Origin of the sequence: Robertmurraya sp. FSL W8-0741 (assembly GCF_038004005.1) — a bacterium.
Classification (GTDB): Bacteria; Bacillota; Bacilli; order Bacillales; family Cytobacillaceae; genus Robertmurraya; species Robertmurraya siralis.
In genome coordinates, this window is the sequence record NZ_JBBOQG010000001.1 from 2092814 (window position 1) to 2323499 (window position 230686).

The 230686-nt window shown below is 37.9% G+C and carries 234 protein-coding genes, 1 other RNA gene, 2 pseudogenes and 1 riboswitch (2 of these 238 cut by a window edge); of the genes and pseudogenes, 184 read left to right on the forward strand and 53 right to left on the reverse strand.

Annotated elements, in window-relative coordinates:
- The 3 genes from meaB to NST02_RS10090 all read left to right on the forward strand — a co-directional run.
- On the forward strand, positions 1-715 hold the 3' portion of the coding sequence (gene meaB / locus NST02_RS10080) for a methylmalonyl Co-A mutase-associated GTPase MeaB (protein WP_095306681.1). 410 nt of this gene lie to the left of the window's left edge; the window shows 715 of its 1125 coding nt (coding positions 411-1125); its start codon lies off the left edge, out of view; it ends in the stop codon at positions 713-715.
- A 218-nt stretch (positions 716-933) separates the two neighbouring features.
- A complete protein-coding gene (locus tag NST02_RS10085) occupies positions 934-1371 on the forward strand; it encodes a BrxA/BrxB family bacilliredoxin (RefSeq protein WP_095306680.1) in 438 nt (145 codons plus the stop codon).
- Between the two features lie 92 nt (positions 1372-1463).
- Positions 1464-2459, forward strand: a complete 996-nt coding sequence (locus NST02_RS10090) for an aromatic acid exporter family protein (protein ID WP_137743197.1) — start codon at positions 1464-1466, stop codon at positions 2457-2459.
- 249 nt (positions 2460-2708) lie between these two features.
- Here the strand turns inward: NST02_RS10090 and NST02_RS10095 are convergent, their stop codons facing one another.
- Both NST02_RS10095 and prli42 read right to left on the reverse strand, forming a co-directional pair.
- Positions 2709-3176: a BsuPI-related putative proteinase inhibitor gene (locus tag NST02_RS10095; RefSeq protein ID WP_137743198.1), complete on the reverse strand. Its 468-nt coding sequence runs from the start codon at positions 3174-3176 to the stop codon at positions 2709-2711.
- A 254-nt stretch (positions 3177-3430) separates the two neighbouring features.
- Entirely contained in the window at positions 3431-3526 is a 96-nt protein-coding gene (prli42, locus tag NST02_RS10100; protein ID WP_150915065.1) for a stressosome-associated protein Prli42, read from the reverse strand.
- Positions 3527-3672: 146 nt separating this feature from the next.
- Here prli42 and mce point away from each other — a divergent pair, with 146 nt between their 5' ends.
- From mce to NST02_RS10155, 11 genes are all read left to right on the forward strand, one after another.
- Positions 3673-4086, forward strand: a complete 414-nt coding sequence (gene mce, locus NST02_RS10105; RefSeq protein ID WP_095306678.1) for a methylmalonyl-CoA epimerase — start codon at positions 3673-3675, stop codon at positions 4084-4086.
- Between the two features lie 4 nt (positions 4087-4090).
- The gene (locus tag NST02_RS10110; RefSeq protein WP_340948897.1) at positions 4091-5638 is read left to right on the forward strand and encodes an acyl-CoA carboxylase subunit beta; all 1548 of its coding nucleotides are present in this window, start codon (positions 4091-4093) and stop codon (positions 5636-5638) included.
- A 78-nt stretch (positions 5639-5716) separates the two neighbouring features.
- Positions 5717-6838 carry a M20/M25/M40 family metallo-hydrolase gene (locus NST02_RS10115; RefSeq protein ID WP_212933217.1) on the forward strand — a complete coding sequence of 374 codons (1122 nt, stop codon included), beginning with the start codon at positions 5717-5719 and terminating at the stop codon, positions 6836-6838.
- Between the two features lie 117 nt (positions 6839-6955).
- The gene (locus NST02_RS10120) at positions 6956-7447 is read left to right on the forward strand and encodes a chemotaxis protein CheW (protein WP_095306675.1); all 492 of its coding nucleotides are present in this window, start codon (positions 6956-6958) and stop codon (positions 7445-7447) included.
- 157 nt (positions 7448-7604) lie between these two features.
- Positions 7605-7721 (forward strand): RAxF-45 family protein, encoded by a 117-nt coding sequence (locus tag NST02_RS10125; RefSeq protein WP_280526657.1) that lies wholly within the window; start codon positions 7605-7607, stop codon positions 7719-7721.
- A gap of 455 nt (positions 7722-8176) precedes the next feature.
- Entirely contained in the window at positions 8177-10012 is a 1836-nt protein-coding gene (gene abc-f, locus NST02_RS10130) for a ribosomal protection-like ABC-F family protein (protein WP_408014793.1), read from the forward strand.
- 129 nt (positions 10013-10141) lie between these two features.
- Positions 10142-11416: a DNA polymerase IV gene (locus tag NST02_RS10135; protein ID WP_340948902.1), complete on the forward strand. Its 1275-nt coding sequence runs from the start codon at positions 10142-10144 to the stop codon at positions 11414-11416.
- A 136-nt stretch (positions 11417-11552) separates the two neighbouring features.
- Positions 11553-12962 (forward strand): NADP-dependent phosphogluconate dehydrogenase, encoded by a 1410-nt coding sequence (gndA, locus tag NST02_RS10140; RefSeq protein ID WP_095306671.1) that lies wholly within the window; start codon positions 11553-11555, stop codon positions 12960-12962.
- Positions 12963-13376: 414 nt separating this feature from the next.
- Complete coding sequence (locus tag NST02_RS10145) at positions 13377-14000, forward strand: DedA family protein (RefSeq protein WP_095306670.1); 624 nt, start codon at positions 13377-13379, stop codon at positions 13998-14000.
- A 163-nt stretch (positions 14001-14163) separates the two neighbouring features.
- Positions 14164-14724, forward strand: a complete 561-nt coding sequence (locus NST02_RS10150; protein ID WP_095306669.1) for a signal peptidase I — start codon at positions 14164-14166, stop codon at positions 14722-14724.
- 136 nt (positions 14725-14860) lie between these two features.
- A complete protein-coding gene (locus NST02_RS10155; RefSeq protein WP_137743202.1) occupies positions 14861-15778 on the forward strand; it encodes a hypothetical protein in 918 nt (305 codons plus the stop codon).
- Positions 15779-16222: 444 nt separating this feature from the next.
- Here NST02_RS10155 and zwf read toward each other — a convergent pair whose 3' ends face one another.
- Positions 16223-17692 (reverse strand): glucose-6-phosphate dehydrogenase, encoded by a 1470-nt coding sequence (zwf, locus tag NST02_RS10160; protein ID WP_340950005.1) that lies wholly within the window; start codon positions 17690-17692, stop codon positions 16223-16225.
- A gap of 400 nt (positions 17693-18092) precedes the next feature.
- On the opposite strand from zwf, the gene rnz reads away from it, so the two are divergent.
- Complete coding sequence (gene rnz, locus NST02_RS10165) at positions 18093-19019, forward strand: ribonuclease Z (RefSeq protein WP_137743204.1); 927 nt, start codon at positions 18093-18095, stop codon at positions 19017-19019.
- A 419-nt stretch (positions 19020-19438) separates the two neighbouring features.
- On the opposite strand, the gene namA is transcribed toward rnz, so the two are convergent.
- Together namA and proC are read right to left on the reverse strand one after the other, a co-directional pair.
- Entirely contained in the window at positions 19439-20455 is a 1017-nt protein-coding gene (gene namA, locus NST02_RS10170) for an NADPH dehydrogenase NamA (protein WP_095306666.1), read from the reverse strand.
- A gap of 674 nt (positions 20456-21129) precedes the next feature.
- Positions 21130-21972: a pyrroline-5-carboxylate reductase gene (proC, locus tag NST02_RS10175; protein ID WP_137743205.1), complete on the reverse strand. Its 843-nt coding sequence runs from the start codon at positions 21970-21972 to the stop codon at positions 21130-21132.
- A gap of 543 nt (positions 21973-22515) precedes the next feature.
- Here proC and NST02_RS10180 point away from each other — a divergent pair.
- Genes NST02_RS10180 through NST02_RS10190 form a run of 3 tightly spaced genes read left to right on the forward strand, consistent with a single transcriptional unit; the run spans position 22516 to position 25102 of the window.
- Positions 22516-23478: an MBL fold metallo-hydrolase gene (locus NST02_RS10180; RefSeq protein ID WP_095306664.1), complete on the forward strand. Its 963-nt coding sequence runs from the start codon at positions 22516-22518 to the stop codon at positions 23476-23478.
- 9 nt (positions 23479-23487) lie between these two features.
- Complete coding sequence (locus NST02_RS10185) at positions 23488-24279, forward strand: SDR family NAD(P)-dependent oxidoreductase (RefSeq protein WP_373315032.1); 792 nt, start codon at positions 23488-23490, stop codon at positions 24277-24279.
- 37 nt (positions 24280-24316) lie between these two features.
- Complete coding sequence (locus NST02_RS10190; protein WP_095306662.1) at positions 24317-25102, forward strand: nucleotidyltransferase domain-containing protein; 786 nt, start codon at positions 24317-24319, stop codon at positions 25100-25102.
- Between the two features lie 55 nt (positions 25103-25157).
- Here the strand turns inward: NST02_RS10190 and NST02_RS10195 are convergent, their stop codons facing one another.
- Together NST02_RS10195 and NST02_RS10200 are read right to left on the reverse strand one after the other, a co-directional pair.
- Positions 25158-26078, reverse strand: a complete 921-nt coding sequence (locus NST02_RS10195; RefSeq protein ID WP_095306661.1) for a response regulator — start codon at positions 26076-26078, stop codon at positions 25158-25160.
- Positions 26075-27346, reverse strand: a complete 1272-nt coding sequence (locus NST02_RS10200; protein WP_340948911.1) for a sensor histidine kinase — start codon at positions 27344-27346, stop codon at positions 26075-26077. The genes NST02_RS10195 and NST02_RS10200 overlap by 4 nt, the downstream gene beginning before the upstream one ends.
- Positions 27347-27651: 305 nt before the next feature.
- On the opposite strand from NST02_RS10200, the gene NST02_RS10205 reads away from it, so the two are divergent.
- The 5 genes from NST02_RS10205 (at position 27652) to sdhB (ending at position 33835) form a co-directional block, all read left to right on the forward strand.
- Positions 27652-28965, forward strand: a complete 1314-nt coding sequence (locus tag NST02_RS10205; RefSeq protein WP_095306719.1) for an anaerobic C4-dicarboxylate transporter family protein — start codon at positions 27652-27654, stop codon at positions 28963-28965.
- A gap of 46 nt (positions 28966-29011) precedes the next feature.
- Complete coding sequence (gene aspA / locus NST02_RS10210) at positions 29012-30469, forward strand: aspartate ammonia-lyase (RefSeq protein WP_137743208.1); 1458 nt, start codon at positions 29012-29014, stop codon at positions 30467-30469.
- A gap of 79 nt (positions 30470-30548) precedes the next feature.
- Positions 30549-31160 (forward strand): succinate dehydrogenase cytochrome b558 subunit, encoded by a 612-nt coding sequence (locus tag NST02_RS10215; protein ID WP_095306659.1) that lies wholly within the window; start codon positions 30549-30551, stop codon positions 31158-31160.
- Positions 31161-31320: 160 nt separating this feature from the next.
- Positions 31321-33081 carry a succinate dehydrogenase flavoprotein subunit gene (sdhA, locus tag NST02_RS10220; protein WP_095306658.1) on the forward strand — a complete coding sequence of 587 codons (1761 nt, stop codon included), beginning with the start codon at positions 31321-31323 and terminating at the stop codon, positions 33079-33081.
- A 1-nt stretch (position 33082) separates the two neighbouring features.
- The gene (gene sdhB / locus NST02_RS10225; protein ID WP_095306657.1) at positions 33083-33835 is read left to right on the forward strand and encodes a succinate dehydrogenase iron-sulfur subunit; all 753 of its coding nucleotides are present in this window, start codon (positions 33083-33085) and stop codon (positions 33833-33835) included.
- Positions 33836-34215: 380 nt separating this feature from the next.
- Here the strand turns inward: sdhB and NST02_RS10230 are convergent, their stop codons facing one another.
- Positions 34216-34560, reverse strand: a complete 345-nt coding sequence (locus tag NST02_RS10230) for a YolD-like family protein (protein ID WP_095306656.1) — start codon at positions 34558-34560, stop codon at positions 34216-34218.
- A 10-nt stretch (positions 34561-34570) separates the two neighbouring features.
- Entirely contained in the window at positions 34571-35800 is a 1230-nt protein-coding gene (locus tag NST02_RS10235) for a DNA polymerase IV (RefSeq protein ID WP_095306655.1), read from the reverse strand.
- Positions 35801-36219: 419 nt separating this feature from the next.
- Here NST02_RS10235 and NST02_RS10240 point away from each other — a divergent pair, with 419 nt between their 5' ends.
- On the forward strand, positions 36220-37122 hold the full coding sequence (locus NST02_RS10240) for a PhzF family phenazine biosynthesis protein (protein WP_095306654.1): 903 nt from the start codon (positions 36220-36222) through the stop codon (positions 37120-37122).
- Between the two features lie 206 nt (positions 37123-37328).
- Here NST02_RS10240 and NST02_RS10245 read toward each other — a convergent pair whose 3' ends face one another.
- Positions 37329-38198, reverse strand: coding sequence for a cation diffusion facilitator family transporter (locus NST02_RS10245; RefSeq protein ID WP_095306653.1), 870 nt, complete (start codon positions 38196-38198; stop codon positions 37329-37331).
- Between the two features lie 244 nt (positions 38199-38442).
- Here NST02_RS10245 and NST02_RS10250 point away from each other — a divergent pair, with 244 nt between their 5' ends.
- On the forward strand, positions 38443-38769 hold the full coding sequence (locus tag NST02_RS10250; RefSeq protein WP_340948913.1) for an iron-sulfur cluster biosynthesis family protein: 327 nt from the start codon (positions 38443-38445) through the stop codon (positions 38767-38769).
- A gap of 32 nt (positions 38770-38801) precedes the next feature.
- On the opposite strand, the gene NST02_RS10255 is transcribed toward NST02_RS10250, so the two are convergent.
- The 8 genes from NST02_RS10255 to NST02_RS10290 all read right to left on the reverse strand — a co-directional run bounded on the left by NST02_RS10255 (position 38802) and on the right by NST02_RS10290 (position 44119).
- On the reverse strand, positions 38802-39746 hold the full coding sequence (locus NST02_RS10255; protein WP_095306651.1) for an alpha/beta hydrolase: 945 nt from the start codon (positions 39744-39746) through the stop codon (positions 38802-38804).
- A 206-nt stretch (positions 39747-39952) separates the two neighbouring features.
- Positions 39953-40531, reverse strand: coding sequence for an SDR family NAD(P)-dependent oxidoreductase (locus NST02_RS10260; RefSeq protein ID WP_095306650.1), 579 nt, complete (start codon positions 40529-40531; stop codon positions 39953-39955).
- A 271-nt stretch (positions 40532-40802) separates the two neighbouring features.
- A complete protein-coding gene (locus NST02_RS10265; protein WP_268951569.1) occupies positions 40803-40934 on the reverse strand; it encodes a hypothetical protein in 132 nt (43 codons plus the stop codon).
- A 279-nt stretch (positions 40935-41213) separates the two neighbouring features.
- On the reverse strand, positions 41214-41852 hold the full coding sequence (locus NST02_RS10270) for a hypothetical protein (protein WP_137743210.1): 639 nt from the start codon (positions 41850-41852) through the stop codon (positions 41214-41216).
- 63 nt (positions 41853-41915) lie between these two features.
- Entirely contained in the window at positions 41916-42200 is a 285-nt protein-coding gene (locus NST02_RS10275) for a hypothetical protein (protein ID WP_137743211.1), read from the reverse strand.
- A gap of 121 nt (positions 42201-42321) precedes the next feature.
- A complete protein-coding gene (locus NST02_RS10280) occupies positions 42322-42459 on the reverse strand; it encodes a hypothetical protein (protein ID WP_170211227.1) in 138 nt (45 codons plus the stop codon).
- Between the two features lie 40 nt (positions 42460-42499).
- Positions 42500-42955, reverse strand: a complete 456-nt coding sequence (locus NST02_RS10285; protein ID WP_095306647.1) for an immunoglobulin-like domain-containing protein — start codon at positions 42953-42955, stop codon at positions 42500-42502.
- 747 nt (positions 42956-43702) lie between these two features.
- A complete protein-coding gene (locus NST02_RS10290; protein ID WP_235879433.1) occupies positions 43703-44119 on the reverse strand; it encodes an IS110 family transposase in 417 nt (138 codons plus the stop codon).
- 292 nt (positions 44120-44411) lie between these two features.
- Between NST02_RS10290 and NST02_RS10295 the strand changes: the two genes are divergently transcribed.
- The 3 genes from NST02_RS10295 to NST02_RS10305 all read left to right on the forward strand — a co-directional run bounded on the left by NST02_RS10295 (position 44412) and on the right by NST02_RS10305 (position 46635).
- Entirely contained in the window at positions 44412-44657 is a 246-nt protein-coding gene (locus NST02_RS10295; RefSeq protein WP_095306646.1) for a YqkE family protein, read from the forward strand.
- A 414-nt stretch (positions 44658-45071) separates the two neighbouring features.
- Entirely contained in the window at positions 45072-46010 is a 939-nt protein-coding gene (locus NST02_RS10300; RefSeq protein WP_095306645.1) for an SGNH/GDSL hydrolase family protein, read from the forward strand.
- Positions 46011-46023: 13 nt separating this feature from the next.
- Positions 46024-46635, forward strand: a complete 612-nt coding sequence (locus NST02_RS10305; protein ID WP_340948921.1) for a YpmS family protein — start codon at positions 46024-46026, stop codon at positions 46633-46635.
- 93 nt (positions 46636-46728) lie between these two features.
- Here the strand turns inward: NST02_RS10305 and NST02_RS10310 are convergent, their stop codons facing one another.
- The gene (locus NST02_RS10310) at positions 46729-47640 is read right to left on the reverse strand and encodes an aldo/keto reductase (protein WP_095306643.1); all 912 of its coding nucleotides are present in this window, start codon (positions 47638-47640) and stop codon (positions 46729-46731) included.
- Between the two features lie 62 nt (positions 47641-47702).
- Positions 47703-47840 carry a Z-ring formation inhibitor MciZ gene (gene mciZ, locus NST02_RS10315; RefSeq protein WP_095306642.1) on the reverse strand — a complete coding sequence of 46 codons (138 nt, stop codon included), beginning with the start codon at positions 47838-47840 and terminating at the stop codon, positions 47703-47705.
- A gap of 72 nt (positions 47841-47912) precedes the next feature.
- Between mciZ and NST02_RS10320 the strand changes: the two genes are divergently transcribed.
- The 19 genes from NST02_RS10320 (at position 47913) to lysA (ending at position 65142) form a co-directional block, all read left to right on the forward strand.
- A complete protein-coding gene (locus NST02_RS10320) occupies positions 47913-48464 on the forward strand; it encodes an NUDIX domain-containing protein (RefSeq protein ID WP_095306641.1) in 552 nt (183 codons plus the stop codon).
- Entirely contained in the window at positions 48461-49633 is a 1173-nt protein-coding gene (locus NST02_RS10325) for an endonuclease Q family protein (RefSeq protein WP_095306640.1), read from the forward strand. The genes NST02_RS10320 and NST02_RS10325 overlap by 4 nt, the downstream gene beginning before the upstream one ends.
- Before the next feature lie 164 nt (positions 49634-49797).
- The gene (gene spoIIM, locus NST02_RS10330) at positions 49798-50439 is read left to right on the forward strand and encodes a stage II sporulation protein M (protein WP_095306639.1); all 642 of its coding nucleotides are present in this window, start codon (positions 49798-49800) and stop codon (positions 50437-50439) included.
- A gap of 143 nt (positions 50440-50582) precedes the next feature.
- Positions 50583-51032: a ferric iron uptake transcriptional regulator gene (gene fur / locus NST02_RS10335; protein ID WP_095306638.1), complete on the forward strand. Its 450-nt coding sequence runs from the start codon at positions 50583-50585 to the stop codon at positions 51030-51032.
- A gap of 388 nt (positions 51033-51420) precedes the next feature.
- Complete coding sequence (locus NST02_RS10340; protein WP_095306637.1) at positions 51421-51648, forward strand: YqzK family protein; 228 nt, start codon at positions 51421-51423, stop codon at positions 51646-51648.
- Between the two features lie 5 nt (positions 51649-51653).
- Entirely contained in the window at positions 51654-52547 is an 894-nt protein-coding gene (gene xerD, locus NST02_RS10345) for a site-specific tyrosine recombinase XerD (RefSeq protein ID WP_095306636.1), read from the forward strand.
- 199 nt (positions 52548-52746) lie between these two features.
- Positions 52747-53925 (forward strand): phosphopentomutase, encoded by a 1179-nt coding sequence (gene deoB / locus NST02_RS10350; RefSeq protein ID WP_340948924.1) that lies wholly within the window; start codon positions 52747-52749, stop codon positions 53923-53925.
- 14 nt (positions 53926-53939) lie between these two features.
- Positions 53940-54758: a purine-nucleoside phosphorylase gene (locus NST02_RS10355; RefSeq protein ID WP_095306634.1), complete on the forward strand. Its 819-nt coding sequence runs from the start codon at positions 53940-53942 to the stop codon at positions 54756-54758.
- Positions 54759-54798: 40 nt separating this feature from the next.
- Complete coding sequence (locus NST02_RS10360) at positions 54799-56103, forward strand: pyrimidine-nucleoside phosphorylase (RefSeq protein WP_095306633.1); 1305 nt, start codon at positions 54799-54801, stop codon at positions 56101-56103.
- Positions 56104-56380: 277 nt separating this feature from the next.
- Positions 56381-57220, forward strand: coding sequence for an ankyrin repeat domain-containing protein (locus NST02_RS10365; protein ID WP_170211228.1), 840 nt, complete (start codon positions 56381-56383; stop codon positions 57218-57220).
- Between the two features lie 308 nt (positions 57221-57528).
- The gene (locus NST02_RS10370) at positions 57529-58698 is read left to right on the forward strand and encodes a D-alanyl-D-alanine carboxypeptidase family protein (RefSeq protein WP_170943515.1); all 1170 of its coding nucleotides are present in this window, start codon (positions 57529-57531) and stop codon (positions 58696-58698) included.
- A gap of 169 nt (positions 58699-58867) precedes the next feature.
- Positions 58868-59218, forward strand: coding sequence for an anti-sigma F factor antagonist (gene spoIIAA, locus NST02_RS10375; RefSeq protein WP_095306629.1), 351 nt, complete (start codon positions 58868-58870; stop codon positions 59216-59218).
- A 3-nt stretch (positions 59219-59221) separates the two neighbouring features.
- The gene (gene spoIIAB / locus NST02_RS10380) at positions 59222-59662 is read left to right on the forward strand and encodes an anti-sigma F factor (RefSeq protein ID WP_095306628.1); all 441 of its coding nucleotides are present in this window, start codon (positions 59222-59224) and stop codon (positions 59660-59662) included.
- 13 nt (positions 59663-59675) lie between these two features.
- On the forward strand, positions 59676-60434 hold the full coding sequence (gene sigF / locus NST02_RS10385) for an RNA polymerase sporulation sigma factor SigF (protein WP_095306627.1): 759 nt from the start codon (positions 59676-59678) through the stop codon (positions 60432-60434).
- Between the two features lie 114 nt (positions 60435-60548).
- Complete coding sequence (locus NST02_RS10390) at positions 60549-61169, forward strand: stage V sporulation protein AA (RefSeq protein ID WP_095306626.1); 621 nt, start codon at positions 60549-60551, stop codon at positions 61167-61169.
- A complete protein-coding gene (locus NST02_RS10395) occupies positions 61159-61581 on the forward strand; it encodes a stage V sporulation protein AB (protein WP_095306625.1) in 423 nt (140 codons plus the stop codon). Before NST02_RS10390 ends, NST02_RS10395 begins: the two co-directional genes overlap by 11 nt.
- Positions 61582-61638: 57 nt before the next feature.
- Positions 61639-62211: a stage V sporulation protein AE gene (locus NST02_RS10400; protein WP_095306624.1), complete on the forward strand. Its 573-nt coding sequence runs from the start codon at positions 61639-61641 to the stop codon at positions 62209-62211.
- Positions 62201-63685: a spore germination protein gene (locus tag NST02_RS10405; RefSeq protein ID WP_095306623.1), complete on the forward strand. Its 1485-nt coding sequence runs from the start codon at positions 62201-62203 to the stop codon at positions 63683-63685. The genes NST02_RS10400 and NST02_RS10405 overlap by 11 nt, the downstream gene beginning before the upstream one ends.
- 143 nt (positions 63686-63828) lie before the next feature.
- Positions 63829-65142, forward strand: a complete 1314-nt coding sequence (gene lysA, locus NST02_RS10410; protein ID WP_340948935.1) for a diaminopimelate decarboxylase — start codon at positions 63829-63831, stop codon at positions 65140-65142.
- A 48-nt stretch (positions 65143-65190) separates the two neighbouring features.
- Here the strand turns inward: lysA and NST02_RS10415 are convergent, their stop codons facing one another.
- Together NST02_RS10415 and NST02_RS10420 are read right to left on the reverse strand one after the other, a co-directional pair.
- Positions 65191-66408, reverse strand: coding sequence for an ISL3 family transposase (locus NST02_RS10415; RefSeq protein WP_340949982.1), 1218 nt, complete (start codon positions 66406-66408; stop codon positions 65191-65193).
- Between the two features lie 495 nt (positions 66409-66903).
- Entirely contained in the window at positions 66904-67782 is an 879-nt protein-coding gene (locus tag NST02_RS10420; protein WP_095306621.1) for a DUF1002 domain-containing protein, read from the reverse strand.
- Between the two features lie 505 nt (positions 67783-68287).
- Here NST02_RS10420 and NST02_RS10425 point away from each other — a divergent pair.
- On the forward strand, positions 68288-68659 hold the full coding sequence (locus tag NST02_RS10425) for a GNAT family N-acetyltransferase (RefSeq protein WP_095306620.1): 372 nt from the start codon (positions 68288-68290) through the stop codon (positions 68657-68659).
- On the opposite strand, the gene NST02_RS10430 is transcribed toward NST02_RS10425, so the two are convergent.
- Together NST02_RS10430 and NST02_RS10435 are read right to left on the reverse strand one after the other, a co-directional pair.
- Complete coding sequence (locus NST02_RS10430) at positions 68660-69181, reverse strand: DUF309 domain-containing protein (protein WP_095306619.1); 522 nt, start codon at positions 69179-69181, stop codon at positions 68660-68662.
- A gap of 131 nt (positions 69182-69312) precedes the next feature.
- On the reverse strand, positions 69313-69402 hold the full coding sequence (locus tag NST02_RS10435; protein ID WP_095306618.1) for a YjcZ family sporulation protein: 90 nt from the start codon (positions 69400-69402) through the stop codon (positions 69313-69315).
- Between the two features lie 346 nt (positions 69403-69748).
- Between NST02_RS10435 and NST02_RS10440 the strand changes: the two genes are divergently transcribed.
- From NST02_RS10440 to NST02_RS10520, 17 genes are all read left to right on the forward strand, one after another.
- The gene (locus NST02_RS10440; RefSeq protein ID WP_095306617.1) at positions 69749-70492 is read left to right on the forward strand and encodes a segregation/condensation protein A; all 744 of its coding nucleotides are present in this window, start codon (positions 69749-69751) and stop codon (positions 70490-70492) included.
- 5 nt (positions 70493-70497) lie between these two features.
- Positions 70498-71085 (forward strand): SMC-Scp complex subunit ScpB, encoded by a 588-nt coding sequence (scpB, locus tag NST02_RS10445; protein ID WP_095306616.1) that lies wholly within the window; start codon positions 70498-70500, stop codon positions 71083-71085.
- 144 nt (positions 71086-71229) lie between these two features.
- A complete protein-coding gene (locus NST02_RS10450; RefSeq protein WP_095306615.1) occupies positions 71230-71649 on the forward strand; it encodes a hypothetical protein in 420 nt (139 codons plus the stop codon).
- Positions 71650-71736: 87 nt separating this feature from the next.
- Positions 71737-72225, forward strand: a complete 489-nt coding sequence (locus NST02_RS10455) for a YpuI family protein (protein WP_095306614.1) — start codon at positions 71737-71739, stop codon at positions 72223-72225.
- Between the two features lie 485 nt (positions 72226-72710).
- Entirely contained in the window at positions 72711-73607 is an 897-nt protein-coding gene (locus NST02_RS10460; RefSeq protein ID WP_095306613.1) for a superoxide dismutase, read from the forward strand.
- A gap of 200 nt (positions 73608-73807) precedes the next feature.
- Positions 73808-74950 (forward strand): D-alanyl-D-alanine carboxypeptidase family protein, encoded by a 1143-nt coding sequence (locus NST02_RS10465; protein ID WP_445678166.1) that lies wholly within the window; start codon positions 73808-73810, stop codon positions 74948-74950.
- A complete protein-coding gene (locus tag NST02_RS10470) occupies positions 74943-75530 on the forward strand; it encodes a nucleoside recognition domain-containing protein (protein ID WP_095306611.1) in 588 nt (195 codons plus the stop codon). Before NST02_RS10465 ends, NST02_RS10470 begins: the two co-directional genes overlap by 8 nt.
- Positions 75531-75537: 7 nt before the next feature.
- Positions 75538-76071, forward strand: a complete 534-nt coding sequence (locus NST02_RS10475; RefSeq protein WP_095306610.1) for a spore maturation protein — start codon at positions 75538-75540, stop codon at positions 76069-76071.
- A gap of 379 nt (positions 76072-76450) precedes the next feature.
- A complete protein-coding gene (rluB, locus tag NST02_RS10480) occupies positions 76451-77179 on the forward strand; it encodes a 23S rRNA pseudouridine(2605) synthase RluB (protein ID WP_095306718.1) in 729 nt (242 codons plus the stop codon).
- A 175-nt stretch (positions 77180-77354) separates the two neighbouring features.
- Positions 77355-77882, forward strand: coding sequence for a thiol-disulfide oxidoreductase ResA (gene resA / locus NST02_RS10485; RefSeq protein WP_212933227.1), 528 nt, complete (start codon positions 77355-77357; stop codon positions 77880-77882).
- A 19-nt stretch (positions 77883-77901) separates the two neighbouring features.
- On the forward strand, positions 77902-79557 hold the full coding sequence (resB, locus tag NST02_RS10490; RefSeq protein WP_137743216.1) for a cytochrome c biogenesis protein ResB: 1656 nt from the start codon (positions 77902-77904) through the stop codon (positions 79555-79557).
- A gap of 32 nt (positions 79558-79589) precedes the next feature.
- Entirely contained in the window at positions 79590-80777 is a 1188-nt protein-coding gene (gene ccsB, locus NST02_RS10495) for a c-type cytochrome biogenesis protein CcsB (RefSeq protein WP_137743217.1), read from the forward strand.
- Between the two features lie 222 nt (positions 80778-80999).
- The gene (locus NST02_RS10500; protein ID WP_095306606.1) at positions 81000-81716 is read left to right on the forward strand and encodes a response regulator transcription factor; all 717 of its coding nucleotides are present in this window, start codon (positions 81000-81002) and stop codon (positions 81714-81716) included.
- A complete protein-coding gene (locus tag NST02_RS10505) occupies positions 81713-83485 on the forward strand; it encodes an ATP-binding protein (protein WP_095306605.1) in 1773 nt (590 codons plus the stop codon). Before NST02_RS10500 ends, NST02_RS10505 begins: the two co-directional genes overlap by 4 nt.
- A gap of 547 nt (positions 83486-84032) precedes the next feature.
- Positions 84033-84584 (forward strand): RNA polymerase sigma factor SigX, encoded by a 552-nt coding sequence (sigX, locus tag NST02_RS10510; protein ID WP_095306604.1) that lies wholly within the window; start codon positions 84033-84035, stop codon positions 84582-84584.
- Positions 84559-85788 (forward strand): GerMN domain-containing protein, encoded by a 1230-nt coding sequence (locus NST02_RS10515; protein ID WP_340948947.1) that lies wholly within the window; start codon positions 84559-84561, stop codon positions 85786-85788. Before sigX ends, NST02_RS10515 begins: the two co-directional genes overlap by 26 nt.
- A gap of 541 nt (positions 85789-86329) precedes the next feature.
- Positions 86330-87352, forward strand: coding sequence for a M23 family metallopeptidase (locus NST02_RS10520; protein ID WP_137743219.1), 1023 nt, complete (start codon positions 86330-86332; stop codon positions 87350-87352).
- Between the two features lie 44 nt (positions 87353-87396).
- Here NST02_RS10520 and serA read toward each other — a convergent pair whose 3' ends face one another.
- Positions 87397-88971, reverse strand: coding sequence for a phosphoglycerate dehydrogenase (gene serA / locus NST02_RS10525; RefSeq protein WP_340948949.1), 1575 nt, complete (start codon positions 88969-88971; stop codon positions 87397-87399).
- Positions 88972-89140: 169 nt separating this feature from the next.
- Positions 89141-90073, reverse strand: a complete 933-nt coding sequence (locus NST02_RS10530; RefSeq protein WP_095306600.1) for a manganese-dependent inorganic pyrophosphatase — start codon at positions 90071-90073, stop codon at positions 89141-89143.
- Between the two features lie 184 nt (positions 90074-90257).
- Positions 90258-90440, forward strand: a riboswitch (FMN riboswitch).
- 352 nt (positions 90441-90792) lie between these two features.
- Here NST02_RS10530 and NST02_RS10535 point away from each other — a divergent pair.
- On the forward strand, positions 90793-91371 hold the full coding sequence (locus tag NST02_RS10535) for an ECF transporter S component (RefSeq protein WP_095306599.1): 579 nt from the start codon (positions 90793-90795) through the stop codon (positions 91369-91371).
- Between the two features lie 573 nt (positions 91372-91944).
- Here NST02_RS10535 and NST02_RS10540 read toward each other — a convergent pair.
- On the reverse strand, positions 91945-92193 hold the full coding sequence (locus tag NST02_RS10540) for a ferredoxin (RefSeq protein WP_095306582.1): 249 nt from the start codon (positions 92191-92193) through the stop codon (positions 91945-91947).
- A gap of 292 nt (positions 92194-92485) precedes the next feature.
- Between NST02_RS10540 and NST02_RS10545 the strand changes: the two genes are divergently transcribed.
- From NST02_RS10545 to NST02_RS10565, 5 genes are all read left to right on the forward strand, one after another.
- On the forward strand, positions 92486-93547 hold the full coding sequence (locus NST02_RS10545) for a helix-turn-helix domain-containing protein (protein ID WP_095306581.1): 1062 nt from the start codon (positions 92486-92488) through the stop codon (positions 93545-93547).
- Positions 93537-95015 (forward strand): RecQ family ATP-dependent DNA helicase, encoded by a 1479-nt coding sequence (locus NST02_RS10550; protein ID WP_137743222.1) that lies wholly within the window; start codon positions 93537-93539, stop codon positions 95013-95015. Before NST02_RS10545 ends, NST02_RS10550 begins: the two co-directional genes overlap by 11 nt.
- A 10-nt stretch (positions 95016-95025) precedes the next feature.
- Entirely contained in the window at positions 95026-95634 is a 609-nt protein-coding gene (locus NST02_RS10555) for a CPBP family intramembrane glutamic endopeptidase (RefSeq protein ID WP_340948954.1), read from the forward strand.
- Positions 95627-96280, forward strand: a complete 654-nt coding sequence (locus NST02_RS10560) for a LysM peptidoglycan-binding domain-containing protein (RefSeq protein ID WP_170211229.1) — start codon at positions 95627-95629, stop codon at positions 96278-96280. The genes NST02_RS10555 and NST02_RS10560 overlap by 8 nt, the downstream gene beginning before the upstream one ends.
- 170 nt (positions 96281-96450) lie before the next feature.
- A complete protein-coding gene (locus NST02_RS10565; protein ID WP_095306577.1) occupies positions 96451-96909 on the forward strand; it encodes a YpbF family protein in 459 nt (152 codons plus the stop codon).
- Positions 96910-96960: 51 nt separating this feature from the next.
- Here NST02_RS10565 and NST02_RS10570 read toward each other — a convergent pair whose 3' ends face one another.
- The 3 genes from NST02_RS10570 to NST02_RS10580 are packed head-to-tail and all read right to left on the reverse strand — an operon-like array spanning position 96961 to position 98056.
- Positions 96961-97530, reverse strand: coding sequence for a manganese catalase family protein (locus NST02_RS10570; protein ID WP_137743224.1), 570 nt, complete (start codon positions 97528-97530; stop codon positions 96961-96963).
- Between the two features lie 35 nt (positions 97531-97565).
- Positions 97566-97829, reverse strand: a complete 264-nt coding sequence (locus NST02_RS10575; RefSeq protein WP_095306575.1) for a spore coat protein CotJB — start codon at positions 97827-97829, stop codon at positions 97566-97568.
- A complete protein-coding gene (locus NST02_RS10580) occupies positions 97826-98056 on the reverse strand; it encodes a spore coat associated protein CotJA (RefSeq protein ID WP_095306574.1) in 231 nt (76 codons plus the stop codon). Before NST02_RS10580 ends, NST02_RS10575 begins: the two co-directional genes overlap by 4 nt.
- Before the next feature lie 145 nt (positions 98057-98201).
- Here NST02_RS10580 and NST02_RS10585 point away from each other — a divergent pair, with 145 nt between their 5' ends.
- The 7 genes from NST02_RS10585 to NST02_RS10615 all read left to right on the forward strand — a co-directional run bounded on the left by NST02_RS10585 (position 98202) and on the right by NST02_RS10615 (position 104636).
- Complete coding sequence (locus NST02_RS10585) at positions 98202-98834, forward strand: CBS domain-containing protein (RefSeq protein ID WP_095306573.1); 633 nt, start codon at positions 98202-98204, stop codon at positions 98832-98834.
- Positions 98835-98974: 140 nt separating this feature from the next.
- Complete coding sequence (locus NST02_RS10590) at positions 98975-99745, forward strand: metallophosphoesterase (protein ID WP_137743225.1); 771 nt, start codon at positions 98975-98977, stop codon at positions 99743-99745.
- Positions 99746-99835: 90 nt separating this feature from the next.
- Positions 99836-100417, forward strand: a complete 582-nt coding sequence (locus NST02_RS10595; protein WP_095306571.1) for a genetic competence negative regulator — start codon at positions 99836-99838, stop codon at positions 100415-100417.
- Positions 100418-100793: 376 nt separating this feature from the next.
- Positions 100794-102071: a Glu/Leu/Phe/Val family dehydrogenase gene (locus NST02_RS10600; protein ID WP_095306570.1), complete on the forward strand. Its 1278-nt coding sequence runs from the start codon at positions 100794-100796 to the stop codon at positions 102069-102071.
- Positions 102072-102875: 804 nt separating this feature from the next.
- Complete coding sequence (locus NST02_RS10605; protein ID WP_137743226.1) at positions 102876-103850, forward strand: YpdA family putative bacillithiol disulfide reductase; 975 nt, start codon at positions 102876-102878, stop codon at positions 103848-103850.
- A gap of 162 nt (positions 103851-104012) precedes the next feature.
- Positions 104013-104387 (forward strand): VOC family protein, encoded by a 375-nt coding sequence (locus tag NST02_RS10610; protein WP_095306568.1) that lies wholly within the window; start codon positions 104013-104015, stop codon positions 104385-104387.
- 120 nt (positions 104388-104507) lie between these two features.
- Positions 104508-104636, forward strand: coding sequence for a hypothetical protein (locus NST02_RS10615; protein WP_268951572.1), 129 nt, complete (start codon positions 104508-104510; stop codon positions 104634-104636).
- Positions 104637-104807: 171 nt separating this feature from the next.
- Here NST02_RS10615 and NST02_RS10620 read toward each other — a convergent pair whose 3' ends face one another.
- Entirely contained in the window at positions 104808-105782 is a 975-nt protein-coding gene (locus tag NST02_RS10620) for an asparaginase (RefSeq protein ID WP_212933232.1), read from the reverse strand.
- 278 nt (positions 105783-106060) lie between these two features.
- Between NST02_RS10620 and prsW the strand changes: the two genes are divergently transcribed.
- The 9 genes from prsW (at position 106061) to fni (ending at position 114577) form a co-directional block, all read left to right on the forward strand.
- Entirely contained in the window at positions 106061-106741 is a 681-nt protein-coding gene (prsW, locus tag NST02_RS10625; protein ID WP_095306566.1) for a glutamic-type intramembrane protease PrsW, read from the forward strand.
- A gap of 440 nt (positions 106742-107181) precedes the next feature.
- Positions 107182-108138 (forward strand): spore cortex-lytic enzyme, encoded by a 957-nt coding sequence (gene sleB, locus NST02_RS10630; protein ID WP_340948960.1) that lies wholly within the window; start codon positions 107182-107184, stop codon positions 108136-108138.
- Between the two features lie 15 nt (positions 108139-108153).
- Entirely contained in the window at positions 108154-109503 is a 1350-nt protein-coding gene (ypeB, locus tag NST02_RS10635) for a germination protein YpeB (protein WP_095306564.1), read from the forward strand.
- 209 nt (positions 109504-109712) lie between these two features.
- On the forward strand, positions 109713-110372 hold the full coding sequence (locus NST02_RS10640; RefSeq protein ID WP_095306563.1) for a flagellar brake protein: 660 nt from the start codon (positions 109713-109715) through the stop codon (positions 110370-110372).
- An 82-nt stretch (positions 110373-110454) separates the two neighbouring features.
- Positions 110455-110637: a DUF5359 family protein gene (locus NST02_RS10645; protein ID WP_095306562.1), complete on the forward strand. Its 183-nt coding sequence runs from the start codon at positions 110455-110457 to the stop codon at positions 110635-110637.
- Between the two features lie 207 nt (positions 110638-110844).
- Positions 110845-111519, forward strand: coding sequence for a (d)CMP kinase (gene cmk, locus NST02_RS10650; protein ID WP_095306598.1), 675 nt, complete (start codon positions 110845-110847; stop codon positions 111517-111519).
- Position 111520: 1 nt separating this feature from the next.
- Positions 111521-112111, forward strand: a complete 591-nt coding sequence (locus NST02_RS10655) for a lysophospholipid acyltransferase family protein (protein WP_095306561.1) — start codon at positions 111521-111523, stop codon at positions 112109-112111.
- 194 nt (positions 112112-112305) lie between these two features.
- Positions 112306-113442: a 30S ribosomal protein S1 gene (gene rpsA / locus NST02_RS10660; protein ID WP_137743178.1), complete on the forward strand. Its 1137-nt coding sequence runs from the start codon at positions 112306-112308 to the stop codon at positions 113440-113442.
- Between the two features lie 82 nt (positions 113443-113524).
- Positions 113525-114577, forward strand: coding sequence for a type 2 isopentenyl-diphosphate Delta-isomerase (gene fni / locus NST02_RS10665; protein WP_340948962.1), 1053 nt, complete (start codon positions 113525-113527; stop codon positions 114575-114577).
- A 271-nt stretch (positions 114578-114848) separates the two neighbouring features.
- On the opposite strand, the gene NST02_RS10670 is transcribed toward fni, so the two are convergent.
- Complete coding sequence (locus NST02_RS10670; RefSeq protein WP_095306558.1) at positions 114849-114986, reverse strand: YpzI family protein; 138 nt, start codon at positions 114984-114986, stop codon at positions 114849-114851.
- A gap of 174 nt (positions 114987-115160) precedes the next feature.
- On the opposite strand from NST02_RS10670, the gene NST02_RS10675 reads away from it, so the two are divergent.
- The 33 genes from NST02_RS10675 (at position 115161) to NST02_RS10835 (ending at position 145074) form a co-directional block, all read left to right on the forward strand.
- Positions 115161-115745 (forward strand): YphA family membrane protein, encoded by a 585-nt coding sequence (locus NST02_RS10675; RefSeq protein ID WP_340948964.1) that lies wholly within the window; start codon positions 115161-115163, stop codon positions 115743-115745.
- Entirely contained in the window at positions 115742-116629 is an 888-nt protein-coding gene (locus tag NST02_RS10680; protein ID WP_095306556.1) for a YIEGIA family protein, read from the forward strand. Before NST02_RS10675 ends, NST02_RS10680 begins: the two co-directional genes overlap by 4 nt.
- Positions 116630-116634: 5 nt before the next feature.
- Complete coding sequence (locus NST02_RS10685) at positions 116635-116820, forward strand: capping complex subunit for YIEGIA (protein ID WP_095306555.1); 186 nt, start codon at positions 116635-116637, stop codon at positions 116818-116820.
- A 244-nt stretch (positions 116821-117064) separates the two neighbouring features.
- The gene (gene der / locus NST02_RS10690; RefSeq protein WP_095306597.1) at positions 117065-118375 is read left to right on the forward strand and encodes a ribosome biogenesis GTPase Der; all 1311 of its coding nucleotides are present in this window, start codon (positions 117065-117067) and stop codon (positions 118373-118375) included.
- 150 nt (positions 118376-118525) lie between these two features.
- On the forward strand, positions 118526-119575 hold the full coding sequence (locus NST02_RS10695) for an NAD(P)H-dependent glycerol-3-phosphate dehydrogenase (protein WP_095306554.1): 1050 nt from the start codon (positions 118526-118528) through the stop codon (positions 119573-119575).
- Positions 119576-119973: 398 nt separating this feature from the next.
- The gene (locus NST02_RS10700; RefSeq protein ID WP_095306553.1) at positions 119974-120174 is read left to right on the forward strand and encodes a DUF2768 domain-containing protein; all 201 of its coding nucleotides are present in this window, start codon (positions 119974-119976) and stop codon (positions 120172-120174) included.
- A gap of 38 nt (positions 120175-120212) precedes the next feature.
- On the forward strand, positions 120213-120926 hold the full coding sequence (locus NST02_RS10705) for a hypothetical protein (RefSeq protein ID WP_095306552.1): 714 nt from the start codon (positions 120213-120215) through the stop codon (positions 120924-120926).
- A gap of 318 nt (positions 120927-121244) precedes the next feature.
- Positions 121245-122723, forward strand: coding sequence for a stage IV sporulation protein A (gene spoIVA, locus NST02_RS10710; protein ID WP_095306551.1), 1479 nt, complete (start codon positions 121245-121247; stop codon positions 122721-122723).
- An 882-nt stretch (positions 122724-123605) separates the two neighbouring features.
- Complete coding sequence (locus NST02_RS10715) at positions 123606-123878, forward strand: HU family DNA-binding protein (protein WP_126409103.1); 273 nt, start codon at positions 123606-123608, stop codon at positions 123876-123878.
- Positions 123879-124197: 319 nt separating this feature from the next.
- Entirely contained in the window at positions 124198-124764 is a 567-nt protein-coding gene (gene folE / locus NST02_RS10720) for a GTP cyclohydrolase I FolE (protein ID WP_095306549.1), read from the forward strand.
- A gap of 160 nt (positions 124765-124924) precedes the next feature.
- Positions 124925-125158, forward strand: a complete 234-nt coding sequence (mtrB, locus tag NST02_RS10725; RefSeq protein ID WP_095306548.1) for a trp RNA-binding attenuation protein MtrB — start codon at positions 124925-124927, stop codon at positions 125156-125158.
- A 176-nt stretch (positions 125159-125334) separates the two neighbouring features.
- Positions 125335-126156: a heptaprenyl diphosphate synthase component 1 gene (locus NST02_RS10730; protein WP_095306547.1), complete on the forward strand. Its 822-nt coding sequence runs from the start codon at positions 125335-125337 to the stop codon at positions 126154-126156.
- A 4-nt stretch (positions 126157-126160) separates the two neighbouring features.
- Positions 126161-126865 carry a demethylmenaquinone methyltransferase gene (locus tag NST02_RS10735; protein ID WP_095306596.1) on the forward strand — a complete coding sequence of 235 codons (705 nt, stop codon included), beginning with the start codon at positions 126161-126163 and terminating at the stop codon, positions 126863-126865.
- 53 nt (positions 126866-126918) lie between these two features.
- Positions 126919-127881: a heptaprenyl diphosphate synthase component II gene (gene hepT / locus NST02_RS10740; protein WP_095306546.1), complete on the forward strand. Its 963-nt coding sequence runs from the start codon at positions 126919-126921 to the stop codon at positions 127879-127881.
- 152 nt (positions 127882-128033) lie between these two features.
- A complete protein-coding gene (gene ndk / locus NST02_RS10745) occupies positions 128034-128480 on the forward strand; it encodes a nucleoside-diphosphate kinase (RefSeq protein WP_095306545.1) in 447 nt (148 codons plus the stop codon).
- Between the two features lie 155 nt (positions 128481-128635).
- Entirely contained in the window at positions 128636-129409 is a 774-nt protein-coding gene (locus tag NST02_RS10750) for a CheR family methyltransferase (protein ID WP_095306544.1), read from the forward strand.
- A 244-nt stretch (positions 129410-129653) separates the two neighbouring features.
- Positions 129654-130826: a chorismate synthase gene (aroC, locus tag NST02_RS10755; RefSeq protein WP_095306543.1), complete on the forward strand. Its 1173-nt coding sequence runs from the start codon at positions 129654-129656 to the stop codon at positions 130824-130826.
- On the forward strand, positions 130826-131905 hold the full coding sequence (gene aroB / locus NST02_RS10760) for a 3-dehydroquinate synthase (RefSeq protein WP_095306542.1): 1080 nt from the start codon (positions 130826-130828) through the stop codon (positions 131903-131905). The genes aroC and aroB overlap by 1 nt, the downstream gene beginning before the upstream one ends.
- A 20-nt stretch (positions 131906-131925) precedes the next feature.
- Positions 131926-132291, forward strand: coding sequence for a chorismate mutase (gene aroH, locus NST02_RS10765; protein WP_095306541.1), 366 nt, complete (start codon positions 131926-131928; stop codon positions 132289-132291).
- 27 nt (positions 132292-132318) lie between these two features.
- Positions 132319-133422, forward strand: a complete 1104-nt coding sequence (gene hisC, locus NST02_RS10770) for a histidinol-phosphate transaminase (RefSeq protein ID WP_095306540.1) — start codon at positions 132319-132321, stop codon at positions 133420-133422.
- 113 nt (positions 133423-133535) lie between these two features.
- Positions 133536-134642 (forward strand): prephenate dehydrogenase, encoded by a 1107-nt coding sequence (locus tag NST02_RS10775; protein WP_212933351.1) that lies wholly within the window; start codon positions 133536-133538, stop codon positions 134640-134642.
- Between the two features lie 13 nt (positions 134643-134655).
- Positions 134656-135942 (forward strand): 3-phosphoshikimate 1-carboxyvinyltransferase, encoded by a 1287-nt coding sequence (gene aroA, locus NST02_RS10780; RefSeq protein WP_137743174.1) that lies wholly within the window; start codon positions 134656-134658, stop codon positions 135940-135942.
- A gap of 390 nt (positions 135943-136332) precedes the next feature.
- On the forward strand, positions 136333-137235 hold the full coding sequence (locus tag NST02_RS10785) for a hypothetical protein (protein WP_095306538.1): 903 nt from the start codon (positions 136333-136335) through the stop codon (positions 137233-137235).
- 226 nt (positions 137236-137461) lie between these two features.
- Entirely contained in the window at positions 137462-138724 is a 1263-nt protein-coding gene (locus NST02_RS10790) for a tetratricopeptide repeat protein (protein WP_095306537.1), read from the forward strand.
- A 91-nt stretch (positions 138725-138815) separates the two neighbouring features.
- Positions 138816-139355: a ReoY family proteolytic degradation factor gene (locus NST02_RS10795; protein WP_095306536.1), complete on the forward strand. Its 540-nt coding sequence runs from the start codon at positions 138816-138818 to the stop codon at positions 139353-139355.
- A gap of 169 nt (positions 139356-139524) precedes the next feature.
- The gene (locus NST02_RS10800) at positions 139525-139692 is read left to right on the forward strand and encodes a hypothetical protein (RefSeq protein ID WP_170943511.1); all 168 of its coding nucleotides are present in this window, start codon (positions 139525-139527) and stop codon (positions 139690-139692) included.
- Positions 139693-139762: 70 nt separating this feature from the next.
- Complete coding sequence (locus NST02_RS10805) at positions 139763-140227, forward strand: YpiF family protein (protein ID WP_095306535.1); 465 nt, start codon at positions 139763-139765, stop codon at positions 140225-140227.
- Between the two features lie 150 nt (positions 140228-140377).
- Positions 140378-140884, forward strand: coding sequence for a QcrA and Rieske domain-containing protein (locus tag NST02_RS10810; protein WP_095306534.1), 507 nt, complete (start codon positions 140378-140380; stop codon positions 140882-140884).
- Positions 140885-140887: 3 nt separating this feature from the next.
- The gene (gene qcrB, locus NST02_RS10815) at positions 140888-141562 is read left to right on the forward strand and encodes a menaquinol-cytochrome c reductase cytochrome b subunit (protein WP_095306533.1); all 675 of its coding nucleotides are present in this window, start codon (positions 140888-140890) and stop codon (positions 141560-141562) included.
- Positions 141563-141614: 52 nt separating this feature from the next.
- Complete coding sequence (locus tag NST02_RS10820) at positions 141615-142385, forward strand: menaquinol-cytochrome c reductase cytochrome b/c subunit (protein WP_137743173.1); 771 nt, start codon at positions 141615-141617, stop codon at positions 142383-142385.
- A gap of 357 nt (positions 142386-142742) precedes the next feature.
- Positions 142743-143336: a DUF1405 domain-containing protein gene (locus NST02_RS10825; RefSeq protein ID WP_095306531.1), complete on the forward strand. Its 594-nt coding sequence runs from the start codon at positions 142743-142745 to the stop codon at positions 143334-143336.
- 85 nt (positions 143337-143421) lie between these two features.
- Entirely contained in the window at positions 143422-144210 is a 789-nt protein-coding gene (gene ypjB, locus NST02_RS10830) for a sporulation protein YpjB (protein ID WP_137743172.1), read from the forward strand.
- Positions 144211-144390: 180 nt separating this feature from the next.
- Positions 144391-145074, forward strand: a complete 684-nt coding sequence (locus tag NST02_RS10835) for a zinc metallopeptidase (protein WP_137743171.1) — start codon at positions 144391-144393, stop codon at positions 145072-145074.
- Between the two features lie 167 nt (positions 145075-145241).
- Here NST02_RS10835 and NST02_RS10840 read toward each other — a convergent pair whose 3' ends face one another.
- Entirely contained in the window at positions 145242-146117 is an 876-nt protein-coding gene (locus NST02_RS10840; protein ID WP_095306594.1) for a YitT family protein, read from the reverse strand.
- Between the two features lie 178 nt (positions 146118-146295).
- Between NST02_RS10840 and NST02_RS10845 the strand changes: the two genes are divergently transcribed.
- The 18 genes from NST02_RS10845 (at position 146296) to NST02_RS10930 (ending at position 163717) form a co-directional block, all read left to right on the forward strand.
- Entirely contained in the window at positions 146296-146637 is a 342-nt protein-coding gene (locus NST02_RS10845; protein WP_095306528.1) for a nucleotide pyrophosphohydrolase, read from the forward strand.
- 5 nt (positions 146638-146642) lie between these two features.
- Positions 146643-147443: a 4-hydroxy-tetrahydrodipicolinate reductase gene (dapB, locus tag NST02_RS10850; RefSeq protein WP_095306527.1), complete on the forward strand. Its 801-nt coding sequence runs from the start codon at positions 146643-146645 to the stop codon at positions 147441-147443.
- Between the two features lie 151 nt (positions 147444-147594).
- Positions 147595-148014 carry a methylglyoxal synthase gene (gene mgsA / locus NST02_RS10855; RefSeq protein ID WP_095306593.1) on the forward strand — a complete coding sequence of 140 codons (420 nt, stop codon included), beginning with the start codon at positions 147595-147597 and terminating at the stop codon, positions 148012-148014.
- On the forward strand, positions 148007-148720 hold the full coding sequence (gene bshB1, locus NST02_RS10860; protein ID WP_137743170.1) for a bacillithiol biosynthesis deacetylase BshB1: 714 nt from the start codon (positions 148007-148009) through the stop codon (positions 148718-148720). Before mgsA ends, bshB1 begins: the two co-directional genes overlap by 8 nt.
- Positions 148717-149862 (forward strand): N-acetyl-alpha-D-glucosaminyl L-malate synthase BshA, encoded by a 1146-nt coding sequence (gene bshA, locus NST02_RS10865; protein ID WP_340948977.1) that lies wholly within the window; start codon positions 148717-148719, stop codon positions 149860-149862. The genes bshB1 and bshA overlap by 4 nt, the downstream gene beginning before the upstream one ends.
- Complete coding sequence (locus NST02_RS10870; protein ID WP_340948978.1) at positions 149859-151061, forward strand: CCA tRNA nucleotidyltransferase; 1203 nt, start codon at positions 149859-149861, stop codon at positions 151059-151061. The genes bshA and NST02_RS10870 overlap by 4 nt, the downstream gene beginning before the upstream one ends.
- The gene (locus NST02_RS10875) at positions 151046-152026 is read left to right on the forward strand and encodes a biotin--[acetyl-CoA-carboxylase] ligase (RefSeq protein WP_095306523.1); all 981 of its coding nucleotides are present in this window, start codon (positions 151046-151048) and stop codon (positions 152024-152026) included. The genes NST02_RS10870 and NST02_RS10875 overlap by 16 nt, the downstream gene beginning before the upstream one ends.
- 337 nt (positions 152027-152363) lie before the next feature.
- Positions 152364-153200, forward strand: coding sequence for a 3-methyl-2-oxobutanoate hydroxymethyltransferase (panB, locus tag NST02_RS10880; protein ID WP_095306522.1), 837 nt, complete (start codon positions 152364-152366; stop codon positions 153198-153200).
- A complete protein-coding gene (panC, locus tag NST02_RS10885) occupies positions 153197-154042 on the forward strand; it encodes a pantoate--beta-alanine ligase (RefSeq protein ID WP_137743169.1) in 846 nt (281 codons plus the stop codon). Before panB ends, panC begins: the two co-directional genes overlap by 4 nt.
- A gap of 40 nt (positions 154043-154082) precedes the next feature.
- A complete protein-coding gene (gene panD / locus NST02_RS10890) occupies positions 154083-154466 on the forward strand; it encodes an aspartate 1-decarboxylase (RefSeq protein WP_095306520.1) in 384 nt (127 codons plus the stop codon).
- Between the two features lie 527 nt (positions 154467-154993).
- Positions 154994-157798, forward strand: coding sequence for an ATP-dependent DNA helicase DinG (gene dinG / locus NST02_RS10895; protein WP_137743168.1), 2805 nt, complete (start codon positions 154994-154996; stop codon positions 157796-157798).
- A gap of 276 nt (positions 157799-158074) precedes the next feature.
- Positions 158075-158245 carry a YpmA family protein gene (locus NST02_RS10900; RefSeq protein ID WP_137743167.1) on the forward strand — a complete coding sequence of 57 codons (171 nt, stop codon included), beginning with the start codon at positions 158075-158077 and terminating at the stop codon, positions 158243-158245.
- Positions 158246-158259: 14 nt separating this feature from the next.
- Positions 158260-158739, forward strand: coding sequence for a cell wall elongation regulator TseB-like domain-containing protein (locus tag NST02_RS10905; protein WP_095306517.1), 480 nt, complete (start codon positions 158260-158262; stop codon positions 158737-158739).
- 24 nt (positions 158740-158763) lie between these two features.
- The gene (locus NST02_RS10910) at positions 158764-159951 is read left to right on the forward strand and encodes a pyridoxal phosphate-dependent aminotransferase (protein WP_137743166.1); all 1188 of its coding nucleotides are present in this window, start codon (positions 158764-158766) and stop codon (positions 159949-159951) included.
- A 251-nt stretch (positions 159952-160202) separates the two neighbouring features.
- Positions 160203-161495, forward strand: coding sequence for an asparagine--tRNA ligase (asnS, locus tag NST02_RS10915; protein WP_095306592.1), 1293 nt, complete (start codon positions 160203-160205; stop codon positions 161493-161495).
- 324 nt (positions 161496-161819) lie between these two features.
- Positions 161820-162527, forward strand: a complete 708-nt coding sequence (locus NST02_RS10920) for a DnaD domain-containing protein (RefSeq protein ID WP_095306515.1) — start codon at positions 161820-161822, stop codon at positions 162525-162527.
- 30 nt (positions 162528-162557) lie between these two features.
- Positions 162558-163205, forward strand: coding sequence for an endonuclease III (gene nth, locus NST02_RS10925; RefSeq protein ID WP_095306514.1), 648 nt, complete (start codon positions 162558-162560; stop codon positions 163203-163205).
- A complete protein-coding gene (locus tag NST02_RS10930; RefSeq protein WP_137743165.1) occupies positions 163205-163717 on the forward strand; it encodes a YpoC family protein in 513 nt (170 codons plus the stop codon). Before nth ends, NST02_RS10930 begins: the two co-directional genes overlap by 1 nt.
- A 37-nt stretch (positions 163718-163754) precedes the next feature.
- Here the strand turns inward: NST02_RS10930 and NST02_RS10935 are convergent, their stop codons facing one another.
- Both NST02_RS10935 and recU read right to left on the reverse strand, forming a co-directional pair.
- Positions 163755-166337 carry a penicillin-binding protein 1A gene (locus tag NST02_RS10935; RefSeq protein WP_095306512.1) on the reverse strand — a complete coding sequence of 861 codons (2583 nt, stop codon included), beginning with the start codon at positions 166335-166337 and terminating at the stop codon, positions 163755-163757.
- Positions 166338-166373: 36 nt separating this feature from the next.
- A complete protein-coding gene (gene recU / locus NST02_RS10940) occupies positions 166374-166988 on the reverse strand; it encodes a Holliday junction resolvase RecU (protein ID WP_137743163.1) in 615 nt (204 codons plus the stop codon).
- Between the two features lie 121 nt (positions 166989-167109).
- Between recU and NST02_RS10945 the strand changes: the two genes are divergently transcribed.
- From NST02_RS10945 to NST02_RS10955, 3 genes are all read left to right on the forward strand, one after another.
- On the forward strand, positions 167110-168123 hold the full coding sequence (locus NST02_RS10945; RefSeq protein ID WP_095306510.1) for a DUF2515 domain-containing protein: 1014 nt from the start codon (positions 167110-167112) through the stop codon (positions 168121-168123).
- Between the two features lie 572 nt (positions 168124-168695).
- Entirely contained in the window at positions 168696-168968 is a 273-nt protein-coding gene (locus NST02_RS10950; RefSeq protein ID WP_095306509.1) for a hypothetical protein, read from the forward strand.
- A 65-nt stretch (positions 168969-169033) separates the two neighbouring features.
- A complete protein-coding gene (locus NST02_RS10955; protein WP_095306508.1) occupies positions 169034-169393 on the forward strand; it encodes a YppE family protein in 360 nt (119 codons plus the stop codon).
- Positions 169394-169433: 40 nt separating this feature from the next.
- Here NST02_RS10955 and yppF read toward each other — a convergent pair whose 3' ends face one another.
- Entirely contained in the window at positions 169434-169637 is a 204-nt protein-coding gene (yppF, locus tag NST02_RS10960) for a YppF family protein (protein ID WP_095306507.1), read from the reverse strand.
- Positions 169638-170172: 535 nt separating this feature from the next.
- Here yppF and NST02_RS10965 point away from each other — a divergent pair.
- Together NST02_RS10965 and NST02_RS10970 are read left to right on the forward strand one after the other, a co-directional pair.
- Positions 170173-170715, forward strand: coding sequence for a YppG family protein (locus NST02_RS10965; protein WP_137743162.1), 543 nt, complete (start codon positions 170173-170175; stop codon positions 170713-170715).
- A gap of 76 nt (positions 170716-170791) precedes the next feature.
- Positions 170792-171093: pseudogene (locus NST02_RS10970) on the forward strand (transposase); the annotation flags it as partial.
- Positions 171094-171588: 495 nt separating this feature from the next.
- On the opposite strand, the gene NST02_RS10975 reads toward NST02_RS10970, so the two are convergent.
- Positions 171589-172059, reverse strand: coding sequence for an Hsp20/alpha crystallin family protein (locus tag NST02_RS10975; protein WP_137743161.1), 471 nt, complete (start codon positions 172057-172059; stop codon positions 171589-171591).
- Between the two features lie 207 nt (positions 172060-172266).
- Between NST02_RS10975 and hcp the strand changes: the two genes are divergently transcribed.
- Entirely contained in the window at positions 172267-173556 is a 1290-nt protein-coding gene (hcp, locus tag NST02_RS10980) for a hydroxylamine reductase (protein ID WP_095306504.1), read from the forward strand.
- Positions 173557-173791: 235 nt separating this feature from the next.
- Here hcp and NST02_RS10985 read toward each other — a convergent pair whose 3' ends face one another.
- Positions 173792-174484, reverse strand: a complete 693-nt coding sequence (locus NST02_RS10985) for a Crp/Fnr family transcriptional regulator (RefSeq protein ID WP_095306503.1) — start codon at positions 174482-174484, stop codon at positions 173792-173794.
- A gap of 198 nt (positions 174485-174682) precedes the next feature.
- On the opposite strand from NST02_RS10985, the gene NST02_RS10990 reads away from it, so the two are divergent.
- The 9 genes from NST02_RS10990 (at position 174683) to NST02_RS11030 (ending at position 186220) form a co-directional block, all read left to right on the forward strand.
- A complete protein-coding gene (locus tag NST02_RS10990) occupies positions 174683-176956 on the forward strand; it encodes a DEAD/DEAH box helicase (protein WP_212933242.1) in 2274 nt (757 codons plus the stop codon).
- Between the two features lie 17 nt (positions 176957-176973).
- Entirely contained in the window at positions 176974-178248 is a 1275-nt protein-coding gene (locus NST02_RS10995) for a ribonuclease H-like domain-containing protein (protein WP_137743159.1), read from the forward strand.
- A gap of 321 nt (positions 178249-178569) precedes the next feature.
- Positions 178570-179133 (forward strand): SLOG family protein, encoded by a 564-nt coding sequence (locus tag NST02_RS11000; RefSeq protein WP_137743158.1) that lies wholly within the window; start codon positions 178570-178572, stop codon positions 179131-179133.
- A 238-nt stretch (positions 179134-179371) separates the two neighbouring features.
- Positions 179372-179683: a cell division regulator GpsB gene (gene gpsB / locus NST02_RS11005; RefSeq protein ID WP_095306499.1), complete on the forward strand. Its 312-nt coding sequence runs from the start codon at positions 179372-179374 to the stop codon at positions 179681-179683.
- A gap of 77 nt (positions 179684-179760) precedes the next feature.
- Positions 179761-180169: RNase P RNA component class B (gene rnpB / locus NST02_RS11010), an RNA gene on the forward strand.
- Positions 180170-180594: 425 nt separating this feature from the next.
- Positions 180595-182604 carry a sensor domain-containing protein gene (locus NST02_RS11015; protein WP_137743189.1) on the forward strand — a complete coding sequence of 670 codons (2010 nt, stop codon included), beginning with the start codon at positions 180595-180597 and terminating at the stop codon, positions 182602-182604.
- 10 nt (positions 182605-182614) lie between these two features.
- Complete coding sequence (locus NST02_RS11020) at positions 182615-183784, forward strand: THUMP domain-containing class I SAM-dependent RNA methyltransferase (protein WP_340948993.1); 1170 nt, start codon at positions 182615-182617, stop codon at positions 183782-183784.
- Between the two features lie 37 nt (positions 183785-183821).
- Positions 183822-184001, forward strand: a complete 180-nt coding sequence (locus NST02_RS11025; RefSeq protein ID WP_095306497.1) for a hypothetical protein — start codon at positions 183822-183824, stop codon at positions 183999-184001.
- A 296-nt stretch (positions 184002-184297) separates the two neighbouring features.
- Positions 184298-186220 carry an ATP-dependent DNA helicase gene (locus NST02_RS11030; protein WP_137743156.1) on the forward strand — a complete coding sequence of 641 codons (1923 nt, stop codon included), beginning with the start codon at positions 184298-184300 and terminating at the stop codon, positions 186218-186220.
- 232 nt (positions 186221-186452) lie between these two features.
- Here the strand turns inward: NST02_RS11030 and NST02_RS11035 are convergent, their stop codons facing one another.
- The 4 genes from NST02_RS11035 to NST02_RS11050 are packed head-to-tail and all read right to left on the reverse strand — an operon-like array spanning position 186453 to position 188486.
- A complete protein-coding gene (locus NST02_RS11035) occupies positions 186453-186770 on the reverse strand; it encodes a metal-sulfur cluster assembly factor (RefSeq protein ID WP_137743155.1) in 318 nt (105 codons plus the stop codon).
- 12 nt (positions 186771-186782) lie between these two features.
- Entirely contained in the window at positions 186783-188027 is a 1245-nt protein-coding gene (locus NST02_RS11040; RefSeq protein ID WP_211344090.1) for a hypothetical protein, read from the reverse strand.
- A 13-nt stretch (positions 188028-188040) separates the two neighbouring features.
- Positions 188041-188247 carry a DUF2249 domain-containing protein gene (locus NST02_RS11045; RefSeq protein WP_095306494.1) on the reverse strand — a complete coding sequence of 69 codons (207 nt, stop codon included), beginning with the start codon at positions 188245-188247 and terminating at the stop codon, positions 188041-188043.
- On the reverse strand, positions 188244-188486 hold the full coding sequence (locus tag NST02_RS11050; RefSeq protein WP_095306493.1) for a DUF2249 domain-containing protein: 243 nt from the start codon (positions 188484-188486) through the stop codon (positions 188244-188246). The genes NST02_RS11045 and NST02_RS11050 overlap by 4 nt, the downstream gene beginning before the upstream one ends.
- Before the next feature lie 185 nt (positions 188487-188671).
- Here NST02_RS11050 and NST02_RS11055 point away from each other — a divergent pair, with 185 nt between their 5' ends.
- The 3 genes from NST02_RS11055 (at position 188672) to NST02_RS11065 (ending at position 191788) form a co-directional block, all read left to right on the forward strand.
- The gene (locus tag NST02_RS11055; protein ID WP_095306492.1) at positions 188672-188905 is read left to right on the forward strand and encodes a DUF2249 domain-containing protein; all 234 of its coding nucleotides are present in this window, start codon (positions 188672-188674) and stop codon (positions 188903-188905) included.
- Positions 188906-189072: 167 nt separating this feature from the next.
- On the forward strand, positions 189073-190596 hold the full coding sequence (locus NST02_RS11060) for a carboxypeptidase M32 (protein ID WP_137743154.1): 1524 nt from the start codon (positions 189073-189075) through the stop codon (positions 190594-190596).
- A gap of 265 nt (positions 190597-190861) precedes the next feature.
- Entirely contained in the window at positions 190862-191788 is a 927-nt protein-coding gene (locus tag NST02_RS11065; RefSeq protein WP_095306490.1) for a DMT family transporter, read from the forward strand.
- Positions 191789-191908: 120 nt separating this feature from the next.
- Here NST02_RS11065 and NST02_RS11070 read toward each other — a convergent pair whose 3' ends face one another.
- Genes NST02_RS11070 through NST02_RS11080 form a run of 3 tightly spaced genes read right to left on the reverse strand, consistent with a single transcriptional unit; the run spans position 191909 to position 194216 of the window.
- Positions 191909-193564 (reverse strand): b(o/a)3-type cytochrome-c oxidase subunit 1, encoded by a 1656-nt coding sequence (locus NST02_RS11070; protein ID WP_095306489.1) that lies wholly within the window; start codon positions 193562-193564, stop codon positions 191909-191911.
- Positions 193565-193567: 3 nt separating this feature from the next.
- The gene (locus NST02_RS11075; protein ID WP_095306488.1) at positions 193568-194044 is read right to left on the reverse strand and encodes a cytochrome c oxidase subunit II; all 477 of its coding nucleotides are present in this window, start codon (positions 194042-194044) and stop codon (positions 193568-193570) included.
- Between the two features lie 22 nt (positions 194045-194066).
- Complete coding sequence (locus NST02_RS11080; RefSeq protein WP_095306487.1) at positions 194067-194216, reverse strand: cytochrome c oxidase subunit 2A; 150 nt, start codon at positions 194214-194216, stop codon at positions 194067-194069.
- A gap of 935 nt (positions 194217-195151) precedes the next feature.
- Here NST02_RS11080 and NST02_RS11085 point away from each other — a divergent pair.
- Both NST02_RS11085 and NST02_RS11090 read left to right on the forward strand, forming a co-directional pair.
- Positions 195152-195275, forward strand: a pseudogene (locus NST02_RS11085) (IS200/IS605 family transposase); the annotation flags it as partial.
- 113 nt (positions 195276-195388) lie between these two features.
- Positions 195389-196162 carry an SDR family NAD(P)-dependent oxidoreductase gene (locus NST02_RS11090; protein ID WP_340948999.1) on the forward strand — a complete coding sequence of 258 codons (774 nt, stop codon included), beginning with the start codon at positions 195389-195391 and terminating at the stop codon, positions 196160-196162.
- 126 nt (positions 196163-196288) lie between these two features.
- Here NST02_RS11090 and NST02_RS11095 read toward each other — a convergent pair whose 3' ends face one another.
- Positions 196289-196744 carry a chemotaxis protein CheX gene (locus NST02_RS11095; RefSeq protein WP_095306485.1) on the reverse strand — a complete coding sequence of 152 codons (456 nt, stop codon included), beginning with the start codon at positions 196742-196744 and terminating at the stop codon, positions 196289-196291.
- Positions 196745-197405: 661 nt separating this feature from the next.
- Here NST02_RS11095 and NST02_RS11100 point away from each other — a divergent pair.
- From NST02_RS11100 to NST02_RS11140, 9 genes are all read left to right on the forward strand, one after another.
- Entirely contained in the window at positions 197406-198494 is a 1089-nt protein-coding gene (locus NST02_RS11100; protein WP_095306484.1) for a type III polyketide synthase, read from the forward strand.
- Positions 198491-199051 carry an isoprenylcysteine carboxylmethyltransferase family protein gene (locus NST02_RS11105; protein ID WP_170943509.1) on the forward strand — a complete coding sequence of 187 codons (561 nt, stop codon included), beginning with the start codon at positions 198491-198493 and terminating at the stop codon, positions 199049-199051. The genes NST02_RS11100 and NST02_RS11105 overlap by 4 nt, the downstream gene beginning before the upstream one ends.
- A gap of 539 nt (positions 199052-199590) precedes the next feature.
- Positions 199591-203250, forward strand: a complete 3660-nt coding sequence (locus NST02_RS11110) for a dynamin family protein (protein WP_340949002.1) — start codon at positions 199591-199593, stop codon at positions 203248-203250.
- Between the two features lie 118 nt (positions 203251-203368).
- Complete coding sequence (locus tag NST02_RS11115; RefSeq protein ID WP_211344089.1) at positions 203369-203554, forward strand: hypothetical protein; 186 nt, start codon at positions 203369-203371, stop codon at positions 203552-203554.
- Positions 203551-204378: a sulfurtransferase gene (locus tag NST02_RS11120; RefSeq protein ID WP_095306479.1), complete on the forward strand. Its 828-nt coding sequence runs from the start codon at positions 203551-203553 to the stop codon at positions 204376-204378. Before NST02_RS11115 ends, NST02_RS11120 begins: the two co-directional genes overlap by 4 nt.
- 154 nt (positions 204379-204532) lie before the next feature.
- Complete coding sequence (locus NST02_RS11125; protein ID WP_137743151.1) at positions 204533-205741, forward strand: MFS transporter; 1209 nt, start codon at positions 204533-204535, stop codon at positions 205739-205741.
- Between the two features lie 120 nt (positions 205742-205861).
- Complete coding sequence (locus NST02_RS11130) at positions 205862-206731, forward strand: 5'-3' exonuclease (protein ID WP_095306588.1); 870 nt, start codon at positions 205862-205864, stop codon at positions 206729-206731.
- Positions 206732-207117: 386 nt separating this feature from the next.
- The gene (locus NST02_RS11135; RefSeq protein ID WP_340949005.1) at positions 207118-208317 is read left to right on the forward strand and encodes a GTP-binding protein; all 1200 of its coding nucleotides are present in this window, start codon (positions 207118-207120) and stop codon (positions 208315-208317) included.
- A gap of 47 nt (positions 208318-208364) precedes the next feature.
- Positions 208365-209294, forward strand: coding sequence for an NAD(P)/FAD-dependent oxidoreductase (locus NST02_RS11140; protein ID WP_137743149.1), 930 nt, complete (start codon positions 208365-208367; stop codon positions 209292-209294).
- A 433-nt stretch (positions 209295-209727) separates the two neighbouring features.
- Here the strand turns inward: NST02_RS11140 and sspL are convergent, their stop codons facing one another.
- On the reverse strand, positions 209728-209868 hold the full coding sequence (sspL, locus tag NST02_RS11145; RefSeq protein ID WP_095306475.1) for a small, acid-soluble spore protein L: 141 nt from the start codon (positions 209866-209868) through the stop codon (positions 209728-209730).
- A gap of 101 nt (positions 209869-209969) precedes the next feature.
- Between sspL and NST02_RS11150 the strand changes: the two genes are divergently transcribed.
- Together NST02_RS11150 and NST02_RS11155 are read left to right on the forward strand one after the other, a co-directional pair.
- Positions 209970-210461 (forward strand): divergent PAP2 family protein, encoded by a 492-nt coding sequence (locus tag NST02_RS11150; protein ID WP_095306474.1) that lies wholly within the window; start codon positions 209970-209972, stop codon positions 210459-210461.
- Between the two features lie 35 nt (positions 210462-210496).
- On the forward strand, positions 210497-210778 hold the full coding sequence (locus NST02_RS11155; RefSeq protein ID WP_235879428.1) for a DUF6123 family protein: 282 nt from the start codon (positions 210497-210499) through the stop codon (positions 210776-210778).
- Between the two features lie 153 nt (positions 210779-210931).
- Here the strand turns inward: NST02_RS11155 and NST02_RS11160 are convergent, their stop codons facing one another.
- From NST02_RS11160 to NST02_RS11170, 3 genes are all read right to left on the reverse strand, one after another.
- Complete coding sequence (locus NST02_RS11160; protein WP_340949009.1) at positions 210932-211867, reverse strand: DMT family transporter; 936 nt, start codon at positions 211865-211867, stop codon at positions 210932-210934.
- A gap of 1 nt (position 211868) precedes the next feature.
- Complete coding sequence (locus NST02_RS11165) at positions 211869-212267, reverse strand: reverse transcriptase-like protein (RefSeq protein ID WP_095306472.1); 399 nt, start codon at positions 212265-212267, stop codon at positions 211869-211871.
- A gap of 373 nt (positions 212268-212640) precedes the next feature.
- Entirely contained in the window at positions 212641-213318 is a 678-nt protein-coding gene (locus NST02_RS11170) for a queuosine precursor transporter (RefSeq protein WP_340949012.1), read from the reverse strand.
- 239 nt (positions 213319-213557) lie between these two features.
- Here NST02_RS11170 and NST02_RS11175 point away from each other — a divergent pair, with 239 nt between their 5' ends.
- Positions 213558-214217: a reverse transcriptase-like protein gene (locus NST02_RS11175; RefSeq protein ID WP_340949013.1), complete on the forward strand. Its 660-nt coding sequence runs from the start codon at positions 213558-213560 to the stop codon at positions 214215-214217.
- A 46-nt stretch (positions 214218-214263) separates the two neighbouring features.
- Positions 214264-214440: a zinc-finger domain-containing protein gene (locus tag NST02_RS11180; RefSeq protein ID WP_095306469.1), complete on the forward strand. Its 177-nt coding sequence runs from the start codon at positions 214264-214266 to the stop codon at positions 214438-214440.
- A 76-nt stretch (positions 214441-214516) separates the two neighbouring features.
- Here the strand turns inward: NST02_RS11180 and cspD are convergent, their stop codons facing one another.
- Positions 214517-214717: a cold-shock protein CspD gene (gene cspD / locus NST02_RS11185; RefSeq protein ID WP_077213723.1), complete on the reverse strand. Its 201-nt coding sequence runs from the start codon at positions 214715-214717 to the stop codon at positions 214517-214519.
- A gap of 315 nt (positions 214718-215032) precedes the next feature.
- On the opposite strand from cspD, the gene NST02_RS11190 reads away from it, so the two are divergent.
- The 8 genes from NST02_RS11190 to NST02_RS11225 all read left to right on the forward strand — a co-directional run bounded on the left by NST02_RS11190 (position 215033) and on the right by NST02_RS11225 (position 223838).
- Positions 215033-216004 (forward strand): HD-GYP domain-containing protein, encoded by a 972-nt coding sequence (locus tag NST02_RS11190; RefSeq protein WP_095306468.1) that lies wholly within the window; start codon positions 215033-215035, stop codon positions 216002-216004.
- A gap of 695 nt (positions 216005-216699) precedes the next feature.
- Complete coding sequence (locus NST02_RS11195; protein WP_340949017.1) at positions 216700-217626, forward strand: metal ABC transporter solute-binding protein, Zn/Mn family; 927 nt, start codon at positions 216700-216702, stop codon at positions 217624-217626.
- 11 nt (positions 217627-217637) lie between these two features.
- Positions 217638-218387, forward strand: coding sequence for a metal ABC transporter ATP-binding protein (locus NST02_RS11200; protein WP_095306466.1), 750 nt, complete (start codon positions 217638-217640; stop codon positions 218385-218387).
- A gap of 10 nt (positions 218388-218397) precedes the next feature.
- Positions 218398-219330, forward strand: a complete 933-nt coding sequence (locus NST02_RS11205; protein WP_095306465.1) for a metal ABC transporter permease — start codon at positions 218398-218400, stop codon at positions 219328-219330.
- Positions 219327-220205 (forward strand): metal ABC transporter permease, encoded by an 879-nt coding sequence (locus NST02_RS11210; RefSeq protein ID WP_095306464.1) that lies wholly within the window; start codon positions 219327-219329, stop codon positions 220203-220205. The genes NST02_RS11205 and NST02_RS11210 overlap by 4 nt, the downstream gene beginning before the upstream one ends.
- Before the next feature lie 233 nt (positions 220206-220438).
- Positions 220439-222592: a DNA topoisomerase III gene (locus NST02_RS11215; protein ID WP_095306463.1), complete on the forward strand. Its 2154-nt coding sequence runs from the start codon at positions 220439-220441 to the stop codon at positions 222590-222592.
- A gap of 108 nt (positions 222593-222700) precedes the next feature.
- Positions 222701-223126: a transcriptional regulator MntR gene (gene mntR, locus NST02_RS11220; protein ID WP_095306462.1), complete on the forward strand. Its 426-nt coding sequence runs from the start codon at positions 222701-222703 to the stop codon at positions 223124-223126.
- A gap of 355 nt (positions 223127-223481) precedes the next feature.
- On the forward strand, positions 223482-223838 hold the full coding sequence (locus tag NST02_RS11225; protein WP_095306461.1) for a DUF3139 domain-containing protein: 357 nt from the start codon (positions 223482-223484) through the stop codon (positions 223836-223838).
- A 255-nt stretch (positions 223839-224093) separates the two neighbouring features.
- On the opposite strand, the gene NST02_RS11230 is transcribed toward NST02_RS11225, so the two are convergent.
- Complete coding sequence (locus NST02_RS11230) at positions 224094-224303, reverse strand: hypothetical protein (protein WP_095306460.1); 210 nt, start codon at positions 224301-224303, stop codon at positions 224094-224096.
- 268 nt (positions 224304-224571) lie between these two features.
- Between NST02_RS11230 and NST02_RS11235 the strand changes: the two genes are divergently transcribed.
- The gene (locus NST02_RS11235; protein ID WP_212933251.1) at positions 224572-225264 is read left to right on the forward strand and encodes an AIM24 family protein; all 693 of its coding nucleotides are present in this window, start codon (positions 224572-224574) and stop codon (positions 225262-225264) included.
- A gap of 298 nt (positions 225265-225562) precedes the next feature.
- On the opposite strand, the gene metA is transcribed toward NST02_RS11235, so the two are convergent.
- On the reverse strand, positions 225563-226471 hold the full coding sequence (gene metA / locus NST02_RS11240; RefSeq protein ID WP_212933252.1) for a homoserine O-acetyltransferase MetA: 909 nt from the start codon (positions 226469-226471) through the stop codon (positions 225563-225565).
- A 156-nt stretch (positions 226472-226627) separates the two neighbouring features.
- Between metA and NST02_RS11245 the strand changes: the two genes are divergently transcribed.
- From NST02_RS11245 to NST02_RS11260, 4 genes are all read left to right on the forward strand, one after another.
- Positions 226628-228316 (forward strand): formate--tetrahydrofolate ligase, encoded by a 1689-nt coding sequence (locus tag NST02_RS11245; RefSeq protein WP_095306457.1) that lies wholly within the window; start codon positions 226628-226630, stop codon positions 228314-228316.
- A 163-nt stretch (positions 228317-228479) separates the two neighbouring features.
- A complete protein-coding gene (locus NST02_RS11250; protein ID WP_095306456.1) occupies positions 228480-229004 on the forward strand; it encodes a hypothetical protein in 525 nt (174 codons plus the stop codon).
- A gap of 91 nt (positions 229005-229095) precedes the next feature.
- Entirely contained in the window at positions 229096-229956 is an 861-nt protein-coding gene (locus NST02_RS11255; protein WP_095306455.1) for a DegV family protein, read from the forward strand.
- A 132-nt stretch (positions 229957-230088) separates the two neighbouring features.
- Positions 230089-230686: the beginning of an ABC-F family ATP-binding cassette domain-containing protein gene (locus NST02_RS11260; protein WP_095306586.1), read on the forward strand. It continues 1289 nt past the right edge of the window; 598 of the gene's 1887 nt are visible here — the first part of the coding sequence; its start codon is at positions 230089-230091; its stop codon lies beyond the right edge, outside the window.

The window sequence follows — 230686 nt, forward strand, 5'->3', positions numbered from 1 at the left end:
CTCTAATATTAGCGGTGGAAGTATATTAGGCGATAAAACAAGAATGGAACAGCTTGCAAGAAATAAAAGGGCATTTATTCGCCCATCTCCGTCAAGTGGAAAGCTCGGCGGAGTTCATCGTAAAACAAGAGAAACGATGCTCGTGTGTGAAGCGGCTGGATTTGATGTCATATTAGTGGAAACAGTTGGGGTGGGGCAAAGTGAAGTCATTGTCAGAGAAATGGTTGATTTCTTTATGCTCCTAGTTTTAACAGGGGCAGGAGACGAGCTTCAAGGGATGAAAAAAGGGATTATGGAGCTTGCTGACGCTGTCCTTGTTAATAAAGCAGACGGTGAAAATAAAAAGCGTGCTGAAAAAACAAAACAAGAATATAATCAAATTCTTCACTTTCTCCAACCTGCGACAAAAGGGTGGGTAACAAAAGCTTATACATGTTCAGCATTAAAGAATGAAGGAATCGGGAATGTTTGGCGCACGGTTAAAGCGTTCGAGGAATCGACGAAACAATCAGGCATCTTTGCGGAGCGTCGCAGAGCCCAGACGAAGGAATGGATGAAATCGATGATCATCGATCAACTGCAAACAGATTTCTTTCATCATCCCCTTGTAAAAGAACTGCTCCCAAAGTATGAAAATGAGGTAATTGCCGGAGATAAAACGGCTACTTCTGCGGTAAACAGCCTCTTTCAGCATTATTTTCAGGCAAAAAGTTAAAAAAAAGGCTACCATTCCAAGATGGTAGCCAAATAGGGGTAATTATGGGATAGATCTTGCTTATTGTGTATTTACCCATTTACAAGAAAATAAAACATCTTTTCTTCTTTTTTTATCTTTCTTCCTCTACTTATAATAATTGCGAGTGGAATGGTTGTAAACATTGCACTGGTATTGGTATTATGAAAAAGAAGAATAGATAAAAGGGAGCGATATAGATGAACATGGATTTTAATTTATTCATGAACGACGTAGTTCGCCAAGCTCGGCAAGAAATTGTCGCTGCAGGATATAAAGAGCTGACAACACCAGAAGAAGTGGATGCAGCGTTACAACAAAAAGGGACAACACTAGTAATGGTGAATTCAGTTTGTGGCTGTGCTGGTGGGATTGCTCGCCCAGCTGCTATGCACTCCCTTCATTACGATAAAAGACCCGATCAATTAGTAACTGTATTTGCTGGACAAGACAAGGAGGCGACGGAAAAAGCTCGCTCTTACTTTACTGGCTATCCGCCATCCTCTCCATCATTTGCTTTATTAAAGGATGGGGAACTTGTCACGATGATTGAGCGTCATGATATTGAAGGCCATGGTCCGATGGATGTTGTCCAAAAATTACAGGATGCATTTGAACAATATTGTGAAGAAGTTTAAGACCTCGGTTTTTTTCCGAGGTTTTTTTGATACAATAAGATGTGCTGATTATTAGGATAAATTTGAAATATGGAAGGTACATGGGAGCAATGATGAAATTTCGGATAGGATATCGAACAATCAAGACCGCTTTAGGAACAACATTATCGATTTTGCTGGCACAAACAATAGGCCTCAATAATTTCGCATCTGCAGGGATATTAACCATTCTTTGCATTAAACCGACAAAGGTAAAGTCCGTTAAAGCTTCATGGGATAGAGTTCTTGCTTGCCTCATGGCCATGTTATTTTCAACGATCTTTTTTGAGGGCATTACATACCACCCGATTACAATTGGATTAATGCTGTTATTTTTCATCCCTACGGCGGTTATGTGTAAGGCTCAGGAAGGAATTGTTTCAAGCAGTGTCATCATTCTGCATATTTACATGGCTGGAAATGTCACCTTCGAACTTCTTCTCAATGAATTAGGCATTGTGATCATTGGTGTCGGAATGGCTTTAATAATGAATCTCTATATGCCGAGTGCAGGGAAGAAATTGATTCAATATCAGGCAGAGCTTGAAGATAATTTTCGGAAAATTATACTGGAAATTGTCCACTATTTAAGAACAAGTGACAGCAGCTGGGACGGAAGTGAACTTACCCGTACAGCAAGATTAATTGATGAAGCAAAAACAATGGCTTTCCAAGATGTAGAGAATCATTTTCGCCGCAATGACCATTTGTACTATCATTATTTTAAAATGCGTGAAAAGCAGTTCGAGATTATCGAGAGAATTTTGCCTTTAGTTGCCTCATTACCTGTTACAGTAGTACAAGGCCAAATGATCGGAGACTTTTTGGAGGAGCTGGCTGAGCATATAAGTCCTGGTGAAGTACCAAAGAATTTTCTAGAAAATCTGTTGGAGATGAGAGAGGAATTTCAAAGTATGGGGCTGCCGCAAACACGTGAAGAATTTGAAGTCCGCGCTGCCCTCTTGCAGCTAACGAAGGAAATGGAACAATATTTGATGCTGAAAAACTCGTTCAAGTATTTGAAGAGAGAAAAGAAGAAGTATCGAAAAGGCAGTGTGGAATTACAGTAGTTTTTTGGAGAATACTCTTTAAACACAAGGCTTTGTTATATGTCGGTGTTGATCTTTGGCTCATTGCGTGTGAAACTAAGGCTTCACACGCAATGAGCCAAAGATCGTTCAATCAACAATATTGTTTAACAAAGCTATCGAAAGTAAACAATAGGAGAGTGTCGAAACATGAAACGTCCCCAAAAAATTTTCGTGAAATTTATCTTTTGGGGGATAGTCGATTGTTAAACGTTCAGGTACCTTCTTATTTTAGCCCTCATAACTGAAGTCTGTCTCCACCTTATTTTCATCGATTTCTGTCGCTGTAATCCATGCTTCTAAAGTATAATCTCCAGGCTCGAGAAAGGAAAGAGTCTCAGAAAGATCGAGTTCATATTCAAGCTTTTCTCCCGGTGCCAATATTTCTTCTTCTACTGTAGCGGCAAACATTTTATCTGCTGAATACGTATAAACAATTGTCCCATCTTTGTCTTTGATAAAATAATCAAAATCCTGTGAAGAAGGGAATGTTATTTTTTCTTCTTTTTCCTGATTGTTTTGAATGGAGAGTTGGTATTGTAAATCAGTGATCTTATGGATAGAAATATTCATTTCTTCCCCGGAGCCTCCTCCGTTGCTGTTCTCATTTTTGGAGTTGTCTGCCGTTCCACAGCCTGCTAAGGTAGCAAAAAGGAAGGCAGTAATCACGACTGCTGTTTTCCTTAGAGAAATGATCATTGGAATCACCACTTTTTTTAATTTGTCTTCATTTAATTAGACTTCATTTCTGATAAAAGGTTACACGAAAAAAGAGTAGGGCATCCTACTCTTTAAAGCTGTTCATATGTCCACTGTAAGCAGCTATTATAAAACTTCGCTCCTATCGATAGATTTAGCGAAAAAGGCGACAACGATACCAGCTTGTCCGCTGGTGAGCTTAGAGAAAAGCCACGAACCATTCATTTACAGCTGCTTGCATTTTCCGAAATGGTTTATATAAACATGGAAAGTCCAAGGAGAAGAGTTGATGCGAGCATCGCAAATATCATTAAGTAAACAATTACTTTTCTAGCCTTTTTATTTTTCATTATCTTTCCCTCCCAATCTATACATCCTGTTTTCTATTTTACTAGGTATTGCAGAAATGAACAACCGCTCAATTTTAGGAAGGAAATCGGCATATTTTAGCGAATATTTTAACTATATTGAGCTATGCTCAGGTGGGGGGAGAAGAATGATTGAAAAAGTAGATCATATCGGAATTGCCGTTAAATCAATTTCGGAGTCATTGCCATTTTATACAGAAGTGCTTGGGCTTGAAATTCAGGGGATTGAAGAAATAGAAAGCGAAAAGGTAAAAGTAGCTTTTATAAAAATAGGCGGGACGAAGATAGAATTACTTGAACCCACAAGTCCAGAAAGTGCAATTGCAAAGCATATTGAGAAAAGGGGCGAGGGGATTCACCATGTGGCATTAGGGGTTGATTCCATTCAAGCAAGGATTGATGAAATGAAGAGAAAAGGGATTCAAATGCTCCAGGACAAAGCGAAAATAGGTGCAGGAGGGGCACTTGTAGCATTTATGCATCCGAAATCAACAGGTAAGGTGTTATGGGAGTTATGTGAAAAAACGGAAAAGGGAGAGTAGCGGAATGGACATCTATGAAAAAATAAACGAACTTTACGATAAGAGAAGAGAAGTTGAACTTGGAGGTGGAGATGAACGCATCGAAAAGCAACATGAAAAAGGAAAATTAACGGCAAGAGAACGCATTAATTTGCTTGTAGATGAAGGGAGCTTTGTTGAATTAAATCCCTTTATCGAGCATCGTTCACGGGATTTTGGATTAGAGTCTCAAAAGGGCCCAGGTGATGGAGTTGTAACAGGCTATGGCAAAGTCAATGGACGTTCTGTCTATTTATTTTCCCAGGATTTCACAGTGTTTGGCGGAGCGTTAGGGGAGATGCACGCTAATAAAATTGCCAACGTGATGGATCTGGCCGCAAAAAACGGAGCTCCCTTCATCGGATTAAATGATTCTGGCGGGGCAAGAATTCAAGAAGGGGTTGTTTCGCTAGATGGATATGGCAAAATCTTTTATCGAAATTCAATTTATTCAGGAGTAATTCCACAAATTTCGGTCATTTTGGGACCGTGTGCAGGAGGGGCAGTCTATTCTCCTGCCATAACAGATTTTGTGTTTATGGTTGAAAAAACGAGTCAAATGTTTATAACAGGTCCAAAGGTGATTGAAACGGTGACAGGTGAGAAAATTAGTGCTGAAGATTTAGGTGGAGCAAGGGTCCATAATTCGATTAGTGGAAACGCTCATTTTCGGAGTGATTCTGAAGAAGAAATTATCAAAAGTGTAAGGTTATTATTAAGTTATTTACCACAAAATAGTGAGGAAAAGCCGCCGATGTTAACGGGTACCGCTGAAGACGACTATCGTCCGAACTTAACCGACTTGATTCCGTTTGATGCGATTAGGCCATATGATGTAAGGGTTATCATTGATGAAGTCGTAGACAAAGATTCATTCCTTGAGGTTCACAAAGACTTTGCTAGAAATATTGTTGTAGGATTAGCGCGGATAAAAGGGGAAGTGATCGGCTTAGTTTGTAATCAACCAAAGGTGATGGCCGGTGGACTTGATATTGATTCCTCCGACAAGGCTGCACGCTTTATTCGTTTTTGCGATAGCTTCAATATTCCGCTGATTACCTTTGAGGATGTAACGGGATTTTTTCCAGGTGTTAAACAGGAGCATGGCGGCATCATCCGTCATGGTGCAAAAATCCTCTATGCTTATTCAGAAGCAACCGTTCCGAAGCTTACGGTTATTTTAAGAAAGGCCTATGGTGGGGCTTATGTTGCATTAAATAGTAAATCCATTGGTGCTGATCTTGTTTTTGCTTGGCCCAATGCAGAAATTGCTGTTATGGGACCACAGGGGGCAGCAAACATTATTTTTGCGAAAGAAATTCAAAATAGCGAAAATCCGGAACAAACACGGGCGAAAAAAATTGAAGAATATCGAGAAAAGTTTGCTAATCCTTATGTGGCTGCAGGCATGGGCATGGTTGATGATGTCATTGATCCGCGAGAGACAAGGATCAAAATCATTCAGTCTCTAGAGATGCTGCGAAATAAAAAGGAATCACGTCCGCATAAAAAGCATGGAAATATTCCTCTTTAGCAACAAAGAAAAATTTGCCGATTCTTGACTGAAACAGATATACTGAAATAGGAAGATATAGCGGAAGGGGTTACATCAATGATAAATGAAGAAAGATTGCTCAATGAATTTTTAGAACTTGTCCAAATCGATTCAGAAACGAAATACGAAGCGGAAATTGCCAAAGTGTTAAAGGAAAAGTTTTCTGCTCTAGGTGTGGAGGTTTTTGAAGATGATACAACGGAATTAACAGGGCATGGTGCAGGAAACTTAGTTTGCACACTTCCCGGGACTAAAGATGGTGTTGATACCATTTATTTCACTTCACATATGGATACCGTTATTCCAGCAAAGGGTGTTAAGCCAGCCATTAAAGATGGTTATGTTGTCACTGATGGAACAACGATTCTTGGTGCTGATGATAAAACTGGTTTAGCTGTTATGCTTGAAGTTATTCGTGTGTTAAAGGAGCAAAATATTGCTCATGGAACGATTCAATTTATTATTACCGTTGGCGAGGAATCAGGCTTAGTTGGTGCTAAGGCTCTTGATTCATCCTTGGTAACTGCTAAATTTGGCTATGCCCTTGACAGTGATGGAAAAGTAGGAAATATCGTTGTTGCTGCACCTACTCAAGCGAAGGTGAAAGCGACGATTTTAGGGAAAACAGCCCATGCCGGTGTTGCGCCGGAAAAAGGAATTTCTGCGATTACAATGGCGGCAAAGGCGATTGCTAAAATGCCGTTAGGAAGAATCGATGAGGAAACAACAGCCAATATTGGTTATTTTAAAGGTGAAGGTCCAACGAATATCGTTTGTGATCGCGTTGAAATCCTCGCTGAAGCTCGTTCTCTTCTGCCTGAAAAAATGGAAGCCCAGGTTCAAAAGATGAAAGCTGCTTTTGAATCAGTGGCAGCTGAAATGGGCGGTAGTGCCGAGGTGGAAGTCGAGATCATGTATCCAGGCTTTAAATATGGAGAAGGTGACCATGTTGTTGAAGTAGCGCGCAAAGCAGCGGCTAAAATTGGCAGAAGCTCTGAACTGTTAAAAAGTGGTGGGGGGAGCGATGCTAATGTTATCGCTGGATTCGGCATTCCAACGGTCAACCTAGCTGTTGGTTATGAGGAGATACATACGAAAAATGAACGGATGCCGATCGAAGAGCTAAATAAGCTTGCTGAAATGGTCATTGCCATTATTGAAGAAGTGAGCAAGGCATAGTTCATTTTAAGAGAACCGGATGAAAGGTTCTCTTATTTCCATTTGTACAAAAGTTAGCATAGACAAGCTGTCTGTTCGGTGAGTACTATAGAAGTAGAAAAGTCAGGAGGGATGTTCATGCAAGATTCAAGTAAATTTGTCGTTTTTACAGTGGGAGATGAAGAATATGCGATCCCGATTGAAAGTGTGTTGTCCATTGAGAAATTAGAAGGGATTACGCCAATACCTCATTTACCAACTTATGTGAAAGGAATTATGAAAGTTCGCGGAGAGCTTATTCCGACAATCGACACGGAGACCATTTTATATGACCGTGCAATGGAAGCAAGCGATTCAGTTCGAGTCATCGTATTGCGGACAGACGAAATTTCCTTAGGGGTTCTCGTTAAAGAAGCAAAAGAAATATTGGATATTCCAGCTGAAGTCATTAAGCAGGTGGGACTAGTAGCTTATCAAAAAACAAGTTATTTTACGGGAGTAGCGAATCTTGACAGTCGCCTTATTACAATTATTTCTCCAACAGTCATGGTGAAAACTCTAGAGGGGATAAAAGAGATTCAAGAATATATGGAAAGCCAGTTGCAGGAAGCTGATTCCAAAAGTCATTGATTTGACTTTTGGAATCAGCTTTTTTGTAGTCTAGCAAATGAGCGATTTCCTTCATTTTTCAACATTTCTATATGATCCATATTCGATGGAAACTTGAAAAATGCTCGAAAAAGGAATATAATTTAGTGGATATATAGTGAAACGGAGGTGGGGAAAGGTGTTGAATCAAGCTGTTTTATCGCACGGATATTGGACGGAATTCTTATATTTTTGCCGTGCAAAATTTGCTAGTTTAGTTGCTAACGGGATAACTATGCCCTTTTTTAGGAACTAAATAGGAAATGAAAACAGTGAAAACATCTTTAAACCCACAATTGATAGGATGGCAAAAAAGAGGAGCTTTTCATGCTCTCTTTTTTTGTCTTGAATATTCGTGTATAGCTATGGGAAAGTATGTATTTCCATGGCTTTTTTGTGTGTTCTTGGAACATAAGTTTCATTTAATGAGTGTAACTAGTCTTTTGCAAGCAGCCAAAGCCTGACAAACATTGGTATTGGAATTTTTACAACCTATGATAAGTGACCGAGAGTGGCATCGCAATTCAGATTTAGAACAGTTCCTTTAACGTTTGTACGGCAATGAGCTCCATGGAAAGCTTCTTAGAACGCTCATCACAGGATCAATCTTTCCGATCGATCCGTGAGCGCCTCGTGCTTTTGTACTATGTTTATTGATTAAAAGGGAGGAATATAGAGATGATTGCTTGCAGTGTTCATCAAGTGTCAAAGATGTATGGAGGCAATAATATTTTTGAAAATATTACATTTGAAATTATGGAAAAAGAAAGGGTAGGTCTTGTCGGTCGAAATGGGAGTGGCAAGACAAGTCTATTAAAAATTTTGTCCGGTGAGGAAATACCTGATTCTGGTCAAATCCATTGGAAAAAAGGGACTCAAGTAGGCTATCTTCAACAACTCAAAGAGTTTGGAAACAAAGCAACTACGGCAGAAGTATTAAAGACAGCGTTCTCTGCCCTTTTATTATTAGAAGACAAGATGAAGGAATTGGCGAGAGAAATGAGCAATGAAAAAAACGCTCATAAGCTTGAAAAATTAGTAACGGACTATGGTCAGTTGCAAGATGATTTTACGAGAAAAGGTGGGTATGAAATCGAAGCCTCTATTAACAAAATTGTGAATGGCTTAAATATTACGGACCTATTGGATATACCATTTGCAAAACTTAGTGGTGGGGAACAAACAAAAGTGGGGCTGGCTTTGGTGCTTTTAAAAGCACCTGATTTCTTGTTGCTAGATGAACCGACGAATCATCTAGATCTTGCAGCAGTTGAATGGTTAAGCCATTTTTTACAGGATTATCAAGGAACTGTGCTTGTTGTTTCACATGATCGGCACTTTTTAGATGAAGTAGTGAACAAAATATTAGATTTAGAAGACGGAGAGATTGTTAGCTACGTGAAAAATTATTCTGGTTATATGAAAGAAAAAGAGGAGAGGTTGTTAAAAGAATTTCATGCTTATGAAGAGCAGCAAAAGAAAATAAAGAAAATGAAAGAAGCGATTAAACGCTTGCGGGATTGGGCAAACAGGGCTAATCCGCCTAATGAGGAGCTCCATAGACGCGCGAGAAATATGGAAAGAGCTTTGGAGAGAATGGAGAACTTGGAGCGCCCTGTAATGAATCAAAGGAAAATGAACTTAGAAATGGTATCTGCGGACCGCAGTGGAAAAGATGTTATTATCGTCCGGAATGTCTCTAAACGATTTGGAGAAAAAGTCCTGTTTGAACAAGTGAATATCCATGTATTTTATCAACAACGTGTAGCGATTGTTGGAGGAAATGGAACTGGGAAATCCACTTTAATTAAATTAATTTTGCAGGAATTAAACCCGGATCAAGGTGAAATTAAAATAGGTAGTAACGTGAGAATAGGCTATCTTTCTCAGCATGTTTTTGCCGATGAGAAAGATGAAAGGCTCATTGATGTTTTTCGCAATGTCATAAAAGTGATTGAGGGGGAAGCAAGGGGGATTTTAGCGCAATTTTTATTTTTTGGACATACGGTTTTTAGAAAAATATCTCAACTTAGTGGCGGAGAGAGGATGCGACTTCGTTTAGCTCAACTTATGCATTTAAATGTAAATACGCTCATCTTGGATGAACCGACTAATCATTTGGATATTGAATCTCTCGAAGTGCTGGAAGAAGTCCTTAGTCGTTTCAAAGGGACGATATTAGCTGTTTCACATGATCGTTATTTTCTTAATAAGCTTTTTGAGAAAGTGTATTGGATCGAATCGCAGAAAGTTTATAGCTTTGACGGGAATTATCATTATGCGAAAAAGAAAATGGAAGAAGTCCATTTTAAAAAAAATAAAAGGGAGAACGATAAAAAAAGAATAACTAGCAAAAGTAAAGGAAGTCATGAAAAAAATTCTCTAGATGAAAAATGGGAATTGCAATTAGAACAAATAGAATCGAGAATTTCAAAATTAGAACAAATGTTAATTGAAACGGAGGATTTAGCGCAATTACAACAAATATATAATGAGAAAGTAGAACTGGAAAAACGGTGGGAAGAAATTTATAGGCAGGCCTTTTAAAAAGCAGAGCTAGTTATTTTGAATCTTGATGAGCTCTGTCACAATAGGGGAGCTTTATTGCGTTTAACAAACCGAACATATGATAAAATAGAACTATAAGAATTTCTTCTTTTGGAAGTGTGGAACGGTATGAAAAATATGTATCCAAAAAACGGTCGTGTCATTTTACATGTGGATATGAATAGCTTTTATGCATCTGTGGAAATGGCTTATGATCCATCATTAAAAGGGAAACCGCTGGCAATCGCAGGGAACCCAGAGGAAAGAAGGGGCATAATCGTTACTTGTAGTTACGAAGCGAGGAAATTTGGAGTAAAAACGACGATGCCTTTATGGGAAGCGAAGAAGCTTTGTCCACAGCTTATCGTGAAAAGGCCAGATTTTGAACGTTATCGGGCCGCTTCTATGGGAATGTTTGACTTGTTAAACCAATTTTCAAAGCTTGTTGAACCAGTGTCGATTGATGAAGGATATGTGGATATTACTGAAAGTTTTGAGCTCGGTTCTCCATTAGAAATTGCTGAACAAATTCAAAAACGCTTAATCCGGCAACTCGATTTACCGTGCAGCATTGGCGTCGCGCCGAATAAATTTCTTGCGAAGATGGCTTCAGATATGAAGAAACCATTAGGAATAACTGTATTAAGAAAAAGGGATCTTCCGACTGTCCTTTGGCCGTTGCAAGTAGGTGAAATGCATGGTGTCGGTAAGAAAACGGCAGATAAATTAAAAGGAATTGGCATTCATACAATAGAGGATTTGGCAAAAGGGAACGACATCCAGCTTAAAGCTTTGTTGGGGATAAATGGACTACGATTAAAGGAGAGGGCAAATGGGATCGACAATCGTCCAGTCGATCCAGATGCCATAACTGATTTTAAAAGTATTGGAAATTCGACAACCTTGCCGAAGGATGTTTCCAATCAACAGGAGCTTTTTCAAGTTTTAAAAGGTTTGGCGGAAAAGGTTTCCGTGCGCTTAAAACGCAAAAAAGTGCTGGCAACTACATTGGGGATTACAATTCGATACAAAGATCGCAAAACGGTAACAAGAAGCAGGAAATTATTAAATCCTGTTTCTACTCAAGAAGAAATTTTACAATTGGCAAAGGGGATGTTAGTCTCCAACTGGACAGGTGATCCTGTGCGGTTGCTCGGGATTACAGGGACAGATTTAGTCGAGAACGATCATGCGGTGAAGCAGCTTGACCTTTTTACGTATGAAAGGGATGCTAAAAAGGAACCGCTTATTGACACAGTGTCGAAGCTGAAGGAAAAATTCGGTGCTCATATTATTGAGCAGGCAAGCAATCTTTCATATGAGCAAAAACGGCAAATTGGCACAGAGACCAGTTTTAATAAGGATTTTCTTCAGGTTGAAAAGAGAAAAAAGGATTCTCCTTAGCTTATTTTTTCATTGTTTTTTGAAAAACTATTGATAGGAAACTCATATTTTTGCATCTTTGCGTAATTCTTGCTAAAGTAAAGTGGATTCACGATATATTCAATCGTATTTAAAGGTTAGAAGGGAAGTAACACAGATGACAAAACAACAATTTGGTGTAATTGGACTTGCCGTAATGGGAAAAAACCTGGCGATGAATATTGAAAGCAGGGGCTATTCAGTTTCTGTTTACAATCGTTCACGAGAAAAAACGGATGAAATGTTAAAAGAAGTGGAAGGCCGGAATTTTGTCGGTACATATACAATCGAAGAGTTTGTCCAGTCGCTCGAAAAGCCACGTAAAATCATGTTAATGGTAAAAGCAGGTGCGCCTACAGACGCGACCATTGAACAGTTAAAGCCTCATTTGGAAAAAGGCGATATTTTAATCGATGGGGGAAATACTTTCTTCGTTGATACCCAAAGACGTAACAAGGAATTAAGTGAGCTTGGCATTCATTTCATTGGTACAGGTGTCTCAGGGGGAGAAGAAGGTGCTTTAAAAGGGCCATCGATCATGCCAGGAGGTCAAAAGGAAGCTTATGAATTAGTCGCTCCTATTTTTAAAGATATCTCTGCGAAAGTAAATGGTGAGCCTTGTACCACATATATTGGTCCAGATGGAGCAGGTCACTATGTAAAAATGGTTCATAATGGAATCGAATATGGGGATATGCAGCTAATTTCCGAGTCCTACTTTTTATTAAAACATGTACTAGGTTTGTCTGCGGATGAGTTGCATGAAGTATTTGCTGATTGGAATAATGGTGAGCTTGATAGTTACTTAATTGAAATTACAGCAGATATTTTCAAGAAAAAGGATGAGGAGACAGGTAAGCCGATGGTCGATGTCATCCTTGATACAGCAGGTCAAAAGGGAACTGGTAAATGGACAAGTCAAAGTGCTCTCGATTTAGGTGTACCTCTGCCGATTATTACAGAGTCGGTTTTTGCCCGTTTCATTTCAGCGATGAAGGATGAGCGCGTAGCTGCAAGCAAGGTGTTAAATGGTCCTGAAGTAAAGCCTTTCTCAGGTGACCGTGCAAGCTTTATCGAGTCTGTCCGCAAGGCACTTTATATGAGTAAAATTTGTTCCTATGCGCAAGGATTTGCTCAAATGAGAGCAGCCTCTGAAGAATATAACTGGGATTTACAATATGGAGACATTGCCATGATTTTCCGTGGCGGCTGTATTATCCGCGCTCAATTCTTGCAAAAAATTAAGGATGCTTACGACAGAGATGGCGCTTTAAAGAACCTTCTTCTAGACCCATATTTTAAGGAGATCGTTGAAAATTATCAGTCCGCATTACGTGATATTATCGCCGTTGCCGTTCAAAATGGAATTCCGGTTCCTTGCTTCTCTGCAGCACTATCGTATTATGATAGCTATAGAACGGAAACATTACCGGCAAATTTACTTCAAGCACAACGCGACTATTTCGGTGCTCACACTTATCAACGCGTTGACAAGGAAGGGATTTTCCATACGGAATGGTTGGATTAATAGAAAAACCTTTTAAGGTTTTGGAAAAGGTCCTCTTAACTAAGCAAGTGGAGAAAAACGAATGGTTTTTCTCCACTTGCTTTTTTCATGGGATTAGCTGGTGAATATCTGCTATGTTTTGGAAGGATGGGCAAGCGGCTTGATTCAAAGATTCACTGAAATTTTAAGAACCCTGCTGTCCAGTTTTAGAGTGTTTCACTTTTTTTAAACAAGGCTTATGCTTGAAAAAAATTGGTCGATTTGGTCAAATCGAAACGCCTCATTGTTTGAAAGAGAGGCCGAATTTTGCTTCTAAACGGACAAAATCTTCCGCTACCATTTTTGTATAAAGTTTAATCCTTAACGAACAATAATGGTATAGAACTGGATATTTCATGAAACCAATAAATAAAGTGGGAGAAATGAGGAGAGTTTATGGAAATGATTGAACGTTTGTTTGCTCAATATGGTTATTTAGTGTTGTTAATCGGTTTACCTATGGAATTAATTGCTCTTCCGATACCTCCTGGAAACTCGACCCTCGCATATACTGGATATTTATCCTATAAAAATGTTCTCGACCTTCTACCAGCTCTAGCTGCAGCGTATTCCGGATCTGTGATAGGAATAACGACCACCTACTGGTTCGGAGAAAAATTGGGGATGCCATTGATTGATAAATACGGTAAATGGTTGTTTTTAAAACCAAAATATTTGGAGAAAACAAAAATTGCTTATGAGAAATATGGGAACAAAATGCTTCTATTTGGTTTCTTCTTACCCGGTATCCGACAGTTCAACAGCTATTTTGCGGGCATTATTCAAATTCCATATCGAACCTTTGCTTTATATGCCTATACAGGAACTGCCCTGTGGGTATCGATGTTTATCGGTATCGGTTATGTGTTCGGTAATCAATGGCAGTTTGTTTTTACTTGGATAGAACATTTTTTGAAGCTCATCTTAATCATATTGTGTTGTGTGATAGTTCTTTTTTTTCTTTTAAAATGGCGTAATCGGTTTAGAAAATCTTCTAATATTCATGAAGGAGAAGCATAGTTGTACAGTCAATTACTTGTATAAGATTACAAATTTCTAAACGTTTAATTAAACATTTTTTTCACTATTTCGAACAAAATAGTCTTGTCTAATGCTTAGAACTGAATTATACTTTATATAAATCGTTCTTATTAAAGAACGATTTATATTTTATTAAGGTGACATGAAAGGGGGAGTAAAGATTAAAAGAATTTTTAAGGCAACAGGGAATTTAGTGCTGCTTGGATTTGTTGTTATTATGCTCATATCTCTTTATAACGTTATTCAAGTAAGTAGAAATTCTGATGGATTACCATCGATTTTAGGGTTCCATTTGTTAACGGTTTTAACTGGGAGCATGGATCCCAAATTATCCGAAGGGGACTTAATTATTATCCATCCTTACAGTACTGAGACGCCAAAGGTAAATGATGTCGTTACTTATCGGAATCATAATGGAACTTTTGTTACACATCGCATTGTCGGTATTGTGGACAATAATGGGACAAGTCTTTTTCAAACAAAAGGGGATGCTAATAATTTGGTTGACCAAGACCTTGTTTCACTTGAACAAATAGCTGGTGCGGTCGCTTTCAAGATTCCGAAACTCGGTTTGCTGTTAAGCTCTTTAAAAGGTCCGCTCGGTCTTATCCTTTTAACGCTCACCATCTCTTTTGTCTTAAGCGCAAAGATCATCAAAAAAATACTGGCTGTTCGGAAAGAAGAGCAGCTTACACAAAAATAATTTTTAGGAGGTGATCAATTAAGGAGTAATGAGGGTTAAGAAAAAATAGCACAATTGGAAGATATTTTTTTTAGAAAATAGTTCGTTATTAAGTTTGTTTTCGTTCTTTAAAATATGTTGGATAGGAGAAAAAAGGATGAACTTTTTAAAAAAACATAAGCTATGGTTTAGTTTAATAGGTGTTCTATTATTAACAATTGCAACAATTGGAACAATCGCTTATTTTAGTAAAAGCTTTACAAGTGACAATAATGTCGCCGTTGCAGCTAAGTTTGATGTTGAGGCGGTCAATGGTCAAGGCCAGACTATTGGTGATGGTCAGTTTGCTTTAGGTGAGGATTTATATCCTGGAATGCCTACATTAGAGGCGTATAAATTCCAAATTAATAAAAATAATACAACTTTACCGGTCGAATACAGAGTTCACTTAGAACGAAGCGGTGCCCTTTTTGCGGAAAATTCCCCCGTTAAGCTGAGTCTCCAAAGATATATTGATAATAATTGGGTTGATGTGGATTACTTAACGACATTTCGCCCTGAAAATGATATTGAGAAATACAGAGTATTAGTCGATTGGCCACACAGTGATCATGATATTGATTTCCAAGGAGCGACCGGAAATATAAAATTGGAAGTTGTGGCGACTCAAGTTGATCCGATAGAGGAACCAGCGGGACCTCCATATTATACTGGTGCAATCACCTTTAAAGCAACACCGAACGGCAGTACAAGAACAACTTCGAATAAAGAAGTTAATTTTTATAAGGATGACCAAGGTTTTAAAATTATCCAAGTAACCATCGGAGCTGGAAGTGGTGAATTTGAAGAGAAAGTAGGCAACTTCAAAATTGTCGAAAGCGTTGAAGGGAGTACAACCTGGTATCGATTGTATACAGAAAAAGAGTATTATGCAAGTGAAAGTCAAGTATGGAGGGTCGATAGTGTCGATACGTCAACAGATGGAACGATTACTTTAAAAAGGGCAAATAACACATTTCTGACAATCCAATCAAAAGAATTGTACAATTGGTTTACTGAAAAATCAGATAAATAGCTTGCCTCATGCAAATGTTAATGTAGTTAAAGTCATGGCTGTTTTTATGTGGGGAAAGTAACTGAGGATCTTTATAGACGTAAATCAGGGGATTAATCTGTAATCCCCATGTTCTTTATTATGAGTAAAAAAAGCCTATTTTGAATGCGATGAGAAGTGGGATTTTAAAAAAGGAGGCTTTGTTAAAAATCTGTGGTGATTTTTTGCACATTTTCTTCTTTTTTTTCATGAAATTTTGAGAAGCTTTTAGCATTAACACGAAATGAGTTTTATTAACAATATTGTTTAACAAAGTCAAAAAGTTACGAAGTTGTGAGTTAAACAAGATTTATTATGATGAAAGATTTCGAAGTGCATCCGTCGAAACATTTAAAAATTATCGCATCGTGAAAAAACAACGATTGGTAACAATCGTTGTTTTTTGTTCTTATAAGGAATGTTTTCTTACTTGTCGTTCACTTCTAAATTGGTAACGGGCCACCAGAAGTAGCCGTCTTTCTCTAGGAGTTCATCAGAGCATTTAGGTCCCATTGTGCCTGATTTGTAATTAGGAAAGCTTTCATCAACATGGTTTTCCCAAATGTCTGAAATTTTGTCGGTAAAGCTCCATGAAAGGGCTACCTCATCCCAATGGGTGAAGTTGGTAGCATCGCCACGCATGCAATCGTATAATAACTTTTCATACGCTTCAGGTGTGTTGATTCCATCAATCCCTTTATTGGCATAATTTAGCTTAATCGGTGTCGCTTCCATTCCTGTACCTGCCTTTTTAGCGTTGAGATGAATGGTTACACCTTCCTCAGGCTGGATATGGATTACGAGTAAATTTGGATTTAATGGTTGCTCTGTCTGATAATAAAGATTCATCGGAACATCCTTAAATTGGATGACAATTTTGGTGGATTTCGCAGCCATTCTTTTTCCAGTTCGGATATAAAATGGAACACCTGCCCAACGGAAATTATCAATTAACAGTTTTCCAGCAACAAATGTTTCTGTGTTGGAATTTTCCGCAACCATTGGTTCTTGGCGGTAGCTTGGCACTGTTTTTCCATTAATGGTCCCTTCATCATATTGGCCTCTCACGAAGTATTTATTTACTTCTTCACCTTCGATAGGACGCAGTGCTCTTAATACCTTCACCTTTTCTGAGCGAATCTCTTCTGTATTTAAGCGAATTGGCGGTTCCATCGCAAGTAAGGCCACCATCTGGAGCAGATGGTTTTGTACCATATCTCTCAAGGCGCCGCTATTTTCGTAGTATCTGCCTCTTTCTTCAACACCAAGAATTTCACTTGAGGTCACTTGGATATTGGAGATGAAGCGACTGTTCCATAATGGTTCGAAAATGGCATTTGCAAAACGAATGACTTCGATGTTTTGCACCATTTCTTTGCCCAGGTAATGGTCAATACGATAAATCTCATCCTCAGAAAATGCCGTTCTAATTTGATCATTAAGTTCTTTGGCAGATTCTAAATCATGGCCAAATGGTTTTTCAATCACAAGACGTTTAAAGCCGCGCACGTCTGTAAGTCCATCTGACTTTAAGTGCAGGGCGATCGATCCAAAAAACTCGGGAGCCATGGCCAAGTAAAAGATGCGATTTCCATTTAACTGATAATGGTTATCGAGATCAGATGCCATATTTTTTAATGCCGCATAGGAAGCGGAATCAGTGACATCATGGGAATGATAGTAAAAATGGGATGCAAATTCATCAATTCGATCTTCTTTTTCAATCGCTGTTTTAACAGATTCCTTGATCGACTGCTGAAATTCATCATTTGTTAAAGGGCGTCTCGCTACGCCGATAACGGCAAAGTTTTTAGAGAGCTTATCTTTTTCAAACAATTTATATAGAGAGGGGAATAGCTTGCGTTTTGCTAAATCACCAGTTGCTCCAAATATCATGATGAGTGCTGTTTGATTATCATTCTGGTTCAAGATACTAGACCTCTTTTCTCACTTTATGTATGAATCATATATCTTCTAGTTTAGACTTTACTTGAAAGAAGTTCTACGAATTTGACTCAAATATGAATTTTATAGTGTTCAGAAGCAATTCGCAAATATTTTAGCATATTTCTTCGCTATTTTTTGTCATTTATGATGGAACTATCCAAAATGAACATAAATGGCACATATGGTATAGTAAGTAAGAATTATGGTTTGGTAAATGTTCTTATAGGTTTACTGGATAAATTGCTTGCATTTCTGTACTTTCGTGCAGTTCTGTATCATGTTCAAACCAGCAATACTTGAGATTAAATATAAATAAAGATGTACTGGAATGGAAGAAAGGAGTTTTATTGTGGAAGTTTTATTTCTAGGGACGGGAGCTGGAGTTCCGGCAAAGCTGCGCAATGTTACGTCAATTGCTTTGAAATTACTTGAAGAACGAGGCTCTGTTTGGCTGTTCGATTGTGGTGAAGCAACGCAGCATCAAATTTTACATACAACTTTAAAGCCACGAAGGGTGGAAAAAATTTTTATAACCCATTTACACGGTGATCACATTTACGGCCTTCCTGGCTTTTTGGCAAGTCGCTCCTTTCAAGGGGGCGAATTGGACGTGACGGTCTATGGACCGAAGGGAATTCAAAACTTTGTGGAAACAAATCTTTCTGTCAGTCAAACCTACTTAAAGTATCCCCTTCATTTTGTTGAAGTTAGCGAGGGAATCGTGTTTGAAGACGAACAGTTTCTTGTCGAGGCACGTTTGCTGGAGCACGGAATTGCTTCTTATGGCTATCGAGTTGTAGAAAAGGATCGGCCGGGGGTTTTATTAGTCGACAAACTGAAAGAAGCTGGGATTGAGCCAGGTCCAGTCTATAAAAAGATCAAAAATGGGGAGCGCGTAACCCTTAAAGATGGGAACGTTGTGGATGGAAAAAAGTTTACAGGACCTGATATAAAGGGGAGAGTGGTGACCATATTAGGAGACACGAGGTTTTGTGGGGCAGCAAAGGAATTAGCAGAAGGTGCTGACTTGCTTATTCATGAGGCGACGTTTGCATCTGGTGAAGAAGGATTGGCCCATGAATATTTTCATTCGACTACAACGCAAGCGGCACAGATCGCAAAAGCGGCCAATGCTAAGAAATTATGTTTAACCCATATTAGCTCGAGATATGATCGCGAAGATTGGAAAATGCTTGAAGCTGAAGCGAAAAAAATTTTCGCAATGACTGAAATGGCACATGATTTTAAAGAAATTGAGATTCCGTCGGTGAAATAATAGGTTTAAGTGAACCATGTTGATGTCGCTCATAATCTGAATACCAGTGGTTATCAAAACATTAAAACATGCAGTATGCTGGTGCATCATAAAAAAGAAACGAGAAAACCGTCTTAGGCTTTAAGGCTAGACAGTTTTCTCGATTAAAAAAAACTTGCTAGGGACATAAATTTATAAAAAAGTCCAGCTTTGGTAAACTGGTAAACCATCAAAAATGGATTTCACAATAACATCTTTAATGATAAGTTTTTTCACCAAAAGAGGGGAGAAGATAAAGTACATGCGGGATGCAAAAATCAGTTCGCTCCTGCCGCAAAATGCGAATATGATACGCTGAGCAACCGAGTCTTTTGGCTTTCGATATGAAAAAGCATATCAATTACATTTGAATTGATATGCTTACTGGATAAATGAACGCCCTACCATCCACGATCATATTGTTTAGGAGGTTCGATTGCCGTTCCTAATTCTTTTGCCGCGGTTTTAGGGAAATAAGGGTCACGTAAAAGTTCACGTGCTAGGAAAATGAGATCTGCGCGATTATTTTGCAAAATTTCCTCAGCTTGAATTCCGGTTGTAATTAAACCGACTGCGCCTGTCGGGATGTCTGCTCCATGTTTAATGGCTTCTGCAAAAGGAACTTGATAACCTGGATATGCATGAATTCTTGCAGGTACAACCGCTCCAGAGCTGACATCGATCAGGTCGACTCCTTGTTCTTTCATCCACCTTGAAAGTGTGACATAATCCTCCGGTGTCATTCCATCTGGATGATAATCAGACGCTGATACTCTAACAAATAGTGGTCCATTCCAAACTTCTTTCACCGCTTCAATAACTTCCCGTAAAAAACGGTAGCGATTTTCGGCGGATCCGCCATATGGATCGGTTCGTTTGTTGGAAAGAGGGGATAAAAATTCGTTTATTAAGTATCCATGGGCAGCATGGATTTCAACCACATCAAAGCCTGCTTTTTTTGCTCTTAAAGCTCCTTGTTTAAAAGCCTCAATTACATCATGGATATCTTCTCTTGTCATTTCCTTCGGTGTTTTCATGTTTTCGTCAAAAGGAATTGCGGACGGCGCCAAAATTTCACCTTCTACAGTTGCTTTGCGGCCAGCATGTGCAAGCTGGATTCCTGTTTTGCTCCCATAGCTCTTGATTTGCTTCGTTAATCGAGATAATCCCTCAATATGATCATCACTCCAGATTCCAAGATCCTTTGATGAGATGCGTCCCTGAGGTGTTACTGCGGTTGCTTCTTGAATAATGAGTCCAACTTGCCCAACTGCTCTGCTGACATAATGGGTAATGTGAAAATCCTCGACTTTTCCATCTTCGTTTTCACTTGAATACATACACATCGGGGCCATGACGATGCGATTTTTTAAAGTCAAATCTTTAATTGAGTAAGTAGAAAATAACTTTGCTTGCAAATGGATTACCTCCTCTGTTAGATATGTTAAAAGTATAACAATGGAAAGAGAAATTCAAAAAATATATGCTTATTTTAAATTTAGGCCATTGTTCAACCATATAGTATCGTTGATAAAATGCTAAGAATGAATAATAGATTAAAACCTTTTTCTTGATTTAACCGTGCTATAATTAATAAAAAAACTTGGAGTGATTTTTAATGGAAGATACATTAAAAATAATCCTCAATGAATTAAAAGAACTCAATGAAGGTCAGCAAGAAGTCAAGGAATTTCAGCAGGAATTCAAAGAGTTTCAACAAGAATAAAAAGTATTTCAGCAAGAACTTAAGAAAGATATTTCAAGTATTAAAGATAATCTCATCAATGGTCTTGGTCCCTATTTTGAGCAGATAGGGAAACATATCGATGAGCAGAAGCAGAACTTAAAATTACATTAGAAGATCAACAACTGTTGATTGATACTCTAGCAGCTCGTTCTGTGAAGCATGAAAGCGAAATAAAAGATTTAAAACGCATACTGAGAAATCAATAAGGCTAGAAACTGTTTTTTGACACAAAAAGGAAGGCAATCATTTGCTAACTTCCTTTTCTCTTTAGCTGTTTTCGTATTAAGTGGGTAGGGAATAGCGATTGGTATTCCCAGTGCATGTCCGATAGCCAAGTTTGTTATCTTATGTCCGCTTCTCTTTTTCAAGCTCTTCCGCTAATGTAAGACCAAGTCTTTTTGATTGAGAGGTAGCTTCTTTAATACATTGAATAAAAGCTTCCTGGACTTGATGTTCTTTTAAAATTTTTAACCCTGCCTCGGTCGTACCACCAGGACTCGTTACTTCTCTTCGGAGCTGCTTTGGCGGCTTTGTCGTTCTCGAAACCATTCCAGCTGCTCCAATTAACGTTTGCACAATGAGTTTCTGTGCCAATTCTCCGTTAAGTCCGATTTCAACTGCACTTTTTTCCATTGCTTCAATTAAATAATAAATGTAAGCTGGACCACTTCCTGATAGTCCAGTGACTGCATCCAGCTGCTTTTCTTCAACATAAACGGTAAGTCCAACGGTATCAAACATTGTTTTGATTAAATTAATTTGTTCTTCTGTAGCAATGGAATTAGCAGCAAGGGCAGTTGCCGATTGTCCGATCGCAGCAGAAGTATTTGGCATTGCCCTAACGATTGAAACCGATAGCTCGGTAAGCATTTCAATACTTTTAATCGAGACTCCAGCAAGCATGGAGACGAGAAGTGTTTCATGATTTAAATAAGGTTTTATTTGCTTTACTGCTAAAGCAACATCCTTTGGCTTCATCGCTAAAAGAATGACGTTAGCATCTTGAAGCATTTCTTCAAAGTTGTATGTTGGATTTACCCCGTATAGTTTATGGAGTCGATTTAGCTTTTCTCGGTCGCTGCGGTTCGTCACCCAAATTTGTTCGCCTTTTATAAATTGTTTTTCAACCATGCCGGAAATTAAAGCCTCAGCCATCGAGCCGGCCCCGATCATTGCGATTTTTTTCATGTCATCCTCTCCTTATCTATAAAAAAACCCTTTCATCCTCTAAAGGACGAAAGGGTTGCTTCCGTGGTACCACCTTTGTTCATCTAGCACAAGCCAGATGAGCTCATATCCGTTAACGCCGGCAGACGGTTAGATTTGCTAACAGCTCGTGAGGTAGGTTCAATGGTAAGCGGATGGTGAAGCCTTTCAGCCGCTGAGCTTCACTCTCTTTTCATCATTTTCCATTTACTGGTCCTTAGTCATTGCTTTGTATAAATATTAATAGAGATTATGCAAGATCAAGAGCTTGTCTGTCAAGTATGATTATGAAAAAAATTAAATTTTATATAATATAAGCTGAATCGAATTTACCATGGTCAACCTCAAGTTAGAACAACGACATTTACTTTGTGCAAAATTGTTGGTTATAATTTGAATCTATTGTACATGATCAAATATGTGAAAATAATGACAGTTATTGAAAGTGAAGGTAAACTAATGATTGTATACGTTTATATAATGAATTATTAAGTATGGGAAAATAATGTTTAAGGAGATTAAATGATGACGGAATGGAAAGATGGTATTGCCAAATTAATTTTGCCCACTCCTTTTCCAGTTGGAGATGTGAATGTGTATGTCATTAAGGGAGACCTGTTAACATTGGTAGATGTTGGACCGAAAACAGATGAGGCTTGGCAGGCATTGAACGAACAGTTAAAAGAATTGGATCTGCAACCAGAAGATGTGGAGCAGGTTGTGCTAACCCATCATCACCCTGATCATGCAGGTCTACTCGATTATTTTTCACCTTCTCTTCCAGTATATGGACATCGATTAAATAATCGATGGTTGCAGCCAACGGAAAGCTTCTTAACTGAAAATGACCAGTTTTTTATAAAATCGTTTCGCGAATTCGGGATTCCAAAGGATTATTGGCGACTGGCAGGGGCGATAAAGAAGGAATTGAAATATTCCTGCAACCGTTTATTGACCGGCTTTCTAACAGAAGGAGATTCACCGCAAGGATTATCTGATTGGAAGGTCATTGAGACGCCAGGTCATGCTCAAAGTCATATTGGCTTATACCGGGAAAAGGATGGCTGTTACATTGGGGGTGACCACCTGTTAGCCCATGTTTCCCCTAATCCAATATTAGAACCACCAATATCAGGAAAGAGTGACCGACCGAAGCCGCTTCTTCAATATAATGCTTCTATAAAAAAATTGTTGGATATCCCGATGAATCTTGTCTATTCAGGTCATGGTGAAGACATCTTACATAAAAATGAATTGATTCATCACCGTTTAACCCAGCAGCATGAACGGGCAAAAAAGGTTAAGAAGATGCTTGAGAAAAATGCATTGACCATTTTTGAAGCATGTCAGCTCCTTTTTCCAAAAGTATATGAACGCCAGCTTTCACTCACAATGTCAGAGACCGTTGGACAGTTTGACTATTTAATGGCCGTGAAGGAAATAAGGGAAAGCAGTGAAAATGGTGTATTTCGATATTCAGTAAGTTGAGGTGTGGAAATAGTGACATTAACCAATCAAAACATCGTTATTACCGGTGCTTCTTCAGGTATTGGTGAAAAAGTAGCAAGGATGGTGGCGGAAAGGGGAGCTAGACCTATTTTGCTCGCCCGTTCAACAGAGAAGCTTGCTGAAATATGTGAACAGGTGAATGAAAGAACAACTGTTGGAGCGTTCTATTATCAGTTAGATGTTAGTAATGTTGAAGAAGTCAAAATCGTTTTTCAAAAAATTCTTCAGGAAGTAGGCCATATCGATATTCTTTTAAATAACGCTGGCTTTGGCATTTTCGAATCGCTTCAAGAAGCGAATTTTGCAGATATTGAAAAAATGTTTCGTGTGAATGTTCTTGGGTTAATCGCCTGCACGATGGAGGTTTTGCCTGTTATGATAAATGCGAACCGCGGTCATATTATTAATGTTGCTTCACAGGCAGGTAAGCTTGCTACGCCGAAGTCGAGCGGTTATGCTGCGACAAAGCATGCTGTCCTCGGTTTTACAAACAGCCTGCGGATGGAACTGTTAAAAACAAATATTTTTGTATCTGCTGTTAATCCCGGTCCAATTGAAACGAATTTTTTTAGCATTGCTGACAAATCTGGGAATTATGTGAAGAATGTAAAAAGAATGATGCTGAAATCAGATTATGTGGCCGAACAAATAATCAAATTAATGATGAATCCGAAGCGTGAATTAAATTTACCACGATGGATGAATATGGGAAGCACTCTTTATAATTTGTTTCCTAATCTAGCTGAAAAACTGACAGGGAGTATATTCGACAAAAAATAGCTTGGGAATTTCCATGCTTTGAATTGGGGTATGGTCATTGAAAGAGAGGATTTTAAAATCATTAATGAAAATAGAGGAAGACTATCATGTGAAGATTCTCTATGCGGTTGAATCGGGAAGTAGGGCGTGGGATTTTCCATCAAAAGATAGCGACTATGATGTTCGCTTTATCTACGTCCATAGAATGGAGGATTATTTAGCGATCGATCAAATGGGGATAGGAAAAAAACGAGATGTGATTGAATTGCCGATTCATAACTTATTGGATATAACAGGCTGGGAACTTACTAAAGCATTGAGATTATTTAGAAAATCAAACCCTCCATTGATGGAATGGCTTCATTCTGGAATCGTGTATTATCAAGCGTTTTCGACCATTGAGCAGATGAAGGAGCTCAGTGAAGAAATCTTTTCTCCTAATACATGTTTACATCATTATTTAAATATGGCGAGCGACAATTTTCGAAAGTATTTGCAGGGGGATGAAGTGAATATAAAGAAATATTTTAATGTCCTCCGCCCAGTTTTGGCTGCTCAATGGATTGAAAAATATAATCAATTTCCGCCTTTGGAATTTCCGCAGTTATTGGAGTCTCTTATACCTGCTGGGGAATTAAAAACAGAGATTAAAATGCTGCTGAAAAGAAAAATGAGCGGGGAAAAACCTGCTCTTGAACCAAAGATTGATATCATAGTCGATTTTTTAAATGAGGAAATCTTGCGTTTAAGTGATTATACACGAACAATCAATGTCAATTCCCCAGATTGCACACCTAAACTTGACCATATTTTCAAAAAAACTCTTAAGGAGGTCTGGAGCTAAATGAAAGAAGCTTGTTACTTTTGTTCAGCAACAAGCTTTTTCGTGTATTTCTGCTTTATGACTCCCTCTGTTTCACCACTTCCCAGTACAATGCTTGGATGAACTTTTTGATGTTTATTCGGGGAACTTGATTTTCTACTTGGTAGCCTAGCTTTAATTCATACATTTTGAGCCTTACTTGTGAAAAATCGAAAAACTTCGATGCATATTGCTCGAAAATAGGGTTGGTGTAGTCATCCAATCCGAGAGCTGCTATATGATTTAAAGAATGATGAATGGCTCTTCTTACTCTTTGTTCAGAGGCTTTGACCTCTTTTTGTAAATCTTCGCAGCCATTTCCATTCTTCTGTACGACCTTTTCAAACAATAATTTTAAAGAAGGAATGGTTGAGTACACATCGTCTTCGTTTTCAAATAATATTTCCATTATATCAATAATATCTTTATGTCCCCCGTCGGAAAGAATTCCTAACTCGGCTAGGATGCTTTGACATTCTGTTTGGAAACGAATGGACCTTTCTTTGACAACAGGCCGTTCTTCACCTTTTATCGATTGGAGAGAATCAATTTGACTTAAAGATGCCTGAAATCTGTGAATGGAATTTTCGAGAATAATTCTTTCGCTAACTTTTTTTAAAACATTAATGACTTCAAGCTTGTTAATCGGTTTCAAAATATAATAATCAATCCCGAGAGCGTAGGCTTCGCCGATTAATTCTTTAATTTCAACTTGTGAAAGCATCACAATTTTTCCTGTAAAATCAGGTGTAATAGCCCGGATGGTTTCTAGACCATCACGATGGGGCATTAGCAGGTCTATGAGAAGAATGTCCACTTTTTTTCTTGATAATAGCACTGTATCAATCTCTGAACCGTCTCTTGCTTCGCCGACAATCTCGCCAAAATGTTCATTTTCGATAATGTCAGATAAAATCATCCTTATCGAATCGTCATCATCAACAAGGAAAAATCTCATCGAAAATCACTTCCTTTCATTTTGTTGATTGGCAGAGAAATGACGAAGGTTGTGCCACTGTCTTTCTCTTGATCGACCAATTCTATCGTCCCCTCTATTTCTTCGATTACATTTTTTATATAGGTTAAACCAATTCCGTTTGATGGTTTTCCATTGCCTTCGAATTTTGTAGTAAATCCAGGTTGAAAGATTAATTTTCTATGTTTTTTCGCAATTCCTGGACCATTATCGGATACTGAAATAATTAAAAAGTCTTCATTCAGATTAACAGAAATGACAACTTCTCCTGAACCTTCAATTGCTTCAACAGCATTTGCGACAAGGTTGTTGATGATTGATAAAATCACATAGGTTCGATAGGGTGGATGACTTCCGTTAATAGATAGTCGAAAATGGATCTTTTTTTCTAAGAACAGGCTGTAATTATGATTAGAGGCTACAATGACATTGAGAATTTCTTCAATGTTCATATAATCAAGATTTGGCCCTTTATCTATTAATTTTGCCAGCCCAGAGAAAATCCGTTGATCATCTTTTTTTATTTCGTGCGTTTTTCCCGAAATAGAGAGAAGGTTTGTCGCAAATCGATGATTCTCCTTTTTTAATTCGATATATAACTCATATGATTCTCTTGTAAGATTTTCTGCATTTTGAATCGTTTTTGTCAGTTGGATCATTTCAACGTATAAATTAGAAACAAGAATCAGCATTTGTTCATTTTTTGCTCTTAGCTCAGCTTCTCCTTGCTTTGTCTTGCGCAATATAATGATATTAAAAAAGCCGAGAACAAAAAAGCTGCGAAGGATGGCAATGCTTTTAATCCACATAAAGGTACTGAATGACATTTCTTGTTGAAATATTAAATTTCGAGCCCCGATTTCGAGCATGCTGGCAGAAACCTCTGTAACGACCCCAAGTAATCCCATGATAAACGGAGCATGAAGAAACTTTTTTAGTCTTAATAAATAAAAGAAAAGTCCATATGTAAAGTAATAGAAAAAAACCGGTCCATGGAACCCCCATAGCGAAGCAATTGAACTGTCAACCATAATAGTGGTTCCGAGTTGTACCCGAAAAATAACGACTGACAGCCCCGTAAGAAACCCGGCGACTATTGGGTTAATCCTGTTCGACCATAGCAGAATAAAGAAAAAGACAGGAGTTCCCAAGCTAATCCTAATTTCCGTTTTTAAAGGATAAAAGTTGAATTCCCCTGCTATCGGAACAAGGATAATTAGCAATAAATAAGTTAAGAGTTTTCTATTCACTTCATTGATCCTTCCTTCGAGTAAAAACTCATATCGCTGTTTCTTTTCCTCTTTCATTGTAAAGGATCGTAAAAATGAATGTTCTATTAAAAATGACAAAATTATGTATATCTCGACCGGCGCTGTAACATATTGTAGATTTCTGTAGGTCGTCAATATGATGAAGATGAAGGTTATTAATAGCCTATATGAATAAATGTCATTCGAGACGGATACTTATGTGAAAATATTCACAAAAAGGTGGTGATGAAATATTTAAAGTAAAGCCATTCTTTAAATTGAATCATGATAGGAGGTAATCAATGATGCTTTGGCTCCAGTTAGTTATACTGCTCGCTTGTATTTTTATTGGGGCAAGACTGGGAGGTCTTGGACTTGGAGTTATGGGTGGTGTCGGCTTAGCTATCTTTGTATTTATTTTTGGTCTCCAACCAACTTCTGCTCCAATTGATGTCATGCTGATGATTTTAGCCGTTATAACAGCAGCCGGTACTTTGCAAGCTGCAGGCGGCATGGAGTATCTTGTCTATTTAGCTGAAAAGGCACTGCGGAAAAATCCGAAATATATCACCTATGTAGCACCAATGGTGACATATTTATTTACATTTTGTGCGGGAACTGGACATGTTGCTTACTCAGTATTACCAGTGATTGCTGAGGTTTCACGTGAAGCGGGGATACGACCAGAAAGACCTATGTCCATTGCTGTCATAGCATCCCAGCAAGCGATAACCGCTAGTCCGATTTCCGCGGCAACGGTTGCTTTGTTGGCGTTGTTAGCTGACTTTAATATTACGCTCACGGATATTTTAATGATCTGTATTCCATCAACTTTTATTGCTTGTATGATTGGAGCATTTATTGCTAGTAAAACGGGTAAAGAGCTGTCTGACGATCCGGAATATTTAAAACGATTAGAAGCGGGATTAGCGCCGATTAAAAAGGAAAAGAAAGCGTTTGTGGCAGATAAAAGCTCTAAGCTTTCTGTTGCATTATTCTTACTTGCCGCTGTTTTAGTTGTCTTCTTCGGTTCATTTGAGAATTTGCGTCCAGCTTGGGAGATTGAAGGTGAGCTGGAAAGAATGGGAATGCCTGCAACGATTGAAATCATCATGCTTACTGCAGCAGCTCTCATGATTATTTTTTGCAAAGTCAATGTTGAAAAAATTGTTTCTGGCAGTGTTTTTAAGGCAGGCGCTGCAGCAGTAGTGGCTATTTTTGGGATTGCCTGGATGGGAGATACCTTTTTCAGTGGAAATAGCGAGATGATCACAGGCTCCATTTCCGATTTAGTTACGTCTGCACCATGGTTATTTGCCGTCGCGCTATTTATCTTATCGATTCTTCTTTATAGTCAAGCTGCAACCGTTCGAACACTTATGCCTTTAGGAATTACGTTAGGGATTAATCCGGCACTGTTAATTGCTATGTTCCCAGCAGTCAATGGCTATTTCTTCATCCCGAATTATCCAACAGTTGTTGCAGCAATCAACTTTGATCGCACTGGCACAACTCGAATTGGAAAATATATTTTAAACCATAGCTTTATGATTCCTGGTTTAGTTTCAACAATTGGAGCAGTTACGATCGGTATTTTGCTAAGTTCCATATTGCTCTAGAGTTTCATGATAAGACTTCGCATTACATTGAATAGGAGTGGTATATATGTCTGATAATCTTGAAAAATTTCGCATTGAAAGGGATTTTTTAGGTGAAAAAAAAATTCCTGCTGACGCATATTACGGTGTTCAAACGCTGCGTGCCGTTGAGAATTTTCCGATTACCGGATATCGCATTGATGAAGCGTTAATAAAAGCGATGGCAATCGTGAAAAAATCAGCAGCATTAGCCAATAATGCGATTGGGCAGTTGGATGAATCGATTACAAATGCAATTTTAACCGCTGTTGATGAAATATTGGAAGGGAAACTTCATGAGCAATTTATCGTTGACCCGATTCAAGGGGGAGCAGGAACTTCTATTAATATGAATACAAATGAGGTTATTGCCAATCGTGCCTTAGAACTGTTAGGCGAGGAAAAAGGAAATTACAGCGTCATCAGTCCGAATACTCATGTTAATATGGCTCAATCAACAAACGATGCGTTTCCTACAGCCGTTCATTTAGCAATTTTAATGACTTTAGAGAATTTGCTTAATGCCATGGATGGTTTGTATAAGGAGTTTTTGCAAAAGGCAGAAGAGTTCGATGGCATGATTAAAATGGGAAGGACTCATTTGCAAGATGCGGTTCCGATTCAACTAGGCCAAGAATTTAATGCTTACGCTCAAGTGTTAAAAAGAGATATTAAGCGCATTAGCAATACTAGAGAAAGTTTATATGAGGTCAATATGGGAGCAACTGCGGTTGGCACTGGTTTAAATGCTGACCCTGAATACATTGCCACTGTAAATAGTTACCTTGCCTTTTTTAGTGGCTATCCAATTAAAGGAACGCAAAATCTTGTTGACGGTACTCAAAATACGGACTGTTATTTGGAAGTCTCATCTGCCATTAAGAACTGTATGCTCAGTATGTCAAAGATTGCGAATGATCTGAGGTTAATGGCATCTGGTCCTAGATGTGGCTTTGGCGAGATAAATCTTCCTCCACGTCAGCCAGGTTCATCAATCATGCCAGGGAAGGTAAACCCTGTTATGGCGGAGGTGCTTAATCAAAGTGCCTTCCAAATAGCCGGAAATGATCTGTCGATCAGCATGGCTTGTGAAGCGGGCCAATTTGAATTAAATGTGATGGAGCCTGTCTTAGTATTTAATTTATTGCAATCCATTAAAATTATGACCAATGTATTTACCGTTTTTCGCAAGTACTGTATTAACGGTATTACAGCCAATACATCGGTTATGGAAGAGTATGTAAATAATAGCGTGGGGATTATTACGGCAATTAATCCTCATGTCGGCTATGAGGTGGCTGCATCGATAGCAAAAGAAGCGATTAATAGTAAACGTTCGGTGCGTGAAATCGTGTTGGAAAGAGGAATATTAACTCCTGATGAATTGGACATCATCCTTGCTCCAAAGGAAATGACTCATCCAGGCATTGCTGGAAAGGAGCTTCTAGTAAAAAACAATAAAAAGAGAGATTTCGCGCATAATTAATAGAATTGCATAAGTAGAATAGGTGCTTAAATTTGGCACCTACTCTATTTCTGTAGATTGATTGAAGGAGGCATTGGAAATGGGACAAGGTCTTACTGAGAATTTTTGGAGAAAACTTCATTCGTTATCTGGAGTCATTCCAGTCGGAGTATTTTTGACCTTTCATTTATTTTTAAATTACTCGGCAACATGGGGAGAAGCATCCTATAATGCAGCTTCTAGTTTTATGATGAATCTTCCTTTCAAAATTGTTTTAGAGCTTTTTGTAATCTTCATTCCTCTGACATTTCACGCTTTTTATGGCGTTTATCTTGCTTTAAAATCCAAAAATAATGTAAATCGCTATCATTTTTTTCGAAATTGGAGTTTCTTTTTTCAACGCTTAACAGGGTTTATTGCTTTCTTTTTTGTGATTTGGCATGTTTGGGAAACAAGGGTGCAAGTTGCTTTTGGATCTGAAGCCGGTTTTAGCATGATGCATGACATCGTCTCAAATCCGATATCGTTAATTTTGTACTTAATCGGTATTGTTTCTGCGGTCTATCATTTCACGAATGGGCTTTGGACGTTCCTGATTACATGGGGAATTACTGTTTCGCCACAATCGCAGAAAACCTTTCAATATATATCTATAGGCGCTTTTATCCTTTTATCATTCATTGGGATTCGAGCCATTTTCGCTTTTGTTTAATTTAAGGCTTTGTTAAACAAGATTGTTGATTGGGCTTATTTCTTGTGAAACCTTGGTTTCACAGACCTTTAAGGATAACTGAAAGGTTCTCTGAGCAAATGAGCCCAAAATCAATAACAACATATAGCAAGGCTTAACTTCAAAGCAGGAGGTTTCTGATATGCAAAATGGAAAAGTAGCGATCGTTGGAGGCGGGTTAGCCGGTTTAATGGCAACAATAAAAATCGTGGAAGCCGGAATGAAAGTAGATTTATTTTCACTTGTTCCTGTGAAGCGTTCCCACTCTGTTTGTGCTCAAGGTGGCATTAATGGTGCTGTCAATACGAAAGGGGAAAATGATTCACCATGGGAACATTTTGATGACACTGTCTATGGTGGAGATTTTCTTGCAAACCAGCCACCTGTTAAGGCGATGTGTGAGGCTGCCCCGAAAATCATTCATATGTTTGATCGAATGGGAGTGATGTTTAATCGCACCCCGGAAGGATTGTTGGATTTTCGCAGATTTGGAGGAACACAGCATCATCGTACGGCCTATGCAGGTGCGACAACTGGTCAACAATTATTATATGCGTTGGATGAGCAAGTAAGGCGTTATGAAGTAAAAGGTCTTGTGACAAAATTTGAAGGCTGGGAATTTGTTTCAGCGATTCTTGATGAGAATGGTGTATGTCGAGGCATAACCTCACAAAATTTAAGAACGATGGAAATAAAAGCATTTTCTGCTGATGCAGTTATTGTGGCGACTGGTGGGCCAGGAATGATTTTTGGAAAATCAACCAATTCAACTATTAATACAGGTTATGCAGCAGCTCGACTCTACCTGCAGGGTGCCACTTATGCAAATGGAGAGTTTATTCAAATTCATCCTACTGCTATTCCAGGCGATGACAAAAATCGTTTAATGAGTGAATCTGCTCGTGGAGAAGGTGGTCGAGTTTGGACGTATAAAGACGGAAAGCCTTGGTACTTTTTAGAGGAAAAGTATCCTGCCTACGGGAATTTGGTTCCTAGGGATATTGCGACAAGGGAAATTTTTGACGTGTGTGTAAATCAAAAACTAGGAATTAATGGCGAAAATAAAGTCTATTTGGATCTTTCTCATATTCCTGCGCAAGAGCTTGATGTAAAACTTGGCGGGATTATGGAAATTTACGAGAAATTTATGGGAGATGATCCACGCAAAATACCGATGAAAATATTCCCTGGCGTGCATTATTCTATGGGGGGATTATGGGTCGACTTTCACCAAAAAACAAGTATTCCCGGATTGTTTGCTGCAGGTGAATGCGATTATTCTCAACATGGAGCCAACCGCCTAGGGGCTAACTCTTTATTATCGGCTGTCTATGGGGGAATGGTAGCTGGGCCTGAAGCGGTCAACTATATTCTTGCTCAAAATCGGTCGGCTCAAGAGATTCCATCATCGATATTTGAACGGCAAGTGAGGGCAGATGAAGAAAACTATCAAGCTATTTTAAAAATGGATGGATCAGAGAATGCCTATACTCTTCATAAAGAACTTGGTGAAATGATGACGGACAATGTGACCGTTGTCCGAGAGAATAAAAAACTAAAAAAAACCTATGAGAAATTACAGGAGTTCTCTGAGCGTTACCACAGAATTAATATTGAAGATACGGCAAAATGGAGCAATACAAGCGCTTCATTTGTTAGACAGCTAGAAGGAATGATTCAGTTGGCAAAAGTGATCACTCTTGGTGCATACGCTCGTAATGAAAGTCGAGGCGCCCATTACAAGCCGGAGTTTCCAGATCGAAATGATGCAGAGTGGCTCAAAACAACAATGGCGAATTATAACGAGAGCAAAAACGAACCAGAGCTGTCTTATGATGAAGTAGATATATCCTTAATTGAGCCAAGAAAAAGAGATTATACAAAAGCGAAGGGAGCGAAGTGAGATGGAAGCTAAAAAAAGCATTCGCCTCCTGATTACAAGACAAATTGATCTTCATTCACCTTCTTATGAAGAAGAATTTATTATTCCGTACCGTCCGAATATGAATATTATTTCTGCATTAATGGAAATTAGAAAAAACCCTGTCAATGCAAAGGGGGAAAAGACAACTGCTGTTGTTTGGGAAAGCGTGTGTTTGGAAGAGGTTTGTGGAAGTTGTTCAATGATCATTAATGGGAAACCGAGACAAGCATGCTCAACTTTGATCGATAAATTAGAACAGCCGATCCGGCTTGAGCCTTTAAAAACCTTTCCTGTCATACGAGATTTAATGGTCGATCGAGAAAGAATGTTTGAGGCACTGAAGAAAGTGCGGGCCTGGATTCCAATAGATGGTACATATGATCTAGGCGCCGGCCCAAGAATGCCAGAGAAAACGCGGCAGTGGGCATATGAATTATCTAAATGTATGACATGCGGCTGTTGCCTTGAAGCATGTCCAAACGTTAATCAAAAATCCTCTTTCATCGGTCCTGCCCCGTTATCCCAAGTTCGTCTTTTTAATACCCATCCTACTGGAGCGATGAACAAAGAAGAAAGATTAGCAGCTATTATGGGGACCGGCGGAATTACAGCTTGTGGAAATTCACAAAACTGTGTGGAGGTTTGTCCAAAAGGGATTCCATTGACCACGTCAATCGCTGCCCTGAATCGAGAAACAACATTGCAATCCTTTCGGAATTTTTTTGGCAGCTGAGTCGATTTTACAATGTACTAAGGCAAATTAAAAAACGAATAATTTTATATTACTTATCGTCAGAATTTAAGTTAGAAGTAACTATTTAGATAACTGAATGTTCGTTTTTAACTTGAAGCAAGCCATTATGAAATTGATTAAGCCGGGTTGACGTCACTATTTTATAAAACTATTTAACAAAAGGAAGACACCGAGTAAGGGCGGTGTCTTTTCGCCTGAAAACGATCGAGTTTGCAGTTTGTCACCTTGAAAAAGTCGGTCATTCTCAATTCAGGCTTGGCAACATACAGTAAAACCTGTAATTATTGCTGAATTCTCCACAATGTCCATCTAAGCAAAACTTTTCAGAAAAATCCGCGGGCCTAGACTGGAGAGGGAGTTTAGCTAATTTCAACTTGTAAAATTTTAGTAAAGGAAAGACTCAAAGTATCATCGTCATTCACTATTTTTAACGAACCTTCTATTGGATCAATTTTTTGAATCCAGCCCCAGAACTGTGCTGGTTCGTATTTTTCTGCATAGGTAATCGTAACTGCCCGCATCTGTTCGATTGATTTCAGAATCTCACGATTGATCTCTTCGAGTTGATCATGATCTAGTAGAGGCGGGATAAACTCTTGCTGTTTTCTCTTTTCTTCTAATAACTGTTCTTTATGCTCAGGCAGCATCATCCGACTTGATTCCCAGCGCAAATTATGTCCTTTGCTTAGTTTATTTATTTTCATTTGTTCACTCCTATTTGTAATGTCCACCTATTTTTCTGGCACGCTCAAAAGCTTGCCCTGCTTGAGTTAAAGAAGAGGCCCGAAAAATAGCCGTCCGTCCATATTTGTTCCATATGGCATCTAATGCATGATTTAAGCGCTCTCTCTCCAAATAGTTATCGAATAAATCGATTTGATAGCAGTCAGATGCTTGTAGGTTGGTTAATGAAACACCAAGGCTTCTGACTGGTTGCCGATCCCAGTGTCTTAAAAATAATTCATAGGCTGCAGTAAAAATATCCATATCAAAATTAGTAGGAACCGGCAATGTCATCTGTCTATGGAAACCAGTTGGAGCATCAAAATCAGTCCCTCTAACTCCGCATGAAACGGTAGTTCCCATATAGCCTTTATTCCTACATCTTCTAGCTACTTCAGTACAAAGCTCCAATAAAACGGTTTTGATTTCCCCTATTTCAGAATAATCTCTTGGCAATGTCATATGATGTCCGATTGCTTTTTGCTGCTCATGTGTTTTGACCGAAACAGGAGAATGGTCAATGCCATTGGCGGTTTGCCAGAGAACTTCTCCATTAATACCCCAGCGTTTTTTTAGTATTTCGACGGGAAATGTAGCTAATTCCCCAATTGTAAAGATGCCCATCCCCTGCAAATTTTTCTCCATTCTTCTTCCAACCCCAAACATCTTGCCAACCGGTAGTTTCCAAAGCTGTCCCATATTCGTTTCATCTAGCTTAAATATTCCATCTTCATTTTGTTTTGCAAAGTTATCACAAGCCATTTTGGCAAGAGCTTTGTTTTTGCCAATACCGATCCTCGCATATACTCCGACGTTATTGAAAATTTGTTGCTGCAATGCAGCTGCAATTTCGTACTCATTTCCCAATATGTTCAAGCTTCCAGAGACATCCAAAAATTGCTCATCAACTGAAAATGGCTCAATTAAATCGGTAAATTGCTCCATGATCCGGCTAATCGCCACTGAGACATTTATATAGGTTTGCATATGCGGTTTAACGACAACTAGTTGAGGGCATTTTATTTGAGCTTGCCACAAAAGTTCAGCAGTCTTAATTCCAAAGCTCTTGGCAATTGGACATGCTGCGAGAATAATTCCCGACCTTCTTTCAGGATCTCCGGCTACTACTAGAGGTTTATGCTGATAATCTATATTTCTAACCTTTTCCACAGAAGCATAAAACGATTGAATATCTACAAGGAAAATCACTTTATCCTTCATGCTGATATCTTCCTTTCTCCAAAAGGGAACATATATTCGTATTCATTATATGCGAATATATGTTTGTGTAATACTGGTAAATATTTCTGGGTGGTAAAAAGAATTCTTTTGAGTATTAACAAGAAAAGTAAACATTTGTGAAGAGAAAAAGAGTGACAGTTTTAGATTGGTATCATGAAAATGGTTAGGCAATAGGATTCGGGAAGAAATAATGGAGCAGATGCCATATTCTTGAGTCGGCAGTAGATATAGTAAAAACAGTGATAAATCGATATTTGAAATTCATTAATAATGTAAAATGATTTAAAGGTAGTTCAAGGAGGTTTTATACTCATGTTTGTAGAAATTTTTAACTACGAATTAGAAGGGTTGAAAAAGAATGCAGAAGTGAGTGAGATAAAAGAAAAGGGGGATGGGGTTTGAAGCCTATAAAAGTTTATCATTATGATGCATTTAGCAAAGAGCCTAATAAGGGGAATCCTGCAGGAGTTGTTTTGAACGGAGATGAGTTAACTGAAGAGGAAATGCAGGAGATTGCTTTAAAAGTAGGTTTTAATGAGACGGCTTTTCCAGTTGAATCGGAAGTAGCTGATTTGAGAATACGTTTTTTTACTCCTGGTCATGAAATGAATCTTTGCGGTCATGCCACGATGGCAACGGTTTATGCGTTAAAAACGAAAGGATTGTTAGGGGATAAAACGGATCTAACAATTGAAACAAGAGCTGGAATATTGCCTGTAACGATAACCGGAAGTGACCAATTTATAACGATGAAACAAGCTCAACCAAAATTTGAAAGCTTTAATGGTTCAAAAAAAGAACTAGCAGACTCAATCGGATTGGAAGAATCTGATATCGAAGACAATTTACCAATAGTATATGGAAGTACAGGTACGTGGACATTATTAATACCAATAAAAAAATTAGAGGCATTTAAAAAAATGCGCCCTAATAATCATATGTTCCCTTCTATTTTAAAGGAAATACCCACAGCATCTGTGCACCCATTCTGTATGGAAACCTTTGATTCCAATGCCAATATGCATGCTCGACATTTTTCTTCACCGTATTCAGGTACTGTCGAGGATGCAGTAACGGGTACAGCTTCAGGAGTGATGGGAGCTTTTTATGCGACATACATTAATCATCATTTTAAAAAATCTTTGCACCTTATTGTTGAGCAAGGTCATGAAATTGAAAAAGATGGTCGAGTTATGGTCCGCATTTTAAAAAATAATGAATCTTTAGATGTTGAAATTACTGGAAATGCCGTGTATGTAAAGGATTTTGACATTTTGTTAGAAGAAGCAAAGCCCATTTAGTAAAGTGATTCTTTTCAATCGCAAACAGGCGTATCTGATAATGTTACTGTCCAATGAGAAATAGATTGATTAAAAAGCTTATACAATATAGCAAGTGGAGAACCATTTTCTTCACTTGCTTTTTTGAACAAATCCGCAATAAATCGTAAAAACGCGCACATATCTTCAAAATCTGCGCAATAAACGTAAAGCTAATCAGAATATCTTCAGTGGGGCTCAACATGGACATGTACTTCATAGACTCCATAACCATCCATCAAAACGTCTTCAATTGCGGTTGCAATATCATGAGCTTGCTTGATATCTAAGGTTGAATTGACGAGAATGACCACATCGATCACTTCGTTATTACCGTAATTCCTTCCTTTAATTTCTTTTATTCCTTTAACACCAAAAATGCTTGAAATTACCTTTTGATACATGACGAGCTTAGTTTCATCAAATCCATCAGAAAGTTCATGGGCAGCCTGCTTAAAAATATCCCAAGCTGTTTTACAAATTAACAGCCCTACGATCACAGCGGTTAATACGTCCAACCAGGGCATATTTAATTGAGAAGCAAATATCCCGATTGCTGTTCCGATACTTACCCATGCATCAGAGATGTTATCCTTTGCAGCGGCCATCACGGCTTTACTGTTGATTTTTAGCGCTAAATTTTTATTGTAACGATAAACAAAATACATGGCTATTGCACTAACAACACCAGTGTAAGCAGCGATAATGTCGGGCGCTTCCTTGCTGCCCTCAAATAAAGATGATCCGGCATCAATCAGCACTTGTATCCCAACGGCTAACATAATAAAGGAGGCTGTCATCGAGGCGATCGTTTCGCTTTTCCAATGGCCGTAACGATGGTTTTTATCAGGTGGCTTGCGCGCCAGTTTTAGCCCAATAAGGACAGCAAGTGATGCAATAATATCGGTTGTATTATTGAGGCCGTCTGCTTTTAAAGCAGCAGAATCGCTCATATGGCCGACAAGTAATTTTATGATAGACAGAACAATATAAGCAAAAATACTAAGAATTGCTCCCCGTTCGCCTAGTTTGAGGTTGTGATATTTTTCAGTATTCATTCTTCGAACTCTCCTATATTTAACATATTACTAGGATAACAACAACTAAATGGGTGGGTCTATAGCAATCTTATTGTGCCATTCTATATAAATAGGGAAAGCGAAAAAATGTTTCGTTAAGGAAATTTGGGTTCTGCTAAAAGTATATTTCATAGTATTTCCCAATTTAAATGATGCGAGAACGTGAGGTGTGGAAGAAGAGAGTAGTTATGCTACAATATCAGCAGATGGAGGGGATGATAGAATGGAAATTACCATTACAGACATTGCAGCGAAGAAGATTGAGGAAAAGACTGGAGAGCAAAAGGGTTTTCTTAAGCTGAAATATGATACAGAAGGGTGCGGTTGTGTCGTAAGTGGGGTCACAGCCCTCTGGCTAGTTAACGAAATTGATGAAGATGACCGGGCGATTGAAACGACTATTGGTTCGATCTATGTAGAAAAATCAAAAGAGGTATTTTTAAACGAAAATCTTAAAATTGACTTTTCTTCAAGTTCCAATAGCTTTCAGCTAAAAAGTCCGAATGAAATTTTGAACCCGAGAATGAGTTTTGTCAATAAAATAAATTAACGATATAGTAAATGGCTGGCATTGATACATCATCAGTCTATGCCAGCCATTTGTTTATTTCTATTGTCTTTTACAACTACATAATCCGCTAAAAACTCATCTACTACTTTTGCATAGTCCTCTTTATTTTCATTCAATGATTGGGCATGGACTCCGTTTTCAGCAATAAATAACTTTTTTGGTCCTTGTTTCTGTTCATAGAGAGCCTCAGTCATCGTCGGCAGGATAAAATCATCTTCCTTACTATGGATAAAAAGGATGGGTTTCTTAATATGATCAATAACAGAAATAGGGGAAACATCCTTTAAAGAGTATTTTTGGCGCATTTTAATAAAGAGGTCGGCTACGGGTAACAGCATCTTAGCTGGCAGCTTCAATTCTGTTTTTAGGCGATAAGCGAGTTGTTCTTGAAAATCAGAAAAGGGGCAATCAGCAATATAAAAGTCAGCCGCGTCTTCAATCATACCTGCGTAAAGAAGCATGGTGGCAGCCCCCATAGATTCGCCATGAATTCCCAAGAGAAAATCCGGTCCTCGATCTAGCCGCAACCAATCGACAATCGCCTTTAAATCAAATTTCTCGTAATAGCCATAACTCGTTGTTTTGCCGCCAGATTCTCCATGGCGCCTATGATCATAGATCACGGCATTAAAGCCTCTTTCTAAAAAAAGATTCATATACTTAATGGAGTTAAATTTATTTTCTGTTACACCGTGACAAAAGATCATGTATTTATTTGTTTGATGGGGTTCAACAACAATCGCCTTTAAGTGATAGCCAAAGTTGGAAGCGATCAAAATTTCTCGCTTTGGCAATTGCTCAAAAGAAGTGGTATTCAATCTTCCAGCAGATTTTTCACGGTCAATGATAAAATCATCATCCTTCTTTTTCATGTACATAATCCGGTTGGAAAAATACAGGCCAACAGTCAAAAAGGCAAAAAGAAATGACAAAATGAGACGAAGCGCTTTCCTCATGACGATTCCTCCAAAAAAATCATTGAGTTAAATTTATCATTACACATTTTAAGTTAAAAAACGAGTTTTGGCTTGCGGTTTACAGAATTTTAACTTAGGTTGGCAGCAGATTCATGCTAAAAATTAATATAGCCGAAATTAAAGTTAAAATTCTCCGATTAGAATTCGTTTTCTCTTTCGTTCGATTAAGCAAAGTATGGCACCGATTACGGTCTTAAAGACCAGGGAGAAACAGTGCCAATTATTTTTCGTTCAGATGAAGAGGCAAGAAGAGCATTAATCACACCTTCGCAAATTTCCCGATTGGTCAGCCATCTAGAAAAGCTGGCTTCAATCATAAAACCCAAAATAATTTCCTGATAGTGAATGTGTGGGCATTCTTTTATGTATGTATTCCTGTCGTCATCCTTTCTTTCCGGATTGGCAAAGGCACTTCCATACAATTGCACATAGCGGCTGCCTGGTGAGGTATGCGCCTGTAATTGTAATAAGGCTGCAGGGGTATGTGGGGCAGTGCTATGTATCCAATTAACTGACACGAAAAATGGTCCAAAATGGGAAATAGATTGGGAAATTCTACGAATGAAATCATCGGTTTGAGTATAATCAATAGCTATGGGATGAACGGTTCCAGGAAGGTTTCTAAATGCAAAGCTTAAGCTTTGCAACTTCTCTTTATTCCTAGCTACGACGGAAACCGTATTGCCTTGCTCGACAAAGTAGCGAACAACACCTTTAAGCATACCCGTTCCACCAGTAACTAAAACATGTTTTTCTTCACTCATGTGCACTCATCCTTCCTTTTGTAATATTCGTAGTATTTTCATTTTAGGATAATGATGAAATCGAATCAAAGGAAAAAGGAATTTAGTCAGAATGAGCGAAGTTGGTTATGAATGCCCATTTGGCATGGGAGCACGTAGGCTAGGGGTTAAAACAACTGAACATGATACAGAGATAATTAGTGGAAAAACAAAGTTAAACGATTGTCCACGAAGGATAGGGATGACTACATGACGGGGAGAGACTGGCAGAAAACCAAGTCTCTCCACTACATTATTGTTTAGAATTCTGCCTTTTTGTTGGATGAATAGCTTGTTCTAACTCTTCGGCAGCTATGTTTTGTTTCACATTCTCAGCATGAGGCTGTCCTTTTTGAATGTTTCCTTTTTCACGCTTTTGGCTCATATTCGTTTCCTCCTTTTCGATAAACCCTCATCCATAGAATGAGTTAAATAAGAGGAGCTTATACGTTCAGTGATAGTGAACAAAAGCTTACAACGGAAATAGAATGGGATAGGTGCTATAATGGATTTTACCACTTCATAAAAGATTAGACCGCAAGAAATAATCTTTTATGAAGTGGCCATCAAATGAAAACATTTTAGGTGTTTTTTTAAAAGTAAAATTAGACACTTTCTTAACAAACACCGAAGGGTTCATGAACCGAAAAAATTCTCCATTTTTTTAATTCACTACTTTATAAATTGTGTTAGATATATATAAAGATACACCGTATGAATCTGCAACATCTCTAAATTTTGTAATATAACCTCCTTGAACGACTCCATTTATTTTATAGTTACCAGAAACATTACCTAAATAGGTTGCTGTTGAACCACTACTATTATAAACACCTGCACCGCTATCACCAGGCAAAGACCAGTCAGTACCTGCTACTTTGGCAATATTAAAAGTGTAAGTCTGCTCTGGATATTTAACAGTCGTATTGGCGTTTGTCACAGCACCACATGTATAATCTGATGTAATTCCAGACTTACACGCATATTGACCAGTGTAAACATTTGACAATGAAGTAATACTTGCGTCATAAGTATTGACAGAATTATAACGTTTTAGTTTATTTGTAGCATATCGCCCACCAGTTAATGTACTATCAGTGGTAATTCGAACTAATCCAATATCTAATCCTCTACCACGACCATCGGCGTGTTGTCTTCCAATATTAGTAGAATATTGTCTTACTAAAGCACCTCTCGTTGCAGATGTTTCAGCAATTCCAAAACAATGCCCAGCTGTCGAGATAAAGTAATTCCCATCTTTATAGAAAATTGCACCAGTTGAGCATGAAGAACCACTGGACATTCTAATGCCAAGCCCTGAAACTTGTTGATTCCAATCTTCTTTTCTTCCTTTATTTGGGCTTGATTAAAAATTTACTTCTTCAACCAGTAAAATATCTTGATATTTTATTTTTAATTGGTTTACTAAATCTTCTGGTAATCCTTCATAATTAAAAGTAAGGACTAGGTTTTGTGTTTTAAATAAAGCATTTATTGTAAAAGTAGATCTTTTAAAATCTTCATATGATAAGAAGGATACTATATCATTTAAGATAGATTCTTTTAAGTTATCAAGTTCTGTAATAGAGTAGTTCACTTCTTCAAGTTTAATGTAACTATCCCCTACAATTTCGATGATATGATTGGTCAATTCAGTACTCTTTAAAGTTCGATTTTTTAAGCCGATGTGTGCTACACCCATCTCATCAAAATATAGTCCGCCAACATCTTCAAATCTTTTGAGTGATCCATAGTTTTTTTCAAGTGTCTTTTCAATACTTTCTATATTTTAAAGCACCTTGATTCGGGTTAAATTTAGTATTCTCATAGGTTGCTGAAGAAGCGCTAGTTACATTAACAATACTAAAAATGAATACGGAAACTAATAACGATTTGAGAATTTTTCCCATTCTGTAGTCCTCCCCAAAATATAATTTAACTTTTCGTAGTCTATTTGATTTCGAAGGTAATTCCCAATAGATACTTGATTTGTTTATTCTCGATTTCCTTTATAATCCTATACTTCCCAACAATTAATTCATCTTCTAAATAAGATTGTAAATTAATAGTTTCAATACTAGAAGAATGCGGTTCTACTGCGAATAATTGAACTGTAAAGCTTTTTTCATCAATTGGGAATACTCTTTTCCATTCTTCATTGACGTATCTTTCGATTGTCCATTCATTACCATACGTCACTTCATAATTATTGGAGTTTTCTATATTAATTTCTAAAACAGGTTTATTTAAATGAGTTTGATTATTATTTAAGGAAAGTGTAATACCATTAATACTTGAAGGTATACTTTGAGTATTTTTGGTTTTTGGGAAATATTTCGTTGTTAATCCCCATAAAGCTAAAATAATTATTAAGATAATGAAAAAAATAAAAATTGACTCTTTCATAGAAGACCTCCATATTATTGAATAATAGTTTAATCTTTAAATACAAACGCTAATAAGTTTTTCAAGATAGAAGTGTATATTTAGTAATGTAATTCTTTAAACCAAATTAGGACCATTTACGAAGGAGATACCGTTTAGCATGTAAAAACGTAAGATTCCTAGAAAAAACACTAACTGCAAACATAATCAAAGTGCTGCAATTGTTAGTTTTTCATTTAACATAGCTCCTTTACATTGGAATACAGTTAAATTATACCAATTTATAATGTTCAATCATTGATTAAAATTAAATTATTTGTGAATTGCCGGTGAATAGTTGGCCGAAACAAATGTTATAATCGATATAAGTTCTTATAGTGAGGGACAAGTCTGAAATAACTATTACGGCCAACCACTAGAAAAGAAGGCATAGTGAAACAAGCCATCACATAATGATTGAACAGGAGATGTTTGGTTAAAAAATGAGTCTCAGGTCGTTACTGGTATGACACGAAACCCTTGTGATTTAACTAATAAAAGAGCTTGTTCTACCGTGATTTCACAGTTTACTGGAATAACATCAGCCTTTTTATACAATAGGGTTCTTTCTTTTTGAGAATATTGTAGATAGCGGTTAAAAGCATTCGTGCAATGGCAATAATTGCCCGTTTATGACCTCTACGCTTTTTTTAGTTTCAAATAGCGGTTCGAATTTCGGGGTGCATGCCACTTTTGACACAGCGGTAGCACACTGTACCAAAAGGTGCTTTATATAACAGCCTTCTCCGGTGTAATCAATCCGTCAATGGCAAGTTCCAGTTCAGGAAGTTTAGTCTTGATGGAGCCGTGGATAAAAGGTTCAATATCAAAAGTAGTGTTTAAAGGATTTTTAAGGAGCTTTTCAATGATGTTCATAGAGCTTTTGCCGAAGGTATCTGAAACAACATGTCCAAGCTGGATGTTAGACACGGTTAAACGGTTTTGAAGATGGTTCTTCTCACTTGACATAATGTTAGTCCGTTCAAAACGATAACGCATAAGATCACGAAGTTGTCTGATCGCATGTGGAGGCATAAAGCTTCCAGCTACGAGGTCATGCTTAAACAAATCAGCAATCCATTTGGCATCCTTTTTGTCTGTCTTTTTTCCGCGAATAGCTTTGACATATTTAGATGTGAATTCCATACAGACATCCTTACAGTTATTCTCACAAAGCCATTCTGGCAGCTCATTCAATCCTTTTGTATAGGTTGAAAAGCGATGGCGTTTGTAAATAGTGACTCCTTTTTCAGATAAAGCAATACAGTCCACAACAAAGGTTTTGTGGACATCGATTCCACAACAGATGGGATACACAATTTTTAAATTTGTAGTGACTGTTATCCCTATGACCTTAGGATATTAAAAAAAACGCTCGAGGCGCAATTGCTTCATTGCGTTTTGTGCCTTGAGTGCAGCGAAAGGAATGGATATAAATATGAAGAAAAAGAAACAGAATATACAAGCAAAAAAGGAAGATAAACCAGTAACACTTGGGGATATGCTGAATGCTGATTTACTGAAGCAGTTAAAGGACCAGAAGCAGCAATTAAAGGAAGCAGAAGAAAAAAAGCAGCTTGAAGAAGAGGAGAGAAAAAGAGAAGAGCGCCGGTTGCGAGAAAAAAATAAGTCGTTTGAAGAATTGCTAAACGAAAGTCCGATGGATTGGAAAAAGTTCAAATAGGATAGAACAGCTCTTGATATATTTAAAGGGAACAAGAGAATCCGACTAAGATAAGCCTGAACAATGATGCGAAATGCTAATGACAATTTCGCAGTCATGTTCGGGTTTTTTATTGCTTGTTTCTTGTAGGAATAAATATGCCGTATACCATTGTTAAATCCACTTTTGTGAGAAGTAGAGGAAAAGGCTGTTCCCCAGCAGGCATGCAAGGAAGGGCAGAATTAGCGCTATGATGAAGATTAAAGCTTTTCACATAAAAACGATAGACAGCTGTAATGTTTCAGCCTCTTTTGGAGACTATGGCCAGCCTTGAGGCAGCTGGTTTTAAAATCCACTTACTTTAACATATAATGAATGATAAAATGATTTGTTGACTTTACAATGCATAGATTTTGATATTGGTGGTGTGGAGAATTGAAGGGAATTAAAGTGTGGGTTATAGCAGCTGTTCTTATCATCGCCTGTTTCCTTCTGTATATATTTATTTCAGGAACAGCTCAAACTGCACCTGAGGGAAAAAATGTGAGTGTTGTATCAAGTATGAATGATGAGGATGTAGAGAATCATTCTGATGATATTGATGGTGAAGAAGAACAAGAAGAGGATACTGGGCAGGAACAATCAGTGACAGTGGTGATTAAAGAGAAAGTTAAGGAAATAATCGAAGGAGCAATTCGTTTCTTTAATGATGATAAAAAAATCGTTGCAATCGGTGATTCTCTCACAGAAGGTGTAGGAGATGAAACGGATAATGGCGGTTATGTCGGAATTCTCAATCATACGTTTGAAGAGCAGAATATTCATATTTCGATTGAGAACTTGGGAAAAAGGGGCAATCGAACGGATCAATTATTACTTAGGCTGGAAAATGACGAGATTGCATCAACAATTAAGAAGGCAGACATTGTACTCGTCACAATTGGTGCAAATGATATTATGAAAGTGGTTCGAAGTAATTACACGAATCTTAACATGGAGCCTTTTGAAAAAGAAAGAGTAAACTATGTTGAGAGATTAAGAGCTATTTTTACGAAAATGAATGAACTAAATCCAGAGTTGGAAATCTATTTGGTTGGCTTTTACAATCCATTTGAGCGTGTCTTCGGAGATATTGAACAATTAGATATCATTCTTGATAATTGGAATCATGCAAGCGAATTGGTGACAGAGGAATTTGAAAATGTAATCTACATTCCGACTAAAGATTTGTTTTCTAACTCAACGATCAACCTCTTATCTGATGATCATTTTCACCCTAATACAAGCGGGTATAAATTGATGGCTGAGCGTGTGCTCGAGTATTTGGATGATTTTAATGAACAGTCGGGATTGCCAAGTGATGAGACCGAATAGAAGGTGGGGAAAAATGAGAATACAGATAAAAAGAAAACCGTCATGGAAGCAATTATTTATAGGATTGGCTGGAGTAAATGCTATTCTATTCATTCTTTTTTTCACGCTATTGCTATGGCCAGTATCTGGAGCAGAAATGCCCGAGAAAACTTATATTGAGGAGGAGCCGGGCGCTGAATTTACGGTCAACTCAAGCAAGCAAAATTTAAGTGAGTTAGTCAATGAATATGTCGATAAATTTATGAAGGATCAAAGCGATAAATACACCGTTGATTTTGGTGAAAATGTTAGATTACGAGGGTCAATTGAAGCCTTTCAAACTGAAATTCCCCTCTCCATTACGTTGGAGCCCTCGGTACAAGAGAATGGCGACCTTGTTTTATATGCTTCAGACATGTCGTTAGGCTTACTGCAATTACCAGAAAAGAAGATTCTTGAATACGTGAAAAAAGAATTAGAAACACCTAATTGGGTCAATATTGACCCGAGTAGTCAATCCATTTATATTGGTATTACCCAAATGGAAATCAAAAGTAACTTTAAGGTAAAGGTTCAGAGCTTTGATTTGAAGAATGATCAGATCACCTTCAGAATAAAAGTGCCAAATAAAACCTTAGGTCTATAGCGGGGTACGGTTCTTGTGCTACCAATTGGGAATTGGTGGTGAGAGAACCGTACTTTATTTACCTTGGATAATTACATACGGAATGGTTTCCGATTACCGATGAGCTGGATATGTATGTGCACGCGCAATCTTCTGAATCAATGCTACCTCTTCTTTCGTCAGTGGAGCAGAGTTTACGGCTTTTACGTTTTCTTGCAGTTGCCCAATGGAGCTTGCTCCAACAATGACAGATGCAACGGCAGGATTTGCTAGATTGTAGCGTAAAGCAACTTCCGTTAACGGGCGAGAATCGGCGACCTTTTCCTGTAGTTCTGTGATGATTTGTTGAAGCTCATCATAGCTATGCTCCAAGTATCCGGACGGAGAAGCCTTTTCCAGAGCTTTTTCACTTAAGAGTCCCTTGGCGACAGAGCCACGTGTTACGACACTGATCTGCTGTTCATGAAGGAAGGGAAGTACTTTCTCTTCAGGCTTTCGGTCAAGAATACTATATTGCATCATGACGGAAACAATGTTCGATTTTTTCGCATATTCACGAATCACATTTGGACGGATCGAGGAAATGCCGTAATAACGAATAAACCCTTCTGCTTGTAATTCTTCGAAAGCTTCAATTGTTTCATCAATATTGTCTTCAATCGTTCCTCCGTGAAGTTGATAGAGATCGATATAATCTGTTTCGAGGCGCTTTAAATTTTGTTTGACCGCTTCTTTAATATAATGTTTTGAAGGATCCCAGCGCCATCCGTCTTTCTGTTCATTCCAGCGATTGCCCACTTTAGTGGCAATAATGACTTGGTCGCGAACCTGCTTTAATGATTTACCAACGATTTCTTCGTTCACGCCGAAGTCGTATAAATCAGCAGTATCAAAATAGTTAATTCCTTCATCTAAGGCAGCTTCAATGATTTTTTGGGCATGAGCTTTGTCTGTTCCTAGGGACATGCAACCCAGACCTAATTCTGTCACTTGCAAATCAGATTTTCCTAGCCTGTTTTTTTTCATTTTCTTCACCTCTTCTTTTATTTTATTGTATAAAAAATGAAGAACAAAGAACAAACTAATTGCTAGACTTTATTGTTTTTTATATGTTGAATCCAATCATTGACATAATGATGATATTGATTATATTGTGTTAGTTTCTTTTGTACTTCTTGAGCTTTGCCAATCAGAATTATCTTTCTTTTATGCACATATACCTTCATTCATACTCCTCCAAATTAAGTATGCTACACTATATGTACAGATCATTTAGGAATAGAACTGGAGGACTTATGATGAAAAGTCTTGAGGAAAAGACCATTAAGACAGAACCAATTTTTTCAGGGAGAATAATTCGCCTTCAAGTGGATGAGGTAGAATTACCGAATGGAAATACATCAACACGGGAAATTGTAAAGCACCCTGGAGCGGTTGCGGTCATCCCCATTACAAGCGACAATAAAATCGTTATGGTTGAGCAGTATCGTAAACCGATGGAGAAGGTATTGGTCGAAATACCAGCGGGCAAGCTAGAAAAAGGGGAGGAGCCTGCATATACAGCGGTAAGAGAACTCGAAGAGGAAACGGGCTATGAGAGTCAATCGTTAGAATGGCTTATTTCTTTTTACACATCACCAGGATTTGCAGATGAAATTGTCCATTTATATGTGGCAAAGGGGTTAGTAAAGAAAGAAAATGCAGCAAGCCTTGATGAGGATGAGTTTGTGAACGTGCTGGAGGTTACATTGGAAGAGGCGATTGAGTTCGTGAGGGAACAACGGGTTTATGATGCAAAAACAGCTTATGCGATTCAATATTTACAACTTCAAGAGGCGTTGAAAAAGTGAACGATTATTTTGTAGATTTACATATCCATATTGGCAGAACGGAAACAGGTCGAGCGGTTAAAATTACAGGAGCAAAAACATTGACTTTTTCAAATATCATTGCCCATGCAAGGGATTTGAAAGGGCTACATATGGTTGGGATTATAGATTGTCATTCACCTGAAGTGATCATGGAAATGGAGCGGCTTCTAGAGGAAGGAAAATTGCTTGAGCTTGAGGAAGGTGGTCTTTATTATGAAGGGTTGACAGTCATTCCGGGCTCGGAACTTGAAATCTATGATGAGGGAACGAATGGTCCAATTCATGTCCTCTGTTACTTTGCAAATCTTAAGGCAATGAAAAGTTTTTCCGACTGGCTAACAAATCATCTGAAAAATATTCATTTAAGCTCACAGCGTGTTTATGTAACTGGAAGGGAACTGCAAGAAAAAGTAAAGGAGCTTGCTGGTTTATTTATGCCAGCCCATGTATTTACGCCATTTAAAAGCCTTTATGGAAAAGGGGTAAAGAAATCATTAACAGAAGTTTTTGATCCTTCACTAATCGCTGGCATTGAACTTGGGTTAAGCGCGGATACACAAATGGCGGATCAAATAATAGAGCTTCATTCTTATCCTTTTTTAACTAATTCTGATGCCCATTCGCTTGCAAAAATTGCAAGGGAATATCAAAAAATCCGTATGGAAAAAGCGACCTTTATCCATTTAGAAGAAGCGCTAAGAGAGACAAACGGCCAGCAAATTGTCGAAAACTATGGACTTGATCCACTTTTAGGAAAATACCATCAAACAGTTTGTGCAAAATGTTTCGCGAGAGCAGATCAGTATCAAAAAATATGTCAACAGTGCGGTCATGGAAAAGTGATAAAAGGGGTTGCGGAGCGTATAAGTGAGTTAAAAACGTCTGATCATGGACGGTTGCAGCGACCTCCATATATTGCTCAAGTTCCGCTGCAATTTATTCCTGGCCTTGGTCCGAAATGGTTTGATAAGCTGTTGAATCACTTTGGGACCGAAATGGCAATTTTGCATACAGTGCCGGAGTCTGCTTTATATGAGGTTGTACCAGAAAAAATCGCACAATATATTGTTCAAGCGAGAAGGGGAACCTTGTCTTTAGCTGCTGGTGGCGGCGGTAAATATGGAAAAATTTCTGCTAAATTGGATTAGTTGTTAGATAAGACAAGATTCATTCTCGTTGCTGGTAAAGTACATTTGTTAAAAAATGGACGATTAATAGATTCTTCTTTTTTAATAGATTCTCATGTCATATAAGAGTTCAATAAGGCATACATTTTATTGTAAGTCTATTTAGAACTTTAGGAGGCCATGGCATGAAGAAAAAGAAGTACCAGGATATTGTCATTAATCATTTTCGCGAACATTCGTCCATATATTTGTTTGTGGTCGTCCTCTTTCTTATGGGAGTGATTTTTGGAGCGGTCGTAGTAAATAGCTTGAGCTTAACGCAAAAAGAAGATTTATTTTATTATTTATCTCAGTTTTTTGGACAAGTATCAGATGGAAAAGTCGCCGCTTCTAATGATTTATTCATGCAGAGCTTTTTCCACAATAGTAAATTTGTTGGTTTAATGTGGATATTAGGGATTTCAATTATCGGACTTCCTGTTATACTTGTGCTATTATTTATTAAAGGCATGGTTGTTGGTTTTACAGTCGGCTTTTTAGTTAATCAAATGGGATGGAATGGATTTTTACTTTCCTTTGTGTCGATCTTGCCACAAAATTTAATCATCATTCCTATCTTTATTTTTGGCGCAACTCTATCAGTGGCGTTTTCTATTAAAATGATTAGAAGACAATTTATGAAGAAGTTAGGTCAGCCTATTTTTCCGTTGCTTGGTAGATATGTACTGGCTTATATCGCTGTACTCGCCATATTAATGGCTGCGGCAGGCATTGAAGCTTACGTATCACCGACTTTAATGAAGCTGGTAGTAAGTGCAGTACAGTAAACAGAAGCCTTGAATAGTTAATAAATTAAAATGATTGTTATTTAAAAATCATTTTCTTTCCTTGATTGTAATGATTTTATTTTGAAATTGCTCAGCTCTCTGTTATAATAAAAGCGTGACAGTGGCGAGGAGGACAAATCATAATGGAAACAAGAATTGAAAGAATTAAGAAGCATTTACATTCATCTAGCTATAAGTTAACACCTCAGCGTGAGGCGACCGTGAGAGTTTTGTTAGAGCACGAAGAGGATCATTTAAGCGCTGAAGATGTCTACCTCCTTGTTAAAGAGAAGTCACCTGAAATTGGTTTAGCAACTGTTTATAGAACACTAGAGTTATTAACGGAGTTAAAAATAGTAGACAAAATAAATTTTGGAGATGGCGTTTCCCGCTATGATTTAAGACAAGAGGGGGCTGCGCATTTCCATCATCATTTAGTTTGTATTGAATGTGGCGCTGTTGATGAAATCCAAGAGGATCTATTAGAGGACGTAGAAGCTGTTGTGGAACAAAGATGGAACTTTAAAATTAAAGATCATCGCCTAACCTTTCATGGAATTTGCTATCGTTGTCAAGATAAAGATGAAGAATAAGATAAAAGCCTTTTTCTACCTGGAAAAAGGCTTTTTTGTTGTTTGGGAAAAGGCATACGTTTACGTCTAGCACAAGCGTTTAATGTTAATCCGTTTTCGCTAAGTCAGCCTCTGGCACAAGATCTGGACTTTTACAGTTTGTATAGTCATGAGCGCGAAGGAAGGTTCTTAAGTTCATCTTTGCAGGAACAACTCGATATATTGTTTTTATTCTCGTTTTTCCGATATTATACCGATAAGAGCTTAAAGAGATATGTATGGGAGGTATATTTCTTGTCCTACTTGGCATATCTTTTACTATAGGGATGTTCTTTTAGTTGTTATGTAAGTGGCTAGGCATTTTTTTAAATTGAACAACTATATGAGCTGTTTTGGAGGAACGAATAAAATGAAATCATGGCTTAAGCTTGTATTAAATACATTTAAAGTATTTTTGCTATTCACAGCATGCACAATTCTTTTTTACTATGGTATTATATGGGTAAATGAAGAGTATCAGGATTATCACCGCTATGATGAGCCAAGTGGATCAGCGATTAAAGTATCGGCAAATGTCAATGAGGAAACGCCATCATGGTTCAATCGGTTAATTTTGTTTTACTTAAACGGGGAGTAATGTTCATGGAGCTTCAACTGAAAGATTTTATCCATTTCTTACTAGTCGAAAAAGGACTAGCAGAAAATACGCTTATTTCATATGAACGAGATTTGAAAAGCTATATTAAATTTTTGCAAGAAAACGAAGGAATCTCGCATTTTCAGAATGTTCAACGAGCGCAAATTGTTCATTTTCTAGGGTTCTTAAAAGAACAGGGTAAATCAGCAAAAACAATGGCTCGTCATACTGCTTCTATACGTGCTTTTCATCAATTTATGTTAAGGGAGCGAATTGTTGAACAAGATCCTTCCGTTCACATCGATACACCAAGGCTTGAGAGAAGTCTTCCTAAAGTTTTAAGCATGAATGAAGTAGAGCGGTTGCTAGATTCGCCAAAGGCTGAGAACCATTATGGAAAAAGAGATAAAGCGATGCTTGAGCTTCTTTATGCGACTGGGATTCGAGTTAGTGAACTTATTAGTTTGAATATAGATGATGCCCATTTAACGATGGGATTTGTCCGTTGTATTGGAAAAGGGAATAAAGAAAGAATTATCCCATTAGGAAAGTCTGCAACAAACGCCATTCAGGAATATTTAGATAACGGGCGACCGAATTTTGTCTCGAAAAAACATAGGGATGATGCCTTATTTTTAAATCATCACGGAAAAAGATTAACAAGGCAAGGTTTTTGGAAGATTTTAAAACGGCTTACGAGTGAAGCTGGTATTCAAAAAGATCTTACTCCTCATACGTTACGCCATTCCTTTGCCACTCATTTATTGGAAAATGGTGCAGACTTAAGAGCAGTTCAAGAAATGCTTGGACATGCTGATATTTCAACAACACAAATTTATACCCATGTAACGAAGACACGCTTGAAGGATGTATATAGTAAGTTTCACCCGCGTGCCTAATAGAGTAATAGATTTTTTCGGCTACTTAGGATTTATAGGTAGCTTTTTCTTGCCACTTTTTAGTAAAATATAGATGTCAGACTTCCGACGAATTAAAGTCAATTGTATTCTATGTTTAAAGCAGGGAAAAGTAAGCAATATAAATGATCAACGGTGATTAATAGTCAATAATCAATGATGTTGCCAAGGAGGAGATTGAATGACATTTCAATATAAACGAATCTTTTTAATTGTCATGGATTCTGTAGGAATCGGTGAAGCACCAGATGCAGAACAGTTTGGCGATAAGGGAGCAGATACATTAGGGCATATTGCCGAAAGGATGAATGGTCTTCATATGCCGAATATGGGAAAACTGGGTCTCAGCAATATCCGTGAAATTAAAGGAATCGAAAAAGCAGAGAAACCGTTAGCTGTTCATACAAAAATGCAGGAGGCTTCGAGCGGAAAGGATACGATGACAGGGCACTGGGAAATTATGGGGTTGAATATTGATACTCCCTTCCGCGTATTTCCGAATGGATTTCCTGAAGAATTAATTTCCGAGCTTGAAGCAAGAACAGGAAGAAAGATTATCGGTAATAAGCCTGCAAGTGGAACCGAGATTCTCGTGGAGCTTGGTGAGGAGCATATGAAAACCGGTGATTTAATCGTTTATACGTCGGCTGATTCTGTTCTGCAAATTGCTGCTCACGAAGACATTATCCCTATTGAAGAACAATATAAAATTTGCAAAATAGCTCGCGAACTGACACTTGATGAGAAGTATATGGTCGGACGCGTGATTGCTCGACCATTTGTCGGAGAGCCCGGTGCTTTTAAAAGAACCGCTAACAGACATGATTATGCATTAAAACCATTTGCTCGAACGGTCATGAATGAATTAAAAGATGCAGGCCTCGATGTTATTGCGATTGGAAAAATCTCTGATATTTTTGATGGAGAAGGGGTAACGGAATCGTTGCGAACGGTTTCTAATATGGATGGCATGGATAAGCTTGTGCAAACATTGGATATGGATTTTACTGGATTAAGCTTTTTAAACTTAGTCGATTTTGATGCTTTATTCGGACATAGAAGAGATCCGGAAGGATATGGAAAGGCTCTTGAAGAATATGATGCAAGATTGCCAGAGGTATTGGCAAAATTACAGGAAGATGATTTGCTTATTATAACAGCAGACCATGGAAACGACCCTGTACATCATGGAACAGACCATACCCGTGAATATGTTCCGTTGCTTGTTTATGCAAAAAATATAGAAGGGAAGTCATTGCCAATACGGGAGACGTTTGCTGATATTGGGGCAACAGTAGCTGAAAACTTTAAAGTAAAGCTCCCTAATTACGGACAAAGCTTTCTTGGTGATTTAAAGTAGTGGAGGGATCATGAATGAATTATGAAAACATTGTAGCAGCAACTGAGTATTTACAAAAAAAGCTCGATTTGAAACCTGAAATTGGCCTCATCCTCGGTTCTGGGCTAGGAGTACTGGCTGATGAAATTGAAAATGCAGTAAGCATTCCTTATCAGGAAATTCCTGATTTTCCAGTATCGACTGTGGAAGGCCATGCCGGTCAGTTAGTTTTCGGCCAATTAAACGGAGCACCTGTTGTAGCCATGCAAGGAAGATTTCATTATTATGAGGGCTACAGCTTTGAGCAAGTGACTTTCCCGGTTCGAGTAATGAAAGAACTCGGGGTGAAGTCGCTTATTGTGACAAATGCTGCTGGAGGCATCAACGAGTCTTTTTCAGCTGGTGACCTTATGCTAATTACTGATCATATTAATAATATGGGCTCTAATCCTTTAATTGGAAAGAATGATTCGCGATTAGGTGCAAGATTTCCGGATATGTCAGAGGCGTATTCAAAAGAACTTATTCATAAAGCCAAAGCGATTGCTTCACAGTTAAACATTAAGCTTCAAGAAGGTGTATACGTTGGCAATACGGGTCCTACATATGAAACGCCTGCTGAAGTAAGGATGCTACGGGTAATGGGTGGCGATGCAGTGGGAATGTCGACAGTTCCAGAGGTAATCGTAGCTCGCCATAGCGGTCTTGAAGTGTTAGGAATATCTTGTATTTCGAACATGGCTTCCGGCATTCTTGATCAACCGTTAAACCATGAAGAAGTAATTGAAACAACAGAAAAAGTGAAAGAAAATTTTCTTCGTTTTGTCAAAGCAATGATCAAGGAATTAAAGTAAAACCGATAATCATCTATTTCTGAAAAAGTGGTGAATACACGTGAGAATGGTCGATTTAATTGAAAAGAAGCGAGACGGAAAAGAACTAACCACAGAAGAGATTCAGTTCATTATTGAAGGATACACTAAAGGTGAAATCCCAGATTATCAAGTAAGTGCACTGACAATGGCGATTTATTTTCAAGGGATGACTGAAAAAGAACGGGCAGATCTTACGTTGGCGATGGTTCGCTCAGGGGAGCAGATAGATCTTTCAGCGATAGAAGGGATTAAGGTTGATAAGCATTCAACTGGGGGAGTGGGAGACACCACGACCCTTGTACTAGGTCCCTTGGTCGCTTCGGTTGGAGTGCCAGTTGCAAAAATGTCAGGACGCGGTCTTGGCCATACTGGTGGAACCATTGATAAATTGGAATCGATTTCTGGATTTCATGTTGAAATAACAAAGGAAGAATTTATTCGTTTAGTAAATAAGAATAAGCTAGCTGTCATCGGCCAAAGTGGAAATTTAACGCCAGCAGATAAGAAGCTTTATGCCCTGCGAGATGTGACGGCGACAGTGGACAGCATTCCGCTCATTGCTAGCTCGATTATGAGTAAAAAAATTGCTGCTGGCGCCGATGCCATCGTTTTGGATGTAAAAACCGGTGCCGGAGCCTTTATGAAAACGATTGAAGATTCCCGGGCGCTTGCGAAAGCAATGGTTCGAATCGGTAATAATGTGGGCAGAAAGACAATGGCGGTTATATCTGATATGAATCAGCCACTTGGCTTTGCGATTGGCAATGCTTTAGAGGTCAAAGAAGCAATTGATACATTAAAAGGGGAGGGACCGGAAGATTTAACAGAGCTGTGCCTTGCCCTTGGAAGTCAGATGGTGCTTTTGGCCAATAAGGCGAGTAATCTCCAAGAAGCACGAGAGAAGCTACAAGTTGTCATTGAAAATGGAACTGCTTTGGAAGTATTTAAAACCTTTTTACAGTCACAAGGTGGAGACAGTTCAGTTGTGGATGACCCGTCCAAGCTTCCACAAGCAAAATACATTTTTGAATTAGAAGCAAAAGAAGATGGCTATGTAACAGAAATGGTCGCTGATGAAATAGGAACGGCAGCGATGCTTCTTGGAGCAGGTAGAGCGACAAAAGAGTCAAACATCGATTTAGCAGTCGGCTTTATCCTCAATAAAAAAATTGGTGATAAAGTGACAAAAGGTCAATCACTTGTGACGATTTACAGCAATTTTGAAGACGTCAGCGAAGTGAAAGAAAAACTCTATCGAAATATTAAAGTCTCACCATCAAAAGTGGATGCACCAACCCTTATATATGAAATAATTACGGAATAAAACAGCAGTGAACTTCAAACTGGACCATCAACAAATAATATGTTGATGGTCTTTCTTTTTGTTGCGAAATCTCAGTCACAGAGCAAACTGAAAGGCTGGAGAGAAAATGAGCCAAAAAATCAACATCGTTATATAACAAAGTCACGCTTAAAAAGATTTTTGCTGCCATTCAAGAGACATTTTGCTATTATTTAGTTGCCCGCTGCATCAAAAAGTTATTGTTGAGAAACCGAACGAATCAAGTATGTCTCTAATTAGTAATTTTTTAGGAGGTATTATGAAATATATGGATATTTTTCAAGCCGCTGCTCATAATGATTTAGTAAAAGTGAAAAATATACTTAATGCAGGTTGGAGCATTAATAGAGGAGATGAAGATGGATATACAGCACTTCATTGGGCCGTACAAGAGGGGAATTTAGAAATCGTAAAATATTTGTTAGAGCATGGAGCAAACATTGACAGTTTGGATCATGAAAATTACACACCTATTGAAATTGCTTGCCTAAAAGGGCATAAAGAAATGGTCGATTTATTAATAGCTTACAACTGTAATTTAGAATTAAACCGCAATGGTTTTACCCCTCTGCATGCTGCTGCAGCAAGAGGCAGAGTTGAAATTATAAAGCGATTGCTCAAAAAAGGGTTGAATGTAAATGAACAAGACCAAAACGGAACAGGGTATTCCCCATTACACTGGGCTACGCAAGAAGGCTCTACAGAGTGTGTAAAGTTATTGGTTCACTCTGGTGCAAATATTAATTTGAAAGACCAATATGGTTTTTCCCCGTTGTATATAGCAGCGAGTGAAGGATATACGGAAATAGTTCGTCTTTTATTACGTAACAATGCAAAAGTAGATATTATTTGTGAGGAATCTGGAAATTCAACGCCTTTAATGATCGCCAGTATATACGATCATCCTGATGTAGTAACACTATTGATTAATCATAATGCCGACATTGAAGCGAAAGATAATGAAGGCAGAACAGCACTTTTTCAAGCTGCTTTAAATAAAAATAAAGAAATGATAAGTATTTTATTAAAAAAAGGAGCTAATAAAAATATCACCGATATACATGGTAAGCGTCTAGTTGATATTTTAAATGAAGATTAAGAGATTTGTTCAATAATAAAGAAACGGAAGGAATCCCTTTCCTTTTATAATCAGGAAAAGCAAGTGGAGCGTACTGAATTCGACTGTCTTCACTTGTTTTAAACCACAGTTTTTAAGAGAAGATCCGCAATTAAATAAAAAAATCCCCGAAAACAACTGAGATTCGGCATTAGCAACTTGCTGTGCCATAACTTTTTCAACTCTATTTTTTTCCTTAAAACCCAATTTTTACTCTGTGCATGATTTTCCTTGTATAATTTTAGATTTATTGGTGAAAAATGGATCTATAAAGAATGGAGGGTTATGTCATGAGAAGGTTTGTATCTATGTTTCTAATATCGTTATTGGTTACATCATTCATTACCCCTGCTGTGTTTGCAGAAGAAAAAACAAGTGTAGAATTAGCGGATAATGCAAAATCCGCCATCCTTATTGAAAGAGATACTGGCACAGTACTTTATGATAAAAATAGCAATGAAAAATTACCTCCTGCAAGCATGACGAAAATTATGACGATGCTTTTAATTATGGAGGCAATTGAAAGTGGAAAATTAAAAATGGAAGAAAAAGTTCGCACAAGTGAGTATGCAGCCTCAATGGGAGGATCACAGGTTTTTCTTGAACCAGGTGAAGAAATGACAACAGAGGAAATGCTAAGAGCAATTGCCATCGGTTCAGCTAACGATGCATCTGTGGCAGTGGCAGAAAGGATAGCTGGCTCGGAGGAAGCATTTGTAGAAGCGATGAATAAAAAAGTAAAAGAGCTGGGGCTTAAAAATACCCAGTTCCAAAATACAACTGGCTTGCCTGCAGATAACCATTATAGTACTGCACATGATATGGCCATTATTGCGAAGGAATTATTGAAGTATGAGGATATTACCAAATTTACTGGGACATATGAATCCTATTTGCGAGAAAAATCGGATAAAAAATTTTGGTTAGTGAACACAAATCGGCTTGTTAAATTCTATCCAGGAGTTGATGGACTGAAGACAGGATATACGAGTGAAGCGCAATATTGTTTAACCGCAACCGCTGAAAAAAATGACATGCGTGTTATTGCCGTTGTATTTGGGGCTCCGACATCAAAAGCGCGAAATGCCCAAGTGACGAAAATGCTCGACTATGCCTTCAGTCAATATGAAACACATCCATTATATGAACGCAATGTCTCCATTGAGAAAGCGAAAGTGAGTAAAGGAGATTTGAAAAAAGTGGATGCTGTAACAAGTGAGCCAATTTCTATCTTAACGAAAAAGGGAGAAAATGTTAAAGATGTTCAACAGGAAATCATGATTAAGGAGAATATTAAAGCTCCTCTTAAAAAAGGTGACGAAGTTGGACAATTAAAGCTTATGAAGGATGGAAAAACGCTTGTTCAGAGTCCATTAGTTGCAAGTAAAGATGTCAAAAAAGCGAGCTGGTGGATTTTATATAAACGCTCCTTTGGCATGTTTACGAAGGCTGGAGATTAAAACACAGTTGTGCAGTTTCCTTTCATGAAAACGCATGATCAAAGCCTTTGTCGAAATGTCTTTTATTCCAACTTTTTTTAGCGAATTGTTACTAGTTTTGTCTGTAAGAAGGAAATTGAGCGCTAAGTAACGAATTGACTCACTATGAAAGACTAAGGAGGTTGGAGTAGTGAGTCTAGACATTGAATTGGAAGTCAAGCAAGATGTTTTATGCATTCGTCTTAGTGGTGAGTTGGATCATCATTTTGCAGATGAATTGCGTGAACGGGCAACAAAGGCAATTGAAGAACATCAAATTCGTCATATTGTCTTGAATTTAGAATCTTTAACCTTTATGGATAGCTCAGGCTTAGGTGTGATTCTTGGTCGATATAAGCAAATTAAGCAAAAACATGGTGAAATGGTCGTCTGCGCAATTTCCCCAAGTGTCCAAAGATTATTTGATATGTCAGGCTTATTTAAAATAATACGTCTAGAGCCGACAGAACAATTTGCTTTGGAAAGATTGGGGGTAGCATAGTCAATGAAAAATGAGATGCATTTGCAATTTAATGCGCTGAGTCAAAACGAATCGTTTGCCCGGGTTACAGTTGCTGCGTTCATTGCACAATTAGATCCGACGATGGACGAATTAACAGAAATTAAAACCGTTGTTTCTGAAGCGGTGACGAACGCGATTATTCATGGATATGAACATAATTCTGAGGGAATCGTCTACATTTCCGTCAAATTAGAAGATGATTTTGTCGAGATAACGATCAAAGATCATGGTTTGGGTATTAACAATATTGATGAAGCCCGCCAACCGCTATTTACTACAAAGCCTGAATTAGAAAGATCCGGTATGGGCTTTACCATTATGGAAAACTTCATGGATGAAATCGAGATTCACTCCAGTTTAGGAGAAGGTACAGAGGTTCGATTAAGAAAGCATTTAACAAAGAGTAAAATGTTATGCAATTAAGGGAGTCTTGCCTATGGATGTGGAGGTAAAATCAGACAAAAATCAAACATATTTAAAGGACCATGAAGTCAAGGAATTGATCAAAAAGAGCCAAGATGGTGATGGCGACGCAAGGGATATGATTGTGCAGAAGAATATGCGCCTTGTGTGGTCGGTCGTTCAACGATTTCTTAATCGAGGGTATGAACCGGATGATCTCTTTCAAATTGGCTGCATTGGTTTATTAAAATCAGTGGACAAATTTGACCTCTCCTATGATGTGAAGTTTTCCACCTATGCGGTTCCGATGATCATTGGTGAAATTCAGCGATTTATTCGCGATGATGGGACGGTCAAAGTCAGTCGCTCCCTAAAAGAATTGAGTAATAAAATTCGTAAAGCAAAGGATGAACTTTCGAAAAACCTCGGGAGAATTCCGACGATTAATGAGCTGTCTGAGTTTTTAAATATTCCTTCTGAGGATATTATTCTCGCTCAAGATGCGAACCGTTCCCCTTCTTCGATTCATGAGACCGTCTATGAAAATGATGGTGATCCGATCACTTTACTTGATCAGATCGATGATGGAAATGAAGGCAAATGGTTTGACAAAATTGCTCTAAAGGAAGCGATTCGTGAGCTTGATGAACGGGAAAGATTAATTGTCTATTTAAGATACTATAAAGATCAAACCCAATCTGAAGTAGCAGAGCGATTGGGAATCTCTCAAGTGCAAGTTTCGCGCTTAGAAAAGAAAATACTGCAGCAAATGAAAGACCATATGGACGTGTAGTCCGTGTGGTCTTTTTTACGTTTGCCCGAGTTCCCACTTTTTGGTGTTCATGAAGGAAATAGCTGTTACTCATACTATTTATACAAGGAAATCAATGTGTGGGATGTGATTGTAATGGAAGAAACCATTTATATTCGAATGCGACATCGGGTTCAAATTCGACCGCACGATACGGTTTACTTAAGAGATGTGGCGCAGATTATTGCCGAGGAAAAATTGATGAAAAAGCTGCAGGATCTTGCGATTTATCGTGTAAATGAACAAGATTACAACATTATTATAATTGATGTGATCAAGGTGATCGAAAAAATTACAGCGGTTGTTGACAAATGTCAAGTTCAGACAGTTGGTCCTTCCCAAGCGATAGTGGAAGTCATTCGGAAGAAAAAAGGTGTCTCGCTCCCTTTTTTTATTTTAATATGGTGCTTGCTTTTTTTTGGGTCCGCTCTTGCCATTATGTATTTTCATGAAGATGTGGCGATGCAGGCAACACAGCAGCGAATTTATACGATTATTACAGGAAAAATAGTCGATAAACCGTTATTGTTTCAAATTCCATATTCGTTCGGTCTTGGTCTTGGAATGGTTCTTTTTTTTAATCATGTATTCCGCAAGCGTTTGAATGAAGAGCCTAGTCCCCTTGAAGTAGAAATGTTTAATTATCAACAAGATTTAGATCGCTATGTAAGCTTAACCGAAAATAAAGAAAGTATGAAGAGAATTGATGACGATTAAACTTGCGTTTATAATCTTCATCGGACTTGCAGGGGGACTCGCTGTTGGCTCTGGTTTTGTTGCCTTTTTAACAGTGCTTGGGATTATCCCGAGACTTACGCAATTATCAAAAACAATGAAGATGATCATCGGCTACCAATGGGCCGTTGTTTTTGGTGCAGTAGTAGGAGGCTTTGTTAGTTTAAGGGATTGGTCGTTTCATTTTTCTCCTTACACCTTAATTCCCTTAGGTGCAGCAGGAGGCATTTTTGTCGGCATGATGGCTGCAGCGCTTACAGAAGTTTTAAATGTCTTTCCCATTTTGGCAAAACGAATTGGGTTAGAGGAAAAGATCGTTCTTTTAATGATGGCCTTTGTATTTGGTAAAATATTTGGCTCATTGTATCAATGGCTTTACTTTGTTGGAGATTGATTTTGCGAGGCCATTAACAAGTGTCATTATTTATCTTCACATGAAAGGATAGGGTTTATGGGTGAACGAAAGCGCATCATAATCATTACAGACGGGGATGAATATGCCAGAAAAGCAGTTGAACATGTGGCAACAGAAATAGGGGGCCGCTGTATTTCAATGTCACATGGGAATCCAACAGCTTTAACCGGTTCTGAAATGGTTGCTTTGATTAAGAAAGCCCCTTATGAACCAGTTCTTGTGATGTTTGATGATAGCGGCTTAGTTGGTGAAGGCTATGGAGAAAGTGCCCTGAAGTTTGTGGCAAAGCATCCAGATATTGAAGTACTGGGTGTGTTGGCAGTAGCAGCAAAAACACGGCAAGCTGAGTGGACCAAGATTGATGTTAGTGTCGATCGTTATGGAGAGTTGACCCCATATGGAGTCGATAAGTATGGAGAAGCAGAATTGGAAATAGGAAGATTAAATGGTGATACGGTTTATAGCCTAGACGCGCTCGATTTGCCCGTTGTTGTGGGGATAGGCGATATAGGGAAAATGGCAGGAAAAGATTCATATGAAATCGGTGCACCGATTACGAAGAAAGCGATTGAAATAATCTTAGAAAGGAGCGGATTTCATGAAAAGTAAAGGTCCTGAAGATGTGAAACCGATCCCTACTAGTCCTGAAGATGTAGAAAACTATATGAAAGAGCGGATTGGTCTAGGTGAGAGCTTTGACTTAGGCCTTAGAAAAGTGAAGGTTCTCGGGAAAGAGGTTCAGTTTTATTATGTAAATGGTTTATGCGATACAGAATTTATCATTTATATTTTAAAAGAGCTTGTCGATTTAAACGACAGAGAAAGGAAAACGGGAGATGTTTTTAACATTATTGAAAACCGTCTTCTTCATCAGTCGGTAGCTCTTGTGAAATCAATGGATGAATTAGTTGATCAGGTGCTTTCCGGTTTAATTGTAATAGTAGTAGAAGAGGAACAGGAAGCTTTTGTGGTGGATGTTCGAAGCTACCCGGGAAGACAACCGGAAGAACCTGCAACAGAGAAAGTTGTCAGAGGTTCGAGGGACGGATTTGTGGAGAATATTATTATGAATACAGGACTTACTCGCTTAAGAATAAGGGATGAGCGATTAAGATTTGAAATTTTTAAAGTGGGAGAGCGTTCAAAAACAGATATCGCGATTGCCTATGTAAAGGATGTCGCAAATAAAGATCTAATTGACATCATCAGAAAAGAATTGAACGCCATTGATGTCGATGGATTAACCATGGCGGATAAAGCGATTGAAGAATATGTGGTGAAACAAGGGTATAATCCGTATCCTGTTGTACGATATACGGAAAGAGCAGACATTGCTGCAACACATCTGTTAGAAGGTCATGTGCTAATTTACGTTGATACATCACCAAGTGTGATTATTACACCAACAACGTTTTTCCAGCACTTACATCATGCTGAGGAATATAGGCAGTCTCCAACAGTTGGAACCTTTATTAGATGGTGTCGTTTTCTTGGGGTATTTGCTTCATTATTCTTAGTACCTCTTTGGTTAATCTTTGTTTTGGAGCCATCCTTATTACCGAAGCGGCTGGAATTTATTGGTCCCAATGAAGAATCGAATATCCCCATTATTCTGCAAATTTTCTTTTCGGAGCTAGGGTTGATGTTTTTGCGCCTAGCAGCTATTCATACACCAACTCCCTTGGCAACAGCCATGGGATTAATTGCGGCAGTATTGATCGGGCAAATTGCAATCGATGTCGGCATGTTTGTGCCCGAAGTAATTTTATATGTGGCAGTATCAGCGATGGGTACCTTTTCTACTCCAAGTTATGAATTGAGTATGGCAAATAATATCGTAAAACTAATTTTATTAATATTGGTTTCAGCATTTAAAATTCCAGGATTTGTGATTGGGATGACAGCTTTCATCGTCGTCTTGGCTAGCATTCGCTCTTTAAGAAGTCCATATTTGTGGCCGTTTATTCCATTTAGTCCGAAAGCTTTCCTGCAAATCCTTATCCGGAGTTCGACTCCGGGATCGAAAATTAGGCCGAGCATTGTTCAGCCTCGGAATCGCCAGAAACAGGCATCAAACCAGTAAAAACAGTATGGGATAATCCCTAGTATAGAGATTGAAATTGATGTTTCTTCTTTTATATGGTAAAGTAATTTTTATTCATATTGAATCGAGTTCACAATATTAAAAAAAGACAAAATTTCTAGCTCTAGAATGAGGGGATACAAATGTTTTTACATGGAACTTCTAAAGTAAACGATAAAGGTCATTTAGAAATAGGCGGGGTTGATACAGTTGAAATGATCAGTGAGTTTGGTACCCCTGTTTATGTATATGATGTAGCTCTTATAAGAGAAAGAGCTCGTGGATTCAGAAAAACCTTTGAAAAATTAGGCGTTAATTCACAGGTCGCTTATGCAAGTAAAGCTTTTTCTACGATTGCCATGATTCAATTAGCTGAGCAAGAGGGACTCTCTCTTGATGTTGTTTCCGGTGGGGAACTCTATACAGCTCTATGTGCAAAATTTCCGGTTAAGAGAATTCACTTTCATGGAAATAATAAGAGCCGTGAAGAATTATTAATGGCACTCGAGTACGAAATTGGATGTATTGTCGTTGACAATTTTTATGAATTGAATTTGTTGGACGAGCTGTGCAAGGAGAAACAGGCAAAGATGGATATACTTCTTCGTGTTACTCCGGGCATTGAGGCTCATACACATGACTATATTTTAACAGGTCAAGAAGACTCAAAGTTTGGTTTTGATTTACAAAATGGGCAAGCAGACACCGCTGTTAAAAAAGCACTTGATTCAGAAAATCTCAATTTATTGGGAATACACTGTCACATTGGGTCGCAAATTTTCGAAACAACTGGTTTTATTTTAGCAGCACGAAAAATCTTTGCAAAATTGCATGAATGGTCCAACACCTATCGTTTTGCATCTGAAGTATTAAATTTGGGCGGAGGTTTTGGCATTCGTTATACGGAGGAAGATGCTCCCATTCCGGCAGCACAGTATGTGGAAGAAATCATTTTAGAAGTGAAGGAGCAAGCTCAGGCTTTTAATATGAAAGTCCCTGAAATTTGGATAGAACCGGGTCGTTCATTAGTTGGGGATGCAGGGACAACCCTTTATCAAATTGGTTCACGAAAAGAAGTACCTAATGTCCGTAATTATTTGGCCGTAGACGGGGGCATGAGTGATAATATTCGCCCAGCATTATATGAAGCAAAGTACGAGGCGATTTTAGCGAATCGTCCGCTAGATCAAGTAGAAGAAACAGTGTCAATTGCTGGAAAATGCTGTGAATCAGGAGATATGTTAATTTGGGATTTACCTTTGCCAAAGGCTGGGCAAAATGATATTTTAGCTGTATTTTGTACAGGAGCTTATGGTTATTCGATGGCGAATAATTATAATCGAATTCCAAGACCGCCAGTTGTATTTGTCGAAGATGGTCAAGCCCAGTTAGTTGTGAGAAGAGAGACTTTTGATGATATTGTCCATTTAGATGTACCGTTAATGGAACAAATATAAAAATGGTTCAACGTCAATTGTTGGGGTGAAGTAACTCTTACTTCGCCCTTACCCAATATGAACACCCACTTTTTTATACTTATGTGTTAATAAGATTTTAGCTCTAAAACGCTTAAAGCTTCGGAAGCCAAACGCATTCCTTTTCAGTACTTTTGTTAGATTATTGATCCCTTCTAAAAACCCATTCGAATAATCATAAGCAAAGCTATTTAGGATTTCTATTTGCCAATTTTGGAGGGTTCGAATCGCCTTTTTAAACTCTGGAATATTCGCCTTTTCTACACTCCGATAAAACTCCTTTAGGGATTCCTTTGTCTCAGAGATATGACTTACTCCATTTTCTTTCGCCTTTTTAAACCATTGAGAAAACCATTCCTTAAGATGATAAGCCTTCCGTAATTCATTCGAAAAACCTAAGTAACGCTCTAAGTACCATCGATCGTCTTCCGTTAACTTCTCTGAGTTCCTATGAAAGACGTAACGCATTCTTTTACACTTTTTCCGATCGTAATCATGCCAACTCTGCTGTACTCTTCTTCTCACTCCATCTAGTGCCCAATAAATATAGCGAACAAAATGGAACCGATCTGCGATAATAATGGGCTTTCCAAGTGCCTGTTGGACAGCTGCTTTAAAAGAGGGGCTCATGTCCATTACGACATATTCCACATTCCCTCCGTACGTACTTAAATATCGCTTTATCGTTTTCTTATATCGATTGGGTAAGACATCAATCGGTTCTCTTGTGATGGCGTCAGCAATAATGAGTTGGTATTTGCCTTCCTTTGTATCCCCTTTATACTCATCAATGGCGATCGCCTTTGGTAACTCATGCGGTTCTTCTTGAATAGAACGTTCCGCTAATGCATCAAAGCGACGAACAACAGTCGTGGGCGAAGTTCCATAAACTTCGGCTGTTTCCTTGAATGTTTTCCCCTTGATACTGCGAATCTTTATCGCTTGGTTAAACTCAATGGATAGTCGTTGATACCGCTCAATAAAAGGATTCTCTTCCGCAAATCTTTTCCCACATTTACAGGCAAAACGACGTTTTCTGTAAAATATCCATGTGTGACGGTCAAAAAGCTTTAAATGCTTGATTTTTTGAATTCGATAGTCATGTACCTTAGACGTTAATGCCCCACAATTCACGCAGGAATGTTCTTTTACAGGCATCTCCACATAGAAACAATACTTACCCTCTACTATTTCTGTCTTCTTAATGATCACTTCTTCAAATCCAGGTAAAAATATGTTAGAATTCATCATGCACGTATCCCCACTCTATACTTGTTTCTCGTCAATTCAAGTATAAAAGAATGGGGGATATCGTGCTCTTTTTTTGCACAATTAATGGTGTATTAACCCCAACAAATATTATAGAACCATAAAAATAAACTCTTGAAAAGGCTGTAAGCAAACTTGATTTTATCGAGTTTGCTTACAGTCTTTTCCCTTTTAACTTAAATCCGATTTGAAAAATATGATCAGCTATTCATAATGCAGCTTCGTTTGAGCAAGCAATAAAATTTTATCGCGACCGTGGTCTTCAATAAATTTAAATGTGGATGGGCTAAAGAAGAGATGACATAGGGATATAATAACGGACGAGGCTTAATGGTGAAGCATACGAAGAACGATGCAGGGCAATAAATGAGTAAATTGACGTAGAGAGTAAACGGCCTAGAGCCCTATGGAGCTTAGAGCAAAGGCCGTTTAAAGTTTTTGGATGATTTCTACTTGACTGGGAGGCAGATCATTTTAATTTCCACCGCCAAATAAGCTTTTAATGGCATCAATAATGCCTACAAAAAAGCGCTTTAAACTGTCAAGAAAGCCTTGACCTTCCTCACTTTCCAGAAACTTTGAGATTTTGTCCTTTGCTTGATTAAGCTGCTCTCCAACTTGATTCCAGTCAATGTCTAAGTTTTTGAGTTTATTAAAAAGCGCCATTAAGCTGGAAATTTCCTCTTCTGTTAATGTAATCCCAAGCTCATTGGCAGCTTGTTCAATGATGGCGCGTAAATCTGCATCTGTTTCGGGTGCGTTTTTGGCAATTTCTTCTTTTATTTTCGCGATTAGCGCAGCAGCGTTCTCTTGACCAACAGACTCGCCAAGCTCAGCAGTTTCCACCATTTCTTCATTGGCAGCTTGCTTTACTTCTTCGGGGATTGTCGTATCCGCTGAAATTTCATAAGCTTTTATAATTCCCGTTAAAGCAGCAGTTCCGGAAACAGATGTAGGTGCCGTAATGTAAATGTTGGCATCTTTTACCCCAGCAGTAATAAGTGCGTTAATATACATTTCATCTGTAACCCAGTTAATATTTTTGGTTTTTACTTCAAGGCCAGAGCCTTCTTTTCCAACTGTTATTGCCGATGAAGAGATTGCTTTTGTACCAATTAACGATTTAGCAATGTAATTTCCAAGGTATTGATGTTCTTCAGCGTTGGACACATAAATAATTTGTACATCATCAGGGGCTTCCATCTCGGCCAGTAAAAGATTTTTCTGTTGCTCGGTAAGGTTTTCTCCGAGCGTAACAATCATATCTCCTTCCACCATATCGGCAAAGCCCTGGATTGGTAGAAGCAAGAAAGCGCAGAGAAGGGCTATCGTAATTTTTAGTTTCTTTAACATGAAGTTTCCTCCTATTTAAAAAATCCTTTTATTTTTCACAGATCTTCTTCGAACTGATAGACGAATGAAAGTTCAAGAAAGTTTCAATTTCATCGGTAAACGAAGAAGCTTCTACTACTATCAATATGTGCAAATATAAGCTGTTTGATAAGATGTTGTAAGGTAAAGATTAGATTTACTTGATGTAACAAAAAAATGGTTCTATATGGAATAAATCTATTATAGACTACCTATAAATAGATGCAAACTTTTCTTTCATGATAATTGAAGGATTGAAGAAATTCTATAAATCTTGTATGATAGTAACGATTAATGTAATGCTTCGCGATGTTTCTGTTGTCTTTTCCCATAAGAACCAAAATCTCTAAAACATCATACACTACATAAGGAAAAGAACTGAATGTAGATGAAAAATGAAAAGGGAGTTTAGTGAGCAGACCGTTTAAAATGAGGGGAAAATGGAAAAAATAGGTGTAGATGTTTATTCCATTAATGAGGGATCTAAATGTTAATTCGTTATAAAAAAGGTTTTGAAAAAATTGCCATGGGTTTGTTGTCATTCATGCCAAGTGAAAAAGATTTAAAGAAATTACAAAACACCATGAAGCAATATGAAGCTTCAGATAGGTGGCAGCTTTTTCTCTGGAAAGATGAGGATGTCATTGGCCTGATTGGAGTTTCAATTCCTGATGATACGCACGTTGAAATACAACATATATCTGTAAATCCTTCCCATCGCCACCAAGGAATCGGAAAAAGCATGGTTAGAGCGTTAAGGAATCTTTTTCCTGACAAGGAATTAACAGCGAATGAGGAAACGGCTAAATTTATTGATAAATGTGATGTAGACGAGGAAATGAAAGAAGACAGCGAATAATTATTCGCTGCCTTTTTTTTGTCTTAATTTAATTGCTTGTGCCCTTTCAATCATGACTTCGCTTCGATCCCTAAGTAAATGGCGATGAACAATTTCATCGTTTGAAAGATCGCTTTTTTCACACCAGTTAACCCCTTTTTGCTGACAAGACTTTTTACATGCTTCAATAAGTGAAGAATCTTTTATAGGTAATCTCATACTTAAGTATTCTTTCCGTTCCTGAATATGCGTAAGTCGTGCTTTTAACAATATTAATAATTCTTCTTTGGACAATCCAAGTGCATCAAGATTATGCTGTTCGATAATCATGAGCGACTTTTTCAGGGTCCGGGCTGCACCGCTAAAATTTCCTCTGCGATGGTGATAATTCGAAACGGCAAGAAGAATCAACCCAACTAAAACAGAGTTTTTATTGTTTTTATCAACCTTTTTCCAATATTCTTCTAATATTTCATGACATTCAAAATAATCACGATCACCGTGAAAATGAACTAAGAATTCGATATACTCTTGCGGATACATCCGTTTCCTCCTAATCTGTTTTCCATAAGTTTACCGCAGATTGAAATCTTGGTCGACCAAAAACTATGTAATAAATATACCCAGAATGCCTCTGGGTATATTGCAAAATAACCTGTTAAGTGTATAGTTAATTAGAACCAAGCGGCACCAACAATGATGAGCAGAATGAACAACACCACAATTAAGGCAAAGCCTGAACCAAAACCATGTCCTGCAGACATATGAATCCCCTCCTACTTGTTTATCTTTTTAATACAGTAATAGCGTATGTTAGTGTGTATTGATCTGTTTGGGCGATCTTCCTAATGGAATGGTTTTAAAGGATGGAAGTTAGTGGAAACCCCATGCTGTTACTAAAATTTTATTGGATATCCTTCGTGAATCCTCTATACTAATAATAGTGTTTATACATTCGAGTAAATCATATGATGTATTTAAGGGATAGGCAGTGAGGCTATAGAGAAAAGCTTCTGTTACTTTTTAGTCGGTCTTTTACCATTTTTTAACTTGAGTATACAATGCTGTCATAATATAAAAACTAATAAAAAAAAGCTTTGGTGGAAAAATATGGAGCACTATAATGTGAAGATTGATGCGTTTGAAGGTCCACTTGATTTACTCCTTCATTTAATCAATCGACTTGAAATTGATATTTATGATATACCTGTTTCTGAAATTACAGAGCAGTACCTATTTTATATACATACGATGAAAGAACTTCAGCTTGATGTGGCGAGTGAATATTTAGTGATGGCGGCAACTCTTTTGGCGATTAAAAGTAAAATGCTGCTCCCAAAACATGAAGAATCTTTAGAGGATGAGTTTGAATTTGAATATGAAGAAGATCCGCGGGATGAATTAGTTGAACGCTTGATTGAATATCGCAAATATAAAGAAGCTGCCTCAGATTTAAAGAGTCTTGAATTAGAAAGAGGTTTAATGTTCACAAAGCCTCCAAGTGATTTAGCTGATTTTTCTACTGAAGTAAGTCCAGATAGAAGAGACTTGGATGTCTCTCTTTATGATATGCTCGGAGCACTTCAAAAGCTTTTGAGAAGAAAAAAACTGCAAAGGCCGCTGCCAACGAAAATTTCACGACAAGAAATTCCAATTGAGCAAAGAATGGATGAAATTTTGAAAGATTTGCAGATTAATAAAGGAAGAAGGAGTTTTTTTGACCTGTTTCCTAGACGTGAGAAAGATCATATCGTCATAACCTTTCTGGCGATATTAGAATTAATGAAGCGAAGCGAAATCATTGTTGAACAAGAAGGTAATTTCTCAGAAATTTTTGTGATGGGGAAGGAGTAACGTTTTTGGAAGTTGTAAATTGGAAAGGAATCGTTGAAAGCCTTCTTTTCGCAGCTGGAGATGAAGGCTTGTCGATTAAACAGATTTCACAAGTATTAGAAATAGAAGAAGCTTATGCAGGGGAGATTCTTCTGCAGCTCACAGAGGATTATGAAGCTGATCAAAACCGAGGTATAACAGTAGTACAATTTGCAGGTCATTATCAGTTGGCGACAAAAAAAGAGAATTCTTCCTATTTAAAGAAGCTTGTCGAGTCGCCAACAACGAGTACTTTGTCTCAAGCGGCTCTGGAAACATTGGCAATTATAGCCTACAAGCAGCCGATTACAAGGGCGGAGATTGAGGATATAAGAGGAGTGAAGACGGAGAGACCGATTCATACATTGGCGGGAAAAGCTTTAATTAAGGAAGTGGGCCGAGCTGAAGGAACTGGCCGGGCTATTCTTTATGGGACGACGAAAGAATTCCTTGATTATTTTGGATTGAGAAGCATTGAGGAGCTACCGCCACTCCCAGAGAAAGTAGATGAAGAATATATTCAAGAGGAAGCAGATTTGTTTTTTGAAAAATTTCAGGAGACACTGGATACTTGATTTCTGACACAGACTAAAGAGAATATGGTAGAATAAAAGGAGAATTTGCTTTATTTAAAAACTTTAAAATGATGAATTATAAAAAGAAAATAATGAACACGATCATCAAGCGTTAATAATTTTTAAAGAACAGAGGATGGTTACATGTTTATTACGGAATGTAAAGGGTATGAATTAGAAAAAACAAAATCAAATACTTCAGAGGATTTTTTTAATAAAAGTGAAGTAACATTTAAAGATACAGGGATCGAGAGAACGTTCCAAGTTTTGTATTTACGATATTTTGATGAGTTTATTTCGGAATTTACACCATATCAAGAAGAACCCATTTTTGAAGCTGGAAGCAGATCTGTTCAATTCAAAGATATTGTTGCACTAGCTTTTCTTATTAAAAATCCTGAATTTCGTAGTCGTAAGCGGGTCTATATTAATTCAAAGGCTGAATTTTCATCATTATTTAAAGAGTTGGATTTTGAAAAATTAGCAACCATTTTTACAGAGTTGGAAAATGGGAAAGGTTTTGAAATTCGCTCTCCAGTGGAGTTTATTGTCCAACCTCAGTAACATCTATTATCACTAATAAACATTTACTTTATTTTTCTTCCGTGAAGACAACGAAAGCTGTCTAATTTATTCATAGGGGTGTATGAATTGGCAAATACAATGGTCAAATCACAACTTGAGGATGTAAGAGATTTTCTAGTAACGACGGTTAATACGCTCGAGGATTTTTTAAATCAAACTACCTTGAATTCTCTAATGGAGGAAGAGCGGGGAAATGAGGCGTACTATAGAACAATTTTGTCTAATGTTCGTAAACTTTTAGTATATTGTGAAGAAGGTTTGGAAGCTTGTGTAGTTATCCTGCAAACTGATACTTTCCCCAAGGGTGCCGCAGAAAAAACACTTTACCGCATTTATCATCAATGCGTGGAGGAGTTTTTTCAGCCGAAAACTGATGCGTGGTTTGAAGACAGTCGTGCAGCATACACTGGCCGCAATTCGATAAAGTTTCAAGAAAAAGTTCCAGAAACGGTTGTTAACTTATTAAAAGGATTAGAGGGAAGCTTCCAAAGTATACGAGAAGAACTCGAATACTATGAAACGGACTACCGGACGAAAATGATTCAATCTAAATGAATAATCTGATTCTCCAAACAAGCTGTATCAAATGTTGATAAAACATGTTGAGTACGGCTTTTTTTTGTTCAAAAATTGAGCGACTTTTGTTGCAATGGATATCATTCGGGTACTTACATTTAACCCAATCCGTTTAGATCCCCCTCAGCTAAATCAAGTGAGATGTTACCACTAGTTTATCGAGAGAAATGTGCTGGATTGAAAAATTCCATTGATAAACCCTTGTTGGGAACAGTCCGAACGAGCTTAATGGCTTAAAAGAACCGGCTGTTTTGCTTTATCAAGATTTTTAATTTTTTTAGTTGCCGCTTGTTTAAATATTTTTTTATGCTTTAGTGACTGTTTGTTCATATCGGAACCTCCCTTTGTTTTTGGTTTAGGATGAGCTATTTTAATTCACATAAAAAATCGCCTAATCATACGATATGAAAGAATATGGAATAGTTCTGATATGTTTTGATAAAGAAAAGAAATGAGGGTGAACAATGGGGAGATTTGAAGAGTATGTCAAAGAGGTTATGGAATGGAATGAAGAAATGAAAAAATTTATGCAAACTGAGCAAGTTGATCGAGATGATGAAATGTGGACAAAGTTGGATGATTTAGCAGAAGTGATGGAATGTATGCAACAGCCGGGACAGTTAACGAATGAGCAATTGCTAACACTTCAATCAAGGGTCGAGGAGCTCCACGATGATATGGAGGATTATTTTATTAAGCGGCAAGCACTCGGTACAATTTACATGAATGAGCCTTTTGTGGAAGCTGGCAAACATGAATTGCCACCTTTGCCTTATGCGTATGATGCCCTTGAACCAGTTATTTCAGAAGAAATTATGAGGCTTCATCATACAAAACACCATCAAGCCTATGTTGACGGTTTGAATAGGGCTGAGAGGAAATTAAAAGAGGCGAGGAAAAGGGGGGATTTTTCTCTTGTTAAGCATTGGTCAAGGGAGCTAGCTTTTCACGGTTCTGGCCATAACTTACACACGATATTTTGGAATAATATGAGTCCAAATGGTGGAGGAAGACCTTCGGGTAAGTTGCTAAAAGAAATAGAAAGGTATTTTGGGAGTTTTGAAGCCTTCAAGAAGCATTTTACTGAGGCTGCGAAAGCGGTTGAAGGAGTTGGTTGGGCCCTTCTCGTATGGTCACCAAGGGCTAGACATCTCGAAATCCTACAATCAGAGCTGCATATGCTGTTAACTCAGTGGGACACGATTCCTTTATTGGTATTAGATGTTTGGGAGCATGCCTACTATTTACAATATAAAAATGAACGTGCCGACTATGTCAATAACTGGTGGGAGATTGTCAATTGGAATGATGTTGAACAGAGATTTTTAAAGGCAAAGCAATTAATGTGGAAACCATCTTAATAATGGCTCACAACCTTAATGTTAATAGATAAACTAAAAGGCCCTACTACAAGGAGGAGCTTTCCACTTCCGCGCCATAAAAACACAAAAATCTGAAATAAGTGTCATTAAATTTTTTTCTCCTGTAGTTTTTAGTCATATCACATCTTGTCCCGCATAAACTTGTACAAACAAATAGTGCGAGGTCATGCATAATGAACATGAAGTGGAAGCTTATCATCTTTACTTTGATTTTTTTTCTCTTACTAACAAATATTCCTCAGACGGCAGAAGCTTCTGTTTCGGTCAGTGCCAGAAATGCGATCTTGATGGAGCAGGAATCCGGAAGAGTCTTATTTGAAAAAAGTGCTCATGAAAAGCGAAGAATCGCTAGTATTACGAAGATTATGACAGCCATTTTAGCGATTGAATCTGGAAAGCTTGAGGACATGGTAACGATCAGTGAAAGGGCAGAAGGAACCGAAGGCTCTTCTTTGTTTTTGAAAAAAAATGAAAAAGTTAAGTTGGAGGATTTAGTATATGGTTTGATGCTTCGATCAGGCAATGATGCGGCTGTTGCTATCGCTGAGCATGTAGGGGGAAGTCTAGAAGGGTTTGTCTTTTTAATGAACGAAAAGGCAAGGGAGATTGGGATGGCAAATTCGCATTTTGCCAATCCTCATGGGCTTGATGATTCGGATAGCCATTATTCAACTGCTTATGATATGGCGATTTTAACAAGATATGCAATGGAAAATGATACATACAAAAAAATATCTGGAACTGAAGTACATCATGCCCCAAATCCTACCGAAAAATGGGACAGAGTTTGGCGCAATAAAAATCGCTTACTAACTGGTCTTTATAATTACTCAACCGGTGGAAAAACGGGCTATACGAAACTGGCAAAGAGAACTTTAGTAAGCACCGCCATGAAGGACAATATGAATTTAATCGCTGTGACATTGAATGGACCGGATGATTGGAATGATCATATTGGCATGTTTGAGATGGCTTTTAAAAAATATGAAATGGTGAAAGTAATTGAAGCAGGAATAATCGCAGAAATTGATGAGGATTTCTACAAACAAAAAGTTTATTTTGAACATGATTATCGTTATCCGGTCACATCAGAAGAAAAGGGAAAATTTCAAGTCGACATGAAGTTGCAAACACCAAAGCAGGAATGGGAGGAAGCGAGGAATATTCCAACCGTCGTAGGTAAGGCAACCATCACTTTTGACAACAAATTGATCAAAGAGCTTCCCATATATTATGAGATTGATGATAGTGAGCAGCTATCATTATTTGAACGATTCAAAAATTTATTTACTGCCATGATCGGTGTGAACAACAATGGTTAATTTGATTTGGGTTTTTATGACGGTATTCGGTGTGGTCTTCGCTATCTTCAATGGCACTATGAATGAGGTCAATGAAGCGGTGTTTTCAGGGGCAAAAGAAGCGGTGACCTTGTGTATTGGATTAATAAGCATTTTAGTATTTTGGTTAGGAATGATGAGGATTGCTGAAGATGCAGGGATGCTAAAAATATTGGCAAAGCTCTTTCGCCCTCTTGTCAAAAGGCTTTTTCCAGAAATTCCAAATGATCACCCTGCTATGGGCTATATTCTTTCCAATATGATGGCTAATATGTTTGGATTAGGGAATGCTGCCACTCCGCTGGGGATTAAAGCAATGGAGGAAATGCGCAAATTAAATGGTGGATCAAATGAAGCAAGCCGCTCCATGATTACTTTTTTAGCGATTAACACATCGAGTCTTACATTAATTCCGACTACGGTAATTGCAATCCGAATGAATTATAATTCAGCAAATCCAACAGATATTGTAGGGACAACCCTTGTTGCTACCATTTGTTCAACAATAGGGGCAATATTGATTGATCGGTTCTTTTACTATCGAAGAAGTCGTAAAGGATGAATGATAAATGGGTATTGTATCTGTAATTTCCTTATGGTTTATTCCAGTTTTAATCGCATTTATATTAATGTATGGAACTTTCAAACGGGTTCCAACATATGAGAGCTTTGTCGAAGGTGGAAAGGAAGGGGTCAAAATTGCTGTCTCTATTATTCCTTTTCTCGTGGGAATGTTAGTGGCAATCTCTGTGTTTCGCGCATCCGGCGCTTTAGATTTCCTAATGGGCTATATACGTCCAGGACTTGAGGCGTTCGGTATTCCAGCAGATATTGTACCTTTAGCAATCATTCGCCCGATTTCAGGGACGGCTGCTCTTGGTATGACAAGCGATATTATGGCAACACATGGTCCAGACTCATTTATCGGGCGGCTTGCAGCAACCATTCAAGGAAGTACAGATACGACATTTTATGTGTTAACTGTTTACTTTGGAGCAGTGGGGATTAAAAAAATGGGTGATTCCCTTAAAGTAGGGTTATTGGCTGACTTAGTTGGAATTATTGCAGCTATCGTTGTCGTCACACTAGTATTTGGAGGATAAAAGAACAGCGATTTCTAAAAACAGCTTTCCATGAAAATGAGTAGGAAGCAACAAGTGAAGCGCTTTTAGCAAAACATACCCGAATTACGATAATAGAAACTGAATATGCTCCAATCCAAAAAAGCAAGTGAGGAAAAAAAAGTTCATTTTTCCTCACTTGCTTTTTTACTTTATAGTTATTCTAAAAGAAACCCCGTTAATCTTCTGCAATTGATGCCGATTCAAAAGGGCTATTGAAAACTCGGTTCTGCTTATTTGGACACCATTTTTTCGAGAAAATCTCACCCTTATCTCAATAAGGTTTACTTTGAAAATAACGTGACTTATGTCATAATTCAGAAGGAAGATGAAAAGACAACAACAAATTGAGGTGGCGGAAATGGAAAGATTACAGAAGGTAATAGCCCACGCTGGTTTTGCTTCAAGGAGAAAAGCGGAACAGCTCATAATAGATGGACAAGTTAAAGTAAATGGAAAAGTAGTGAAAGAATTAGGGATTAAAGTATCTTCGACAGATAAGGTTGAAGTAAACGGAATCCCGGTGGAAAGAGAGGAGCCAATATACTTCTTGTTTTATAAACCAAGAGGTGTCATCTCAAGTGTTAAAGATGATAAAGGTCGAAAGGTTGTCACAGATTTCTTGCCGGACATAAAACAAAGAGTGTACCCGATTGGACGATTAGATTATGATACGACGGGTCTTCTTTTATTAACGAATGATGGAGAGTTTGCAAACTTACTTATGCATCCTAAAAATGAAATTGAAAAAGTATATGTGGCAAAAATAAAGGGCATTCCTTCACGGGAAAAAGTCAGAGGTCTTGAAAGAGGAGTGCGGCTTGAGGACGGGAAAACAGCTCCAGCTAAGGCAAAGGTTATTAGTATCGATAAGAAAAAACAAACATCGATTATTGAGTTAACCATACATGAAGGAAGAAACCGTCAAGTGAGGAGGATGTTCGAAGCGATTGGGCATCCGGTCATGAAATTGAAACGGGAAAAATATGGCTTTTTAACGTTACAGGGATTAAGTGTAGGAGACATGAGAGAACTGACTCCACATGAGGTGAAACAACTGCGGTCCATATCAACAGCAACGGAAAAGTAGGTTTTCCATAACATATTTTTAAGATAAATGGTGTGAATTATTTCACTTATGACAAGGAAAAATTCATAGAAGTGTCACACATATTGGCAAAGATACCACGGTCAATATGTTGAAAAATGTTATAATTATTTCAACTTGTGTTCATTTAGCTTGTTACTCGGAGGGGAGAATACATATGAAAAAGCAGCGTTTATTCATTCGAACCATGATATTGCTAGTTTTAGGGGCTGCTGTTGTCTATACTCTGTACGCTAATTTTACGAAAGATGATGTTAAGAAAGTAGCTGTAGGTAAAAAAGCACCGGATTTCGTTCTGACTGATATGAATGGGGAACAACATCGCTTATCTGATTATGAAGGAAAAGGAGTTCTCTTAAATTTTTGGGCTACATGGTGTAAGCCTTGTGAAAGAGAAATGCCTTATATGGATAAACAGTACCAGGAAAACAAAGAAGAGGATGTACAAATTTTAGCTGTCAATATCGGTGAATCGGACGTAGTCGTTAATGAATTTATAAAAAAGCATGATTTAACATTTCCAATATTAAATGACAAAAAGCAAGAGGTACAAACCGTTTATGGAATTGGTAATTTGCCCATTACCTTCCTTATTGCTCCGGATGGAAACGTCGTCAATGTCCATGAAGGTGAGATTATTAACGAACAAGTAGTTATAGATATGATCAAAGAGATTAAACCATAGGGTACGAGGAGTTTTTATAATGAAGGAAGTTAAATGTGAGTGTGGCCATGTTAATCCACACGGTACGGTGCTTTGTGAATCATGTGGGTTAACATTAATTGAAGAAAAAGCACAGGGAAAGCTTCACGATATGCGATATGAGGGAAGTGCACGTCGTTCTCAAACTTACAATAAAACCATCGTCGATAAAATTTGGAATTTCTTCTCTTCTGTTAAGGTAGGAGTATGGTTGATTGTTATTACGCTAATTGCATCGGCATTGGGTACGATATTTCCTCAAGAGATGTATATTCCTACTATCATGACAGCGGCTGAATATTATGAAGACCAGTATGGCTGGCTTGGAAAGCTATATTATGACCTTGGCTTTCATAATTTATACAGTTCATGGTGGTATTTAGTTTTAATCGCTTCTATCGGTGTTTCCCTCGTTATTTGCAGCATCGATCGAGTAGTTCCGCTTTATCGGGCATTAAAGAAGCAACGAGTGACTCGACATGAAAGCTTTTTAAAACGTCAGCGCTTGTTTACGACCTCTGCTTCTGAGAACATAGACGCTTCTTTCGAAAAAGCAAAAGAAAATCTAGCGATGAAGCGCTACAAAATACGTGAGGAAGACGGGAATATTTTAGCGGAAAAAGGACGTTTCTCCCGTTGGGGTCCGTATGTCAACCATTGTGGATTAATTATTTTTCTTTTAGGTGGAATACTGCGCTTCGTTCCTGGCATGTACATTGATGATATGCTCTGGATTAGGGAAGGAGAAACGAAGGTAATCCCTGAAACAAACGGGGAGTATTATCTGGAGAATAAGGAATTTACACTTGAAGTGTACGATAAGGAAAAAGACAATGAAGCATTCAGTGATGCAATTGAAAATGCGGGGATGGTTCCGAAAAATTTCCAATCAGATGTCATTCTTTATAAAAAAGCAGACGATTCTCTTCCAGGTGAAGAAGCTAAATTAGAACAGATTAAAGAATACAATATTCGTGTGAATGAGCCTTTGAAATTTGATGGCTATGCTCTTTATCAAACAGAATATAGATTAGGTGAGTTATCGACAATGACCTTTACGATGATAAACAAAAAAAGCAAGGAGGAATTTGGAGAGCTTACCATTGAATTAAATGATCCACAAACGAAGTATGACCTTGGCGATGGTTACTCGGTGGAAGTGATGAGCTATTTCCCAGACTTTGAATTTAACGAAAGTGGAGAACCGACTACGAAATCACGTATTCCGAATAATCCGGCCTTTGTGTTTAAAATGTTCTCACCAGAAAAGCCAGAAGGCGAAATCAGTTTTGTAGCCATCCAACAAAACCTTGAGCCTTTCGGCGATAACGAATACCAACTTCGCTTCTCAGGAATTGAAACAAATGATGTTACTGGTTTAACGGTCCGCAAGGATTTAACACTCTGGCTATTTGCTCTCGGCGGTTTTATCTTTATGATCGGGGTTGCCCAAGGCTCATATTGGAATCATCGAAGAATTTGGTTAAGAAGAAATAACGACGAAATTTGGGTAGCTGCCCATACCAATAAAAATTGGCATGGACTTAAGCGAGAAATTAGTACAATATTAGAGGGTACAGGGATAGATGAACCGTTGGATCAGCTTCAAGAAAAAGAAAACCAAGATTCCGAAATAAAAAATAGGAATCATGAGTAGCGAAATATGCAAAAAAGTAAGGAGGAAGTAGGTTGGCTAATTTAAGTTCAAACCTTCTATTAATAGCATTTATTTTATACTTAGTAGCCATTCCTTTTTTTGGAGGAGCTATTAGGCAAAAAAAAGGATTGGCTGAAGAAAAGAAGTCATTTGATAAGTGGGCCAAAATAGGAATTGTTATTACCATTATTGGCTTCATAGCGCAATTAGGCTTCTTCATCACGAGATGGATTGTAGCAGGACATGCTCCATTAAGCAATCTATTCGAATATACGACGTTCTTTGGAATGTGTTTAGTTGCTTCATTTATTTTAATATACTTTATTTATAAAACATCGATTCTAGGAATGTTTGTTTTACCGATTGCGCTTTTAATCATTGCATATGCAAGCATGTTCCCAAGAGAGATTTCACCTTTAATACCAGCATTGCAGAGTCATTGGCTCCAAATCCACGTTTCAACTGTTGCACTAGGAGAAGCCATACTCGCAGTAAGCTTTGGTGCTGCACTTATTTATTTAGTTAAAGCAATTGATCATACAAAACGTAGCAAAAGTACTTTTTGGCTAGAAGTGATTATGTACTCAATTGTATCAGTCGTTGGATTTATTGCCGTTACGTCTACTTTTGCTATTACAGACTACAAAGCTTCCTACAGCTATATCGATAAAAATGGTTCTGAAAACCAAATAGAATATAGCATGCCGGCAGTAATTGGACCTAACGAATGGAAGGTAATTGAAGATGGAACTTTCGAGCCATGGGTTCAAGTGCCTGGTATTATAAATGCCAAAAAATTAAATACCGTAGTTTGGTCATTGGTGGTAGGACTGGGCTTGTATGTTTTAATTAGACTGATTCTGAGAAAAAGAATTGGAGCTGCCCTCCAGCCGTTAACGAAGAACATTAAACTTGATTTAGTCGATGAAATTAGCTATCGTTCAGTTTTGATTGGCTTCCCGGTGTTTACTTTAGGTGGCTTAGTATTTGCGATGATTTGGGCGCAAATCGCTTGGACCCGTTTCTGGGGCTGGGATCCGAAAGAAGTCTGGGCGTTGATCACATGGCTATTTTACGCGGCTTTCTTACATCTTCGTTTAGCCAAAGGTTGGCATGGTGAAAAATCTGCATGGTTAGCTGTTATTGGTTTTGCGATCATCATGTTTAATTTAATTGCCGTTAACTTAGTCATTGCTGGGCTACACTCCTATGCTGGTTAAGAAATAAGGTTATTAGAAATTTATATATTGCCTTCACTTTTTGTGGAGGCATTTTTCAAAACAAGATGTGAGCGCTTTTAATCAAGGCTGGGCTTGTGTTTTAACATATATACATTAGTGTCTAACTTTTAGTCAATCGTTTATAATGAAGGATAAGTCCGTAACACTTTTTTAGAATTTGTAATGGAAGTATTAAAAATTGATATGTTAGGGGGAGCGATTATGGATAAAGAAGTAAGAATTTTAGTTGTCGATGATGAAGAAAGAATTAGACGTCTTTTAAAAATGTATTTAGAAAGAGAAGATTATTTAATTGATGAAGCTGAAGACGGCAATGAGGCATTAGCAAAAGCGATTGCCAATGATTATGATGTGATTTTGCTCGATTTAATGATGCCGGGAAAAGATGGAATTGAGGTATGCCGAGAGTTAAGAGAAAAGAAAGCTACTCCAGTTATTATGCTCACTGCCAAAGGAGAAGAAGTGAATCGTGTCCAAGGGTTTGAAGTGGGTACAGATGATTATATTGTAAAGCCATTCAGCCCTCGTGAGGTAGTACTCCGCGTGAAAGCTTTGCTAAGGAGGTCATCAAGTACGTCGTATTTACAAACGGAAACAACAACAAAAGATGTCATTGTTTTTCCTAGTCTGACAATTGATAATGATGCTCATCGAGTATTGGCAGAAGGCAAAGAAGTTAGTCTAACACCCAAGGAATATGAACTTCTTTATTTCTTGGCAAAGTCTCCAGATAAAGTATTTGATCGGGAACAGCTCTTAAAGGAAGTATGGCATTATGAATTCTTCGGAGATTTGCGAACGGTTGATACGCATGTTAAACGATTACGTGAAAAGCTGAATAAAGTTTCAGAGGACGCTGCCAGTATGATTGTGACAGTTTGGGGTGTAGGTTATAAGTTTGAGGTTGTCAATGAATGATGTTTTGGCGCAGTGTTGTTGGTAAGCTCTGGTTTACCATTCTTTTTCTTGTTATATTTGTCCTGTTTATTTTAACAGTGATGCTGCTAGAATTCTTTGAAAACTATCATATTAATGAGACGGAGAGCAACCTTCAAAAAACAGCTACACGTATTTCGCATTTTTTGGAAGAACAGGATGAAAGTATCGGACTTCAATTGGCTTGGGAGCTTCTCGATGATAAGACAGAGGCGATGATTATTTTTGATGAACAAGAGTCGTTTTCTTCGCCTACGATGGATGAAAACTTCGGATTACCAGTGACTTACTTTTTAACAGATCCTGAGTTAATGAATGTTTTTACTGAAAGCAAGACAGTTAAAAAAATGGCCAATTACCCAGTGGCAAATTATGATGAGGATTCACGCTTATTAATCATCGGTACACCGATCAACATGATAGGTAAAGATCAGGGTGCGGTTTTTATCATGCAATCTTTAACGGTGATGGAAGAGACATCCAATTCAACAAAAAAATTTATTTTACTTGCTGCTGGAGTGGCTATTATTTTGACAACCATTTTTGCATTTTTCTTAGCAACAAGAATTAATGCTCCTCTGCGAAAAATGAAGGAGGCAGCTTTCGAAATTGCAAGAGGAAAGTTTGACACAAAGGTACCGATTTTAACAAATGATGAAATCGGGGAGTTAGCAACTGCTTTTAATCAAATGGGAAGGCAGTTAAAATTTAATCTTAATGCTCTCAGTCAAGAAAAGGAGCAGCTTTCCAGCATCCTTAGCAGTATGGTCGATGGAGTTATTACATTTAATCGTGACGGTACAATTTTGATTACGAACCCTCCTGCTGAAAGGTTTTTGCAGGATTGGTACTTTGAGCAGGATGGAAAATCAAGAAGTGCGGAAGAAGTTCCTTATGAAGTGATGGAACTTTTCAAGCTTGCGGTTAATACTGAACAAGAACAAGTCGGTGAAATCTCTGTTCAAGGAAGGTTTTGGGTCATTATTGTAAGTCCTTTATATAATAATACTTTCATTCGTGGTGCTGTCGCAGTCGTTCGCGATATGACCGAGGAACGTCAACTCGATAAACTGCGTCAAGATTTTATTGCCAACGTTTCTCATGAATTGCGGACGCCGATTTCGATGATGCAAGGCTACAGTGAAGCGATTGTTGATGGAATTGCGGAATCTGAAGAGGAAAAGATGGAAATGGCAAGAGTAATTTATGATGAATCATTAAGAATGGGCCGTCTTGTAAATGAATTACTGGATCTTGCTCGAATGGAGGCAGGACACATACAGCTTGATATTAGTTTAATAGAAGTGAAACCCTATATGGAACGAATTATTCGAAAGTTCCATGGGTTGGCGAAGGAAAAGGGAATTCATTTAAAAGGCGATTTCCATAATTTAGAGACCACTTATTATTTTGATGGAGATCGAATTGAACAGGTTTTGACTAATTTAATTGATAATGCGATCAGACATACAGAAGATAATGGCATCATTGTTGTTTCGGGAAAAATGGAAGAGAAGGGGCTTCATATTGAAGTATTTAATTCTGGCAAAGGCATTCTCGAAGAGGACCTTCCCTTTGTTTTTGAGCGCTTTTATAAAGGGGACAAAGCAAGGACAAGAGGCCGTTCTGGAACAGGGTTAGGACTTGCTATCGCCAAAAATATTGTTGAGAGTCATAAAGGACATATTTCCGTTCATAGTAAAGATGGACATGGAACGACATTTTCCTTTTTCATCCCTCGAAATTTATAAGAACAACAAGAAAACTGCCGACTCATCTTGATACACAAGGAACATCGAAAAGCGGAAGCGGCTTGCTCATCTCCGTACAAACTGGAAGGACAGCGACTGAGATAAAGGAAAACCGATGAGCGAAAGCGAATCGAGTTTGACTTATCGTAGGGAGGTGGGCTGAAGTTTGCTAGGAGATAGCCGCTGAAGCTGGACAAAGAAAAGCGGAAGCGGCTTGCTCATCTCCGTACAAACTGGAAGGACGGCGACTGAGATAAAGGAGATACGAAGAGCGAAGGCAAGTAATTGAACAGAAATATATGGAATCATAGCTCATCACCATCTTTTAAAAAAAGGGAGGAGTTTTACAAAACTTCTTCCTTTTTTTATTGAAAAATACTATATTAGTGATATTAGTGTATTTCTTTAAAGAAGAGAAATTTTGGAAGTGTCCTTGGGTGTTCGACATAAATAATTTGGACAATCATAGATACAAAAATTTCGACAATATGAGTGTAACTTTTGTGGATAATATAACGACTAATTGGTTGAACGGGGAGGGAAACCAATGGACTCCGTTTTTGATGAGCTGTATTCAAAATATCATCATGACGTTTTTCAATTTATTTTTTATATGGTGAAAAATAGGGAACAAGCTGAAGATCTTGTTCAAGAAGTATATATAAGAGTACTAAAATCGTACGACCGCTTTGAGGGGAAGAGTAGTGAAAAAACATGGCTGTTTTCAATTGCCAGAAATGTAGCAATTGATTATTTCCGAAAGCAAAAAGGCTGGCGACAGAAAATTGCTGAAAAGTTTGATTGGACTACAGGCCAGATTAAAGATGATAGTCCGATCCCTGAAGAAATTGCTCTGCAAAATGAGGAAATTTCATTGATATATCAATGTTTAGACCATTGTACAGTTGATCAAAGGATGGTTATCATATTGCGTTATATTCAAGAATTGACCATTATTGAAACAGCAGAAGCTTTAGGTTGGACAGAAAGCAAGGTTAAAACAACTCAACATCGTGCCTTAAAAGTATTGAAAAAAGAAATGGAAGAAAGAATGGCAAAGGAGGGGACAACAAGTGAGAAAATCAGAGTGGAGCGATGAACAGCTTGAGAAATTACTACGGGAAATGCCAAAGATTGAAGACAATCGCGATCCTCGTGATATATATCAAAACATTTCGCTTAGATTGAGTAAGAAAAAGCAACGCTCCTGGATCATCCCTTCTGTTGCTACTGCTGCAGTGGTTTTAATAATAGCAGTACTTTCTCCCAACCTTTTAGGTGAAAATTCTTCCTCTGAGCAATCAGCGGAGAGTGGAAATGCGACTGAGCAAGCTGAACGATCAGAGATGAATATAATCAAAGATGAGGGTGCAGGTATTGCCTATGAAAATGCTGTTGAGGAAAATCAGGATACCCCTACTAGTGATGACGCTGCTGAAGAAAGAGTGACTTCTTCAACTATTGACCTTAATCAAGAGTACACAGCCGTATATGCTGAAGATGTAGATGGTGCGGAAGAAAATGCGCTTACTTTTGCGATACCAGATGAGCAGAATCAAATTATCGTACCTATAACTGTGCTCATACAAAAGGAGAAGGGGAAGTCTCTTTTTGAGCAGTACACAGAGACAATGGCAAAGTTGCATGAAAAGGAATGGGGACTTGCGGAGACGTTCCCATTAAAAAATGTAGAACTATCGGTCATCAATGATAATATTTTAAAGGTAAATGTTCCAAGTGGTCAAACTTATCAAGGTTCTGCAAACGAAATCGCTTTTACATCTGTTATTAAGAAAACTGCGAAATCTTTAGGGTTAAAGGGAATTGAATTATATACAGATAATCAACCAGGAATTGAATTGGGCAATGAAGGAGAACTCTCTGGATTAAATCTTTCAGATGATGGAAATTATGCTTACTATTTTTACTATTCAAATGTGAATCCAGAAGTCCCTTATTTAGTTCCGTATGGGGAATCATTTACTAATATTGAATCGGCCTTAAATGCGATGAAGGAAAATGTTGATACTCATCAGTTAAGTGCGTCGATCCCTCAAGATATTGATATAGAAGAAATACACGGGGAGAAGGGGATGTTAACCCTACAGCTAAATGAAGAATCTGATATGACTAGCACAAGAACAATCCTTCAGACAATTGAAGCAATTTTACTAACAGCGAAAGAGTTTAATTATAACAAAGTAAAAATTGAGTATAGTAAGCTTGATAAAATCGGAAAATTTGTCTTTAATGAGGAAATGAATGTGCCGATTGCTCCTAATAAAAGGGAATTGTTAAATTGAGATTTCTAGAAGGCTGGTCTTTTTGCCTCCGTTCCGTTAAGACTTCTCATTATTTTGGCTGAAAATGTCTGTCTTGCGCCGAAAATGACAAATTGATAAGTGGGGTCGGGTACTATTTGAAAGTGCCCTGCTAAATTTAACAAGTGGGCTAATGGCCCACTTGTTTTTCTTTGGATAAACATTGTTCAAGTAGACTGGAACTGAGATATTAAACGGACCTTTTACATTAGATGCGTTAATCTGTCACTATGATTTGGTGTATGCAAGCTTGTATACTTTGTGCCTGCTAAAAAGATTAACTTAGTTTTGAAGAAACAGTCTTTGGACAACCTTTTGTTGTAATTAAGCCGTAAATCAATAATTTTTTGTATAAAAAAACGAAAACTATCCAAATAATAACAAATGTCTTTCTAAAAAGAAATTTTACAAAGCGAGGAGAGGATTTGACAGGTTTTTCATTTTACTCCGCTTAATTAGTAGTTCTAACAACGTACAAGCTGTCATATCGTGTAGGGAAAAGCTCAAATTAAGGAGGATTCTAATGAGAGACTTTGCAAAGCGTTTGTTAATTGCTGGGATTATGGCGTTTTTTATAAGCCTGTTATTTATAGGAGGAAAAAATATTCAAGCAGAGACAATTGATATAGAGGAAGCAGCGTCACATTGGATGTGGCCGGCAGATGGGATTGTAACCGATACATATGGAACACGGAGTGGACATCATAAAGGGATTGATATAGCTGGAGGATTAGGAACACCGATTTATGTAGTAGATGAAGGAACTGTTAGCAGATCCTATTATTCAAGTTCATATGGTCATGTCGTATTTGTAAAACACCCAAATAATTTTGAAACCGTTTATGCCCATCTTAGTAAACGAAAAGTAAACGAAGGTCAGAGTGTTAAACAAGGAGATATAATTGGAGAAATGGGCAGTACGGGTCGTTCTTCTGGAGTACATTTACATTTCGAAATACATAAAAAGGAATGGACTGTTAATAAAGAGAACTCGCTCAACCCTGTAGTCATTCTTGGGGACGTGGGTATAGGAGAAACAGTTCAAGCAATGGTACAGCAAAAAGATCATGTTCAGGTTGCAGGAGTGATGGAGGACACGAGCGATGTAGAGGAAGCAGGTGTAGCTTTTAAAGAAAATATAGCAAAATATCTACCTACTGACGATTATCAATTATTAGTTAGTGAGGAAAAAGATTTAAAGGATGAGGTAGAAAGTGCGAGTAACAAAGAAAGTGAAGAGGAGGCAACCAAGGATATTATTCACATCGTTCAAAGTGGAGATACTTTATGGGAATTAGCCGAAAAATACGATTCGTCCGTTGTTACGATTATGGAATCGAACCAATTAGCAAATGACGTAATCCTTCCAGAACAAAAATTAATTATTGAAGATCTCTCTGAAGAACAATATATTGTTAAACCCGGGGATTCATTAACTAGTATCGCAGAAGAAGCTAATTTATCAGTTGAAGAGCTGATGGAAATCAATCATTTAAGCAGCGAAATAATACAGCCACAGCAAATTTTAACGATTAAGCAGCAATAAACAATCGGAGGAGTTTTTCCTCCGATCGATAAACATTAATAAGATTAGAGAGTAATTTGATTCATTAAGACGATATCGTCTAGTTCAGATAGTAATTGGAGAGCAGTCGAGTCCAGTGGTTTGTCAAAGGACAGCACCATAATAGCTTCTCCGCCTATTTCTTTTCGACCCACTTGCATAGTTGCAATATTGATAGCGTGATCACCTAATATTTTACCGACGCGGCCAATGACACCAGGTCGATCCATATGTTGAATGTATAATAAATTTCCTTCGGGATGGAAATCAATATTAAAATCATTCATATGAACGATTCGCGGCCCATAATGATCAATATAAGTCCCTCTTAATGAAAATTGTCTATTCTCTACTTTGGCTGTAACAGTAATACAATTTGCATAACCAAACGAATTGGTTGAAATTTTCTCTCCAACTGTAATGCCTCGCTCCTTTGCGGTGAGCAGGGCATTTACTTCATTGACATGTACGTCTATACGGTTTTTGAAGAAACCAGATATTAGAGCTTTTGTTAAATAGGAGGTTTCGAGTTCAGTAACGCTACCTGAGTAATTGATAGATAACTCATCGATACCTTCTTTTACACATTGTGATAAGATCGAGCCAAGCTGCTTTGATAAATGGTGAAACGGTCGAATTTTTTCATAAATATCCTTGGACATCGCTGGAAGATTAATGGAGTTTGTAACTGGACGATCTTCAAAATAGGTTCTTACTTCTTTAGCGACTTGTGTGGCTACGTTTAATTGGGCTTCTTTCGTAGAAGCGCCTAAATGTGGTGTCACAATGACATTATCAAATTTCAAGAGTGGATGTTCTCCTGGTGGCTCCTCTTCAAAAACATCTAAGGCTGCACCAGCAACATGGCCGTTTCCGATATAGACAGCTAATGCTTGCTCATCGATAATGCCACCGCGGGCGCAATTAAGAAAATAGACACCTTTTTTTGTTTTTTTCATTGCGGTTTCATTAATCAGGCCTTTCGTTTCTTTAGTAAGAGGGGTGTGGACAGTGATGATATCTGCCTGTTCAAGGACTTCATCAAGACTACAGCTCTGTACATTGAGACTAGTTGCTCTTTCTTTTGTTAGAAACGGATCAAAAACAAGGACTGTCATTCCAAATACTTTCGCGCGTTTTGCTATTTCTGCTCCAATTCTGCCTAATCCAACAATTCCCAATGCCTTCCCATGAAGTTCGTTTCCAACGAATGCATTTCTTTTCCATTCCAAATTTTTAACAGATGCGTGCGCCTGAGGAATATTGCGCAATAGAGAAGCCATCATTGCAAACGTATGCTCTGCGGTTGAAATAGTATTTCCATCTGGTGCGTTGACAACAATAATCCCTCGCTTTGTAGCAGCGTTAACATCTATATTATCAACTCCGACTCCCGCTCGTGCAATAATTTTTAATTGAGGCATTTTTTCAAGGAGCTCTTCGGTTACCTTCGTCGCACTTCTTACAAGAATGGCATCAATTTCCTTCAAATTAACTTCTGTGTCTGTTACTTTTTTTTCAATTACTTGAGCATCAGCATAATCTAATAATGGCTGCAAGCCTTCTGCATTAATCGCATCGGCTACTAAAACTCGATACATTTGAACATCTCCTACTAATTATCAATTTTCTGATTATTTTACAAAACGAATATTAATATGTCAATGTAGAATTAATGTTCGTTATCTGAAGAAAACGCTTTCTTGAAAGTGGTGTCATAAATTAGTAAAAATCGTAGGCATTAGCACCTACGACTCTTTTTTATGTTATTTATCTTTTGTTAAACACATCCGTTAAAACAGGGACAATTTGTTTTTTACGGGATACAACCCCTTTTAATAAGGCGGTATGATTCTCCAATTTCACACCGTAAGCCTCTTCGACAGCATCAGCTGAGCGACCAAGAGCAATAGCGGTAGAATCACTATTTAATATGTCTGTGATGACAAAGACAAATAAGTCTAACTCCTTATCAGTGATGACAGCTTCCAGAGCCGATTCAATTTCGGTTTGTCTAGAGAGAACATCTTCGATATCCACAGTATTAACCTGAGCAACTTCAACTTTGCTATTCCCCATTTGGAACTCTTTTGCATCAAGGGAGATCAGCTGTTCAACTGACTTTTTGCTTAAATCAGCACCAGCTTTAAGCATGTCTAAACCATATTTTTGCGGATCTACACCTGCTATTTGAGCCAGTTCCTGCGCAGCTTGAATGTCCTCATTCGTGCATGTAGGCGACTTAAATAACAAAGAATCGGAAATGATTGCCGAAAGCATTAGCCCGGCTATATTTTTTTCAATTTCTACATTATTTTCTTTAAACAGTTTCTTAAGAATCGTCGCCGTACAGCCGACCGGTTCAGCTCGATAGTAGAGCGGTTCACTAGTTTCGAAATTAGCTATTCTGTGGTGATCAATAACTTCTAAAACACGAACATCATTAATGTCATCTGCACTTTGTTGGCGCTCGTTATGGTCAACTAAAATCACATTGCTAGCTTCTGCTGATACGGCTTGAACAAATCGTGGCACTTTTTGCTCAAATGTTTTTAGAGCGAACTCAGTTTCTCCGTTAATCTCACCTAAGCGGATAGGCTCGGTATTCAAACCAAGTTGATTTTTTAAATAAGAATATGCAATGCTTGAGCAAATGGTATCCGTATCTGGATTTTTGTGACCGAAAATAAGTATTTTATCCATTTTTATCTCCTTCTATATAAATGTTTATGGTTTTTTCTGAGGCGATAAAATGCCTATCTTTTTATGAAATTACTATTATAATTTACCATAAAATCGATGAAAATAACAAAAAATATCGAGCATAAGGTTAACTTCTTCACAAAGTCGCTTCAGTACGCTATAATAATGGTGTAATTAAATATTGGTCTATCTTCGGGGCAGGGTGTAATTCCCGACCGGCGGTAATGAGTGTTAGTCTCTGAGCCCGCGAGCCAATCATAAGCATAAGTGAATTTAAGAAGTTTCTTCTTGAGCTTAACGAAATGCTTTGGCAGGATTTGGTGCAATTCCAAAGCCGACAGTATAGTCTGGATGGGAGAAGATGGAGGTTCTGCAAGCGTTCAAATTTGCTAGTTTGAATGTTTATTAAGCGTGCCGTTTTATTCTCCCTCAAGTAAAAACTTGGGGGAGTTTGTTTTTGGAGGGAATATTCAGGATTTAAAACATCTGGCCATTTCGAAATAATGTGATAAAATCGAGCATTAATCCATTGTTCGATGAAAAAACTGCATTTTATCATCCAGTAGAATGAATTGGTTGTGCGTTTTTTCACTTTATTTATTGAGAAATGGATTCAACTAGGTTGTGAGCATCTTGCTGTTCCTTATCAATGGGCATAGCTTAGTAAGGCTGAACCTTTCTTCTTTAGGAGAGATGGATCCTTAAAAGGAGAGAGGAAAATGAAGAAGTACGACATCAAAGTTTTAGTTTCAATCGGAATGTTAAGCAGTATTGGATTTGTTCTGATGCTTCTAAACTTCCCATTACCACCTTTTCCAAAATTTCTAATGGTCGATTTTAGTGATATTCCTGCTTTAATCGCTGCATTAATTTTTGGACCAGTTGCTGGGGTACTGGTTGAATTATTTAAAAATGTGTTGGATTATATTTTGACAAGCAGTGACACAGGTATTCCTGTAGGTCATTTTTCGAATTTCGTGGCAGGAGTTCTGTTCGTCATTCCAACATACTATATTTATGAAAAATTAAAAACGAAAAAAGGTATGACCTACGCATTAATTGTTGGAACGATATTGATGGCTGTTGTCATGAGCGTCTTAAATTATTTTATTATCCTTCCAGCTTATACAATGTTTATGGGGTTCCCGGCCATGTCCGGTGAGGAAACAAGGCAAATGATTGTCGCCGGTATACTTCCGTTCAATATTGTTAAAGGGATTTTAATATCAATCGTCTTTATGCTTCTCTTCACTAGAATGAACACTTGGATTGGAAAACAGAGAGCATATCGAATATAAATAGGAATAACAAATGTCTCTAAAAGAAAAAGTCCTCTCTTTTTGTGAGAGGAGTTTCAGGCCGTAGGCAAACTCGAGATTTCGAGTTTGCCTACGGCCTATTTTATTTTAAATATAGATAGAATATCCATGTGGTTAGATTTCCACTCGGGGTGGCCGCTTTTTCGCGGGCGGCACTTGACTTCTGGGGGATTTAGCTGGGACTGATGAGACCTCACGGGAGCTTCAGCGACGAGGAGGCTCACCGCCCGCCCCCGAAAAGCGGAAATCAGCCTTTTTCCCACCATTCCGAAACAAAAAAATGACAAAAGGTAGCGAGAAGGGCTTCTCACTACCTTTTGTTGACAATCCGTTCTTTTGATTCGGAAATTATCGAGTGCTTAGTTGAAGAGCACCCTTTCGAAACGTGTATCTATAACTGGCGCAAGTAGCCAAAGCCTAACAAACTTTAGACATTCACTGCCTACGATTAGTCAATCAAGAACAGCTGTCGCTATTCAGGCTTCCTATATCGGAAAGACAGTCCCTTCTAGCTAGTAACGACGACGAGTAAGCTCCTGCGCTGCTTTACTTCTATTCAAACTTTAATGGATCTCCATCAAATGGTTCGTCTGCAACTTTAATGGAATCAGTTGGACAGCCTTCAAAAGCATCCATCATATCGTCTATTAAAACATCTGGAATTTCAACAATTCCTTCGTTATCATCAAGCGTTACAAATGCGATACCCTCATCATCATAATCGTAAATATCTGGCGCAGCAGCTCCGCAAGCCCCACATGCAATGCATGTTTCTTTGTCAACAATTGTATATTTTGCCATGTAAAAACCTCCCAATGAATTAAACATTTATTTTCATACATTTCATTAAAGTTTCTGAAACGTATTCCCTCATTCTTTATTGTAAAACTGTATGAGTAACATTTCAATATAAAATTAATGAGAATGCTTATCATAACAACGTTTTGGAACGGAATAGGAGCCTTTCTTACGTTTTCATGTTAAAATAAATGGGGAAACACGTCGAATTATGATATTAAAGAATACCGTTAAAAACGTGTTGTTGCTCTCCCATGAGGAACTATTTTTCAAAATATAGTAATAGGGTGATAGGATGCCAACTCCATTTATATATTTTGTCGTTCTTTTCTGTTTACATAAAATAAATGACGAGAGAACAATATACTCTTTATATCATCTCCTATGTGGAAAAAAATCTTCCCAGACCATACAAGATGTTCATCTTTTCCAAATTGCACAATTTTATAAAACATGTGATTTCCTAACAAGAAAGCAATTTGAAGAGATCGTTGAGGAGCTTGAAAGGAAAAATTTAGTTACTGCAACAAATGATCAGTATTATAAGCTCACAAGCAATGGTTTAGCGTATATGAAAAGAGAGTCTGAAAATTATCCGTTTTTATCCTATTTGAATGGTTGGGACTTCCAATATGCTAACATCTTTTGGCAGAGGATATCATTATTGGTTCAAGTAACTTCACATTTAGCTAATCAAGATCGAAATTATATTCCCATTCAGAGAAAGAAACCTTTGCTCAATTGGTTGAAAAATTATCTTATCAATAATCGATTCAATCGCAAAGAACTTAGTGATAGCCTATATAAAGAACTTATTCATGTTTTGGAAGATAGCCGCGAGATCGATCCAAGTGTTTTTGTCATTCGCTTAACTGGATTTGAGATAATTGGTTTGACGGAAAAACAGGCAAGTGAGTATTTAAAAATAGAGCGAACATTGTATCATTTTCAATTTCAGGCATTGCTACATTATATTTTGTCTAGAGTTCAAAAAGAACCGAAGAAATTTAAGCTTTTAGCGTCGCTTATAACAGATATTGAAACAGCTCTACCTTTAACAGATACAAGTAAGAAAACGTTGGCTCTCTTAAATAAAGGATTTTCACTCGAACAGATCGCTCAAATCAGAAAGTTGAAAGTTAGTACAATACAGGATCATATTGTTGAACTTGCTCTTCAAATGCATACATTTCAAATTGAACCTTTTGTAGGGAAGGAAATAATAGAACAGATTATGGCTGCACATAAACAGGCAACTTCTAAACAATTAAGACGGATTCGTGAATTGGTTCCAGAAGCAACCTATTTTCAAATCCGATTAGTTTTGACCAGGTTTGGTGAAAATAATGAAATTTGAGCTAGAAAAAAAGTTGCAGGAGTATTTCCGCTTTTCTACGTTTCGGCCCGGACAGAAAGAGGTTGTGTTATCTGTTCTAAACAAGAAAAATACCATTGCCGTTTTACCTACTGGCACAGGGAAGTCATTGTGCTACCAGTTTCCAGGATATGTACTTTCAGGTATCGTTGTGATCATTTCACCGCTTTTGTCGCTCATGCAAGATCAGGTCGAGCAAATGCAAATGCAAGGTGAAAAAAGAGTAATAGCGCTCAATTCATTTTTAACAGGCGCAGAGAGAATCAAGGCTTTACGCCAGTTAGAAAAATATAAATTTATTTACATTTCCCCTGAAATGTTGAACCTCGATGAAATAAAGCAGAGGTTACAATTGTTGCCGATTTCTTTGTTTGTGATCGACGAAGCCCACTGTATTTCACAATGGGGATATGATTTTCGTCCAGATTATATGAAGCTGGGAACAATTAGAGAGCAGCTTGGTAATCCACTTACGTTAGCATTGACAGCGACAGCTACGAAAGAAGTGGTTGCAGATATTGCACAAGTATTAAAATTATCTTCTTGGGATGAACATATTTTTTCGATGGATCGTCCCAATATTGCGATTAGGGTAGAAAAAGTGGCTGCTCCTGAGGAAAAAGAACATCATCTGATAAAGTTGCTTTCGTTTCTTCAAGGGCCAGGTATTATTTATTTTTCAAGTCGCAAAAGGGCAGAAGCTCTAGTTGAACGATTAAAGGATGAGGGCTTTCACAAAGTTATGGCTTACCATGGAGGCATGGATCAAGAAAGCCGAATTCTTATTCAACAGCAATTTATCCATGGACAACTTGATTTAATCTGCGCAACTAGTGCGTTCGGTATGGGTGTAAATAAAGAAGACGTCCGCTTTGTCATTCACTATCATATGCCACTGCAAATCGAATCTTATATACAAGAAATTGGTCGTGCTGGTCGTGATGGAAAAAAAAGCTTAGCGATATTACTATATTCACCAGGTGATGAGGCATTGTCATATCATCTGGTGGAAAATGAACTTCCAAACGAGACTCAGATTGAATATGTACGCCAATGGTTAAAATCGGGGAAACGTAGCGAAAAAGAAATGCGAACCTTTGTCGGGTTAAATGATGTTCAATGGCGCTTAATAACCGATTTCTTTGAGAATCTTGAAAACACCGTTTCTTTGGACTCTTCAATGGAGCAGTTCAAGCACTTTGTTGAAGAGAGAACGAGGCTAAAAAGAAAAAAAATTGAGGAAATCAAGAATTGGGTACACTCGTGCCATTGCCGAAGAGAAATTATCTTGAATTATTTTAGTGAAACAAAGAACATATCGATTAAGGATTGCTGTGATGTGTGTGGCATCGATTTAGATCTGTTTCAAAAAAGGGAAGAAGATGTGGCGAATTTGTCTTTTTCATTTGATTGGAGAGCCTATTTATCCAGCATTTTATTAAAAGGGTGAGCGTGTAAACATGAAAAATAAATATACGGAAATAGTTCAGGAGTTAAGCGATCGGGAAATCACGTTTCACCTAATAGCAACCCAAGTACTGCTACTGGTAATTGCGCTAGTAATAGGGTTCTTTTGGTTTGATGATTTTTCATCATTTTGGGAGTTGTTTATTTGGGACGATAAGAAAATTTGGTATGTTGGCGTCGGGGCTGGTTTAGCTATTGTCGCATTGGACCTCTTGCTGATGAAAATGCTGCCACCTTCCTATTATGACGATGGCGGCTTGAATAAGCGGATGTTTGAAAATAGAACTGTATGGCAAATTGCAGGAATTGCTGCAATGGTTGCGGTTAGTGAAGAAATATTATTCAGAGGTGTGCTCCAAACTCATATTGGACTAGTTGTCACAAGCGTTTTATTTGCACTCATCCATTATCGATACTTGTTTAACAAGTTTCTTTTCGTAAATATTTTACTTCTCAGTTTTTTAATAGGTTACATTTATATGGTGACAGAGAACTTGCTTGTCACAATTGTTTTGCATTTTGTTGTTGATTTTCTATTAGGTTTAGCCGTTCGCTACGATAAACAACCACCTCATGAACAGGAGGGAAAAATACATGAATAAAGAAGAACCGTACCGTGATCAGGCGGAACGTTTAAGAAAGAGAATTAGCAAAAAAGAGGAATCTGAAACTATCAAAGATTCATCGCCAGAACTGCCGCCACGAAGCAGGGTCCATTATCATAAGGCAAAAAGAACAAAGGTGAAGTTAAAATACCCTATGATTCGATTATTGGCTGTTTTTTTCATCCTTCTACCAATTGTTAGCTTTAGCATTTATACGATTAATGAAAGCAAATCGAATCGTTCTGCATCTGTTGATCGTCCTTTATCAGGAAATATTGAGGCGGTAGATGTTAAAAATGATGAGCAAAGTGAACGGGGAATGGAAGAAGAGCGAACGGGTGTTGAACCGGATGAAGACTTGACTCGAATAGAAGAGAATGAAGTGGGGGTGGAGCAAGAATCGAAAAAGGTTGAACCGGCGAAAGTGGATAATACGCTTCCTGATAAGGAATCTCCTAATGATAAAGCACCTGTGAAAGAAGAGATTATTTACCATACAGTACAAACAGGAGAAACGCTCTTCCGAATTTCAATGAAATATTATCAATCACAATCAGGAATTGAAATCATTAGAGAAGCAAACGGGATCAAAGGAAATGAGATACAGCTTGGACAAACTTTGAAAATACCAATAGAGCAGTAGGAATAAAAGACGATGTTATTGTTTGAAATAACATCGTCTTTTTCGTTTAGTACTGACGAAATACCAATAGATCAAATAATCGCCATGTTTTAAATCATAACCAGAAGGACAAGATCATATATTTTTATAAAAAGCAAGACCAGGAATTGCTTAGAATGGGGAGGACGTTAATGGAAACATCGATTAAAATGCTTGACGAGAGAACCGATAAAGCAACGAAGCAAATGCTCCAAAAGGTAGTGGAGCGAAAAAGAAAATTTGATGCTTTTACATTCAGGCATTTCCTTGTTATCTGGTTAACGATCTTTTCCGCTTTTATCTACCTCTTCGTCTTATATAAAACGTTAGTAATCCCATATTCGTACTCCTTTGCAGCAATGTTTTCCGCTTTTCTGGACCAGACTTATAATTTGTACGCCCTTGTTTTCATTTTCGGGCTGTACGGTTTGATGAATTTGTTAAAAGAGAAGAAGGATAAGGCAGAACAGGAGTACCATGCACTGCGTTGTGAAATTATAGATAAGAGCAAGGATCTATGGAAACAAGAGGATGCGTGGAAAAATCGTCATCTTGTCTTTGAGATGATGAAAAAGAATTACGACATCAACCTTTATCATGAGAATAAATAAGCTTTCATGCAAAGGAAAGAGGCAGGGATTCGCAGCCGCTGCCTCGAAAGACTAAAAAAATTTCTTTTTATCACGCTCTTCTTTGAGAATTTCGACAGCTTCTCTGAAACGTTGAGAATGGACGATTTCTCGTTCTCTTAAAAATCTCAATCCATCATTTAGATCAGGATCATCGCTCACATTAATGATCCATTGATAAGTGGCTCTCGCCTTCTCTTCTGCAGCAATGTCCTCATATAGATCGGCAATTGGATCTCCTTTTGCTTGAATATAGGTTGCTGTCCAAGGTGCTCCGGCGGCATTATGGTAGAAGAGGGCATTGTCATGATTGACATAGTGGTCTCCAAGTCCAGCAGCTTTCATTTGTTCAGGAGTAGCATCCTTCGTAAGCTTATAAATCATGGTAGCAATCATTTCCAAATGGGCAAACTCTTCTGTGCCGATGTCCGTAAGTAAGCCGATTACTTTGTCTGGAATTGAGTAGCGCTGATTTAAATACCTGAGTGCGGCAGATAATTCTCCATCGGCACCACCGTATTGTTCAATAAGAAATTTGGCAAGCATCGGATTACACGTGCTAACTTTAACAGGGTATTGGAGCTTTTTTTCATAGATCCACATATTCTATCCCTCCTATTTTTCAAGTATAGAAGCTTTTAAAGTTGCCATGGCCAAGGAGAGTCATCCCAATCCCACGGTTGCCCAGAAAAGCTATGCCCGAACTGCATTAAAGGACCATACACGGCTTCGACTGCTTTTCTTAACCTTTTTCTCTCTCTTACATAATGATTAAATTGGTTAATCGCTTCAAAATCATTGTTATGGGTATTCAAATACAAGCTCAGTTCCACAAGCACAAAATCAACGGCTTGAAGTTGTTCCATAAGCTCATAAAATTCCGGTGGCAATTGTTTTTTCATGAGGTTTTCCCTCCCTTAGCCAACTCTCTGGGGTTGTAATAAGGATCATATAGTGGTTTCCAAAGTGTTCCAGCTCTCAACGCTTCCATTGGGGTGAATTGGGGAAAATTATTTGGTTGAAATCCTATATATAAATGCGGTGGAGTTGAGTAGCTTTTTATTTTGATAGGCTTACAAGGGTCAAAGGGACTTACGTAAGGGGAATAGGTTTTATTGGGTGTAAACATAGTTGCCCTCCTTTTATAGATATATCATTCAATTTTATGAAAAAAAACGACAGACATGACAGTTATTTTCCTGAAAAGGAAAGGAGTTCTTTCTGATTTTGTAGAATATATTAATTAAGGTAGATATTAACGCGGAGGTGAAAAAATGTTTGTAAAGAATATCATGATTCCAAAGCATCAAACATTTACTGTCCAGGCTGATGAACCATTAAGAGTCGCTTTGGACAAATTAGAGGAGCATAAAATAGATGGTCTGCCGGTATTACAAGGTCATCAATATGCCGGTATTGTGACAAGGCATAATCTCTATGAGAGTTTTTTTACCTCTGACCTATCAAGGGATGAATTTTTAGAAAAAAAGAGCTGTGGTGATATCGCAACATATAAGGATAAATATTTAAAAGGGCAGGAAATTTTTGAGAAAACTCTGCTTGAGTTAAAAGATTTTCCATTGCTTGCTGTTGTTAACGACAAAAATGAATACTTAGGAATTGTGACAAGGTTTGATGTATTAGAGCAATTTCAATCCGCTTTTGGTGTTAGAAAATCAGGGGTGAGAATTGCGTTTACCTCGATTGAAACGGAAGGGCGTCTTGCTCGTCTTGCTGATATTGCTCATCAATTTCATGAGCATATCATTTCTCTTGTTACATTTGATGAAACGGATAAGCTTGTGCGCAGAATTGTGATGAAAATTGAGAAAAAGGATAATGTTGATAAATTCGTAAAAAAACTCGAGAATTCCGGATTCCGAATTCTTGATATCTATGAAGATTAAAAAGTTGTTCGAAAAATATTGATAAGCAAGAAAAAACGATCCCTCTCATAGATTGTTATGAAGGGATTTTTTTCTGTTTTTAATAACTTTATGGTATGATTCCATTAGAATTTTAGAGAAAAGGGTAACCGGGAGGAACTATGGTTTTTATTTTTGTTTTCATCATCATGTCTTTTGCTATCGGGCTTATTGCTTATATGTATAAATTAGCCCATTCTGATCAAGTCCTTTATCAAGAAATTTCATTTGCAAACTTTCCCGACAGCTTTGGTGAAGTGAAGCTGTTTTTTATTTCTGATATTCATCGGCGATTGCTATCAGAGGATATTGTTTCGGAAGTGAAAGGAAAAGTAGATCTAGTGATTATAGGAGGAGACCTTTTAGAAAAAAGGGTGCCAATTGAACGTGTAGAACAAAATATTAAATCGCTTACGGAAATAGGACCAACCTATTTTGTGTGGGGGAATAATGATTATGAAATTAATCCTCGGCTACTGGACGCTGTCCTTTTAAAGTATGGAGTAAAAATCCTCGATAACACGGCAGTCTCATTCGAATCTGAAGAAGGAGATCGTTTTGTTTTATTAGGTATTGATGATATTTCGAGGAAAAGAGCACGTTTAGACTTGGCTTTACAAGATGCTGGTCCAGGTGGGTTTAAAGTATTGGTTAGTCATGACCCGAAAATTCAAAAACAAATCAAGCGTGAAGATCAAATCTCGCTCGTGTTAAGTGGTCATACACACGGAGGACAGATTAGAATTTTTGGCTTTGGTCCTTATGAAATCGGGAAATTAAAGAGAACCGGGGAGACAGCAATACTCGTGAGCAATGGGTACGGCACAACTTCATTGCCGCTGCGCTTAGGTGCTAGCCCGGAGACTCATGTCATTACTTTAAAAAGGAAATGAAGAATAGCAAAAACCCTAATTAGACGACTCACCATCCCTATTTATTTACATAAACTACATTAAGAGTTGTCACAGTAGGGGGCAAAAAATATGCGCATAGAGCGATTGAATTATAATAAAATCAAGATCTTCCTTACGTCAGACGATTTAATGGAACGAGGGCTTACAAAAGAGGATATTTGGAAGGATTCCTTAAAATGGCATCAGCTTTTTCACGATATGCTTGAAGAGGCGAGTGATGAGTTTGGTGTTAAAATTGAAGGCTCTGTTGCAGTTGAGATTTTTTCTATGCACGCTCAGGGGATGATTATGATCGTTACGATGGAAGAAGAGGAAGATCAATCCCTACATGATGGGTTTATAGATATGGCTGTTATGTCTAAGAATAGTGATCAAATACTTTTTGAGTTTGACGATTTTGAGGATGTAATCCAGCTATCCCGACAATTATGGAATTTAAATATTCGTGGTGGAAGCTTGTACAGTTTTGCACAAAAATATTTTTTATCGTTCAAAGAGGATGCGCTTCGTCAGTCGGATAGCATGATCGCTGTCTTATCGGAATTTGGTGATATTTCGTTAAGAAGTATCCACTGGTTAGAAGAATACGGCCGAAATGTCATGAGCGGCAATGCAATCGAGACGGTGATGGAACATTTTGTAACGGAATAAAAGGAATAAAGGCTTCGTTATAAGAGTATGACTCTTATTGGAGTCTTTTTCTGTTTTTTAGGAAAAGGTCAAGCTGCCTTTTTTGTACTAAAATGATGTCCAAATGCGCGCGAGCGAATTAAAGGCGAATCATATCGTTACTAATTAATTATGATTGTTTAATTTTGTACGAAAGCAAAGGCTGCTTTTTTTTAAACTTGAAGTACGCATTTATGAAATGGACTCATCATTATAACATTAAAATGATAGCGGTTACAATTTTTATTAAATGTGTGTAAAAAAGGCTCTCATTCATCTTGCATTAATTATCCAAAGGTGTATACTTGTGACTGAAAGAGGACAATTATTGAAAGCGATTTTAGGAGGTTTATTTTAGATGGTAGCCGAGAAAGGTACTGAAAATATAAATCATGAAGACAAGCTTGATGTCTTAAAGTCTACTCAAACTGTTATACACAATGCTCTTGAAAGACTTGGATACCCCGAAGAAGTCTACGAGCTCTTGAAAGAACCTTTAAGATTGATGACGGTCAAAATTCCGGTAAGAATGGATGATGGATCTGTAAAAGTCTTTACTGGCTACCGGGCCCAGCATAACGATGCTGTTGGTCCTACAAAAGGTGGAATTCGTTTTCATCCGAATGTTACGGAAAAGGAAGTCAAGGCACTTTCCATTTGGATGAGTTTAAAATGTGGAATTGTTGATTTACCATACGGTGGAGGAAAAGGTGGAATTGTTTGCGATCCACGAGACATGTCATTTCGAGAACTTGAGCGCTTAAGTCGTGGTTATGTACGAGCAATTAGTCAAATTGTTGGTCCTACAAAGGATATCCCGGCACCAGATGTCTTCACCAATTCGCAAATTATGGCATGGATGATGGATGAATATAGCCGGATTGACGAATTTAATTCTCCGGGATTTATTACAGGAAAGCCGCTTGTTTTAGGTGGGTCACATGGACGAGAGTCGGCAACAGCAAAGGGTGTAACCATTTGCATCGAAGAGGCTGCAAAGAAAAAGGGCATTGAATTAAAGGGTGCTCGTGTTGTCGTCCAAGGATTTGGGAATGCGGGCAGCTTCTTATCAAAGTTTATGCATGATGCAGGTGCAAAGGTCGTTGGGATATCAGACGCATACGGTGGTTTATATGATCCGGATGGCTTGGATATTGATTATTTACTCGATCGTCGTGACAGTTTTGGAACGGTAACTAAATTATTTAATAATACGATCTCAAATAAAGAACTATTGGAGTTGGATTGTGATATTTTAGTGCCTGCTGCAATTGAGAATCAAATAACTGAAGATAATGCTCATAATATTCGAGCGAAAATAGTCGTGGAGGCTGCTAATGGACCGACAACATTAGAAGCTACGCAAATCCTAACTGATAGAGGAATCCTTCTTGTACCAGATGTTTTGGCATCTGCTGGCGGCGTTACCGTTTCTTACTTTGAATGGGTGCAAAATAATCAAGGTTATTATTGGACAGAAGAGGAAGTAGAAGACAAACTAAGAACCGTTATGGTAAAAGCCTTTGAAAACATCTATGGTACAGCTCAGAGTCGTAGAGTAGATATGAGGCTTGCTGCCTACATGGTCGGTGTAAGAAAAATGGCGGAAGCATCCAGATTCAGAGGCTGGATTTAAAAAGAAAAGCGGAGAGCGCTTGCCCATCGGCGACAAGCATAAGACAGGCTGGCAGGGAGGTTGTTTTTTTAACCTCCTTGACAGAATGGCTTATGACCTCGAGCCGATAGCGCTCGGAGCTGGACAAAGAAAAGCGGAGAGCGCTTGCCCATCGGCGACAAGCATAAGACAGGCTGGCAGGGAGGTTGTTTTTTTAACCTCCTTGACAGAATGGCTTATGACCTCGAGCCGATAGCGCTCGGAGCTGGACAAAAAGAAAAGCGGAAGGCCCCTGTTTAGCACCGTATGGCCTGGAGAGACAGCGACTGAGATAAAGGAAAACCGATAAGCAAAAGCGAATCGAGTTTGACTTATCGTAGGGAGGTGGCTTGAAGGACAATAGGTGCTAGGGGCCTGTAGCTGGACAAAAAGAAAAGCGGAAGGCCCCTGTTTAGCACCGTATGGCCTGGAGAGACAGCGACTGAGATAAAGGAAAACCGATAAGCGAAAGCGAATCGAGTTTGACTTATCGTAGGGAGGTGGCTTGAAGGACAATAGGTGCTAGGGGCCTGTAGCTGGACAAAAAGAAAAGCGGAAGGCCCCTGTTTAGCACCGTATGGCCTGGAGAGACAGCGACTGAGATAAAGGAAAACCGATAAGCGAAAGCGAATCGAGTTTGACTTATCGTAGGGAGGTGGCTTGAAGGACAATAGGTGCTAGGGGCCTGTAGCTGGACAAGCGGTTTGAAATTATAAACAATACAATAAGAACGAGGACTTGCCAATCGGTGAGTCCTTCCTTAGTTATAATCAAGGAGTGTTTACCATGAAGAAGGAAGAAGTAATCATCGTCGGGGGCGGCCCATGTGGAATTGCTGCGGCAATCTCTTTAAAGAGAAAAGGATTCCACCCACTCATTATTGAAAAAGGTAATATTGTCAACGCTATTTATCATTATCCAACCCATCAAACATTCTTTAGCACAAGTGAGAAGCTTGAAGTGGGAAACTATCCATTTGTAACTGAGCACTATAAACCAAAGCGAAATCAAGCGTTAGTCTATTATCGTGAGGTCGTGAAGAGAGAACAATTGAGTGTAAATACATATGAAAAAGTACAATCAGTAAAAAAAGAAGAGGATGACTTCTTTACTGTAACTACTGATAAACAAGTATACTCTTGTCAATACGTAGTGATTGCTACAGGCTATTATGATAACCCTAATTATATGAATGTCCCTGGTGAAGACTTACCTAAAGTATTCCATTATTTCAAAGAAGCTCATCCATATTTTGATAAAGATGTCGTCGTTGTTGGTGGAAAAAATTCGAGTGTAGATGCAACCATTGAACTTGTAAAAGCAGGAGCAAGAGTGACGGTTCTATACAGAGGCTCTGAATTTTCCTCAAGTATTAAGCCATGGATACTTCCAGAGTTTGAATCTTTAATTCGCCATGGAATTGCGACAATGGTGTTTAACGCACAAGTGAAAGAAATCACAGAGGATAAAGTAATTTATGAAAAAGAGGGTCAGCAAGTTGCAGTGAAAAACGATTTTGTTTTTGCGATGACTGGTTATCACCCCGATCACGATTTTCTTAAACAAATGGGTGTTGAGATTGATGAGGAGTCTGGAAGACCAATCTTTAATGAGGAGACAATGGAAACGAATGTTTCTGGTATTTATATTGCAGGGGTTATTGCAGCTGGTAATAATGCTAATGAAATTTTTATTGAAAACGGTCGTTTTCACGGAGAACAAATTGCCAGTGCGATCAAAACACAGAAAAATAATGAATAATGCATTTAAGAATTCTGAGTTTCATTACTAACTCAGGATTTTTTTTATATGAAGTCAATCTATAAGTAAAACTTATCGTTAGTTATATAAAAATAGTCATATTCTTATCGAGTATCATTCGTTAACATGGGGATGAACGAGTTTTAGGTAGGAGGATTTATCATGTTATTTTCATTTAAAGCAATCGATCATATTCAACTGGCTGCCCCGAAGGGTTCAGAAGCTCGAGCGAGAAATTTCTTCACTGGGATATTAGGCTTTATCGAATTAGAAAAACCTGATTCTCTGAAACAGAGAGGTGGAGTATGGTTTTCTAAAGGAAAGATTCAAATCCACATCGGCATTGAGGAACCTTTTTACCCATCAAAAAAAGCACATCCTGCATTCGAAGTGAAGAATATTGAGGAGCTAAAACGTCATTTGAAAATGAACCAAGTAATGTTTGAGGAAGACATTCATCTGCGTAATGCGCATAGGATATTTGTTTTCGATCCATTTGGTAATAGATTAGAGTTTTTGGAGTGGCAAAATAAATAAGATTCTTGTCGCAAACAGGCTGTTCGTTGTTAATCTTTTTATCCTCAAATATATGCTCTTAAAGTAACATCAACAAAAGAAAACGAAAAAATACCGTCGTCATTCTTAATTAGGGTAAAAATGGAAACCTGGAATTTTACACAATACGATCATCGATTTGTAAAGAAGGATTCGATTCGTTATATTGTTTATAATGGGAAGGTTGGGGATTTAGGTCACATTATGATTGATTTTGCTTCTTCAGCATAAATGACAGAAGAAGAAATAGCATTTGGGACGATTTTGGCATAAGTAACTAAAGATAAAGAGAATGCAGAGCGTGTTTATGTCCTTGTTGCATGGATTGCAGGTTCTGCATTTGCACATGTATGGAGTCGCAGAACGCAGGGCTGTTTCTATCCATGCGTTCTGTGATAGCCTTTAAATAGCGAAGGCTTGTTCGATTACATTTCGCTCAGAAGTAGTTGCTAGTAAAATTAACAACTTCAGCCGGGCTTTTTGTCCGTTTAAACCATTTGAAAAGATGACACCCATTTCTTTCAATTGTTTTCCTCCGCCTTCATAAGCATATGTGTCCTGTGCGATCCCATTAAAACATCGTGATACAAAGACGACAGGAATATTGTTTTTAATGAGTGCTTGTATTCCTGATATCGTTGCGGGAGGGAGATTTCCTTGGCCGAGCGCTTCGATGACAATTCCATCACAGGGCAACGCATTTATGGCATCTAGCAAAGTTGAGTCCATTCCTGCGTGTGCTTTTATGAGAACAACTTTTTTTGACACGTCTGTAATCGGATAGTATTCTGTCCGGTTCGGAATATGGTGGAAGACAACTCCTCGCTTCGTTACAATGCCAATCGGTCCATACTGTGGGCTTTGAAAAGTGGCGATATTACTTGTATGCGTTTTTGTCACATTTTCCGCTGTGTGAATCTCGTCGTTTAAAACAACGAGAACACCTTTTCCCTTCGCTTCCTCACTCGCTGCCACTTTTATAGAGGAGATTAAATTATACAATCCATCAGCCCCAATTTCATTGCTTGAGCGCATCGCACCTGTTACGACTATTGGAATCTTACTTTCAATCGTTAAATCGAGGAAATATGCGGTTTCCTCGAGCGTGTCAGTCCCGTGGGTGATGACAACACCATCTATATCATCGGTTAAACTTCGCTGAGAAATCAGTTTACGAATTTTTAACATCTCAGTCGGAGTAATATGTGGAGAAGGAAGATTAAAGGGTTCTTCTATAATTAAATGAGCAAATGCCACTAATTCTTCAGTTTTTTTAGTTAGTGGGTTCGACTCATTAGGTTTCACAGCACCTGTTTGTTCATCTTCACTCATAGAAATGGTCCCACCTGTATGAATTACAAGTATCTTTTTTTTCATAATGAAGCCTCCGTTTGCATTTCTCATTTTCATTCTATCTATTCCATGATACGATTAAAGAAGAGATTTTCTCAATATGTTTTGTATAATTTCTTTTATGTTGGGCTTGAGTAATAGTGTTGCTCTTTAAATTTATTGCTCTTTGTTTAACTTAGTTTCTTTACAATGTGTCAAATCTACAGAATTATAAAATTGAACCATATTATTAATTGTTAAATTAATTTAGATATTTTTGAATTTGAGTATTTCAGAAAAAGCTGTTGAAAAGAGGAACATAAATGCTGGGGATATTATCAGCTGGGATAGCGCCAGGGTTGGCAATATTAAGCTATTTTTATTTAAAAGATGAATATGAGTCGGAACCCGTTGCTTTTGTTTTTAGGGCGTTTGTTTATGGAGCTCTGCTTGTGTTTCCGATAATGTTTATCCAATATGTTCTGGAAGTAGAGAATTTAGTCCAGTCGGAAATTATTCATGCTTTCTTTTCAACCAGTCTTTTGGAAGAGTTTTTTAAATGGTTTATTCTCATCTATACAGTTTATCAACATATAGAATTTGATGAGCCATATGACGGAATTGTATACGGAGCTGCTGTTTCCTTAGGATTCGCAACTGCTGAAAATATTTTTTACTTGCTAGGAAATGGGTTGGAGTATGCAATGGGAAGGGCGTTATTGCCGGTATCAAGTCATGCTCTTTTTGGCGTTATTATGGGGTATTATTTAGGTAAGGCCAAATTTAACCAAACATCAAAGGCAAAATGGTTTATTTTTTCGCTATTACTTCCGTTTCTCTTGCATGGAATTTATGATTTTATTCTCCTTTCCTTGGAAAATTGGGTGATCTACATGTTCCCATTTATGATTTTTTTATGGTGGCTAGGATTAAGAAAAGCTAAGCATGCTAGAACCTTAAATTCACAACATCGAATCGAAGTCAATAAAGGCTTTCCATTTTAAAAATGACTGTAGACAAACGCGGGTGAAATTGGGTTTGTCTACAGTTTATTTACTTAAAAGAGTTTATTAAACCATTCTGTTGATAAAACGATTTTTTCTCTCATTTAAGCAATTTGCCAACCCCTAAAAAGCAAGGGGAGGAAATTACAGAAATTAATCGCCGTATAGTTTAAAGAATATAACAAAAGAAGCCTTCCATTTTAAAAATGGAAGGTTATTATCATTTTTTTTTAAGATTGCATTTACCATATAAGCACAAGCAGTTGGGCTTTCGTTCTGTTTCTTCTTTAATTCATGTGTTCATTTTAAGAAAGCGACTTGATTTTTGAATAAAAACCCACTTAATACAAAAAATAGGCTCAAGTGGAGTACATTGCCTTTTAACACGAGATCAGGAAACAAAGTTCAGCTAGGAATCAAATTCAATTGGGGGTGCATTCATGAACAAGAAGCTTTTATTATCAAAAGTCTTTCTTATTATTTCAATTTGTATAATTTGTGTTCCATTGAGTACCAGCGAGAAGACTGTAGAAGCTTTCTCCGGTCAAGTCATCCAGCATGGTGCAGTAGGAGATGATGTTATTGAATTACAGTCAAGGCTCCAGTATTTAGGGTTTTATAACAAGAAAATAGATGGGGTTTTCGGCTGGAGTACTTATTGGGCACTTCGAAATTTTCAATATGAATTTGGCCTGCCAATTGATGGATTAGCGGGTCAGAAAACAAAGGATATGCTCGTTAGGGCATCGCAATATCATGAACAACATGTGAAGGAACAAATTAACAAAGGAAATAGGTTCACACATTATGGTGGTGTGGACTTAAACAAACAAAAAGGACCTGAGAAATCAGGAGGCGCTGCTAAGGGAAAAGGAGGACAGAAAGCACCTGCTCAGCAACAAACTGGACAGAAAGCTCCAGCCCAGCAAGAAAATAAAGGGCAAGAAACACCTCCACAACAAAATCAAGGGCAGAACAATGAGGCTCCACAAGCAAATCAGCAGCCTCAACAACCAACAGCTGCAAATGTACCAAACGGTTTTTCACAAAATGACATTCAGCTTATGGCCAATGCCGTCTACGGTGAAGCTCGAGGAGAGCCTTATGTTGGTCAAGTCGCAGTTGCTGCTGTAATTTTAAATCGCGTTGAAAGTGCAACGTTTCCAAATACTGTATCAGGTGTTATTTTTGAGCCTCGTGCATTTACAGCGGTCGCTGATGGACAAATTTGGTTGACTCCTAATGAACAAGCGAGAAAAGCGGTCTTAGACGCAATTAATGGCTGGGATCCTACCGGTGATGCCATTTACTATTTCAACCCAGATACGGCAACAAGTGGTTGGATATGGACAAGGCCGCAAATTAAACGGATCGGAAAGCATATATTCTGTAAATAGAGGGGTGAGATTAAGATGATTAGAGGAATTCTTATCGGAGTATTAGCTCTAGGCGTCGCAGGGACAGCGTTTTGGGGGTACCAGGAGCATCGAGAAAAAAATGCCATTTTGATTAATGCTGAAAATAACTACCAAAGAGCTTTTCATGATTTAACTTATCAAATAGATTTATTGAACGATAAAATTGGTACGACATTGGCAATGAACTCACGCAAATCTCTATCTCCTGCACTTGCTGATGTATGGAAAATAACTGCACAGGCACATAGTGATGTGGGGCAACTTCCTCTCACCTTGCTCCCTTTTAACAAAACAGAGGAGTTTTTAGCCCAAATTGGAGATTTCAGTTATCGTACTGCGGTTCGAGATTTGGAAAAAGAACCATTATCGGATAAAGAATATAATACCCTGAAGGATTTATATGCTCAGTCTGCCGATATACAAAAAGAGTTAAGGGGTGTTCAGCATACAGTATTAAACAATAATTTAAGATGGATGGATGTTGAGCTTGCCCTAGCATCGGAAGAACAACCGCTGGACAATACGATTATAGATGGGTTTAAAACTGTTGAGAAAACAGTAGAAAGCTATGGAGAAACGGATTTTGGACCTACCTTTGTTAGCTTGCAAAAGAAGGACAATCTTTATCAGTATTTAGAAGGCGATGATATAACGCAACAAGAAGCGGAACAAACAGCGAAAAAATATACTGGATTTGGAGAGAATGTAACGGTTCAAACCACCGATAATGGAAAAGGGGCGGACGTTGGTTTTTATAGCGTTTCCATAATAGATAAAAAATCAAAGCTTGAAGCGAATATGGATATCACGAAAAAAGGGGGCTATCCAATTTGGTTTATCGTTTCAAGGGATGTAAAAGAGCAAAAAATTAGTTTGAATGATGCCAGCAATAAAGCGATCAAATTTTTAAAAGACAATAACTTTGAAAACCTAGACTTATTTGAAAGTAGTCAGTTTGATAATGTTGGAGTCTTCACCTTTGTTACAAATGAAAATGATGTTCGCGTTTATCCAGATGCAATTCGTGTAAAAGTTGCGCTGGATAATGGCAATATCATTGGGTTTTCCGCAGATGATTATTTGAAAGCACATCATAAGAGGAAAATTGCCAAACCAACGATGACAGCGGATGAAGTAAGAAAGGAAATCAATCCAAATGTTGAGGTAATGGAAGAAAACTTAGCGATTGTCATTAATGATTTAAACGAAGAAGTTCTTTGCTATGAATTTTTAGGAACACTTGGAGACGATACTTATCGCATTTTTATTAATGCTAATAGTGGTGTAGAGGAAAAAGTGGAAAAGTTACAGAATGCAGAACCAATTTATGAAGATGTTGTTTAATAAAATTAGAAAAAGATTCGTATTAATGCAAGGACTACTTCATTTTTTTTGAGGTAGTCCTTTGTGGGTAGGTAGTTTGTCTCTATTTTAGCTTGCACACTTATGTTCAGCCGTGTCATAATGATAAATAATAGGTCAATTTTCGCATTTAGTTTGATCGTGCTTATGAATTGATCAAAAGAATAATGACTTATGGAAAGTGTGATGAGATGTTAAAAATCGGCGACCCACTTACTTTGGAATTGAAAAATAGGGATAAAGTGGAAAAGTATAAATGCAAGTTAGCAGAAAGAAAAGGAACACATCTTTATATTGACTATCCGATAAACATAATGACAAGTAAGTCAGCTTTTTTTATTGATGGCACTCAGCTTAAATGTTCCTTTGTAATGAAGGATGGGACAGTGTATTCATTTGAGACAGAAGTGATTGGAAGAGTCAAACAAAATATTCCAATGATGATTCTCTCCTATCCAGGAGATGAGCTTCTTATGAGAATTCAGCGCCGTCAATATGTACGTATTGAAACTTCTGTCGATGTGGCAGTTCATCCTTTGGAAGGTGAAATAAAGCCATTTGTTACTGTAACTGATGATATAAGTGCAGGTGGAGCGGCCATTATCGTTCCAAGTGATTTGAATTTATATAACGGGCTGATGGTTCAGGCATGGATGGTTTTTCCGATGCAAAATGGAGAGTATCATTATTTCTGTATTCAAGCTAAAGTTGTACGGGTTATTCCGCTCGATGGAAGAAGGAACAAGGTTTCCCTTGAGTTTAATGGGGTAGATTCACATCAACGCCAAATTTTGTTGCGCTTTTGCTTTGATCGTCAAGTTGCCATGAAGAAAAAAGGACTACTAGAATAAAGAAAATATTGAAAATAGAATAAGTTTCTTCTTAAAATCCCATAATGGAAATAATCGTTAAATTTGCATTGGGGGTGTAAAGATGAAAACGATAGAAAGAATTATGATCAAAATAATTATTGTGCAATTTTTATTTCTGTTATTAACGCAGATTTTTTTACATAAATGGAATGTACTACCTGAATTAAAAGAAATCACTCAGTATGAGGGGGTATCAGATACAAATTTTTCTGATTTACTGGAGACTTTTAATGGAATGAAATGAAGCAGGAAACTGCTTCATTTTTTGATCGAATAAAATTTAAACATAAATCCTATGTGGAGATGAAAAAATAAAAATAGCTGTCTTTTTTCTAATGTCATTTCGGATTCATATGTTAAAATAGAGTCAGCAAATGAAGTTTTGCTTTGAAGATAAAGCCAAACATTCATCTGCTATATTTTAGTAGATATGGTGCAACAACTAGGAGGAATTATGAACAGAATTTCCATTGCTATAGATGGTCCTGCTGCTGCAGGAAAAAGTACAGTCGCTAAAATTGTGGCCAATAAATTGAATTATATATATGTAGACACAGGTGCCATGTATAGAGGATTAACCTTTCAGGCGTTACAGAAAGGGATCGATCTCCAAGAAGAAGTACAATTACTGGAGCTTTTAAAAAAAACAGAAATACTTTTAAAGCCTTCGGAAAATGGCCAACGGGTATTGGTAAATGGAAGAGATGTTTCCAGTGAAATTCGTGGTTCTGAAGTGACGAATCATGTTTCCATTGTGGCTAGGCATCGAATGATTCGAGAAGAGATGGTTAGAAGGCAAAAAAACTTGGCAGCAGAGGGCGGAGTGGTGATGGATGGTAGGGATATTGGAACACATGTCATTCCTACTGCCGAGGTTAAAATATTTCTTCTTGCTAGTGTAGAGGAAAGAGCCCAGAGACGTCATGCTGAAAATATCGAAAAAGGTTATCCTTCCGATTTAGAAACATTAAAAGAAGAAATTGCCGCAAGGGATAAGCTTGACTCTGAGAGGGAAGTAGCCCCTTTGAAAAAAGCGGATGATGCTGTTGTTATTGATACAACATCTAAATCAATAGACGAAGTCGTTGAATCAATTATGACATTGGCAATGGAAAGGATCGGATGAGATGTCTTTTTATTCATTTGCAAAATCAGTTGTATATGGAATTTTAAAACCAATCTATCGGATGGAAGTGATAGGCAAGGAGAATTTTCCAAAAGACGGTGGGGTTTTACTTTGTGCAAACCATATCCATAATTTTGACCCTCCGATAGTAGGAATTGTAGCTCCGAGGACGATTCATTTTATGGCGAAAGAGGAGTTGTTTTCAGTACCTATTCTTGGGAAATTGCTTCCTCATTTAAACGCATTTCCTGTGAAGCGAGGTATGAGTGATAGAGAAGCACTTCGCAAAGGACTTAAAGTATTAAAAGAGGGCAAGGTTCTAGGTCTTTTTCCCGAGGGAACTCGGAGTAAAACAGGAGAGCTTGGCAAAGGATTGGCGGGAGCTGGTTTTTTTGCTTTAAGAACAGATGCTGAAGTTGTACCGTGCGCGATCATTGGTCCTTATAAAGCTTTTTCGAAATTAAAAGTCGTGTATGGAAAGCCCATTGATATGCAACGGCTTAGAGAAACTAAAGCTTCACCTGAAGAAACAACAGAAGTGATTATGAATGAAATTCGCCTATTAATTGAGGCTCATAAGAAGAATGTGTGATTCTTCTTTCTTGACAAATAGAAGCATTTGTAAGAAGTTATAGAAAAGTGCAGATTGCTTGAACATGACATTTGAATTGTCTGAAGGATTATAATTTTAACTATAATTCTTTCGGAGTGATGTTTGGAAAATGAATTAATTCATTAATATTTTTCTTTTTTAGGAAGTAGCGATTGGATTAAGGAGGAGTACATATGTCCGAAGAGATGAATCAAGTAGAAGTGAAGAATTTTGAGATCGGTGATAGTGTCACCGGTACTGTTTCCAAAGTTGAAGAAAAGCAGGTAATCGTGAATATTGAAGACAGCAAGCTGGATGGAATTATTCCAATTAGCGAGCTTTCTAGTCTGCATATTGAAAAGGCTAGCGATGTTGTCGAAGTTGGTCAAGAGCTTGAACTTGAAGTAACTAAAGTTGAAGAGGATGCTTTAATTTTATCTAAAAGAAAAGCAGATGCTAAAAAAGCATGGAGCGTTTTAGAACAAAAATATGAAACGGGAGAGATTTTTGAAGCAGAAGTCAAAGATGTCGTTAAAGGCGGTCTCGTTGTTGACTTAGGTGTAAGAGGGTTTGTTCCTGCATCTCTCGTTGAAGCTCATTTTGTTGAAGATTTTTCGGAATATAAGGATAAGACATTAGCTTTTAAAATTGTTGAATTGGACCAAGAGAAAAATCGCTTAATCCTTTCTCACCGCGCCGTTGTTGAGGAAGAAATTGGCAAGCAGAAATTAGCTCTTCTTAATTCACTGCAGCCTGGGCAAGTTTTGGAAGGAACAGTTCAAAGGATCACCGATTTTGGGGCATTTGTTGATATCGGGGGGATTGATGGTTTAGTCCATATTTCTCAGTTATCGCATGAGCATGTTCAAAAACCGGCTGATGTTGTCCAAGTAGGTCAGAAAGTAAATGTTAAAGTATTGAATGTAGATAGAGACAATGAGAGAATTTCATTGTCCATTAAGGAAACCTTACCTGGACCATGGCATAATCTTGCTGAAAAAGCGCCGAAAGATTCTGTTCTTGACGGTGTTGTAAAACGTCTTGTCTCCTATGGTGCTTTCGTAGAAGTGTTTCCAGGTGTAGAGGGATTGGTCCATATTTCTCAAATTTCACATAAGCATATTGGAACTCCTCATGAGGTGCTTAAAGAGGGGCAAACCATTAAAGTGAAGGTTCTTGAAGCAAATGAAGATATTCAAAGATTATCTTTAAGTATAAAAGAGCTTGAAGAGAAGGAACCGGAATTTTCTGATTATGAACTCCCAGAAGAATCTAAAGGATTCCAACTTGGGGAAATGATCGGTGAACAACTTAAAAAGATAAAAGAATAGCGTTATTATGATTCATTATTATCATGAAAAATGATGAAATGGACAAAAATAATATAAACGACTATTAAAAAGGTGATAATAGGTGACAAGAGCAAAAAGGAAATCAGAACATATACAGCATGCTTTAAAAATTGGTCAAAGCAGACTTGCTGGTTTCGATGACATTACTTTTATTCACCAAAGCTTACCTGATTGTTCTATAGAGCAAGTGCAATTAAGAACAAAAATTGGCGAACTTACATTAAGTTCGCCAATTTTTATAAATGCAATGACAGGTGGTGGCGGTGAAGCGACATTGCAAATTAATCGAAAATTAGCGATTGTAGCAAGGGAAGCAAACGTCCCGATCGCTGTCGGATCACAAATGTCTGCCTTAAAGGATCCATCAGAGGAAAGAACATTTAAAATTGTACGTGAAGAAAATCGGAATGGGCTTATTTTTGCAAATTTAGGGAGTGAAGCGTCTGTCGAACAAGCAAAAGCAGCGGTTGATATGCTTGAGGCCAACGCATTGCAAATTCATTTGAATACCATTCAGGAGTTAACGATGCCTGAAGGAGATCGGAATTTTGTCGGCGCTCTCAGAAGAATTGAGTCTATCGTTAATGATCTTGAGGTTCCTGTAATTGTTAAGGAAGTCGGTTTTGGAATGGGACGTGAAACAGTTGAAAAACTTCAGAGTGTTGGAGTGTCGGCTGTTGATGTTGGAGGTTTTGGTGGTACAAATTTCGCTAAGATTGAAAACGAAAGAAGAAGCAAGCTGCTTACTTTTTTTAATAATTGGGGCATTCCGACCGCAATCTCTATTATAGAAGCAGCCGAAGCGAGTCGAGAAGTTTCAGTTATTGGTTCTGGGGGAATTCAAAATAGTCTCGATATTATTAAAGCCATCTCACTTGGTGCTTCAGCAACAGGTCTTGCCGGGCAAATTTTAAAAATACTTGTCAATGACGGATATGAAGCTCTCATTGAAGAAATTGAAGAGATGAAAAAAGAGCTACAAATTATGATGACGGCCTTAGGGGCAAAAACGTTATTAGAACTCCAGCATGTTCCTCTGTTAATATCTGGTCAAACTCATCATTGGCTAACTGAAAGAGGAATTGATTCTAAAAGATACAGCCAACGAACATAAAATTTTCTTTTACAAAGTAAAGCTCCCGGTGCTAAAAAGCGCCGGGAGCTTTATTGTTCCCCCGATAAGTCGAGGCCCTTTCAGTTTGTACGGAGATGAACAAGCCGCTTTCGCTTTTCTTTGTCCAGCTGCAGGTCCCTAGCACCTATTGTCCTTCAAGCCAGCTCCCTACGATAAGTCGATAACGAATCGCTTCCGCTCTTCGTATCTCCTATATCTCAGTCACTGCCTCTCCAGGCCATACGGTGCTAAACAGGGACCTTCCGCTTTTCTACTTTCCATTGTTTAGTTTTTTTGCTTCTTGTGGGCTGGACATTTTTGTGGCTCCTGGATAATGGAGTGCTTGATCACGATCGGATTCTACTTTATTACTTTTGTTTATCTTTTTTTCTTGACGATCTTTTCCCATGCTGGCCACCTCCTAACTTATAGGATCTATCTTTTTTCATCATTCTATTCAAAGACAACCTTGATATCAGTCTTTTGTGGCTCATAAAAGTTTATTTAGTGCAGATTAAAGTACATAGCGATGAGACATAATGGAGATGATAGGAGGTAACGGAATGGAAGGAGTTCTCTTTTTTTGGTTATTTTGGATATTTTGGATTGTCACCACTTTTTTATGAGTAAAAGTCGCTCAAGACTTCTGCTATCAGCCGCTATTTTAAGTGTCATTATTTTATCTTCTTATTCAATGAAACTGTTTGCTCTTAATATTTCTGCTTCAAGCTTGTTTCTGCTTTTAGCTGCGTATATAACAATGGCAAAACAAAGGGGAAGGAAAGGTCTATATCTCTTTATTACCTCCTTTATTATCATGCTTGCATTTACAACCTTTCATCTATATGAACTATACGATCCAGTATGGCTTATTTTCGATCGAAATATGATGTTGTCCTTTCTTTTAACTTATATCGCCTTACTTTTACACCATGATGTGAAATTTCGCATCATCATCCTTATTTGTGGTTCCATACATGGAGAGATTCTGTATGCGTCGATCTTAAAACATATTACTCCTACTTATTTAATTGGCTCGTTTGCTTATTTGGATGTCATCTCAATCTCGATCGGATTTTTGCTCATTATATATGGTTTTAAAAAGGTGTCATCCTATTTTGAATCTCAAATTAAACATCTTGAAAGGGGAAAGCAAAAACCATCATGAGTGAATATACATACTCCATCCTACTTGGGATTATTATTGGAACTTTAACAAGAGTTTATATGTTAAGAACAGATTATCGCCAGTATCCAACATATTTGCATGGGAAAATCATCCATATTGCTTTAGGTTTTATTGCTGCTGGCTTAGGGACACTTGCAGTCCCATCTATTTTGGAGGAAGATTTCACAGCAGTTACCTTTTTAACTATTGCCGCATCTCAATTTAGAGAGGTACGCAATATGGAACGGAATACATTAACGGAAATGGATAGCTATGAACTTGTTCCAAGGGGAAAAACATATATTGAAGGTATTGCTATCGCCTTTGAGAGCCGCAATTATTTAGTCATCTTCACTTCCCTTCTGACAACACTTGGGTACATTATGACGAATTTATGGGGTGGTTTATTGGTTGGTGTAATTGCTTTTTTTCTTTCGAAAATTTTAATGGCGGGTGGAAAGCTTGAAGATATTGTTGAAATTGAGTATGTGGAGCCGAGATTTGATGGCTCTGGATTATATGTAGACAATATCTACATTATGAATATCGGATTGCCTGAAAGAAGAAAAGAGGTTTTACGCTACGGAATGGGTTTTATTTTGAAACCTAAAAATTTCGACTCACGCTCAACGATCGCGAATTTAGGGCAAAGACAAGCGATTTTACATGATGTTTCAACCGCGCTAGGTGTATATCGAGACTCAGGAACTCCCGCATTAGTTCCTTTGGCGAAAAGAGATTTAGATGATGGCAGAATTGGTATTTTTGTTCTGCCTCAAGAAAGAGATATAGAAAGAGCAATTGAAATCATCGGTAAAGTACCGACATTAGAAAATGCGATCCGGATGCCGACAGAAAGAAAGAAAAAGGAAGAGGGGATGTAAAAACAATGGACCTGGAAAAATTTATTCTTGCTGTTATCACAACAAATCCAAAGAAGGTTCCTTCTGGTGTTGCTGTTTTTTATTGTGATAACAAGGAAGAGATGGATAAGGTTACAGCCAATTTGGAAGCGATCTTGGATGGGATTGCTCATGCGTTAACAGAAGATTTGTATATAATTGTGAAGCATTAATGTGTTCGCTAATTACTCTCAAGCTTCATTTTTCGTGATTTTTAGCCAAACAAACACTGGCTCATCCAATCTTTTCGTTGCGAGGGAGTATTCACTTTGTTAATATAATTAGGTTAGGCCCTTCTAATATGGAAGGGTTTCTTTACTAAGGAAATGCCAAATTGAAAGAAAAACATTATTAAAAGATGTAAACACTTCAGAATTATGTGCAAGTGTAGTCTATAAGAAGGAAAGGGTGATGTTCATGGTGAAACCAGTAGTAGCCATAGTTGGACGTCCAAATGTAGGGAAATCAACGATTTTTAACCGGATAGTAGGAGATCGGGTTTCAATTGTAGAAGATATTCCAGGGGTAACGAGAGATCGGATATACAGCGCCGCAGAGTGGTTAACTCATGATTTTAATATTATTGATACAGGTGGAATTGACATTGGAGATGAACCCTTTTTGGATCAGATTCGTCAACAGGCCGAAATTGCGATAGACGAAGCAGATGTGATTATTTTTTTAACCAATGGCCGAGAAGGAGTAACTGCTGCTGATGAAGAAGTAGCGAAGATTTTGTATAAGGCTAAGAAGCCAGTTGTTTTAGCTGTTAACAAAATTGATAACCCAGAGATGAGGGAGCAGATTTATGATTTTTACTCCTTAGGATTTGGAGAACCATTCCCAATTTCGGGTGCTCATGGCTTAGGATTAGGTGATTTATTGGATGAGGCCGCGAAGCATTTTCCGAAGGATGAGGGAGATCATTATGATCCGGATACTATTAAATTCTCGTTAATAGGGCGCCCAAATGTAGGAAAATCTTCACTTGTTAATGCCATTCTCGGAGAAGAACGGGTAATTGTTAGCAATATTGCTGGTACAACTCGTGATGCGATCGACTCAATGGTGACGGTGAATGGGCAAAAATATGTCATTATTGATACGGCAGGTATGCGTAAAAAAGGTAAAGTCTATGAAAGTACAGAAAAATATAGTGTTTTGCGTGCTTTAAGGGCAATTGAAAGATCAGACGTTGTTCTAGTTGTTCTAGATGGAGAAGAAGGAATTATTGAACAGGATAAAAAAATTGCGGGTTATGCCCATGAGGCGGGAAGAGCAGTTGTCATCGTTGTTAACAAGTGGGATGCTGTTGAAAAAGATGAAAAAACAATGAAAGACTTTGAACAGAAAATTAGAGATCATTTTCTATTTTTGGATTATGCACCGATTGTGTTTTTATCAGCCTTAACAAAAAAACGCATACATACTTTAGTTCCGATGATTGATATGGCAAGTGAAAACCATATGAGAAGAGTGGAAACAAGCGTTTTAAATGATGTTATAATGGACGCTGTAGCTATGAATCCAACGCCAACAGATAAAGGGAAAAGGTTGAAGATTTACTATGCAACACAAGTTGCTGTCGGCCCTCCAACATTTGTTGTCTTTGTCAATGATCCAGAATTGATGCATTTCTCTTACCAGCGCTTTTTAGAAAACCGCATTCGAGATGCGTTTGGATTTGAAGGTACCCCGATAAAAATCTTTGCTCGTGAACGTAAATAAAATTTGCAAAATAGATAGGTCATTTTTTCTAATGCTTATAGTAGCACTAAACTTTTTCAATATCGCTTTTTTCGGTAACTTTAGACTCCTTGACTTTGTCTAAGTTATGTGCGAAACAGTGTTCACTAATTAAAATAAGGACGTGATAATGTGGAAAGAAAAAGAGAAAAAATCTCCGTCATCGGTGCTGGGAGCTGGGGAACGGCATTAGCAATGGTCCTTGCAGATAATGGGCATGAGGTTAGACTTTGGGGACATAACCCTCAGCAAATTGAGGAAATTAATAACAATCATAGCAATGAAAAATATTTACCGGGAGTTACGCTTCCGGAAGAAGTTGTGGGCCATTCATCGCTGCAAACAGCATTAGAAAATATTGATCTCATTCTTTTAGCAGTCCCGACTAAAGCGATTCGAGAAGTGCTTAAGCAGATTCAGGAAGTTCAGGAGCGCCCGTTAACAATCGTCCATGTAAGCAAAGGGATTGAACCAGATACATTGATGACAATCTCTGAAATGATTGAGGATGAAATGGAAGCGGAGCTACTAAAAGATGTTGTTGTACTTTCGGGACCGAGCCATGCAGAAGAGGTCAGTCGCAGGTTTATTACAACGGTAACGGTTTCCTCGAAAAATATGGGGGCAGCGGAAAGAATCCAAGACTTATTTATTAATTCCTATTTTCGGGTGTATACAAACCCGGATATTGTTGGTGTAGAAATCGGGGGCGCTTTAAAGAATATCATTGCCCTCGCTGCTGGGATTACGGATGGGCTTGGCTATGGCGACAATGCCAAAGCGGCATTGATCACAAGAGGTCTTGCTGAGATTGCCCGACTGGGTACTAAAATGGGAGCAAGTCCGTTAACCTTTTCAGGATTAGCGGGGATCGGTGATTTAATTGTCACATGTACAAGTGTGCACTCAAGAAATTGGAGAGCTGGAAATTTACTAGGCAAAGGTCAAAAGCTACAAGAGGTTTTGGACAATATGGGAATGGTTGTTGAAGGGGTAAGAACAACGAAAGCTGCTTATCAATTGGCAGCAAAATTTGAAGTGAAAATGCCGATTACGACAGCACTTCATAATGTGCTATTCAAGGACGCTAGTCCGAAAGATGAAGTGGATTCCTTAATGTCACGAGTCAAAACCCATGAAATGGAGGATTTAGCAAACGTTCTCTCAAGTGACCAGATTTAAGTCGTAACCAGTTAATGGATACATGGTGTATGTCTATAATATTTTCAAAATATAGGCTTTCGAGGATGCGATTTATCTTGGTGATGCATACAATGGGAGCGAAGCAAACTGGTGAAATGAACAGGGTGTATGGTGTATTTAGTCATTTTAGGCTAAAGTAAAGAGCAGCCCCCTACTTTACTTTAGTCTTTTTTTGTCCTTTTTATCAGTTGGGAATTTTTGTTAATAAAAGATAGGATGCTAGCTCATTGATGGGACAAATGATTTACTTATCTGTTATTGCTTATGTTATAATAATTCGGAAAATGACAGTGGAGTCTTTATTTTTTGCGTTTTCCCGGTCCTAATCAGAACGATATTTTAGTTGAATCTCTAAGTCTCTCGAAGGAGTTGATGATATGTCACCAGCCATGTTAAAAATGTGGATCTCGATCTCTGCAATGGGATTTATGTTTATTTCAATTATCATGATTTATTTTAGCCGCTATAAATTTAAAAATAGTGTTATAAAATTTATTACTGCTCTCATTGCGTACGTATTAATGATCTTTAGTGGAATTATTATTTTTTTCGTAGTTTTAAGCGGCCCGACCACATAGATTATTAATCAATACATAGAATAGAAGGATTGATACTTATGAATAAAGGAATACTTTTTTTGTCCATTTGCCTGATCACATCCGCTATTTTAACCGGCTGTGCTTACCCACAGGACAAGTTGGCCCAAAATCAGACCCCATATCAAGAGCAAGTTACAACTGTTCAATCCGCAGTTGAAAGATTCCAAGAGGACAAGGGTGGAATTCTCCCGATCAAAACGAAAGAAAACGATACCCCGATTTATCAAAAGTATTTGATAGATTTTAAGCAGCTTGTACCTCAATATATGGCAGAGCCGCCAGGAAATGCGTATGAATCTGGCGGGGTTTTTCAATATGTGTTAATTGATGTGGAAACAAATCCAACTGTAAAAATATTTGATTTGCGGGTCGCGGAGATCATTAGAGATATAAACTTAAGAATTTCAATGCAAGACTATCCTCCCTACAAAGAGAGGATCGCTGATGGTGTCTTCTCGTTGGATTATCAACAGCTTGGTTTCAAGGAAGAACCAGTCGTAATTAGTCCTTATACTAGTCAAGAACTTCCATTGGTGATTAATGGAAATGCGGAAGTATTTGTAGATTATCGCAAAGATTTATATCAAATTTTGCAAGATGGTTCAAAATCTTTGCAACCAGGTGTGGATATTAGAACTATCCTCCATGAAGATTCATTATTTGTTCCTGCTTACTCATTGCCGTATACAATTGAGGTAGAAACAAATGAAATCATTTTTATGCCTTCTTGACCATGTTTTCTAATCGAAATTTGCAGTCATAACCCTTTTCTTACGGAATATATTGTAGGAGAAGGGTTTTTATTATACTTAATTGATCCATTTTAAGTAAAAAGAAATTAAAAAAGGATTTTCTCATAACTCCTTTTAATTTGAAATGAAATTCATAAATAAGGAGGTATTTTTAAAGAAAATTGTCATAACTGAGTAGGACAACATCATACACATATATTGTCTAAGTATCGTGACAAATTCGATATGAGAGTTTTAAATGGCAATAAATAAGGATAACTATTATCCCACTAACTCACGATTTCAGGAGGGGATCACTTGGAAAAGGTAGATATTTTTAAGGATATCGCTGAAAGAACGGGCGGCGATATATATTTAGGAGTTGTTGGAGCAGTACGAACAGGTAAATCAACTTTTATCAAGAAATTCATGGAGCTCGTTGTTCTACCGAATATGGATAACGAAGCAGAGCGAGCTCGAACCCAAGATGAATTGCCTCAAAGTGCAGCTGGAAGAACGATCATGACGACTGAACCAAAGTTTGTTCCCAATCAAGCGGCTACAGTTCATGTCAGCGAAGGATTAGATGTCAATATTCGTTTAGTAGATTGTGTTGGGTATACTGTACCAGGGGCGAAAGGTTACGAGGATGAAAATGGTCCTCGAATGATCAATACTCCATGGTACGAAGAACCGATTCCTTTCCACGAAGCAGCTGAAATTGGTACAAGAAAGGTGATTCAAGAGCATTCAACCATCGGTGTTGTCGTTACGACAGACGGAACAATTGGAGAAATCCCAAGGGTGGATTATATTGAGGCTGAAGAAAGAGTTATTGAAGAGTTAAAAGAAGTTGGGAAACCATTTATTATGGTGATCAATAGTGTTCAGCCACATCACCCGAATACAGAGGCACTTCGTCAAGAACTGGCTGAGAAATATGATATTCCAGTGCTTGCAATGAGCATAGAAGGAATGCGCGAGGCAGATGTTCTAAATGTTATGCGCGAAGCTCTTTATGAATTCCCGGTCTTAGAAGTCAATGTTAACCTCCCGAGCTGGGTGATGGTATTGAAAGAAGATCATTGGCTCAGAGAAAGCTATCAGGAAGCAGTAAAGGATACAGTTAAAGATATTAAAAGGCTGAGGGATGTCGACCGAGTTGTACATCTCTTTGGAGACTATGAATTTATTGATAGAGCAGGATTGGCTGGTATTGAAATGGGTCAAGGGGTTGCGGAAATTGATCTTTTTGCCCCAGATGAGCTATATGATGACATTTTAAAAGAAATTGTCGGTGTGGAAATAAGGGGAAGAGATCATCTTTTAGAATTAATGCAAGATTTTGCTCATGCGAAGCAAGAATATGACCAAATATCAGATGCGTTGAAAATGGTAAAACAAACGGGATATGGAATTGCTGCACCAACACTTGCTGACATGAGTTTAGACGAGCCGGAAATCATTCGCCAAGGTGCTAGATTTGGTGTCAGATTAAAAGCTGTTGCTCCGTCTATCCATATGATAAAAGTGGATGTTGAATCGGAATTTGCGCCGATTATCGGGACAGAGAAACAAAGTGAGGAATTGGTACGATACTTAATGCAAGATTTTGAGGATGACCCATTATCAATTTGGAACTCTGATATCTTTGGCAGAAGCCTAAGCTCAATCGTAAGAGAAGGTATTCAAGCTAAGCTTTCTTTAATGCCGGAAAATGCAAGATATAAATTAAAAGAAACACTTGAGAGAATTATAAATGAAGGCTCAGGCGGATTAATTGCGATTATTTTGTAACTGCTCAAGACTCCAGAATGGGGTCTTTTTTATTGTTGTTGTTTGCGATAAATAAAGAATAGAGGGCATATGGTAGGTGCAAGTTTTAACGAAGGATGCAGGCTCTATTGCTTCACTCTATTTTTTAGAGGGGCAGCGTATTCTTCCCTTTCACGATTCCAGTAAGAATGCTGTTCGTAAAGGACAGGATTACTTGTCAAAATAGATTGCGAAAAAGCGAGATAAAAAAAGAATTTCAACGAAAAAATCCGTAGTATTGCTCGCGCTTTCGCTCCATAGACTCTCAACTTTTTTTAATAGGCTTGGAGGGAACTCTTGTACCGGACAACGAGAATTTTTGTGCTTTGTTAAAAATATTGCTTCATCATATAAAACAATAAGCATAAGAATGTTCAATTTAGTTGAAAAGCAATTGCGAGTGTAAATATCACTCTAATTTGAATTTTGAGAAATATTGTTCTGATCTCGACAATATCCTGCAAAAACGGTTCAAAAAAGAAAAGATTACCATTAATTCGCTAAATTTTCTTGATAACCTTAAATGATTGTGATAATCTTTTAACAGAATTACTGTTGAAAGCGACATGAAGCCTTATAAATTAAGGTTTTTTAAGAGAAAAGCGTTGAAATCTTGATTTTTATCATTTAATATATGAAAAGAGGTTCATTCAATTGAAACGTTGATGTTATCACATTTAAGAAGTGATAGACCTTTTTTTGTACGAAAATCCAATGTTTTAACCTATTAACCATGAAAAATGGCTAAAAATAGGGATAAATATGAGTCGCTACGTATAGAAATCAGTAATTTTGTTTAAAAATGATGATAAGAATGCAATTTTCAACTGAATGAGTCGAATTCTTTGGGAGGAGGTGAAAGGCATGAACAAGACAGAACTAGTTAATGCGGTTGCTGAGGCTAGCGAACTTTCTAAAAAGGACGCAACTAAAGCAGTTGACGCTGTATTTGATTCAATCTTAAATGCTTTAAAAGATGGTGATAAAGTACAATTAATCGGTTTCGGAAACTTTGAGGTACGTGAGCGCGCAGCTCGTAAAGGACGTAACCCTCAAACTGGTGAAGAAATTGAAATTTCTGCAAGCAAAGTACCTGCTTTCAAACCAGGTAAAGCGCTTAAAGATGCAGTAAAGTAATTACATAGTACTTTATACTTCTGATAATATATCTTGCTCGTTTACGAGTGGATATTCTTATCTTCTTGAAAAAGGTTCACGTTTATACGTGGCCTTTTTATTTTTATTTGCTCATTTCATGCGAAACTGAGGTTTCATCGTTTCAAGGTAAAATGAGCAAAAAATCATTAGCGCATATAATTCCGCCTTATTTTTGTTGTGTTAGAAATTATCGGAAGATAAATTCCTTCTTTTTGCCTGTCTTTCGTAAGATGTGCTAAGATGTTAATGTTATATTTAGGTTAGTTGATGAAGGATTAGGCTGAGGAGGATATTAATCATGTCAAAGGTCAATCGTGCCCAAATTGAAGAGGCGGTACGTTTAATATTAGAAGCGGTGGGGGATGACCCTAATCGAGAAGGAGTACTGGATACTCCGAAACGGGTAGCAAAGATGTATGAGGAAGTATTCCAAGGAATTCATCAAGATCCACGTGAATATTTTGAAACGATATTTAGTGAAGATCACGAAGAGTTGGTATTGGTTAAAGATATTCCGTTTTACTCTATGTGTGAACACCATCTCGTTCCTTTCTATGGTAAGGCTCATGTTGCCTATATTCCTCGGAATGGCCGAGTGACTGGGCTGAGCAAACTGGCAAGAGCAGTCGAAGCGGTAGCGAAAAGACCGCAGCTTCAAGAAAGGATCACATCAACCGTTGCTGATGCAATGATGGAAAAGCTTGAACCACACGGTGTCATGATTGTCGTTGAAGCGGAACACATGTGCATGACAATGCGCGGTGTCAAAAAACCTGGTGCTAAAACTGTAACCACAGCCGTTAGGGGTACATTGGCAGAAGACAGTCAAGCAAGAGCGGAAATTTTATCGTTAATTAAACAATAGTACGAAAAGTATCGACTAAAATGTGAAATTTGGTCGATACTTTTTAAAATAGGTTAAGTTGTTTTCGCAAAACCTATAGGAAAGTCAATGTAATAATTGGTATGATGAGTGTACGACAAATTTTGAATCATAATAATCATTAATGGGGAGGTGGGAGCGGATGGAAAACAAACCAAACGGTGAATATTTAGTGATTAAAGCAATTGATGATGGAGTTAACGTAATTGGATTAACTCGCGGCACAGATACGCGTTTTCATCACTCTGAGAAACTAGATAAGGGTGAAGTCATGATTGCTCAATTTACTGAACATACTTCAGCCATCAAAATAAGAGGAAATGCTAAAATATTGACCTCATACGGGGAAATAAAAAGTGGCGGAAGCGAAGATTAAACTTCTCTATTTAATATGGTAATATTGTTAATATATAACAATATACAGAATTATCTATATTTTTTATTAAGAGGACCATAGTAGGACCTTTTATGATATAATTGTCAATGCGTTTATTTTTCAAAAGGTCGGGACAAAAAGTAAAAGTAGAATCTAGGGGATACAAGGGTGATTTCATGCTAAACCTTCAACAAAAACTAGAATACGTTCGGGAAAAAATAGAAGGAAAGATCCATCATCCCTTCTTAACTAAAAATATCGAAGCGCCAATAATTGATGAAGATAAGCTTTTCTTTCTTGTCTCTTTTCTAGATGATCTGAACGTTTCCATTGAAGATATGGAGAGCTATGTAGTGCCGACAATGCTATTGCAAATTGCTCTTGATACCCATGATAAGGTTACGAACGATCTTTCAGGAGATTCCAATTTAAAACATAGGCAGCTAACGGTACTTGCCGGAGTCTACTATAGCGGTCTTTATTATAAAATTCTGGCCGATCAAGATAACATTGAAGTAATCAGATTGCTTGCAGAAGGAATTGAAACCATCAATGATCAGAAAATTATCGTTTATCAGCAAGAGCTAGATGGAATTGAAAAACTTATTGAATGTCTTAAGAATATCGAAGCATCTTTACATAAAAAACTTATTAAACATTTACATGCAAAGGGTTGGGATGACGTCATCACCAATTTCTTATTAATTAAGCGCTTAAATAAAGAAAGGGAGCAGTTTGTTAAGTCCCATACGTCTGTAGTTTTTGAGGGATTAAAGAAATTAGTTTTCCCAAAGCATGAACATACTTTGAAAGAATTATCACATGAACAAAGAAATCATTTAGTATTTATTTGCGATAAATATATAAGCTTTTCAAAAGAACTGCTAATAAAAGCAAAAAATAAACTGCCACTAGTAAATGAAGCGGTTGAAAGCAAAATTGAAGTGGTTTTAAACCAACATCAAATAGGTGTGAAATCGCTTGTGGAAGAAGGGTAAGGAAATGGACCAGTCAAAAGAACAACGTGTACATGGTGTTTTTGAAAAAATCTCTGACAACTATGATAAGATGAATTCAGTGATCAGTTTTCAGATGCATAAAAAATGGCGTGAAGACACGATGAAGAGAATGAACGTCAAGACCGGTTCTAAAGCGTTAGATGTTTGCTGCGGTACAGCAGATTGGACGATTGCCTTAGCAGAAGAAGTTGGTTCGAACGGAGAAGTTATTGGGCTTGACTTTAGCAAAAACATGCTTAAAGTTGGTGAAGAAAAAGTTAACGATTTGCATTTGGACAATGTTCAATTAGTTCATGGAAATGCAATGGAGTTGCCGTTTCCTGATCATACCTTTGATTATGTTACGATCGGTTTTGGTCTACGGAATGTACCGGATTACTTGCAAGTGCTAAAGGAAATGAATCGTGTTCTTAAGCCTGGCGGGATCGGAGTTTGTCTAGAAACATCTCAGCCGACTATGTTTGGATATCGACAGCTATTCTATTTTTATTTTCGGTTTATTATGCCGTTTTTCGGAAAGCTTTTTGCAAAGAGCTATAATGAATATGCATGGCTTCATGAGTCAGCAAAGGATTTTCCTGGAATGAAAGAACTGGCAAAAATGTTTGAGCAAGCAGGGTTTAAGAAGGTAAGCTACAAGCCTTACAGTGGCGGTGCGGCTGCTGTACATATTGGCCACAAAGAATAAGGGCAGGTTGACTCTTATTACGTGTTAAAGTTTTTAGGATTGGTGACGTCATAATGAAACTAAAGATGGTGTATTCATTTTTAAGCTCTGATATAAATATTATAGAAAATTCATTAGAAGAAACGGTGAAGGGGGAATCTTCACTTTTGCAGGAAGCATCCTTGCATCTACTGCAGGCAGGAGGCAAAAGGATTCGCCCTGTTTTTGTATTATTGGCAGCAAAATTTGGACGCTACGATATCCAAGTGGTTAAAGATGTTGCTGTTGCTTTGGAACTTATCCATATGGCCTCTTTAGTTCACGATGATGTCATTGATGATGCTGATCTGCGTCGTGGAAGACCGACGATCAAAAGTAAATGGGATAATCGTTTTGCCATGTATTCTGGAGATTATATTTTTGCTAAATCATTAGAGTTAATGACAAATGTAGAAAACCCAGTTGCACATCAAATTTTATCCAATACGATTGTGGAACTGACGATCGGCGAAATTGAACAAATTAAAGATAAATATCGTTTCGAGCAAAATTTGCGCGATTATTTGTTGCGAATAAAAAGAAAGACTGCTTTATTGATTGCAGCGAGCTGTCAACTGGGAGCAATTGCTGCTGGGGTAGAAGAGGAAGTACATCGCAAACTAGCTCGTTTTGGTTATTTTGTAGGAATGAGCTTTCAAATTACCGATGATGTTCTCGATTTTACAGGCACTGAAAAAGAACTTGGAAAGCCTGCTGGAGGAGATTTACTTCAAGGTAACATCACTCTTCCTGTGTTATTTGCAATGAAAGATGAGAAGCTGCGCAGTGAAATAGTTAAAGTGCATGAAAACATTGGATCAGATGAAATGACTCACATTATTGAGCTTATAAAGAATTCAAATGCGATTGAAAAATCCCTTGAATTTAGCGATCGATACTTAGATAAGGCGCTTGAGGTGCTTGATGAACTCCCGAATAATAAGGCGAAAAAGACACTGAGGGACATTGCGCTTTATATTGGCAAAAGAAAATCGTAAAAACATTAACGACAAGCGCTTCACTCTTATGTTTACTAATTAAAAACAGATTGAATCCTCTGTTGCCATTATGTGAAAATAATGGTAATATTTTCGTGGGCTGTCATAAATATTAAGTCCATACATATAGACAAACAGTAGGAGTGGAACATATGGAAAAGACTTTTTTAATGGTTAAACCTGATGGTGTGCAACGCAGTCTAATTGGTGACATCGTTTCTCGTTTTGAAAAAAAAGGTTTTCAACTAGTTGGTGCAAAGTTAATGAGTATACCTCAAGAATTGGCTGAGCAGCATTATGGCGAGCATAAGGAGCGTCCTTTCTTTGGTGAGTTAGTTGATTTCATTACTTCTGGACCTGTATTTGCGATGGTATGGGAAGGTGAAAATGTTATTGCGACTGCACGCAGTATGATGGGGGCGACAAACCCAAAGGATGCTGCACCTGGAACAGTTCGTGGAGATTATGCAGCGACAGTTGGGAAGAATATTATTCACGGTTCGGACTCTCCTGCAAGCGCTGAAAGAGAAATTTCATTATTTTTCAAGGAAGAAGAGCTTGTTTCTTACTCAAAACTAATTAGTGAATGGATTTATTAATTAGAAATTAATTATGATTCTGGAAAAAGTAAGCGCTTGTATAATCTGCAAGTGCTTTTTTAATCTTTTTAGAAATGCTTGATTTTAGAATTGTATTTTTTTATTCGCTTTTAAGCTATACTTAAAATAAAGTTGTTATTTATAGGGAGAAAGAAATGACACAGGATTACGAACAATTTGTTGAAAACGTTAAGAGGAAGACGGGAATTGACCTTTCGTTATATAAAGAAGCGCAAATGAAAAGAAGGCTCACATCCCTCTATGAAAAAAAAGGCTTTCGCTCTTTTAATGAGTATTTTATGGCTCTTAAGGAAAATAAATCGCACTTGGATGAATTTTTGGATCGCATGACGATCAATGTTTCAGAATTTTATCGAAATGGAAAACGGTGGGAAGTATTAGAGAAAAAAATCTTGCCGAAACTGTTGGCGAAAAATAGTCGTTTGAAAATATGGAGTGCTGCCTGCTCGACGGGTGAGGAACCTTATACGATTGCCATGATTATGTCGAAATTACAGCCCCTTTCTCAAGTTCAGGTTCTGGCAACCGATATAGATGAAAATGTTATTTCTAGGGCAAAAATAGGCGCCTATCCAGAAAGGTCTTTAAACGAAGTTCCGGATGATATTAAACGCAAATATTTTAAACAGGATGGCAGCTTATATTATATATCAGATGAGATTAAGAAAACCGTGACATTTAAAAAACAAAATTTGTTGGCAGATCCATTTGCAGGGCCATATGATTTAATTGTCTGTCGAAATGTTTTAATTTATTTTACTGAAGAAGCGAAAGATATACTGTATAAAAAGTTTAGCAATGCCCTTAAGGAAGATGGTATCTTCTTTGTTGGCAGTACGGAGCAGATTTTTAACCCAAGCTTGTACGGTTTTGATACAGAAGATACTTTTTTTTATCGGAAAAAATAAAGAGCGGAAATGCTCTTTTTTTTGGCTTATTTTGTAAGAGGCTTTAGTTTCCATACGTTTTAAAACAGCTTTTATAATAAGTTTAATTATTCAGCGTAAATAGGATTATGGAATGATGAGAATGTTAACAAACGTACATTAAGGATAAAATATAGGCAATATTTTAAATCTTATACTATTTTTCTTTACGTACGTATGTTATATTGGTACATAATCCTTTAATGAGTTGAAGGAGGAAAGAGTTATGAGATACATAACAGCGGGAGAGTCACATGGTCCCCAATTGACAACGATTATCGAAGGATTGCCGGCAGGAATGCCTTTAGTGGCTGATGAGATTAATGAACAATTAGCACGTCGCCAAAAAGGATATGGCCGCGGCCGAAGAATGCAAATTGAGAAAGATACTGTTCAAATAACGAGCGGAGTGAGACATGGCTTAACTCTCGGTTCTCCAGTGGCATTGGTTGTTACGAACGATGACTGGAAGCATTGGACAAAAATTATGGGGCAAGAGCCACCTGACCTTGAGGATGGTGAAGAAGTAAAACGGAAAATTACGCGCCCACGACCTGGACACGCTGACTTGAACGGTGGTCTCAAGTATGGACATCGCGATTTACGCAATGTTCTGGAGCGTTCATCAGCACGCGAAACAACTGTAAGAGTAGCTGCTGGGGCAGTTGCAAAGAAGCTGCTATCTTTGTTAGGTATTGAAGTAGCATCTCATGTGATTGAAATTGGTGGAATTAAAAGTGAAGTTAGAAAGTACGAATCGATGGACTCATTAAAGGAAATTGCTGAAAATTCCCCTGTTCGATGCTTAGATGCAAATGCTGAGAAAGCGATGATGAAGGCGATTGACGAAGCAAAGGAAAATGGAGATTCAATCGGCGGCATCGTTGAGGTGATCGTGGAAGGGGTACCTGCGGGAGTGGGGAGTTATGTTCATTTTGATCGCAAGCTTGATGCTAAGCTTGCCGCAGCTATTGTTAGTATTAACGCGTTTAAAGGTGTAGAATTCGGCATTGGTTTTGAAGCCGCAAGAAAACCTGGGAGCGCAGTACATGATGAGATTGTGTGGGATGAGAAGAAAGGCTATTCTCGAAAAACAAATCGATTAGGTGGATTCGAAGGCGGGATGACTACCGGGATGCCGATAGTCGTTCGAGGGGTGATGAAGCCAATACCAACATTATATAAACCGCTTCAAAGCGTGGACATCGATTCGAAGGAGCCTTTTTCAGCCAGTATTGAACGTTCAGATAGCTGTGCGGTTCCGGCAGCTGCTGTTGTCGCCGAACACGTTGTTGCATGGGAAATAGCGTCAGCGATTGTGGAGCAATTTTACGCTGATAGACTGGACACATTGATAAGCACGATTGAACAGCAGCGTACGTTTGCGAGGGAATTCTAATGGAGTCGCTCCAAATTCACACTGATTCTAGAAGTTATCCGGTTTTTGTCGGAGAAGGGGTCATATCTGCCCTTCCAAACTTTTTAAAAACGCACTTCCCTTCATTGACGAAGGTAGTCATTTTTACAGACGGTAATGTCGGGGAAAGGTATTTACCAGCTTTGGAAAGTGTCCTCACTGAGTTTCACCCATATACCTATATCATTCCAAATGGTGAATATGCAAAAACCTTCGATGTTTACCAAAGCTGTTTAACTTATTGTTTAGAAAAAAAATTGGACCGTAAATCGTTGGTAATAGCATTTGGTGGAGGCGCTGTTGGTGATCTCAGTGGTTTTGTCGCTGCTACTTTTATGAGAGGAATTCCTTTTGTTCAAATGCCCACTACGATTCTTGCCCATGATAGTGCGGTTGGTGGAAAGGTTGCGATTAATCATCCTTTGGGAAAGAATATGATAGGTGCTTTTTATCAGCCAGAAGCTGTCTTTTATGATTTAAACTTTCTTAGCAGCCTTTCGCACGTGGAAAGAAGATCAGGGTTCGCTGAGGTAATAAAGCATGGTTTGATCCAAGATGAGGCTTTTTACCAATGGTTACTTACAAATATTTCTGATTTAACGGCTCTTACTTTCGAACAACTAGAGTATATGCTAAAAAAAGGAATTCAGATCAAAAGTGTGATTGTTTCTCAGGATGAAAAGGAAAAAGGGATACGAGCTTTTTTGAACTTTGGCCATACATTGGGGCATGCGATTGAGGCTGAAGCTGGCTATGGAAAAGTGACCCATGGTGAGGCTGTATTAATCGGAATGTTGTTTGCATTGAAGTTAAGCAATAAATTGTTTAACACTTCGTTTCATTACGAAAAATTTAAAACTTGGGTGGAGCAGCTCGGTTATAACACATCGATTCCAGAGGGGTTACATCCTCAATCTTTGCTAGAGCGTATGAAGCAGGATAAAAAAGCGGTCGATGGCCATATTCAATATGTGCTTCTTGAAAGAATTGGAAAGCCTGTTGCCGTTCCGTTAGACGATCAATTTCTGCTAACTGAGTTAAAGCAGTTTCAACAAGATTGATGTTAAAGAGGTGAAAAATATTGATTAGAGGGGTTAGGGGAGCTACTACCATTGAGGAAAATGTCGAGCAGGAGATTGTCTCAGCAACAGAAAAGCTTATTCGGGAAATGATATTACAAAATGATATCGTGGCTGAAGCTGTTGCATCCGTGTTTATTTCGGTCACGGAGGATATTGATGGAGCGTTTCCCGCAAAAGCCTTAAGAAGAATCACGGGCTGGACCTATGTCCCTGTCATGTGCATGAGGGAGATTCCGGTTGAGAATTCTTTAAAAAACTGTATTCGAATCATGATACATATCAATACTGAAAAGAGCCAAAGAGAAATACATCATGTTTATTTGGAAAAAGCAATTAGTTTAAGACCAGATTTAAAGGACGAATGAAACGATCGCAGAGAGTGGTGAAAATCAATGAGATGGAAGGAAGAGCTTCTTCAATTGACTCCTTATCAACCGGGAAAATCAATTGCTGAGGTGAAGAGACAATATGGACTTGAAAAAATAGTGAAGCTTGCTTCAAATGAAAACCCATTTGGGTGTTCGCAACAAGTATTAGATAAAATTAACCAATTTGCTGGTTCTCTGGCTCTTTATCCGGATGGGTATGCGACGGATTTGCGGGAAGCGTTGGCTAGTAAATTAGGTGTATCAGAAACACAAATAATATTTGGAAACGGTTCTGACGAAAATATCCAAATCATTTCTAGAGCTTTGCTGAGACCTGGATTTAACACGGTTATGGCAGCGCCGACTTTTCCTCAATATAAGCATAATGCCGTGATTGAAGGAGCAGAAGTACGGGAAGTCCCTCTTATTAATGGCGAACATGATCTCGAAGGCATGTTAAAACAAATGGATGAGAGAACAAATGTCGTATGGCTCTGTAGTCCGAACAATCCTACTGGCACTTATATTAATGAAAACAAATTATTATCCTTTTTAAAGAGGGTACCGCAAGAGACACTCGTCGTATTAGATGAAGCTTATTTCGAATACGTTGTAGCGGAAGACTATTACCATTCTATCGAACTGATAAAACAATTTGAGAATTTAATTGTGTTAAGGACGTTTTCGAAAATTTATGGATTGGCTAGTCTTCGCATTGGATATGGGATCGGCAGTGAAAAGGTGATTCGCGCTCTTGAACCGGCAAGGGAACCATTTAATACAAATACATTTGCGCAAATCGCCGCTACAGCTGCTCTCGAAGATCAAGCGTATGTGGATATGTGCAGACAGAGAAATCGCGAGGGTTTAGAACAATACTATCATTTTTGCGAGCAAGAGCAATTGTCTTATAACAGGTCCCAGGGAAATTTTATTTTGATTGATTTCAAGGTGGATGGAAATGAAGTGTTCCAGTACTGTTTAGAAAGAGGATATATTGTTCGTTCAGGTGTAGCTCTTGGTTTTCCGACATCTGTCAGAGTGACAGTTGGCTCAAAGGAAGAGAACGATGAAATGATTGCCCTTATGAAAGCATTTATTTCTGAAAAGTCCCCGCTTAATAAGTAATAATGCTACATTTTTTTCAAATTCGACTCTAATAAATAAGCTCCTGCTCTATTCGGACCATTCATGGTTCCTATGAACAGGAGCTCTTAGCAATCATGAAAGCAGGTGTTCCCTTGAAAGGTCGTGTATTTATTATTGGGCTGGGGCTCATCGGGGGTTCATTGGCTTTATGTATAAAAGCTGAACATCCGAAAGCAAAGATTATTGGCTATGATATAAATAAGAAACAAACAAGGTTAGCGGCAATGCTTGGTGTCGTTGATGAAGTAGCGGAGGAAATAGAAACAGGTGCTGCTGAGGCTGACCTGATTTTAATTGCCACACCAGTTAAGAAGATTGAAACGATGATCGAACAGCTCTGTCATCTTTCTTTAAAGCAAGGTGTCATTATTTCAGATGCGGGCAGTACAAAAGTGGAAATTGTTAAAAAAGCAGCTTGTTTAAGGGACAAAGGCTATACTTTTGTCGGTGGTCACCCAATGGCTGGCTCACATAAAAGCGGAGTTCAGGCAGCTAAATCAATCCTTTTTGAAAATGCCTTTTATTTATTGACACCCGAGACCGATACGGATCCAGAGGCATTAGAAAGCTTGAAAATGTGGCTTAAAGGAACAAAAGCACGATTTTTACAAGTGCATCCTGCTGAGCATGATTATTTGACAGGAGTGATTAGCCACTTCCCTCATGTTATTGCTGCTTCTCTCGTTCATCAGGCAGAAAGAACAAGCAGGACGCAAAGCTTAGTCACAAGGCTTGCAGCTGGTGGATTTCGCGATATCACAAGAATAGCATCTAGCAGCCCACATATGTGGAAGGATATCTCTCTTCATAATAAAGATGTTCTTTTACAATTATTCACTGATTGGCAGGAAGAAATGGCAAGGGTTGCGAATATGTTAAGGGCTGAAAATGAGGAAGCTCTCCTTCAATATTTTTCTCGGGCAAAGCAGTTTCGTGATGAGATGCCTGTAAAAGAAAAAGGTGCAATCCCGGCATTCTACGATTTATTTGTCGATGTTCCCGATTACCCCGGGGTCATTTCTGAAATTACCGGCTACTTAGCAAAGGAAAACATTAACTTAACGAATATTCGTATTCGTGAAACGAGAGAAGAAGTATACGGTATTCTTGTAATTAGCTTTCAAACAGAAGAGGATCGAGAAAGAGCAGAGCAGTGTATTCGCCATTATACCAATTACGAAACATCCACTGGGATATGAGAGGGGGATAAAAATGAAAACAACACCATTAGCGATAAACGCAGCAAAGCTTCAAGGCCATTTGCAAATACCAGGAGATAAATCTATTTCCCATCGTTCAATTATGTTTGGAGCTATTGCCAACGGAACGACTACAATAACGAATTTTCTAACAGGAGATGATTGTTTAAGGACGATTGCTTGTTTTCGAAAGCTTGGCGTTGTAATTGAGCAGGAGGGAGAGAGAGCAGTTGTCTTTGGCAAGGGTTTCACTGGATTAAATGAACCAAGTGAAGTGCTTGATGTTGGAAATTCTGGAACGACGATCAGACTTATGCTTGGAATTTTAGCTGGGCGTCCGTTTTTTTCTACGCTCATTGGAGACGAATCTATAGGGAAGAGACCGATGACAAGAGTCACTAAACCGCTTTTAAGTCTAGGTGCTAACATTGATGGGAGAAGTGGTGGTGAGTACACTCCGATTGCGGTAAGAGGGGGAGGTCTCACAGGGATTGAGTATCGCTTACCGGTGGCAAGTGCTCAGGTGAAGTCTGCAATTCTTTTGGCAGGCTTACAAGCAGATGGAGAGACAACTGTTATTGAAACTTCCAAAACTCGCGATCATACAGAAAGAATGATTCAGCATTTTGGCGGTAAACTCGAAGTTGATGGTCTTACGATTAAAGTGCAAGGTGGGCAACCTTTACAGGGAACGAATGTTGAGGTTCCAGGAGATATTTCATCAGCTGCTTTCTTTCTTGTAGCGGGAGCCATTGTTCCGAATAGTGAAATTATGTTGAAAAATGTAGGGCTTAATCCAACAAGAACAGGCATTATAGATGTGATGCGAGAAATGGGAGCTGACTTGCAAGTAAAGAATGAACGAGAACAATTTGAGCCTGTCGGTGATGTAATCATAAAAACTTCAACCCTTAAAGGAACAACGATTGAAGGAGATATGATCCCACGCCTAATTGATGAAATTCCAATTATTGCCTTATTGGCTACGCAAGCAGAGGGAGTCACAATTATTAAAGACGCTGAAGAATTAAAAGTGAAAGAGACGAATCGAATCGATACAGTGGTTCGCGAATTACAAAAATTAGGCGCGAAAATAGAATCAACAAATGATGGCATGATTATTTACGGAAAGCAGCAGTTGTTAGGCGGCACCGTAAGCAGTCATGGTGATCATCGAATTGGGATGATGCTGGCTGTTGCTTCACTGGTTTGCAAGGAACAAACGAACTTAGAGAATATCGAAGCAATTTCCGTTTCTTATCCTAATTTCTTTAACCATTTAGAAAGCCTGTTAAAATAGCACTTGCTAGGTGTTAAAAAGCCGGCGATTCCAGAGGTAAAAGAGATAGTCGAGCCCATATCGGCTTCGCCTACGAAAAAGCACTATTTGGAGTGGAAATCAATAAGGTTAAAAGACAGCAAAATAAGAAGAGCCAAAACTAAGCTTTTGGGACAACCTCTTCTTTTTTTGTTTGGACTTTGTTATATGTCGGTATTTATTTTTGGCTCATTCTCTCTCTTCACCTTTCAGCACAACTGAAAAGGCTTGTGAAACCATGGTCTCACATGAAATGAGCCAAAAATCGTATGCTCAACAATTGTGTTAAAAGATTTGTCTAAACTATAATCATGGAATAAATATTTTTGTACAAGCATAGTTTGTCATAAGACTGATTAAAAGGGTGGTTTTATGACCTATATTATCGAAAATGCTAATTTGCTAAAGAACGATAGGCTTGAGCAAAACTCCTTGCTGATTAAAGAGGATCGCATCGATTCGATCAGACCCTCCTTCGAAAGGTTCTCCTACATGAGAGTGAATGCAAGTTCCTTTGTAATGACGCCGCCCCATGTTCTCTTTTGTCCTCAATTTCCATCGAGACAGTCATTTCAAGTTATGAAAAAATTTTATATCGATAAACTTATTACAAGAGGAAGTACGATGTTTTTAACTTATGTGGAAATAGATAAAGAATATTTATTACGGCCTGTTTATAACAATATGAAAACAGCTCTATTAAATAGTCCTATTGATTATACGATAGGGGTGAAAATTCCACTCCGTTTACTCACAACGAGCTTTTTAATAAAATGCAAACGGGCTAAAATCCCAGCGATATTCGTTGAAGTAGAGGATGAGTGGGAGCTTAAGGAAGTACCATGGGGATGGTTGAGGGAGGCTATGTTTCCTTATAATAGCCCACTGATTCCTGTTTTTGTAGCAGAAACTGAAAAGCAAAGAATTCAGGCAGAAGTGTATTGGCAGGAGCTTTTATACATCGAGAAGATTCCATTTATCGGACACGAGTTAAAAGAGAATGTCCCGATTTCTCGTGAGGATTTATGCAAACTGGGTATTTATCCTGTAAAATCGGGTTTACATCATGGTGGTGAAGTTAGTTATAATTTATATTTGAAAGATGATTTGGAAAACGAAATTTGTGAAAAAGAGTTGTTTATGCAACTAAATGAGCGCCTGCTTGTAACCGTTCATAAAGGAATGGTAATACGTGCAGGCAAGGACGTTCAATTTAGACCGGGGTTTGGCGAGTATGTTGTTATCAAAACTCCAGCCTTTTTTAAAGTGAATTAATGAATAAGTCTTATTAGGAGTAGAATTTTGCAAATTCCATTATAATGAAGATAGGTAGTTAAGTTATAAAACGCAAGCCATTTGCTTTTGTAGAAGTAAAGCGGCTATAAATATGTAATATTCTTGTCCTTTTAATGATTGAGGAAATGATAAATTTCGTTTGCTGTGGATGACTTTTGAATGAGTGGTAGGTAACAAAAAAATAGGATTGTGAAAGGGTTGCTAAATGGAAAAAGTCAGTAAAATTATTACTTTATTGGAAAATGGTCAGCATGAAGAGGCCTTACAGAAATATAAAGCAATATTAAAAAGTGGAACAAACGATGAAAGGCTCCTTCTTGGAGAAGAATTATTTCATTATGGATTTCTAGAGGAGGCAAAATCATTATTTGAAAGGCTTCATGAAGCATATCCTGAAGAGGGGGAAATTCTTGTTACGATGGCTGAGATTTACCTTGAACAAGGGAAAGAGGATGAAGCCATTCAAGCTTTAGATAAAATAAAAGAAACGGATCCAAGTTATCCGGAAAGCTTGCTATTGCAGGCTGATTTATACCAAATGGAAGGACTATATGAAGTTAGTGAACAGAAGCTGTTAAAGGCAAAATCTGTATTACCGGATGAGGTTATTATTGATTTTGCATTAGGAGAGCTCTATTTAGAGCAAGGGAGATTTATTGAAGCCATCAAATCATATGAAAGAGTTGTACCAATTGAGCAAGAAATAGCAGGGGTCAATATTAATCAAAGACTTGGTGATGCTTATAGTGCAGGCGGTGCTTTTGAAGAAGCCCTTCCTCATTATAAAAAAGCCTTGGAAGCTGGTTTGGAAATTAATACCCTTTTTCATTATGCATTTACGGCTCTTCAGGCGGGCATGAATAAAACAGCGATTGAAAAATTTTCTGAGCTGAAAGAACTTGATCACGAGTATCACTCTCTCTATCTTTATTTAGCAAAAGCGTACGAGCGAGAAGAGGAACTTGAATTAGCTTTTGAAACGGTTCAAGAAGGACTCCGCTATGACGAATATAACAAGGATTTGTATTTTATTGGTGGAAAGCTGGCGCTTAAACTTAACAAAGAAAAAAGTGCAGAAGAGCTCTTAAGACAGGCTTTAGTTCTCGATCCGGAATTTATTGAAGCTGGTATAACGATTAATAAGTTATTCCTTCATCAAGAGAGATATGAAGATGTGCTAGAGATCGTTGCTATTTTTGAGTCAAGTGGAATCGAGGAACCGCATTTAATTTGGGATGCGGCGGCTTCATTACAAAATTTAGAAAAATATTCACAGGCATTAAACAAATACCAACTTGCATATAATTTTTTAAAGAACGATCAAGAGTTTCTCGCAGATTATGGATACTTTCTAATTGAAGAAGGAAAACGAGAAGAGGCTGCCGAAATATTTAATGTATTACTAACAAATGATCCAACAAACGAAGAATTCACAGAAGTTTTACAAAGGCTGTCTGATGAAAGCTGAGCCGTCTGAGAAGTATGCAAACCCGTTTGCAGCTAACGTGACCATCATTAGAAATTAATAAAAAATAGTTGTACGCAGAGGAGGGAAAATGATGAAGACCCCTGTATCTGTCAACGAGAAAAAAGATTTTATTCGCTGGTTCCTCAATCATTATCAACTGAAAAGACGTGAATGTGTGTGGATTTTAAATTATTTAATGAGTCATGATGGACTTATGGAAAAAGTGCATTTTGTTGAGCAGGCTCAATATTGTCCCCGCGGTTTAGTCATGTCCACTCATTGTGTTGATGAGGTACCTTTTCGTTTTTACAAAGAGAATGTCATGACAACAGATGCAGAGAAATCTTTTCACGATATTCGTTTAAATAGGGATGAAGAAATATTTATTCAACTTAATTTTCATGCATCCAATAAAGCGCATCAATATGCTGCTGTTTTAGAAGAGAATCCTTTCATGCCCAAAAGTCTGCAAATTAGTGAAAAGGATCGCCTTATCGCAGAAAAATTTCTGTCATCTACACTGAAAAATTTCCAACGAGAAAAATTGCTTCGTTTAATTGATGAGGCTTTAGACAATCAAGATAAAGCTGCTTTTGAAGAGTTAACCAAAAAACTTAACCGTTTAAGGTAGAACTGCTGCTGCGAAAAGAATATCAAAGTGGAAGCTGTGTCAAAAGGTTGTTAAAAAGGCCTTTTTGATATCAGCTTTTTCTTCTTAGTTAAATCTAAATAGAGCGCAATCATTTAACCTCGCTAATCCTTCGGCCGAAAAGCTCGAAGCTTTCAAAAAAGTTTGTTGAATGATTATTTTTGTTGAAGCAACAGGTTCTGCCTCCTGTGGGAAGTTGCTCGGTCCTGTCCGCGAAAAAGCTCCATCTGAAGGGAAAACAACAAGAAGCACAGACGGGACAAAACAAGAGGCATCCCAAAAAAGCAAGATGTTTGGACAACCTCTTGTTTTTGTATAGAATCATCTTTGTCCAGTTATTGTTGAAATGGTATGATTAAGTAAGAATTAATGAACTTGGAGTGATGGGAATGAAATGGGTTTCAAAAGATATGGATATGTATTTAGGTGCGAAGGAATATGTTGATACGGTTGTCCTGCCGCTACTGCCGATTTCGTTTGGCGATGATCTAAAACAAACTGCCTCCATGACAGAGTTTATTTCGCTTTTAACGATTCCTCTTGAGAGGCAATTTAAAGGAAGGCTCATGATGCTTCCTGGCTATACATATTTAAAAAGTGACTCAGATGACAGCCGTCTGCAGGTGATAAAACACTGGGAAACAGAGTTCAAAAAAAGTGGGTTTAAACATATGATTTATATAACATCTGATAGCGGTTGGAGAACGATAGAAGATAAATGTGAAGGCACGGTGATTTGGCTACCGTCTCTTCCATTGGAGAATATGGATGAAAAATATCGAAATTCAATTTTAGAGGATCAAATTGGACAATTGATTCATTTATTTGTGAAAAAGTGGCAAAATAATGACTAATGGAGATTTTAATCACTGAGTTCCAATCCTTTAGCGATTTATTATATTGACCTAAAGTATAGATTGATATATCATTGTTATGTCCTAGTTTTATATTGTGCCTAAATTATGTCCGTTGGACTACCATTTCATGATAGAGGGGGGAAAGGTATGAGCAAACAACGCGTAACAAGACGTCAATTCCTAAACTATACACTTACTGGTGTTGGTGGATTTATGGCTGCAGGAATGTTAATGCCAATGGTCCGATTTGCAGTTGATCCTGTTTTGAAACACAATGCAGCTGGCGATTATGTTGTCACGAAACAAAAGATTGATGAAATAACGAATGAACCAGTTCGTGTAGATTTCTCTTTTGAACAAAAAGATGCATGGTACACTTCAGAAGTAACAAATACTGCATGGGTATACAAAGATGAGAATGGTGAAATTGTCGCATTATCTCCAGTCTGTAAGCATTTAGGTTGTACGGTAGACTGGAATACGGATGCAACACACCCTGAACATTTCTTTTGTCCATGTCACAATGGACTTTATACAAAAGATGGTGTAAACGTACCTGGTACACCGCCAGCAGCGCCGTTGGATGTATATCCTTATAAAGATGTTGACGGTTATTTAGCTTTAGGTAAAGCAGAACCGCGAAAGGGGGCGTAATGATTGTTAAATAAGATTTATGATTGGGTAGATGAACGTTTGGATATTACGCCTTTGTGGCGGGATATTGCAGACCATGAAGTGCCTGAACATGTAAACCCTGCACATCATTTTTCGGCATTTGTTTACTGTTTCGGTGGGTTAACGTTCTTCGTTACTGTTATTCAAATTTTATCTGGTATGTTTTTAACGATGTACTATGTTCCAGATATAAAAAATGCCTGGGAATCGATTTATTATCTGCAAAACGAAGTGGCTTTTGGACAAATTGTCCGTGGAATGCATCACTGGGGTGCTAGTTTAGTTATCGTCATGATGTTTTTACATACGTTGCGTGTTTTCTTCCAAGGAGCTTATAAGAAACCGCGTGAGCTTAACTGGATTGTTGGAGTACTTATCTTCTTCGTCATGCTTGCCCTAGGTTTAACGGGTTATTTATTACCATGGGATATGAAAGCGTTATTTGCAACAAAGGTTACGATTACGATTATCGAGTCAGTACCATTTATAGGTGAGTACTTGAAGATTCTGATCGCAGGACATTCGGATATTATTGGTGCACAGACAATTACCCGATTCTTTGCAATCCATGTATTCTTCTTACCTGCTGCATTGTTTGCATTGATGGCTGCCCACTTCTTGATGATTCGTAAACAAGGTATTTCAGGTCCATTGTAAAATCGATTTATTCTCATGATTTCTGAATGACTTAAAGGAGGGGAATTGTTCAATGCATCGTGGAAAAGGTATGAAGTTTGTGGGAGATTCACGTGTCCCAGCTTCAGGTCGAAAACCGAATATTCCGAAGGATTACTCGGAATATCCTGGTAAAACAGAGGCGTTTTGGCCAAACTTTCTTTTAAAAGAATGGCTAATCGGTGCTGTTTTTCTCGTTGGATTTTTATGTTTAACTGCTGCGCATCAGCCACCGCTTGAGAAAATAGCAGATCCTAGTGATACAGCATATATTCCATTACCTGACTGGTACTTCTTATTCTTATATCAACTATTGAAATATTCATTTGCATCAGGTCCGTATAATATTATAGGTGTACTCGTTATTCCAGGGCTTGCCTTTGGTGCGTTATTATTGGCGCCATTCCTTGATAGAGGACCGGAGCGACGCCCATCTAAACGTCCATTAGCAACTGGATTCATGCTTCTTGCTGTTGCGGGAATCACCTATTTAACTTGGGAATCAGTAGCACACCACGATTGGGAAGCTGCGAAGCTTCAAGGCCAAATTGTTGCGGAGGCAGAAATCGATACGGAATCCGACGGTTACAAAATTTTTGAAGCAAATGGCTGTGTTACTTGCCACGGAGGAGACCTTCAAGGTGGAGCAGGTTCGCCGCCACTTATTGATACGGGATTAACGCCAGAAGAAGTAGCTGAAATTGCTAAAAATGGTCAAGGAGCTATGCCAGCTGGTTTATTCCAAGGTACTGATGAAGAGTTACAAATACTAGCTGAATTCATCTCTACTCTTGAAAGTGAATAATTATCTTGTTAAAAAGCTGACGATTTGTTCGTCAGCCTTTTTGTTGTGGTTTAGAAATGATCGATTTCGTAGCTGTGGATCATTTTTTTCAGCAGAAAAGCTTACTAAACATCAGGTACCGGTGAAATCATATTTGGATTTTTACAAATTAGGACCACACCGTAGTTACTGTCTTTTATTTGTACGGTGATAAGCATGTCGAACAGGAGCTTTGATTAATGGCAAAAGGGAAACAATTCGAATTTTAGTTCACGTCCTTTAATTCCTGTTTTAGTTCTTACAGGGCATTAACCAGTTTGTTTTTAGAGGAAATATGGTACTATAAGAAAGATGTGGAAATAAATGAGGTGAATATACTTGAAGTTGATCTACTCCATTTTAGCAAATCGCTCCATTTTATCGTTACTCCTTGTTATTAATTTTGTCGGGACAGTTTACGGCTACTATTGGTATAAAAGCCAGTTGGCAGATACTCCGCCGATTTTTCTACCATTCGTACCAGATAGTCCTACAGCAAGTCTTTTTTTCTTATTTGTTCTGCTTGCTTTTTTATTGGGTAAGAATTGGCCGTTATTTGAAACATTAGCCTTGGTCACGCTCTTTAAATATGGCATTTGGGCCGTCGTTATGAATGTAATCGTTTTTATCATGGCGGGGGAGATTGACGGAGTGGGTATGATGCTTGTTCTTTCACATGGAGCAATGGCAATCCAAGGTCTACTATATGCTCCATTTTACCGTTTTAAAATATGGCATCTTATTGTGGCTGCCATTTGGACATTACATAACGATGTGATTGATTATGTGTTTTTCATGATGCCTAGATATCATATGCTTAATGATTATATTGCGCAAATTGGTTATTTTACCTTTTGGTTAAGCATTGCTTCAATTGCGGTTGCCTATTATTTCGGGTTGCGAAAAGACCGTTTTACACTCCGGATTAAATGAAATAGCAGTTATATCAGCCAATATTTTTGGTCTAACCTTGTCCAACTTCACATACCATTTAATAGTAATGTGAGGAGGGACAGGTATGAAGCTGAAAGCTGCTATATTTTTTATTGTAATCCTTATAGTTGCACCAGTAACGATACAAGCAAACCATCATATTTCCTCTATTGAAAAGCTTGATCAAATTTCTGATGAAGCTCTACAATTGGTGAAGTCTTCAAGATATGACGATGCAAAAAAACTTCTTGAGTATTTTTCTAATGAGTTTCTTGCCTATACAATGGAAAATCACGGTTTCTCAATAGATGAACTACGGATTGTGACCCTTGCCCAAAATGAAGCAATAGAAGCAATGGGCAACGGCAGTATGGATCATGATGAGCGCATTAATCGAGTAACGAAATTTCGTCTTGCGATAGATGCGATTACCTCCACGAATCAGCCATTATGGACGGAGATGGAACGGCCGATGATGACGGTTTTCGGAGGAATGAAAGATGCGGCGATGCAAGGGGATGCAGAGAATTTCCATTCGCATTTGAATTCCTTTCTATCTCTTTATGAGGTGATTTATCCAAGTATGAAGCTAGATGTTCCTGTGCAAAGAGTTCAACAAATTGATGCAAGAATCCACTTTATTGATGAGTATCGACCAAGAGTATTAGCTGAAGAAACCGGGTTGCAGGAATTAGTCGCTTTAGAAACAGATTTAAGAGATTTGTTTAATCAGATGTCTGAAGATGAAGCAGATCCATCTCTTTGGTGGGTGATTATAACAACGGGCAGTATTATTATTGTTACATTATCCTATGTCGGCTGGAGAAAATACAAAGGAAATAAGGAACGGGAAAGAGCAAAGAAAAGAATGTAACAGATAGATAGATGTAAGGGGCTTTATAATTGACTCATTATAAAAACCTCTTTACAATATAATTAAGCATATTATCCTTATCCTCTTACTGGTAATGGAAAATATGACTTTTTTGTAAAAAAGCCAATGTGAAACAACGAAGAAATCTAAAAACAAAGGTAATGGAGGAATAAAAATAATATGGGATTTAGCTTTTTAATTTATTTTGCCTTGATCATTTTAATCCCGATCTGGGCCCAGTTGAAAGTCAAAGGCGCTTATAAGAAGTATTCACAGGTTCCCTCCTCATCGCATATGCGCGGGGCTGAAGTTGCAAGAAGAATCTTGGATACAAACGGTCTGTACGATGTGACTGTGGAAGAAACAAGAGGGCATTTAACGGATCATTATGATCCACGTTCAAAAACGGTTCGCCTCTCCTCTGAAAATTATCATGGGCATTCCGTTGCAGCTGCTGCAATTGCTGCCCATGAGGTAGGACACGCAATTCAAGATCAAGTCGACTATGCGCCATTGCGTATTCGCCATTCTTTAGTTCCTGTAGCAAACTTAGGTTCAAACTTTTCTTGGATTCTTATCATCATCGGAATGCTAGCAAGTTTGTCCAATTTAGTACTGCTTGGTATCATTTTCATGGCCGCAGCAGTAGTGTTCCAGCTCGTTACATTACCAGTGGAGTTTAATGCTTCAAATCGGGCTATGGATCAAGTTGTTTCATTAGGGATTATCAGAAATGATGAAGAAAAAGAAACCCGTAAGGTTCTTGATGCAGCCGCTTTAACTTATGTTGCAGCAGCCGCTGTGGCCGTATTAGAGCTATTACGACTCGTTTTAATCTATACAGGAATGCAAAGAAGCGAATAGATAGGAAAAAACCAAAGTGTAGACAAACTCGAAAGTTTTCGAGTTTGTCTACACTCTTTTTTGTTTTTTTTAATAGGTAGAGTGTGTAAATTGATTGGAACGAAGAATGGTTCTTTCCACGGGTGGCTTTATGCTCCAATTGCGCCAGTTTTCTACCCTTGTTTAAATTATCTTTCAATCGGTTTTTTATTTTCATCAAGGGTGAAACCTTCGCCAAGTACATCATGAACAATACTGACAGATACAAAAGCATGGGGATCGACAGCTGTAATTAAATTTTTTAATCTGACAATTTCATTCCGTCCGACCACACAGTACAACACTTCACGCTCCTGTTTGGTGAATGAACCGTGACCTTTGAGGACGGTAACTCCCCGATCCATTTCTTTCATAATTTTTGCCGAGATCTCTTCATTTTTTTCTGAAATGATCATTGCGCCTCTAGCAGAATAAGCCCCCTCCTGCATAAAGTCGATCACTTTTGCTCCAACAAAGACAGCTACTAATGTGTACATCGCTTCTCGGTGCGATAAATAGAAAATAAGAGATAAGATAATAACGACAGCATCAAACATAAACATCGTTTTGCCCATGCTCCAACCGATGTATTTTTGTGCAAGCCTTGCAATAATATCGACACCGCCAGTAGTTCCGCCATAGCGGAATATGATTCCTAGTCCAATACCGATAAAAACACCGGCAAATAGAGCCGCAAGCGCTAAATCATCATTTAATGGAATAGCGATAAATGGATAGCGTTGGAACAACCAAAGGAAGATTGATACACTAACAGTTCCAATGATTGTATAAATAAAGACTTTTCTACCTAGCAGTTTCCAACCAATCAAAAATACAGGGATATTTAAAATTAAATTTGTGTAGGATGGATCAAATTTATAAAGAAAATAAAGCAATAGGGTAATTCCGGTGAAGCCTCCCTCTGCTAAATTATTTTCCATATTAAAGTGGACGATGCCAAATGAAAAAATGGCAGAGCCAATTAATATAAAGAAGATATTTTTCAGTTTAAGTCCAAAGGGCATTTCAACATTCCTCTCTTTCACATACTACTCCTCCAAAACGCTTTAATTATAAGGGAAGCCATAAAGAATGGCAACAACTGGAGAAAGAAAAAAATATTTGTAAAAGCTATTGTTATTATTTAATATTAACTTTAATGATGAATGTTTAATGACTGACATAAGTAGGAGTGGTAATAGCATGAGCCGAGATAAAACGATTAAGGAGATGCAAGCGGAAGTTGATACATATATTTCTCAATTTAAGGAAGGTTATTTCAGCCCTCTAGCGATGCTGGCAAGAATGACGGAAGAATTAGGAGAGCTGGCTCGTGAAGTTAATCATTATTACGGTGAAAAACCAAAAAAATTATCTGAAGATGAAAAAACGATTGAGGAGGAGTTGGGTGATTTACTCTTTGTGATCACTTGTTTTGCCAATTCTCTTAATATCAGTTTAGAAGAAGCACATGATCGAGTAATGCACAAGTTTAATACGAGAGATAAAGACCGTTGGACAAGGTTTGAAAATACAGGGGAGTGATGCACATGAAGAAAATAAAAGTAATAATAGCCGGCCCAAGAGGTAGAATGGGGAGAGAAGCAGTAAAATTAGTTGAAGCAACTGAAAATTATCAACTTGTTGCTGCGATAGACTATAAATATGATGGTAAGCTGCTGCGAGAAATAGAAGGTTTTCATGCTTTAGAAGTACCTGTATATGGGGATGTAGAAAAATGTCTTTCTGAAATTGAAGCAGATGTGTTGATCGATTTAACGACACCAGAGATAGGGATGCACCATACAAAAACAGCCTTATGGCACGGTGTTAGACCAGTGGTAGGAACAACGGGGTTTTCAAAAGAGGATTTAGCGGAGCTCCAAGCTACTTGTGAAGAGAAGGAGCTAGGCTGTATTATTGCGCCCAATTTCGCCCTCGGAGCGGTTCTAATGATGAAGTTTTCTCAAATGGCGGCAAAGTATTTTAAAGATGTTGAAATTATTGAGTTACATCATGATCAAAAGCTTGATGCTCCTTCAGGGACAGCAGTGAAAACAGCCGAAATGATTTCTGCTGTCAGAGAACAAAAAAGTCAGGGGCATCCTAATGAAAAAGAGACGATGCAAGGTGCTAGAGGGGCTAATTTTGAAGGGATGCATATTCATTCGGTGCGCTTACCCGGTTTAATAGCGCATCAGCAGGTGATGTTTGGTTCTGATGGACAGACACTCTCGATTCGCCACGATTCCTATAATCGTGCTTCCTTTATGTCTGGAGTCAAACTTGCGGTTGATACTGTAATGAAATTAGACACATTTGTCTATGGTCTTGAAAATATCATCGAATAAGTAGATAGCTGTAATGAAATAAAAATTAAGGTTTCACCAAATAAAGCTTCCAGATGCACCAAAAAATATCCAATTGAATAGATGGAGAAAATTTTTGGGGGATAGAACTAAGATATTTGTGAAAAGAGCAAATAGGAAAGAGGAGATAGCGATGAATATTGCATTAATTGCCCATGATAAGAAAAAAGACGATATGGTGCGCTTTGTCATGGCGTATGAAGAGATTTTAAAAAATCATACGCTATTTGGAACAGGAACGACAGGCCAAAAAATTATGGAATCAACCAATTTAAAGGTGCACCGATTTCAGTCAGGGCCACTTGGGGGAGATCAAGAAATTGGAGCTATGATCGCAAATAATCGAATGGATGTCGTCTTATTTTTTCGAGATCCACTAACAGCTCAGCCACATGAACCAGATGTTTCTGCTTTAATTCGATTATGTGATGTCTATTTAGTTCCGCTTGCGACTAATATGGGAACTGCGGAAGTGATTATTAAAGGTTTAGAACGCGGTGATCTATCTTGGCGTGAGATCATTGCAAAACGAAATGGTGAAGTGAATGAATGAGCAATTGGATATTTTAGCTTTTGGAGCCCACGCGGATGATGTTGAAATCGGCATGGGTGGGACAATTGCAAAATATACATCATGCGGTAAAAAGGTCGGTATTTGTGATTTAACACGGGCAGAGTTATCTTCCAATGGCACGGTGGAAGGAAGGCTTGCAGAAGCTAAGAGAGCAGCGGAGCGGCTGGGAGTAAAAGTTCGAGAAAACCTCAATCTTTCCGACCGGGGATTGTTCCTATCTGAGCAGTCAATCCAAGAGGTGGTAGCGCTCATTAGAAAGTACCGACCTAAGCTGGTGTGTACTCCGTATCATCTCGATCGCCATCCCGATCACGGGAATTGTACAAAGATTGTAGAAGAAGCCTTTTTCTCCGCGGGAATTCGAAAATTGAAAACAGCTCATCAATACGCTCCTTACCGTCCGAATAAGCTTATTTATTATATGATTAACGGGTTTCATAAGCCTGATTTCGTCATCGACATCTCGGATTTCATGGAACTAAAATTAGCGAGTTTAACTGCTTATGAAAGTCAATTTCAAAGAGGTCCTGAAACGGTGGAGACGCCATTAGTCAATGATTATCTTGAATCCGTCGAGGCGAGGGAAAGACTGTTCGGGAAAGAGGTTGGAGTCAAATATGCTGAAGGGTTTATCACCAAGACCCCCATATTGCTAAACAGGGATCTATTAGGAGAGCACGAATGACAAAAAAATTAAAAATAGGAATTACTTGTTATCCAACTGTTGGTGGATCAGGAGTGATTGCGACGGAGCTTGGAAAAATGCTTGCTGAAAAGGGCCATGAAATTCATTTCATTTCCTCAAGTCTTCCATTTCGTTTAAAAAAAATGTACCATAATATTTTTTACCATCAGGTTGAGGTCAATCAATATTCAGTTTTTCAATATCCACCATATGACATTGCTCTAGCAAGTAAAATGGCTGAGGTCATTAAACGGGAAAATTTAGACATCCTTCACGTTCATTATGCGATTCCACATGCGGTTTGTGCGATTTTAGCAAAGCAAATGAGCGGAAAGGATATTAAAATTATCACAACACTTCATGGGACTGATATAACGATTCTTGGTTATGATATGACTCTGACAGATGCGATTCGATTTGGGATCGAAAAATCAGATGCCGTTACAGCTGTTTCGAATTCTTTAATAAAACAAACATATGACCTTATAAACCCAGATAAACAAATTGTTCCTGTTTATAATTTTATTGATGAACGAGTGTATAGACGTACAGATGCTGCTTATTTAAAAGAAGAATTTAGAATACCAGAGGATGAAAAGGTCATGATCCATGTTAGTAATTTTCGCCCTGTAAAACGGGTACCTGATGTTGTGAAGTCTTTTGCAAAAATAGTGAAGCAGATGAAAGCAAAGCTGCTTCTCATTGGTGATGGACCTGAAATGTCCGTTGTCTCAAGATTGGTGGATCAATTAAAAATAAAAGACAAGGTTCTTTTCTTAGGAAAGCAAGATAATTTAGAAGAGCTTTATTCAATTAGTGATCTGATGCTTCTGCTCTCGGAGAAAGAAAGCTTTGGCCTTGTCGCACTGGAAGCAATGGCCTGTGGCGTCCCATGTATTGGTACAAACATCGGCGGTTTGCCAGAGGTAATAATAGACGGTGAAACAGGGTACATCTGTGAATTAGGGAATATAGAAGAAATTGCACAAAAAGCTTTGCATATATTAGCAGATTCAACGGTACATAAACGTTTTTCACAAGCATCGATCACTGCCGTTTTTGAGCGATTTAAAGCGGATTTAATAGTAAAGCAATACGAGGATCTTTATTACGAAACTATTCAAAAAGGGGAAAAACAATGAAAGCTCCTTTTCTAAAAGCCCTGCCAATTTTGCATAAATTAGAAGCTGCCGGATACGAAGCCTATTTTGTAGGAGGGGCAGTCCGTGACTTTTTGCTGGCAAGACCGATAGATGATGTTGATATTGCAACTTCCGCAACTCCTGAGGAAGTGAAGGAAGTATTTTCGAAGACGGTCGATGTAGGAATTGCACATGGTACTATTGTAGTTCTTTATCAGGGGGAGTCATATGAAATTACAACCTTTCGCAGTGAATCGGATTATGCTGATTTTAGAAGGCCAAATGAAGTCACGTTTATCCGTTCTTTAACAGAGGACTTGCGTCGACGGGACTTTACAATGAATGCGATTGCTATGAATAAGAATGGGGAGCTGATTGATCCATTTGCTGGGCAGGCAGCAATTAAGGCAAAGATGATAAAGACGGTAGGGAATGCTGGTGAGCGATTTCAAGAGGATGCTCTTAGAATGATGCGAGCGATTCGTTTTGTCAGTCAGCTTTCATTTTCTCTCGAAAAGGAAACGTATAATGCTTTAAAGGAACATAGTAAGTGGTTAGAAATGATTGCAGTTCAGCGAAAGACGATCGAATTTGAAAAACTGCTAAAAGGGGAAAATTATCAAATGGCAATAAAGCTCCTTATAGATACGGGACTTTATCGATTTTTACCAGGGTTTAAGGATAAACACAAAGAACTGGCAGCATTTTCACAGTTTGATCTAACAGGCCATTTTGCCATTAGCGAGTATTGGGTTTTACTTCTTTATCATTTTCATTTACCGAGAAATAACGTCGAGGCTTTTTTAAGATCTTGGAAGCTTCCCGTTAAGCAAATAAGAAGAGTGAAACTTGGATTAAGTTTGCTTACTCAGCGCCTTGATCATGAATGGAAATTAGAGGAGCTCTACCGTGCTGGCAAAGAATCTGCAATTCGGACAGAAAAACTTTTAAATGTTTTACAAGAACGGTATATAGATGCCAATATTGACGAACTAGAAGGAGTATGGCAACGGTTGCCGCTTAAAGAGAGAAAAGAGTTGGCCATAACCGGACAAAACTTATTGGAATGGTATCAATTACAGGGCGGACCGTGGATTGAAGAAAAGCTGCTGGCAATAGAAAAAGCAATTATTAATGGTGAACTCAAAAATGAACGGGTATCAATAAAGGAGTGGCTATTTACATGCAGTCAACCTTAAGGAAAAAACTGCTTGACGCATTTACTGAGCATGAAGGTGAATTTCTTTCAGGTCAATATTTAGCTGATTTGATGGGCTGTTCAAGAACTGCTGTGTGGAAACATATTGAAGACCTTCGCAATGAAGGTTTTGAGCTTGAGGCAGTAAGAAGAAAAGGCTATCGCATTATCCAAAAACCTGAGCATGTGAGTGCCAATGAGATTCGATTAGGGTTAAAAACCTCGCTCATCGGTCAACAAATTCATTACAAAGAATCAGTTGATTCGACACAAAAAGTGGCTCATCGACTTGGCATGGAAAACGCGCTTGAGGGAACGGTTGTCATCGCTGATGAGCAAATAGGTGGAAAAGGGAGAATGGATAGGAGATGGCATTCTCCTAAACATACAGGCATTTGGATGAGTGTCATATTAAGACCACAGATTCCACTTTCGATGGCACCTCAATTAACGCTCTTAACCGCGGTTGCGGTCGCTCAAGCAATTGTTGAAAATACTGGACTTGAGCCCCAGATAAAATGGCCTAATGACCTTTTAGTGAACGGCAAGAAAGTGACAGGTATTTTAACGGAATTGCAGGCTGAAGCAGACAGAATCAACTCAGTCATTATCGGAATTGGAATAAATGTTAATCAAGCGGTAACAGATTTCCCGGAAGGTTTAAGGGCGGTTGCAACCTCCCTTTCAATTGAAAAGGGGGAGCTTATTAATCGTGCTAGTTTAATTCAAACGATATTTTTAAAGCTTGAAAAACTTTATCTGCTTTATTTGGAAACAGGATTTCATCCCATTAAACTTCTTTGGGAAAGTTATGCAATTAGTATTGGCAAAACGATAACCGCACGCACGTTAACAGGAAATATAACGGGAAAGGCCCTTGGTATCAACGATGATGGCGTATTGAAAATCGAAGATAAAAACGGTGTGGTTCATAGCATCTATTCTGCTGATATCGAGCTAGGATAAAGAAATTTCCTAGCATTTTTTATGCTCGAGTATTTGCACGTTAACCAATTTTGCTTTTATTAATCGTAAAAACTCCTCTTTAGCCCAACCTTAGCAATCTAGTACTGTTTTATGCTAGGTAATTGTGCTGAAATTTGCTATAATTTTTTATGTGGGCAGTATCATTTTTGAACTGCACCTTGTTAAAGACGTTGTTTAAATGAATAATTATCTGCCTAGATCCAAATGGACAGGGACAGAGGGATGAAACAGGAATATGTTGCAAAGGGATCCTTCTGCGTTTTTTAGGATTCCTTTTTTGTTTATCTCCTCTTCCGATTCAAAAAGGAGGAAAATGATGAGAACTACAACCGATTTTCAAAAGATGAAGCAAGAGCATGATAAAATTGTCATGCTGACGGCTTACGACTTTCCATCAGCAAAGTTGGCGGAACAAGCTGGTGTTGATGTCATCCTTGTTGGTGATTCCCTTGGAATGGTCGTTTTAGGCTATGATTCAACAGTGTCTGTGACAATGGAAGATATGGTCCATCATGGAAAAGCTGTAAAAAGAGGAGCGATAGACACTCATATCATTGTTGATATGCCCTTTATGAGCTATCATTTATCAATTAAAGATACGCTTTTAAATGGAACGAGGCTTATTCAAGAAACAGGTGCTAATGCTGTTAAGGTCGAAGGGGCTGATGAAGTGGTAGCCCATATTAAAGCATTAACAAGAGCGGGAATTCCTGTCTGTGCTCACCTGGGCTTAACTCCACAATCCGTTGGAGTGCTTGGAGGCTATAAGGTGCAAGGGAAAAGTGCTGCAGCAGCAAATAAGTTAATTGAGGATGCAAAAAAATGTGAAGAAGCTGGTGCATTTATGCTTGTTCTAGAATGTGTACCAAAACAATTAGCAAAAGCAATCTCGCAAAGTTTGTCGATCCCGACAATCGGTATCGGAGCCGGGGCGGAGACTGACGGTCAGGTGCTTGTGTATCATGATATATTAATGTATGGTGTCGAGCGGTTACCAAAATTTGCAAAGCAATATACAAATTTGAATGTAGAGATTCAAAAAGGGATAGAACATTATATTTCAGAGGTAAAACAGAAAAGCTTTCCTTCTGATCCTCACAGTTTCATGATGAAAGAAGAAGAAATGCTGGGGCTTTATGGAGGTAAAAAATGAAAATTATTACAAACATTACCGAAATGCAAGCACTGGTGAAAGAGCTAAAAAATACGAATTCAATTGGCTTTGTTCCTACGATGGGTTATCTACATGAAGGACATTTGCAGCTTATTAGAAAAGCACGTGAAGTGAATGATATTACTATTGTCAGTATTTTTGTTAATCCGCTTCAATTTGGTCCAAATGAAGATTTTGCTTCGTATCCGCGCGATTTTGAACGGGACGTCAGCGTTTGTCGCGAAGAGGGTGTTGACATTATATTTAACCCTTCCGTTGCGGAGATGTATCCTAATCCCTTGTCTGTAAAGGTGTTAGTTCAAGCGAGGACGGATGTGTTATGCGGTGATTCAAGACCGGGGCATTTTGATGGTGTAGCAACTGTGCTGACAAAGCTATTCCATTTAATTTTACCCGATCGAGTTTACTTAGGGATGAAAGATGCCCAGCAAGTTGCCGTCGTCGAAGGACTGATTGCAGACTTAAATTTTCCAATTGAGCTGATACCAATTCCAACTGTCCGCGAAGAGGACGGATTGGCGAAAAGTTCCCGAAATGTAAATTTAAATTCTGAGGAAAGACAACAAGCTCCTGAAATATATCGAGCATTGCTAGAGGCAAGAAAAAAAATCGAAGCTGGTGAAAGAAATATTGAATCACTAGTTACGATGATAAAAAACAATATTACCAAAAAAACGAGTGGAACGATTGACTACGTTGAAATTTATTCCTTTCCGGAGCTTCAAACGATTGAAAAAGTGAAAGGGAAAATCATTATTGCAATAGCTGTTCAATTTACTAAAGCTCGTTTAATCGACAATATTGTCTTAGCTGTTGAGTAGAACAATTGATTATTCCAACGTAAAGAATGGAGGAAGCATCGTGTTTCGAACGATGATGAATGGAAAAATTCACCGTGCTCGTGTGACAGAGGCAAACTTAAATTATGTGGGCAGTATTACAATTGATGAAGAAATATTAGAAGCAGTTGGCATGGTAGCAAATGAAAAGGTACAAATCGTTAATAACCATAATGGAGCAAGGTTTGAAACCTATATTATTCCTGGCAAAAGAGGCAGCCGGGTAATATGCATCAATGGGGCTGCTGCGAGACTTGTACAAGAAGGAGATGTCGTCATCATTATTTCCTATGCATTGGTGGCAGAAGAAAATATTCATGCACATCAACCAAAGGTTGCAATTATGAATGAGAAGAATGAGATCGTTGAAATGCTTCATGCAGAGCCAGAAAAGACGATAATCTAACAAGTAAAAGCCTTAAGCAACTATACTTTCACGGTATAGTCTCGTTTAAGGTTTTTCTGTTTTTAGCTGAATCGATTTCATAATGTACCATCGCTAATTAAAAAACGAACAATATCACGTTTTATATTCATTTATGTCCGCATTTACTCCTTGGAATAATGTAAAATTAAAAATGAACGTTCGTTTTTTTTAACTTGAAGTGCGCAATTATGAAATGGACTCAGCTAACGAACTTTAACGACACTAGCTTAGTCTCCGTTCAATCTTGGAAAGGGAAGCATTTACTTTTTCAATCCCTTTTCTGTTTGCTACTGTTTATGATAAAGTGAAAGCAATGAAACTGGATGGCGTTGCATAACAGTATTGATAATTATAGTATAAAGCTATGTTAAACAAAATCATTTTAGTCTCATTTAGCTCAGCTGAAAGATGGGAAAGTAAAATTTTCACGAATTCAACTTTGTCAAATATAAAAAATATAAAAAAGTACTCCTTCAAATTAGTTTGAAGGATAGAGGTGTATAGAATTGAGTAACAAATTTGTGGTAGTCGATTTAGAAACAACGGGAAATGCTCCAAAGAAAGGTGATAAAATTATCCAATTTGCAGCCGTTGTTGTTGAAAATGGAAAAATTACAGAGCAATTCTCTTCCTTTATCAATCCAGGAAGAGAGATACCACTTTTCATAGAAGAATTAACAGGATTAAATGACGAGATGGTTCGAGATGCGCCAAATTTTTCGGAAATTGCCCCGAAGGTATTAATGCTTCTCGAGGATGCATACTTTGTCGCCCATAATGTCCTATTTGATTTATCGTTTCTTCAAGAAGAGTTGATCGAGGCAGGATACGAAGGTTTTTTAGGTCCGGTTTTGGATACAGTGGAAATGGCTAGATTTTTGTTTCCGACATCTGATAGCTACAAGTTAAATGAACTTGCTGTTCAAGAGGGGTTGAATCACGAACGTCCCCATCAAGCAGATAGTGATGCATATGTAACGGCGGAATTGTTATTGATCTTGTTGAATCGACTTTGGCAACTGCCGAACATAACTCTCCATCAATTGCTAAAGCTTTCTGGTGGGTTGAAAAGTGATGTGGCATTATTGTTAGATGATCTCATTATCGAAAAAGAACGAAGTTTAGAAGAGATCCCTTTTTCATTAGAACGACATCGTGGAATTATGCTAAGGAAATTAGAAGATCGTGAAGAGTTCGCTTATGACCCCTCCATTCCATACCCTGAAAGTGATGAGGAAAAAGAGCGTTTGTTTCAGGGAGCGTTTCAAGGATATGAAAAACGAATTGGGCAATTTCAAATGATGGACACTGTTTTTAAGGCTTTTACAAATGAAAAACATGCTCTTATTGAAGCTGGGACAGGCGTGGGAAAGTCGATGGCTTATTTATTGCCAGCGGCAATTTTTGCTAGTGAACGCCGTGAAACAATTGTCATTAGTACCCATACAACCCAGCTGCAGGAGCAACTATTGAATAATGATATTCCATTGTTGCAAAAAATTCTTCCGAACAAACTTAAAGCAGTGATTTTAAAAGGAAGAAGTCATTATTTAAGCTTGGCAAAATTCGAGCAATCGCTGCAAGAGGATGATGATAATTACGATATTAGTTTGACGAAGATGCAAATTCTTGTCTGGTTATTAGAGACTGAAACAGGAGACCGTGATGAGTTGAATCTATCGAGCGGAGGAATGCTTTTCTGGGGCAAAATTAAAAATGATGACAGTACCTATTTTCAGCAGAGGTCCTGGATAAAATACGATTACTATTTACGAGCGCGTAAAGCATCACAGACCGCTAATTTTATTATTACTAACCATTCCTTTTTATTGACTGATCTTGTTGCTGATACAGCGATTCTGCCCCGTTATGATTACTGTATTTTAGATGAAGGGCATCATTTTGAGAAAGTTTGTGGGAAATACTTTGGTCTATCCCTTGATTATTTACATATACGACTTTTACTCAGCCAATTTGGGCAATACGAACAAAAGCAAATTCATTACGAACTGGAGCAGATTTTGAAAGAAAAGGACTCTGAACGAACAGCAGAAACGATTCATTCTTTTGAAGTAAGCCAGCTTTTTAATGAATTAATGAATGAAATGGATCAATTTTTTAGAACTGTGGCCAATGTAGCAAAAAAGCGTGTAAAGAGCAGTGCGGCGACAAATAAAGTAACTTTTCGCTTAATAAAGGAAGGATCTGATCAAGACTGGTCACCGATCCATTCGACAGGTGAACGATTTTACTTTAGCTTAAAAGACTTTGCCGCAGCCATTAAGCAATACGTAGAGGCTTTTACGAAAGAAGAACTACAGCTTTCAAACCCGCAAAAATTGTTGATTCAGGAGGTTGTCACATTACAAAAGGAATTAGAGACAGTATGCGAAACGATTAAACAGCTTATTTTATTTCCAATGGATGAGTTTGTTACTTGGGTTGAAGTCGATATCAGATCTTCTCAAAATTCAACAACGATTTTAGGACAACCCATTACAATCGCTTCTCAGCTTAGAGAAGAATTTTTTCTGCGCAAAAAAAGTGCTGTAATGACATCAGCGACATTATCGGTAAAGGGTTCTTTTCAATACATGCTAAAAGAACTGGGTCTAGATAAGCTTGACTGTTATGTACAACAGATTGAATCCCCATTCCCATATGATAAGCAGGTTCAATTGGTGATTCCAAATGATTTGCCGGAAATTAATTCGGTATCGATCGATGAGTACGTTGCAGCTATTACAGAACATATTATTTCTATTGCCGAAGCAACAAAAGGAAGAATGCTTATTCTCTTCACTTCCTATGAGATGTTAAGAAAAACATATAATTTAATGAAAGAAAGCGGGTTGCTAGAAGACTTTATAATCATGGGGCAAGGAATCACGGCAGGAAGTAGAACGAAGCTGACAAGGAACTTTCAACGTTTTGACAAAGCGATTCTTCTTGGTACAAGTAGCTTTTGGGAAGGAATCGATATTCCTGGTGAAGATTTGTCATGTCTTATTATGGTTCGACTGCCATTTTCTCCGCCAAATGAACCGCTGACAGAAGCGAAATGTCATAAAATTAAAGAAAGTGGCGGAAATCCCTTTTCGGAGCATTCATTGCCAGAAGCGATTATTCGTTTCAAACAAGGGTTTGGCCGATTAATTCGCACCAATCAGGACCGAGGTTTTGTTGTTATTTTTGATAAACGGATCTATACCACTTCTTACGGAAAAGTATTTCTGCAATCTATTCCAAAGGTACCAGTAAAAAAACTAAATATTAATGCAACCCTTGATTTAATTGAAAATTTCCTATAATTTTTGGACATGAGCGCCAAGAATAAACCGAGTTCGAGATACTTTAAAAAAACCGCGCTGCATTAGCGCGGTAGAAGTGTGTGTGGACTAAAAGTTATTTTAATTTTAAGAAAGGGGTAATTCTTTTTTATTTAACCTGTTATAATATTTCTAATGAAACGTGCTGAGAATAGGCTGAATCTCTGTCAAAAAGCTGACATTTACTTAAGATTATTGTTACCTTTAAGCCGCGCAACTATGATTAACAAATTATGTGTTTAGTGAGGAGAATTCGTGATGGAAAGTAAAATTGAAGTTTTGTCGACGATCAAAATCCAAAATAGTCCTGATTTATACAAAATTGTCGATTCATTGAACCGAACATTAAAAGATCAGGAATTAATGTTTGGATTAGCTCTTGATCAAAACGATCAAAATAAAGCTGTTTTCACTATTTATCGTACATAAAAGAGGGATTTGCTATGAAGAAATGGATTTGGCTATCAAGTATTGGTTTAATTGTGCTGCTCGGTTTAACGATAAATATACTTTTAAATGCTCTGAAACCATTGCACAGCGCTGAAGCTAAGGCAGAGGAAATTGCTTTGGCAGAAACAAATATCGAACAAGTGACTGATTTTACGTTGTATAACGGTACGAATAGTTATTATATTGTAAAAGGGACAAATCAATCTGGAGAGAAGCTCATTGCATGGATTCCGGAAGAAGAAAAAGAACGTAAAATAATAGTCAGGAATGAAGAAGATGGAATAAGTAAAGAAGCAGCGATTGACAAGCTTTATCAAAGTAAGGAGCCTGATGAAGTTGTGTCGGTCAAGCTTGGGATGGAGAATCAAATTCCACTTTGGGAAATCTATTACCGTTCAAATGATAAATTGATCAATTATTATTATATTGATTTTAAAACAGGCGAATGGTTAAAAGATATACAAAACTTATGATGGTTTATTGGGAGGAATTAGGAAATGGAAATTCAACTGGCTCAAAGAGTAAAAGCATTAACCCCCTCTGCAACTCTTGCGATTACAGCCAAAGCAAAGCAGTTAAAAGCTGAAGGCCATGATATTATTGGTCTCGGGGCGGGAGAACCTGATTTTAACACACCGCGAAACATTATTGAGGCAGCTTCTGTTTCCATGAATGAGGGACATACGAAATATACTCCTTCAGCAGGGCTTGCTAAACTTATTGAAGAAATCGTGAAAAAATTCAAAGCTGATCAAGGAATCGAGTATAAGCCAAATGAAATCATTGTGACAAGTGGCGCAAAACACGGATTATATACTCTTTTTCAAGTTCTCCTAAACAAAGAAGACGAAGTGATTATTCCTGTCCCGTACTGGGTTAGTTACCCGGAGCAAGTAAAGCTGGCAGATGGTATTCCAGTATTTGTCGAAGGGCTTGAAGCAAATGATTTCAAGATCACCCCTGAGCAACTCACAGCAGCAATTACTGAGAAGACAAGAGCTGTTATAATAAATTCACCAAGTAACCCAACAGGGATGGTTTATACTCGTGATGAGCTATTAGCTTTAGGTGAAATTTGCTTACAAAAAAATGTTCTCATTATTTCAGATGAAATATATGAAAAGCTTGTTTATGGAGAAAATCAGCATGTATCAATCGCCCAATTATCACCTCAATTAAAAGAGCAAACGATTATCATCAATGGGGTTTCGAAATCCCATTCGATGACAGGATGGAGAATTGGCTATGCCGCCGGTAATACCACGATCATTAACGCAATGACAAATCTTGCTAGCCATAGTACCTCCAATCCAACTACTACAGCCCAATATGGAGCGATTGAGGCTTATGCAGGACCACAAGCACCTGTTGCAGAAATGAAAGAAGCATTCGAGCATAGGCTCAATGTCATTTATGATCAGCTTGTTGCTATTCCTGGGATTTCATGTATTAAACCGCAAGGAGCTTTTTACCTTTATCCAAATGTTAAAGAAGCAGCGAAGCTAACAGGGTATGAGAGCGTTGATGACTTTGTAGAAGGCCTTTTAGAAGAGGCAAAAGTCGCTGTTGTTCCAGGATCGGGTTTTGGAACACCAGATAATATTCGTCTTTCTTATGCAACATCATTAGAGTTGTTAGAAGAGGCAGTGGCAAGGATCCATCAATTTGTAAAAAGCAAAATATAAAGTGGTTCAGCAGGCAGGCTAAATATCGTCTGTCTGCTTTTTTCTGAAAGTTACAGTTAAGAATAATTGAGCTATAATAGTCAACTCGGGAATCAGAGGGTAAGGGCAATCCTGTACTTTCTTTATTGATTGTCCAATTTTGTAAAGGTATAATAAGATGAAGTGCATTTTAATCGATTATTTATTGGAAATGAGGCTTTTAAGTACATATAAAAGCAAGTGGGTAAGTTTTTGGAGGGAAAAGACAAGTGATGAAAACAACGATTTCAGAAGTACACAAATATGTAGAACAGGAAGTCAAAATTGGAGCATGGATCGCTAACAAGCGCTCTAGCGGAAAGATTGCCTTTTTGCAGTTAAGAGATGGAACTGGCTTCATACAGGGAGTTGTGGTCAAAGCAGAAGTATCTGAGGAGTTGTTTCAAGCTGCGAAATCTGTGACACAAGAATCATCTGTGTATGTGACAGGGGTTGTTCAAAAGGATGAACGTTCACCGCTAGGGTATGAACTTCTTGTAAAAGGGCTTGAAATATTGCATCAAGCTGTTGATTATCCGATCACCCCAAAGGAACATGGAACAGAATTTTTAATGGATCATCGTCATTTATGGCTACGCTCGCGTCGTCAGCATGCGGTCATGAAAATTCGCAATGAGATTATTCGCGCAACATATGAATTTTTTAACGAAAAAGGTTTTTCAAAGGTTGATCCGCCTATTTTAACGGGGAGTGCTCCTGAAGGAACAACCGAGCTTTTCGCAACGAAATATTTTGATGAGGATGCGTATTTATCCCAAAGTGGTCAATTATACATGGAAGCTGCGGCAATGGCCCTTGGGAAAGTATTTTCATTCGGACCGACATTTAGAGCTGAAAAATCAAAAACACGTCGCCATTTAATTGAGTTCTGGATGATTGAGCCTGAAATGGCCTTTGTTGAATTTGAGGAAAATTTAGAAGTGCAAGAACAATATGTTTCGCATATCGTTCAATCAGTACTTAAGAATTGTCAGATTGAGTTAAAAACACTAGGTAGAGATACAAGTAAGCTTGAAAACATAAAAGCACCATTTCCGCGCATTAGCTATGATGATGCAATTTCATTCTTAAATGAAAAGGGCTTTGACGATATTAAATGGGGGGATGATTTCGGTGCTCCTCATGAAACAGCGATAGCGGAACATTATGATAAACCTGTATTTATTACGAAATATCCAACAAGTCTCAAACCTTTTTATATGCAACCAGATCATGAAAGAGAAGATGTTGTACTATGTGCAGACTTGATTGCCCCAGAAGGCTATGGTGAAATTATCGGAGGTTCTGAACGTATCCATGATTTTGATTTGCTGAAGGCAAGAATTGAGGAGCATAATTTGCCACTTGATGCTTATCAATGGTATTTAGATTTAAGAAAGTACGGATCTGTTCCACATTCCGGCTTTGGTCTTGGCCTTGAGCGAACTGTTGCCTGGATTAGCGGAGTAGAGCATGTTCGTGAAACGATTCCATTTCCACGTTTGTTAAATCGTTTATATCCTTAATTTGATGAAAAGCTCGCTACTGAAGGCGAGCTTTGCTTTTTTAACGGTTAGGGAGCGATTGTTTATAGGCGGTACTCCTTTAAGGAATGCATCCAGCTTTGCAATTATCCGAAAAATATCAGAATTCGTTATGTATGTATGTGCCCTGTGCTTCATTTTTAACAGAAACTTTTTTAAACTAAATTTTCAAAATCGCACCGAGCACGTTTGATCCCAATACCTTGAAGTAAATGAAAATGGCTAACTTTTTTATGCTAGCTTGACTAATTTCTCCATACCTTGTTAACTGGACTTCGTGATATACTTAGAGGGAGGTGTCTCTATATGAACGAGAATATGGTGAAATGGGTTCAGGAAGGAAATATTTCTATTCCGAGAGCTTTATTGCTTTATTATAAAGATATGAATATTAATGAAAATGAATTAGTATTGTTGCTGCATGTTATTTCGTTTCTAGAAAAAGGGAATGACTTTCCAACTCCTACAGAAATCTCTTCAAGAATGACGATCTCAACAAGCCAATGTACGGAATTGCTTCGCAAATTAATTCAAAAAGGCTTTATTAAAATAGATGATGGCTATTCTAACGAAGGGATTCGTTTTGAAAAATATACGATTGAACCGCTTTGGCAGAAGCTTGTGAATGAATATTTATTTAATCAAAATGCACAGCAGAAAGAGCAAAATGAAAAAAATGAAATGGATCTATACACAGTCTTTGAACAGGAATTCGGCAGGCCGTTATCACCATTTGAATGTGAAACATTGGCCTTATGGCTGGATGATGATCGTCATGAACCAATCATTATTAAGGCTGCATTAAGAGAAGCTGTTATTTCAGGAAAGCTGAACTTTCGTTATATTGATCGAATTCTTTTTGAATGGAAGAAGAATGGCATCAAGACGATTGAGCAAGCAAAAAGCTATGGGAATAAATTCAGGCAGAATTCAAGACATTCGGTTCGTACAAACAGTGAAGAGGAAACGAGTCGCCCTGAAGCAGTTCCCTTTTATAACTGGTTGGAACAATAAAAATGGAAACTTTTTAAGTGAGTGAGGCAAATGTTAAATAAAACACAAATTCGATTTTGTTTAGATAAAATAGGGGAAATGTACCCTGATGCTCATTGTGAGCTCGTACATTCTAACCCATTTGAACTGGTCATTGCGGTTGCTTTATCAGCGCAATGCACCGATGTATTAGTCAATAAAGTAACGAAAGATCTCTTTCAGAAATATAAAACACCTGAGGACTATCTCAATGTATCTTTAGAAGAACTGCAAAATGATATTCGTTCCATTGGTCTCTATCGTAATAAGGCAAAAAATATTCAAAAGCTTTGTAGATTATTGCTAGAGGAGTACAATGGGGAAGTTCCGAAAGACAGGGATGAACTAACAAAGCTGCCAGGTGTTGGGCGCAAAACAGCAAATGTCGTAGTATCTGTTGCTTTTGGCGTCCCGGCAATTGCCGTTGACACTCATGTTGAGCGCGTAAGCAAGCGGTTGGCTATTTGCAGGTGGAAAGACAGTGTATTAGAGGTTGAAAAGACACTGATGAGAAAAATTCCTGAGGACGAATGGTCCGTAACTCATCATCGGTTAATCTTTTTTGGGCGCTACCATTGCAAGGCGCAAAATCCTCAGTGTGACATTTGTCCTTTGCTTGATCTTTGCCGTGAAGGGAAGAAAAGGATGGCGAAGAAATAATGAATGAGTTCGTACGGACGGTGCCAAAGGAATTAAAGCATTCTTTCTTTTTTCCAGAGGATAAAATTACGATAAGCCCCCCTATGCAGGGGAGTGATTTTCAAATTCCCTTTATGTACGAAGCAGCTCATTTTTTAGGTGAAGAAGGCTTGAGGCCATGGGATGATCCTCAACATAGCATTGCCTCGTTATTACAGGAATGGCTGAATGTAAAAGCGGTGCTTCAAGCTGAGTTTGCAATGAGAAATACGAAAGCAGCTTTAAATTCTATGAGAAAAGGGAGCGGTTTGTTTGTTGAATTCCTGCATTGGACAAACAATCAACCGTCCATTTTAAATCCAGAAATTGCATATGGTGATTTACACATTAAGCCTGTCAATATTGAAGAGCGTTTACAGTTTATCATTGAAAGACCTAATTTATTTCATTCTTATATGCAATTATGTGAGCTATTTGTTGAACAGGAGAAAGGCTATAAAAAGATGATTGCCATGAAAAATATGAAAAAATAACGAAAGGCGTCTAAGCATAAGCTTGGACGCCTTTCTCTTATGGCTGATTACCTTGGTTCCCGCCATTTTGATTTCCTTGACCTTGGCCCTGACCTTGACCTGGGTTATTTCCTTGCTGTGGCTGGCCATTATTGTTATCATTTTGCTCATCGTTTCCAGGATTTTCGTTATCTGGCTCGTCTGTTTCTTCATCTTCCTCGTTTCGACCCCATGGTGGACCACCATTGTCATCATTCTCATCATCCCCATCAAAAATGAGTGGATCAGGAATTTGAATGGCTGCCGTTGCGGGGTCACTCTTTTGTTGATCACGAACAGCGATAACCTTGAAGGTGTAATATCCACCATAATCGGCTTTCATTCGCAGCGTTTTTTCAGATTGTGCCGTTAACAGTTCTTCTGCGCCATCATCTTTCTTCACATAAATTTCAAATTGGACGCCATTTTCGTTTTCAGCAACATAATTCCAGTTTAATACAATCTCATTACTATCTGTATCATAATCTGCTGTTAAATCAACAGGTGCTTCAAGTCTATCATATTTATCAGATACTTCCTTTGGAGCGTGGCCCTTTACAGCATATTCTGTAATGATCATGTTTTTAGGAGTGTACTTACTTGCTTTTTTAGCTGGAATTGTTCCCTTTTCAATCTCAACTACTTCAACAGTATTCGGAACTTTAAAATCCGCTGTTTCTTTCCCGTTATGGACATGTTCCATAATATTTTTAAATAATCTTTGGCCAATTTTTTGGTCATCACCAACTAAATAATTTTCGTTTTTATTATCATATCCTGTCCAGACAGCAGCAGTATAGTTGGTTGTATAACCAACAAACCATGCATCTGGTACAGCGCCATTTGGAATATTGTACGCCTTTTTATCTGCATCGGGATAATTGGTCGTTCCGGTTTTTCCGGCAAGTGGCAAGCCTGATATATTTGCTCTTGTACCGGTTCCTGATTGTACGACATCCTTAAGCATATCAGTGATCATAAACGCAGTATAGTCCTGCATCACAACTTTGGAATCAGGCTTCATTTTCAATTTCGTGCCATCTCGCAGCTCAATCTCAACGACAGAGTAGGGTTCAGTATAAAATCCATTGTTGCCGAATGCACTGTAGGCGCCAGCCATTTCCAGTGATGAAACGCCCTTATCCTCGCCACCAAAACCACCGATGGAGTAAGATTCATGAATTTCTTTAAGCGGAATCCCTAAATCGATCGCAAATTGCTTCGCTTTTTCTGCTCCGACTGCTTGGAAGGCTTGTAGCGCAGGGATATTTCGCGATAAAGCCAGTGCGGTACGCATTGACATGACACCCATATGCTTATTATCCCAGTTGCTGATTTTATCTCCAGTTGAATATGTGTACGGTTTATCATCTAAAGCATAATAAGTACCCCATTTTAAAAACTCAATAGCAGGACCGTAGTCAATAATTGGTTTTATTGTTGAGCCTGGCTGTCTTTTTGCATCTGTCGCATAATTAAAGCCAAAGTCAACCGTTTGATTGCGTCCACCTCCAAGTGCGCGGATCTGGCCAGTAGCAGTATCTAAAAGAGTTATGCCTGCTTGGAATTTTTCATCAGGATATTCAATTTCATCGCCATCTAGAATATCCTCAACATATTTTTGTGCATCCGGCTCAAGAGTTGTATATATTTTCAAACCATCTGAAAATGGATCAATATCTGGATACTTTGCCTTGATTTCTTTTACGACATGGCCAACAAAGGCGTCATACGGAATATCTCCGGTAGATCTTTTATCCTCTGGGACCAATGTTGAAGTGACATCAACGCTTTTAGCTTCTTCCATTTCCTCCTGAGTGATAAAGCCATGCTTATGCATAAGAGTAAGGACGATGTTACGGCGTTTTTCCGCTCTTTCTGGATGTTTAAATGGATTATAATTAGCTGGACTTTGTGGCATACCAGCGAGCAATGCTGTTTCTGCTAACGTTAATTCATCTAATTCTTTCCCGAAGTACACTTTAGCTGCTGTGGCAATTCCATGTCCTCCAGAATCCATCCAAATTTTATTGACATACATCTCAAAAATTTGTTGTTTTGTATACTTTCTTTCTAACTGAATGGATAACCATGCTTCTTGAGCTTTACGGGATAATGTTTTTTCAGGTGTTAAAAATGAGTTTTTGACGACCTGCTGGGTAATGGTACTTGCACCTTCAGCACCAAAGCCTTCGGTTAGATTAGCTACGACAGCTCCACCTAAGCGAATAATATCAACCCCGTTATGCTTGTAAAAACGGGTGTCTTCAGTGGCTAATATTGCTTCCTCGACCTGTTTTGGGATATCCTCATAGTCCACGTAGTCCCGTTTTTCTGAACCAATTTCTGCAAAGAAATTTCCGTTTATATCATAAAGCTCGGATGAGATTGGATCTTTTAACAATTTTTCATCAAGCTTTGGAGTATCTTTAACCATATAAGCAAAAGTTCCAGCGCCAATAAGCAATCCTACAATTCCTAAGGCAACAAGAAAGAGAAAAATACGCTTAACTGATATTTTGGCCTTTTTTCGCCCTTTTCCTTTTTGTTTACTATTAAGCTGCTTACGGCGCTCCTCTCTTGATTGGTATTTTTCTGCCATATATGTTCATCCTTCCTTTTACTACTCACGTTTCCATTAATTAAGATGGTAGAGCTGATCTATAATCTTAATATAGTCAATTCGCGGTTGAAATCCAAGTGATATTTTATGCCCATATTGTGCTACCTCTTTGAAAGTAATCGACTTTCTCCCCCCGTTTTCCATCCTTTCCCAAAAAAACAGCAATGTTTTTCCTTCAAGCAAGTATACTTCTTCGATTTTGGAAAAGCGAAGAATAACGAAAGCAATGCCAGACTGATTTAATACTTGTCTAATATGCTCAATTTGGTGCTGATGAAAATTTTGCAAAGGAAAAGAGGTTTTAAAACGAGTTTCCTTAGCTTCAAAGTCAATATATCTTCCTTTGTAAACACCGTTATAATCTGTTGTAGAAGCTTGTTTAAAATAAGCTTCTTTAATCACAGCAGCACTTCTTTTCGGATAGTCCACTTGCACAATTTGCACAGGAGTGGGTTTTTTATGAATGACAGCTTTTCCGCTCGCCAAATAGTATTGATTCGTCTCGTTTAAATCTTCTTCTAAAGTCATTCCCCTATTACTGTAGGTGAAGTCCTTCTCCTTTGTCTTTTTTGTTATTTTCTTTTCACCTGGCTGAATGAATTTCTTTCCGTTTGGATAATGGAATTCCAATGATAAACACCTCACAAACTCCTTTTTATCATATCAGAAGTCCACGCTCTTTGGTTGAATAAAAAGCACTAATTAACGAATTCTAAAGATAGCCGCTACAGAAGAAGGTGTTCTTTTGATTATGGAATACGCTGATTTATCAGGCACTGAAAGAAAGATAATACACTCAATCAAGGGCCTTGTAAAGCAAAATAATATAGATAACCTCTCAAGAACTGAAGCATATCTTCGCTATTATCAAGAAAATAAGGCGATAAAATGGTCCTTTTTAGCTCACATGGTATCCCGTAATGCAGGCTGGAATATGTGTGATTTAAAAGGAAAGTGGTTCTCAAAAGTTATTGGAAAACAAAAAAGAGATTTATTATTTCAAACATATGAAAAAGCAAATTGGCTCATTTTTCAGGATGCTTACCCTCAACTCCTTCTCTACCAATATTCGACGAAAAAAGGGAAGGCAATGTTTCACCTGCTGAAGTTTTTCCAGGTTTCCCAGTTCATGGAACAGGAATGGAGGCATTATTGGCACTCGCAAGACCATGTGAGAATATTATTAGCATTAATTATTAATGAACAAAATATTATTCAAAAACCAGTCATAGAAAATTCTTTTTATAAAGAACATGTCTTTCGAACTTTTTTATTTTCCTTTCAAGATTGGTTTCATTACAGCTGCGTATTATTGCCCACTGTACATGGCGAATTATTTGGTGCAAGCGTCAACGGTTTCCGTTCTGTTGATAAGCGAATTGACTTAGGCAAACGGCTTGTTTCGATTTTATTTCATGAGGGCTTATACTCATATTTCTATGAATTCGCTATTAACACGATCCATACAGGTTCCCGTAGTGACTATGAGCAGTACCTACAAAATAAAGCTAACAGCGTTACACCGGAGCTAAGGCTTGCCTATCCGATTGTTCATCATCGAATGGAGCCTTTGAAGGACTGGTCAAAACAGAAAAAGCTTAAACCGAATTGGTTTACAACAACCGTTCATCATCGTCATCCTGTTGTTTTAACAAGCTGGTATAAAAGAAAGCAAAAAAAACTCCATCGGACGATATTATTTAAGGAAAGATTAGAAAGGATACTTTCCATCTATAAAAAGAAAGAAGAGATTATGGACGATTAGTTTCATCTCCATAATTCTCTTCAATGGATCGCCATAGGTTTATGTTGAAGGTCTGTCGGGGCCTTCTAATTTCTTATCACCAAAGCCAGTCTTTCTTTCTTCTAGTTTTTTTGGCTGGGCATTTGTTTGTTTCTTCTTCTTTTTCATCATCAGCACCTCCTTTTTTAGTTTGTTCAGGAGCTGCATGTTTCATTCTTCTTGTCGAATTAGCGCTATCGCGGTGAAAAATAGTTCTATCTTTGCCGAAACACAACTAGTTTTGTCAACGATGAAGGAGGTCTTTGATGTAGGGAGAATATAGTGCATATACATAAAAGATTATGGAGAACTAGATCATCTGTACGAAAATACAGTCTCTTATGAAAAGCCCCTTTTTATGAACAGTCTAAGCTTTGTTAAACAATATGGTTGAGCAAAAGATTTTCGGCCTATTTCGTGTGAAACTAAGGTTTTATACGCTTTTCAGTTATGCCGAAAGGTCCAGAAAGAAAATGAGGCAAAAGCAACTCCGATATTTAACAAAGCCACAATTAAAAAAAGCACAGAGGTTAAAAATTGAGGAGGTAGTTGAATTGGAAAAGGAGAGTATCCAAAAAGAAGAATTACTTGAAAAATTAACTGAAATTTATGATCAGTTGGAGGAACTTGAAAAAACACTTGACACAAATTTAGCAGAAAACCGGAAAAAAGCAATAAACGATCAGTTTACAAGATTAATGAGTCTTGAGAGCCGCATTACAAGACTTGAAAATGCATGTAACAGCGGACCTTTAAAATTAATTGAGAAGAAACGGAAGGGAGAAGCGGTTCAAGGACAGCACATGAAACTTGAACTTGGCTACTAATCAAAATACAATAACAATAAAGTAGCGCTGTGCTGCTTTATTTTTTTTAGAGGAGAGAAAAGATATTGAGTACTAGCTTATTAGCTTTAACTAATAAATTATTGGAGTTTACTGAACAAATTCTTGAAAAATTTGAAGAGGTTAAGAAAACGAAGGAAAAAGGCGACTTTTATGAAGAGGTAAAACCATTTGCAGAGCAGGTAAGGGAAGTAAAAGATGAGTGGCAAACGCTGGCAAAAGAATGGATTGAAGCGAAAAAGCCTAAATATTTACACGTAAAACAAATTGAATCAGCCTCTGAACAGATGGAACTGCTCTCGGTTCAAGCGTTTTTTCCTGAAACAAGTAGAACGCGATTTATAAACTATTGGCAATCTGCTCGCTTTATTTTGACGTCATTAAAGGATCTATTAGAAAAAGAATAACCGGGAGAAGCCTAGAGCCTGGAATCTCCCGTTAGGCAATTTAAGATTGGGGTTGATTTTCTGTCTTATGATGAGGCAGTTTAGCTCCTCGAGATTCAAGCTCACGAACTAGTTTTTTATACTCACTCGATGTGATTTCATTAGATACATAAGCCTTTTTGGCGAAATCTAACAATTCATTTACATCTTCAGTTTGATACTTCTTGTGGATTGAAAATTTTTTCTTTAGCTCGTGAACGAACATCAATATTCCTCCCCTTTTCTTATCTTATGCTTATCCTATTTCTACGCTTTATCGTAACATAAAATTAAATGGTCTTTTAATTTTTCAAAAATTTAAACTTCCGACATTATCCTGCATCCTTAGACATTTTTTTATATTTTTGATAAAGAGATTTTTGGCTCATTTCGTGTGAAACCTTGGTTTCACACGCCTTTCAATTATGTTGAAAGGTCTTCTGATTCCATGAAGTGATGTGAGAAAATGAGCAAAAAATTAACACCGTCATCTAACAAAGCCTTTATTTAAGGAGGAGACTGCAATTGTCACAACATAGGCAGATCCATCATAAATTATCATGATGGATCACTCTTATTCGTTAAGGGAAGATATATTAGTTCTGAATTTGCATGAAGTTTACTTTTGATCGGGGAACGAAAGAAGTGGGGCACAGCAACCTTTCACATAGTTGAGGATGGCATTCACCCTAATTAATTAAAAAACGTTTCATGAGAAATCTTATTTCACAATTGTATGAAGATAAGGAGGGGAGAAATAAATGTTTGGTCAAACAATTACAAATCAAGCTTATTATCAAGCTCCGCCTCATCGTTTTCCATCTTCATGGCCAATCCAGCAAGGGCAAGGGTGGCATAACGCTGTCCGTAATCAAAACTATTATTACTCTCCATATGGAAATCATGGTTGGCATGCTTACGGTCAAATGAATCAAAGCCAACAGTATCCATATGGGCACATGAACACTGGCCAATATCCTCCAACCCAGGGAGAAGTACCATTTGCACAGGAACAACCTTATCCTGTTGAATCTATTTTGCAAGATCCTCTTCAACCGAAGAAAAATCAAGGAGGGACGAATCCCTATGTGGGATACATGAATCCATATATGCATCCTTATCCTAAACCGGGGATCGGTGGAAATAGACCACCTACTGGAATTAGTTCTTTTATGAATTCTTTTAAGCAGCAAGATGGCTCATTAGATTTTAATAAAATGATTGATACAGCTGGACAAATGATGAATGCAGTAAATCAAGTTTCAGGGTTGGTAAAAGGCTTGGGTGGAATCTTTAAAGTCTAGCATTTTAAACGGATCAAAAATACGACCCAGACTGTAGGCAAACTCTCGATAAAAAATCAAGTTTGTCTACAGTCTTAAGAGTAAAAATCATCAGAAGCCGATTCCGCGACACAACTGGGAAGAAGATGTAGAAGAAGCTGAACACCTTTGTAACACAAATGAAATGAAGGAATATGCGCACTCCGTAAAGAGTTGATTGAACGAGTTTTTGCCGATGCAAAAGAAAAGCATGGTATGCGATGGATAACCGTAAGAGGGATTAAAAACAAGTCCATGCAGGCGATGCTTACTTATAGTGCCATGGAACTTAAAGAAATTAGACTTGGCAACCTGCTTGAGCAGGACTCAAACGAGTTGATGGGAGTGAAAGGTGCTTGACTCTATCCGGACAAAACGGGGAAAGCGAGAAAGACTCGAGTCCGAATACGAGCTCTATTTGACAGAACGATGGAAAAGAGAAAGACTCGAGTCTGAATAAGCTTCCAATTCAACTGACGGGAACAGATGTTCAAGAGTTCAATCCGAAATCCGATTAATAGCAGCAATATTAAGAAAAACTGCCGGAACCAACGTCATTTGCTTTCTACCTCGACAGAGCAGAGGACAGCAGCTCTAGAAATTCTGTAAAAAAGACTGCTAAAAACTTTTTCAGTGGCCTCATTTGCGGGACAGGTAAGCCCCCGCAGGAAACGACTGCACCGAGAGGCTCACCAACCGCCTCTTCGGAAGTAAGCGTTTGGAGCGGACATCAACGGATGTTAACGGCAATTCCATCAAAAAAAATTGCCAATAGCCTACGAGAGACAGTTCTCGCGATGCTTTTGTTGACAAGCAGATACGACCAAAGGTAGGTCGTTTTTTTATGTTTATAATCTATTGTTCTCCGTCACTAATAAAAATTTGCTTCCCTTTTGGCTTTGGAACTCGAATTTTTAACAGTCCATTTTGATAACTCGCTTTTACACTGGCTTCGTCGATTATGTGCCCAAGATATATGTTGCGGCTAAGCTGTTGTGTAGATTGACTTTTTTTGAAATAATTCTTTTTCTCATCTTCTTCGATGACCATTTCCACGTTTTTTACTGAAATGGTAATCGAACGCTCAAGAACATCAATATGAATTTGCTCCTTTTTTACCCCTGGCAGCTCCGCTGTAATGATAATTTTTTCATCTAGTTCTTTTATCTGTACAGGAAAGCTGCTGAAGGGCATTTGAAAAAATTCATCCATACTTTGAAGAAAGCCTTTTACAGGTCTTTTGTGAAAAAAATCATTCATGAGATTTCGAAAATCACCGAAAGGATCCTGATATTGATCCGGCTCTTTTGGAAGCTTTGAAGACATTGTGCACAACTCCTCTCAAAAAATGGTCAGTATAGTATATTCAGTTATGACGGAGCTGTTAAAAAATTTATTGCTGAATACGTGACAAACAAGTAGGAAGGGAACAAATTCTGAACAATCTATGAAATGTGATTTGGCTCACTTAATTATATGCAGAGGAAAGGTTATGCTGATACCGTATTATTTAAGAGAGAGGGGAATTAAATAATGTTTTGTTATCAATGTGAACAAACACCTACAGGTGGATGTAAGGTTGTCGGAGTTTGTGGGAAAGATGAAACGATCGCTAGTTTGCAAGATACGATCGTATTTGGATTAAAAGGAATTGCTGCTTACCGTACTCATGCCAATCAATTAGGGGCTACTGATTCATTTGTCGATACGACAACACATGAAGCCCTCTATATGACCTTAACGAACTCGAACTTTAATGTTCAAGAGCATATTGAAATGGCGATGAAGGTTGGACAAGCTGCTGTCAGGATCATGGAGGTTTTGGATGAAGCGCATACAAAAAGATTAGGAATTCCAAATCCCATCAGAGTGCCCCAAAATAAGGTGGAAGGAAAAGCGATTCTTGTAACGGGACATAATCTCTTTGCACTGGAGGAGTTGCTGAAGCAAACTGAAGGTAAGGGAATCAATATTTATACGCACTCAGAAATGCTCCCTGCACACGGTTACCCTGCATTGAAGAAATATTCCCATTTAAAGGGTAATTTAGGTAAGGCATGGTATGATCAAAGAAGATTATTTGAAAAATTCAATGGAGCGATTCTTGCGACGACAAATTGTGTCATGCCGATAAAAGGGAGCTATGCAGATAGAATGTTTTCATATGAAGTTGCCGGACTTGAAAATGTTCAAAAGATTGTCAATGATGACTTCACACCTTTGATCGAGAGAGCATTGGAGCTTCCGGAGGCTTATATTGACTCAGAGGAAACATTATTAACCGGTTTTCATCATGAAACAGTGTTGGGACTTGCTCCTGAAGTCATAGCTGCGGTGAAGGAAGGGAAGATCAAACGGTTTTTTGTTATTGCTGGCTGTGATGCGCCAGGTCAGGGAGGCGAATATTACCGCGAATTGGCGACCTCTCTACCGCCAGAGACAGTTATCTTGACTACTTCTTGCGGAAAATTCCGTTTCAATGATGTGGATTACGGAACAGTACCAGGGACAGACATTCCACGGTACATAGATCTTGGTCAATGTAATAACTCTGGCTCAACTGTTAAAATTGCGAAAGCTTTAGCAGATGCATTTGAATGTGAAATTAACGAGTTGCCAGTTAGTATTGTTCTTTCATGGTTTGAACAAAAAGCGGTCGCTATTCTTCTTGGCTTATTCAGTCTTGGCATTCAGGATATTCGCATCGGACCAAAACCGCCAGAATTTATTTCAGAGGGAGTAATGAATGTTTTGCAAGAAACCTTTAGTTTGAAATTAATCGGAACAGCTCAGGAAGACATGGCAGAAATGCTTGCTAAATAAGATAAAGGAAAAACATCCGCTAGTTTGTTTTACTGGCGGATGTTTTGTATTAAAGAAAGGATTTTGGTTATGTCTTGTGTAGCGCTTGGGTAAACTTTAGCTCCTTGCCCTTGTTTAGTTAACGCGATAGTTTTCATTTTTCGAAAGAATAATCCTTTTCTCTGGGTACCGTGATGAATGCTACTTTGCTTCATCCACAAAGCAACCATTCAAGCTTTTCGAAGATGTGCGTTTTTTAGATTAGTTCATCCATTAGTATGTCTGGATCTAATAGTAAATTCCCTTTGTTATCAACTTCGATCTTGCCTTCTTTTTTCATTTTTGTTAATGTTCGGCTAACCGTTTCGCGCGTTGTTCCGATCATGTTGGCTAAGTCACGATTTGTAAACTCTCCCTTTAGTAGAATGGAACCGTTTTCTAATTCTTGCCCATGGTTTTTTCCTAGCCTTATGAGGAGTTTGACAATTTGTTCATAAGTGTTATTGATAATTTGCGATTCTAACCGCTCTTGTAATTCCACAATCTTTTCTCCGAGAACTTTAAAGACTTTGATTGATAATTGGGGATTTTCAATTAAGACGTTCTCAAACTTTGATATGGGAACCACTACTAATACAGCATCGTCTATTGCTTCAGAAAAAGCAGGATAGCCACCTTTTCTAAAGAAGCCGACATGGGGAAACATGTCTCCTTTTTTTAAGAAAGCAACAATTTGTTCTTTGCCTGTTACATCGCTTTTGTAAATTTTTATTTTCCCTTCATAAATAAAATAAACATTTTCCAGTGGATCGTCCTGCATGAAAACGAATGTTCCTTTTTTCCATTCCCTTGAAATTGAAATGTTAACAATTTTTGTTAATTCATCCTCGTTCAGGTCACGAAAAAGTGTGAACTTCGATAATATGTTTTTTATATCTTCATGTTTCATATTACACCTCTAATTGATTTCATCTACTTCTATTGTACAAGAAATAACCCGTTATTTCTAAAATCTTTGCGGACGTTTTTTTACAATTTTGCTTCCATAAAAAATTGCCAATAAAAAATAGTAGAAAGTTCTTTTTTTGCGAACGTTTATTCGCTAGAATAAAAGGATAATACACGCTTTTAATTTGAGGTGAGGGCAATGAAGGTTCGCAAAAATCTACAGCATTTTTTAGAGGATTTAAAGCTAGAAGACAGCTTCAAGGAAAATATCGTTCATTGGCATACGATCGAGGAGAAGGAAGCAAAGACGGTTGAATTGCCTGTTCATATAAATGAAAATTTAAAGAAAGCCTTACAAAAAAGAGGTATTCATGAGTTGTATACACATCAACGTTCTGCTTTTGAAGCTGTACAGAGAAGTGAAAGTATTGTTGCCGTGACCCCAACTGCTTCTGGGAAAACCCTTTGTTATAACCTATCTGTCTTGCAAACTATTACAGAAAATCCACAGGCGAGAGCACTTTATATTTTCCCAACAAAAGCATTGGCTCAAGATCAAAAAAGCGAGATTACTGAGCTTATTGATGATGCAGAGTTAACAATTAATAGTTATACATATGATGGAGATACTCAAGGCTCAATTCGAGAAAAAGTTCGGAAAGCGGGGCATATCGTGATTACAAATCCCGATATGCTTCACTCTGCCATTTTGCCTCATCATACAAAATGGGTGTCATTATTTGAGAACTTGAAATATGTCATAATTGATGAGCTTCATATTTATCGTGGTGTATTTGGCAGTCATGTAGCAAATGTGATTCGTAGATTAAAGAGAATTTGCCGTTTTTATGGAACTGATCCAATCTTTATTTGTACATCAGCGACGATTGCTAACCCGTTGGAGCTAGCAGAAAATCTGACGGGAAAGAACATGACTTTAATTGATAATAACGGGGCACCAAGTGGGAGAAAACATTTCCTCTTCTATAATCCACCGATTGTGAATAAGCCTTTAAATATTCGCAGGAGTGCTACTTTAGAGGTACGGAAGCTGGCAGGGGAGCTGTTGAAGAATCGGATTCAAACCATTGTTTTTGCTCGCAGTCGGGTACGAGTTGAGATTCTCCTGACGTATCTTCAGGAATTAGTCAAACACCAGCTTGGACCAAAAGCAATCCGTGGCTATCGAGGGGGCTATTTGCCCACTGAAAGGCGGACGATTGAAAAAGGGTTGCGCAATGGGGACATTTATGGGGTTGTAAGCACGAATGCACTGGAATTGGGTGTTGATATTGGGCAGCTTCAAGTTTGTATCATGACTGGATACCCGGGATCGATAGCAAGCTCATGGCAGCAAGCAGGACGAGCAGGGAGAAGACATAGCGAATCATTAGTTATCATGGTTGCAAGTTCCAGTCCATTAGACCAATATATCATTGAACATCCAGATTATTTTTTTACAAGAAGTCCTGAAACAGCAAGAATTAATCCTGACAATTTAATGATTTTTATCGATCATCTTAAATGTGCAGCATACGAGCTTCCTTTTAAAAAAGGTGAGCATTTTGGTGCGTTTGAAACAGAGGATGTTTTAGAATATTTAGTGGAAGAAAGAGTTCTTTACCAACGAGGCGATAAGTGGTATTGGATGAATGATTCATTTCCAGCTCATAATATTAGCCTTCGTTCTGCTTCACAGGAGAATATCGTCATAATTGATCAATCAAATATTGCCAATGTGAAAGTAATTGGTGAGATGGACCGATTTTCAGCCATGACGCTTTTACATGAAGAAGCAATCTACTTGCATCAAGGAATTCAGTACCAAGTGGAAAAGCTTGATTGGGAAGAAAAGAAAGCTTTTGTTAGGGAAGTAGATGTTGATTACTTTACAGATGCCAATCTTGCTGTTGAATTAAAAGTGCTCGAAATGGATAAGAGTCGTTTGCTTCATGATACAGAAGTGGCCTATGGAGACGTAAGTATTTTGGCTAAAGCGACGATTTTTAAAAAGATTAAATTTGACAGCCATGAAAATATCGGTTCTGGACCGATTTCACTTCCAGAAGAGGAACTGCATACAAGCTCTGCATGGATTTCGCTTAAGGAAGGACTGGAAGTGTCCGAATCAAGAATGGAACAAGGCTTGCTCGGTGCTGCCCATGCTTTGCGTTACATCGCTCCGATTTTTGTCATGTGTGATTCAGGGGATATTCATGTCGTACCACAGGTAAAAGCAGTCCATAATGAAAAACCGACGATTTTCTTTTATGACCGCTATCCAGGGGGAATTGGATTAAGTGAGAAAATTTATGACGGTATGGAAAATGTTCTTAAGGAAGCAAAGGGGATGATTACCCGTTGTCAATGTGAGAACGGCTGTCCTTCCTGTATCGGTACTGACACAACGAGTCGCTTTGCGAAGCGCGATGCTTTGCTAATTCTCGAGCAATTTCTAAAGCAAACGAGTTAATTAAGGAAGTGTGAAAATTGTCATTTCGAAACAAATTAAACCGCTTAAAGCCGCATATTCGAAGTGAAAAAATGGCAGAGTCCAAGTCGCCCCAAGCAATGATAGAGTTTGAGGGAACAGTCCCGTTTCAAGAGCAATGGGAGCAACATTTTGTCAAACCATATTATTATGATGGTGATTTTTGCTTTATCCGAGAAAGGGAATTCCCATTAGAGCAAAAGTATGGGAAATATACCTTTGCTCAATTTGTTGATGCGATTCAAGCCTGGAATATGAGCACCGTCCAACATCCATTATCCGCAAAAGGATATAGCCATGAACAATTATTTTTTTTCGATACGGAAACGACTGGACTTGGTGGAGGAACGGGGAATACGATTTTCTTATTAGGATATGCTTCTGTAAAAAATGATAAAATTGTGCTACGCCAGCATTTCCTTCCCCATCCAGCGGCAGAGGTACCTCTATATCAAAGTTTCTTAGAAAGGATTGACTATCGAACACTTGTGACTTACAACGGTAAAGCTTTTGATTGGCCGCAGGTGAAAACGAGGCACACGCTTATAAGAGAACTTGTTCCTCAGCTACCAGCTTTCGGTCATTTTGATCTTTTTCATGCGGCTAGGCGCTTATGGAAGCATAAGCTTGACAGACTTAAACTTTCAATCGTTGAAAAGGAAATATTAGGGGTAGAACGACATGAAGATGTACCGGGCTATCTTGCTCCGATGATTTACTTTGATTTTGTTGAAACACAAAAACCAGATGGGATGCTTGGAATACTACAGCATAATGAAAAGGATATTTTATCCCTTATTACCCTATATACTCATATAAGTTTTCAGCTTTTAAATATCGATCAATCAAGGACGGTTTCGGAAGGCTATGAAGTTGGCAGATGGTATGCCTCATTAGGTGAAAGGGCAGGTGCACTAGAAAATCTATCTCTTGTTGCGAAGGGAACAGAACAGAGTGCTTTAAAAGCAAAGCTAGCCCTCTCTTATGAGTTGAAAAAACAAAAAGAATGGGAAAAGGCCACTCAGCTTTGGAAAGAGCTTACGAATGCAAATCACAAAAATATCGTTTTTGAGGTTTGCTTAGAACTTGCCAAATACTATGAGCACCATCAGAAAGAGTTGGAGTCAGCCCTGTATTATTCAGAAAAAGCTTTGCACATATTACATGAGAAAATGACCCTTTGGGAGGGAAAAGATTCTGCCGCGTTACATGAAGTCGAAAAAAGAATAGCGCGAATTATGAGAAAACAGCAGAGTGCAAGGAAAAACCAGTAATTCCCTAGTTGTCTAAGTACTTAGTCGTCGTTAAAATAGGGAATGTAAGTAAGGATGTTCAAATGAAAAAATTGAAATGAGTGAAAAAAATTGCAAAAAGTGATTCTATTATTGTTTTTTGTTATAATTTGTTTAACGGCGATTATTTTTTCCAACATGAAGGCCTACGCTTTTTTATTCGTTTAAGCGCTTGTAAAAAATCGTTGCTTATGCGGACATAAAGCCTTGACTCACATCTGTTAATGAAATTAAGGTAAATTATACAAAAGATAAGGGATCAGATGTACTGGTGCCTTTTTACATAAGGAGCTAGCTAATCATTTGAGTAAGGTAGCAGTCATTTCAGGATATAAACCACACGAGCTTGGATTATTTAGTCATAATGATCCTGCTGTTGAATACATTAAACTAGCGATAAAAAAACAATTGCTTTTCCATTTGGATGAAGGCTTAGAATGGATCATCATTAGCGGTCAATTAGGCGCTGAGCTTTGGGGAGCAGAAGTCGTATTAGACTTGCAACTTGAAGGATATCAAGATTTAAAGCTTGCGGTTGTAACTCCGTTTTTGAATCAAGAAGAAAACTGGAAGGATGAGAACAAAGAACGGTATGAATCTATCTTGATGCAAGCTGATTATGTTGACTCTATTACAAAGAAGCCATACGAGAATCCTTGGCAATTTCGTCTGAAAAACCAGTTTTTAGTTGAGAAGAGTGATGCATTAATCCTTTTATACGACTTTGACAAAGAAGGCAGCCCTAAATTTTTGTACGAAACAGCACGTAAATATCAAGAAAATCACTCATACCAAATTAACTTAATTGATTTTTATGATCTACAATCAGTTGTTGAAGAAGAACAAATGAAGAATAGCGATTTTTAAGGAGTACTTCAGTTCTTCAATTAAAATGTTTTAACAAGCTGTTGTGAATGGTTAATGGAATGTGATTAATTACGAGTTTATTCTGTGTGAGGTCTAAATGGAAGTGAAATTTATGATACTGAATTCAACCTCTTTTATAAATTTTCTGTAGAAAATGTCACTTCCCCAAAAGAAAAATTGACAAAGTTGCATATTTTTGAAAAAATAATGATAACGATTGGCGTTTAGAGGTGAATATATGCTTTCAGATAAAATAAAATTAACGGCTAAGGATATTTTGGAAAAAGAGTTTAAAACAGCCATGAGAGGCTATAAGCCTGAGGATGTAGATAAATTTCTTGATGTTATTATTAAGGATTACGAAGCGATGCAAGCAGAAATTGAAGAGCTTCAACAAGAAAATATTAGGCTTAAAAGATTAGCTGAAGAATCTGCTAAGCGACCTGCTCCAGCACCAGCTCCACAAACAAGTGGAACGACAAACTTCGATATCTTAAAAAGACTCTCAAACCTTGAAAAGCATGTGTTTGGAAGTAAGCTGTACGATTGATTGAAAATTGGAATCTAATAATTTCCATTGCTATTCTTTTCATTCTTACATATAATAATTCATGTAGTTTTTTAATAACGTTCGGGTAATCGCTGCAATAAGCTTTTTTGCGAATTGTAGAGGAAAGTCCATGCTCGCACAGGCTGAGATGTCTGTAGTGTTCGTGCCTAGCGAAACGATAAGCTAGGGCATTAAGGAAGGGGCTGTGCTTCTTCCTTTTTGACGGCAGGGAAAATGCCTAAGTCTTTATGATATGGTGTGAATACCTTGAAAGTGCCACAGTGACGGAGCCTGCTTAGAAATGAGTAGGGTGGAACGGGGTAAACCCCACGAGCGAGAAACCCAAATTATGGTAGGGGCACCTTCTTTAAGGAAATGAACGAGAAAGAAGGACAGGTTAAATATAACCTGTAGATAGATGATTACCACCGGAGTACAAGACGAAGGTCGTTTGCAGTACGAAGGAACAAAACATGGCTTACAGAACGTTATTAAGGACCTTATATTATCAGTAAGTGAAAGATAGTTAGGAAAAGCTCTCCGTAGAGGAGAGCTTTTCTTGCAGTTTAGGAAGTGATAAGTTTGTTTGGATTCACTTTTCATGAGGGTATCCAGTCTAGCGCAAGCAGGTACTAGTACAAATTGGTATTTGGCTTTTACAACTTACGATAGATCAACCGGAAGTTCAAAAATGAACACCAAACATAAAACAAAGCTTTGTTCTTATGAAGAATCTTGACTGTGGACTTCACACTGTTTTTTTAACATAAATGACATACATATGGTTCTTATCAATTGCCTTCTTATGATTTAATAAAATAGTGTAACAATGGAAATGTCGACTGACAATGGAGGTTTTTTAAGTGGTTGAGCTCAATTCTGAATATCATTCTTTAGCCAATACTGTTTTTATGCAAATGCAAGAGGGTATCATCGTGTTGAATGAACAGTTAAAAATCGTTACGCTAAACCTTTGGGCCCAGAAAGTAATTGGCTTTAAAGAACAACTGCTTACTGGTAAAGACTATTCCATTTTATTTTGTAATTTATCGGATTATCAAAGGATGATAGCTCATCTTTTCGAACATCATAGTTGGACAGACGAGGTTGCTAAAAAACGCTCTAATGGTGAAGTATATATAGAATCGATGAACATCTCCACTGTTTTTGATTCAATTGGTAAAATAAAAGAATATGTTGTCGTTTTTAGGGACATGACAAAACAGAAGCTTTTCGAAAATGAAAGGCAGTTGGCAGCGAAGGTACTTGAAAATATAAGCGAGGGAGTCATTGTTACAGATAAAGATGGCAATATCCTGTCTGTCAATCCTGCTTTTGAACTTGTAACCGGCTATGTTGAAGAAGAAGTATGTGGACATAATCCTAGGATTTTTCAATCGGGAATTCATGGTTCTCAGTTTTACCATGAGATGTGGAATAGTGTCTTGACAAAAGGGAAATGGCAAGGGGAAATTTGGAATAAAAAGAAGAACGGTGATGTTTATCCTGAATGGCTGACAATAAGTTCAATCAAGGATGAAAAAGGAGAAATAACAAACTTTGTCGCGGTATTTTCAGATATTACTGACCGAAAACATACAGAGGAAAAACTAAGACAACTCGCCCATTACGATTCTTTAACAGGTGTCGCCAATCGCTATACATTGAATACTCATTTAGAAAGTCTTATTGATACGGCGTCCAAATATAATCAACAACTTGCTGTTTTATTTTTAGATTTAGACCGTTTTAAGCATATTAATGATACACTTGGTCATAACTACGGCGATCAGCTTTTGAAGGAAGTATCTTTTCGTCTGAAAGGCCTGATTAAAAATAAAGATTTAATTGCAAGGTTGGGAGGAGACGAATTTGTAATCGTCCTTTCTAATATTAAGCACCCGAAAGAGGCTGTCAGTGTGGCCGAGAATATAATCCACGCCCTTTCGACTTCCTCTTTTATATTGAAACATCATGAAGTGTATGTTTCAACAAGTATTGGAATCAGCTTATTTCCACTCGATGGCGGTTCATTAGAAACATTGTTGCGGAATGCTGATAAGGCGATGTACAAAGCAAAATCCAGTGGGAAAAATCATTATCAGCTTTATCATGAAGAAATGCATAAAGATGAATCGAAACAAATGAAAATGGAAGTTGGACTTCGCAAGGCCCTTGAACAAAAAGAATTTTTTCTAGTCTATCAACCGCAAATACACTTAAAAACAGGAAAAATTATTGGCATTGAAGCATTAATTCGCTGGAAGCGGGAGGAGCAAGAAATCATTTCTCCGGAACAATTTATCCCATTGGCGGAAGAAACTGGATTAATCGTACCGATTAGTGAATGGGTTATAAAACAAGCATGTGAGGATATACAGCAAGTTCATTTACGTGGCCATTCCAATTTGTTGGTTAGTATTAATATCTCTGCTCTTCATTTCAATCAAGAAAATTTTGTGAAATCAGTGCAAGCCATTTTGCAGCAGACTAATGTTAATCCTCATTTAGTTGACTTTGAATTAACGGAAAGTATGATAATGCCGAATGCTTCACAAACAATAAGCAAATTAGTGAAGCTGAAAAAGTTAGGGATTAAGCTTTCGATTGATGATTTTGGGACAGGTTATTCATCTTTGAGCTATTTAAACCGTTTTCCATTGGATAGACTGAAAATAGATAAAAGTTTTATTGAAAATCTTAGCAAATATCATGACGATTCCAGTATTGTGGAAGCGATCATTTCGATTGCACATCGATTAAATCTCTCTGTTGTTGCCGAAGGTGTTGAGAGTAAAAAACAATTATTACATTTGAAAACAGGAAACTGTGATCATATACAAGGTTTTTATATCACTAAACCACTCCCACTTGCAGAACTCATTCGTTTTCTCGCGGAGTGGGAAGAAGATCTATATTAAGGGTGAAAAAATGTCTAAATATCAATTAATTGCAACTGCTGCAATGGGGTTAGAAGCAATAGTGGCAAAGGAAGTTAGAGCACTTGGTTATGAATGTGAAGTGGACAATGGCCGTATTAATTTTCGTGGTGATGAGCTTGCAATAGTACGCAGCAATTTGTGGCTCAGAACAGCAGATCGAATTAAATTAGTTGTAGGCGAGTTTAAAGCAACGGCCTTTGATGAACTTTTTGAAAGAACAAAGGCATTGCCTTGGGAACAGTTTTTGCCTGAAAATGCCGAGTTTCCTGTTTCTGGGAAGTCGGTGAAATCAAAACTGTTCAGCGTATCTGATTGTCAAGCAATTGTAAAAAAAGCAATTGTAGAACGACTTCGTAAGCATTATAAAAAAACGACCTGGTTCGAAGAAAATGGTCCGCTATTCAAAATCGAAGTATCTTTATTAAAAGATAAAGCTTTGTTGACGATTGATTGCAGTGGCGCAGGGCTACATCGCAGAGGCTACCGCATAGGACAAGGGGAAGCACCAATTAAAGAAACCTTGGCTGCGGCATTAATTTTATTAACGAATTGGACTCCTGATCGTCCTTTTGTTGATCCATTTTGCGGTTCCGGAACACTGCCGATTGAAGCTGCTTTGATTGGACAAAATATTGCCCCTGGCTTTAATCGTGAGTTTATTTCAGAAAATTGGGGTTGGATTACTGCGGAGCATTGGAATGAAGGTAGAATGGAAGCGGAAGATCTTGCACGGTACGATCAACCTATTGATATTGCAGGCACCGATTTAGATCATCGCATGGTTAAAATCGCGAGTAAAAATGCCATTGAAGCAGGATTTGCCGATTTGCTAACCTTTAAACAAATGCAGGTGAAAGATTTTACAACAACGAAGGAATACGGCGTAATCGTTGGAAATCCACCGTACGGTGAAAGATTAGGGGATAAAGCAGCGGTTGAAAAAATGTACCACGAAATGGGACAAGCTTTTGTTCCTTATGATACATGGTCTGTCTACATGCTTACCGCAAATGAAAATTTTGAGGCATGCTATGGCAAGCCAGCAACAAAGAAAAGAAAATTATTTAATGGCTTTATTAAAACCGATTATTACCAATATTGGGGGAAAAGACCTCCAAAGGATAAGGATGAAGGTATAAACAAACGATTAAAAGAATAGAATACTATTGTCATTAAATGGATTTGGAGGAGTGGCAATGAGATATTCTGCTATTGATTTTAATACGATCGAACGTGCTTTATCATACACAATTGAAGCACTCGAACTTGAACAAAATGAAGAGCTTCAATTTCCAGCATTAGAGGAGCTTGTGAATGCGAAAGAAGAATTGAAACGAGCGTTGTCATATTCTTTGTCACGAATTAATGGGTATTAAGTTTCAACAAATACAGTCAAGGGACTGACTCTATTTCGATTCAGAGTTAGTCTTTTTTCTTGTATGATAGGTATTTGCTGAGTGTGCTAAATGATGAGTTTAGGTGACGAAGTTTAGTTGTCTAGTGTAAACCAGCTATCTGATTTTAGATTGTCTTACTATGATGAAACAAATAAGGTGCTTTGCCCGTAAACTGTCTATATCACAAGAATGTGGTTTTCAGTTGTATGGCAATGAACAAAGGATTTACGTATTTGGTACGTGTGGAGAGAAGAAAGAATTAGTGGAGGATATTCATGCATAAAACAAAATTGCCTTTTACGGTTTCAAAGACCGAAACCTTTATCGATAAATTAGGGGAATGGATTGGAGATGTTTTTTACGACATCTTACCAGAAGCAGGGTTTGAACTTCGGGATGAGCAGGTTTATATGGCATTTCAATTAGAGAAAGCCTTTAAGGAAAAAAAAGTTATTTTTGCAGAAGCTGGTGTTGGTACTGGGAAAACGATTGTTTATCTACTATATGCCATATGCTATGCACGATATATGAATAAACCGGCAATTATTGCTTGTGCTGATGAAAATTTAATTGAACAGCTTGTTAAAAAGGAAGGCGATATTGCCCGTCTTGAAAAGGCCCTAGAATTAACGATCGATGTTCGATTAGCAAAATCAAGAGATCAATATTTGTGCTTGAAGAAATTGGACAAGTCTGTTTTGGAAGGAGAACCATATAGCGAAGTGTACGACGAGCTCCCTGCATTTGTCCATCGTGATACTTCGATGCAGGCGTTTTCCCGCTATGGAGATCGAAAGGACTACCCGCAATTAACCAATCAACAGTGGTTAAATATTGGTTGGGATCCGCTGCAAGACTGCTTTTCATGTGACTTGAGGCATCGTTGTGGTCAAACGTTACATCGGGACTATTATCGAAATGCAACGGATTTAATTATTTGCTCTCATGATTTTTATATGGAACATATATGGACAAAAGAATCACGAAAACGAGAAGGTCAGCTTCCGCTGTTACCAGAAAGCTCGTCTGTTGTCTTTGATGAAGGACACTTGCTTGAATATGCAAGCCAAAAGGCTCTTACCTATAGACTATCAGAGCTGACGCTTGAGACATTGTTGACAAAATTGATGGAAAATGATGTACGTGAAAAAACGCTTCACATTATTGATGAAGCAATTATTGAAAATGAACGTTTTTTTGCTGAGATCACCAAAGTAGCAAGTAAAAGTGGAGATTCGGAAAAACAAATGCTTACGAAGACCCCTAAGGTGTTAGCTCAAGCAAAAACATTACAAAGCCTCCTTATGGAGCTTGAGGAGGAGCTTGTATTTGAAAGCGAAATGTACGTGATTAATGAATATGATTTGAAAATTGTTGAGGAATATTTAGAACAAATTACGTATTCGTTATCTTTATTTTTAAAGGAGTTAAAAGGGATTATTTGGTTTGAAGAAACGAATGAGGAAAGAACTCTTGTCATCATGCCGAGGATGGTTGAAGATATTATGAGAGAGGACGTTTTTTCGCAAAAGAAACCTTTTATCTTTTCATCAGCAACATTATCAGAAGACGGTTCTTTCCAATATATTGCGAAAAGCCTTGGCATTGATGATTATTTATCGTTCACTGTGAAGTCACCTTTCGATTATGAAGAAAAGATGATGATCGATATGCCTACTTTTAATCATGAGAATCTACTAGAGAAGCATAAATACACGCTTGAACAACTTCGTGCATCAAATGGAAAAGCGCTTGTTCTCTTTACAACAGATGAAGATTTACAGCAATTCAAAGCTTTTTCTGATGGACAAACTGAATTTCCCATTTATTTTGAAGGAGATGCGGAAATTAGTACTTTAGTTGCTCGTTTTCAAAACGAGGTAGATTCGGTCCTTTGTGCAACCCATTTGTGGGAAGGCTTAGATATTCCCGGAAGAGCTCTCGAGAATGTTATCATCTTTGATTTACCTTTTCCTCCGCATGACCCGGTTTTTACTGCTAAACGTGAAGGAGCTGAAGATCCATTTGAAGAAGTGGATATGCCTTATATGATCCTTCGTTTACGGCAAGGAATCGGGCGTCTTATCCGTACACATGACGATTGTGGAAGTGTTCATATTTTAATTGATGACAAGTTAAATAATTACGTATTGGAAAAAGTAAAGCAAGTCCTTCCTGTAAAAGCAAGAGAATACTAAAACACAATTGACCTCCTTCAGAGGACGAAGAATCGTCCATATGAAGGGGGTTTTTGTAGTTAAGAACAGCTTTCTGCTTCAAAGCTCCAATTGTGTAAATTTAAGTTGCCAAAGTGCTAAAGGGGGTGCTCTAGCTTTAAGTTTGTATAGCTTCTCAAATGATTTTGAACATTTGAGGAACAGCAGTAATTTAGAGGAACTACTTTTAAGAGATACTTATTATGATTCATTTTTATCTTCCAATCGCTTTTAAGCCTGCCTCTGTCATTTTTTCGGGCGACCAAGCTGGTTCCCATACAAGCTGGATATCAGCATGGTCAATTTCTTCAAGCTCTAATACACAATGTTTAACACCGCCAATAATGCTGTCATGTAAAGGACAACCGGGAGTGGTTAACGTCATGACGATTTCCACGGCATTTTCCTCAATGAGAGAGACATCGTAAATAAGCCCAAGATCGACAACATTAATATTTAATTCCGGATCCATTACCTTTTTTAAATGCTCGCGGATTTTATCCACTAAGGCAATTTGTTCTTTTAGATTCATTTTCGTAACCTCCTATTTTTTGATAACGGCGAGTATCGCAATTCCGAAGACAATGGATGCTGCTGTAACGAGTAGCTGTCCAATGTAGAAGAGCATCTGCCCATTTAGGGCAATGCTCATAGAAACAAGCAAAATGCCGAAAATAAAGGACAGAAAGATCGGAAGTGCTAATCTTTCATTAATCATATCTTTCAAAGCTGGAACATCCTTTTTCCCAATAACATGCGAATACTTATGCGTCCACCATAGGAATGGAACGATTTTATAAAGGTAGCCAATAATACTAAAGGCAATCCAAAGCATGATATAAGCAACGATTAGGGGAGCAGCAAAGCTTGGAAATTGATTGCTTATACTTGCAATAAAAGCAAGTAAATGGATCATTTCTCCAAAAATAATCGCCAATAAAGCAAAGCGAAAAGGCAGATCAAGTTTTTTCTTTACTCTTTTTTTCAAAATCAGGTAAATATGCCATATAAAACAACTGAAGCCGATTAAGAGCAAGAAAAATCCACATTTAAACAACCAAGAAAAATTGAAAATAAATGACAACAATATGGATAGCAACCCGGTCACATAAATGCTATAAACATATTTTGCTAGCTTCATTTCATAGCCATGAGAAAGGGAAAACATCGGTGCCATTTTATAGGAGAATCCAAAAATCAGCAGTGTAAACCAGCCGGAGATTCCTAATAATAAATGGCTATGAAAAAGGATTGAATAATAATTGCTTGCAAATCCTGTTTTCATGCTAATCACTAATGAAATTCCCAATATGATCGTCAGAAACAAACAGACTAATGCACTTCCGACAAAAAGAGTAAGGATATTTGGTTTTGCTTGTTTTCGCAAGGTCATCCCCATTTGAATAAGGAACATAACGATCCCCATAAGCATGATGATTCCGGGAATGAGGGCTTTACTTGGGATGATGTAAAGGGCGATAGCAAAGGAGACAACCCCAATCGTTGTGACAGCAAATTGAATAAAACCGAATTTTTCATTCCATATCGGAGTCAAAAATGCTACCGGCACTAATTGATACATGGCACCCATTGCGATCATTAACGCCCATCCTAATATAAACAAATGCGCAGCAGACCAAATTGCAGGAATGCGAAAGTGTCCATTTATAAAAGCATCCCCGTTCAAAAGAATGAGAAATTGAGAAATAAGAAGCGCAAGTATGCTGAAAAAAATAAAAGAAAAAGGCAATTTGATGTTCGTTTCACTACCTGTATTCTTTACTATCATGGAACCAACTTCCTTACTTTGTAATTTTTATTGTGAAGCTTCCATCCTCGTTTGGTTCAGTTATATGTTTAAAACCTAATTCATCTAATTGTTCATAAAGAAACATTGGTCTACGATCATTGATGATTTCCAATGTATCTCCTTCAGCTAAAGTCTCTAGAGCGCGAAGTGTCCTCATCATTGGATTAGGCGGTTCCAATCCGCGATTATCTAATTTCATTTTGTTTCCCCCTTTTTTGTAAACGTTACTTTCCAGTGTTTTTTCTCGATCTGTTCAGCCTGATGGACAAAACCTTTTGCTTTCAAAACAGCGAAGAGAGGGGTCGGCTTAAAAGGGGCATGGAGAATAAAGACATCACCACTTTCTAAGCCTTTAACAGCCTCCATAATTTTTTGGAATGGCTCTAACTTGTTTTTCAGGTCCTCACGAACATCTAATTCTACGATACGTTTTTCCATATACATCTCTCCCTTATGTCTTTTCTTTAATGATAATCATTTTCATTAAGTGATATCGTGATGCAAATCACAAGACATGAAGAATTTTATTTTCAAGTGTGATGGTGTTCACTTCTCCAAAATATTGCACGCTCTATACTACATATGTAAGGAACGAAGTTAACAATTTAAGGGGAGTGAGTAATATGAAAAATTTTACAGCTGAAGTGATTGCGCCCGATTATCCACCGAAAGAAAAACATCCAAAAATTATTAGCACATTTGATTCCCTCCAACCAGGGGAGTTTATGTTGCTGGTAAATGACCATGATCCGAAGCCGTTAAGATATCAATTTATGATAGAGAGAACAGATACATTTACATGGGAGTACTTAGAAGAAGGTCCCGAACTTTGGAGAGTAGCGATCGGAAAAAAATAGGAATCAAGATGAGAGGGTTTGTTTTTTGAAACGATCCTCTTTTTCTATTTTTTGGAGTTATTTTCTGAAAAATATGATAAAATATAGGGGTATTTGATTCACTAAGGGGTTTAATACGTAAAATATCCTTGGAAATGGAATGACAGTTTTGGGGAGGACAAAGAATAATGAGTGAAAAAATTAAGCAAATAGAGCAAGAGTTTACTGCTTATGTGCAGAAAATGAGCGCATATAACGAAGCACTTTCTTTAGTTTATTGGGATTTGCGTACTGGAGCTCCAAAGAAAAGTGTAGAACAGCGTTCGCAAGTGATTGGAACCTTGTCTCAAGAAGTGTTTAAAATGTCTACTTCTGAAGAAATGGCTTCTTACATTGCCAATTTAACGACAGGCGCGGCGAAAGAGGTCATTTCAGAAATTACGAGGAAAACAGCCGAGCATTGTAAAAAAGAATATGATCGCAATAAGAAAATCCCGGCAGAAGAATATAAGGAGTACGTTATTCTTCAGTCGAAGGCTGAAAGTGTATGGGAAGAAGCGAAGGATGCATCTGATTTTGAGCTTTTTAGACCGTATTTGGAAAAGTTAGTAGAAACGAATAAACGCTTTATTACATACTGGGGCTATGAAGAAAATAAATACGATACGCTGTTAGATATGTATGAGCCTGGAATCACAGTCGAGATTTTAGATAGGGTTTTCGGAGATCTTCGTGAAAAAATCATTCCACTTGTTAAAGCCATTTCAGAATCAGACAACAAGCCAGAAACAAGTTTTTTGTTTGAACATTTTCCAAAAGAAAAACAAAGAGATTTTAGTTTAAACATTTTAGAACAAATGGGTTATGATTTCCAAGCTGGTCGATTGGATGAAACGGTACATCCTTTTGCAATTGGATTGAATCCAGGAGATGTTCGGGTAACGACTAAATATGATGAAAAAGACTTCCGTGTCGCTGTGTTTGGGACGATTCATGAGGGGGGACATGCGCTCTATGAACAAAATATATCCAAGGATTTAGTAGGAACGCCATTGTGTACAGGGACTTCAATGGGAATTCATGAATCTCAGTCTTTATTCTATGAAAATTTTGTTGGACGTAATTACGCATTCTGGAAGCAAAATTATGAGCTGTTAAAATCGTATTCTAATGGTCAATTTGCTCAAGTATCCGTTGATGATTATTATCGTGGGATTAACGAATCAAAACCATCCCTTATTCGGATTGAAGCGGATGAATTAACATACCCGCTCCATATCATTATTCGGTATGAAATTGAAAAAGGGCTATTTAATGATGAAATTGAAGTAAAAGATTTACCGCAAATTTGGAATGAGAAATATGAAGAGTATTTAGGAGTGACACCTGACAGTGATGCAAACGGTGTTTTACAAGATGTACATTGGTCAGGAGGCTCTTTTGGTTATTTTCCTTCCTATGCCTTAGGCTATATGTATGCAGCTCAATTCAAGAATACGATGCAAAAAGATCTTCCGAACTACGATCAATTACTTGAAGAAGGAAATTTACTGCCCATAAAGGAATGGCTAACGAAAAACATCCATCAGTTTGGTTCTCTGAAAAAACCTTTGGAAATCTTAACAGATGTGACCGGGGAAGGATTAAATGCTCAATACTTAGTTGACTATTTATACGATAAATATAGTAAAGTCTACAGCTTGAATATTTAGTTCAACAGTCTAAGGATGACGTGTTTGTCGTCCTTTTTCTTTCTTAAGGAAATGATAGATTTCGTAGTTGTGTATAACTCTTTCAATTAGTATATCTACGTCTAGCGCAAGCAGCCAGAGCCTAACAAACTTTAGGTCCCCTCCATACGATAAGTCAACCAAGAATTGCTATAGCAATTCAGGTTTCCTATATCGAAAGATCAGGTCCTTCCAGATTTGTACGGCGATGAGCAAGGCGCTTGCGCTTTTGTTCTTGGAGGAAGCTATGAAAAAAATATTGCCGTATATAATGATTGCTTTTGGTGCAGCTTTATGGGGATTAATCGCTATTTTTGTTAGAGAACTGAAAGAGGCTGGATTGACAGAAATGGAGATTGTTACAGTGAGGGTCACTTTTGCTGCCATCTTTCTCTTAATCGTTGGGGCAGTGTCTTACAGAGAGCAGCTGCAAGTACAATTTAAGAAGCTGCCATTTTTTATTGGAACCGGGATCTTCAGCATTGCTTTCTTTAACTACTGTTATTTTTTTACGATCAATGAACTGAACGTTTCCATAGCTGTCATTCTCCTTTATACGTCTCCAGCCTTCGTAACGATTTTGTCGTTTATTTTTTTAAAGGAATCGATCCATAAACAGAAAATCATTGCCGTTGTAGGTACTATATTAGGATGTGTGTTTATAGTTGGTGTCGGTGTGGAGCAAGGTACTACAATTACTTTATTAGGGGTATTAACGGGGCTTGGCTCAGGGCTTGGTTATGCTTTATATAGCATATTTGGAAAAGTCGCATTAAAACACGAAATCAAACCATTTACGGTGACATTATATACGTTTGTAATAGCTGCCATAGCGCTACTACCATTCTCGGGAATTTGGGGGAAACTAGATATTCTATTTTCACCGAGAGTTCTTTTCGTAAGTGTTGGTCTTGGCTTAGTACCAACGGTAATTGCTTATTTGGCCTATACATGGGGTCTTGAGAAGACAGAAAGTAGTAAAGCAGCAATTATTGCAACTGTAGAACCTGTTGTCGCCATGTTGATTGGTTTCGTCATTTTTCAGGAGAATTTGGGGATTTCCCAAATGTTCGGAGCATTTTTAATTCTTTTGTCGGTAATGTTTGTAAATCTTCCCGTTATGAAAGGGAATGAGCAAATAAAGCACCATAAAAACACTGGTTCAATTGGTTGAACCAGTGTTTTTTGTTATGTTAGCCCCAGCGTTTCACACAAAAAGGGTCAAAAATGTTTTATTCACAATCTTATATAACAAAGGCCTTCAGTTTAAGCAGCAATTCATTTATTGCTCCTATTACCAAAGTTTGTAACCCTGTGCTCCTGGAGGTGCGTTTTTAATTAGGTCGATAAACGGAATTGTGTAAGCAAAAAGAATTAAAAGTACAGTAATTCCGAGCCATAGCTTCCAGTTTTCGAACACCATTGGTGCTTTTTCTGTTTGATTTGCTGCTTCGCCGACCGGAAATTCTTCCTCACCTTTTGGAGCAAAGAATGCTAGGTTGACAAAGATGTAAAGCATTAAAATAATGGCAATAAAGAGAATGGAACCACCAACGGCTTGAGCGATTTGATATGGAATCCATTCCGCTGCTTGAGCAGCTCCACCATATTCAGAGAATGATGAACGGCGAGGAGCGCCGAGTAAACCAGCAGCATGCATGGCACCTGACATAAAGGTCATTCCAATCGCCCACAGATAACCTTGAATAAGTGCCAATTTATTCATTTTCTTCGTTAATTTTCGTCCAGTTAAATGCGGTACAAGCCAGAATGAGACACCGAAGAATGTCAGAACAACAGCTGTAGCAACCGTTAAATGAAAGTGTCCTGTTACCCAAACTGTGTTATGCACAACCTGGTTCATTTGATGGGAAGCGTTGACGATACCGCCTGCCCCCGCAGGAATAAATGCGAGCATTCCGATAAATGGTACTGTAAAACGTGCGTCTTTCCAAGGAAGTTTTTTCAGCCAGCCGAATAATCCTGTTGCCCCTTGAGAACGTCCGTAGCTTTCAAATGTTGCAAACAAGGAGAACGCGGTCATTAATGAAGGAATGACGACTAAAAATGTTAATACCACTTGTAAAAATTTCCAAGCAGGGTCGATGCCCGGTTCTAAGAGCTGATGGTGGAATCCTACTGGAATTGAAAATAATAAGAATAAAATAAAAGACATTCTTGCTAATGAATCTGAGAAGATTTTTCCACCAATGATTTTGGGAATCATCACATACCATGCCATATAAGCTGGTAGTAACCAGAAATATACGAGTGGATGACCGAAGTACCAGAATAGGGTACGGCTTACACCGACGTTAACTGTTTCAACTAGTCCCAAAGACCAAGGCAATAATTGAATTAATACTGTTGCTGCAACACCGATGGTTGCCACGGTCCACATCATTGTATTTACTAGTGCCATGAAAGTTAGCAAAGGACTTGGTTGTCCAGGATTCGCTCTTCTCCACTCTGCATACTTTAGAATAATCGTCGTACCAACAGCCCAGCTTCCTACTACAACAAGCGTTAATCCTAAGTAGAAGACAAAATGGGCTTGTAATGGTGCATAAAATGTGTAAAGTACGGATGCTTCGTTTAGAAGAATCATAACTGCTGCCGCGACAGTACCAATTGTCATAATCCAGAAGCCAATCCAGCCAATAGTTCTCTGTTTATTGGTGAAAGTACCCGCCGTTTTGCTTACCGCAGCAAGCTGGAATCCCATAATGAAAAAGGTTGTTAAAACAAGTCCTAATACGACACCGTGAACCGTTAATATTTGATAATAGCCAATCCCAGCGGGCAATTCAAACTTTCCAGATCGTACTAATACCTGAAGCAGTCCAGCTAGTCCACCGACTAGCAAAGCAATAAATGCAACATAGAAATGAGCCATCACCAATTTTGCGTCACGGCGATCAACTTTTATATTTAGAGATGATTTAAGCATTTATTATTCCACCACCTTAATCATAGAAGTCATCAGATGGTGTCCGGAGCCACAATATTCGTTACATAAAACTAAATATTCTCCAGCTTTATCAAAGGTTGTCACAATTTCACTAATATAACCTGGTTCCACCATCATATTAATATTTGTACCTGCTACTCCAAATCCGTGGATAACATCCTTTGAAGTTGCGATGACTTTTACTTTTGCCCCAAGCGGAACTTCAACTGTACCAGGAGTATAGGCAAAGGCTTGAGCAACAAATACAAGTTCATAATCCCAATCTTTTCCTTCCACTTTCTTTAAGCCTGGCTCTTTAAATGTCTCGTGTTCGTCTACCTTCGTTGGATCAACAACAGCTAAACAGCTAGGAGGTTGATTACCAAGGTAAAAGGCGCTCACTCCTAAAACAGATAAGAACACAAGAAGAGCAGTTACCCCGAAAATCAGCCATATTTTTTCAAATTTGTGCATATGCATGGCTTAAAATCCCCTTTCATTTTTAAAACCGATCTAAGTATAAGAAGTAAACGCCAACCCAAAGAACTACGATGAAAAAGCCGACAAAGAAAACGGACACTAACGTCCCCTTTAAAGAAGAGCTGTCCTCAATCTCTGTCTTTGTATCGCTCTTCAATTCTGCTTTAGCCATAACACTCACTCCTTTCGGAAAGATAGAAAATGTAAATGATTACACCTTCATCATACTAGACAATTTTTGAGAATCCATATCGATGTAAGGAATTCACAAATTGTTCAATATTTATATATTTACTATCTTAGTAGTGGAAAGTTTATTTAACAGTGATTTTTGTCACAAATCCCCTTTGGTGAATGTGAACATTTTATGAACGCGAAAAAGGCCCCTGAAACACATCTCGTGAAAAAAGAAATGTTTGGAGCCGAAGGCAAGTTTTAAATTTATCTGTTAACCATTAAATGATCGATCTTTTGTACTATAAAAGTTCGTTTGATTCATTTCATACTACATACTTATGTTAATGTCTACCCTGCAAATAGATTTTATCGAAAAAGCGATTGGCTTTGTATGATTTAAATCACTTGAGAAAAATTGTTTACTATTGTTATAGAATTGATTTTCTCTACATATTATAGTTTTATCTCTTTTGTGCACTTCAGTTTTTCGCTGCAGACGAATATTATGGCTGTACCTCTCGGTCACCATTTTCCGAAAATAAAATAATATGGGCATAATAAATTTTTAATTTTAAAGAAAGAAGTGAATTATAGCGATGGAAAAATATTATTGTGAAAATTGTAGGATATTATATGATGGTTTAGACGTATGTAGAGTATGTGGGAATGAAGTGATAAATAAAATATGGATTGAGGTTCAAAATCAAAATGGATCTGATGAGGTAAGAACAGATTAGTCTGGTGTTCAGGGTGTAGGCAACTCGAAAGTATTCGAGTTTACTTACACTCTTTTTGATATTTTTGTAAACCTTGGGCTATGCCGGGGTTCCAAACAGCTTTTAGCGTGGTAATAAAAAAATCTCACTTCGTGGTAGAATAAAGTTTGGTTTCCCGACCACTTTAACTCACGTACGAAGGAGGTAAGTCCTTATGAAGGACATGAACAGTTTAGGACACACAACATGGAATGATAGTCTTTGTACCAAAATACAGAAAGCAAATGATTTATGGAAAATACAGAAAGAGTATTGGACAAATCATAAGAGATCGATGCTGGCCATATCTTTTTAGATTCTACACATGTAAGTATGGTGTTATTTTCTTTCTTATTTGCTGTAGATTTGATAAGTTAAAAGGTGTAAGAATTTTTAGAGAAGGGTGATAATAGTGTATTTGCCTTCATTTCGCTTAGATGGGCAAAAGGCGATAGTAACTGGGGCAGGAAGAGGAATCGGAAGGGCACTTGCGATTGGATTAGCAGAAGCTGGAGCGGATATTGCCTTATTGTCTAGAACAAAGGAAGATTTAGAGGAAACAGCTAAGTACATAAAAGATTTAGGGCGGGAAGCCCTTATTGTGCCCACGGATGTGACGAAGCGGGAAGACATCAAAGAAAGCCTTAATCATATTGTCGGCAAATGGGGGAAGGTAAACGTTCTGATCAATAATGCAGGAATGAATATTCGTTCTAAGGCATTGGATGTGACAGACGAAGAGTGGCAAAAGATTATGGATACGAATTTAAAATCTACTTTTATGATGTCGCAAGAGGTAGGGAAAATAATGAAAGAAACGAATACTGATGGAAAAATTATTTCCATTTCATCGGTAGCGGGTACTGTCGCGCTCAGAACAGGAGTTGTTTATGCGGCTACAAAGGCAGCGATGATACAAATGACGAAAGTTCTAGCTATGGAGTGGGGACAGTACAATATTTGTGTTAACTCAATTGGTCCATGGTACTTTAAAACGCCATTGACTGAAAAATTATTAGCAGATCCGGAATATTTACATGAAATTTTATCGGTAACTCCACTCAATCGGGTCGGAGAGCTTCAGGAACTCGTAGGACCAACGGTGTTTTTAGCGTCTGAAGCAGGTAATTATGTAACGGGGCAAACGATATTCGTTGATGGAGGAATGTCAATTAAAGGTTTTTGACACGAAGTACTTTAAAATGACAATTAGACAAGAATTGCTTGTCTAATTGTCCAGTTGGAAAATGAGCAGCCTTCTGAAATGTCAAAGGTAAGTTTCGGAAAAATTCCCCTTTTCCGAAAACGAAGCTTAAGCTACTTCTACGGCTAAAATAATCTCTAATGACCCAATATTATTCATATGAATCGGGAGACGAAAAGCTCGATCAAATCCATATACCTTTGTTTGCCCTATTAATACTGTTGGGGGAGTAATGTCCATTTCGAAACCCCTTTGGGAGATCGTTGTGGAGAGATTGCCAGCAAGCATATTTCCTAGTTCACCTGCGAACGATTCAAGCATTTCTCCTTCGAGAAACATTCCAAACATACCCTCTCCAATTTTTCCGAATGTCTTTTCTTCACCTTCAATGATGACACGTCCTCGAACATCACCTGTCATTCCAATAAGAACACCAATTGAATGCTGAGTAAAGGACTGTGTAAACAATGATGGTTTTTCTACAGTCACATCAAACGGTAGAACCGCTTTAACTGATTCGATCGTCCCGTTTAAGATGTCCGTTACACTTTTAGTTAATGTCACTAATCATTCCCCCACTATATAATTACTATTTATATTACCACAATTTCGACCTACTTAAAGATAAAAAATCTTGATTTTATATAGGTCTATTAGACTACTTGTCAATTAATTAAAAAGTAATAGATAATTGGAAAAGTTTATGTGGTGATGGTGCGGGTTATTTGTTTTATAATAAAAAGTGCACAACAATCCTTCAAAACATTCGCTTCCTTCAATTTTATATTGGGGGAAGTTTTTTATTTATTGGCTTTGTTATATGTCGGTGTTGATTTTGGGCTCATTATAACAACAATTCAATTTTACAAAGCCTATTTATTAAGACGCACTCTTGTAATGAGTTTCTAGCCTTCAACACGCAGCTAAAGCCTAATAAACTTGGTGCTTACATATTTACAAGCAATCGCAACTTGCACCGAAAATTGTTAGCGCAACAATCGATTTGTTATGGTTTGTTCGGCGATAAGCACGAAGGAAAATAACATTGATTCATCCGTACAGGAACAATTTTTCGAAGGAGCCCAGCAGGGTAACTGTTTATCAATGAAACTCAAAGAACGATATTAAATGTTGGCAATTCTTCTATATGAAAGAGAGAATAAGCATGCATAGGATATGGTGAATTGGAAATAATAACCTTATATCGTTGAAGGAGTGATTTCCGATGCCTCAAATCCTTTCTATTGCAGAAGTGCATCCCCCATATGTAATTACACAAGAGGAAGTGATGAATTTCGCCCGTACACTTTTTTCCCATTCCTTTAAAGATATTGAGAGATTATTACAGGTGTTTCGAAGCGGGCAAATTAGGAAGCGTCACTTTGTTAAAGGGTTAGATTGGTTTGAGAAGGAACGCTCATTTGAGGAAAGAAATGATGCTTACATAAATCACGCAGTTGAATTAGGAGCCACTGCAATTGAAGATTGTTTACAGAACGGATTTTTCTTAAAGAAATCGGTTCCCTTTGCTGAAATAGATGCGATCTTCACAATTTCCAGCACAGGAATTGCAACACCTAGTATTGAAGCAATAATTATGAATAGGCTTTCTTTTTCCTCCTTTACGAAACGCATTCCTATTTGGGGTCTTGGTTGTGGGGGAGGTGCCTCCGGATTATCGAGAGCGTTTGAATATTGCCGTGCGTTTCCGCAAGCTAAAGTGCTGATACTTGCAATCGAATTTTGCAGTTTGACCTTTCAAAGGAATGATCGTTCGAAAAGCAATCTCATTGGTACATCGTTGTTTGCCGATGGTGTAGCATGTGCATTAATGGTGGGCGATCAAGTTAATAGAAGTGAATGGCAAAATGTTTTAGCGGTTCCGTCAATCATCTCAACACAGTCGATGACTTTAAGAAACTCTGTTGATGTAATGGGATGGAAGGTGAAAAACGATGGTTTGTATGTCGTATTTTCGAAGGATATTCCAACGATCATCGAAAAGGAATTAGGGCCAGCCGTCACCCATTTTTTGAATGAAGTGAATCAGCAGATGGGGGATATTGCTCATTTTATTGCCCATCCAGGAGGAAAAAAAGTGTTGGATGCTTATGAGTGCGCCTTAGCAATTTCTTCTGCTCAAACACAATTGTCAGCTGATGTTTTACGTGAATTTGGTAATATGTCTTCGGTTACGATTCTGTATGTTTTAAAAAGATTTATGGAAAAAGGGAGAGAGGGTGAAGTAGGATTGGCTACAGCACTGGGACCAGGGTTTAGTTCGGAGCTGCTGTTGTTAAGGTGGATTAAATGATGAAACTATTGATGATTGTACTCATTATGCAAAGATTAACCGAGCTTGTAATTGCGAGACGAAATGAAAAGTGGATGAAGAAACAGGGCGGTATTGAGGTAGGACAAGCCCATTATCCCTATTTGGTAATGCTCCATGTTTTATTCATTTTAAGTTTCACAGTAGAAGTCGTTGTTTTACAAAGAAGCATTCATCCATCCTGGCCCTTCATTTTAGTGTTGTTTTTGCTAACGCAAATCGGCAGAGGCTGGGTCATTTATTCATTAGGTCGATATTGGAATACAAAGATTATAGTCGTTCCCGATGTTAAGCTCGTCAAAAAAGGGCCCTACCGATTTTTAAAGCACCCCAATTATGTGATTGTCGCTGTGGAATTCATAATTATCCCTTTATTATATGAGGCGTATATAACTTCCGTCGTATTTACATTATTAAATATTTGGATCTTATCTGTTCGCATTCCAACAGAAGAGCAAGCCCTTCAAAACTTGACAGAATATGGGCGGGAATTTACGAAGCACAATCGGTTTCTTCCTTCTTTTTCGAAAAAAGTTTGAACATTTTGAAGCAGCTATTGAAAGTCATGGTTGATCATGGTACATTGAATATGAAAATTATTCTCATTTAAAATTAAAGGACGTGTTACATATGGTTTCGATTTTTATTATTTCGACCATTGCTGTCTATTCCTTTGTGATGAAGTATGTTTTAAACCATGTTTGCAAGCCAACAATAGAAACAAAATAATCATTTAGCGCCAGATCCCTCGGGTCTGGTTTTTTTAATATTTTTGGAGTTCGTAGCTAACCACTTTCAATGAGCCGGCTAGCGCAAGCAGCCACAGGTTAAAAATCGTTAACAACCCATATTAAGCAACTGGATATGCTTTTATTACAAGAACAATCTTTTTATCCTTTGTACGGCAATGGACAAAAAGCAGTAACATCTAGAACTTTAATTGTTCCGAAGATGCAGATTATGCGCTTGTTGATCAATTTTTTTAAGCTTAATATGAATAAAGACAAAGCGGATTTAAATAATATGAAAAATCAGTTAAAATGAATGAGTAAACGAACATAAATAAGGGGTTAGTGAAATGATTGAGACAGCTTCGCAGCATGACATAAAGGCGTTAAAAGAAAAATTGGCGAGATTTTACCACTTTTTCTTGCAAAATAATGATCAGGAATCGGCGAATAAAGCAAAACAACTGTTGTTCAAGCTTCATCAGCAAGAATATTCCATTGCTTTTTGCGGACACTTTTCTGCAGGGAAATCGAGCATGATTAATCGATTGATGGGTGAAGAATTACTCCCGTCAAGCCCGATTCCCACGAGTGCCAATTTAGTAAAGGTTAAATCAGGTGAAGAGTATGCAAAGGTATATTTTAAAGAGGAGAATCCTCATCTTTACCCAGCACCATATGATTATGAAAAGGTAAAGTCCTACTGTAAGGATGGAGATTCCATCCAAGCGATCGAAATCAGCCATTGTACGAAGGCTCTTCCAGCTGATGTATGTATAATGGATACTCCGGGAATTGATTCAACTGATGATGCTCATCGGGTTGCGACGGAGTCAGCATTGCATTTAGCTGATCTTGTTTTTTATGTGATGGATTATAACCATGTTCAATCAGAATTAAATTTTCTTTTCACGAAGGAATTAACGGAAGCAGGAAAAGAATTATATTTAGTCATTAATCAAATTGATAAGCACAGAGAAGAAGAACTTAGTTTTGAAAGCTTTCGAGCAAGCGTCGAACAATCTTTTGCCGATTGGGGTGTCGAGCCGGAGCGAATTTTTTATACATCTTTACGGGATGAACAGCATCGATATAATCAATTCAATGAACTGCAGCAATTGATGCAGTTAAAATTTGAAGCTAAAGATGTGCTTTTATCTTCTTCTGTCTATCGTTCATTATCGAATTTGAGTGCAGAGCATCGGCAGTTTCAAACGGAAAAAGCTCAAGAAACGCTGGAAAATTATGAAGAGCAACTAAGAGGAGTTACAGAAGAGGAGCAAGCTCGGCTTCCTCTTGAAGTAGAACGATTAGAGGCAGCATTACAGAATATTTCCTCCATGGGCAAAGAAAAGGAAAAGGAGTTTGAGGCTGGGCTTAATTCGATCTTAAGTAATGCTTATTTAATGCCATTTGAAACGAGAGCTTTGGCGGAGAACTTTTTGCAAGCAACAGATCCGGATTTCAAAGTAGGTTTGTTTTTTTCCAAGCAAAAGACTGAGCTTGAGAGAGAGGAAAGGCTTGAACGATTTTTCCTTGATTTGCAAGACAAGATTGATTCACAAATCACATGGCATCTCAAAGATTTTTTGGTGAAAAAAATGAAGGAAGAAGAAATTCAGGACACGGATCTTTTGCATGAAATTCAAGAGTTCTCTGTAGAATTGCCAAAGGAAATGCTCAGGCAAACCCTCAAAAAGGGGGCGCGTTTATCTGGAGAATATGTATTAAATTATACAGCAGAGGTGGCGGAGCTAGCTAAAAGGGTTGCGTGGCAAAGAATGAAACCAATCAAAGAGAATTATTTACAGAAAGTCGAAAGCGATCTCAATGAACACAAACATAACTTGCAACAAGAGTTACATAAATATTCTCAATTGCTTAACGTTTGGCAACAAAAAGAGACATTATTAACAGCTAAAATGGCTAAAGCCGCGGAAGTGGAACAAATCTTATTAGGTCATGACGAACAGCCTATTAATGAAGAAATTATTTTGCAGTTAGTGAAAGAAGAGCAACTTGCAGAGTTGATTGTAGAAAGGCAGGATGTTGATCACGTAATAACGGAAGTAAAAAAAGGGAAAGAGATAGTATTAGAGCAGCCTCAACATCAGCAGACTCAGATTGAAAAGACGGTAAAAATGGAGACGGCTGTCAAGAGGTTGCTTCTTTCCTCACAAAAACTTGAAGAGATCCCAGGCTTTAAGAAAATCTCCATGCTATTAAAGGAGAAGGCAGAGAGATTAGAGGAAAAAGGCTTCACAGTTGCTTTGTTTGGTGCTTTTAGCGCAGGGAAATCATCGTTTGCGAACAGTTTGATTGGAGAAAAGCTCCTGCCAGTATCTCCGAATCCAACTACAGCAGCGATCAATAAAATTATGCCGGTTGATGAAGCACATCCGCATGGCCTAGTTAAGGTACAATTTAAACAAGAACAAGTTTTATTTGAAGATATCAATCGTTCACTAGCTGTCTTTAATGTTCAGGCACAGGATTTTGATGAGGCGCTCATACAAATTAATGAGATTCTTAAAAGAAAAGGCCAGTTAGAGGTCTTTGAAAAAACGCATTTTTCTTTTTTAAAGGCTTTTTTCAAAGGATTTAATCATTACCGAAATCAGTTAGGTAATGTGCTGCAGACGGACATCATAAGTTTTCAAGAATTTGTGGCAAACGAGGAAAAATCCTGTTTAGTGGAACAAATCGACGTTCATTATGACTGTGAAATTACTCGTAAAGGAATCACTTTAGTTGATACTCCTGGAGCTGATTCTATTAATGCCCGCCATACTGGAGTAGCTTTTGAATATATAAAAAATTCGGATGCTATTCTGTTTGTAACTTATTATAATCATGCTTTTTCAAAAGCGGATCGAGAATTTCTTATTCAATTAGGCCGTGTCAAAGACTCTTTCGAATTGGATAAAATGTTTTTTATTGTTAATGCTGTTGATTTGGCCAACAATGATAAAGAAAAGGAAGAGGTATTAGCTTATGTTCAAGATGAGCTTGTTCGTTTCGGTATTAGAAATCCAAGCTTATATCCAGTATCAAGCCTCCAGGCTATCGAAGAAAAGCTTGGGCACCGGCCATCTTCACAGTCAGGACTAACCCTCTTTGAGAAAAACTTCTATTCTTTTATAACGAATGAATTGACGCAAGTGTCGATTAATGCGGCAATGATTGAATGGAAAAGGGCTTTAGAGCAATTACGTCGTTTTATTGATTCGGCAAAAGAGAAAAGAGAGTTAAAACAGGCAAAGATAAAGCTTCTTAACGCTGAGCTGGTAGAGGTAGAAAATAAAATTATGAATCAAAATCCTAAGTACTTATTAACAAGGTTCGCTCAGGAGCTGGAAGAGCTAGTTTATTATTTGAAACAAAGAGTGTTCTTCCGGTTTCATGACTTTTTCACAGGATCCTTTAACCCATCGCTTTTAAAGGATGATGGTCGCAATTTAAAGAAAATGCTCGAACATGCTCTCGATGATTTCCTTACAAATTTTGGCTTCGATTTTTCTCAAGAATTAAGAGCAACGACACTAAGAATGGAAATCTTCATCGGAAAACTAATGAAAGAATCGCATCATCAAATAACGAAGGAATTGCTTAAACGTAATGAGCAATTATCATTCAGTCAGCCGCAGCTTGAACAAATAGAAAGCTTGGATTTTAACAATGTATTAACTGGGCTTGAGCGCAATATGTTTAAAAAAACGCTCGCCTATTTTAAAAACCCGAAGTCGTTTTTTGAAAAAAATGAGAAGCGATTGCTGGAAGAGTCATTGCAGGAAACCCTTCAGGAGCCTGTCGACGTCTATTTGCAGGAAGAGAAAACCCGAATAGGGTCGCATTATGAAAAAGTATTGAAAGACAAATTTACTCAACTTCTGCAATTAATGCTTGAAGAGGCGAGGGAATATTATCAGGGGATGTTGGCTGCATTAAGTAATGATATTCCGATAGAAACATTAATAAAAATAGAGGAAGAGTTATCTCAAATTGAGTAGCTTTGTTTCTTTATATTATTATCACAGTGAATATATTTCTATCAAGAGGATCGTTTATAACATTAACATAAACGAATCGATTTGATGACTAGAGAAAAAGAACTGTAGGTGACAGATGATGGAAAATCCATTCCATGCTTGTGCGAGCTGCATTCATTTTCGAGCAACTAGAGAAGAACAAGGAATGAAGTATTACTGTAGTCGATTAGGGTATGAAACAAAGCCTCATTATCAGTTTAACTGCTGGTCACCAAAAGAAAGGGTTCGAAAGTTAATGAAAAAAAGAGAGGGGACTTGTTCATGAAAGCTTTTATCAGTAAGGAAACACTTTTGGAAAAGCTTGAGGACCGTAATATTCGTATTGTAGATTGTCGTTTTCAATTAGGGAATCCGAATGCTGGCTTGGCACAGTACCAAGAGAATCATCTTCCAGGTGCTGTCTACTTCCATTTAGAAAAACAATTATCAGGACCAGTTGCTGAGCATGGTGGGAGACATCCATTACCTAATATTGAAGATTTCAAAAATACCTTGCAAGGAGCAGGGATTTCGAATAAGACGATTGTTGTTGCGTATGATGGTGGTGAGGGCTCATTTGCAGGACGGCTTTGGTGGTTGTTAAAATATGTCGGTCATCAAGAATGCTATATTTTGGATGGAGGATTTACTGAATGGTCTGCTAGTAATTTTCCTGTTAGCAATGAAAGCTCAGCATACCCTCAAACAGGCTACGATGTATACTTGAACAATGATATGGTGGCGGACATGGCAGATGTGCGAAGAGCTATTGCAGAAAATAACTCCCTTATCGATTCTCGGGATACTAATCGTTATTTAGGAGTGGTGGAGCCCATTGATAAAAAGGCCGGTCATATTCCGACGGCTATTAATAAAGTGTGGACAGAAGGGTTTACAGACGGGCGTTTTAAAGCTAAAGCAGAGCAAGAGGCTCGTTTTGCAGAGTTCAAGAAGGATGAACCAATCATTGTATACTGCGGTTCAGGAATTACTGCCACCCCCAATTATATCGCTTTAAAAGAAGCTGGTTTTACAAATGTTAAGCTTTATGCAGGAAGCTTTAGTGATTGGATTTCTTATCCAGAAAATAAAATTGTCACAAGTGAATAATATTAAGTTTTTAGGCTTGATAATTTTTGCATAACGTTGTAATATATTAGCATTGACTTGCTACATATGGATGTAAAAGCCTTCTATCCTACAAGATGTTGGATGGGGGGTTTTTTTGATGCATATGTGAAGTGCGAAAAAGGGGGGGTTCGTGTTGACGAATGATCAAAGGAAAAAATTGCTGATTTTAATGATAAATATGTTTATCGCAATAGGAAGCTTTGGAATTATCATTCCTATTTTACCAGCTTATTTAGAATCGATAAATCAAGGTGGAATGGCAGCAGGCTTAATGATTGCTATCTTTGCAGGAGCACAGCTTGTTTTTTCGCCGATTGCTGGAAAATGGGCGGATCAATATGGTCGACGGAAAATGATCATTTATGGCTTAGTGGGTCTTACAACATCGATGTTTATTTTCTATTTATTTGATTCAATTTATCTGCTCTATTTATCTCGTGTTATTGGTGGAATCGGTGCGGCATTGCTTGTTCCTGCAATCTTTGCTTATGTCGCTGATATTACGACAATGGCCCAGCGGGCTAAAGGAAACAGTCTTGTATCTGCTGCTATGTCACTAGGAATAGTCATTGGTCCTGGGGTTGGTGGCTTTTTAGCAGATTTTGGTTTAAAAATGCCATTTTTAATTTCCGCACTTGTTTCCGTTGTGGCTGTGCTGTTTTCCGTTGTTGTACTTAAGGAAAGTCAAGTGAAAACAGAAGAGGAAGAGAACCATCTTGGCGCTGATGAGGAGTCAATGATTCGTAAAATGGCTCGCTCTGTTAAAATGCCGTATTTTGTTCCACTCGTGATTACACTGGTAATGAGTTTTGGCTTAATGGCATATGAATCTGTTCTAGGTTTATTTGTCGATAATCAATATGGAGCCACGCCTCGAGATATTGCCATCATGATCACATCAACAGGAATCATCAGTGTTATTGTTCAACTTTTTGTGGTTGATAAAATTGTTAATCGATTTGGAGAAGGGGCTGTACTCGTTATCTTTATCGGAGTGGCCACTGGTGGATTTCTGTTTTCTTTATTAGCAACAAGCTATTCTTTATTCTTTGGAATTACGCTGATTATCTTTTTAGCTACTTCCATTTTACGCCCTGTCTTAAATACATTAATATCGAAAATGGCTGGTAAAGAACAAGGTTTTGCAATGGGAATGAACAATGCCTATATGAGTATTGGAAATGTTATGGGTCCAACATTGGCAGGGTTATTATATGATGTGAAGATCACTTATCCGTTTATGCTAGGTTTGGTTTTATTAATATTAACGTTTATTACAGCTATCATTTGGCAAAAAAGGGTACAAAGAAATAATCAACAAATCAAAGTAATGGGAAGTTAATCATGTTATAATAGGTTTTATGTTAAGGCTCTTTTCTTGCAGGCGAATAGCTCACCTAAAGAAAAGAGCCTAAATGTTTAATGGAGGGACGTAAAAGTGGAAACGAATAATCGATCACTCATGCTTGTTGATGGAATGGCACTGCTGTTTCGTGCATTTTATGCAACAGCGGTTACAGGACAATTTATGTATAACTCTCAAGGTATCCCGACGAATGGTGTACAAGGTTTTGTTAAGCATATGCTAACGGCTGTTTCTTCTTTTCGTCCTAGTCATGTGGCTGTTTGCTGGGATATGGGCAGCAAAACTTTTCGTACGGAAATGTTCCAAGACTATAAGGCGAATCGTGGGGATGCTCCGATTGAACTGATTCCCCAATTTGAGCTTGTCAAGGAGATTGTAGAAGCCTTTGATATCCCGAATATTGGTTTAGAGGGCTATGAAGCAGACGATTGCATGGGCACTATTGCCAAAAATGTGGACGAGCCGCTCAATGTCCAAATTTTAACGGGTGATCGTGATATACTCCAGCTTCTAGATGAAAGAATCCAAGTTATACTGTTACAAAAGGGATATGGAAATTATTCAGTTTATACGGAGGATACGTTTTTTGCAGAAAAAGGAATTCTACCTCACCAAATGATTGATGTGAAAGCATTAATGGGGGATCCAAGTGATAATTACCCTGGTGTTAAAGGCATTGGTGAAAAGACTGCACTTAAGCTGATCCAACAATTTGAACATGTTGACGGTGTAGTCACAAATTTAGAGCAGCTTACAAAAGGACATAGAACAAAAATTGAAAAAGACTTGGAAATGCTTCACTTGAGTAGAAAACTAGCAGAAATTCATTGTCAAGTTCCGATTCAATATTCGATAGAAGAGGCCTTATTAACGATTAATCGCGAGAAGGTTCTCGATAAATTTACTGAAGTTGGGTTCAAAGGATTAACAAGATTTCTTGATTTTGAGGAAGAATCTGCAAGCTAATACAGAAGACGGGAAACGTTTAGAAGCAAAAAGGAAGTGAAGATGACTGATTTGTTTTCTTCACTTCCTTTTTTTATGAGAAATCCTATGCTATAGATCTGTCCGTGTAAGCTAAAGAATGTCGTTTTTATACCTACTATGAATCAGTATTATATGGTTTTGTGAACCAATATGGTCGATCACATGATTTTTGACACATTTCGTGTGAAACATTGGTTTCATAAGTTTTTCAGTTATACTGAAGGTAGAAGATGTACCAAAAAATTAATCCAGGTCTTAAAAAATAATACGAATAAGTTTACAAATATAGAGAAGTCCAGTATTATTGATCATAAATCGTAATGATTACGATTTATAATAGAAGCATTTATTAAAGGAGGCGTAGTATGAATAGAAAAATACCTGTAACCGTTTTAAGCGGCTATTTAGGGGCAGGAAAAACAACTTTATTAAACCATATTCTACAAAATCGCGACGGTTTAAAGGTGGCAGTGATCGTAAACGATATGAGTGAAGTAAACATTGATGCTGAACTGGTAAAACAAGGAGGAGAGCTGTCTCGAACAGAAGAAAAACTTGTAGAAATGTCAAATGGATGTATTTGCTGCACATTGCGAGAAGACTTATTAATAGAAGTTGAGAAATTAGCTAAGGCTGGTAATGTTGACTATATTGTCATTGAGTCAACGGGTATTAGTGAACCCATTCCAGTTGCGCAAACTTTTTCTTACATAGATGAAGAACTCGGGATTGATCTTACTCGTTTTTGCCAATTAGATACAATGGTGACTGTAGTTGATGCCAATCGTTTTTGGAAGGATTTTCGATCCGGCGATCGTTTATTAGATCGAAAAGAGGCACTTGGGGACGGGGATGATCGGGAAATCGCCGATCTTCTAATTGATCAAGTAGAGTTTTGTGATGTGTTAATTATTAATAAAACAGATTTGGTAAGTAAAGAAGAATTGGAGAAATTAGAAGGGGTACTGAGAACGCTTCAGCCGGATGCGAAAATGATTCATAGTATTAAGGGGCAAGTTGACCCGAGAGAGATTTTAAATACGAGAAGATTTGACTTTAATAAAGCAAGTGCTTCAGCGGGATGGATCAAGGAACTTACATTAGGCCATCAGCAACATACACCTGAAACAGAAGAGTATGGGATCGGCTCGTTTGTATACATAAGGAGATTGCCTTTTCATTCAGAACGTTTTAACAATTGGCTTCATAACATGCCAGAAAATATTGTGAGAGCAAAAGGAATCGTTTGGTGTGCTACCAGAAATTCAATTGCTTTATTAATGTCTCAGGCCGGCCCTTCTGTAAGTGTAGAACCAGTTTCGTATTGGGTTGCTTCTATGCCAAAGCTGGAGCAGCAGGAGATTCTTAGGCAAAATCCGAAAATGTTAGATGAGTGGGATCCGGTATATGGTGATAGAATGATCAAAATGGTCTTAATCGGGACTGAATTGGATAGAGAAGAGATAGAAGCAGAGCTAGACAAGTGCTTATTGACAGATAGTGAATTTGCTGATGATTGGAATCAGTTAAAAGATCCATTTGAATGGGTTATTGAAACGGCGTAGTTAGATAAACAAATCTAATAATTAAGGACTTGGAGGGCGTTTGTATAATGAATAGTAATTTTGATGTAGGAATAATTGGTGGGGGACCAGCAGGACTGAACGCTGCGCTTGTCTTGGGAAGGGCAAGAAGAAAGGTTGTTATCATTGATGAGGGAAGGCCGAGGAATCGAGTAACGAAAGAAAGTCATGGCTTTTTAACTAGAGATGGCATTGCACCGAACGAATTTAGAAACATTGCAAGAGACCAGTTAAGGAATTATCCATCAATTCAGTTTGTGGAAGATATTGCAACAGAGATTACAGGAAGGGATGGAGAATTTTTAATATCAACTGAAGAAGGAGCTGTTTACAAAACGAAAAAAATACTCTTTGCCGTAGGAATGAAAGATTTACCTTTAGATATTGACGGACTTTCTGAAGCATATGGAAGAAGTGCATTTGTTTGTCCATATTGTGATGGTTGGGAGTTAAGGGAACAATCTCTAGTTCTAATTGCGAAAGGTGATCGCGGTTTCCACGGAGTTAAAACTTTACTAGGTTGGACAAACAGCTTAACGATATGTACAAATGGTCCGGACGAGTGGACGGATGAGCAACGTGGGGAAATCGAGCTGCGTGGTATAAAGATATATAGTGCACCGATTAAGAAAATAGAATCGAAAGATGGCTTTGTACAACAAATTAAACTAGCTGATGGTACTCTTATTCCGTGTACAGGCGTCTTTTTTACACCAAAACTTACGATAGGATCAAAATTACCACAATCTTTAGGTTGTGAAATGAACGAAGCAGGAAGTATTGTTGTTGATTCATTTGGGAAAACAAACGTGCCTGGCGTTTATAGTGCAGGTGATGCTGCCTCAGAAATGTATCAAGTTATTGCAGCAGCGGCTTCTGGTGCAATAACGGCGATCCGAATAAACAGCGAATTGCTTGAAGAAACATGGGGGAATATAGAAAAAATAAATAGAATATAGCTTTTTGCTTTACAATTTTGTAGTTCATACGGTTTTTTGAGCACCCTTACTTTGAATCATTAAAGTTTAAAAAAAAATCGTCGATGAAGCGCAAGCTGAAATAGATCGAGTTGTCAAAGTAAGATGTGAACGTATGAGCTGGTTTGATGTTACTGACATCGAATAAATACACTAGCAAGAACGGTGTGCAACGCATTTTTTGGTTGGTCTGTTAGTATTTTAGATAATATATGGTAAGATAATTTTTTAGGGAATCTTGCTGAACAAGATTGGAGTGCACCTCACTAATAAGGGAGAGGTGCACTTTTTATGTTGTTAAAGCAATTAAAGGTACTATCGTTTTGTATAAACCTTTTATCTCAAGTAAGCCAAAGCCAACAAATTGCAGGAACAATTGAAATTTAACTTTTCCGAAGATATTTTCTTTTCGTATTTATATCTTTGTATTGCTTTTTTTGGCTCGATTTTCGAGCTCGCTTTTTGGGTTTTCTGTCAACTCAGCATCCTGTCCGTACCCTTGAGGGGTGAGGCCACCTGCTTTTTTTCCACGATTTCTTTGATCATGCTTTGCCATGCGAACACCTCCCTCAATTTTTAGTATTTGCAGCACTGTTTAAGCTCATACAGTGAATAGTTTCACTTCTTCATCATCACACTAGACTTAGAGGTGAGATGATGAATAAAGGTGTATATGTGGCCTTATTAAGTATTGGGCTTGCTCAAGGTTTAAAAATCCCCATACATTATGTGAAGGAGAAAGAATGGCGTCCTGAGCTCTTTTTTCAAACTGGTGGAATGCCAAGTTCGCATTCTGCAGGAGTATCCTCTTTGACAACGTATATTGCTTTGCAAAGGGGTTTCCCGACAATTGATTTTGCCCTCTCCCTTGTTTATGGTTTGATTGTGATGTACGATGCTCAAGGGATTAGACGTCAAACTGGTGAGCTGACGCTGAAGGTAAATGATTTAGGCGAGCTGATGGAAAAGGTCCATCATGATGAGACGGTTAAATTTGAACAAAAGACTCCGAAAAGATTAAAAGAAATGCTAGGGCATCAACCTGAAGAGGTAATAGGGGGTGCGTTGTTAGGTATTTTTACAGGCGTGATTGGACATTTAGTGACAAAAAAGAATAGAAAATTGTCGAATATTAAGATAAAATTTTAGATGAAATCATTCTCGTCAGAAAAAGAGAGTTTAAAGTGGAGAGGAAAGTGGTTGTGGGCTTAGAAGATTATTTACAGTTGTTGAGTAGTAAAGGTTTTCAATTTGGTGAAGATGCAATCGGCTTTATTTATTTCGGGAAGCAGTATACCAATGCGTCTGATGAACTTGCTCGAACAGCGCTAGAGTTAACATTAAAGGCTCAAAAATCATTTGATGGCAGCTTCTATATATCATTATTGGAGCTATTAATGTCAAATCAAATTACATCGAGAAACGAAGCAATAAAGTTTATTAAAGAACAAAATATATTAGTCTAAGGCACGCTCTCGTGGGCGTGTCTTGAATTTTGTATGATTACTCGGTCTAGATGAAACGGAAGGAAGAGGCAAATTGTCTTCAAACGTTTCATCTAGTTTAGCAGGTGCTAATGGAAGACTTAGGGTGAAATCGTAAAAAATAAAGCTAATTGTTTATATCGAAGGTGTTTTCGCCTTATTTCTTCTTTCCTTTAAGGAAAGTTTGGCAGAAGGCAGTTCGGCGAATATCATTCCAGTCAAAATAAGGAAACAACCAACGATGGCACTCAATGATAATCGATTATTCGCCCAAATATAACCAGTGATTGCGGCGAAGACAGGTTCCATGGCAAAAATAAGGGCAACTCTCGTTGGGGTTGTGAACTTTTGGAAGTTTGTTTGTGCTAAAAAAGCAAGAGCTGTTGCAAATACCGAAGTAATCAGCAGTGCAATTAGAACTTCTTGACTAAGGATAACCGCAGGTTGAAACACCAAGTGCCAATCTTCAAAGAATAAAGAATAGATGATGGAAAGAATGGCTACAGTCGAAATTTGGATAATTGTAAGTAGCAGTGCCGGATACTTGCTACAGTACTTCCCTGTAAAAACAATATGTAAAGCAAAGCCAATGGCGCAAATCAATACAAGTGCATCCCCTCTATTTAAGGCGGAAACATCAGTCATGGTTAGTAAATAAAGCCCAACTATTGCCACTGAAACACCGAGAATCGCGTTTTTGCTGGGATATAGCTTCAATAAAAAAAAGGAGAACAGCGGCACAAGAACAACGCTAAGGCCAGTAATAAAACCAGCCTTGGAAGAGCTTGTGTATAAAAGGCCAATCGTTTGTGTTGCATATCCTAAAAAAAGCCAGGCACCCATGAAAATTCCTGATAATAATAGTTTTGTATCCACCACAACAAGTTGTTTTCTTTCAAAGAGAAGAAGCCAAAACGCTAATAAGCAAGCGGCAACAAAGAAGCGAATTCCATTGAAAGCGATTGGTGGAAGGACATTTATTGCATTTTGAACAATGACAAAGGTCGCACCCCAAACAAGTGCAACCAATAATAAAGAAATATCAGCAAAAATCGTTTTCTTAGTCAACATTCTACCTCTTTTCTGTATTTTTCCGAATCGCTTCCCGTGCCAACTGATCAGCTTTTTTATTTTCTGAATGGGGGATCCATTTAATAAAAAACAAATCCAGTTTCTTGATTAACTGAAGCGCTTCTTCACAATATGGTACAAACGTTTTATTCTTCACGAACTCCTTCTCGATTGCCCGACTTACTAACTGTGAATCAGTGCGGAAGGAAACGATATGATAGCCATTTTCTATGCATATGTAGAGCGCCTTGATAAGCGCTTGAAACTCTGCCTCATGATTGCTCATATTTCCTAAGGGGATGGAATAATGGTCCGTTTTTCCATCCCCTTTGATAAAAATCCCTGCTCCGCTTGGACCAGGATTGCCGGCACTTGCCCCATCTATGTAAACTTCAATCAACTTGAAACCTCCTTGAAGTTAAATAATACCTCACAATGAATTATTATACATTGTTTATTGAGAAAAAAACATCTAAAAGGTGTAACAGTAGCTCAAACGGTAATCAAGCTGCTTTTATGTTCATTTATTTTTAAATAAATTGATCAGATTCACTGATTGACAGGTATATCAGGCAGGACTAAGGCTTTCAGTTTTTTAACTAGATCTGAATTTGTGATACTATGTATTAGACTGTGATTGGGTAGCTAACCCGTATTCATAGTCCATATTTTCTACCCCAGAAATGAAAAAACACCGAGAGAGTTCCTCAGATGCTTTTTTTGACACACTGAGATGCAGTAGCACCTGCTGGTTGTTAAAAGTAAAAAACATTTTACGCTTTTTTGGGAAAACGTTTTGCCAAGTACCCAAATGGGGTATCTATTATGGCGATAAGGAATTTCAACAAATAAGTAGTCAGGAAAATGTTCCACCATTCATTAATTGGATATACTCCTAGGAAAGCGATACTCGTAAAAACAGCAGTATCTAAAAGCTGACTAATCATTGTGCTTCCGTTATTGCGAATCCAAAATTGCTGATCTCGTGGAAATTTCTTTCTTAAATAGGAAAAGATATAGACATCTGCAAATTGGCTAATCAAATAAGCACAGAGACTTCCTAATGCAATTCGGGGTAAGATTCCGAATATCGTTGCTAAAGACTCATGGGCAAAGTCAATTTCATGAGGCTGAAATAATAATACCATTTGCATAATAACAGTCATCGTAAGTAACGTGAAAAATCCTAGCCATACCGCTTTTTTGGCCTCGGTCTTACCGTATTTTTCGTTTAAAATATCGGTAACAAGAAAGGCCGTTCCGTACATTGTATTACCAAGAGTTGCGGTTAAACCAAAAATTTCAATTGTCTTGACAACTTGAAGATTGGCAAGCACGGTGGAGAAACCTATCCAAACAAATAAACCTGTTTTTCCGAAGAGACGGTAAAAAGCTAACACAAAAACAAAATTGATAAGAACAAAAATAAGACCAAACCATTCATTAAACATCAAACTTCCTCCTGTAGTTTTGATAATGCGGGAGTTCACGAACCGCATAGGATTATTCAATTGTCCTTGCCTATTATAACGATTTTTGAGCAAGCTGAAAACAATGTTTTGTTCCTAAAGCGATTTTTGCCACATTTCGGATGAAACAACCCGCCATTCAGTTATACTGAAAGGTGCTTGAGAAAATGAGCAAAAAATATAACAAAGCCAATTTTGAGTGGTTAGAAGGGTTTGATTAGATGAAATATAAAATTGAAATGATATATAAGATAAAAGGAAATAAACCGGTTGAGTTTTCCTCAGAGTGGTTAGATGCAGAAACCGCCATTCGTATTGGAGAGGACTTAGAAAAAACGGGTAAGGTTTTACAGTTTTTGTTTCTCGATGAAATGAACCATTCTTGGTCCATGAAAGAAATGCGGAAACTGACAGCAGAAATTGAAGAGGAACCACACGATCTCACGTTATATTTTGATGGCGGTTTTAATAAAAATACATATGAGGTCGGTATTGGAGCGATTATTTATTATAAAAAGGGGAAGAAAAAATATCGATTGCGTGCTAATCAACTGATTGAACAGATGGAAACGAATAATGAATCTGAATATGCTGCTTTGTTTTTCGCTTTAGATTTACTTGAGGATTTAGGTGTTCATCATTTACCTTGTAAGATTAAAGGTGATTCTCAAGGAGTTATAAAGCAATTAGAGGGAGAATGGCCTTGCTATGAAGAAAATTTAAACAAATGGCTCGATCGCATTGAGGAGAAGCTTGAACGTCTTGGACTTAAAGCGAAATACGAATTGCTCCCTAGAAATGAAAATAAAGAAGCTGATAAACTTGCAACACAAGCATTGGAAGGGAAATTAATTCATAGTACAATGGAGCTTAACGAGTAAAACTAGGCTTCAAAGTATTCAAAATCTAATTAGAGGAGCTGATAGCTTGAAGCGAAAAGACGTTTTAATAGAAGTTGAAGAACTTCTGAGCAGTTATTGCAAGGACTGTTTTTTACATAAATATCATAAAAAAGAAATAGGCAGAACGTATGCACACCGATTTTGCATTACCCAGTGTACAGTCGGAGAAAAAATAAAAACGGTTGGAAAGCAGTTAGAATAAATGGCAGCGGCAGTTGCAGAATCATAACGAAAGGCTGGTGAAATTTCACCAGCCTTTATGCTTATAATTTATTGGATTAGAGCTTAACTACGTTAGAAGCTTGTGGTCCACGGTTTCCTTCAACGATTTCGAAAGAAACTTCCTGACCTTCCTCTAGAGATTTAAAGCCTTCACCTTGAATAGCTGTGAAGTGTACGAATACATCATCTCCGCCTTCAACTTCAATGAATCCAAAGCCTTTTTCATTGTTGAACCATTTTACTTTACCATTTTGCATAAAAAAAATTCCTCCTAAGCCTTTAAAGACACAAAAAGTGCCAAGTAATATTACCATTAAACGATTTATAATAAGCCAATCGTTACCAAAGGCGGAAATAAATACTGTTTAATGATGTCTATAATATACATGATTGAATCCCAGTCGTCAAGCAATGAAAGCCTTTTTATAAGATGTAGACTAAAAATTCAGACAAAAGGATTTTTTTGAAATTTACCCTGATTCTTCTTTCATATATTTCCACTTTTTGTTATGATTTTCATAGATTTTCATAGAGTTTTTTTATTGTGAATAACTGGAAAAGTAGGTGAAGGGATGAAGAAAGATCAACCTTTTTCTAGGCAAAAAACACCTATGACAACTTCCGAAAAAGAAATGTTGATATGGAATACAGAATATCAACAGGAGACGAAGCAAATAAAAAAAACCTCAGCCATGTTAACTGAAATAACCGAGAGCATTGCTTCTGCATCAAAAGAAATGGAGACTTTTTTTAAACACGTAAGAGGAGGCGGGGACATTCCTTTGGGGGCGATAGAGGAAAAAATTATCCCTATCATTAAACAAGCTGCTGAAATTCCCCATATTTATCACCTTTTTTATGAATTAACTGAAAAGGAGCAATATACATACAGACATCCAATTGGTGTAGGCATTATCGCAACATTAATCGGCAGGTGGTTGAAATTAAAAGATGACGACCTAGAGGAGTTAATCCTTGGCGCTATTTTACATGACATTGGAAAGGCTTTAGTCCCGGCGAATATTTTAAATAAAGCTGGAAAGCTAACACGAGCAGAATATGAAATCATGTGTAATCATACTGTTTATGGCTATAATCTTCTGAAAAACACGAACGGGATTAGTGATAATGTGGCGTTAATAGCGTTACAGCATCATGAACGTGAAGATGGTAATGGCTATCCGATTGGACTTAAAGGCCCGCAAATCAGCTATTTTGCAAAAATAGTTGCGATTGCCGATGTGTTTCATGCAATGTCATCTCCGAAGGTATATCATGAAGCCCTCCCGTTCTATGGGATTATTAAGCAAATGGAAAAGGATACGTTTGGAAAATTAGATCCGATGATTGTATTAACTTTTTTAAACAAGATGATGGACAGTCTTGTTGGTAAAAAGGTGCTGCTTTCAGATGGCAGCATCGGAACAATTGTCCTTATTAATCCTTATGATCCGATCCGTTGCCTTGTCCAAACAGAACATCAACTTGTCGATTTAAAATATAATCATCAATTAATAATCGAAAGAATATTAGAGGATAAGTAAATTTTTTCAACGTCAACATTAAAATCTCAAGCTTATAAAGGTGTTCAAAAGTCAATGAAAGCAGACTTTTGGGCCCTTTTTTGTTTTTTAAGGCTTTTTAGACAACCTCTTCAGACTTAAGACAAACTCGATCTAATCAAATTTGCCTCAAGTTTTTTTGTTTAGAATATTCATGAAGAGTTTTGGAGAGGTGACAGAAAAATGATGACGAGAAATTTTATTAAAGAAAGAAACTCATTTTCAAATAAGCCTCCAATTCAAAGATGAGGACTTGCGGGAGTTCAATTTCCGAAAGCCGATTAATAGCGCCAATATAAATTAAACTGGCGGAAACCATTTGCTTTTTACTCCGCCAGAACAGGGGAGAACAGGTCTAGAAATTCTGCAAACAAATGCTGAGTCCATTAAGCGAACAAATGTTTTCTAAAGAAGGAAGTTCTCAATAAGTCGCTTAAGAGGGCGAATTTAGTCCGTGAATCTTTTTTAGGAAGCTCATTTTTACTCTACTACATATAAACAAAATAAAAAATTACTTGTTTTGGGTTGACAATTTTTTTATTACGCTTAAAATGTTGCGTATAGGAAACTTTTATAACCTGACCTAAAAAACATGTCCTGGGTTTAAAAAAATGAGGGAGGTTAATAAAAGTGGGTAAGGACAGACTGCTTTAAATTAAGAAGGGATGGTAGAGGAAATGCAAAAGATAATGAGGCTGTTATTGTTTTTTTCACTTGTTTTACTTGGAGCTTGCTCAAATGAAAGCACTGGTGTGGAAAAATCTGATGGGAAAATAATGGTGACAACAACGATCGGGCAGATTGCTGACGGGGTAAAAAATATAGGCGGAGACAAAGTAGAAGTTATCAGCCTTATGGGACCGGGAACTGATCCTCATTTATATAAAGCTACTCAAGGTGATATAGAAAAGCTCGAGAAGGCAGATATTATTTTTTACAATGGACTGCATTTAGAAGGTAAAGTTCTTGACGTTTTAAAGAAAATTAATGATAAGAAACCGACTTACGCTATTGGAGAAGTGATTTCTGAAGGAAGTTTACTTGAAGATACTGAGGATAGCAGTGCGGTCGATCCTCATATATGGTTTGACATCTCCTTATGGCAGCAAGCTCTTGAAAAAGTAAGGGATGGTTTAATTGAAATCGATCCGGACAACGAAGAATATTACTCCAAGAACGCAGACGACTATTTTTCAGAATTGGATCGTTTAAAAGAGTATGCGGAAGAGAAAATGGCAAAAATCCCATCTGAGCAAAGAGTGTTGGTTACAGCTCATGACGCATTTGGATATTTTGGGGCTGCTTACAACATGGAAGTAATGGGCTTACAAGGTCTTAGTACCGAGTCGGAATATGGTCTAGGTGATGTGCAAGAATTAGTAGATTTATTGGTTGAAAGAAACATTAAAGCAGTATTTATTGAATCAAGTATATCAGAGCGTTCCATTAATGCTGTAATCGAAGGAGCAAAGCAGAAAGGACACGAAGTTACGATTGGAGGAGAGCTATTCTCCGATGCCATGGGTGAAGAAGGAACGGAAGAAGGAACATATATTGGGATGTATCGACACAATGTCAAAACGATCACAGACTCATTACAGTAGGGGGGATGGAAATGAATCCAGTTGAAGTCCAAAATCTAACAGTTGCTTATCAAAAAAAACCAGTTCTGAAAAATGTGAGTTTTACTGTTCCGGAAGGAAAGTTGATTGGTATTATTGGTCCAAATGGTGCAGGCAAATCAACGCTAATCAAGGCTGTATTAGGGATGATCCCGAAGGCAACAGGCGAAGTTAGAGTCTACGATAAACTGTATCGTGCCAAAGAGCGAGTTGTTGGCTATGTTCCACAGAGAGGTTCGGTCGATTGGGATTTTCCGACTAATGCTCTTGATGTCGTTTTGATGGGGCGATATGGACATATTGGCTGGTTTAAAAGACCGGGAAAAAAGGATAAAGAATTGGCATTGAATTGTTTGGAAAAAGTTGGTATGCAAGAGTATGCAACTCGGCAGATTAGCCAACTATCAGGTGGACAGCAGCAAAGGGTTTTTCTCGCTAGGGCATTAGCACAAGACGCAAAGATTTATTTTATGGATGAACCATTTGTCGGTGTTGATGCCGCTACAGAAAGGGCGATTATAGAGTTATTAAATGAACTGAAACAACAAGGGAAAACAGTTCTTGTAGTCCACCATGATTTACAAACGGTTAAGGATTATTTTGACCATGTTATTTTGCTCAATATAAGTGTTATAGCCGAAGGGCCAACAGAAGATACTTTTACTTTAAAAAATTTGCATCAAACTTATGGTGGAACATTAGCCTTTTTAGAAAAAGGTGATATTTTAGTAGGTCAGAAATGAGGTGGCGAAGATGGATGACGTGATTAAAATCAGTCTAGCAGATGCCAATACGCAATGGGTTCTTCTCGGGACTATTCTTTTAGGAATCTCAAGCGGTGTCCTTGGAAGCATTGCCTTATTAAGAAAACAAAGCCTAATCGGAGATGCTGTCGCACATGCTTCGCTTCCTGGAATTTGCGTTACTTTTCTTCTTTTGGGTGAGAAGTCATTATTTCCGTTATTAATTGGGGCTGCGATTTCAGGACTGTTGGCTACTTTTTGTATTCAAGCGATTTCATCGTATTCGATTATAAAGGAAGATACAGCGATAGGACTAGTATTATCCGTTTTCTTTGGGCTAGGAATTGTCCTTTTAACGAAGGTTTCGCAATCAAGCGTAGGCAATAAAAGCGGTTTAAATGATTTTATCTTTGGGCAAGCAGCAGCTCTTGTTGGCAGTGATGTAAAACTTATGGCAGGGGCGGCTGCGCTCCTCACCGTTATTACATGGTTACTTTTCAAAGAATTAAAGGTGCTGACCTTTGATCCGGAATTTGCTAAAGGTTTAGGCTTGCCTACAAAGCTATTAAATTTTGTTTTTTTAACATTGCTTGTTTCGGCAATTGTTGTTGGGATTCAAGCGGTTGGTGTTATTTTAATGGCTGCTATGTTGATCACACCAGCGATCTCTGCTCGGTATTGGACTGATTCTTTAGCCCGGATGATAGTACTTTCAGGAGTTTTTGGTGCGATTTCAGGAGTATTCGGAACCATATTCAGTACTTTTGGCACGGGGTTGGCAACAGGTCCGTTTATTGTTGTTACAGCAACGTTTATATTTTTTATTTCTTTGTTGTTTGCACCTGAGAGAGGGCTTCTCACAAAGTGGGTAAAGAGACTTCGTTTGAATAAACGTCTTCAGCATGAGTTGGTGCTTAGAAAAGAAGGGAAGAGCTATCAATGAGCTATGAAGCTTGGATTTTAATTGTTGGATCACTTGCAGGCATTTGTTGTGGAATTACAGGTTGCTTCTTAATTTTACGCAGGTTAGCCATGCTGGCAGATGCGATCAGTCATACAGTTTTATTAGGGATGGTCTTAGCTTTTCTTATCAGTCAAAGCCTGAATGGATTTTATATGTTGATTGGTGCAGCTGCAATTGGTGTGCTAACAGCTGTATTTGTACAACTTTTACACAGTTCAGGGATACAAGAAGATGCATCGATTGGAGTTGTGTTTACATTTCTGTTTGCAGTAGGTGTTATATTGTTAAGTTTATATGCGGATCATGTCCATTTAGACGTTGACCATGCATTGATGGGGGAAATCACCTTTGTACCGTGGGATCTTGTAAAGTGGGGGTTTTTGCCAGAATTACCAAAGGCGTTTTTAATGTTAACGACTGTGCTAATTATAAATCTACTTATCATTATCCTATTTTATAAGGAATTAAAAATTACTTCCTTTGATCCGCAAATGGCAGCTGCAATTGGTGTTCCTGTTCTGCTCATTCATTATATTTTAATGGGAATGGTTTCAATGACAACAGTAGCATCTTTCGATAGCGTCGGTGCTATACTCGTGGTAGCAATGCTTATTGCTCCCGGGGCTTCAGCTTATTTGCTTACCGATAAATTAAACATCATGCTCATCATGAGTGCTCTACTCGGTGTTGCGGCTGCGATTATCGGCTATTATTTGGCAAGCTGGCTTGACGTATCTATTTCAGGATCTATGGCAACCGTGAATGGAGTAATTTTTGCCATCTTCTTCTTCTTTGCTCCCCATAAAGGAGTATTGTCAAAAAGATGGTCACAAAGGAAATTAAAGCTAACATAGAGGCCCCACATTTAGATGTGAGGCTTTTTTCTTTTTTTGAAAGTTCTTAAATAGAATTGTTGTTAAAATGATTTTGGGCTCATTGCCGGAATCAGAGAGAAAATGAGCCCAAAATCAACACCGGCATATAACAGAGCCTTTTGAAAAAATATTGAAATGTATTTTCGAAGATATCTAAATAAGGTACAATAGGAAAAGCATTTTATTTTATGAAATTGGAAGTGAGTCCCATAATGAAACTCATTATTGCGGAAAAGCCAGACCAAGGTTTAACGTTAGCATCTGTTTATAAAATGAAAAAAAAGCAAGGGTACATCGAAGTTCTCCCAAATGAAGTCTTCCCCAAAGGAGCATATGTCACCTGGGCAGTCGGACATATTACACAGCTCATTCCCCCTGAAAAATATGACTCAAACTGGAAAAAATGGTCTCTTCAAACTTTACCGATGCTCCCAGCTCAATTTCAATATGAAGTTTCCAAGGATAAATGGAAACAATACATGCTTGTGAAGCAGCTTATTGAAGATCCAAATGTGACCGAGATTATTCACGCGGGAGATGCTGGTCGCGAGGGAGAGTTGATCGTTCGCAATATCATCAGGCAAACAAAATGTCGGAAACCGATGAAAAGGCTTTGGATCTCCTCCTTAACCCCAAAAGCAATTCAGGAAGGTTTTCAAACATTGCTTACAGAGAACGAAACAAGAAATCTCTATTATGAAGCCTATACGCGTGCATGCGCAGACTGGGTTGTCGGTATGAATGCTTCAAGACTTTACAGCATTCTTCTTAAGGAAAAAGGCTTTTCAGATGTATTTTCTGTTGGGAGAGTACAAACTCCAACTTTGGCTTTAATTGTGAAAAGGGAGCATGAGATTGATACTTTTGTTTCAGAACCGTTCTGGGAAGTAAAAGCTAAATTTGAAATTAGTAAAAAGAAATATGAAGGAAAATGGGAGAAGGATGGTAATACGAGAATTGATACGAAAGAAATGGCTGAAAAAATCTCTGCTTTCTGTGAAGGAAAAAAGGCTCAAGTAGCAGATGTTCAAACAGAAAAAAAGGAATATTTGCCGCCGCTTCTTTATAATTTGTCATCTTTGCAAGCTGAGGCTAATCGACGTTTCAAATTTTCGCCGAAGAAAACATTGGATATTTTACAGAAGCTTTATCAGAAGGGTATCGTTTCTTATCCTCGTTCTGATTCTAGACATGTTACAAAAGGAGAGGCAGAAATGTTTCCTGAAATATTAGGCAAGCTTGAGCGGTATCCAGAATATCAAGAATTGTTTCCTCTCCCGAACACTTCAATTATCAATAACACTCGCTATGTGAATGATAAAAAGGTTACTGATCACTATGCGATTATTCCGACTGAACAGGTTCCTATATTGCAAAAACTAAGTTTTGATGAGCAAAAAATATACGATTTAGTTGCAAGAAGTTTGCTCGCAGCCCATTACGGAAAATCTATTATAGAGTATACAACCATTACGACATTAGTTGATGAAAGAGCATCTTTTCAATCAAAAGGTAAGGTTCAAAAAGAAGAAGGTTGGAGAAAAGTAATTCCTCAATTTGAAAAAGATAAGGATCCGAGTCTTCCTATATTAGAAAAGGGAGAAGTGGGCAAGGTTGTGAAAATAGAAGTAAAGGAAAGTAAGACACAGCCCCCGAAGCGTTATACGGAGGGACAATTAATTACTTTGATGAAAACGGCTGGGAAACAGATTGAAGATAAGGAGCTTGAAAAAGTCCTTATGAAAACAGAAGGTCTTGGTACAGAAGCGACGCGGGCAGGAATTATTACGATGTTAAAAGAGCGAAAATATATTGATATTCGTAAAAACCTTGTTTATGCGACGGTAAAAGCAAAAATCTTGATCCAGGCTGTCGGCGATGAAATATTAGCTTCTCCTGAAATGACAGCGAAGTGGGAGCAGCGTCTTAAAGAAATTTCAGAAGGACAGGCTCTCCCGAAACAATTCATGGAGCAAACGAATAAAATGATTGCTCATCTTATTTCAACAACTATAGAAGCAGCGGCAAAATGGAAATTTCCTGAAGAATTCATTGATGGTTTTGTTCCTGGAAAACAGCCAGGAAAACAACGGAGACTTCCAACAAAATTAGGAACCTGTAAAAAATGTAGCGGCGCCGTAATTGATAAAGGTACGTTCTACGGCTGTTCAAATTATCAAAAGACGAAGTGTGATTTTACTATTTCGAAAAAGATTCTTGGCAAATCGGTTACGCAGAAGCAAGTGAAGAACCTTCTTTCTGAAGGGAGCACAGAGCTGATCCACGGCTTTAAGAGCAAAGAGAAAACCTTTGATGCTAAGCTTGGATGGGATGATGTGGAGAAAAAGGTTAAATTCATTTTTTAATGGCAAACCTTCCTTTTCTTTCTTGTATCCCCTTTCTTTCTATAGTAAACTTTGAATATAAATAGAAAAAACTTTTGCGCTAACACAAAATTATTGGAGGGTGCACTGATGGCAACACCAAGTATGGAAGACTATATTGAACAAATCTATATATTAATTGAACAAAAAGGATATGCTCGCGTATCAGATATTGCGGAATCACTCTCAGTTCATCCCTCATCAGTAACGAAAATGGTACAGAAATTAGACAAAGATGAGTATTTAGTCTATGAAAAATATAGAGGATTTACGTTAACACCTAAAGGGAAAAAAATTGGAAAACGTCTAGTTTATCGCCATGATTTGCTTGAGGAGCTTCTTAGAACAATCGGAGTAATGGAAGAGAATATTTATAATGATGTGGAAGGCATTGAACACCATTTAAGCTGGAATGCCATCGACCGTATCGGTGACTTAGTACAATTTTTTGAAGAGGATGAAAGCAGGGTACTGGCATTACGAGAAATACAGAAAAAAAATGAAGTACAAGAATAAGAAGAAGGCTTGTTCAAAGTGGAGAAAAATTTTTTCTCCACTTTTTTAGCAATATGACCAAGCAAAGGGATATTCGCTTGCCCCGCTTCCGCCTTATATATTCCTGTGTTACCCACACTTATTTGCAAAAAAGCAGGCTCAGACGTTATGCTCAAAGGTTCTCAATAGAAGAGAAGTCTGAATGCTCCCAATCAAGCCTAAAAGGCGCAATCAAGTCGGAAACATGCACAATCATGGTGAAAACAGGCTCAATCAAAGTTCAGACGCCTGCACTCAAAGGTTTTTGGTATTTTATGATAGAATTTTATCATGAGCAAGGATATTCTTGTTTTCTATAAAGGGTGTATGTTTAATTATGGAAGAAACAATAAAAAGTAGTATGAAAGTAAAAATTGTTATTCTCTTTTTTGCATTTTTAGCCGCACTAATCATGATTGTGGCAAGCATAAGAGGTTATAGTATTTACAAGGAACATCAGGAACTGAATGAGTTAGAAAAACTAACTGAAGAATATCTTCTAAAAAAGTATGGTGAGGTGAATATTTTAGAAATTAAAACTGAATCATCTATAAAAGGTGAGCAACTTGCTTACGTTATTTTTGAGGATGAGTCTAATACTAGCTATATTTATGGAGAAAGTACAACAGGAATAATGCAAATTGGTCCAATGCCACCAAAAGATGAAAAGTCTCAATACAAGTATTTAGAATAGTGATTTTCATATCTACGTATAGAAGCTTAATAGGAAATAGAAGGTATCTCACAAATGAGTAAAAGCCAAAAATATGGTTACAGCAACTTTTTTGGCTTTTTGAAGTTCATGGATTTTTGGTTATTTCAACGTGTATATATCTTTATGAATGGTTTTTAAGAAAGACGTTTCTCTCTTTCAGTGATTGAAAGGATTGATGTAAACCGGAGAACCTCTTTTTATAAAAAGAGTTCAACTGGCTGGAATTAGGTTGATTTAGTAATATGACGGCAGATCTTCAAAGATGGTGTGATCAAATAAGATGTTGCCATTTTCCGGTTCTAACAATAGTACACCAGAAATTTTTTCATCAACTGCTTCTAACAGCGCTTTTCGATAAGAAATAATTCTTCCTTGAGATGTTTGAAAGCTGATAATATCACCTGAGTAATTTCGATAGACTGAAACAATTTCTTCTGCTGCCATTAAGTAAGTCTCCTTGTTTTAAGCTGTATAGAGCTTTTTTTATATTATTGTTATGATAAAACAAGGAAATATTCCTTAAAAATAGAAATTTATTCTGTAATAATAAAATATTTATTAGAAAAGCTTTGTTATATGTCGGTGTTGATTTTTCGCTCATTTTTGAAACCCAGGTTCATACAAAATGAGCCCAAAATCATTTTACCAACCATATTTGTTAACAACGCTATTAGAGAAATAATCATTATTATAGGACAGGAGCTGATGAGGCATGAGTCGATACTCAATGAATGAATTTGTTAAGCAAACACAGCAACAAGATAAAGGAGAAGGTCTATTTGAACTTGAAACGCCGCGGATGCTGGAAATTAATTTGAATGGTCAAATATGGGCAAAAGCAGGTGCGATGATTTCTTATCGTGGAAATATTAAATATGAAAGAGAAGGGATTTTCGAGCACGGTCTCGGAAAATTGTTTAAAAAGGCATTTACAGGTGAAGGTACTTCGTTAATGAAGGCAACGGGAAATGGCAAACTTTATGTAGCTGATCAAGGAAAAAAAATAAGTATTCTACATTTGCAAGGTGAATCTATTTTTGTCAATGGCAATGATTTATTGGCATTTGAACCATCTATTGAATGGGATATAAAGCTGATGAGGAAAATTGCTGGAATGATGTCAGGTGGGTTATTTAATGTCCGTTTAGAAGGCAATGGAATGATTGCGATAACTTCTCATTATGAACCTTTAACATTGTTAGTAACACCCAATCATCCTGTTTACACAGATCCTAATGCAACTGTGGCATGGTCTGGTTCTTTAACACCGGAATTTGTAACAGATATTTCTTTTAAAACATTCATCGGAAGAGGCAGTGGTGAATCGATTCAAATGAAATTTTCAGGGGAGGGCTTTGTTGTTGTGCAACCATATGAGGAAGTATATTTTTCTGACCAGCAGTAGTGAATTTCTAGCTATATAAGTACAATATTTAATCTTGTAAAAAAACAGTCTGACCAAAGCGAATGGTCAGATTGTTTTGATTTAGAAAAGGTTAGCCTTCGTCGAAGGGTGAGTCGTTTTGGTTTACCCCCATCCTGTGCAAGCAGCCTAACGTCTAACAAGCTGAAGTAGCAGTAAAACTTCGGTTTTACAATTTTCGACAAGACATCAGCACTTAATTATTTGGAGGGCGTTCAGTGTGAAGAAAATCTCTTAACATATCTGTTTAGGAACTTTTCGCATTGGTGTCATTCATTTTTTATTCCCAAATGTAAGGTGTTTCTTGGTACACATAATAGTTTAACCAGTTTGAGAAGAGAAGGTGGGCATGGGCGCGCCACCGGTTCAATGGCTGTTTATTTGGATCATTATTAGGAAAATAATGCTCAGGTAAATGAATGTTTAGTCCACGCTGTCTGTCACGATTATATTCCTCTCCCAAAGTAGACGCGTCATATTCTAAATGCCCTGTAATCATGATTTGTTTACCATCATTAGCGCTCATGATAAATGGCCCTGCTTCCTCTGAGTAGGAGAGGAGCTTAATATCAGGGTGCTCGTTAATTTTATGTTGGTGAACATCGGTATACCTTGAATGGGGGGCAAAAAATTGATCATCAAATCCTCTTAATAGCTTTTCACTGCGATCATTTACAATGTGTGAAAAAACACCGGAACATTTGCGCGGCAATTCAAACTTTCCGATTCCGAAGTGATGGTAAAGAGCTGCTTGAGCACCCCAGCAAATATGTAAAGTGGAAGTGACGTTTGTTGTTGACCAAGTCATAATTTCCGTCAGTTCCTCCCAATAATCGACCGATTCAAACGGGAGCATTTCCACCGGAGCTCCAGTAATTATCATGCCATCAAATTTTCGATTTTTGATATTCGGGTAAGTCGTATAAAATTGGTCAAGATGAAGTTGACTTGTTGTTTTCGACTGATGTGTCGCCATTTGTAAAAAAGAAATATTTACTTGCAAAGGAGTGTTTCCTAATAATCGAAGCACTTGTGCTTCGGTTTTTTCTTTTTCCGGCATTAAATTCAGAATGATGATATTTAATGGTCGAATATCTTGTGTATTCGCTCGAACTTCATCCATAATAAAGATATTTTCTTTCTCTAAAACCTCTCGGGCAGGAAGAAGCTTCGGAATTTTGATTGGCAAGTGATCATCTCCTCGTTTGAATTTTCAATATTTAAATTATATAGCCGTTTATATGATGTATCAATCCTTTTGCAAAATTAAATCCGAATCCTTTGGACAAAAAGATGATACAATATATGTGGAAATCATCAATGAATGGTAATGGGGGTAAATGCTATGAGTGTAAATGTGAAATTTAAATCTGACATTGAAATTGCCCAAGAGGCCAAAATGGAGCCGATTATAAAAATTGCTGCAGAATTGAATTTAACTGAGGACGATCTCGAACTTTACGGAAAATATAAGGCCAAGCTTTCGTCTGAAACGATTCAAAAACTGCAGACAAAAGAATCAGGAAAAATCATACTTGTAACGGCAATTAATCCAACTCCAGCAGGAGAAGGAAAATCGACCGTAACAGTTGGTTTAGGAGATGCTTTACATAAATTAAATAAAAAAGTCATGATTGCATTAAGAGAACCGTCTTTAGGACCTACAATGGGGATTAAGGGGGGGGCAACTGGAGGAGGCTATGCCCAAGTTCTTCCGATGGAGGACATAAACCTTCACTTTACTGGCGATTTCCATGCAATTACAACGGCAAATAATGCATTGGCAGCCCTTATCGATAACCATTTACAACAAGGAAATGAATTGCGTATTGATCAAAGAAGGATTGTTTGGAAAAGAGCAGTTGACTTAAATGATCGTGCTTTAAGAAAAGTGATTGTGGGGCTTGGTGGACCGGTTCAGGGGGTACCCCGTGAGGATGGCTTTGATATTACAGTTGCTTCAGAAATTATGGCTGTCCTATGTCTAGCAACTGACTTGCAAAATTTAAAGCAAAGATTGGCGAATATGATTGTCGCGTATAATGTTGATAAAGAACCAGTAACCGTTGCTGATTTAGGAGTAGAGGGGGCATTAACATTATTATTAAAGGATGCAATCAAACCGAATCTCGTCCAAACAATTGAGCACACCCCTGCCCTTGTTCATGGAGGTCCATTTGCTAATATTGCTCATGGCTGCAACAGTGCGATCGCAACTGTTACCGCATCAAAACTGGCAGATTATGTAGTAACGGAAGCAGGCTTTGGGGCAGACTTAGGAGCGGAAAAATTTCTCAATATTAAAACAAGAGCAGCAGGTTTTAAACCAGAAGCAGTTGTGATTGTAGCAACCATTCGGGCGCTAAAGATGCACGGTGGCGTTGCGAAGTCAGAACTGGCAAATGAAAGTATTGAGGGGCTGAGAGCAGGCTTTGAAAATTTAAGAAAGCACGCTGAGACTATTCAAAGCTTTGGACTGCCATTTGTTGTGGCAATCAATAAATTTATTACTGATACTGACAAGGAAGTAAAGACCCTTCTCGAACTCTGCGAAAAATACAGCCTTCCAGTTGAACTGACAGAGGTTTGGGAAAAAGGGGGAGCAGGGGGAATCTCCCTTGCACAAAGAGTACTTGAAGTAATTGAAAAGGGTCAATCTAATTTCTCACCGTTGTATCAATTGGCTGATTCTATTGAGGATAAAATTACAACGATCGTTCAAAAGGTTTATGGAGGTTCAAAGGTTGAATTCTCGTCAAAAGCCAAAAAACAATTGGCAGACTTTGAACGCTTTGGCTGGAGCAATTTGCCTGTCTGTATGGCAAAAACACAATACTCATTATCCGACAATCCAACAAGGTTAGGAAGGCCAACAGACTTTACTGTAACGGTTCGAGAACTTAAACCGTCTATTGGAGCTGGCTTCATCGTTGTATTGACAGGTGATGTCATGACGATGCCCGGTCTTCCTAAAGCACCAGCCGCGTTAAAAATGGATGTTGATGCGGATGGGAATCCGATAGGCTTATTTTAAAGTTAGTAAAAATAAAAGAAAAAATACTTTCGACATGGAAATAGTACAATAGATCCAATAGCTTGAGCTTTTTTGTAACTTCCTTGGCAAAGAAAGAAGGTTTGTCGCAAGTCTGGAGCGGCAGGGGTGACCCTGTCGTTTATTTTATGAAGGAGTGAGGGATATGTTTGATCCAACCGCATTTGAAAATATGAAGGTGGTTCTTGAAGGGGCATTGTATGATCGGGATTTGGAAGGAGAAATATCGATTCTTGATCGCAATGACCTCATTAACCTTGCAAAGCTTTCAAGGCATTATGAGATCACTTTTTCTAATCGTAATGGTAACGGGGTTTCATGTACGTTTATATTAAAAGCTGCGCTAGAAAATCTTGCGGCTGAACTGCATCCGAACATAAAAAACGAGGCACTTGCAGGTGCGAAGGTTCTCGTCGTTTTTAAGCTTGAACATGAAAATAACCAAGAATTACATCAGAGGATAAATGAGCTTCTTATCGATATATGGGGATCAGAGCGAACATTTACTCAAAAAATCAGCTACAATCCGTTAGAAGATTGCAGCACCATTACGAAAGAAATTTTTCTTGATTTCAATCGCCTTGTCCTTGAGGATCAAATTGATGATTTATTAATGATGTTAGACTATATAGTCGATTCACTTCAAAAAATAAATACCCTTTTAGCATAATCACGCTAGCGCTCTCCCATCCATGTGTGTAAAATAAAATTAGCATCTAATTTTAGTATCTGGTCTTAATTAAAGTTTAGGGGGAGAGCGTTTGAAAAGAATAGCATGGGTTACAGACAGTACAGCAAGTTTAGATCAAGAACTGAAACAGCATTCAGATTTGTATGCGGTTCCAATGTCAATATTGCTGGATGGTGAACAATTTTTAGATCATATAGATTTAACATCAGAACAATTATTTCAAAGGTTGAAATCGTTAAAGTCACCACCGAAAACTTCGCAGCCGTCTGTAGGAGAATTTAAACAATTATTTGATAGACTTAAAAGAGATTATGATGTGATTGTCCCGATTCTCGTCTCGGCAAAGCTAAGTGGAACGGTTTCATCCAGTGAACAAGCTGCTCAGTTAGTTGATATTCCTGTGATCACAATCGACTCTAAAATCCTTTCATACCCGTTAACAGTCCAAATCAAGCAAGGAATGAAATGGCTGAGGGAAGGGTTTCCAGTTGAAGCTATTAAGGAAAAAATTGAACGCTTGCGAGAAACATACGAAGCTTATGTGTTGGTTGGTAGCCTTGAACAACTTCATCGCAGCGGCAGAATGTCTGGACTAAGATATTTTCTTGGGAGTATGTTGAACATAAAGCCTATTATTCAAGTAGCTGATGGCGAACTTACGATTAAGGATAAAGCGCGCAGTGAGAAAAAGGCCAAGGATAAAATCGTGAATTACTTGCGCGAATCTTATGAAAAATATAACTTTAAAGAAGTATATATTTTATACGGCTTACATCAAAGAGCCGCTTTAGAATGGAAGAATGAACTGGAGCTGCATTTTCCTTCCCTGCACTTTAGCTGTCATCCATTAGGGGCGACGATTGGTGTTCATGCTGGTGAAGATACGATTGGAATTAGTTGGTATAATGGTTTGCAAAGGCCAGATAAATAGTCTTCGATAAGGATTTGGAATAAGCGGTTCTGAATCCTTTTTTGATGAGGACGAGCATCTCTCAATGTACAAGGACTGGTTTCATTATGATAAAATAAAGTGTGAGTAATTTTGATGATTGGATTGGTTTTTATGCAAATATTAACGATAGATAATTTGACGAAAACATATGGAGAAAAAGAATTATTTCAAAACATCTCCTTTACGATAGCTGAAAAAGACCGGATTGGACTCATTGGAGTTAATGGCACGGGAAAATCATCATTGCTGAAAATTGTCGCAGGTGTTGATCTGCCTGATGGCGGTGAAGTGATGATGCCAAAGGATTATAGAATCGCCTATGCTTCTCAATCTCCGATACTTGATGAGAATTTAACTGTATTAGATCAAGTGTATGCTGGAGAGTCAGCGCTCCTTCGAGTTGTAAAAGAATATGAGAGAGCTTTATTGGATTTAGAAAGGGATCCACATCACGAGCGAAATCAAGCAAGGCTTTATGAGCTTCAAAGAAAGATGGATGCCGTTGACGGTTGGGATGTTAGCACGAATGCCAAAACCATCTTAACGAAACTTGGAATAGTGGAATTTAATAAAAAGATTGCCGAGCTTTCAGGAGGGCAAAAGAAAAGAGTTTCTTTGGCACAGGTTTTGATTCAAGCAGCTGATTTATTAATTTTAGATGAGCCTACTAATCACCTTGACTATGAGTCGGTTAAATGGCTTGAAGAGC

Bases quoted from the DNA above. Each gene is read 5' to 3' on its own strand.
- NST02_RS10550 (WP_137743222.1), top strand. From the start codon at position 93,537: ATGAAATTTGAGCTAGAAAAAAAGTTGCAGGAGTATTTCCGCTTTTCT.
- NST02_RS10575 (WP_095306575.1), bottom strand. From the start codon at position 97,829: ATGAAAAAACAATTGCCACCGGAATTTTATGAGCTTATGGAACAACTT.
- NST02_RS10395 (WP_095306625.1), top strand. From the start codon at position 61,159: ATGACGATTAAACTTGCGTTTATAATCTTCATCGGACTTGCAGGGGGA.
- NST02_RS10785 (WP_095306538.1), top strand. From the start codon at position 136,333: ATGACCTATATTATCGAAAATGCTAATTTGCTAAAGAACGATAGGCTT.
- NST02_RS10465 (WP_445678166.1), top strand. From the start codon at position 73,808: ATGAAGTGGAAGCTTATCATCTTTACTTTGATTTTTTTTCTCTTACTA.
- NST02_RS11030 (WP_137743156.1), top strand. From the start codon at position 184,298: ATGCATAAAACAAAATTGCCTTTTACGGTTTCAAAGACCGAAACCTTT.
- NST02_RS10255 (WP_095306651.1), bottom strand. From the start codon at position 39,746: ATGAGGAAAGCGCTTCGTCTCATTTTGTCATTTCTTTTTGCCTTTTTG.
- NST02_RS11210 (WP_095306464.1), top strand. From the start codon at position 219,327: ATGAGCTATGAAGCTTGGATTTTAATTGTTGGATCACTTGCAGGCATT.
- NST02_RS11195 (WP_340949017.1), top strand. From the start codon at position 216,700: ATGCAAAAGATAATGAGGCTGTTATTGTTTTTTTCACTTGTTTTACTT.
- mce (WP_095306678.1), top strand. From the start codon at position 3,673: ATGATTGAAAAAGTAGATCATATCGGAATTGCCGTTAAATCAATTTCG.
- NST02_RS10845 (WP_095306528.1), top strand. From the start codon at position 146,296: ATGAGCCGAGATAAAACGATTAAGGAGATGCAAGCGGAAGTTGATACA.
- NST02_RS11170 (WP_340949012.1), bottom strand. From the start codon at position 213,318: ATGTTTAATGAATGGTTTGGTCTTATTTTTGTTCTTATCAATTTTGTT.
- NST02_RS10135 (WP_340948902.1), top strand. From the start codon at position 10,142: ATGAAAAATATGTATCCAAAAAACGGTCGTGTCATTTTACATGTGGAT.
- NST02_RS11045 (WP_095306494.1), bottom strand. From the start codon at position 188,247: ATGAAATTAGATAATCGCGGATTGGAACCGCCTAATCCAATGATGAGG.
- NST02_RS10545 (WP_095306581.1), top strand. From the start codon at position 92,486: ATGCCAACTCCATTTATATATTTTGTCGTTCTTTTCTGTTTACATAAA.
- NST02_RS11035 (WP_137743155.1), bottom strand. From the start codon at position 186,770: ATGAATCTAAAAGAACAAATTGCCTTAGTGGATAAAATCCGCGAGCAT.
- NST02_RS10570 (WP_137743224.1), bottom strand. From the start codon at position 97,530: ATGTGGATCTATGAAAAAAAGCTCCAATACCCTGTTAAAGTTAGCACG.
- NST02_RS10870 (WP_340948978.1), top strand. From the start codon at position 149,859: ATGAAAGCTCCTTTTCTAAAAGCCCTGCCAATTTTGCATAAATTAGAA.
- NST02_RS10930 (WP_137743165.1), top strand. From the start codon at position 163,205: ATGAATGAGTTCGTACGGACGGTGCCAAAGGAATTAAAGCATTCTTTC.
- NST02_RS10120 (WP_095306675.1), top strand. From the start codon at position 6,956: ATGCAAGATTCAAGTAAATTTGTCGTTTTTACAGTGGGAGATGAAGAA.
- prsW (WP_095306566.1), top strand. From the start codon at position 106,061: ATGCTGGGGATATTATCAGCTGGGATAGCGCCAGGGTTGGCAATATTA.
- resB (WP_137743216.1), top strand. From the start codon at position 77,902: ATGAAGGAAGTTAAATGTGAGTGTGGCCATGTTAATCCACACGGTACG.
- NST02_RS10595 (WP_095306571.1), top strand. From the start codon at position 99,836: ATGCGCATAGAGCGATTGAATTATAATAAAATCAAGATCTTCCTTACG.
- NST02_RS10580 (WP_095306574.1), bottom strand. From the start codon at position 98,056: ATGTTTACACCCAATAAAACCTATTCCCCTTACGTAAGTCCCTTTGAC.
- der (WP_095306597.1), top strand. From the start codon at position 117,065: ATGGTGAAACCAGTAGTAGCCATAGTTGGACGTCCAAATGTAGGGAAA.
- NST02_RS10280 (WP_170211227.1), bottom strand. From the start codon at position 42,459: ATGGGAAAAATTCTCAAATCGTTATTAGTTTCCGTATTCATTTTTAGT.
- NST02_RS10245 (WP_095306653.1), bottom strand. From the start codon at position 38,198: ATGAATACTGAAAAATATCACAACCTCAAACTAGGCGAACGGGGAGCA.
- NST02_RS10535 (WP_095306599.1), top strand. From the start codon at position 90,793: ATGAAGAAGTACGACATCAAAGTTTTAGTTTCAATCGGAATGTTAAGC.
- NST02_RS10565 (WP_095306577.1), top strand. From the start codon at position 96,451: ATGGAAACATCGATTAAAATGCTTGACGAGAGAACCGATAAAGCAACG.
- NST02_RS11230 (WP_095306460.1), bottom strand. From the start codon at position 224,303: ATGGCAGCAGAAGAAATTGTTTCAGTCTATCGAAATTACTCAGGTGAT.
- NST02_RS10645 (WP_095306562.1), top strand. From the start codon at position 110,455: ATGAAAACGATAGAAAGAATTATGATCAAAATAATTATTGTGCAATTT.
- NST02_RS10195 (WP_095306661.1), bottom strand. From the start codon at position 26,078: ATGAGATTTTTCCTTGTTGATGATGACGATTCGATAAGGATGATTTTA.
- NST02_RS11055 (WP_095306492.1), top strand. From the start codon at position 188,672: ATGAAAAATTTTACAGCTGAAGTGATTGCGCCCGATTATCCACCGAAA.
- NST02_RS11080 (WP_095306487.1), bottom strand. From the start codon at position 194,216: ATGGCTAAAGCAGAATTGAAGAGCGATACAAAGACAGAGATTGAGGAC.
- dapB (WP_095306527.1), top strand. From the start codon at position 146,643: ATGAAGAAAATAAAAGTAATAATAGCCGGCCCAAGAGGTAGAATGGGG.
- NST02_RS11135 (WP_340949005.1), top strand. From the start codon at position 207,118: ATGAATAGAAAAATACCTGTAACCGTTTTAAGCGGCTATTTAGGGGCA.
- mgsA (WP_095306593.1), top strand. From the start codon at position 147,595: ATGAATATTGCATTAATTGCCCATGATAAGAAAAAAGACGATATGGTG.
- fur (WP_095306638.1), top strand. From the start codon at position 50,583: ATGGAAACAAGAATTGAAAGAATTAAGAAGCATTTACATTCATCTAGC.
- NST02_RS10610 (WP_095306568.1), top strand. From the start codon at position 104,013: ATGTTATTTTCATTTAAAGCAATCGATCATATTCAACTGGCTGCCCCG.
- NST02_RS11225 (WP_095306461.1), top strand. From the start codon at position 223,482: ATGGAAGAAACAATAAAAAGTAGTATGAAAGTAAAAATTGTTATTCTC.
- NST02_RS11075 (WP_095306488.1), bottom strand. From the start codon at position 194,044: ATGCATATGCACAAATTTGAAAAAATATGGCTGATTTTCGGGGTAACT.
- hcp (WP_095306504.1), top strand. From the start codon at position 172,267: ATGTTTTGTTATCAATGTGAACAAACACCTACAGGTGGATGTAAGGTT.
- NST02_RS10290 (WP_235879433.1), bottom strand. From the start codon at position 44,119: ATGGAATTCACATCTAAATATGTCAAAGCTATTCGCGGAAAAAAGACA.
- NST02_RS10910 (WP_137743166.1), top strand. From the start codon at position 158,764: ATGGAAATTCAACTGGCTCAAAGAGTAAAAGCATTAACCCCCTCTGCA.
- NST02_RS10470 (WP_095306611.1), top strand. From the start codon at position 74,943: ATGGTTAATTTGATTTGGGTTTTTATGACGGTATTCGGTGTGGTCTTC.
- NST02_RS10670 (WP_095306558.1), bottom strand. From the start codon at position 114,986: ATGGGAAAAGATCGTCAAGAAAAAAAGATAAACAAAAGTAATAAAGTA.
- NST02_RS10500 (WP_095306606.1), top strand. From the start codon at position 81,000: ATGGATAAAGAAGTAAGAATTTTAGTTGTCGATGATGAAGAAAGAATT.
- NST02_RS10560 (WP_170211229.1), top strand. From the start codon at position 95,627: ATGAATAAAGAAGAACCGTACCGTGATCAGGCGGAACGTTTAAGAAAG.
- mtrB (WP_095306548.1), top strand. From the start codon at position 124,925: ATGGAAAACAAACCAAACGGTGAATATTTAGTGATTAAAGCAATTGAT.
- NST02_RS10285 (WP_095306647.1), bottom strand. From the start codon at position 42,955: ATGAAAGAGTCAATTTTTATTTTTTTCATTATCTTAATAATTATTTTA.
- sdhA (WP_095306658.1), top strand. From the start codon at position 31,321: ATGCAAAATGGAAAAGTAGCGATCGTTGGAGGCGGGTTAGCCGGTTTA.
- resA (WP_212933227.1), top strand. From the start codon at position 77,355: ATGAAAAAGCAGCGTTTATTCATTCGAACCATGATATTGCTAGTTTTA.
- NST02_RS11160 (WP_340949009.1), bottom strand. From the start codon at position 211,867: ATGTTGACTAAGAAAACGATTTTTGCTGATATTTCTTTATTATTGGTT.
- NST02_RS11140 (WP_137743149.1), top strand. From the start codon at position 208,365: ATGAATAGTAATTTTGATGTAGGAATAATTGGTGGGGGACCAGCAGGA.
- NST02_RS11070 (WP_095306489.1), bottom strand. From the start codon at position 193,564: ATGCTTAAATCATCTCTAAATATAAAAGTTGATCGCCGTGACGCAAAA.
- NST02_RS10270 (WP_137743210.1), bottom strand. From the start codon at position 41,852: ATGTCCAGTGGTTCTTCATGCTCAACTGGTGCAATTTTCTATAAAGAT.
- NST02_RS10795 (WP_095306536.1), top strand. From the start codon at position 138,816: ATGAAGACCCCTGTATCTGTCAACGAGAAAAAAGATTTTATTCGCTGG.
- NST02_RS10235 (WP_095306655.1), bottom strand. From the start codon at position 35,800: ATGAAGGATAAAGTGATTTTCCTTGTAGATATTCAATCGTTTTATGCT.
- NST02_RS10735 (WP_095306596.1), top strand. From the start codon at position 126,161: ATGGACCAGTCAAAAGAACAACGTGTACATGGTGTTTTTGAAAAAATC.
- NST02_RS10990 (WP_212933242.1), top strand. From the start codon at position 174,683: ATGAAGGTTCGCAAAAATCTACAGCATTTTTTAGAGGATTTAAAGCTA.
- ypjB (WP_137743172.1), top strand. From the start codon at position 143,422: ATGAAGCTGAAAGCTGCTATATTTTTTATTGTAATCCTTATAGTTGCA.
- zwf (WP_340950005.1), bottom strand. From the start codon at position 17,692: ATGATATTTGGAGCAACTGGTGATTTAGCAAAACGCAAGCTATTCCCC.
- NST02_RS10620 (WP_212933232.1), bottom strand. From the start codon at position 105,782: ATGAAAAAAAAGATACTTGTAATTCATACAGGTGGGACCATTTCTATG.
- NST02_RS10540 (WP_095306582.1), bottom strand. From the start codon at position 92,193: ATGGCAAAATATACAATTGTTGACAAAGAAACATGCATTGCATGTGGG.
- aroC (WP_095306543.1), top strand. From the start codon at position 129,654: ATGAGATACATAACAGCGGGAGAGTCACATGGTCCCCAATTGACAACG.
- NST02_RS10750 (WP_095306544.1), top strand. From the start codon at position 128,636: ATGACACAGGATTACGAACAATTTGTTGAAAACGTTAAGAGGAAGACG.
- NST02_RS11250 (WP_095306456.1), top strand. From the start codon at position 228,480: ATGTTTGATCCAACCGCATTTGAAAATATGAAGGTGGTTCTTGAAGGG.
- NST02_RS10945 (WP_095306510.1), top strand. From the start codon at position 167,110: ATGGAATACGCTGATTTATCAGGCACTGAAAGAAAGATAATACACTCA.
- NST02_RS10205 (WP_095306719.1), top strand. From the start codon at position 27,652: ATGCTTTGGCTCCAGTTAGTTATACTGCTCGCTTGTATTTTTATTGGG.
- NST02_RS10800 (WP_170943511.1), top strand. From the start codon at position 139,525: ATGATTATTTTTGTTGAAGCAACAGGTTCTGCCTCCTGTGGGAAGTTG.
- NST02_RS10975 (WP_137743161.1), bottom strand. From the start codon at position 172,059: ATGTCTTCAAAGCTTCCAAAAGAGCCGGATCAATATCAGGATCCTTTC.
- NST02_RS10365 (WP_170211228.1), top strand. From the start codon at position 56,381: ATGAAATATATGGATATTTTTCAAGCCGCTGCTCATAATGATTTAGTA.
- sleB (WP_340948960.1), top strand. From the start codon at position 107,182: ATGAACAAGAAGCTTTTATTATCAAAAGTCTTTCTTATTATTTCAATT.
- ypeB (WP_095306564.1), top strand. From the start codon at position 108,154: ATGATTAGAGGAATTCTTATCGGAGTATTAGCTCTAGGCGTCGCAGGG.
- NST02_RS11245 (WP_095306457.1), top strand. From the start codon at position 226,628: ATGAGTGTAAATGTGAAATTTAAATCTGACATTGAAATTGCCCAAGAG.
- NST02_RS11065 (WP_095306490.1), top strand. From the start codon at position 190,862: ATGAAAAAAATATTGCCGTATATAATGATTGCTTTTGGTGCAGCTTTA.
- NST02_RS11130 (WP_095306588.1), top strand. From the start codon at position 205,862: ATGCTTGTTGATGGAATGGCACTGCTGTTTCGTGCATTTTATGCAACA.
- NST02_RS10305 (WP_340948921.1), top strand. From the start codon at position 46,024: ATGAGAATACAGATAAAAAGAAAACCGTCATGGAAGCAATTATTTATA.
- NST02_RS10405 (WP_095306623.1), top strand. From the start codon at position 62,201: ATGAAAAGTAAAGGTCCTGAAGATGTGAAACCGATCCCTACTAGTCCT.
- NST02_RS10155 (WP_137743202.1), top strand. From the start codon at position 14,861: ATGAACTTTTTAAAAAAACATAAGCTATGGTTTAGTTTAATAGGTGTT.
- mciZ (WP_095306642.1), bottom strand. From the start codon at position 47,840: ATGAAGGTATATGTGCATAAAAGAAAGATAATTCTGATTGGCAAAGCT.
- NST02_RS11120 (WP_095306479.1), top strand. From the start codon at position 203,551: ATGAAAGCTTTTATCAGTAAGGAAACACTTTTGGAAAAGCTTGAGGAC.
- NST02_RS10295 (WP_095306646.1), top strand. From the start codon at position 44,412: ATGAAGAAAAAGAAACAGAATATACAAGCAAAAAAGGAAGATAAACCA.
- NST02_RS11040 (WP_211344090.1), bottom strand. From the start codon at position 188,027: ATGATAGTAAAGAATACAGGTAGTGAAACGAACATCAAATTGCCTTTT.
- NST02_RS11215 (WP_095306463.1), top strand. From the start codon at position 220,439: ATGAAACTCATTATTGCGGAAAAGCCAGACCAAGGTTTAACGTTAGCA.
- sigX (WP_095306604.1), top strand. From the start codon at position 84,033: ATGGACTCCGTTTTTGATGAGCTGTATTCAAAATATCATCATGACGTT.
- deoB (WP_340948924.1), top strand. From the start codon at position 52,747: ATGACATTTCAATATAAACGAATCTTTTTAATTGTCATGGATTCTGTA.
- NST02_RS10820 (WP_137743173.1), top strand. From the start codon at position 141,615: ATGCATCGTGGAAAAGGTATGAAGTTTGTGGGAGATTCACGTGTCCCA.
- sdhB (WP_095306657.1), top strand. From the start codon at position 33,083: ATGGAAGCTAAAAAAAGCATTCGCCTCCTGATTACAAGACAAATTGAT.
- NST02_RS11235 (WP_212933251.1), top strand. From the start codon at position 224,572: ATGAGTCGATACTCAATGAATGAATTTGTTAAGCAAACACAGCAACAA.
- NST02_RS11060 (WP_137743154.1), top strand. From the start codon at position 189,073: ATGAGTGAAAAAATTAAGCAAATAGAGCAAGAGTTTACTGCTTATGTG.
- NST02_RS10585 (WP_095306573.1), top strand. From the start codon at position 98,202: ATGTTTGTAAAGAATATCATGATTCCAAAGCATCAAACATTTACTGTC.
- NST02_RS10320 (WP_095306641.1), top strand. From the start codon at position 47,913: ATGAAAAGTCTTGAGGAAAAGACCATTAAGACAGAACCAATTTTTTCA.
- NST02_RS10615 (WP_268951572.1), top strand. From the start codon at position 104,508: ATGGAAACCTGGAATTTTACACAATACGATCATCGATTTGTAAAGAAG.
- bshA (WP_340948977.1), top strand. From the start codon at position 148,717: ATGACAAAAAAATTAAAAATAGGAATTACTTGTTATCCAACTGTTGGT.
- NST02_RS10655 (WP_095306561.1), top strand. From the start codon at position 111,521: ATGTCTTTTTATTCATTTGCAAAATCAGTTGTATATGGAATTTTAAAA.
- NST02_RS10475 (WP_095306610.1), top strand. From the start codon at position 75,538: ATGGGTATTGTATCTGTAATTTCCTTATGGTTTATTCCAGTTTTAATC.
- NST02_RS11015 (WP_137743189.1), top strand. From the start codon at position 180,595: ATGCAAATGCAAGAGGGTATCATCGTGTTGAATGAACAGTTAAAAATC.
- NST02_RS10420 (WP_095306621.1), bottom strand. From the start codon at position 67,782: ATGTTAAAGAAACTAAAAATTACGATAGCCCTTCTCTGCGCTTTCTTG.
- NST02_RS10935 (WP_095306512.1), bottom strand. From the start codon at position 166,337: ATGGCAGAAAAATACCAATCAAGAGAGGAGCGCCGTAAGCAGCTTAAT.
- NST02_RS10340 (WP_095306637.1), top strand. From the start codon at position 51,421: ATGAAATCATGGCTTAAGCTTGTATTAAATACATTTAAAGTATTTTTG.
- NST02_RS10110 (WP_340948897.1), top strand. From the start codon at position 4,091: ATGGACATCTATGAAAAAATAAACGAACTTTACGATAAGAGAAGAGAA.
- NST02_RS11115 (WP_211344089.1), top strand. From the start codon at position 203,369: ATGGAAAATCCATTCCATGCTTGTGCGAGCTGCATTCATTTTCGAGCA.
- NST02_RS10835 (WP_137743171.1), top strand. From the start codon at position 144,391: ATGGGATTTAGCTTTTTAATTTATTTTGCCTTGATCATTTTAATCCCG.
- cspD (WP_077213723.1), bottom strand. From the start codon at position 214,717: ATGCAAAATGGTAAAGTAAAATGGTTCAACAATGAAAAAGGCTTTGGA.
- NST02_RS10230 (WP_095306656.1), bottom strand. From the start codon at position 34,560: ATGAAAATAAATAAACTAAGCAAAGGACATAATTTGCGCTGGGAATCA.
- NST02_RS10685 (WP_095306555.1), top strand. From the start codon at position 116,635: ATGGACCTGGAAAAATTTATTCTTGCTGTTATCACAACAAATCCAAAG.
- NST02_RS10680 (WP_095306556.1), top strand. From the start codon at position 115,742: ATGAGTGAATATACATACTCCATCCTACTTGGGATTATTATTGGAACT.
- NST02_RS11025 (WP_095306497.1), top strand. From the start codon at position 183,822: ATGAGATATTCTGCTATTGATTTTAATACGATCGAACGTGCTTTATCA.
- NST02_RS10640 (WP_095306563.1), top strand. From the start codon at position 109,713: ATGTTAAAAATCGGCGACCCACTTACTTTGGAATTGAAAAATAGGGAT.
- NST02_RS10115 (WP_212933217.1), top strand. From the start codon at position 5,717: ATGATAAATGAAGAAAGATTGCTCAATGAATTTTTAGAACTTGTCCAA.
- spoIIM (WP_095306639.1), top strand. From the start codon at position 49,798: ATGAAGAAAAAGAAGTACCAGGATATTGTCATTAATCATTTTCGCGAA.
- NST02_RS10400 (WP_095306624.1), top strand. From the start codon at position 61,639: ATGGGTGAACGAAAGCGCATCATAATCATTACAGACGGGGATGAATAT.
- panB (WP_095306522.1), top strand. From the start codon at position 152,364: ATGAGAACTACAACCGATTTTCAAAAGATGAAGCAAGAGCATGATAAA.
- NST02_RS10215 (WP_095306659.1), top strand. From the start codon at position 30,549: ATGGGACAAGGTCTTACTGAGAATTTTTGGAGAAAACTTCATTCGTTA.
- gndA (WP_095306671.1), top strand. From the start codon at position 11,553: ATGACAAAACAACAATTTGGTGTAATTGGACTTGCCGTAATGGGAAAA.
- NST02_RS10310 (WP_095306643.1), bottom strand. From the start codon at position 47,640: ATGAAAAAAAACAGGCTAGGAAAATCTGATTTGCAAGTGACAGAATTA.
- NST02_RS10705 (WP_095306552.1), top strand. From the start codon at position 120,213: ATGAATAAAGGAATACTTTTTTTGTCCATTTGCCTGATCACATCCGCT.
- NST02_RS10355 (WP_095306634.1), top strand. From the start codon at position 53,940: ATGAATTATGAAAACATTGTAGCAGCAACTGAGTATTTACAAAAAAAG.
- NST02_RS10905 (WP_095306517.1), top strand. From the start codon at position 158,260: ATGAAGAAATGGATTTGGCTATCAAGTATTGGTTTAATTGTGCTGCTC.
- NST02_RS10530 (WP_095306600.1), bottom strand. From the start codon at position 90,073: ATGGATAAAATACTTATTTTCGGTCACAAAAATCCAGATACGGATACC.
- sigF (WP_095306627.1), top strand. From the start codon at position 59,676: ATGGATGTGGAGGTAAAATCAGACAAAAATCAAACATATTTAAAGGAC.
- NST02_RS10600 (WP_095306570.1), top strand. From the start codon at position 100,794: ATGGTAGCCGAGAAAGGTACTGAAAATATAAATCATGAAGACAAGCTT.
- NST02_RS10520 (WP_137743219.1), top strand. From the start codon at position 86,330: ATGAGAGACTTTGCAAAGCGTTTGTTAATTGCTGGGATTATGGCGTTT.
- NST02_RS10505 (WP_095306605.1), top strand. From the start codon at position 81,713: ATGATGTTTTGGCGCAGTGTTGTTGGTAAGCTCTGGTTTACCATTCTT.
- hepT (WP_095306546.1), top strand. From the start codon at position 126,919: ATGAAACTAAAGATGGTGTATTCATTTTTAAGCTCTGATATAAATATT.
- NST02_RS10440 (WP_095306617.1), top strand. From the start codon at position 69,749: ATGGAGCACTATAATGTGAAGATTGATGCGTTTGAAGGTCCACTTGAT.
- rluB (WP_095306718.1), top strand. From the start codon at position 76,451: ATGGAAAGATTACAGAAGGTAATAGCCCACGCTGGTTTTGCTTCAAGG.
- NST02_RS10435 (WP_095306618.1), bottom strand. From the start codon at position 69,402: ATGTCTGCAGGACATGGTTTTGGTTCAGGCTTTGCCTTAATTGTGGTG.
- NST02_RS10415 (WP_340949982.1), bottom strand. From the start codon at position 66,408: ATGAATTCTAACATATTTTTACCTGGATTTGAAGAAGTGATCATTAAG.
- NST02_RS10370 (WP_170943515.1), top strand. From the start codon at position 57,529: ATGAGAAGGTTTGTATCTATGTTTCTAATATCGTTATTGGTTACATCA.
- NST02_RS10095 (WP_137743198.1), bottom strand. From the start codon at position 3,176: ATGATCATTTCTCTAAGGAAAACAGCAGTCGTGATTACTGCCTTCCTT.
- NST02_RS11175 (WP_340949013.1), top strand. From the start codon at position 213,558: ATGAAATATAAAATTGAAATGATATATAAGATAAAAGGAAATAAACCG.
- NST02_RS10250 (WP_340948913.1), top strand. From the start codon at position 38,443: ATGGAAATTACCATTACAGACATTGCAGCGAAGAAGATTGAGGAAAAG.
- folE (WP_095306549.1), top strand. From the start codon at position 124,198: ATGTCAAAGGTCAATCGTGCCCAAATTGAAGAGGCGGTACGTTTAATA.
- sspL (WP_095306475.1), bottom strand. From the start codon at position 209,868: ATGGCAAAGCATGATCAAAGAAATCGTGGAAAAAAAGCAGGTGGCCTC.
- NST02_RS10450 (WP_095306615.1), top strand. From the start codon at position 71,230: ATGTTTATTACGGAATGTAAAGGGTATGAATTAGAAAAAACAAAATCA.
- NST02_RS10145 (WP_095306670.1), top strand. From the start codon at position 13,377: ATGGAAATGATTGAACGTTTGTTTGCTCAATATGGTTATTTAGTGTTG.
- NST02_RS11200 (WP_095306466.1), top strand. From the start codon at position 217,638: ATGAATCCAGTTGAAGTCCAAAATCTAACAGTTGCTTATCAAAAAAAA.
- NST02_RS11105 (WP_170943509.1), top strand. From the start codon at position 198,491: ATGATGAAACTATTGATGATTGTACTCATTATGCAAAGATTAACCGAG.
- aroB (WP_095306542.1), top strand. From the start codon at position 130,826: ATGGAGTCGCTCCAAATTCACACTGATTCTAGAAGTTATCCGGTTTTT.
- NST02_RS10700 (WP_095306553.1), top strand. From the start codon at position 119,974: ATGTCACCAGCCATGTTAAAAATGTGGATCTCGATCTCTGCAATGGGA.
- NST02_RS11205 (WP_095306465.1), top strand. From the start codon at position 218,398: ATGGATGACGTGATTAAAATCAGTCTAGCAGATGCCAATACGCAATGG.
- NST02_RS10260 (WP_095306650.1), bottom strand. From the start codon at position 40,531: ATGAGTGAAGAAAAACATGTTTTAGTTACTGGTGGAACGGGTATGCTT.
- abc-f (WP_408014793.1), top strand. From the start codon at position 8,177: ATGTATGGAGGCAATAATATTTTTGAAAATATTACATTTGAAATTATG.
- NST02_RS10805 (WP_095306535.1), top strand. From the start codon at position 139,763: ATGAAATGGGTTTCAAAAGATATGGATATGTATTTAGGTGCGAAGGAA.
- proC (WP_137743205.1), bottom strand. From the start codon at position 21,972: ATGAAAAAAATCGCAATGATCGGGGCCGGCTCGATGGCTGAGGCTTTA.
- yppF (WP_095306507.1), bottom strand. From the start codon at position 169,637: ATGTTCGTTCACGAGCTAAAGAAAAAATTTTCAATCCACAAGAAGTAT.
- aroA (WP_137743174.1), top strand. From the start codon at position 134,656: ATGAAAACAACACCATTAGCGATAAACGCAGCAAAGCTTCAAGGCCAT.
- NST02_RS10590 (WP_137743225.1), top strand. From the start codon at position 98,975: ATGGTTTTTATTTTTGTTTTCATCATCATGTCTTTTGCTATCGGGCTT.
- NST02_RS10715 (WP_126409103.1), top strand. From the start codon at position 123,606: ATGAACAAGACAGAACTAGTTAATGCGGTTGCTGAGGCTAGCGAACTT.
- NST02_RS10965 (WP_137743162.1), top strand. From the start codon at position 170,173: ATGTTTGGTCAAACAATTACAAATCAAGCTTATTATCAAGCTCCGCCT.
- NST02_RS10180 (WP_095306664.1), top strand. From the start codon at position 22,516: ATGACGGAATGGAAAGATGGTATTGCCAAATTAATTTTGCCCACTCCT.
- NST02_RS11100 (WP_095306484.1), top strand. From the start codon at position 197,406: ATGCCTCAAATCCTTTCTATTGCAGAAGTGCATCCCCCATATGTAATT.
- mntR (WP_095306462.1), top strand. From the start codon at position 222,701: ATGGCAACACCAAGTATGGAAGACTATATTGAACAAATCTATATATTA.
- NST02_RS10090 (WP_137743197.1), top strand. From the start codon at position 1,464: ATGAAATTTCGGATAGGATATCGAACAATCAAGACCGCTTTAGGAACA.
- NST02_RS10085 (WP_095306680.1), top strand. From the start codon at position 934: ATGAACATGGATTTTAATTTATTCATGAACGACGTAGTTCGCCAAGCT.
- NST02_RS10150 (WP_095306669.1), top strand. From the start codon at position 14,164: ATGAAAGGGGGAGTAAAGATTAAAAGAATTTTTAAGGCAACAGGGAAT.
- NST02_RS10390 (WP_095306626.1), top strand. From the start codon at position 60,549: ATGGAAGAAACCATTTATATTCGAATGCGACATCGGGTTCAAATTCGA.
- nth (WP_095306514.1), top strand. From the start codon at position 162,558: ATGTTAAATAAAACACAAATTCGATTTTGTTTAGATAAAATAGGGGAA.
- asnS (WP_095306592.1), top strand. From the start codon at position 160,203: ATGAAAACAACGATTTCAGAAGTACACAAATATGTAGAACAGGAAGTC.
- NST02_RS11020 (WP_340948993.1), top strand. From the start codon at position 182,615: ATGTCTAAATATCAATTAATTGCAACTGCTGCAATGGGGTTAGAAGCA.
- panC (WP_137743169.1), top strand. From the start codon at position 153,197: ATGAAAATTATTACAAACATTACCGAAATGCAAGCACTGGTGAAAGAG.
- NST02_RS10900 (WP_137743167.1), top strand. From the start codon at position 158,075: ATGGAAAGTAAAATTGAAGTTTTGTCGACGATCAAAATCCAAAATAGT.
- aspA (WP_137743208.1), top strand. From the start codon at position 29,012: ATGTCTGATAATCTTGAAAAATTTCGCATTGAAAGGGATTTTTTAGGT.
- NST02_RS10460 (WP_095306613.1), top strand. From the start codon at position 72,711: ATGGGGAGATTTGAAGAGTATGTCAAAGAGGTTATGGAATGGAATGAA.
- NST02_RS10840 (WP_095306594.1), bottom strand. From the start codon at position 146,117: ATGCCCTTTGGACTTAAACTGAAAAATATCTTCTTTATATTAATTGGC.
- NST02_RS10875 (WP_095306523.1), top strand. From the start codon at position 151,046: ATGCAGTCAACCTTAAGGAAAAAACTGCTTGACGCATTTACTGAGCAT.
- NST02_RS10985 (WP_095306503.1), bottom strand. From the start codon at position 174,484: ATGAAACATGAAGATATAAAAAACATATTATCGAAGTTCACACTTTTT.
- NST02_RS11050 (WP_095306493.1), bottom strand. From the start codon at position 188,486: ATGGAAAAACGTATCGTAGAATTAGATGTTCGTGAGGACCTGAAAAAC.
- rpsA (WP_137743178.1), top strand. From the start codon at position 112,306: ATGTCCGAAGAGATGAATCAAGTAGAAGTGAAGAATTTTGAGATCGGT.
- NST02_RS10605 (WP_137743226.1), top strand. From the start codon at position 102,876: ATGAAGAAGGAAGAAGTAATCATCGTCGGGGGCGGCCCATGTGGAATT.
- NST02_RS10920 (WP_095306515.1), top strand. From the start codon at position 161,820: ATGAACGAGAATATGGTGAAATGGGTTCAGGAAGGAAATATTTCTATT.
- serA (WP_340948949.1), bottom strand. From the start codon at position 88,971: ATGTATCGAGTTTTAGTAGCCGATGCGATTAATGCAGAAGGCTTGCAG.
- lysA (WP_340948935.1), top strand. From the start codon at position 63,829: ATGTTTTTACATGGAACTTCTAAAGTAAACGATAAAGGTCATTTAGAA.
- NST02_RS10730 (WP_095306547.1), top strand. From the start codon at position 125,335: ATGCTAAACCTTCAACAAAAACTAGAATACGTTCGGGAAAAAATAGAA.
- NST02_RS10810 (WP_095306534.1), top strand. From the start codon at position 140,378: ATGAGCAAACAACGCGTAACAAGACGTCAATTCCTAAACTATACACTT.
- spoIIAB (WP_095306628.1), top strand. From the start codon at position 59,222: ATGAAAAATGAGATGCATTTGCAATTTAATGCGCTGAGTCAAAACGAA.
- hisC (WP_095306540.1), top strand. From the start codon at position 132,319: ATGAGATGGAAGGAAGAGCTTCTTCAATTGACTCCTTATCAACCGGGA.
- NST02_RS11190 (WP_095306468.1), top strand. From the start codon at position 215,033: ATGAAGAAAGATCAACCTTTTTCTAGGCAAAAAACACCTATGACAACT.
- NST02_RS10790 (WP_095306537.1), top strand. From the start codon at position 137,462: ATGGAAAAAGTCAGTAAAATTATTACTTTATTGGAAAATGGTCAGCAT.
- xerD (WP_095306636.1), top strand. From the start codon at position 51,654: ATGGAGCTTCAACTGAAAGATTTTATCCATTTCTTACTAGTCGAAAAA.
- NST02_RS10430 (WP_095306619.1), bottom strand. From the start codon at position 69,181: ATGTATCCGCAAGAGTATATCGAATTCTTAGTTCATTTTCACGGTGAT.
- NST02_RS10265 (WP_268951569.1), bottom strand. From the start codon at position 40,934: ATGAGCCAAAAGCGTGAAAAAGGAAACATTCAAAAAGGACAGCCTCAT.
- NST02_RS11110 (WP_340949002.1), top strand. From the start codon at position 199,591: ATGATTGAGACAGCTTCGCAGCATGACATAAAGGCGTTAAAAGAAAAA.
- bshB1 (WP_137743170.1), top strand. From the start codon at position 148,007: ATGAATGAGCAATTGGATATTTTAGCTTTTGGAGCCCACGCGGATGAT.
- gpsB (WP_095306499.1), top strand. From the start codon at position 179,372: ATGCTTTCAGATAAAATAAAATTAACGGCTAAGGATATTTTGGAAAAA.
- NST02_RS10555 (WP_340948954.1), top strand. From the start codon at position 95,026: ATGAAAAATAAATATACGGAAATAGTTCAGGAGTTAAGCGATCGGGAA.
- NST02_RS11150 (WP_095306474.1), top strand. From the start codon at position 209,970: ATGAATAAAGGTGTATATGTGGCCTTATTAAGTATTGGGCTTGCTCAA.
- ndk (WP_095306545.1), top strand. From the start codon at position 128,034: ATGGAAAAGACTTTTTTAATGGTTAAACCTGATGGTGTGCAACGCAGT.
- prli42 (WP_150915065.1), bottom strand. From the start codon at position 3,526: ATGAAAAATAAAAAGGCTAGAAAAGTAATTGTTTACTTAATGATATTT.
- NST02_RS10425 (WP_095306620.1), top strand. From the start codon at position 68,288: ATGTTAATTCGTTATAAAAAAGGTTTTGAAAAAATTGCCATGGGTTTG.